Here is a 230,686-nt window from a genome sequence, read left to right as displayed (position 1 = left end):
TGCATAACATCGCCGATGAGATTGCCCAGCGCGGTCATCAGCACAGCGCAAAAATCCTTACCCTCGGTCAGAACAAAGCCGATCCCGAGCAGGCGGCCGTACTGGGTCTCACTACCGGGCAGACGCTCTTCCATTCGCTGATTGTGCACTACGAAAACGATCTGCCGGTGCAGCTGGAGGATCGTCTGGTCAATCCGCTGGTCGCGCCCGACTACCTGACGCAGGATTATGAGAAGATGACGCCGTACACCTATCTCATGCGGGTCGCGCCGCTGACGGCGGGTGAGCACATCGTTGAAGCGGTGCTGCCCGATGCGCGTCAGCGTAAGCATTTGTCGCTGGATGAGCACGAACCCTGCCTGCTGATTCGCCGTCAGACCTGGAGCGACATGAAAATCGTGACCTATGCGCGATTGCTCTATCCCGGCTCACGTTACAAACTGCTGGGCCGCTTCAGAGGACACGGTTAAGTCGGGTAAACAGCAGCCGGGCATCCGTGTCACACGGGCTGAGTTGTGTCTCATCATCGACCCACCACGTCCCCTGTTGCGCGCTCAGCTTTTCTCCGTCAGCCGTCTGCCATGCGCCAGCCAGCACCCAGGCGACGCCATGCAGCGCGCTGACCTCTGTGGTCACCACCTCCACCGTTGCCTGCCATTCACCACGTCGCGTCATGATATTAAAATCTTCGCTGACGCTGCCCTGCAGTTGTGCCGTTAAGGCGAGTTCGCCGGCAAACGCCCACGGCTTTTGCGGCGTCAACAGATGCTGCACGCCGGGCGCGGTTAACAACACCGGATCGCCGTGCAGCAGGGTGATAACCCGATCAATCTCCGGAAAGGGAGAGAAGGGGCCATCCTGCGCCAGGGTCGCAATACTGGCGCGCCAGCCAAAGCGATCTGCGCCGGGCGGGAAACTGATAATCTCACGGGTCTCACCGCCACCGTTGCGCCAGCGGCTGACTGCCAGATCGGCATATGCGAACCGGGCGATCATCGCAGCGCCGCCATTGCCTGAGCAAAGCGTGCGGCACACGCTGCCTGGTGCGGATGCACGCCATCTTTCACCACGGCTTTACCTGCAACATAGACGTCGCGAATCTGATCGCGCTGTCCGGCAAACAGCCAGCGGTTCATTACGGCGTGTGATTCCACGCTGCCGAGCCATGCCTCATCACGCAGCACCAGCCAGTCAGCACGTTGTCCCACCGCCAGCGTACCCTGCTGAATGCCGCACGCCTGCGCACCCCCTGCTGCAGCCTGTTGCCAAAGCAGATCGCCTACCGAGGGCTGGTCAGGCAGGGTGATTCGGTTGCGGCGCTGGTCGCGCAGGCGCTGCGCATACTCCAGCCAGCGCAGCTCTTCCTGGGTGCTCAGCGAGACGTGACTGTCGGAGCCAATGCCCCAGCGTCCGCCCTGCGCGATATACTCCACCGCCGGAAAAATGCCGTCACCGAGGTTGGCTTCGGTGGTCGGGCAGAGACCCGCCACCGCACCGCTGCGGGCAAGGCGTGACAGTTCGCTCTCATCCAGATGCGTGGCGTGGATCAGACACCAGCGCGTATCCACGTTAAAGCGGTTAAGCAGCCAGGCAACCGGCCGTTCGCCGCTCCACGCCAGTGAATCATTGACCTCTTTCTGCTGTTCAGCCACATGGATATGGACCGGCAGCCCAGGATCGCTGGCCGCCAGCACGTCGTGCATCTGACTTTCACTTACTGCCCGCAGCGAATGGAAACAGAGGCCACGATTCAGCAGTGGCCGCTGCTGCTGCCACTCCTCCAGCCGCGCCTGCTGTTGCAGATACTGGTCGGTCTGCTGGATAAAACGTTTCTGACCCGCCGTTGCAGGCTGACTGCCAAAGCCGCTGTAGCTGTAGAGCACCGGCAGCAGGGTCTGACCGATACCGGCGATCTCCGCCGCCTCGATCAGCTGTTGCAGCATCGCATCATCACCATAGGGTGCGCCGCTGGGGTCGTGATGCAGATAGTGAAACTCCGCCACCTGGGTGTAGCCGCCCTTCAGCATTTCGATGTAGAGCAGGGCGGCAATATCGCCCACCTGCCGGGGTGTCAGGCGCTGCACCATGCGGTACATCAAATCCCGCCAGGTCCAGAAGCTGTCCTGAGGATCGCCCGCGACTTCTGCCAGCCCCGCCATGGCACGCTGGAACGCATGCGAGTGCAGGTTGGCGATCGCCGGAATTACCTCGCCGTTGAGCTGGACAGCATTCTCCGCATGGCTATCCGGAGCAATGGCATCGATAAAACCCGCCTGATTAACTGTGATACGAACCTGCTGCTGCCAGCCCTCTGCCAGCAGTGCACGCGGGGCAAAAAAAGTTACCATGGTTGATCCTCTCCGGATGTGGTTGTATATACATATACATACTTTGAGGCACAGTGTAAACGGTGGAGGCTTAGGCAGCGATGGCAGAAGAGATGCGTGTAGATACGGTATGGACCGGGGCCGACCTGGTTACCATGCGTGGCGGAAAGTACCATCTGATTCCGCAAGGCGCGCTGGTGGTGCGGGCAGGTAAACTGGTATGGGTGGGCCCGCAGGCGGAGATGCCCGCGTTCGTCGCCGATCAGCATCATCAACTGCCAGGCGGCATCGTGACGCCTGGGCTGGTGGATTGTCATACCCATCTGGTGTTTGGCGGCGACCGCAGCCAGGAGTTTGAACAGCGCCTGAATGGCGTCAGCTACGCAGAGATCGCCGCGCAGGGCGGCGGTATTCTCTCCACCGTGCGCGCCACCCGCGCGGCCACGGAAGAGGAGCTGGTGGCGTCGGCTCGCTGGCGGCTTGATCGGCTGCTGGCCGAAGGCGTCACCACCGTGGAGATTAAGTCCGGCTATGGTCTGGATGAAGAGAGCGAACTGCGGATGCTGCGGGCGATTCGCCAGCTGGGAGAGAGCGTGTCCGCCGATGTGCGTGCCACCTGTCTGGCAGCACATGCCTTTCCGCCGGAGTTTAAGCACGACCCGGATAGCTGGGTCGATATCATCTGCGATCGACTCCTGCCGCAGGTGAAGGCGCTGGGGCTGGCGGATGCGGTGGATGCGTTCTGTGAGCATCTCGCCTTTTCCCCTGCGCAGGTGGCGCGGGTGTTTGACCGGGCGGTGGCGCTGGGTATGCCGGTGAAATTGCATGCGGAACAGCTTTCGGCACTGGGGGGCGCAGCACTGGCGGCGCGCTACGGCGCACTCTCTGCGGACCATCTTGAATACGCCACGGAAGAGGATGCCAGGGTGATGGCAGAGCATGGCACCGTCGCGGTGCTGCTGCCTGGTGCGTTTTACCTGCTGCGTGAGACCCAGCGCCCGCCGGTGGAAAGCTTCCGGCGACATGGGGTGCCGATGGCACTGGCCAGCGATGCGAATCCAGGCACCTCGCCTGCGCTGTCGCTGCGCCTGATGCTCAACATGGGTTGCACGCTGTTTGGCATGACACCGGAAGAGGCGCTGGCGGGCGTCACCCTGTGGGGAGCAAAAGCGCTGGGGCTGGCTGACAGTCACGGCTCGCTGGAGGCGGGAAAAGTGGCAAACTTCGTGCACTGGCCGCTGGCTCGTCCCGCGGAACTGGTTTACTGGCTGGGTGGTGAGCTGCCCTGTAACGTTATTTATCGTGGAGAACCACAATGAACCCTTTCTATTTCACCCAGGGCAGCCTGCCGCTGCTGGTCAGCATTCCTCACGCCGGGACCGACCTGACACCCGACGTGGAGGCTGGATTAAGTGAGGCCGCGCGCGGCCTGCCTGACACCGACTGGCATATCCCGCTGCTGTATGATTTTGTGCGTGACCTCGGGGCCAGCGTGTTAATTGGCCGCTACTCCCGTTTTGTGGTTGATCTTAACCGTCCGCCCGATAACCAGCCGCTCTACACGACGGCCACCACTGGCCTGTTCCCGGAAACGCTGTTCGACGGCACGCCGACCTTTGCGCCAGGTAAAACGCCTGATGCCACGGCGCGTCAGGGCTACATCGATCAGATCTGGCAGCCTTATCATCAGCAGATTCAGCAGGAGCTGGCGCGGCTTAAAGCGCTGCATGGTTATGCGCTGCTGTTTGATGCTCACTCCATCGCCAGCGAAATTCCCCGCCTGTTTGAGGGCCGTCTGCCCGATATCAATGTTGGCACCAACGACGGTGCAAGCTGTACACCTGCCATGAGCGCGGCGATTGAAGCAGTATGCAGCGCACAGAACGACTACAGCTGGGTGATTAACGGACGCTTTAAAGGCGGCTACATCACCCGCGCTTATGGACAGCCGCAGCAGCATATTGAAGCCGTCCAGCTGGAGCTGGCGCAGCTCAACTACATGGATGAGATGCCTCCTTACGCCTGGCAGCAGGCGCGTGCCGCTCAGTTACAGAAAGTGCTGAAGGCGATGATTCATGCCATGCTGGCGCAGGCTAAACCGCAGTAAATCAGCGATGCGCCACGCCGGTGCAGCGCTGCGCTAATCGGGTGCAGGTGAGGGCAGCCTGTGTGGCTGCTCCCTTGCTACCGCCTCCATTCTTCGCTTTTTCAGAGCTGGCATAACCTTTGCTTGGTTGTATGTACAAGTACTGCAGTGCGTGCTCTATCTGAATAAATTCCGTCTGGCTCACAAAATGAAAAAGCCGGCAATGAACTGCGTTGCGTTAACTTGTATATACATGACATATCATCTTGTGGGGTTTATGTTAAATCTCATCAGGGCGATCACCAGGCCGCTACTTCAGGAGAACCGTATGACACACCCTCTGACTCTTCGTCGTTTATGTCTTACTACGCTGGTTTCCAGTTTGCTGCTCTGTGGCGTCAGCGCCCAGGCTAAAGAGTGGAAGTCGATCACCATTGCCACTGAAGGCAGTTATGAACCCTGGAACCTCACCCTGCCGGGCGGCAAGCTGGGCGGTTTCGAACCGGAGCTGATGGCGGATCTCTGCCAGCGCATGGCGATCCAGTGCAAGCTGGTGGTGCAGAACTGGGATGGGATGATCGCCGGACTGAATGCCGGAAAATATGACGTCATCATGGATGCGATTGTGATTACGCCCGACCGCAAAAAAGTGGTGAATTTCACCGTGCCTTACGCCTCAACACCCGCCACCTTTATCACGGTAAAAGGGTCACTGCTGCCCGCTGACAGCAAGATCATCAAACTCACTGACGATGAAAAAACCATTGAGCCTGCCATCGCACCCCTGAAAGCAGCGCTGAAGGGCAAAACGATTGGTATCGCCTCTGGCACGGTCTATACGCCGTTTATCGACAAATACTTCAAAGGGGTGGCGGATGTGCGTGAATACACCAGCTCAGCCGATGCGATTCTTGATTTGCAGGCCGGACGCATTGATGCGGTGTTTGACGATGTGACGTTCGCGCAGTCGATGCTGGCACGACCGGATAACCGCAACCTCAGTTTCAGCGGTCCTCAGCTGGGCGGCCCAATCTGGGGTGAGGGCGAGGCGATGGGTGTACGCATGGCCGACAACGATCTGAAAGCCCGACTGGATCAGGCGATTAAAGCCGCGCTGGCCGATGGCACAGTGAAAAAGCTGAGTGAGAAGTGGTTCAAAACTGACGTCACACCCTGAGTGAGGTAACTGATGATAAGCCTGCTGAGTTTTGGCCCGGACGGCTGGGGACGGTTGATTCTGAGTGCCACGCTGACCACGTTGCTGCTGTCGTTTTGCGCGCTGCTGGTCGGCGCGGTGGTGGGATCGGGCGTGGCCGCCGCAAAGTTATCCCCGCACCGGGCGGTACGCTGGCTGGGTGAAAGCTACTCGGTGATCTTTCGGGGTATCCCTGAATTGCTGGTGATCTACCTGTTCTACTTCGGTGGATCGGGACTGATCACGCAGATCGGACAACTGTTTGGCGCAGACGGTTTTATCGAAGCGCCGCCGTTTCTGATCGGGGCATTGGCGATCGGGCTTATCTCCGGCTCTTACCAGGCGGAAGTCTATCGTGCCGCGCGGCTGGCTCTGGCGAAAGGGGAGATCGAAGCCGCCGTCGCCATTGGCATGCCGCGCTGGCGCATCCGGCAACGTATCCTGTTGCCGCAGGTGGCGCGCTATGCGCTGCCCGGCCTGTCTAACGTCTGGCAGATGAGCCTGAAAGATTCCGCGCTGGTATCGGTGACCGGCATTGTCGAGCTCATGCGGGCCAGCCAGATAGCAGCCGGTTCTACCCGGGACTACTTCTCCTTTTACCTGGTGGGCGGTGCCTGTTATCTGCTGCTGACGCTGCTGTCGAATCGCGCCTTTCTGCGCGCCGAATCCCGTCTGGGTCGCGCCTGGCAAAGCCGCACCGCTGCACAGCATTAAGGAGAGTTATGATTGATTTTGCGTTCCTTACTGACACCTTCCTGAAACTCAGCGCGGCGCTGCCGGTCACGCTCGGCCTGTTTATCAGCGCCTTTCTCTGCGGGGGCGTGCTGGCGGTCGGTATTCTGGCGCTGCGCATGAGCCGCTGGCGGCTGCTGAGTGCATTCGCCCGCGGCTACATTCTGGTGTTTCGCGGCTCGCCGCTGATGATTCAGTTGTTCCTGATCTACTACGGGCTGGGACAGTTTGGGGTGATCCGCCACAGCGTCTTCTGGCCGTTTCTGCGTGAGCCTTTTACCTGCGCGGTGCTGGCCCTGTCCCTCTGTACCGCCGCCTACACGGCGGAGATCCTGCGCGGCGCGCTGCTGGCGGTCCCGCCCGGTCAGGTGGAAGCGGGGATGGCATGCGGCATGTCGCGCGGCCTGCTGCTGCGGCGCATTATCGCGCCGGTGATGCTGCGTTATGCGCTGCCTGCGTACTCCACCGAAGCGATTCTGCTGGTGAAATCAACCGCGCTGGCGAGTCTGGTGACGGTGTGGGATGTCACCGGGGTCGCGCAGCAGATTATCCAGCGTACTTACCGCACCATGGAGGTGTTTCTCTGTGCGGCGGCGATCTATCTGATCCTCAACTTCATCATTGTTCAACTGTATGCCCTGCTGGAGCGGCGTCTGACACCGGTTCATAAACCGGAAAAAAAGCCGTTACCGGCCGCTAAGCCGATCCCCGGAGGAGAAAAAAATGTCTGAACTGCCACCTGTCACGCTGTCGGCCAGCGATATCCATAAATCCTTTGGTGCGATGGAGGTGCTGAAGGGCATCTCGCTGCAGGCGCATCAGGGCGATGTCATCTCTATTCTCGGTGCCAGCGGCTCCGGTAAAAGTACGCTGCTGCGCTGTATCAACCTGCTGGAGACGCCTGATTCTGGCGTCGTCAGCGTGGGCGGTGAAACCATTGAGATGAAGCGTCATGCACGCGGGCACCAGCTGGCGGCTAACCCGCGTCAGATTGAACGGCTGCGTTCCCGGCTGGGGATGGTGTTTCAGAGCTTTAATCTCTGGTCGCATCTCACCGTACTGCAAAACGTTATTGAAGGGCCGCACTACGTGCTGAAGCGCGATAAAAAAGCCTGCATCGCTCAGGCAGAACAGCTGCTGGATCGGGTTGGCCTGCTGAATCGCAAAGACTTCTATCCCGCTCAGCTTTCGGGCGGCCAGCAGCAGCGGGTGGCGATCGCCCGCGCGCTGGCGATGGACCCGGAGGTGATGCTGTTTGATGAACCGACATCGGCACTGGATCCGGAACTGGTGGGTGAGGTGCTGAAGGTGATGCGCAGCCTGGCCGAAGAGGGGCGCACCATGCTGGTGGTCACGCACGAGATGGGCTTTGCCCGCAACGTCTCAAACCGGGTCGTGTTTATGCATCAGGGCACGATTGATTGTCAGGGCACGCCAGAGGCGATGTTCGGCGAGGCGGGATCGGCGCGCTTTAAGCAGTTTATTTCCAGCCATCATCAGGTGGAGCCGGTGGTATGAGCGACGTCATGAGTCAGACGCGGGTCTGGGGCGATGGTCCGCTTAAATGGCAGGAGCTGGTGAAGGTCGCCCGGCATGGCGCGACACTGACGCTGAGCGACAGCGCCTGGCAGCGAATTGCCCGGAGCCGTGAAATCGTCGGCAACATCGTCGCGGCGGGGCAGGTAGCCTACGGCATTAATACCGGATTAGGGGCGTTGTGCAACATTACTCTTTCCGAAGATGAACTGAGCCAGCTGTCGCGCAATACCTTACTGAGCCATGCCTGTGGTGTCGGGCCGGTGCTTAAAAAAGCGGAGGTCCGCGCCATTCTGTGTGCCGCGATTGCCAACTACAGTCATGGCAAATCGGGTGTGTCAGTGGCGCTGGTGCAGCAGCTGCTGGCGCTACTGAATCTGCAGATTACCCCTCAGGTTCCGTCCCAGGGATCGGTGGGCTATCTGACCCATATGGCGCATATCGGTCTGGCCCTGATCGGCATCGGCGAGGTGGAGTGGCACGGCGAAATCATGCCCGCGCAGCAGGCGCTGGCCCAGGCAGGCTTAGCGCCTTACCGGCCAGGTGCCAAAGAGGGATTGAGCCTGGTCAACGGCACGCCTTGCATGACCGGCTTAGCCTGCCTGGCGCTGGACGATGCCGGGCGTCTGCTGGACTGGGCGGATGTGACAGGCGCAATGAGTTTTGAAGCGCTGCGCGGTCAGCTGGTGGCGTTTGATCCAGAGGTGCTGGCACTCAAGGCCAGCCCGGGAATACAGTGCAGTGGTGAACGTCTGCGCCAGTTGCTGAGTGACAGCCCGCTGCTGAACGCGAGCGTCGGCATCCGCACTCAGGATGCGATGAGTCTGCGGTCGATGCCGCAGGTGCACGGCGCCTGCCGCGATCAGTTTGATCACGCCGCACGTCAGGTGGAGACTGAACTCAACGCCTGTACCGACAATCCGCTGATTCTGGGCACGCCGCAGGAGTGGCGCGTGGTGTCACAGTCACATCCGCACGGTGAATCGGTGGCGATGGCCTGTGACCTGCTGGCGATTGCGCTGGCGGAGCTCGGGAGTATTGCCGAACGACGGCTGGATCGGCTGGTAAACCCGCTGGTCAGTGGCCTGCCGCCGTTTTTGGTGGCCGAGCCTGGCGTCAATTCTGGCATGATGATTGCGCAGTACGTCGCGGCCTCACTCTGCGCGGAAAACCGTCAGCTGGCGCAGCCTGCGGTACTCGACAACTATGTCACTTCAGGATTACAGGAGGATCACGTCAGTCTTGGCACCGGTTCGGCGTTAAAGCTGCTGAAGCTGGTCAGCAACGTCGATCACATCATCGCGATTGAATATCTGCTGGCGGCGCAGGCGCTGGAGTTTCACGGTGAATCACAGCTGGCAGCCGGCACGCGGCGCGCCTGGCAGCATCTGCGGCAGGTGGTTGAACGCTGGCAGCAGGATCGCTGGCTGGCGCCCGACATCGCCTGTGCGGTGGCGCAGATAAGGGCGCACCGGACCGATGCGCTTGTGGGGTGAGGATTATTTGCGGCGTGCGTCCGGACGGACTAAATCAAAGCGCTGCGCTTCACTGATGCCGTAATAGGCGCTGGGACCACCTGCACGAAGTATCGGTTCGGCTTTTGCGGTCTGATAAATGCCCGCTTCCAGCAGCGATTCATCGATGTGGATCGCGACCGCTTCACCCAGCACCAGCCAGCTGTCGACCAGATTGCCACTGGCATCCTGCAACTGAATCAGCTGGGTCAGACGACACTCAAAGTTGACCGGGCTTTCCGCCACCAGACTGGCACCAACCTGTGATGCCGCCAGTGGTGTTAACCCTGCAAAGGCAAACTCATCCTGATCGGCTGGCAGCGAAGCGGAACTTTCGTTCATCGCTTCGGCCAGCGGGCGGGTAGCCAGGTTCCAGACAAACTCTTTGGTGTCCGCAATGTTCTGCACGCTGTCTTTCCAGCCGCTGCTGGCGAAACCGATAATTGGCGGATGATAGTTGAAGCAGTTAAAGAAGCTGTAAGGGGCCAGATTGCGCTGGCCGCTGGCGCTGACAGAGCTAATCCAGCCGATTGGTCGTGGTCCGATAATGGCGTTGAGCGGATCGTGGGGCAGACCGTGACCAGCACGGGGTTCATAGGAATAGCGTTTCCGGGTCATAACGTCTCCAGCAGGTGATTTTATTTATCTTAGCCCGACAGCATCACCCGACGGAATCGGAAAGCGGTAAGCGGATGGTGCGGGTTTATTTTCCGCCGCCTACAGCGTATTGTACGCGCGCCTGAATAATTGAGAGAACGTATGAAAAAGTCAGCCAGCACGTCGCCCTTCCACGCCCGCAATCGCCATCAGGGCGAATACGATTTTGCCGCGTTAACCGCTGCTCATCCGCCGCTGAAGGCTAAAGTCCGGCCTAATGGTTATGGCGTGAAGTCCGTGGATTTTGCGGACCCGGAGGCGGTGATGCTGCTGAACCAGGCGCTGATCAAACTCTTTTACGACATCGACTGGCAGCTTTCTCCCGGCTCACTCTGCCCGCCGGTACCGGGACGCGCCGATTATCTGCACTACCTGGCCGATCTGCTGGCGCTGGATAACAACGGCGTTATCCCGATGGCGGACATTCTCGATGTTGGCTGCGGCGCAAACTGCATCTATCCACTGATTGGTGCGGCAGAATATGGCTGGCGCTTTACCGGCACCGAAATTGATGACGCCGCCATCAAAGCCGCTAACCGCATCGTTGCGGCTAACCCACGCCTGACGCGCCAGATCCGTCTGCGTCGTCAGAAAAACAGCGATGCGGTGCTGGCGGGTGTGGTCAGCAAAACGGAATTCTTCAGCGCGGTGATGTGTAATCCGCCATTCCACGCGTCGCCGGATGAGGCAGTGGCAGGTTCGCAGCGCAAGGTCCGCAATCTCGGACTGGACAAGAGTGCGCCACTTAACTTTGGCGGGCAGCACAATGAGCTGTGGTATCCCGGTGGCGAAAAGGCGTTTATCGGCAAGATGATCGCCGAGAGCGTGGCGCTGGGTCGTCAGATCGGCTGGTTTACCTCGCTGGTGTCGCGCAAAGAGAACTTGCCGGCACTGGAAAAGCAGCTGCAGGCGCTCGACGTTGCTGAAGTGCGGGTGGTGAACATGGCCCAGGGTCAGAAACAGAGCCGCTTTCTGGCGTGGAGTTTTATGCCTGCCGCACCGCGCAGCAAACTGCTGAGTCGTCTGGGAAGTTAGGGTTTTCCCGGTGCAGGCACGCTATTACTGCGGCCAGGGGCATAAAAAAACGGGCCGCTTAGCGGCCCGTTTTGATCAGGAGACGTGCTGCAGGAATTCGCGCAGACGGTCACTGGGTGGATTGCTGATCAGGCTGTCAGGATCGCCATCTTCCGCAATCCGGCCTTTATCAATAAAGATCAGGCGCGAGGCGACCTTCTGTGCAAAGCCCACTTCATGCGTCACAATCACCATCGTCATGCCTTCTTCCGCCAGATCCTGCATCACTTTAAGGACTTCATGACGCAGTTCCGGGTCCAGCGCTGAGGTTGGCTCATCGAACAGCATCATCTTTGGCTTAACCGCCAGCGCACGGGCAATCGCCACGCGCTGCTGCTGGCCGCCGGACAGCTCAGACGGAAAATGATGTGCACGCTCTGCCAGGCCCACTTTGCCCAGCAACTCACGCGCCAGCTGGCGTGCCGCTTCTTTACTGGCGCCACGCACCCGGATAGGACCAAAGGCAACGTTGTCCAGCGCACTCATCTGTGGGAACAGATGAAACTGCTGGAATACCATGCCCGCTTCCTGACGAATCAGGCGGTCATCAACTTTCGGGTCATTCACGCGCAGGCCATCAACAATCAGCTCGCCGCTGGTGATCTCTTCCAGCTTGTTAATGCAGCGTAAAAGGGTGGATTTACCGGAACCGGATGGGCCGATAATCACCACCACTTCGCCCTGGTTAATCTTCAGATCAATATTGTGCAGCACCTGGGTCTGGCCAAAATGCTTGGAGACATCTTTAAATTCAATCACAGGATTTTCACCCTTTTCTCAATGCGGCGCAGCACAAAGCTCAGCACCAGCGTAATCACCAGATAGATGATCGCGACGGCGCTCCAGATTTCCAGAGCGCGGAAGTTACCGGCAATAATCTCCTGACCCTGACGCGTCAGTTCAGCCACACCAATAACGATAAACAGCGAGGTATCTTTGATGCTGACAATCCACTGGTTGCCCAGCGGTGGCAGCATACGGCGCAGCGCCAGCGGCATAATCACGTAGCGCAGCGTCTCACGGCTCGACAGGCCAAGCGCCAGTCCGGCTTCGCGGAAGCCCTTATTAATCGACAGCACGGCACCACGCGTAATCTCCGCGATATAAGCGCCAGAGTTAATCATGATGGTCACTACCGCTGCGCTGAAGGGATCAATGCGCAGGTCGGGGAACGCCATCGGCAGAGCAAAGTAGATGAACATCACCTGCACCACGATAGGGGTGCCGCGGATAATTTCGATAAACACCAGTGCGATGTTATTGGTGATCCAGCCGCCGTAAGCGCGGGCAAAACCGGCAATCAGCCCGATAAACAGGCCGCCAACCAGTCCAATAACAGAGATTATTAAAGTCAGTTTAGCGCCTTCAAGCAGCGCTGGCATGGCGGGCCAGATGACGCTCCAGTCAAACTCCATGGTGTCACTCCAGATATGTTGCGATGGAAAAAAGCAGGGAAAAAGTTTCCCTGCTGAAATCAGATAACGGGCAAATTATTATTTAGGTTCGGTGCCGAACCATTTTTTATAGAGCGTGTTATAGGTGCCGTTCTCTTTCAGGGTTTTCAGTGCGCCGTTTACTTTTTCACGTAAATCGTCGCTGCCTTTCGGGAAGGCGATACCATACTGCTGCGCTTCAATCGAATCGCCTACCGCTTTAAAGCGGCCTTTACCGGCGGTGTGGATGAAGTAAAGAATGTTTGGCGTGTCATGCAGCACGGCGTCCGCACGGTTAGTGCCCAGTTCCATGTAGGCGCTGTCGATGTTCGGGAACTGACGCAGGTCTTTAGATTTGATGTGGGCTTTTGCGTATTCCACAGAGCCGGTGCCGCTTTTCACAGCAACCACTTTACCGTTCAGATCGCTGATGCCTTTGATGTCGTTTTCATTGTTACGCACCATTACCTGCAAACCGCTTTTGTAATAGCCATCAGAAAACTCGATCGCTTTTTTACGTTCTTCGGTAATGGTGATGCCCGCAAGGGCCAGATCGACATTGCGCGTTTGCAGTGCAGGGATGATGCCGCTGAAGTCCATTGGCTTCAGGGTATAATCCAGCTTCAGCTCTTTCGCAATGGCATCCCACAGATCCACATCAAAGCCGACATATTTGTCACCCTGTTTGAATTCGAACGGAACAAAGGCGGTATCGGTAGCGACAACCAGCTTCTTATCTGCTGCAGTGGAAGAGAGGGAGAAGGCCAGCGCCAGCGCGGCCACAGAAACTTTTAACAGTGACTTCATCATTTTTCCTTTTTTTACTACCAGGCGGCAGGGCCTGCGTTTGCGGCTTGTCATATGAAATAATTATGCCAACTTTGCAAGTTTCGCGAAATCAGAGAGTTAAATAACATAGCTGACACGATTTTGCAGTTAATTCTGCCTTTGCACCATTTAGGTGCTCAGTTTTGGTGCATATGGCTGTTTTGGTGCAAGCGGTAGTGTGCCTCAGATGTTAAGGCTGTGAAGCGAAGGAAGGAAGAACTGTTAACAGGGTCATAAAAATGCGGTAACGCAGACGTAAAAAAGGCGGGTTTCCCCGCCTGATTGACTGCATTGAGTTTTATTCAATGTTGGCTTCGATGAACCACAGGAATTTGTCCAGGTCACGTGATGCCGCAGTAAAGATGTCAGCGGTATCTTCATCTTTCACTTCAGTAATGGCTTTACGGGTATCATTAGCCACGACGCTATAACGGTCTGCCAGCGCTTTCAGGTGATCCTGAACGCTGTGAATATTCAGCGGATAGCTTTTCAGCGGCGTCGTATCGTTAACAACCTGCGTGGTGCCCAGTGCAACGCCGCCCAGCTGTACCACACGCTCAGCAATGGTGTCCTGATGCTCGGTGATTGCAGTACGGAAGCCGTCCAGCATTTCATGTACACCGATGAAGTTAGCACCGCGCATGTTCCAGTGCGCCTGCTTAGTAATCAATGACAGGTCAATAAACTCGACTACCAGACGGTTCAACACCGCGATGGTGGCTTTCTTCTCATCTTCGGCCACGTCATTACGGGTATAAATCAGGTCAGCAGATTTAGTTTTAACCAGTTTAGCGGTACTCATCGTTTCAGTCCTCTCTTTGATGGTTGTCCTAATCAAGTACCGGATAAGTATAGCAGCGCTTTTCAGCTTTGCAGAAACGACTTTATCGATAGATGAAATAGTGCAGGTCTTTATTAAATGCGGGAAGGCACAGACGAGGTTAACGCAATGTTAAAATAAAAGCGCTTGTATTTAATTAATTAAATCAATGCTTTAATTTTACATGTAAATAACAGGTAAGCGTCTGTTTCAAAATAGTCAGAACCTGGACAGGGAATGGTTAAGAATAATTCTCATGATGAGCATGATTGTTATTTAGCCCACCACAAAGGCAGGCTAAAGGCGTTTATTTCTGACCAGAATCTGATAATTCCACGCTGCTTAACTGGCTCTTTTTCGGTCGCATGGTCAGCGTTGAGCCTGCCGAAGCGATGATGATTGCCAGTAGCGCCAGCCACTGTAGGCCGGTCAGCGTTTCGCCCAAAAACAGCATGCCGGAAAAAGCGGCCATGGCGGGTTCCAGACTCATCAGCGTGCCGAAGATGCGCGCCGGTAAGCGGGTAAGGGCGATCATCTCCAGTGAGTAGGGTATCGCGCTGGAGAGCAGGGCAACCAGCAATGCGATCGGCATCACGGCCCATGTCCAGATGCCACTTTCTGCAAACGTCAGCCCCAGCGGTACAAAAATCACCGAAGCAATCAGCGAACCGATAGCCACTGTCGCAGGACCATGTTCTGCACCTGCCCGCTGTCCCGCCAGGATATAGATTGCCCAGCAGGCACCCGCACTCACGGCCAGTGCTGCGCCCAATGGATCAATCGCGGTCATCCCTGTCCCAAACGGCAGCAGGAACCACAAACCAATCACCGCCAGCAGCACCCAGACAAAATCCAGTGGTCTGCGCGATCCAAACAGCGCCAGCGCCAGTGGACCGGTAAACTCCAGTCCCACCGCCACGCCCAGCGGCACAGTGCGAATCGCCAGATAGAATGTGAAGTTCATGGTGCCCAACGCCAGACCATACATCAGCAAAGGCAGACGTTGTTCCCGGCTAAAGCGTAAACGCCAGGGTTTAAAGATGACACAGAGTATCAGGGTGCCAAAGCCCAGACGCAGCGCGGTGATTCCCGTCGCCCCAACAGAAGGAAACAGGCTTTTTGCCAGAGAAGCACCGCCCTGCAGCGACAGCATCGCAATCAGCAGTACGGCAATTGGCAACACGATTGGCGCAAGATTTTTAGAAGCGGGAGAGGCAGACATCCTGTGTACTTTTCCTGGTCATCAACGTAACGAGTGGGCCAGTGTAAAGGAAATGTCAGGCAAAAAATCATGAGTCAGCGTTTTTAATTTGCCTTAACTGCGCAAATTTTGGCCAAAATCAGTGCCATTTAGGTAAAGAAATGTCAGGTTTTTTTAGGAATTAACTTAAACGGCAAATTGAGCACAAAAAGATTATTGCAGGAAGATGACGGATTTTATAAGAAAAATGAATGACATAGTATGTCGCATTAACGTCCTGTTACACCAAACTTTTTGTTAGACAACAAAATCCGGGCAGAGTTTCTCGCTATTTTTTGTTATATTTTCAGCGTTGTCAGGAGAGAAGTATTTTCACATTTGAGGTGGTTATGAAAAAAATTGCATGTCTTTCAGCATTAGCCTGTGTACTGGCAGTATCTGCAGGTTCAGCAATGGCACAGAGCACCGTAACTGGTGGCTATGCTCAGAGCGATTATCAGGGCGTAGCGAACAAAGCTAACGGCTTCAACCTGAAATACCGCTACGAAGACGGTTCTAACCCACTGGGTTGGATCGGTTCATTCACCTACACTGAAAAAGATCGTACCGAAGATGGCGTTTACAACAAAGGCCAGTACTACGGTGTGACCGGTGGTCCAGCTTTCCGTCTGAACGACTGGGCTAGCATCTATGGTGTTGTCGGTATCGGCTATGGTAAATACCAGGGCAACGAAACTGCATCACGTGATAAAACTGACACCAGCGACGTAGGTTTCTCTTACGGCGCAGGCATGCAGTTTAACCCAATGCAGGACATCGCACTTGACGTTGGTTACGAGCAGAGCCGTATCCGTAGCGTTGACGTCGGTACCTGGATTGCTGGCGTAGGTTACAGCTTCTAAGTTTAGCTTAGCTGACCTGCAAAAAAACGGCCCCTTGTGGGCCGTTTTTTATTGTGCTGATTTTACCCGCCACCCCGACTTACCTGTCGGTCTCCCGTCTCATTCTCTGGCAGACGCTGATCTGCAGGCATGCCCCTTTCAGCCTCAGGGCAGTTTCTTATGAGGGGAAAAAACAAAGAGAACAAACAGAGGGGCGTGAGCCTTTCAACCGCAGGCAAAAAGGCTCTGAATCAGGATTAGCCGCGCCAGATAAGATTCGGACAGCGAGGTTCGGCAGGCTTATGGCCCAGCAGTTTTTCAATCAGCATCAGACGCAGTGTGAAAGGGGAACGCGTCAGCAGGCACAGCCAGGATTTAAACTCCGTGGTTGTTTTCTTCTCTGTCTGGAAGCATTTGCTGCAATCTAAGCAACATTTCAGAGTGCTCATAGAATTACCTCCCAATCCTGATCGACGCGGTAACCAGCAGCGTGGGGTGAGAGCGTCATCATCACCAGAGCAACAGAAGATCACTAGGGATCATGCGTTGGCTGCTTACATTATCAACAAAGATAGCACTGGCTATATCGTTTAGCCAAGGCTAATGACGAAAAATTTGAGCTTCTTTGTGGCTGGTTTACAATGAGCGCAGCTAAATCCGTACAGCAGCGTCAGTACGGGAAATAATAATGAGGAAGCTGAATGAGTCGTCGTGCTAAAAGCGTGGTTTCTGCGCCGAAAGGACCACTGAAAGATATTGAAGAGCATGTCGAAGGTTTTCGGCAGGTGCGTGAAGCGCATCGTCGGGAGTTAATTGATGACTACGTTGAGTTAATCTCTGATTTAATTGGTGAATTTGGCGAAGCACGTCAGGTCGATATGGCAGCCCGTCTGGGCGTTTCGCAACCGACAGTGGCTAAAATGCTGAAACGACTTGGCAGTGCCGGGCTGGTTGAGCAGGTCCCTTACCGCGGTGTCTTCCTGACCAGTGAAGGGGAGAAGCTGGCAGAGGAGAGTCGCGCCCGTCATCATATTGTTGAAAGTTTTCTGCTGGCGTTAGGCATCAGCCCCGAAACGGCCCGACGCGATTCAGAAGGTATTGAACATCACGTCAGTGATGAAACTCTGGCTGTATTTAAGAAGTTCTCCGAAACCCGTTAACGCTAAGGCGTACCCTCACCATGCCACAACTGCTTCGATCTTTTTTGCATGACTCAATTTTGCATTTATTAATCGTGATTGGTGTAGTTCTGGCATTCCTGGCGGATTTCCGCTGGGCCGATCTGCCCGGAGCCGTAGACTGGCATACCATTATCACACTCACCGGGTTATTGATTCTGACCAAAGGGCTGGAAACCAGCGGCTACTTTGACGTGCTGGGAGGACGCCTGATTGCGCGTTTCCGGCACGAACGTGCGCTGGCGCTATTTATGGTACTGGCTGCCGCGTTGCTCTCCACGTTTTTAACCAACGATGTTGCGCTGTTTATTCTGGTGCCGCTGACATTAACGCTGCGGAAGTTCTCTCATTTACCTATCTCGCGACTGATCATTTTCGAGGCGCTGGCAGTGAATGCCGGGTCGCTGCTGACGCCGGTCGGCAATCCGCAAAACATTCTGCTGTGGAGTCACGGCAAGCTCAGCGTTATTGCATTCATTGTGCAGATGCTGCCGCTGGCCGCCTGGCTGCTGCTGAGCCTGGTCGTGCTGACCTGGTTTAGCTTTTCAAAGCGGACAATTGATAAACATGACAACCCGGAGCAGCCGGAGTGGCAGAAGCCACTGTTTATTGTCAGCGTGGTGTTATACCTGCTGTTTATCGCCGGTCTGGAGCTGGAAATCACCGGCTGGATACTGCTGGTTATCCTCGCCACCTTTATGGTAATGGCGCGTCCGGTGCTGCAACGTATCGACTGGAGCCTGCTGGCGGTGTTTATCGCCATGTTTATTGACGTCTTCCTGCTGACACGTCTGCCGGTAATGCAGGCTCACTTTGATGCGGTGGCGCATTTCGGCCAGGGGCAGCTCTATCTGCTGGCGATTGGTCTGTCACAGGTGATAAGCAATGTCCCGGCGACGATTCTGCTGCTGCAAAAAGTCCCGCCAACCGATGTGCTCGCCTGGGCGGTCAACATCGGTGGATTCGGTCTGCTGCCAGGTTCACTGGCTAACCTGATTGCTCTGCGTATGGCGAAAGATCGTGCCGTATGGTGGCAATTTCATCTCTTTTCCCTTCCTTTGCTGGCCTGGTCAATGGCCAGCGGCTGGCTGCTGCTGCGGTTGCTCAATTAGGCCCGATACATCCTGCTATCGCTGTCAGGTGGCAGGATGTGCGGCATTCCTCAAGTTTCGTAAAGTTGCACTGGATTTTGTCAATTTCCGATATAAGGTTAACAGGACCTTTATGCCCGGAATCAGGGCCTTAGCCAGTGATGGGAACTATGAGCGAGAACAATCAACGCGATCCACATCAGCAGGACGCAGAAAACACGACGGATCAAAACCGTCAGTCAGAGGAAAATCAGGACAACGACCAGCAGCCTGAGCGTAAACGCCCCGGTAAAAAGCCGCTGATTATTCTGGCGGTGGTGGTGGTGATTATGCTGATTGTCGGTCTCTGGTTCTGGTTATCTACCCGCAATATTGAAACCACCGACGACGCCTTTACCGAAGGCGATGCCGTTACTATTGCGCCTAAAGCATCCGGCTATGTCGTGAAGTTGCTGGTGAAAGATAACCAGCGGGTGAAGAAGGGCGATCTGCTGGTGGAGATTGATCCCAGCGATAACCGTGCCCAGCGTGAGCAGGCTAACGCGCAGCTCGGTTTAGCCGTTGCACAACTGCATCAGGCGCAGGCCCAGCTGGCGCTGTCAAAAGTACAGTATCCGGCTCAGCGCGATCAGGCTCTGGCCGATCAGGCGAAAGCAGAAGCCAATATGCTGAATGCGCAGGCGGATTATCGTCGCCAGCGTGGCGTCGATCCACGTGCGACCAGCCAGCGTAATATCGACAGCGCGTCTGCGCAGCTACGTTCGGCGCAGGCACAGTTACAGAGTGCGAAAGCCCAGGTTGAAGTCGCTTCACAGGTTGCCCTGCAGATTCGTCAGCAGGAGACCAATGTTGAAGCGCGTCAGCAACAGGTTGAGCAGGCGAAAGCACAGTTAAGTACGGCCGATCTTAACCTCTCCTATACCCAGGTTCGCGCGCCTTATGACGGGTTTATCACCAAGCGTAACGTTCAGCTGGGCACGCTGGTGCAGGCCGGTTCCTCTCTGTTCTCGCTGGTTTCGCCTGACATCTGGGTTACTGCGAACTTCAAAGAGTCTCAGCTGGAACGCATGAATCCTGGCGATAAAGTGAAAATCAGCGTTGATGCATGGCCGGACATGAAGCTGGAAGGACACGTCGACAGCATTCAGATGGGCTCCGGCTCACGCTTCTCGACCTTCCCGTCAGAAAACGCCACCGGTAACTACGTGAAAATTGTTCAGCGTGTGCCAGTGAAAATCGTTATCGACAAGGGCCTGGATCCGAACCATCCGCTGCCGCTGGGTCTCTCCGTTGAACCCGAGGTAACAGTGGAATGAGTACGGCGCAGAGCTGGAAACCGGCCAGTAATCCGTGGTTAGTGGCAATCACGGTGACGCTGGCGGTGTTTATGGAGATCCTCGACACCACCATCGTTAACGTGGCGCTGCCGCACATCGCCGGTTCGCTCTCCTCCAGTTATGATGAGTCAACCTGGGTGCTGACCTCCTATCTGGTGGCGAACGGCATTGTGCTGCCTATCTCTGCGTTCTTCAGCCGGCTGTTTGGCCGTAAACAGTTTTTCCTGATTTGCATTGTGATGTTCACCATTTGCTCGTTCCTGTGCGGCATCGCCACTGAACTCTGGCAAATCATTCTGTTCCGCGTGCTGCAGGGCTTTTTTGGTGGCGGATTGCAGCCCGTTCAGCAGTCCGTGCTGCTGGACTACTTCAAGGCAGAAGATCGCGGCAAGGCATTTGGTCTCTCCTCCATCGCTATTATCGTCGCGCCGGTGATTGGCCCGACATTGGGTGGCTGGATCACTGACAACTACAGCTGGCGCTGGGTGTTCTTTATTAACATTCCGGTGGGCGTGCTGACTGTGCTGGCGATCTATCAGCTGCTGGAAGATCCGCCTTGGGAGCGTAAATGGGCCAAAGGTAAGCTGAAGATCGATTACATCGGGATCAGCCTGATTACCTTAGGCCTGGGGTGTCTGCAGGTGATGCTGGATCGCGGAGAAGATGAGGACTGGTTTGCTTCGCACTTTATCGTACTGTTCGCTGTTCTGGCGCTGGTTGGCATCGTTGGCGCCATTTACTGGCTGATGTATGCGCGTAAGCCGGTGGTCGATATTCTGGTAATGAAAGACCGCAACTTCTGGGTGGCCGGGCTGTTGATGGCGGGAATGGCAATGATTCTGTATGGCAGTTCTGTGGTGTTGCCACAGCTGGCGCAGCAGGATCTGGGTTATACCGCCACCTGGTCAGGGCTGGTGTTGTCGCCCGGCGCGGTGCTTATTGTGCTGACCATTCCACTGGTGCTGAAACTGATGCCGATTGTGCAGACGCGATACATCATCGCCTTTGGTTTCAGCTGTCTGGCCATGGCGTTTTTCTATTCAGCTACCCTGACGCCGAATGTCGATTTCAAAACGCTGGTGATGATGCGTAGCGCACAGTCGATCGGGCTGGGTTTCCTGTTTGTTCCGCTGACTACGATTGCTTTTGTCACCATTCCTCAGCGACTTAACGCGGACGCCTCCGCGCTCTTTACCATGTTCCGTAACGTGGCCGGATCCATTGGGATCTCGCTTTCGACCGCGGCCATTACCGAGCGCGCACAGGCGCGGTCTGCGCATATGGTGCACAACATGACGCCGCTTAACGAGCCGTTCAACATTACGCTTGAGCACTGGGCGCAGGCGATACGCGACTTCACGTCGGCGGTGGGCGATCCCATTACGCTGGCAACCGGTCAGCTCTATCAGGAGATGATTGCGCAGTCGCGTATTCTCGCATACATCGATGTCTTCTCAGGCCTGAGTATTGTCGCCCTGATTTTGATTCCATTTTGTTGGCTGCTGTCGCCGATCAAGAGCGAAGGCAGTGCAGGAGCACACTAACATGAAGGTTTTTTATACTCATCGCCTGAAACCCCTGAGCTTACTGCTGGCCCTGGGGCTGGCGGGCTGCGCTGTCGGACCTGACTATCAGGCACCGAAACCTGCCGTGCCAGGTAGCTACAACACGCTGGATTCGCAGGAGGCGTCAAAGCCACAAAACGCCGCAATTAATTCCCGCTGGTGGCGGAGCTTTAACGATCCGCAGCTCGACAGCCTGATTGAGCGGGCGATAGCGGGGAACCTGAGCCTGCAGCAGACAGTGCTGCGGATTGCGGGCGCGCGTGAACAGCTGACGCAGGCCCAGGGCAGCCTGTTCCCCAGTCTGAGCGGTTCGGCTAAAGTCACCCGTCAGCAGCTCGGCCTGAAAGGCTTGCTTGAGTCCAATGGCGCCACCGATCAACTCGACAGCAACGTGGCCAGCCAGCTCAATGGCCTGACCCAGCCGGTTAACCTCTATCAGGGCAGCTTCGATGCCAGCTGGGAGCTTGACCTGTGGGGCAAAGTTCGCCGTCAGGTTGAGGCCGCCAATGCCCAGCAGCAGGCAGCGATAGAGCAGCGTAACGATGCGCTGGTCTCACTTGAGGCTGAAGTTGCGCGAGCCTGGCTGCAGCTGCGAGGCGCGCAGAGCACCGTTCAGACTCTGCAGGAGCAGATTAATGTGGCGCAGCAGACGACCGAGCTGACGCAAAGTCAGCAGCGTAATGGTCTGGCTCCGTTAACTGATGTAGAAAATGCCCGTGCCCAGCTCAGCACGCTTCAGGCCCAGCTGCCGCAGTATCAATCGCAGGCACGGCAGGCGATGAACGGATTAGCGGTGCTGCTCGGCAAAACACCGGGTGCACTGGATGCTGAACTCAGCACACCTAAAGCCTTACCGCCGTTGCCGCAGTTTGTACCGGTTGGTATTCCCTCCACGCTGGCACGTCGTCGTCCTGATATTCGCCAGGCTGAAGCGACGCTGCATGCTCAAACCGCGGAGATCGGCGTGTCTGTTGCGCAGCTCTTCCCAAGCCTGTCGCTGACCGGACAGCTGGGCGTCCGCAACACTGACGCCAGTTATCTGGATAACTGGAGCAGCCATTTCTACAGTTATGGCCCCTCGCTTTCGATCCCGATTTTCCAGGGTGGACAACTGGTATCGAGCGTCAAGTTAGCGCGGGCGCAGCAGGCCAGCGCCGCGCTGGATTACCGTCAAACTGTGCTGACGGCGTTACAGGATGTCGAGAATGCGCTGGTCAGCTACCGCGCCGACCAGCAGCGCGTGACTGCGCTGGATGAGACGACCGGCGCCCTGCAGCGGGCCTTTAACCTCGCCAGCGACAGTTACCGCCAGGGGCTTTCGACCTTCCTTGACGTGCTGGATGCGCAGCGCCAGCTGGCACAGGCTCAGGAGCAGGCGACTCAGGCGAGAATGCAGAGCGCTCTGGATTTAGTGGCGCTTTATAAAGCGCTGGGCGGCGGATGGGAAACGTATCAGAACGTTGAGATGCCGCAATATCCGGTATTTGGTCCGGCCACACAGGCGAATTAATCCTTTCGCGGTCGCTGCCTGTGCGCAGTGACCGCTTTATCTCTCCCTTTTAACCGCGTTAAGTTAAGGGTTCTCACCCACTCAATGTAAATCTCAATGGTCTAAGCCGTTGAATTAGCATACATCGCAGCCCCAACGCGTCCGGTCCGGACTGCAGAAAATAAACAGCCAGTCTTAGCCGGAATATTATCAGCGCTTTTGACCGGCAATTATTTTTACGTTACCGGCCATCCTGGATTCTGAGCCGTGTCACCTTTCTGAATTTATTTCTATGACGATTCTTTAATGCAACTTACGACTGTTAAGGTGAGAGCACGTGATCATTCACCAGGCGGAGTCAGACCCTACAGTTATTGCACAGCCGGTCGGGCTGCGAATAATCTGACGCTGCTGGAAATCTCACCGTTAAAAAAGGGCTGGCTGCACGCTGAGGGATAATTAAAAAAAACACGCGAGCGGTAATAATTTTGCACTATTTAAGGTGGGGGAGGCGGTTTTTCAGGCATGATCTGTAAGCTGGTGTGACAGAGATCTCAATCAGGGCACGCGTTTAATCAGCTATCAACGAACCTTTAATTGCAATTAATGACGCGCTGTAGTGCGCGTTTAGCGAAAATCGTTAACGCCTGTTGCCGGTATAACAAGGCTGAAATCGTTTTCATCGGTTGAGTAAAAGGGCGATTTGTTGTTAATTCAGCGTTAATAAATTACCAGCCACTGCCGATTTAATAGTAAGATTTTAACTGAAATTAAAACTTAGGAATTATCTGTAGCGTAAAAATAATTTATTTTTTTATTTGAATTAGGTAGTCTTGGCGCTACAGTTTTATTAACCCCCCTTAATCAAGGACATTGTGATGAGTGACGCATTTAAGGTACTGAACAATATTCGCACATTACGTGCCCAGGCTCGTGAACTGCCACTGACCGATCTTGAAGAGATCCTGGAAAAATTAACGGTAGTCGTTACTGAGCGCCGCGAAGAAGCAGAAGCGGAAGAGACACAGAATCGCGAAAAAGAAGAAAAGCTGTCTAAATATCGCGAAATGCTGCTGGCTGACGGCATCGATCCTAATGAATTATTAGGTGCGCTGGAGAGCGGAAAAAAACGCACCAAGCGTGCGCCGCGTCCGGCTAAATATTCTTACACCGACGAAAATGGTGAGCAGAAATCCTGGACTGGCCAGGGCCGTACCCCGGCAGCGATTAAAAAAGCGCTGGATTCCGGTAAAAGCCTGGACAGTTTCCTGATCGATTGATCAACACAATCCTTGTAAGTGGGAGCCGGGGGGCCAATATGGCCCTCCGGCTTTTTTATTTCTGCCGGGATATCAATCACCCCGCCAGGAATCCACGCCTGACGCTGGCGTGCGCTGCGTCACATCTGGCATAATAGCCGCCGTTTTTTCATCCATTCTCTTCACAAAGGTCAATGCCGTGTTAGTTAGCAGCAATATCACCATGCAGTTTGGCAGCAAGCCACTGTTCGAAAATATCTCCGTTAAATTTGGCGGCGGTAATCGTTACGGTTTAATCGGTGCGAACGGCAGCGGAAAATCCACCTTCATGAAGATTTTGGGTGGCGATCTGGTGCCTTCAGGCGGCAACGTCTCTTACGATCCTAATGAGCGTATCGGTAAGCTGCGTCAGGATCAGTTTGCCTTTGAAGAATTCAGCGTACTGGACACCGTAATCATGGGTCACCATGAATTATGGGAAGTGAAGCAGGAGCGCGACCGTATTTATTCTTTGCCCGAGATGAGCGAAGAAGAGGGGTATAAAGTCGGCGATCTTGAAGCGCTCTACGGTGAGATGGACGGCTATAGCGCCGAGTCCCGTGCCGGTGAGTTATTGCTCGGCGTGGGTATTCCGGTTGAGCAACATTACGGCCCGATGAGCGAAATTGCGCCGGGCTTTAAATTGCGTGTGTTGCTGGCACAGGCGCTGTTTTCAAATCCCGATATTTTGTTACTCGACGAACCGACGAACAACCTGGACATCGACACTATTCGCTGGCTGGAGCAGGTGCTGAACGAGCGTGACAGCACCATGATTATCATTTCGCATGACCGTCATTTCCTTAATATGGTCTGCACTCACATGGCCGATCTGGATTATGGCGAGCTGCGGGTTTATTCCGGTAATTATGACGAATATATGACCGCTGCAACGCAGGCACGTGAACGTCTGTTATCAGATAACGCGAAGAAGAAAGCGCAGATTGCTGACTTACAATCGTTCGTCAGTCGTTTTAGTGCTAACGCCTCTAAATCGCGTCAGGCGACATCACGCGCCAAGCAGATGGATAAAATTAAACTGGATGAAGTGAAAGCTTCCAGTCGTCAGAACCCATTTATCCGCTTTGAGCAGGACAAGAAGTTGTTCCGTAATGCGCTGGAAGTAGAAGGTTTAACGAAAGGCTTTGATAACGGTCCGCTGTTTAAGAATTTAAATCTGCTGCTGGAAGTCGGTGAGAAACTGGCGGTCATCGGTGCCAACGGTATTGGTAAGTCGACGCTGTTGAAATCACTGGTGGGTCAGCTTACGCCAGATAATGGCACTGTTAAATGGTCAGAGAACGCACGCATTGGTTATTACGCTCAGGATCATGCCGATGATTTTGCCAATGACCTGACAGTATTTGACTGGATGAGTCAGTGGAAACAGCCTGGCGATGATGAGCAGACCATTCGCGGTATTCTGGGTCGTCTGCTGTTTTCGCAGGATGATATTAAGAAGCCGGCGAAAGTGCTTTCGGGTGGTGAGAAGGGTCGTATGCTGTTCGGTAAGCTGATGATGGAAAAACCGAACATTCTGATTATGGATGAGCCGACCAACCACCTGGATATGGAGTCGATTGAATCACTCAATATGGCGCTGGAGATGTATGAAGGCACGCTGGTGTTTGTTTCACATGACCGCGAATTTGTCAGCTCGCTGGCAACCCGCGTGATTGAGCTGAAAGCAGACAAGGTGGTGGACTTCACCGGTAATTATGAAGATTACCTGCGCAGTCAGGGTATCGTCTGATAAAAACGGGGTGGCGCAGGCCACCCCGTTTTTTTTGTGCTGATGAGAGAGCTGAATGCTTATTGATTGTCAGAGGGTGTGGGTTGGGCTGAATGCCACGCTCATAGGTTATCTGACAGCAACGCAAATGCTCAAGGCGCAGGGAACACGGTCAGAGGAGGAAAGCGTCCCGCGCCAGGGACGGCGTGGGCCGAGCATCCATGGATGGTTTAAGCGACTTTCCGATCTGCCCGTGTTCCTGAAGCAGATCTCAATCTGATCGCTAAGCATTCACACTCTTATCAGCTGAGCGGGCTTCAGGGAGCATACGTGTTTCGCAAAGACATAAAAGACCCCATCCCTGGCATGCTCAGCGCGGGCGATTACGCACCTCATCCCTGAGGTGCGCTCGTAACCCGGCCAACGCATTGCGTTGTTCAAAAAACGCTCCCGGCGTTTTTATCCGGGCGGCGCGATGCTTTGCTACAGGCGTATGCTCCCTTCGCTTTAAGTTTTGAGCTGTCTGCGAACGGATATCTGCAGAAGGTTAATCTCCACCACCACACACTTCACAGTGCGCGTCCTGCGCGACTTTCATGCTGCGGAACTCCGCGCTCATCGCATCGTACATCAGCAACCGGCTGGTGGCGGGTGTGCCAAAGGCGGTCAGTACTTTAATCCCTTCCATCGCCTGCATTGCACCAATGACGCCAACCAGCGGGGCCATGACGCCCGCTTCCACGCAACTCAGGGTCTGTTCGCCAAACAGGCGGCTGATGCAGCGATAGCAGGGCGTGCCGGGCTGCCAGTTAAATACGCTGATCTGACCTTCCATCCGAATTGCGGCGCCCGAGACCAGTGGCACCCGCTGCTGCCGACAGAGCCGGTTAAGCTGCTCACGCACCGCAACATTGTCGGTGCAATCCAGCACCACCTGCTGCCGGGCAATCAACGCCAGCAGCGCTGCGTCGTCCAGCTGTCCATTAACCGGATGCAGCTGGCAGTGCGGATTGATAGCGGCCAGGCTTTGCGCGGCAGAGTCCACTTTGGCGCGGCCAATATCCACGTCATGGTGCAGAATCTGCCGTTGCAGATTAGAGTGCGACACGGTATCGAAGTCGAGCAGTGTCAGGTTGCCGACGCCCGCAGACGCCAGATAGGGCGCGGCGGCGCAGCCGAGTCCGCCCAGCCCGACAACCAGCGCATGACTCGCTTTAAGCCGCTCCTGACCGTCGAAATCAAAGCCGCGCAGGACAATCTGCCGGTTGTAACGCAGTATCTCCTCATCGCTTAATTCAGGCAGCATTTATGCCTCCAGCAAGGCGTTGAACGGTTCTACCTCGACCCATTCGCCCGGCTCAACGTTTCCGCGTTCACGTTCCAGCACGATGAAACAGTTCGCCTGGGCAAAAGAGCTGAAGACGTGTGAACCCTGCATTCCGGTCGTCTCCACCTCCAGATCACCCTGTGCGTTCTGGCGCAGGATGCCGCGCTGGAAGTCGAGGCGGCCCGGCGACTTTTTCAGTCGCGAGGCGCTGCGCACTTTCTGGCGGGGCGGCAAGGCGGATTTTTGCTGGCCGGTAAGGGTGGCAAGCAGCGGCTGTACCAGCTGATAGAAGGTCACGGCGGCGGAGACCGGATTGCCGGGCAGACCGCAGAACCAGCTGCTGTTAAGACGACCAAAGGCAAATGGCTTGCCAGGCTTAATCGCCAGTTTCCAGAAACTAATCGCGCCCAGCTCTTCCAGCATATTTTTAGTGAAGTCCGCTTCGCCGACCGAGACGCCGCCGGTGCTGATCACCACATCCGCCTGCCGATCGGCTTCCTCAAATGCGGCGCGAAGGGCAGCAGGATCATCTTTGATGATGCCAAGGTCGATGACTTCACAGTTGAGCTTATGCAGCATCAGCGAGACCGCAAAACGGTTAGTGTCGTAAATCTGGCCCTCTGCCAGCGGCTCACCGACCGGCTGAAGCTCATCACCGGTGGAGAAGATAGCGACCCGCAGTTTACGTAGCACGCTCACCTGCGCGATACCCAGCGAAGCCAGCAGCGGCAGCTCGGCGGCACCCAGACGTGTTCCCGCTTCCAGCACCACATGACCTGGCTGAATGTCGTCGCCGGTCAGGCGGATGTTTTGTCCTGGACGCACAGGCGCGGTAATCACAATCGCATCGCCCTGAGATTCGGTCTGTTCCTGCATCACCACCGCTTCACAGCCTGAGGGCACTGGGGCACCGGTCATGATGCGAATCACGCTGCCTTGCGGCCACTCACCGCTGAACGGCGCGCCCGCAAAGGCTTTGCCCGCGACGGGTAACGGCTGGCCGCTGCTGACATCGGCCAGCCTGACGGCGTAGCCATCCATCGCAGAGTTATCAAAGGGCGGCACGGCGATCGGGGAGGTGACGGCTTTTGCCGTGATGCGGCCGACCGCGTCGGCCAGCGACACGCTCAGTGAGTCGGTAACGGGCGTCAGCTGTGACAGCATTTTTTGTTGCGCCTCCTCAAGGGAGATCAAACCTGCAGTAAAACTTTCCATAAACAGTCCAGCCTGGTTAACTCAGATGCTGCCTATTATGAGTCGGATTAGCCGCTGAGTCACATCGGTGTCGGTCAGACGCGCCGGTTGTTATGGCAAAAATGAATCAGGGTGGTAAGAAAAGGTTATAACCACAGGAACAGTTTCCGCTTTACAACACTTAGCAGGCTTTCTATAGTCAAAAATCACCCAAAATGGGTGAAAACCATTTTAAATCAGTGTTTTTCGTCCTGATGCAACCACAGGGTAAAGCGTTATGGTCAATGCAGTGATCGCCATTCACGGCGGCGCGGGTGCAATTTCGCGCGCAGCAATGAGCGCTGAAAAAGAACAACACTATCGTCAGGCGCTACACGATATTGTTACTCAGGGTCAGCAGATACTGGCTCAGGGTGGCAGCGCACTGGATGCGGTGACGGAGGCCGTGCGACTGCTGGAGGAGTGTCCACTTTTCAACGCCGGTAAAGGCGCGGTGTTCACCCATCAGGGCACTCATGAACTTGATGCCTGCATCATGGATGGGCGTACGCTGGATGTGGGCGCGGTCGCGGGCGTGACGCGGGTGCGTAATCCGGTGCTGGCGGCACGTGCCGTGCTGGAAAAAAGCGAGCATGTGCTGTTTATCGGCGAGGGTGCAGAGCAGTTTGCCGTAGCGAACGGGCTGGAAATGGTTGCACAAGATTACTTCTCAACGCCGGAACGCTGGGAGCAGTTGCAGCGCGCGCTGAACAGCGATACCGCGGTGCTGGACCACGATGGTGCCGCGCACAGCGACGACCCGCTCGATCCGGACCGCAAGTTCGGTACGGTAGGCGCCGTCGCGCTGGATCTGGCAGGCAACCTGGCTGCAGCTACCTCAACGGGCGGTATGACCAATAAACAGGCCGGGCGGGTCGGCGACTCACCGCTACCGGGTGCGGGCTGCTACGCCAGCAACGACAGCGTGGCCGTCTCCTGTACCGGCACCGGTGAAGTCTTTATGCGCACGCTGGCGGCCTACGATGTGGCTGCGCAGATGCGCTACGCCGGACGTTCGCTGCAGCAGGCTACGGTTAATGTCATTCATGACAGCGTGCTGGAACTGGGCGGCAGCGGCGGGCTGATTGCGGTGGATCGTGCAGGTAACGTGGCGCTGCCGTTTAACAGCGAAGGCATGTATCGGGGTGTTGGGCGCGTCGGCGAAGCGGCGGACGTCGCGATATATCGCGAAAGTTAAGGGGCAGTGATGAGCGACAGGCAAACATTATCGCCGCTGGCCCCTGAACAGGTACTCGCGGTGCGCGATCTCAATGTGCGTTTTCAGCACGAAGACACCGTCACGGATGCGGTGCGTCATTTGTCACTCGATCTGTTTCGGGGCGAAACGCTGGCGCTGGTGGGGGAGTCAGGTTCGGGGAAATCGGTCACCTCGCTGGCGCTGATGAGACTGATTGAGCAGGCGGGCGGAATCGTCAGCGGAGAAGTGCAATTGCGCCGTCGCAACGGCGACGTGCTGGATCTGATGCGCGCCTCAAAAGGTCAGATGCGCCGGGTGCGCGGCGCGGATATGGCGATGATCTTTCAGGAGCCGATGACCTCACTGAATCCGGTCTTCTCCGTGGGCGAGCAGATTGCCGAATCCATTCGTCTGCACCAGGGTCTGAGCCACGCCGGGGCGCTGGCAGAGGCGCGCCGGATGCTGGATCTGGTGCGCATTCCCGATGCGCAGAATGTCTTATCCCGCTTTCCGCATCAGTTGTCGGGTGGGATGCGCCAGCGCGTGATGATTGCGATGGCGCTCTGCTGCAAGCCGGCGTTACTGATTGCCGATGAACCGACTACTGCGCTCGACGTCACCATTCAGGCGCAGATTCTGCAGCTCATCCGCGTGCTGCAAAAAGAGATGCAGATGGGAGTGATTTTTATCACTCACGATATGGGCGTGGTCGCCGAAATGGCCGACCGGGTGCAGGTGATGTATCGCGGCGAAGTAGTGGAAAATGCTCCGGTCGCCGAGCTGTTCAGCGCACCACAGCAGCCCTATACACAGGCGCTGCTGGCGGCGGTGCCAAAACTCGGCTCGATGCAGGGGCAGCCTTTGCCCGCCAAATTCCCCTTGCTGCACAGTGATGCCGTTGATGACGTGCCGCAGGATACGGTACGCCGCCTGCAGCCGCCGATTTTGCAGGTGCGCGATCTGGTCACCCGCTTTGATATTCGCGGTGGTCTGCTGAATCGGGTTAAAAGCCGGGTTCATGCCGTCGAAAAAGTCAGTTTTGATCTCTATGCCGGTGAGACGCTTGCACTGGTGGGGGAGTCTGGCTGTGGTAAATCGACCACCGGCCGCTCGCTGCTGAAGCTGGTGGCCAGTCAGGGCGGCACGCTGACGTTTGACGGCCAGCGAATAGATCATCTCTCCGGTGCCGCGCTGGCCCATCTGCGGCGTGATATTCAGTTTATCTTCCAGGATCCCTACGCCTCGCTGGATCCCCGGCTGACGGTCGGCTTCTCCATTATGGAGCCGCTGCTGGTCCACAAGGCGATGCCGCGTCGCGAGGCGGAGCAGCGCGTTGCCTGGTTGCTGGATAAAGTGGGACTGCTGCCGGAACATGCTCAGCGTTATCCGCATGAATTTTCTGGCGGGCAGCGTCAGCGCATCTGTATAGCCCGCGCGCTGGCGCTGAACCCCAAAGTGGTGATTGCCGACGAGTCCGTCTCGGCGCTGGATGTGTCGATTCAGGCGCAGATTATTAATCTGATGCTCGACCTGCAGCGCGAGTTTGGCATCGCATTCCTGTTTATTTCCCACGATATGGCGGTGGTGGAGCGTATCAGCCACCGCGTGGCGGTGATGTATCTCGGTCAGATTGTCGAGATGGGGCCGCGTCAGGCGGTGTTTGAACAGCCTCAGCATCCCTACACCCGAAAACTCATGGCAGCGGTGCCGGTCGCCGATCCGGCTCACCGGCGTCGTGAACGCGCCTTACTGGTCGATGAGATCCCCAGCCCGATCCATGCGTTAGGGGATGAACCTGAAGTGGCGCCGCTGATGGAGGTGGCTCCGGGCCATTTCGTCGCCCGCCACATTATCAGCGCGACCTGAACAGTGACAATGTCGCCCCGGCGACCAACCCGACAGGGATTACAGGAGAACAAGATGCAGATGACGATGCGTAAAGGGTTACTGGCAGCTGGCGTGTTAAGCAGCGCAATGACATTGCCCGCCTGGGCAGCACAGGATGCGGTGATTGCCGTCGCGTCCAACTTCACCACGCTCGATCCCTATGACGCCAATGACACACTGTCGCAGGCGGTCGCGAAATCCTTCTATCAGGGTCTGTTTGGCTTCGATAAGGATATGAAACTGACTAACGTGCTGGCAGAGAGCTATCAGGCCAGCGCCGACGGCCTGACGTATACCATCAAGCTGCGTCCTGGCGTGAAGTTCCAGGATGGCACGGATTTCAATGCGGAAGCGGTAAAGGTCAACCTCGATCGTGCCAGCAACCCGGATAACCATCTCAAGCGCTACAACCTGTTTAAACGCATCGCCAGTACGGAAGTCGTGGATCCGACGACGGTAAAAGTGACGCTGAAAGAGCCGTTCTCTGCCTTTATCAACAACCTGGCCCATCCGGCGGCGGCGATGATTTCGCCAGCCGCGCTGAAAAAATATGGCAAAGAGATCGGTTTCCATCCGGTAGGAACCGGACCGTTTGTGTTTGAAACCTGGAACCAGACCGATTTTGTGAAAGTGAAGAAGTGGGACGGTTACTGGAAGCCGGGCTATCCGAAGCTGGACAGCATCACCTGGCGTCCGGTGGTGGACAACAACACCCGTGCGGCGATGCTGCAGACCGGCGAAGCAAACTTTGCCTTCCCGGTGCCTTATGAGCAGGTGAAACTGCTGGAAAAGAACAGCAAGCTGGATGTGGTGACCTCACCCTCCATTATGCAGCGTTATATCAGCCTCAACGTCACTCAGAAGCCGTTCGACAACCCGAAGGTACGTGAGGCGCTGGAATATGCCATCAACCGTCAGGCGCTGGCGAAGGTGGCTTTCTCCGGTTACGCCACGCCCGCTACCGGCATCGTGCCGCCTGCCGTCGACTTTGCGCAGACCTATCCGGCCATCAGCTACGATCCAGCCAAAGCCCGTGCGTTGCTGAAAGAGGCGGGTTATCCGAACGGGTTTGAAACTACGCTCTGGTCGTCACATAACCACAGCACCGCGCAGAAAGTGCTGCAGTTCACTCAGCAGCAGCTGGCGCAGGTTGGCGTGAAGGTGAAAGTCACGGCGATGGATGCGGGCCAGCGTGCCGCAGAAGTGGAAGGCAAGGGCCAGAAAGAGAGCGGCGTGCGGATGTTCTACACCGGCTGGTCCGCTTCAACGGGCGAAGCAGACTGGGCGCTGACGCCACTGTTTGCTACCGCAGCCTGGCCACCGGCGATCTTTAACACGGCGTTTTACAGCAATCCTAAGGTGGATAAAGATCTGGCCGATGCGCTGAAAACCACTGACCGTGCAGAGAAAGCGCGCTTGTATAAAGATGCGCAGGACACCATCTGGCAGGACCATCCGTGGATCCCGCTGGTGGTGGAGCAGCTGGTTTCTGCCAACAGCAAAAACCTCAGCGGTTTTTATGTGATGCCCGATACCTCATTCAATTTTGATGAGGCCACTCTGAAGTAACGGAGCCGGCCAGCCTGCGTGGCTGGCCGCAGCTGCAGGATGTTGCATGTTTAACTATTTTCTTAAACGACTGTTGGGGCTGATCCCGACGCTGCTGATAGTGGCAGTGCTGGTGTTCCTGTTTGTTCATATGCTGCCGGGCGATCCGGCACGCCTGATTGCCGGGCCGGAAGCTGATGCCTCCGTGGTGGCGCTGGTGCGTCAGGAACTGGGGTTGGATCAGCCGCTGCCGCAACAGTTCTGGCACTTTATGCTGAATGCGCTGCAGGGTGATTTCGGCCAGTCGATGGTCTCAAAGCGGCCGGTTGCGGATGAGATCGCCTCGCGCTTTATGCCGACCCTGTGGCTGACGCTGGCCAGCATGATCTGGGCGGTGATTTTTGGCATGACCATCGGCATTGTTTCGGCTGTCTGGCGCAACCGCTGGCCTGACAGGCTGGGGATGACGCTGGCGGTATCGGGCATCTCGTTTCCCGCCTTTGCGCTGGGCATGCTGCTGATGCAGGTCTTCTCAGTGGAGCTGGGCTGGCTGCCAACCGTCGGTGCTGACAGCTGGAAACATTACATTCTGCCCTCGATCACCTTAGGTGCGGCGGTGGCGGCGGTAATGGCACGCTTTACCCGCGCGTCGTTCGTGGAGGTGATGCAGGAAGATTACATGCGCACCGCCAGGGCTAAAGGGGTACGCGAGTCGCTGGTGGTGGTGAAACACGGCCTTCGCAACGCGATGATCCCGGTGGTGACGATGATGGGGCTGCAGTTTGGTTTTCTGCTGGGGGGATCGATCGTCGTCGAAGTGGTGTTTAACTGGCCGGGACTGGGCCGTCTGCTGGTCGACTCGGTGGCGATGCGCGACTATCCGGTTATTCAGGCAGAGGTGCTGCTGTTTTCACTGGAGTTTATTCTGATCAATCTGTTTGTCGACATGCTCTATGCGGTGATCAATCCCGCTATTCGCTTTAAGGAGTCGCGATGAAAAACTGGCGACGTGAAGCGGCCCTGAAAACAATGCCGCTGATTGCGGAGAACCGGGTTCGTACGCCATGGCGAGAGTTCTGGCGGCGCTTCCGGCAGCAGCCGGTGGCGCTGCTGGCCGGCGCGTTTGTACTGCTGCTGATTGTGCTGGCGGTTATCGCTCCGTGGATTGCGCCGTTCGACGCAGAGAACTACTTCGATTATGACCGGCTCAATGAGGGCCCGTCCCTGATTCACCTGTTTGGTGTCGATTCGCTGGGTCGTGATATTTTCAGCCGGGTGCTGGTCGGGACGCGTATTTCCCTGATTGCCGGTTTCTTTTCGGTGGTGATCGGCGCATTGATTGGCACGCTGTTTGGGCTGCTTGCCGGGTATTACGAAGGCTGGTGGGACCGCATTACCATGCGCATCTGTGACGTGCTGTTCGCGTTTCCCGGCATCCTGCTGGCAATTGCGGTGGTGGCGATCATGGGCAGCGGCATGAGCAACGTGATTGTGGCGGTGGCTATCTTCAGTATTCCCGCCTTTGCCCGCCTGGTGCGCGGCAATACGCTGGTGCTGAAGCATCAGACCTATATTGAGTCAGCACGCAGTATTGGCGCGTCTGACTGGACCATTCTGATGCGGCATATCCTGCCCGGTACGGTATCGCCGATTGTGGTCTATTTCACCATGCGGGTCGGCACTTCGATCATCACCGCTGCCAGCCTGTCGTTTCTGGGGCTGGGTGCACAACCGCCCACACCGGAGTGGGGCGCGATGCTGAATGAGGCGCGGGCCGACATGGTGATTGCGCCTCATGTAGCGATTTTCCCCAGTCTGGCCATTTTCTTCACGGTTCTGGCATTTAATTTACTGGGAGACGGGCTGCGTGACGCACTTGATCCTAAACTAAAGAGATGAAACCTTTCGATTATGATCAGGACTTCAGCACGATTGATTTCCGCCAGCATCCCGAGCGTTATCAGGTCGGGCGAGGCGAGCAGGGTGTGCTGATGGTCGAGCCTTATAAGAGCGAAATTCTGCCGCACTGGCGTTTTCGCACTGTCCCCATTGCTGAAGAGTCGGCTGAGAAAATCATGGCGCTGTTTGAGGATTACCGGCGTCAGGATGATTTTGTCGGTATGGATATGGCGCGCAAATTTATCCAGATGGGGTATACCCGAGCGCGTCGCTACAGCAATCATAAAGGCGGACGCAAGTATGACGCAGACGGCAAAGAGCTGCCGCGCGGCGTCAACGAAGAGAAAGCCGCAGCGGCGGCCATTTTCAAAGCGTACTGGGATAAACTTCGGGAAGATGAGGACTATCTGAAACGTAAAAAAGCGCATCAGCAACAGTATGGCTGAGTGCTGATTCCCCCCGGCGGCCTGTCGCGCAGCATTGCGGTTCAGGCGGCCCTCCAGCGTGTGCCACATCCGCTGACGTAAAAGTGAAAGTACGTCCACCTGCTATGTCGTGCGTAAAGTAGTGAAAAAACGCGTAAAAGCGGAGCGCGATCTCAGGTAAAAAAAGCAGACAGATCAAACGTTACCTTTTCCAGTAACTTCCCGTGCTATAAAAAGAAATCAACCAGGATGCTTCTGGCTGACCGATAAGCGAAACGCTGACAGTGGCGATGGTCCAGGGCTGACTGCAAAACTCGGGTTGATATTCACTTGTTTTCATTAATAATAAACCAGCAAACCCCACTGAGGAGGCTATGCTCCTCAGGTAATGAAATGGATAATGTGAGAGCTAAATAATGAAAGAGATCATCAACGGATTTCTGAATTTCCAGCAGAATGTGTTTCCTGAAAGGAAGGATCTTTTCAAAAGCCTGGCGTCAAATCAAAATCCTAAAGCGCTGTTCATCTCCTGTTCAGACAGCCGTCTGGTGCCTGAACTGGTAACACAGCAGGAGCCAGGAGAGCTGTTCGTTATCCGCAATGCGGGCAACATCGTTCCCTCATTCGGCCCGGAGCCAGGCGGTGTCTCTGCCACTATCGAATATGCGGTTGTCGCACTGGGTGTCTCCGACATCATCATCTGTGGTCACTCTAACTGTGGTGCCATGAATGCCATCGCCTCCTGCGCCTGCATGGATACCATGCCAGCGGTTGAGCACTGGCTGCGTTATGCCGATGCGGCAAAAGCGGTGGTTGAGCAGCGTCAGTATGACTCGCCAGAGAAGAAGCTGAACGAAATGGTCAAAGAGAACGTTATCGCCCAGCTCAACAACATGAAAACCCATCCGTCGGTCTCCGTTGCCCTGCGTAATGGCAAGCTGCGTCTGCACGGCTGGGTCTACGATATCGAAAGCGGCACCATTATGGCGCTGACCCAGGGTGGCAAGCAGTTCATCACCCTGTCGGATAATCCGGATACCTGTTTCGAGTAATGCCTTTCACCCGCTGCGTCCTGCAGCGGGTTTCCTGTTTAATCTTTTGTAAATCCTCAGGTTCACCCCGCGACGGATGACTACGCTTAAGGTCAAGCCATCCTGTCAGGAGATCCCTATGTCCCGTTTTTCGACCGCTCTGCTGCTGAGTAGCGCGCTATTCTGCGCTTCGCCGCTATTCTGCGCTTCGCCGCTGTTTGCCGCTGACGTGAAAGTTGAGGTATTACAGGATAAGTTACAACATCCATGGTCCGTTGCCTTTCTGCCCGACAACAAAACCCTGCTGATTACCGAACGTAGCGGACAGTTGCGCAGCTGGAGCCCGGAGAGCGGTCTGTCGCAGCCAATCAAAGGGGTGCCGACAGTCTGGGCAGAACGGCAGAGTGGTTTGCTGGACGTGGTGCTGGCACCCGATTTTGCGACCAGCCGTCGCGTCTGGCTGAGCTACACCGAGGCGAACAGCAGCGGCAAAGCGGGCGCGGTAGTGGGCGTCGGGACGCTGAGCCAGGATAACCGGCAGCTCAGCGATTTTCGTGAGGTGATTCGGCAGACGCCGATGCTCTCCAGCGGCAACAATATCGGCACCCGGCTGGCCTTTGATACCCAGGGTTATCTCTGGATTGCATTCGGCGATAATTTTGTCAGCAGTGCGGCGCAGGATCTCGATAAGCTTCAGGGCAAGCTGCTGCGGCTGAATGCTGATGGCAGCGTGCCTGACGATAACCCGTTTGTGAAAAAGGCCGGCGCACGGCCAGAAATCTGGGCCTATGGTCTGCGTAATCCGCAGGGACTGGCGCTTAACCCCTGGACCGGCATGATATGGGAAAACGAGCATGGCCCGCGAGGCGGCGATGAAGTGAATATCATGGCCCGGGGCAAGAATTACGGCTGGCCGCTGGCGACGTACGGCATTGACTACAATGGCGACAACGTGCCGGAGTCAAAAGGCACTCATGTCGCGGGCACCGAACAGCCGCTGTATCACTGGAAAGTTTCTCCGGCTATCAGCGGCATGGCGTTTTATAACAGCGCCCGTTTTCCCCAGTGGAAAAACTCGCTATTCATCGGTGCACTGAAAGAGAAAAACCTGATTCGTCTGAGTATTAACGGCGAAAAAGTGGTGGAGGAGCAGCGGCTGCTGGGGGATCAGAATGTGCGGATTCGTGATGTGCGACAGGGGCCGGATGGCTATCTCTATGTGCTGACCGATGAGGCCAATGGCAAGCTGTTGAGAGTGGGATTAGCGCAGGACGCTGGCGCATCCCGCGGCTAAAAACCTTGTCCATCAGGTGAGTTAATTTTTCAGTCTGCACCTGGCTCTGCTCGCAACCCTCGCGTACTCCATGTGCGTTCCGATTGTTCGGCGCCCAGGCTGTCTGCAAGAATTACGCCCGATGGACACGACGCTGAATCAGCGAGCCCAGTGATAAACCTGCCATCCACGGTTTAACGCTTCCTGGTGTAGCTGCGCATCCGGGTTGATGACATGGGCATGATCGGCCTGCTCCAGGAGCGGCAGGTCGTTCATTGAATCACTGTAGGCCCAGGTGCGCTCAAAGTGCTCCTGCTGCTGCAGCGCTTTCCAGTCACCCAGTCGGGTCACTTTGCCCTCTTTATAGGTCATGGTGCCGTAGGTGTTGCCGCTGTAACGCTCGTCCACGATTTCAACACCAATCGCCAGCGCGCCGCAGGCTCCGAGTTTCTCAGCAATCGGCACCACCAGATGCTCGCCGCTGGCAGAGATGATCATCACCCGGTCGCCGCGCGCCCGATGCCATTCGATCCGCTCGCGGGCGGCCGGATAGACACGAGGCAGGATGTCGCGCTGAATGAAGCGACGCACCCAGCCTTCAACGGTCAGCGTCGCCATGCCCGCCAGCGGTGAGAGCGTCTTATTCATATACTCTTCAATCGAAAGCGTACCGGCATAATACTGATTCATTAATGCCTGTTCCTGATCAATCAGTTCGCTGGGAGCAAATCCCTGTGATACCAGCCAGCGCAGCCACAGGCTGGTGCTGTCTTCACAAATGAGTGTTTCATCAAGATCAAAAAGGGCTAAGTCCATGGTCGGTCTCCTCGGCTGACTGGCGTTCAGGTTAGCTGATATTTGTGACGGGCTTAACTCTTCTGCGAAAAATCGGAATTTCACGCAGTTTTGGTGGCGACAGAATCGGAAAAAAGGGGCACGCGCGCGGCGTTTATGCCAGGGTTACTCTACTAAACTCTAAAAAACTTTACGATTCGACGGTTTTTTTCACTGCCGTCAGGGGGTAGCGTTTGAGTGAGAATTTTCTGCCCCTGGAATTTCGATTTAACAAGGACAATCCGGCCAAGCTCATGACAAACACTCGCTTCTCATCTCGCCTGCGGCACTTTGCTGCCACCTCATTACTGATTCTTGCCCCCATCAGCGTTTTTGCTGAGCAGGCTCCCGCCGCGCCCGGCATTGATGCTAAAGCGTGGATTCTGATCGACTACGCCAGCGGTAAAGTGCTGACTGAATCCAGTGCCGATCAGCGTCTCGATCCCGCCAGTCTGACTAAGATGATGACGAGCTACGTCGTGGGTCAGGCAATTAAAGCAGGCAAAATCAAACCGGATGATCTGGTCACCGTCGGACAGGATGCCTGGGCGACTGGCAATCCTAAGCTGCGCGGCTCTTCGCTGATGTTCCTCAAGCCTGGCGACCGCATTCCGGTGCATGAGCTGAATAAAGGAATTGTGATTCAGTCCGGTAATGATGCCTGTATCGCGCTGGCGGATTATGTGGCAGGCAGTCAGGATTCGTTCATCGGCCTGATGAATAACTACGTGAAGGCGCTGGGACTGCAGAACACCCACTTTATGACGGTGCATGGTCTGGATGCAGAAGGGCAGTACAGCACTGCGCGGGATATGGCGCTGATTGCTCAGGCGCTGATCCGCGATGTGCCTGAAGAGTACGCCCTGAATAAAGAGAAAGAGTTCACCTTTAACAATATTCGTCAGATCAACCGCAACCGTCTGTTGTGGAGCACCAACCTCAAAGTGGATGGCGTTAAAACCGGCCATACCTCAGGCGCAGGCAATAACCTGGTGGCCTCCGCGACGGAAGGCGATATGCGTCTGATCTCGGTGGTACTCGGCACCGCCAGCGATGCGATTCGTTTCCGCGAAAGTGAAAAGCTGCTGACGTGGGGCTTCCGATTCTTTGAAACAGTAACACCGATAAAAGCGGATGCGCCGTTTGCGCAGCAGCGGGTCTGGTTCGGTGACAAGAGTCAGGTGAATCTGGGCGTGGCGAAAGATGCCGCGCTGACCATCCCGAAAGGGCAGATGAAGAATCTGAAGGCGAGTTTTAAACTCAATGCGCCGCAGCTTGAAGCGCCGCTGAAGAAGAATCAGGTGGTCGGCACCATCGACTTCCAGTTGGATGGCAAAACGATTGAGCAGCGTCCGCTGGTGGTGCTGCAGGACGTGCCGCAAGGCGGCTTCTTCAGCCGGATGATTGATTTCGTGATGATGAAGTTCAACGGCTGGTTCGGGAAGTGGTTTTCATAAGTCTGAGGGACGCTGAGGCGTCCCTGCTGACTGCTGGCAAACCCAAATCAGGATGCATCTGGCAGCAATGAATTAGCTTAACGTGCAGGGAACACGGTCAAAGGAGGCAAGCGTCCCGCGCCATAGACAAAAACGCCGGGAGCGTTTTTGAACAACGCAACGCGTTGGCCCCTTTCCGGGCGCCCCTCAGGGATGAGGTGCGTACTAAAAACGCCGGGAGCGTTTTTGAACAACGCAACGCGTTGGCCCCTTTACGGGCGCCCCTCAGGGATGAGGGGCGTAATCGCGCGGGCGGAGCGAGCCATGGATGGCAGTTTTGCGTCTTTCCGATCTGACCGTGTTTCCTGTGCAGGCTCAGTCTTACAGCAACCAGTCCAGACTTTGTCAGCAATCTCAGGAACGCTAACAAGTCCCTTTTTAATCCTGCGTCCAGCCCTTACGAATCGGCACGGCAAACAGTGCCCGATAGAGCGGGTTGATCACCGCCAGCATCCGCTCGCCATAGAACTGCCACGCCAGATGCGACGCCAGACAACTCAGCAGACCCACCAGGAACCCACCCAGCATATCCATTGGCCAGTGAACGCCCAGGTAGACCCGCGACCAGGCGATAGCGCAACCCCCTATCATCAGCACTACGCCCGACCAGAGGCGATGCCAGAAGATAAAGGCCAGCGCAAAGGTGAAAATCGTGGTGCCGTGATCGCTGGGATAGGAGTCATCGGCGGCGTGGTGCAGGAACTGATAGCCGTAACCAATGGCAAAAGGGCGGGGATGCGGCAGCAGATGGCCGACACACCAGGAGATTGCCAGCGCATAAATCAGCGCCATACCGGTTTTCAGAACCAGCGCCCGTTGTGAAGAAACCTGATCGCGCGGTCCCCAGAGCCACATCGCCACAATTAACAGCGGCACAATGGCAATCAGGTCTTTGGCAATAAAGGTCGCGAGGTGTATTAACCAGGCGGGTGACGCCGGAGTGGCATTGATGGCAGTAAACAGTGAGTGGTTCAGCTCTTCCATTTCGGGATACATTCCTCAGCACAAATAGCTAACTTAACAGCGCACCATCCTGCTTTTTAAGACGCAATTCGTCTACGGAAAGGCTCCGAATCTGATAATGAGTTGCACAACTGTTTAAGTTTTATGACCGTTTCGGGTCAGTTTGTGGTGCTGGTGAGTGGCGCAGGGAGGAAAAAAGGGCATAAAAAAACCCGCCAGGAAAAAGACCAGCGGGCTCCACAATTTGGGGATTTCAAAGAAAAGCAGTGGCACTTATTATGACTATCGCTTAACTATAAAGTTCTGGACGCAGGCAAAAAAATTTTATAAAGGCAAAATTGGCCAGATGATCACAATCAGTGTCCCCGCCAGCGTGAGCAATACGTTGGCAATGGCATAGGTTCCGGCATACCCCAGCGCCGGAATATTGCTGCGTGCGGTATCACTGATAATCTCCATGGCCGGTGCACAGGTTCGCGCACCCATGATGGCACCAAACAGCAGGGCGCGGTTCATCCGCAACACATAGGCACCAAACAGATAGCAGATGATCACCGGAATCAGGCTCACCAGCAGGCCGCAAAGTAGCATCAGGGCACCGTCACTGCTCAGGCCGTGATTAATGCCGCTGCCAGCGCTTAATCCTACTCCCGCCATAAACACCATCAGCCCGAACTCTTTCACCATCGTCAGCGCGCCCTGCGGAATATACCCAAAGGTCGGATGGTTGGCACGGAGGAAGCCGAGCATGATACCGGCGAACAGCAGACCCGCTGCGTTACCAATACCAAAACTGAAATTGCTGAACTGGAAAGTAATCAGGCCAATCATCAGACCCACGATAAAGAAGGCGCAGAAAGCTAAAAGATCGGTCATCTGACTGTGAATCGCGATGAAACCAATGCGATCGGCCACACTTTTGACCCGTCGTGCCTCACCGCTGACCTGCAGCACATCACCTTTGTTCAGTATGATGCTGTCATCGATCGGCATCTCAATCTGACTGCGTATCACCCGGTTCAGGAAGCAGCCGTGATCGGTGAGGTTTAACTTGCTCAGGCGCTTGTTTACCGCATTATGGTTCTTCACCACGATCTCTTCGGTTACGATGCGCATATCCAGCAGATCGCGGTCAAACACCTCTTTACCATTACGAAAGCTGGGGTCGAGCCGGGCATGTGCGTCGGGATAGCCGACCAGCGAGATATCATCACCCAGCTGCAGTACCGCATCCCCATCGGGACTGGCGAGAATACCGTTGCGGCGAATACGCTCAATGTAGCAACCGGTCTGACGATAGATGCCCAGTTCACGCAGGTTTTTGCCCCCGCTCCACGCCACCAGTTCCGCGCCCACGCGATAGGCGCGAATGACGGGAAGAAAGACTTTGCGCTGGCTGTCCGCATCCAGACCGCGTTCCCGGGCAATTTGCTGGGCACAGGTGGGCAGATCCTGATGTTGCAGACGGGGCAGGTAGCGTGCGCCAAAAATCAGACTCACCAGGCCAATCAGATAGGTTACGGCATAGCCGAGGCTCAGCTGATCCTGCATGAGTGCGAGCTGCTTTGGATCGGTGATGCTTTGTCGCAGGGTATCACCCGCGCCGACCAGTACCGGCGTTGAGGTCATCGAACCGGCCAGCATGCCAGCGGTGAGGCCAATATCCCAGCCAAAGAGTTTGCCCAGCCCCAGCGCCAGCAGCAGTGCGCTGACCACCATGACGATGGCGAGCATGAAATAATTTTTGCCGTCGCGGAAGAAAATGGAAAAAAAGTTGGGACCGGCTTCAACGCCGACACAAAAAATAAACAGCATAAAGCCCAGGCTCAATGCATCGGTATTGATCGTGAAGTGTTGCTGGCCTAATAAGAGCGAAACGACTAATACGCCAATCGAATTTCCCAGCTGAACGGAGCCAAGACGCAACTTACCCAGACAAAGGCCAAGCGCTAAAACGACAAATAATAACAAAATGTCATTTCCGCTTAACAATCCTGCGACGTTAATATTCACTGTTTAACTTCTTGTTTACATGTAAGCTATTGAAGAGTAGCCTGTTTTTCGTTATCGTGAGCAGGCCGTTGAGGTTCTGTTGTATCAATGCTGTAAATGGAACCTTTACCGCGGCGCTATTCTAATCACAATTATCTTTCTCAGCCATTGGCTGTTTTCATTCGTTGCCACAACGAACTGTTTCTTTTTATTTCCATCTGAACGCATCAGGGATATCAGCAGGTTATTGTCGGGGTTATTTTTAATCAGTGGGGTAGTATGCCGCAGCGCTCTTATCTCTGGACAACCCGCCTGTGCGGCGTGGTGTTGTATAGTCTGGTGTTTGTTTTTACCTGTCGTTTCTGGCAAGTCGGTCCCGGCCCGCTTCGTGGTCAGCCCGAATTACTGCTCTTTATGTTGCCCGGTATTGTGATGGCGTTGATGCAGGTGGAAAGCCCGCTAAAAAGCACGCTGCTGATGGGACTCTGGGGAACGTTACTGGCAGCACTGCTGTTAAACAACAGCCTGTTTATTCACAGTAGCGGATTCTTTTTAGTGGCCTGGAGCCTGAGCGCCCTGTTCTGGGCAGGTTGCGGGGCATTGCTGGTGCGATTGATGCAGATTGTCATGGCGTCACTCAACTGAAGGGTGCCGTTTGATTTCCCACAGCCAGAGAGCAAAAAAGGCGAGACAGAATTTTCTGCCTCGCCTTTTTCATTCCGGCCCTTTGCGCTTACGCGACAAATCCCAGATTCTCTTTAGTCCATGCAGCGAACTCGGTGTAGCCACCGATATGTTTTTCGTCCACGAAAATCTGTGGGACGGTGCTGACCGGTTTACCGGCGCTGGCTTCCAGATCGGCTTTTGTAATGCCTTCTGCGTTAATATCAACGTACTGGTAGCTAAAATCATCGCGCTCAGCGGTCAGTTTATCGGCCAGTTCGTGGGCACGCACACAGTAAGGACAGCCCGGACGACCAAAAATAACAGCAATCATAAAGAACTCCTTGCAGCGACTATTATGTGATGTATGTCACACAACGAAACAGAGAATGGGCACCATCATGCCCGCTCGTATCGCTTAAGGAAAGCAGGATTTGCCTGTTAGTCTGATGCCCGCACGCTATTGCCGCGCGTTCAGGAAGCATCTGAAACAGGGGCTTTTTCGCAGCAGCGGCCTCTATATCCCGCGCAATTTTTGGGTTGTTGACCATAATTGACGCTCAGTAAGCCGCTAAGGCAGGAGGATGTGATGCAGAGTGTAGCCAGATTGCCCCGGTTTGTGGTGGTGATGGAGGCGGCAGGTGGCCTGTTGATTTTAGGCGCGCTGCTGCTGATCAACCACTGGCTTCCGCTGCCAGACATGGCTGACGTGAAAACGCTGGCCACTGTGCTGTTCATCGCCGGCGTGGTTCTGATGCTGCCTGCTGCCTGGCTGTTAATGTGGCGCACCGCGAAAGCGATAGCACCACAGCTGTTCAATCAGATTGATAAAAAAAGATAATTTTGCTGGAGACTTTATGACACCGACCATTGATTTACTGTGCAGCCACCGTTCGATCCGCGCCTTTACTGACCAGCCGGTCAGCGAAGAGCAGCGTGAAGCGATTATTAATTCGGCGCAATCGGCGTCCACATCCAGCTTTTTACAGTGCTCTTCTATTATCCGTATCACCGACAAAGCGCTGCGTGACAAGCTGGTAACGCTGACCGGCGGGCAGACGTGGGTCGCAGATGCGCCTGAGTTCTGGATTTTCTGCGCGGACTTTAATCGCCACCTGCAGATTTGCCCGGATGCACAACTGGGCCGTGCCGAGCAATTGCTGCTGGGCTGTGTCGACACCGCGCTGATGGGGCAGAATGCCATGGTCGCAGCGGAATCACTGGATCTGGGCGGCGTCTTTATCGGCGGGATTCGTAACAGCATTGCGGAAGTGACAGAACTGCTGGGCCTGCCGAAGTTTGTGCTGCCGCTGTTTGGTTTCTGCCTGGGTCATCCGGAATCGAAGCCGGACGTCAAACCGCGTATGCCACATGCGATGCTGGTACATGAGAATCGCTATCAGCCACTGGATCCGGCGGTGCTGGCAGAATACGATAGCCGCACAGAACTCTATTATCAGCAGCGCGACAGTAACCAGCGTAGTGAAACCTGGAGCGAGCTAATCCAGCGGCTGATCATTAAAGAGACGCGTCCGTTTATGCTCGATTATCTGCATCAACAGGGCTGGGCCACGCGTTAATTCAGAAAGGGAGAGCAGCGATGAAGATAGCCATCCTGTCACGTGACGAAACGCTCTATTCCAGCCGACGATTGCGTGATGAGGCCGCTGCGCGCGACCACGAAGTACAGGTCATCGATCCGCTCTCCTGCTATATGAATATCAATCCTGCCTCGCCAGCGGTTCACTATTGTGGTGAACCGCTGGGTCATTTCGATGCCGTTATCCCGCGCATTGGTAACGCCATCACTTTTTATGGCGCGGCGGTACTGCGGCAGTTTGAAATGTGTGGCAGCTATCCGCTGAATGAGTCCGCCGCCATTACCCGCACCCGTGACAAATTGCGCTCGCTGCAGCTGCTGGCACGAGAAGGCATCGACATGCCGGTGACCGGCTTTGCCTCTTCGCCCGATGATACCGATGATTTGATTGCCATGGTGGGCGGCGCACCGCTGGTGGTCAAGCTGGTAGAAGGAACCCAGGGCATTGGTGTCGTACTGGCCGAAACACGTCAGGCGGCAGAGAGTGTTATTGATGCCTTTCGCGGCCTGAATGCCCATATTCTGGTGCAGGAGTTTATTAAAGAAGCGCAGGGACGTGACATTCGCTGTCTGGTGATCGGCAATCAGGTCGTGGCCGCGATTGAGCGTGTCGCGAAAGAGGGCGATTTCCGTTCCAACCTGCATCGTGGTGGCAAAGCGTATCCCGTCGAGATCACGTCACAGGAGCGGCAGATGGCCGTGAAAGCGGCAGCCACACTGGGACTGGAAGTGGCGGGCGTCGATATTCTGCGCGCTCATCGTGGCCCACTGGTGATGGAAGTTAACGCCTCGCCAGGTCTGGAGGGCATCGAAACCAGCAGCGACCTTAACATCGCCGCGTTAATGATCCAGCGGATCGAGCAGCAGGCTATCCCCGGGCTCCGTCCTAAAACCGCTGGCTGACGCGCGCTTTTCAGCAGTTTTCGTGGCATCGCCGCGCATTTTTCCGTAAGCTAAGTCGCCTGTTTATCACCCCACTGGGATTTTACGATGGATTCTCTTGTCGTTCCGGATATCGACCTGCTGCGTCGCTGGCTGGATCAGCAAAATATCACCTGGTTCGAATGCGATGCCTGTCAGGCACTTCATCTGCCTCACATGCAAAACTTTGATGGGGTGTTTGACGCCAAAATCGATCTGGTCGACAACGTCATTCTGTTTTCGGCGCTGGCTGAAGTGAAGCCAACGGCGCTGATTCCGCTGGTCGGCGATTTGTCGCAAATCAATGCCAGTTCACTGACGGTGAAAGCATTTATCGACATTCAGGATGATAATCTGCCGAAGCTCATTGTCTGTCAGTCAATGACCACCACGGCAGGATTAACGTTTGGTCAGTTCTCACACTTTATGAAGCAGAGTGAAGAGCAGATCTCCATGGTCATTCTGGAAGCCTTTGCCAACAATTTGCTGATTGTGGGCGAAGAAGAAGAGCACGTTCCGGTGACCAGCGTCCATTCTGTGCTGCACTAAGCCCGACAGGGTCGCCCACTAAGCCGTCCCTGAGACGGCTTTTTTATGCCCGCTATCCGCCGCCGCCTTTTTTTATTCTGCACTTTGCCCTTTAACGCCAGATATTTGTCGTGGTTTATGCCATCAAAGCCGAACCTCATAGCTTAAACATGCATAAAATATCGGTTTCAAGCGTTTTTTACGCTGAGGTCTGGTACAGCATGACGGGTGGGGCTATGCTTGCGGGGCTGTAACAGGCGCGTAACTGCGTCTCAGCTATAGGTTTTTGCTATTAAACTCCCGCTGAATAATGATTCATTGTGTCACTGACGTTTTGTCCGGAACGCAATGCAGGGATCTCTGATTTGCAGCGTTGTAATGACCCGCTCAGGAGGATGGAAAAATATGTTCAACTCACGTCAGAAATGGCTGTCAGCTGTGGTAGCTGCTGCGCTGATGGCCGCGTCGGCCAGCAGCATGGCGGAAGATAAAACGCTGCACGTCTACAACTGGTCCGATTATATTTCGCCAGATACCGTGCCGAACTTTGAAAAGCAGTCCGGCATCAAAGTGGTCTACGATGTGTTTGACTCCAACGAAGTGCTGGAAGGCAAACTGATGGCGGGCAGTACCGGCTACGATGTTGTGGTGCCATCTTCCAGTTTCCTGGCGCGTCAGCTGCAGTCCGGGGTATTCCAGCCGCTGGATAAGAGCAAACTGCCTAACTATAAAAACCTCGATCCGGCACTGATGGAAAAAGTGGCGCAACACGATCCGGGTAACAAATATGCCATTCCATATCTGTGGGGCACCACGGGTATTGGCTATAACATCGATAAAGTTAAAGCCGCACTGGGCGCCGATGCGCCAGTCAACAGCTGGGATCTGGTGCTGAAGCCAGAAAACCTGGAGAAACTGAAAAGCTGTGGCGTTTCCTTCCTGGATGCACCGGAAGAGATTTTCGCCACGGTACTGAACTATCTGGGCAAAGATCCGAATTCCTCTGATGCTAAAGACTATTCCGGCGCGGCTACTGACCTGCTGCTGAAACTGCGTCCGAATATCCGCTACTTCCATTCGTCGCAGTACATCAACGATCTGGCTAACGGTAACATCTGTGTCGCCATCGGCTGGTCGGGCGATATTCTGCAGGCGAAAAACCGTGCTGATGCCGCGAAAAATGGCGTGCACCTGGGCTACAGCGTACCGAAAGAGGGCGCACTGGCCTTCTTCGATATGATGGCGATCCCGAAAGATGCGAAAAACCTCGACGGTGCTTACGCCTGGCTGAACTACATCATGGATCCGAAAGTGATCGCCGATGTCTCTAACAAAATGAACTACGCCAACGGCAACAAAGCGTCGCTGCCGCTGATCAATGCTGATGTCCGTAACAATCCAGGTATCTTCCCGACACCTGAAGCGATGTCGAAATTGTTCGTGCTGAAAGTCCAGGATCCGAAACTGGATCGTGTGCGTACGCGTGCATGGACTAAAGTAAAAAGTGGTAAGTAGTTCGTCCTTAACGGATTGACCTGTCACGCATCAGCAACAGAGGCGCAATACCGGCCTCTGTTGTGCCATTTTTAGCGGCAAATTTTGCCGCAATGTTCCGCCTGGCTCCGGAGAGAACCCTTTGTGAATGATGCCATTCCCCGTCCTCAAAATAAAACCGCAAAAGCGTTAACGCCGCTGCTGGAAATTCGCAATCTGACCAAATCCTTTGACGGCCAGCACGCCGTGGATGATGTCAGCCTGACTATCTATAAAGGTGAGATCTTTGCCCTGCTGGGTGCATCGGGCTGTGGCAAATCCACGCTGCTGCGCATGCTGGCCGGTTTCGAGCCGCCCACCAGCGGCCAGATTGTGCTGGATGGACAGGATCTGTCGCACGTTGCTCCCTATCAGCGCCCGATTAACATGATGTTCCAGTCCTACGCGCTATTTCCGCACATGACGGTGGAGCAGAATATCGCCTTTGGTCTGAAGCAGGACCGGCTGCCGAAAGGGGAGATAAACAGTCGGGTCGCCGAAATGCTGGCGCTGGTGCACATGCAGGAGTTTGCGAAACGCAAACCGCATCAGCTCTCCGGTGGTCAGCGTCAGCGCGTGGCACTGGCCCGCAGCCTGGCGAAACGCCCAAAACTGCTGCTGCTGGATGAGCCAATGGGTGCTCTGGACAAGAAACTGCGCGACAGGATGCAGCTGGAAGTGGTCGATATTCTGGAGCGCGTTGGCGCGACCTGCGTGATGGTGACGCACGACCAGGAAGAGGCGATGACCATGGCGGGGCGCATTGCGATTATGAATCGCGGTAAATTTGTGCAGATTGGCGAGCCGGAAGAGATCTATGAGCATCCGACCAGCCGTTACAGCGCGGAGTTTATCGGTTCGGTTAACGTCTTCGAAGGGTTACTGCGTGAACGTCAGGCGGATGGCCTGGTGATCGACAGTCCCGGCCTGATGCATCCGCTGAAAGTCGATTCCGATGTCTCTGTGGTCGATAACGTGCCGGTGCATGTGGCGCTGCGTCCTGAAAAAGTCATGCTGTGCGATGAAGTACCCGCCGATGGCTATAACTTTGCGGTGGGAGAAGTGGTTCACATCGCTTATCTCGGCGACCTCTCTATTTTCCATGTCCGTCTGCACAGTGGACAGATGATTAGCGCACAGTTGCAAAACGCGCATCGCTACCGCAAAGGGTTGCCAACCTGGGGCGATGAAGTCCGCCTCTGCTGGGAAAGCGACAGCTGCGTGGTGTTGACGGTTTAAGGAGCGGCTATGAGCCAGATTTTCCAACGCGCCAAAGCGCCTGCCCGACTGGTCGGCACGCCGCTGCAACGCTGGGCCACGCGGGTAAAAATGCAGCATGGCCGCAAGCTGGTGATCGCACTGCCTTATGTCTGGCTGGTGCTGTTATTCCTGCTGCCGTTTCTGACGGTGCTGAAGATTAGCTTCGCAGACATAGCGCGAGCGATTCCCCCTTACACCGAGCTGGTGAGCTGGGCAGATGACCAGTTCAGCATTGTGCTCAATTTCGGCAACTACCTGACGCTGACTGACGATCCGCTCTACATCGACGCCTATCTGCAGTCATTGAAAGTAGCGGCGATCTCCACGGTCATCTGTCTGCTGATTGGCTATCCACTCGCCTGGGCCGTGGCGCATAGCAAGCCATCGATGCGCACCATTCTGTTGCTGCTGGTCATTCTGCCGTCGTGGACCTCGTTTCTGGTTCGCGTTTACGCCTGGATGGGCTTGCTGAACAACAACGGCATTCTGAACCGCTTCCTGCTGTGGCTGGGCGTAATCGATCATCCGCTGGTGATCCTCTACACCAATACCGCGGTCTATATCGGTATCGTTTACTGCTATCTGCCGTTTATGGTGCTGCCGATCTACACCGCGCTGACCCGTATCGACTACTCGCTGGTGGAAGCCTCACTGGACCTGGGTGCGCGTCCGCTGAAGACCTTTTTCAGCGTGATTGTGCCGCTGACCAAAGGCGGCATCATCGCCGGATCGATGCTGGTCTTTATCCCGGCAGTAGGGGAGTACGTGATTCCTGAACTGCTGGGCGGCCCGGACAGCATCATGATCGGCCGTATCCTGTGGCAGGAGTTCTTTAACAACCGCGACTGGCCGGTGGCTTCCGCGCTGGCGGTGATCATTCTGCTGATCCTGATTCTGCCGATCATCTGGTTCCATAAGCATCAAAACCGTGAAATGGGAGAGAAGGCATGAATAATTTGCCAACTATTCGCTCGCCATGGCGTACCGCTATTCTGGCCTGCTGCTTCCTGTTCCTTTATGCGCCGATGCTGCTGCTGGTAGTTTACTCCTTCAACAGCTCCCCGCTCGTGACGGTGTGGGACAGCTTCTCGTTCCACTGGTACAGGGTGTTGTTCCAGGACAGCGCGATGATCGACGCGGTGGTGCTGAGTCTGAGCATCGCCGGACTTTCTGCCACGATGGCGGTGGTGTTGGGCACGCTGGCAGCAGTGATTATCGTTCGCTTTGGTCGCTTCCGGGGACACAACGGTTTTGCGTTTATGCTGACCGCGCCGCTGGTGATGCCCGATGTGATCACCGGCCTGTCACTGCTGCTGCTGTTCGTCGCAATGGGTAACGCGTTTGGCTGGCCGAGCGAACGCGGCATGCTGACCATCTGGCTGGCACACGTCACCTTCTGTACCGCCTATGTGGCGGTGGTGATTAACTCGCGTCTGCGTGAGCTGGACCGCTCAATTGAAGAGGCTGCGATGGATTTAGGTGCCACGCCACTTAAGGTCTTTTTCGTGATTACCGTGCCAATGATTGCGCCAGCGATTGTCACCGGCTGGCTGCTGGCGTTTACCCTGTCGCTCGACGATCTGGTGATTGCCAGCTTCGTGACCGGACCGGGCGCGACAACATTGCCGATGGCGATTTTCGCCACCGTACGACGCGGCGTTAACCCGGAGATCAATGCGCTGGCTTCATTGATCCTGTTTGTGGTCGGTTTAGTCGGTTTTATCGCCTGGCGATTTATGGCGCACGAAGAAAAACAGCGTTTAAGCGATATTCAGAAAGCTAAACGTGGCTGAAATCCCTGAGTTTTGCCACTATATAAACGGGCCGGTTTAACCGGCCCGTTTTTCGATCAGGTGGAGTCACGGACTATGTCAGACATCTTCAAAAGCAGCGCTACGCTCTCAGGCGCACCGGTTCCGGTGACGGTTGCGGGCATTGCTATTATCGCGACCCGCTGCCTGAGCGTTCTGATGCTGGCAAACGAGCTGGGTTACAGCGAACTCGCCAACTTTGTGCACCGCAGCGCCCAGTCCTGGGACTCGACACTCATCTTTATCGCCAGCCAGCTGATCTTCCTGTTCGAACTGCGCTGCGCCTTTATTCTGATGCGCGGCAGTAACCGTGGACGCTGGGGCTATGTGGCGACACAGGTGATTGTGCTGATCTATATGCTGTTCGCTTCGCTGGGGGGAATCTACCCGGAAATTTTCAGCATTGATGGCGACAATAATGTCCAGATAATCCACCATACGCTGTCGCAGAAAATTCCCGACCTGCTGGTGTTGATGCTGCTGTTTCTGCCTGCCAGCAGCCGCGCTTTTTTCAGGAAGCGATGATACAATCGCGCTCCGCCCGACCCCATCGTTAAGGCTTTACCATGCACTGCGCGCTTTATGACGCTAATCGTTGCCGCTCCTGTCAGTGGCTGGAAAAACCCTATCCCATTCAGCTGAGCGACAAGCAGTCGATGCTTGAGCAGTTACTGGCTGAGCAGCCGGTTACAGCCTGGCTGCCGCCGGTAACCTCACCACAACAGGCATTCCGTAACAAAGCCAAAATGGTGGTCAGCGGCAGTGTTGAGCGTCCGGTGCTGGGTCTTATCCATCGTGATGGCGAGGCTGTCGATCTGTGCGACTGTCCGCTCTATCCCGCCAGCTTCCAGCCGGTGTTTACGGCGCTAAAACCCTTTATTGCCCGTGCCGGCCTGACGCCCTATAACGTGGCACGTAAACGCGGCGAACTGAAATTCCTGCTGATTACTGAGAGTCAGCAGGGCGGCATCATGCTCCGTTTTGTCCTGCGCTCAACCGCTAAACTGGAACAGCTGCGTGCGGCATTGCCCTGGCTGCAACAGCAGTTGCCGCAGCTGGCGGTGATCTCTGCCAATATTCAGCCGGTGCATATGGCGATTCTGGAAGGAGAAGAAGAGATTGCGCTGACTCCCGCGCAGTCGCTGGCAGAGAACTTCAACGGCGTGCCGCTGTGGATCCGCCCGCAGAGCTTCTTTCAGACCAACCCGCAGGTTGCCAGTGCACTCTATGCCACCGCACGCGACTGGGTGCGTGCGCTGCCGGTTAACAGTATGTGGGATCTCTTCTGTGGCGTAGGCGGTTTTGGCTTGCATTGCGCGACACCCGAGATGGAACTGACCGGCATCGAGATTAGCGCTGAGGCGATTAAATGCGCCCAACGTTCCGCTGAGATGCTGGGACTGGAGAAAGTGCAGTTTGCGGCGCTGGATTCTACGTCGTTTGCGACCGGACGCGATGCCGTACCGCAGCTGGTGCTGGTGAACCCGCCGCGCCGGGGGATTGGAGAGGCGTTGTGTGATTATCTCAGCCAGATGGCCCCGGATTATCTGCTCTATTCAAGCTGTAATCCGCAGACCATGGTGCAGGACATTGCCCGGCTGAGCGCGTATGAGGTCACGAAGGTTCAGCTGTTCGATATGTTCCCGCATACCGCCCATTTTGAAGTGCTGACGCTGTTAACCCGCCGTCACCACGGAGTCCGGTGAAATTCCCGGAGTTACTCCGGGAACCACTTATGATTAAGCTGCTGCCAGCTGCCGTTGGCTTTCAGTTCGGTCAGCGCCTGATTGAACTGATCGCGCAGCGCGGTATTACCTTTCCGCACCGCAATGCCGAGGCCGGTGCCAAAGTAGTCTGCATCCGTCACATGTTCACCGACCGTAGCGAGATCGGGATTGGTTTTCAGCCACTGATTCACCACCGCGCTGTCGCCAAACACGCCATCCAGTCGGCCATTCTTCATATCCAGAATCGCATTCTGATAGCTGTCATACGCCACTACTTTCACTTCCGGATGCTTATCCTGCAGGAACTTCTGGTGAGTGGTGCCGTTTTCAACGCCGATGCGTTTGTCTTTCAGATCGCTGAAGCTACTGAACTTGCCCTTCTGCGCGATCACAATGGCGGAGTTAGCGTAATAAGGCTGGGTAAAATCGACCTGCTTGCTACGCTCAGCGGTGATATCCATGCCGGAAATGACGGCGTCATAGCGGCGAAACTTCAGTGACGGAATCAGGCTGTCGAAGGCGTTGTTGGTAAAAGTGCACTCTGCTTTCATCTGCTGACACAGCGCTTTGGCCAGATCGATATCAAACCCCACCAGATTATTTTCCCGATCCAGCGTTTCAAACGGTGGATAGGTTGCTGAGGCGGCGAAGCGGATCTTTTCCGCGGCCTGCGCGTTGATCGTAAGCGTTGCCAGCGCAGCGGCAATAATCCATTTTTTCATTTTATGATTCCTGTGATGTGGTCAGCCAGAGAGGGCAATACCCTGCCATAAAATGAATTTTTATGCAATTAGGGTGATTTTTCAGGCGGAAAGGGCGAGAGGCCTCGCCCGGAATTCAGTTACGCCGCTCAAATGCCAGCGCGCGTCTTTCGATCAGTCGCATCATCAGCGTCAGTAAACCGTTAACGCAGAGATAAATCAGACCTGCCGCGGCATAGACTGTGATGTCGTAGGTGCGGCCATAGAGCAACTGGCCGTGGCCCATGACTTCCATCAGAGTGATGGTGTAGGCCAGCGAGGTGCCTTTAAACACCAGCACCACTTCATTGGAGTAAGAGGAGAGGGCGCGTTTAAATGCATAGGGCAGCAGGATGCGCAGGGTGTCTTTGCGACCCATGCCAAGTGCCGCGCACGATTGCCACTGTCCGGAAGGAATCGCCCGGACCGCACCGTAAAACAGTTGCGTGGTGTAAGCCGCGCTGTTCAGCGACAGCGCCAGCATCGCGCACAGCCACGGCTGCGACAGGAGATGCCACAGCCAGGGGATCTGCTGGATCGACGGAAACTGTCCCGGACCGTAGTAGATCAGGAAGATCTGTACCAGCAGCGGCGTGCCGGTAAACAGTGTGATAAAGCCCTTCACCAGCGGATTAAACACCGGCGTTTTCAGCGACAGCACCACGGTGAAGATCAGTGCAAGCAGCAGTGCCACCACCAGCGAGGCCGCCGTCAGCGTCAGGCTGGTGTGCAGCCCTTTCAGAAGTTCAGGCAGATAGGCCAGCATCAGCTGTTCCCCCGTTCAAAGCGGGTCGTGCGCAGTTCAATGCGGCGTAACACCGCCTGGCTGAACAGCGTAATCACCAGGTAGATCGCGGCCGCCACCAGGAACCAGGTAAAGGGCTCCTGCGTTCGGGTAGCAATACTTTTGGTTTGCAGCATCAGATCGTTGACGCTGATCAGCGAGACCAGTGCGGTATCTTTTAGCAGCACCAGCCACTGATTGCCCAGACCGGGCAGGGCGTGACGCCACATCTGGGGCATAATCAGCCGCAGAAATATGGCCGATTTTTTCATGCCCAGCGCCTGTCCCGATTCCCACTGACCAACAGGCACCGCTTTAAGTGCGCCACGCAGCGTCTGTGAGGCGTAGGCGGCATAGAGCATCGCCAGCGCAATCACACCACACAGGAAAGGACTGACATCAAAGTTCTCAATCTGCATCTGAACCGGCAGCGTAAACAGTCCGAAGTTCAGCGTGAAACCATCAGAGAGAGTGAGCAGCAGCTGTGATGCGCCAAAATAGATAAACAGCACCACCAGAATTTCCGGCAGGCCACGGATCAGCGTCACCAGGCCGGTGCCAATCCACGCCAGTGGTCTCAGGCGCAGTGACTCCCAGCCAGCGAAAATCATCGCCAGCACCAGGCCAGCGATGAGAGCACAAACAGCAAGGCCGACGGTCATCCCGGCGGCGCTTGCGAGGGTCATCATTTCATTCATCGGAGATTACTGCTGGAACCATTTGCTGTAGATGGTCTTGTAGGTACCATCCGCTTTGATTTTATCCAGCGCGCCATTGAATTTGGTCTGCAGCTCGGTGTTACCGGTGCGAACCGCAATACCCAGGCCAGTACCAAAGTAGGCTTTATCTGTAACTTTATCGCCGACGGCAGCCAGCGCAGCATTCTGCTTCAGCCACTCGTTAACCACGGCGGTGTCACCAAATACGGCATCAATGCGGCCATTTTTCAGATCCAGCACCGCGTTCTGATAGCTGTCGTAAGGAACGATGGTGATGTCGCTGTGTTTATCCGTCAGGTATTTCTGATGTGTGGTGCCATTCTGGACGCCAACGCGCTTGCCTTTCAACGCTTCAACACTGGCGACTTTACCTTTCTGGGCCACAAACAGTGCCGAGTTGTCGTAGTAAGGCTTGGTGAACAGGACCTGCTTTTCACGATCCGGCGTGATATCCATGCCCGCCATCACCGCATCAAAGCGACGGAATTTCAGGCTTGGGATCAGGCTGTCGAACGCCTGGTTAGTGAAGGTGCAGGTCGCGTCGATCTCTTTACACAGTGCGTTAGCCAGATCAACATCAAAGCCCTGAATCTTGTTATCTGCATCCACATACTCAAAAGGAGGATAAGAGGCTTCGGTCGCAAAACGAATTGTCTGTGCCGCGGTAGCGCTCAGGCTAAAACCGGCAAGCAGTGCAGCAAGTACCATTTTTTTCATTTTTAGCATCCTGACTTAGTGCGAAAGATAGTGAGCAAACGCGTCGGTTTGCGGCTGTGTAAAGCGGCTGGCGTCGCCCTGTTCCACAATGCGACCGTTCTCCATGTAAACAACGCGGCTGGCCGTTTTACGTGCCACTTCCACTTCATGGGTCACAATCACCTGGGTAATGCGGGTCTGCGCCAGTTCGCGAATGATACTGACAATCTGTGCGGTAATTTCAGGGTCCAGCGCGGCCGTTGGCTCATCGAACAGGAGCACCTGCGGTTCCATCATCAGGGCGCGGGCAATCGCCACACGCTGCTGCTGACCACCAGAGAGGTGCAGCGGGAAGCGATCGCTGTAAGGCGTGAGGCGCAGACGATCAAGCAGCTTGTCGGCGCGGGCACGCGCTTCACTTTTGCTGAGGCCCAGCACCCGGCAGGGCGCTTCAATCAGATTCTGCAGCACGGTGAGATGCGGCCAGAGATTATATTGCTGGAACACCATACCGACGTTCTGGCGCAGTTCGCGAATCGCGGCGTCAGAGGGTTTCTGAGTGAAGTCGAACTGATTGCCGGCAATCTGCAACTGACCTGAACGAGGCTGCTCCAGCAGGTTAAGAACCCGCAGCAGCGAACTCTTGCCCGCACCGCTTGGGCCAAGCAGTACCAGGGTTTCGCCTTGCGGACACTCAAGGTTGATGTCGAACAGCGCCTGATGAGCACCGTAGAAGCAGTTTATTGCGTTTAGTTGAATACTCATGCGCCAGATTTGAATAGCTATTAGTGTCGCGGATTTTAACGTCACCAGAATAGTTATGCAAATAAGGTGGGTTAAAATTTGTAAAACAACAGGTAAACAGCAAAAGCTTAGCACAATATCATGCAGTGTCTGGCGCCAGCCCGATGCCGTGGGGCAGGCTGCGGCAATAAAAAAGCGCAGTCACCTGAGGTGGCTGCGCTTTTCATACCGCTAAAATATCAGGTTATTTTTTTGACTTTTCAAGCATCTGGCTCAGGCTTCCACCCTCGGCATGCACAGGGTTCGCCATGTAGCGCACGTCGTCAACGACCCAGCAAGTGCCCTGATGAATCATCAGCACTTCATCCTGCCACTCCTTTCCGTCGCGGCTCAGTTTTACCCGCAGCGGGATGTTGCGTGCATCACGGTTTGGAATAGTAGATGCATCAGCAACGCTGGCGGCTGTCGGGCCCTGTGACAGGCTGGAGAAAAGATCACCGTTCCGCCACTGTGCACCGGCATTGCTGCCGCTGGCCGCCTGCAGGGAGTGGTAAAGCGCATCACTCAGGTAAGGGCGATATTTTGCCAGTGTGTTGCTGTCAGGCAGACCCTGCGTGGGCTGTTCAACACGCAGATCATAAAATTGTTGGGCAACCTGGTCAGGACCGCCTTCAATGCAGGGGGCGGTTCGCGGGCCATTATCCTTAATGACTGGCTCAACGGTGGTACAGGCGCTAAGCAGCAGGGCTGCCGGGATCATTAGCGCAAACGCGTTGTTTCTCATCTCGATTTCCTTATGGTTCTCTGGCAAGGTGCCCTTTTTAGCATAGAGTATAGCTGTGCTTTTTAGTCGAAAGAGCCTTAGCCTGATTTCAACAAGGAGAATGCGATGAAATTTTCAACAACCCCGACGCTGGAAGGCCACAGCATCGGTGAATATTGTGGTGTGGTCACTGGCGAAGCGATTCTTGGCGCGAACATTTTCCGTGATTTTTTTGCGGGCATCCGTGATGTGGTCGGCGGCCGTTCCGGCGCGTATGAGAAAGAGCTGCGTAAAGCACGCGAGATTGCGTTTGAAGAGCTGGAAGAACAGGCAAAAGCGCTGGGTGCCAACGCGGTGGTCGGTATTGATATCGATTACGAAACGGTCGGCAAAGATGGCAGCATGCTGATGGTCAGCGTCAGCGGCACGGCAGTGATCATTCGTTGAAACGCGGGCTGTTGCTGATACTGGCACTGCTGCTGGCGGGCTGCCACTCCGGGATAGAATCCCGTGACGGCTACTGGGCCGATCTGCGGCATCCCGCGCAGGGGGCGCGACCGCGGGTTAAGGTGATTGTCATCCACTATACCGCCGAAGATTTTTCTTCGTCGCTGGCGACCCTCACCGATCGGGAGGTCAGCGTCCATTATCTGATCCCCCGTCAGCCGCCTCAGCGCGCCGGCAAAGGCATTGTCTGGCAGCTGGTGCCGGAGCAGCAACTTGCCTGGCATGCCGGGCCCAGTTTCTGGCGCGGAGCCAGTCGCATCAACGACACCTCGATTGGCATTGAGCTGGTGAACCGGGGATATCGCCGCACCCTGACCGGTCTTGAATGGCAGCCCTTTACCGCCGCGCAGATCATCACGCTGGAGGCCCTGGTGCGTGATATTGCACAGCGCTACGGCATCCCACCGGAAAACATTGTCGGTCACAGCGATATCGCGCCGCAGCGCAAGCAGGATCCGGGTCCACTTTTTCCGTGGCACCAGCTGGCGCAGCGCGGACTGGGCGCATGGCCTGATGCCGGACGGGTGCAGTTTTATTTAGCGGGTCAGGATCCACACGCACAGGTGCCGGTGCAGCCACTCATGGAAAACCTGCAGCGCTTCGGTTATGCGGCGACGGCGGAGATGAGTGCGCGTGAGCAGCAGAAAGTGATTGCCGCGTTTCAGATGCACTTCCGGCCTGCGGATTATCGCGGTCAGCCCGATGCCGAAACCGCCGCGATAGCGGCCGCGCTACTGGAGAAGTATGGCGCGGCGGAATAGCGGATTACTGTTGCAGAAACGCTTTCCAGTGGGCGACAACCTGCTCCAGTGCCGCACGATCAGTATCCAGATGGGTGACCAGCCGGGTACGTGTCCCCACGCTGATTAACACGTCGCGCGCTTTCATCCACTCGCCTAATGGTTTGACCTGAGCTTCCGGCACCGCCACAAACAGCATGTTGGTCTGTTGATCGATAACGCTCACGCCCAGCTCATGCAGCTGCTGTCCCAGCCAGGCAGCATTGTCATGATCCTCCTGGAGTCGCGTCACGTTGTGTTCCAATGCGTAGAGACCTGCCGCCGCGAGAATACCGGCCTGACGCATGCCGCCACCGGTCATTTTACGCCAGCGACGGGCGCGCTCAATCAGGGCTGTATCGCCACATAGCAGTGAACCCACCGGTGTGCCCAGGCCTTTTGAGAGACAGATGGTCAGGGTGTCGCAATAGCGGGCCATCGCAGCCAGCGTGGTTTTTTGCGCCACCACCGCATTGAAAATACGTGCGCCATCAATGTGCAGCGCCAGCTTATGCTCACGGGTAAAAGTCCACGCCTGTTCCAGATACGCCAGCGGCAGGACTTTACCATGATGGGTGTTTTCCAGACTCAGCAGGCGGGTGCGGGCAAAGTGAATATCATCCGGCTTGATGGCAGCCGCCACCACGTCGAGCGGCAGAGTGCCATCGTCGGCGGCCAGCACCGGTTGCGGCTGAATGCTCCCCAGCACCGCCGCGCCACCTGCTTCATACTTGTAGTTATGCGCCTGCTGACCGACGATATATTCATCGCCGCGTTCGCAGTGGCTGAGCAATGCCACCAGATTTGCCTGAGTGCCGCTAGGGAAAAACAGCGCTGCTGCTTTGCCGCTTAATCGTGCGGCTTCTGCTTCCAGCGCATTGACGGTGGGATCGTCACGGTAGACATCATCGCCTGTTTCGGCAGACATCATCGCGTTTAGCATGGCGGCGCTGGGCCGGGTCACGGTATCACTGCGTAAATCGATCACCTTATGCTCCTGGATGTGGCGGAAGAGAAAAAAAAGGCGGGCATCGCGCCCGCCTGGATGGAACCTCTGTTTTACCGTAGCCAGTTGGTTTTCGCCAGTTCTACAACCTCGTCACCACGACCATTCATGATGGCGCGCAGCATGTAGAGACTGAAGCCTTTGGCCTGCTCCATTTTGATCTGCGGCGGCATTGCCAGCTCCTCTTTGGCGGTAATCACATCCACCAGTACCGGGCCATCGTGGGCAAATGCCTGCTCCAGCGCACCATTGAGTTCTGAGGCCTTTTCCACCCGGATACCCCGGATGCCACAGGCCTGGGCGATAGCGGCAAAGTCAGGATTTTCCAGCTCGGTGCCGTCGGTAAGATAGCCGCCCGCTTTCATCTCCATCGCCACAAAGCCCAGCACGCTGTTGTTGAAAATCACCAGTTTCACCGGCATTTTCAGCTGCGCCAGCGAGATAAAATCACCCATCAGCATGCTGAAGCCGCCGTCGCCGCACAGCGCGACAACCTGACGATTGCGATCGATCGACTGCGCACCCAGCGCCTGTGGCATCGCATTCGCCATCGAGCCGTGGTTAAACGAACCCAGCAGGCGACGTCGGCCGTTCATCTTCAGATAGCGCGCCGCCCACACGGTTGGGGTGCCGACATCGCAGGTAAAAATAGCGTCATCGCTGGCGTAGTGACTGATCTGCTGTGCCAGATATTGCGGATGAATTGGCTGTTTGTCGTTGGGCTGCGCCAGTTCGTCGAGACTTTTGCGCGCCTCGCCATAGTGTTTAACCGCACTGTCGAGATGTTTGCGATCGCTTTTGGTCGTCAGTTGCGGTAGCAGCGCCTGCAGCGTGCTTTTCACATCGCCGACATACGCTTCATCGACATGACAATGCGATCCCAGGCTGCCCGGGTTGATGTCAATCTGAATGATCTTCGCGTTTTCCGGATAGAATGCGCGATAGGGGAATTGTGTGCCCAGCAATATCAGCGTCCCGGCATTCATCATGGCGTGGAAGCCGGATGAGAAACCGATCAGACCGGTCATGCCAACATCATAAGGGTTGTCATATTCGATGTGTTCTTTGCCACGCAGCGCATGCACAATTGGCGCTTTAAGCGCTTCTGCCAGCGCCACCACCTCCTGATGCGCACCGGCACAGCCACTGCCGCACAGCAGCGTGATGTCAGAGGCGTCGTTGAGCGTCTGTGCCAGCCGGGTCAGTTCGGCTGGCTGAGGCAGGACCTGCGGCAACTGCGGTGGATACCACTCAGTGCGGGCGCTTTCTGGCGCCAGTTTCAGGGCGATATCACCCGGCAGCACTACAACTGAAACACCGCGATTGAGAATGGCTTTGCGCATCGCAATGCCCAGCACCTGCGGTAACTGCTCAGGATTCGAGACCAGCTCGCAGTAGTGGCTGCATTCGCGGAACAGCTCCTGGGGATGAGTTTCCTGGAAATAACCGCTGCCGATTTCGCTGGAGGGAATGTGTGCCGCAATCGCCAGCACCGGGACGCGGTTACGATGGCAGTCGAACAAGCCGTTGATGAGGTGTAAGTTGCCTGGTCCGCAGGAGCCGGCGCAGACCGCCAGTTCGCCGCTGATGTGCGCTTCCGCACCCGCCGCAAAGGCGGCGACCTCTTCATGGCGTGTCGGCATCCATTCAATAGTGCCCATGCGATTCAGGCTATCGCTCAGGCCGTTAAGGGAATCTCCGGTGACGCCCCAGATGCGTTTTACGCCCGCGCTTTCCAGCGTTTTGGCGACCAGCGCCGCCACGGTTTGTTTCATGATCTTCTCCTTTGTCGGCCCGCCATGAAGAGTGACGTGACCAGAATCGAAAAAAGAAGCGTAGACGACACGGCAGAAAAGCAGGCGTGAAAAAATGCGCTGGCAGAGCTCAGCACATCTCAGACCGAATTCAGGCAGAGAAGAGGGCGATCAGAATCGGGGCCAGCAGGCTCATCACAAAACCGTGCACAATAGCGGCAGGGACAATCTCGTTGCCGCCCGCCCGCTGCAGTACCGGCAGGGTAAAGTCCATTGAGGTGGCACCGCACAGCCCCAGCGCGCTGGAACGATGACGGCCAATCAGCGCGGGGATCAGCATGATTGCGACCAGTTCACGCACCAGATCGTTGAAGAAGGCGGCGCTGCCAATGACCGGGCCAAAAGCTTCGGTCATCAATATGCCAGAGAGAGAGTACCAGCCAAAGCCGCTGGCTAGCGCCAGACCGGTTTTTAGCGGAACACCCAGCAGTAATGCCGCGATCATGCCACCTGCCAGCGCGCTGACCAGCACCACACTGGCAACCAGCAGACCGCGACGGTTCAGGATAATCTGACGCAGAGTCATTCCACTGCCGCGCAGCTGAATCCCCACGAGGAACAGCAGGAAGATCAGCGCATATTCACTGGCCGTCGAGGCGTGGTGCAGCAGTGACCACTGGGTCAGACCTAGCAGAAAACCGATGACAACCACGCCACATAGCTTCAGCGAGTCCAGTGCCATATGCAGCCGCGAGGGAAGCTTCTCCTGCCGGTGCGCATGCTGCCACGGTGCATATTTCTCCAGCCCGCGCAACGCCAGTACATTGCACAGCAGAATGCAGAACGCCGCCACCAGAGCCGTATGAAAAACGGCCAGCAGATTGCTGCTCAGGTTGTCGAGAAAGGCCAGGCTGATGCCCATAAAGAACAGAATGACGTAAACCATCCAGCCCAGCAGTTGATTTACCCGACGCAGGGTGGCGGTTTTACGGAAGGGTAACAGCCAGCCTGCGATAAGCGGCAGCAGAATAATCAGAAGTCCGGAGTACATATCATTGCCATCCCTGGGAGAAGAGGTCACACGCTAGCGAAAAAGCGTAACGGAGTAAACCCTGATAAAGCGGCTTGACCGGCGCGCGGGCGGCAACCATGCTGTCTATAAACTGAGGATGGACGCCTATGATTCTGGAACATATCGACATTCGCGGCTTCCGCGGTATCAATAAGCTCTCACTGCCTTTAACGCACACCACTCTGCTGATTGGTGAGAATGCCTGGGGTAAATCCAGCCTGCTGGATGTCATGAGCCTGCTGCTCTCTCCTCATGAGCCGGCCTATGTTTTTACTGAGGCGGATTTCCATTTTACACCGGGTGACGTGACTGATCCGATGCGTCGTATTTCGGTGGTTTTCCACTTTCGGGATGACGGAAGCGATCCGGATGCGGTGCTCTCGACTTTCTGGCAGCGTGATGCGCAGGGCCAGCGTCGGCTTTATTACAGCGTCAGCGCTACCTGGCGTGACGACGGCATCGACACCCGTCGCCGTTTCGTTGACGTGAATACCCAGCTGTTGCCTGAGCAGAACTGTGCGGACGCAATCGACCTGTTGCTGACGCGTTATCCGGTATTGCGGTTGCGCGACGCGCGTTTCAGCAAGCGAACGCGGAACCGTGCGCCCGTGACCGGTCCCCATCCTGAGCTGCTGGCGGGCATGGAGACGCTGGCGCGCGATCTGGAGCAACATCCTCAGCAACTCAGCGATGAGGTGCTGAGACAGGGCCTCAAGACGATGCAGCAATTGATGCAGCACTATTTTCTGGTGCAACCGCCTGGCGCAGGCAGTGAGGCCCGGTCACGGGATCCGCAGATGCGCGATGGGGTGCAGGGATGGCGGGCGCTGGATCATCTGAATCAGCTGATTGCCGGAACTGACTCCCGCAGCCGTCAGCTGATTTTGCTGCAGATGTTTACCCTGTTGATCGAAGCACGAGGCGACGTTCCGCTAGCTGCCGGTGCGCGGCCGCTGCTGCTGATTGAAGATCCGGAAACCCGCCTGCATCCGATTATGCTGTCCGTGGCCTGGAACCTGCTGAAGCTGCTGCCGCTACAGAAAATCGTCACGACCAATTCAGCTGAACTGCTGTCGCAGGTGCCGGTAGAAAACGTCTGCCGTCTGGTGCGTCAGTCCTCACGCGTAGCAGCCTGGCGCATCGGTCCGGAAGGTCTGAGTGCCGAAGAGAGTCGGCGTATCGGCTTTCATATTCGCGTCAATCGACCGGCGGCCCTGTTTGCCCGTTGCTGGCTGCTGGTCGAAGGTGAAACCGAGGTCTGGATTATGAATGAGCTGGCGCAGCAGTGTGGTTACAACTTCGCGGCGGAAGGGGTGAAAGTGATTGAGTTTGCGCAATCGGGCCTGAAGCCGCTGCTGAAATTTGCCCGACGCATGGGGATCGCCTGGCACGTGCTGACAGATGGCGATCAGGCGGGTAATAAATATGCCAGCACGGCGCGCACGCAGTTACAGCCGGGTGATCCTGAGCCGCGTTTTCTGACGCAGTTACCCGCGCTGGATATGGAAAACTTTCTCTATCACCAGGGGTTTCAGGATGTTTATCATCAAATGGCGCACCTGCCGTTAAACGCGCCGATGAGTTCCAGGCGTATTATTACCAAAGCGATTCACCAGAGCTCCAAGCCGGAACTGGCGATCGCAGTGGCGACATCGGCGGCGGAACGCGGGCCGGAAGCCATCCCGCCGTTAATGCGGCAGATGTTTGCCCGGGTGATTGGGCTGGCGCAGGGTCAGGCGGACTAAGCCTGTCAAACATGGCCTGTCAAAAATGAAAAATGCCAGCGGCACTGGCTGGCATTTTTAGGGCTCTGTACAGAGGTGGGTTCAGTATCAGGCCACGGCCTGTACCTCAACAACCGGCACGATGAGGCTGGCGTGATTGCCTTTCGGACCTTCATGCACATCGAACTGAACCTGCTGGCCTGCCTTTAGCGTTCGGTAGCCTTCCATCTGAATGGTGGAGTAGTGCGCAAAAATATCTTCGCCACCACCAACCGGACAGATAAAGCCAAAGCCTTTGGAATTATTGAACCATTTAACGGTGCCCGTCTCCATGCTTTTACTTCCCTCGCAAGACATTTTATAAGTAGGTGAGGTCTTTGAAGCTGTGAGTCGGATTTGATTAAAACTCAATCAGCCTGTGCAGGTAGAATGTAGAGAAAGCGCCGCTGGCGTCAAGCAAACCACCGGGCCGGATGGGGAAAAAATCATCAAAATTTGAGGCAGTTAACGCTATTGCAAATTTTGTGATGCAGGTCGCGCAAGGTTATTTCTGAATAAATTTTCAGCAGCGGCCCGCAGCTTGACAGGCATGTTAAACTCTCAACATGTAGCCACTTAAAGGCTAAAAGCAAAATCTCAACGGAACACTATGGCAAACACAAACGACTGGCTTAACTTTGAACATCTGGCCGAAGACAAAGTACGTGAAGGGTTAAAGCCGCCTTCTATGTATAAAGTCATTCTGAATAATGACGATTATACACCTATGGAATTTGTTATTGACGTCGTGCAAAAGTTCTTTTCTTATGATGTTGAACGTGCAACGCAGCTGATGTTGAAAGTTCACTATCACGGCAAGGCGATCTGTGGTGTATTTACTGCAGAAGTCGCCGAAACAAAAGCGGCCCAGGTGAACAATTATGCGCGGGAAAACCATCATCCGTTGCTGTGTACGCTGGAAAAAGCCTGAGCCCGTCTCCATATAGGAAACAGGTAAGGGCGATAATTGGGGGAGGTGCCTAATGCTCAATCAAGAACTGGAACTCAGTTTAAATATGGCTTTCGCCAGAGCGCGTGAGCACCGTCATGAGTTTATGACCGTCGAGCATCTGTTACTGGCATTGCTCAGTAACCCGTCGGCCAGAGAGGCACTGGAAGCCTGTACGGTGGACATGGTGGCTCTGCGGCAGGAACTCGAAGCCTTCATCGAACAAACCACACCGGTGCTGCCTGCCAGTGAGGAGGAGCGTGATACTCAACCAACGCTCAGCTTCCAGCGCGTTCTGCAGCGCGCGGTTTTCCATGTCCAGTCATCCGGTCGCAGTGAAGTCACCGGGGCGAATGTGCTGGTCGCCATCTTCAGCGAGCAGGAGTCGCAAGCGGCCTATCTGTTACGCAAACATGAAGTCAGCCGCCTTGATGTGGTGAATTTCATCTCTCACGGTACGCGCAAAGACGAACCGGGCCAGGCGCCAGGCGCTGAAAACCCGGTTAACGAAGAGCAAGCAGGCGGGGAGGATCGTATGGAAAACTTCACCACCAATCTTAATCAGCTTGCTCGCGTCGGTGGGATTGATCCACTGATTGGTCGCGACAGAGAGCTGGAACGTACTATTCAGGTGCTGTGCCGTCGCCGTAAAAACAACCCGCTGCTGGTGGGGGAATCCGGTGTCGGTAAAACGGCTATCGCAGAAGGTCTCGCCTGGCGTATCGAGCAGGGCGATGTACCGGAAGTGATGAAAGATTGCACTATCTACTCGCTGGATATTGGTTCACTGCTGGCAGGCACCAAATATCGTGGTGACTTTGAGAAACGCTTCAAAGCGCTACTGAAACAGCTGGAGCAGGACGAACACAGCATTCTGTTTATTGATGAGATCCATACCATCATTGGTGCGGGTGCGGCATCAGGTGGCCAGGTAGACGCAGCGAACCTGATTAAACCGTTACTTTCTGGCGGTAAGATTCGGGTAATGGGGTCTACCACGTATCAGGAATTCAGCAACATCTTCGAAAAAGATCGTGCTCTGGCGCGTCGTTTCCAGAAGATCGATATCACTGAGCCTTCTGTTGAAGAAACCGTGCAGATCCTGAGCGGCCTGAAGACCAAGTATGAAGCCCACCATGATGTGCGGTATACCGCGAAAGCGGTGCGTGCAGCGGTGGAACTGGCAGTGAAATATATCAACGACCGTCATCTGCCTGACAAGGCGATTGACGTGATTGATGAAGCGGGTGCGCGTGCGCGCCTGATGCCTGCCAGCAAACGTAAGAAAACCATCAATGTTTCTGACATTGAAACTGTGGTGGCCCGCATTGCCCGTATTCCTGAACAAAGTGTGTCAGCAACCGATCGCGATACACTGAGAAATCTGGGCGAACGGCTCAAGATGCTGGTGTTTGGACAGGACAAAGCCATTGAGGTGCTGACGGAAGCGATCAAAATGAGCCGCGCCGGTCTGGGTCAGGATCGCAAGCCAGTTGGTTCCTTCCTGTTTGCCGGGCCAACCGGTGTGGGTAAAACGGAAGTGACTGTGCAGCTGGCGAAAGCGCTGGGTATTGAGCTGCTGCGTTTTGATATGTCCGAGTACATGGAGCGTCACACCGTCAGTCGTCTGATTGGTGCACCTCCGGGCTACGTCGGTTTTGATCAGGGCGGTCTTCTGACGGATGCGGTGATCAAGCATCCACATGCGGTGGTGTTACTGGATGAGATCGAGAAAGCGCACCCGGATGTCTTCAACCTGCTGCTGCAGGTGATGGATAACGGCATGCTGACAGATAACAACGGTCGCAAAGCGGACTTCCGCAACGTGGTGCTGGTGATGACCACCAACGCCGGTGTGCGTGAGACGGAACGTAAGTCGATTGGCCTGATTCATCAGGACAACAGCACCGATGCGATGGAAGAGATCAAAAAGATCTTTACGCCAGAGTTCCGTAACCGTCTCGACAACATCATCTGGTTCAGTCACCTGTCACCAGAGGTGATCCATCAGGTGGTCGACAAATTTATTGTCGAGTTGCAGGCGCAGCTGGATGCGAAAGGTGTGTCGCTGGAAGTCAGTGATGAAGCGCGCGACTGGCTGGCTGAGAAGGGCTATGACAAAGCGATGGGCGCACGTCCGATGGCGCGCACCGTGCAGGACAGCCTGAAGAAACCGTTAGCCAATGAACTGCTGTTTGGTTCGCTGGTGGATGGTGGCTCAGTATCTGTTGCGCTGGATCGTGAGAAAGGTGAACTGACCTATCACTTCCTGAGTGCTGAGAAACGCAAAACCGAAGGCACTGTGCACTAATCACTTGCTGCAGATGTGAAAAAGGCCGGATATGAATATCCGGCCTTTTTTTATCGCTTCAACATGCAGAGCGATGAAGTTACTGCAAATTAGCGACTACGGAAGACAATGCGGCCTTTGCTCAGGTCGTACGGGGTCAACTCAACGGTCACTTTGTCACCCGTCAGGATGCGGATGTAGTTTTTGCGCATTTTACCGGAGATGTGAGCAGTGACCACGTGTCCGTTCTCAAGTTCTACGCGGAACATGGTGTTAGGTAACGTATCCAGTACGGTACCTTGCATTTCAATATTGTCTTCTTTGGCCATCGAATCCTCTGGGTGTACTACCTTTCAGTTGAACCGGCAAGATAATGCCCAATTCAACGATTTATGTAAAGAACCGTCGGCGATTTTGCCAACGCTTTGCCGGGGTGCACGTCAGTTACGTGCATCCGGTAAAATTAGGGTGTTTATGGTGGCGTCTGCAGGGGATTAGCGGGCTAAGAATCTGTATCAACCGGTAACACGCGCACGATTGAAAACAGTTCCGAGAGTGCGTTGAGATTCCCAGCCTGGCAATTCCGGCTCGTTATTGCGAAGCGCGGACGACATACCAAACTCGACTATTATACCACTTATGCGCCTTTATGTGTGCAAAACATCTCAGTAGCACTAAAAAAGCGTTTGTGTCTGCCAGCATCCATCGCTGACCGGCTGACTGGCAAGGCTTTGTACATATTGCAGATAATCAGCGCGCGGGATTTCCTGCGCGCCTAATGACGCGGTGTGGGGATTAAGCACCTGGCAATCCACCAGACGGCCCTGATGTCGGATAAAATGCTGACAAAATACCCAAAGTGCGGTTTTAGAGGCATTCTGCTGACGGCTGAACATCGATTCGCCGCAGAAGATTTGCCCCATCGCCAGCCCGTACATGCCACCCACCAGCTGATGTTCATCCCACACTTCAATGGAGTGGGCATGGCCCAGCTCATACAATCGCAACCAGGCGCGCTTCATTTCAAAAGTAATCCAGGTGCCTTCTTCGCGACCGGTAGCGCAGCCCTCGATCACCTCGTCGAATGACTCGTTCATCGTTACCCGATAAGGTGAACGGCTGTGAAAGCGTTTCATGCTACGACTCAGGTGAAACTGCTCGGGCAACAGGACTGCTCGGGGATCGGGTGACCACCAGAGGATGGGATCGCCGGGGGAAAACCATGGAAAAATGCCGCACTGATAAGCACTTAGCAGCCGGGCAGGGGAGAGATCCCCACCCATAGCCAGTAAGCCATTTGGCTCACGAAGTGCCATTTCAGGTGGGGGAAATTGCAGAGATTCCCGTGACAGTTGTACCAGTCTCATCGCGTTGCGTTACTCATCAGCATTTCGCTATGACTATAACGCAATCCGCTGCCGGAAACGCCAGTAGCGGCCCGCTTTTGAGATTAATTCCGCATGGCTACCCTGTTCAACAATGGCACCATTATCCATTACGCAGATGCGATCCATCAGCTCCAGGCCGCTGAGACGATGCGTGACCATGATCATCGTCTTCCCGGCGGTCAACTGCTGGAGCAGCGTCAGAATATGCTGCTCGGTAGTGGCATCCAGCCCTTCAGTAGGTTCATCCAGCAGCCAGAGATCGCCATCGTGTAATAATGCGCGCGCCAGCGCCAGCCGCCGCAGTTCGCCGCCTGACAGCGGGCGACCGCCTTCCCCCATCCAGGCGTTCAGGCCTTCCTGATTTTCAAGCAGGCGCTGCAGGCCGACGTCGTTGAGTGCGCGAGTTAACTGCTCATCACTGGCATCAGGGCAGGCCAGCAGTAAATTATCGCGCAGGCTCTGGCTGAAGAGGTGAACCCGCTGCGTTACCACGCTGATGCGCTGGCGCAACGCGGGTTCTGACCATTCGCGAATCGGCCGATCATTTAAACGGATAACGCCATGCTGGCTCTCCCAGCCACGGGTTAACAGCGCCAGCAATGTTGATTTTCCGCAGCCGGTCGGCCCCAGCAGCGCAATATGCTCACCGGCTGCTACCGAGAGAGTACAACGGTTTAGCACCTTATCCGGACGGTCGGGATAGCTGAAGTCGAGCTGATCGATCCCGATCGAAAGAGGTCCCGGTCGGGCCTCGGAATGTGCCGGGAAAGTGATCGCAGGAGACTGGTCGATAATGTCATTGACTCTCTGAGCGGCGTTTATCACCTGTGACATAGGCAGGAAGGCGCCTGCTACCGGTGCCAGCGCTTCAAAGGCGGCCAGGGCGCAAAACACCACCAGCGCAATCAGCGAACCGGGTAACTGCTGTTCGCTGATGGTGGCGGCACTCAGCCAGAGCAGCAGTGTGACCGTTACACCGCTGATCAGCAGCAGCTGACTCTGTGCGGCGGCCTGTAAGCGTTGTTGTTGACTTTGTGCCTGCTGCCAGCGCTGTTCATCTTCATCGAGTTGCTGTCGCCATCCCTGCGAGGCACCGTACAATGTCAGTTCAGCCTGAGCCGCCAGCCACTGCAGCAGTTGTAAACGCCAGCGGGCACGGCCCTGGGCAATGGCAACACCTGCCGGCGATCCCAGACGATAAAACAGGGCTGGCATCAGTACCAGCGTACTCAACATGATGCCGCCCAGCGTCAGTGCCAGATGAAAATTGATAAAACTCATCCCGAATGACACCACGACACTCACGATAAAAGCGCCAAGCAGTGGCGAGATGACGCGCAGATAGAGATGATCCAGCGTATCGACATCAGCCACAAAGCGGTTGAGCAAGTCCGCCTGCCGGAATCGCGAGAGCTGGCCGGGAGAAAGGGCCATCAGACGGCTGAACGTATGGACACGCAGATGCTGAAGCACCCTGAACGTTGCATCGTGGCTGACCAGCCGTTCAGCATAGCGTGCGGCGGTGCGAATGATGGCTGCGCCACGGACGCCCGCCGCAGGCAGCATGTAGTTGAAGGTATAGAGACCCGCGACACCGGCCACTGAGGAGGCGGCCAGAAACCAGCCAGAGAGCGTCAGCAGGCCAATGCTGGCCAGCAGGGTAACAATCGCCAGCACGATGCCCAGCGTCAGGCGAAAAGGGTGGCGCAACCAGAGACGAAGAAAAGGACGCAAGGCGGACATCAGCGGATCTCCTGTTGGCGATGCTTCAGCATCTCGCTAAAGGCACCTGGCTGTTGTGACAGCTGCTGCCAGTTACCCTGCTGGACCAGCTTACCCGCTTCCATCACCCAGAGGGTCTGCCAGCGGCTCAGCGTATCGATCTGATGAGTAATCATCAGTGTGGTCTGCCGATCTGCCGCCTCGTTCAGCGCCAGCATCACATGGCGTTCGCTGAGTGCATCCAGGCTGGCGGCCGGTTCATCAAGCAGCAAAAAATGTGAGGTTTTATAGAGTGCACGTGCAACCGCGACCCGTTGCGCCTGGCCCACCGACAGCTGATGACCGCCATCGCCAGGCGGGGTCTCAATGCCTAAGGGCAGACGCGGCAGGAACTCATTGATGCCGCACGCTTCCAGCAGTGCTGCAAAGCGCTCGCTGTCCCAGGCGGCATTCATCAGGATGTTGTCGCGCAAGGTGCTGGCCGGTAATTGAGGATTCTGTCCTACCCAACTCAGTTGCTGATGCCAGTCGCTCCGGCGTATATCGCGCAGTTCGACGCCATTGGCTTTCAGCGAGCCCTGATAGGGCAGAAACCCGAGCAGAGCGTTCATCAGTGCCGTTTTACCCGCCCCGCTTTGACCGACCAGCGCAATCTGCTCACCCGCAGCAATGGTAAAAGTTAGAGGGCCACACAGCACCTGGCCATCAGGTGCGCAGACACAGAGATCGTCAGCGCTTAGCGCGATTGCGTGATCGGTAGTGAAAGGGCGCTGGCCTCTCTGCGGCGCGGCGTCGGGCGTCGCCTGCATAAAGGCTTCAAGCGCATCGGCACCACCCACCGCCTGCGCTTTGGCGTGATAGAACGCACCGAGATCGCGCAGTGGCTGGAAAAACTCCGGAGCGAGGATCAGCACCAGGAAGCCGGCAAACAGCGTCACGCCCTGGCCATAATCACCGAAATGCAATTCGCCCAGATAGGAGAAACCAAAATAGACGGCCACCACGGCAATCGCTAACGAGGCAAAAAACTCCAGTACGGCGGAGGAGAGAAAGGCGAGGCGCAGCACTTCCATGGTGCGCTGGCGAAAATCGGTGGTGGCGGCGGCAACGGCCTGCTGCTCTGCTTCACCACGATGAAACAGTCGCAGCGTCTCTCTGCCGCGCAGGCGGTCCAGAAAATTCCCGCTCAGGCGAGCCAGTACCAGAAAGTTTCGGCGGTTGGCCTCGGCAGCACCCATTCCAGCCAGCGCCATAAACAGCGGTATCAACGGCGCGGTGGCAAAAAGAATCAGACCTGCCGTCCAGTTCAACGGGAAAATGGTCAGCAGAATGCAGCAGGGGATCACGACTGCCAGTGTCATCTGCGGCAGATAGCGGGCGTAATACTCCTGCATCTCTTCGATCTGTTCCAGCAACAGCGTTGCCCAGCTACCGGCTGGCCTTCCCTGAATCCACGCCGGGCCGAGATCAGATAACCGGTCAAGAACCTGCTGTCGTAAAGCCTGACGGATAGCCTGCCCGGCACGGTAACCGGTCAGTTCGCGGGCGTAGTTAATCAGGGCACGGAGCACAAAGCAGAGCAGTAACAGCAGGATGCTGACCGTCAGCGTTTCGCGCGGCTGTTGATCAATAATCAGTGCCTGAAGCAGCGAGGCCAGCAAACCGGCCTGGACAATGATCAGCAGTGCACTCGCCGTGCCGAGCAGCGTGTTGAGTCGCAACCAGCGACCGGCGAAACGACGTTGCTGACGAAGCCAGCGGGTAAGATGCTGCTGCCGCGATTTGTCCATGCGAGACCATGATAAATGTCGATGATGGGGGAAAATGGAAAGACATTTCCATCTCTTCAGGCGCAAGAATCTAGCATGAGAGCAATAAAAAAGGCGACGGAAAAACCGTCGCCTGGAACATTTGAGATCAGAGGGTTAACAACTTACTGATCGTTTTTAACTAACCCGTCAAGAAAACGCTCAGCGTCTAACGCAGCCATGCAGCCAGTGCCCGCAGAGGTAATCGCCTGACGATAGATATGGTCCATCACATCACCTGCTGCAAAAACGCCAGGGATGCTGGTCTGGGTGGCGTTGCCGTGTAAACCGGACTGAACTTTGATGTATCCGTTCTCCAGCGCCAGCTGACCTTCAAAGATGGCCGTATTCGGGCTGTGCCCGATAGCAACAAACAGACCCGCCACTTCCAGTGCTTCCGTCTCATCACTGTTCTGGGTAGAACGCAGCGTCAGACCTGTCACGCCCATCTGATCGCCTACCACTTCTTCAAGCGTGCGATGAGTGTGCAGCACGATATTGCCGTTACGCACTTTTTCCATCAGGCGGTCAATCAGGATCTTCTCAGCGCGGAAGCTGTCACGACGGTGAATCAGGTGCACTTCAGCGGCAATGTTCGCCAGATAAAGTGCTTCTTCAACGGCCGTGTTGCCACCGCCAATCACCGCGACTTTCTGATTGCGATAGAAAAAGCCGTCACAGGTTGCGCAGGCAGAAACGCCTTTGCCTTTGAACGCCTCTTCAGATGGCAGGCCCAGATAACGTGCCGACGCACCCGTTGCGATGATAAGCGCATCTGCTGTGTATTCGCCGCTATCGCCAGTGAGGCGGAACGGACGATTCTGCAGATCCACCGTGTGGATGTGATCAAAAATGATCTCAGTATTGAATTTTTCGGCATGCTCGTGCATGCGCTCCATCAGCGATGGACCTGTCAGATCGTGCGGGTCGCCCGGCCAGTTTTCCACTTCAGTGGTCGTGGTCAGCTGTCCGCCTTTTTCCAGACCCGTGATCAATACGGGGTTCAGGTTGGCGCGTGCAGCATAAACGGCTGCGGTATAACCCGCTGGGCCAGAGCCCAGAATGAGTAACTTACTGTGTTTGGCCGTACTCATGCGTTCCTCAGTTTCATTCGGCTGACATAGCCTGCGATTGTAGGGAATATCCGGCGACAATGACAAGGCTTAGCCAATTTTGTTAACGATAGCTGCAAATGGCGTAGACGATGAACGGCAGTTTTGCCTGGCGAATGCGCCAAAAGGGGGCAAAACTCGGGCTGAATGGGTGCAAAAGTGCAAAAATACTCATTTAAAAACAGATACCCAGCTAACTGTCTGGCATCTTGTCCTGAATTTGGTGATTTTACTTTGACAATCGCCTGCGCTTTTGCGAAAACATTATCAGAAGCGAATAACATTTATCGGAACAAAACAGGTTTTCCTCGCCTGTTTTGCACTTAACGCCGAATAAAAGCAGCCTGATATGGATAATGACGCATGATGTGGACAGACAATATGCGTCATGTCGATAGATTTCAGAACACAGGCTCTGTTAGCTCACTTCAGAAATGCCCCGAACAATGAGCGTTTTCAGGGCGTGGCAGGTAAAGGGAAGGAATTAAGAGAGACAATAATAATGGTAGACAATAAGAAACGCCCCGGAAAAGATCTCGACAGAATTGACAGGAACATTCTGAATGAACTTCAGAAAGATGGTCGCATTTCAAACGTAGAGCTTTCCAAACGCGTAGGCTTATCGCCTACGCCATGTCTTGAACGCGTGCGTCGTCTTGAACGTCAGGGATTTATTCTTGGCTATACCGCGCAGTTGAACCCGCACTACCTTGATGCATCGCTACTGGTATTCGTTGAGATTACTCTGAATCGTGGTGCGCCGGATGTGTTTGAGCAATTTAACGCCGCTGTGCAAAAACTTGAGGAAACTCAAGAGTGTCACCTCGTTTCCGGCGATTTCGACTACCTGCTGAAAACGCGCGTACCTGATATGTCTGCCTACCGTAAGTTGCTGGGTGAAACCCTGTTGCGCCTGCCCGGCGTAAACGACACGCGAACTTACGTGGTGATGGAAGAGGTCAAACAGAGCAATCGACTGGTGATCAAAACCCGCTGATGCGGGGCAGGTGCAAAACCTGTTAGATTTCGGTACACTCCTGTGAATTCATACAGGATCAGCGTCGGGCTCGCCCGGCGCTGTTGCTTCTTACTTTACAGGCACCTGGAGAGTCCTCTTGAGCCAGGAATATACAGAAGATAAAGACGTTTCGTTACAATCGCTGAGCAGTGGACGTCGTCTGCTGGAAGCGTTGCTTATTCTGGTGGCGTTGTTTGCCATCTACCTGATGGTTTCTTTAGTCAGTTTTAACCCTTCCGACCCGAGCTGGTCGCAAACGGCCTGGCATGAACCTATCCACAATATCGGCGGCAGCGTCGGTGCCTGGCTGGCTGACACCTTACTCTTCATCTTTGGTGTGATGGCGTACGCCATTCCGCCCGTCATCCTGGGTCTGTGCTGGATTGCTTTCCGTCAGCGCGACAGCCAGGACTACTTTGACTACTTTGCTGTCGGGCTGCGCTTAATTGGCGTCCTGGCACTGGTGGTGACGACCTGTGGTATGGCGGCGCTAAATGCCGATGATATCTGGTACTTCGCCTCAGGCGGCGTGATTGGTAGCCTGGTGAGTAATGCGATTGCCCCCTGGTTCAGTCCAGCGGGTGGCACGCTTATGCTGCTTTGCGTCTGGGCGGCGGGCATTACCCTTTACACCGGCTGGTCATGGCTCACCATCGCAGAAAGAATTGGTGGCGTGGTGATGGGTGTGCTGACGTTTGCCAGCAACCGTTCACGTCACGATGAACCCTGGCAGGAAGAGGATGACGAGCAGGACGCGCATGAATACGCGGATGTGCCTGAACTGCATGCTGCCGATCAGGATGAAGATGAAGATGTGCTGCTTTCTGCTCCACGTGCAGCCGCCCAGCCTGCGGCGTCACAGCCGGATCCTCTGCTGGCTAAAGCGGCAGCAGCAACCAGCGCGGCGGTAGCGGCAACGGCGGAAGCCGCAGAGGTGACGCTCGCGCCGGCCGCTCCGGTAACGCCTGCCGCTGTTGCAGCGTCTTCTGCGGCGGCATCTGCGCCTGCAGCTATGCCAGCATCGCCGACGGCACAACCCGCGCCTGCGGCCGTGCAGAGCGCGCCAGCATCCTATGGTGCAGCAACGGCTCCGACTCCGGCGCAGAGTGCTTCTGCACCTGCGACCTCACCACCGCTTTATCACTTTGAAATGCCGGACGAGGCCCCGGCTGCGCCGTCGTTCAGTGCTTACGACGACGATGAACCTAAAATGGGGAACTGGCGCGACACACCAGCAATGCCTGCGGCTCCTGCAGCTGCGGCCGCCGTCGCTGCCACTGCGGCCCAGGCGACCACGCGTACTGCCCCTGTTTTCGATTTAGCCCCTGAAACCAATCCCAACCCGCAGGTTAAGCAGGGCATCGGACCGGCGCTACCGCGTCCTAACCCGGTAAAACTGCCAACCCGTCGTGAGCTGGCCTCTTATGGCATTAAATTGCCTTCTCAGCGCATGGCTGAAGAGAAAGCAAAAACGGAAGAGAGCGAAACGGCCCCGGCTGGATCAGTTTCTGCTGCACCTGATGCTGAAGAGGCGCTGCAGCAGGCTGAACTGCGTCAGGCCTTCCAGTCTGAACAGCAGCAGCGTTATGGCACCAGCTGGCAGCAGGACGAGGAAGATGAGCAGGATGCTCAGCATCAGGATGCACTGGCACGTCAGTTCGCCGAGCAGCAGCAACAGCGCTATGAACCTGAAGTGAAAAAAGATCCGGTATTTAATATTGATACCGCCTCTGCGTTTGATTTTTCACCGATGAAAGATCTGGTGGATGACGGCCCGTCTGAACCGCTGTTTACGATTGCCGCGACGCCAGAACCGGAAGCTCCTGCGGTTTCACACGAACCATGGCAGCAGGTGAGTGAGGTTTCACAACCTCAGGCTCCGGCTCAGGTTCCTGCACCTGACCGCTTTATCCCGGCAGAATCAGATTACAGTACGCCAGCAGCCTCGTCTGAGCCTGTGTATGCAGCACCCTCTGCGCCCGCTTATGGTGCGCCAGTGGCTTCTCAGGCTCCGGCTTATTCTGCTCCCGCTTATGGTTCGCCAGCCGCCGTGCCGGCTCAGCCGGTTGAAGAAGCGAAACCTTCGCTGCATGACAGCCTGATTCATCCGTTCCTGATGCGCCATGAACAGCCTCTGGAGAAACCGTCTACACCACTGCCTTCACTGGATCTGCTGACTGCGCCACCTGAAGAAGAAGAGCCGGTGGACATGTTTTCGCTGGAGCAGACCGCCCGTCTGGTTGAGTCTCGCCTGGGTGATTATCGTGTGAAAGCGGAAGTGGTTGGCATCTCGCCTGGCCCGGTTATTACCCGTTTTGAACTCGACCTGGCACCTGGCGTGAAAGCGGCGCGTATTTCAAACCTGTCGCGTGATTTAGCACGTTCGCTGTCCACGGTTGCGGTTCGTGTGGTGGAAGTGATTCCAGGCAAGCCTTACGTGGGTCTGGAACTGCCTAACAAGCATCGTCAGACAGTCTATCTGCGTGAAGTACTGGATTGCCCTAAATTCCGCGACAATCCGTCACCGCTGGCTGTTGTGCTGGGTAAAGATATTGCGGGTCAGCCTGTCGTCGCCGATCTGGCGAAAATGCCGCACTTACTGGTAGCCGGTACCACCGGTTCCGGTAAATCTGTGGGTGTGAACGCCATGATTATCAGCATGCTTTATAAGGCGACGCCGGAAGAAGTTCGCTTCATCATGATCGACCCGAAAATGCTGGAGCTGTCGGTCTACGAAGGCATCCCACACCTGCTGACCGAAGTCGTCACAGACATGAAAGATGCCGCCAATGCGCTGCGCTGGAGTGTTGGCGAAATGGAGCGTCGCTATAAGCTGATGTCGGCGCTGGGCGTGCGTAATCTGGCAGGTTACAACGAGAAAGTGGAACAGGCTGAAGCGATGGGCCGTCCGATTCCCGATCCGTTCTGGAAGCCGGGCGACAGTATGGATATGACGCCGCCGGTCCTGGAAAAACTGCCTTACATCGTGGTAATGGTCGATGAGTTTGCCGACCTGATCATGGCAGTGGGTAAAAAAGTTGAAGAGTTGATTGCGCGTCTGGCACAGAAAGCCCGAGCCGCAGGTATCCACCTGGTGCTGGCAACACAGCGCCCATCCGTGGATGTGATTACTGGCCTGATCAAAGCGAACATCCCGACGCGTATCGCCTTTACCGTGTCGAGCAAGATTGACTCACGTACCATTCTCGATCAGGGCGGCGCGGAGTCACTGCTGGGGATGGGTGACATGCTCTATATGCCGCCAAACTCCTCCCTGCCTATTCGTGTGCACGGTGCCTTTGTTCGTGACCAGGAAGTGCATGCCGTGGTTCAGGACTGGAAAGCGCGTGGACGTCCGCAATATATCGACAGCATTACCGCGGGCGAAGAGAGCGAAAGTGCCGGTGGCATCGACAGTGATGAAGAGCTCGATCCGCTGTTCGACCAGGCAGTCGGCTTTGTGGTTGATAAACGTCGAGCATCGATTTCAGGCGTTCAGCGTCAGTTCCGCATTGGTTATAACCGTGCGGCACGTATCATTGAGCAGATGGAAGCGCAGGGCATTGTCTCTGCACCAGGCCACAATGGTAACCGTGAAGTCCTGTCTCCGCCCCCACACGACATGTAGCAGTTAAATGTTTTGAAACACTACTCACTGAGCCAGTTCCGACTGGCTCATTGTTTTTTATACGGTTAAGCCCCATATCTGAATCAGCTTTCGGTTTTTTCTTCTGTTCTGATGGCGGAACGGCGACCAGGCTTAATGCAGTTATCGATGGGAACGTTTAAATAAGGAATTGAAGCAGATGAAATTACGCGTAATCGCTCTGGGCCTGTTGGCCACCTTTTCTTCAGCCAGCGTATTGGCTGATGCTTCCAGTGATCTGCAGCAGCGCCTGAATAAGGTCAGCAGCTTCCACGCCAGCTTCACGCAAAAAGTGACCGACAGCAGCGGCGCCAATGTGCAGGACGGCGAAGGCGAGTTGTGGGTTAAACGTCCCAGCCTGTTTAACTGGCACATGACCGCACCGGACGAAAGTATCATCATCTCCGACGGCAAATCGCTTTGGTTCTACAACCCGTTTGTTGAACAGGCTACTGTCAGCCTGCTGCAGAATGCCACCAGCAACACGCCGTTTATGCTGATTGCCCGTAACCAGTCAAACGACTGGAAGCAATACAACATCAAACAGCAGGGTGACAATTTCGAACTGACGCCGAAAAACAGCGACGGCAACCTGAAACAGTTCACTATTCAGGTGACGTCCAGCGGCACCATTAACCGCTTCAGCGCGATTGAGCAGGATGGTCAGCGCAGCGATTACCAGCTGAAAAGCCAGCAGAATGGCGCGATCAGCCCGGATAAATTCACGTTCACACCGCCAAAAGGCGTGACGGTGGACGACCAACGTCAGTGAGGTCACGGTGAGTAACCTGTCCCTGGATTTTTCCACCGAGAATTTCAAACCTCTGGCCGCACGTATGCGGCCAGAAACGTTGAAACAGTACATTGGTCAGCAGCATCTGCTGGGCGCGGGTAAACCGCTGCCGCGTGCGATTGAAGCCGGGCATCTGCATTCAATGATCTTATGGGGACCGCCCGGGACCGGCAAAACCACGCTGGCTGAGATCATCGCGCATTACGGTAATGCCGATGTGGAGCGTATCTCTGCAGTGACCTCCGGCGTAAAAGAGATCCGTGAAGCGATTGAGCGTGCCCGACAGAACAAACATGCCGGACGGCGCACTATTCTGTTTGTGGACGAGGTCCATCGGTTCAACAAGAGCCAGCAGGATGCTTTTCTGCCCCATATTGAAGATGGCACCATCACCTTTATTGGTGCCACCACCGAAAATCCCTCTTTCGAACTTAACTCCGCATTGCTGTCACGCGCCCGCGTTTACCTGCTGAAATCACTGACGCTCGAAGATATTGAGCAGGTGCTGGATCAGGCGATGCAGGATAAAGCGCGAGGTTATGGCGAGAGTGACATCGTGCTGCCGGATAATACCCGCAGGATGATTGCTGAACTGGTTAATGGTGATGCACGCCGGGCATTGAATACGCTGGAAATGATGGCAGATATGGCCGAAACCACCGCCTCAGGTCAGCGTGAACTGACGCCTCAGTTGCTTAACGAAGTCTCGGGTGAGCGATCCGCGCGTTTTGATAACAAAGGCGATCGTTTTTACGATCTGATTTCGGCGCTGCACAAATCGGTTCGCGGCTCCGCGCCAGATGCAGCGCTCTACTGGTATGCGCGCATCATCACCGCAGGCGGCGATCCGCTCTATGTGGCTCGCCGGCTGCTGGCTATCGCCTCCGAAGATGTCGGCAATGCCGATCCACGCGGTATGCAGGTGGCGATTGCAGCCTGGGATTGCTTCACGCGCGTGGGTCCGGCAGAAGGGGAGCGCGCCATCGCTCAGGCCATTGTTTATCTGGCCTGTGCGCCGAAAAGTAACGCGGTCTATAACGCCTTTAAAGCCGCGATGCGTGATGCGCGTGATAATCCTGATTACGATGTGCCGGAACATCTGCGCAACGCGCCGACTAAGCTGATGAAAGAGATGGGGCTGGGCAAAGAGTACCGTTATGCTCATGATGAAACCAACGCCTATGCTGCCGGTGAAGTCTATTTTCCAAAGGAACTGGCCAGCACGCGCTATTACACGCCAACCCAGCGCGGGCTTGAGGGTAAGATTGGTGAAAAGCTAAGCTGGCTGGCTGAGCAGGATCAAAATAGCCCGACAAAACGCTACCGCTGAAACAGACCTTACGGTAATGTGGGCAATGTTTTCAACGCATTCCACAGGAATGCGTCCCTTCTTTCAACCAACTTTTTATACACAGGATAAGCATGCTCGATCCCAATCTGCTGCGTAACGAGCCAGACGCAGTCGCAGAAAAACTGGCACGCCGGGGATACAAACTGGATGTGGAAACGCTGCGTTCGCTTGAAGAGCGTCGCAAAGTACTGCAGGTGGAAACAGAAAATTTGCAGGCAGAGCGTAACTCCCGATCCAAATCCATCGGTCAGGCCAAAGCACGTGGGGAAGACATCGAGCCGCTGCGCCAGGAAGTGAATGCGCTGGGCGAACGCCTGGATGCCGCTAAAGCAGAACTGGACGAACTGCAGAATCAAATCCGTGACTTCGCGCTGGCAATGCCGAACATTCCGGCAGACGAAGTGCCGCTGGGCAAAGATGACAGCGAAAACCAGGAAGTGAGCCGCTGGGGTACGCCGCGCGAGTTCAGTTTCCAGGTTAAAGATCACGTTGAGCTGGGTGAAGCGGCTAAAGGCCTGGATTTTGCGGCTGCCGTGAAACTGACCGGTTCGCGCTTTGTTGTCATGCAGGGGCAGATTGCCCGCCTGCACCGTGCACTGAGTCAGTTTATGATTGACCTGCACACTGAGCAGCATGGCTACCTTGAAACCTCCGTGCCTTACCTGGTTAACCACGCAACCCTTTACGGTACCGGACAGTTGCCTAAGTTTGGCGAAGACCTGTTCCACACCCGTCCGCTGGAAGAGGAGTCAGACAGCAGCAACTATGCACTGATTCCTACCGCGGAAGTGCCGCTGACCAACCTGGTGCGTGACGAGATCCTCGAAGAGGATACCCTGCCGGTTAAACTCACCGCACATACACCGTGCTTCCGTTCCGAAGCGGGTTCTTACGGTCGTGATACACGCGGTCTGATCCGTATGCACCAGTTCGACAAAGTTGAGATGGTGCAGATCGTTACCCCGGAACAGTCTATGGAGGCGCTTGAAGAGCTGACCGGCCACGCTGAAAAAGTTCTGCAGCTGCTGAACCTGCCATACCGCAAGGTTTTACTCTGTACCGGCGATATGGGTTTCGGAGCGACTAAAACCTACGATCTGGAAGTCTGGTTACCGGCGCAGAACACCTACCGCGAGATCTCATCCTGTTCCAACATGGGTGATTTCCAGGCGCGTCGTATGCAGGCGCGTTGCCGTAACAAACAGGATAAGAAGCCGCGTCTGGTTCATACCCTGAACGGTTCAGGTCTGGCCGTCGGCCGTACCCTGGTGGCAGTGCTGGAAAACTATCAGCAGGAAGATGGTCGTATCGCCGTACCGGAAGTTTTACGCCCTTACATGAAGGGCGTCGAAATTATCGGCTAAGCAATCAGGCATCTTAAGACCCGGCCATGGCCGGGTTTTTTTATGTCCTGCATCTGAAAAATAGGATTTATGTCGCGCTGATTTAATCACAAATAAACGTTATCGATAACAGATGTGCTGGAGTGCTTAAAAACCTAATTTTTCATAGAGATAGCATTTAGCCGCATGTCGCCCAAGACGATTGTAACCCACTGAAGATTAGTAAATTAAATTGTCGGCCAGCAAAATGTGCTGCCGTTAAATTCCTTCCATTGACTTTAAAAAAGCTAATGGCAAACTGCGCGCAATTTCCTTCATTTGCTCTGGTTTCTATCCCCTATGTCAACCTGGTCACGCCCCGTGATACTGCTGCTTTGCGGCCTGATGTTAATGACTGTCGCAATTGCCGTGCTGAATACGCTCGTTCCACTGTGGCTGACGCATGACTTACTGACAACCTGGCAGGTGGGTATAGTAAGTTCGTCTTATTACACCGGTAATCTCGCAGGCACGCTGCTGGCTGGCTGGTTAATCAGACAGTACGGCTTCAATCGCAGCTATTACCTGGCTACCGTGATGTTTGCCGTCGCGACCCTGTGCCTGGCGATGATGTCGGGCTTCTGGGCCTGGAGTTCAATGCGATTCATCGCGGGTGTCGGCTGTGCGCTGATGTGGGTGGTGGTTGAGAGCGCACTTCTGTGCAGCGGCACGGTGCGTAATCGCGGACAACTGCTGGCGGCCTACATGGTTGTCTATTACATCGGTACTGTGACCGGCCAGTTACTGGTCAGCAAACTCTCTACGGAATTACTCAGCGTGATCCCGTGGGTAACCTCGCTGGTCTTCTGCGCCGTGCTGCCGCTGGTCTTTACCCGCGTTTCCAGTAATGGTGAAGCGACAGAGGCGGCTCCGGCCCGCATCTGGCCGATGCTGCGTCGTCGTAGTTCCCGCCTGGGTATTAATGGCTGCATCATCTCTGGCATCCTTCTGGGCTCGCTTTATGGCCTGATGCCGCTTTACCTGTCACATCAGGGAATGAGTGACGCAAATGTCGGTTACTGGATGGCGTTGCTGGTCAGCGCAGGTATTGTGGGCCAGTGGCCCGTTGGCCGCCTGGCCGATCGTTTTGGTCGCATGCTGGTGCTACGGGTTCAGGTTTTTGTCGTTATCCTGGGCGCGATGGCCATGTTGACCAATGCCGCGATGGCGCCTGCGCTGTTTGTGCTGGGCCTGGCAGGCTTCACACTCTATCCGGTGGCGATGTCCTGGGCTTGTGAGACGGTCGCCCACCATGAGCTGGTTGCAATGAACCAGGCGTTGCTGATGAGTTATACCGTAGGCAGTCTGGCAGGACCGGCAATGACCTCTGTTCTGATGCAGAATTATTCTGACCAGCTATTGTTCGTGATGATCGCGGCTGTGGCGCTGATTTATCTGGTTATGCTGCTGCGCAAAACGAATCATCAGGCTACGCCAGTGGCACATGCCTGATCGCCATTTGGCCAAAAGGGAGCATTAAGCTCCCTTTTTTGTGGCCGATTGTTAGTACATCACTTCGTGGCCGTAACTGGCGAGAATGTTTTTCACGCGCTCCATCGTCTCTTTACCCGGCGGCTTTACGCCATCCAGCTTGTACTCTTCACCCATCGCAATCCATTTATGCTTACCCAGTTCGTGATAGGGCAGCAATTCAATCTTCTCAACGTTCTGCATATCACGGGTGAATTCGCCCAGGCGATGCGCGGTGTCATCGTCATCGGAATAGCCCGGTACGACAACGAAACGGATCCAGGTTCTCTTGCCTTTTTTCTGCAGATAACGGGCAAAGTCCAGGGTACGGTGATTAGAGACCCCCACCAGAATCTGATGCACATCGTCATTCATCTGTTTCAGGTCGAGCATCACTAAGTCAGTAACATCAAGCAGTTCATCGATCACCGGATCATAGCGGCGTACGAAACCGTTCGTGTCGAGACAGGTATGAATGCCTTCCGCTTTACAGGCGCGAAACCAGTCGCGCACAAATTCAGCCTGAAGAATCGCTTCACCACCAGAGGCCGTAACACCGCCGCCAGAGGCGTTCATAAAATGGCGATAGGAAAGCACATCCGCCATCAGCGCTTCAACGCTGATCTCTTTGCCGCCGTGGGTATCCCAGGTGTCGCGGTTGTGGCAGTAGAGGCAGCGCATCAGGCAGCCCTGAAAGAAGGTGATAAAACGGATGCCGGGACCATCGACGGTGCCGCAGGATTCAAATGAGTGGATACGACCGTTAACTGACATTGCGATGTGTTCTCCAGTAAGTCTGCCGGGACAGACGGCGCAATCTCTGTTGCGCTCAGGGCAGGAAATCGATTCTGGTGGGAACCTTGATAAAGATGACCAACAAAACAGACTTTTAAGGAAAAGGCTCCGCGAGGAGCCTTTTTATATCGGGTTGAGCCGTGATTACAGTGACTGTGTGAAGGTACGGGTAATCACATCCTGCTGCTGCTCTTTAGTCAGGGAGTTAAAGCGCACAGCATAACCGGAAACGCGGATGGTCAGCTGCGGATACTTCTCTGGATGCTCCATCGCGTCCAGCAGCATTTCACGGTTCATGACATTGACGTTAAGGTGCTGACCGCCTTCGATGCTCGCTTCATGATGGAAGTAACCATCCATCAGACCGGCAAGGTTAGTTTTACGCACGTTATCATCTTTACCCAGCGCGTTTGGCACGATTGAGAAGGTATAAGAGATGCCATCTTTCGCATAGGCAAACGGCAGTTTCGCGACGGAAGTCAGTGAAGCCACCGCACCTTTCTGGTCACGGCCATGCATTGGGTTAGCACCGGGTCCAAACGGTGCACCAGCACGACGTCCATCCGGTGTGTTACCGGTTTTCTTACCATACACCACGTTTGAGGTGATGGTCAGAACAGACTGTGTCGGCACGGCATTACGATAGGTGGTCAGCTGCTGAATTTTCTTCATGAAGCGTTCAACCAGATCGCAGGCCAGGTCATCAACGCGGGAGTCGTTGTTACCGAACTGTGGATATTCACCTTCGATGTCGAAGTCGATCGCCAGACCATCTTCATCACGAATCGGTTTCACTTTGGCATATTTAATCGCAGACAGTGAATCCGCAGCAACGGAGAGACCAGCGATGCCACACGCCATGGTGCGATAGACGTCACGGTCATGCAGGGCCATCAGCGCTGCTTCGTAGCTGTACTTATCATGCATGTAGTGAATGATGTTCAGCGAAGTCACATACTGTTTTGCCAGCCAGTCCATGAAGTGATCCATACGCTCCATGACGGTGTCGAAGTCCAGCACATCATCGCTGATTTTGTCGCCTTTCGGTCCAACCTGCATTTTCAGTTTTTCATCCACGCCGCCGTTGATTGCGTAGAGCAGGGTTTTCGCCAGGTTGGCACGTGCACCAAAGAACTGCATTTGTTTGCCGACAATCATCGGGCTGACGCAACAGGCGATGGCGTAGTCATCATTGTCGAAATCAGGACGCATCAGGTCATCGTTCTCATACTGCAGAGATGAGGTGTCGATTGAGACTTTAGCGGCATATTTTTTGAAATTAATTGGCAGTTTTTCTGACCACAGAATGGTCATGTTCGGCTCAGGTGAAGGACCCATGGTGTACAGGGTATTCAGGAAGCGGAAGGTACTTTTTGAAACCAGAGTACGGCCATCAACGCCCATACCTGCCAGTGATTCGGTTGCCCAGATTGGGTCACCTGAGAACAGCTCATCATATTCAGGAGTACGCAGGAAGCGAACCATACGCAGTTTCATGACCAGATGGTCAATCAGTTCCTGTGCCTGTTCTTCAGTCAGTTTACCGGCTTTAAGGTCACGCTCGATGTAAACATCCAGGAAGGTTGAGACGCGGCCAAAGGACATGGCAGCACCGTTTTGTGATTTAACGGCAGCAAGGTAGCCATAATAAGTCCACTGTACGGCTTCAACGGCATTGGTTGCCGGGCCCGAAATGTCGTGGCCATATTTCGCGGCCATCTCTTTAATCTGCGCCAGCGCACGATGCTGATCCGAGATCTCTTCACGCAGACGAATGGTCGCTTCCAGATTCATGCCATTCTCTAAATCGTTCTGCAGAGAGGCGAACTGGGAGAATTTATCCGCCATCAGGAAATCGATGCCGTAGAGAGCCACGCGACGATAGTCACCGATGATGCGGCCACGTCCATAGGCATCGGGTAAACCGGTCAGGATACCTGATTTACGGCAGCGCATGATGTCCGGGGTGTAAACGTCGAACACGCCCTGATTATGCGTTTTACGGTATTCGGTGAAGATTTTTTTCAGTGAAGGATCGAGTTCACGGCCATAGACTTTGCATGAACCTTCGACCATTTTGATGCCGCCAAAAGGAATCAGCGCGCGTTTTAATGGTGCCTCAGTCTGCAGACCAACGATTTTTTCCAGCGACTTATTGATGTAGCCTGCGTCGTGCGAGGTAATCGTTGAGGCGAGGTCGGTGTCGAAGTCAACTGGCGCGTGGGTGCGGTTTTCAATTTTGATGCCTTCCAGCACGCTTTCCCACAGTTTAGTGGTCGCTTCAGTTGCGCCCGCCAGGAACGACTCATCACCTTCATAAGGAGTGTAGTTTTTCTGAATGAAGTCGCGCACATTGACGCTATTCTGCCATTCGCCTTCAGCAAATCCTTCCCATGCTGAAGCCAGTTTTGCATTAAGTTCGGTCATAATATACCTGCCTTATATGAAGAGACTTTACGGTCGGGCACAGTCAACGTCCTGTGCCGTCAAAATGTGTTTAATGGACCTGGTCACCTTTACGGAGATAGATAACCCAGTAGGTCAACCCAACCAGAATGCCGCCGCCAATGATGTTGCCAATGGTCACAGGAATCAGGTTGTCGAGAATAAAGTTGCTCACGGTAAGCGAGTGAAACTGTGCCGCCGTGGTGCCAGCAGCCTGCCAGAATTCAGGTGCCGCGAAGTCGCGAATGACAATGGCATAAGGAATCAGAAACATATTGGCGATGCTGTGCTCGAAACCGCTGGCGACAAACATGCCAACAGGCAAAATCATTACCACCAGCTTATCGGTCAGGGTACGGCCGGAGTAACTCATCCAGACGGCGAGGCAGACCAGCAAATTCGCCAGCGTACCCAGACAAACCGCTTCGATGAATGTGTGATGCATTTTGTGATCGGCGGTTTCCAGGACATTCAATCCCCAGGCGCCATTCGCGACCATATGCTGTCCGGCAAACCACATCAGGGCGACAAAGAAGAGGGCACCTGCAAGGTTACCGGCGTAAACGTTAATCCAGTTGCGGGCCAGCTGTCCCCAGCTGATGCGGCCACTGGCTTTGGCGACGACGATTAAGACAGTAGAAGTAAAGAGGTCAGCGCCACACACGACGACCAGCATCAGGCCGAGTGAGAAACAGACACCGCCAATCAGTTTGGCTATGCCATAGGGCATCGTGCCGCTGCCGGTGGTCGCTGTAATATAAAAAACGAATGCGATGGAGATAAATACGCCAGCGTTTATCGCCAGAAAGAAGGTGGTGAAGGGATGTTTGGTTGCTTTATAGATACCGGCGTCTTCGGCCACTTTCGCCATTGCGGCTGGTAATAAAAGATTAAAAGGGTTGTCAGTTTTCACACTAACTTACTCCAGAAGTTGTCTGGAAAAATACTAACAAAGGAGTATAGGTCAGGAATTGATATGGATCATGTTTGCCGACGTGGCAGCCTGTAAATCGCAGAGGAAAAGCGAAATAAATCTCTAACTGTTTGAAATTATTTATTTAAATAAATTTTAAAAATGCAAAATTTTTTTAATGTAAAAAGACTTACCCTTTTGAAGGGCCTGCCTGATGAGTAATTAATGGCTGATATGTTAATTAAAATGATTTGATGTAATTGAATGGATTTTAATACAGCTAATGTTCCACAAGGAAGGCAGAAAATTATGGCACCAGAAAACTCCGGTGCCATGTTAATCCTCTTTTTGGCTCAGTCGCGTTATAACTTACGCATTTTTCCAGTAGAGACGCTTAGCCGCCTGCAGTTTTTCGTAAGCAGCAAGCAGGGACTGATGGGCCGGGAATGCCTGCAGTTCATCATCAACGGCCTGCAGGCCGTTAAATGGATGTTCACCACTGATGGCGGCTGAGGCTGCTTCCATCGCGCTTTCACCGTACATACGCAGGAAGGCGTGATGATACTGCAGCGGATCACGCTCATCTTCCATTGCCAGTAACAGCAGAGTCTGCAGGCAACGATAGTAGTTAGCCCGCTCTGGCGTAAAGATGGAGCTGTTAAACTCCATTGTCCACTCTGTCCATATCAGTGCCTGATCCAGATCGCCACCCGCCAGCGCCAGCATCGCTTTTAATTCGCCAACACGCAGTGTGTACCAGCCGTTGTCTTTACCGGTTGCCAGACCCAGCAGTTCGCGAACGCGAGTGAAGTCGTCAAAACCTTCATCATCAAGCTGTCCAATCAGATCCAGATACTCTTCCGGATTCCAGTTGCTTTCAGGCAGGGCCAGCAGGGTTTCACGAATGCCAGCGCCCATGCTGTTATTCGCCAGGAAGAGATCTTCGGCAGGGTAGATATCAGACATCCCCGGTACGATGATGCGGCAGGCATAGACACCCAGATGCTCGTAGTCAGCAATATAGACTTCCTGATCTTCCGAGGCAAAGATGGCCATCAGTGTGGAGAATTCCTGCTCGGTGCTGCCTGCAAATGACCAGTCAACAAAGGGATAGTCCGCTGTTTCTTTAAACAGATCCCATGAGATAAGACCGCTTGAATCAATGAAATGGGTCTCCAGATTGGCATGTTCAGCGACTTCTTCATCATCAAAAGTCGGTGGCGTGAACACATCAAGATCTTTCAGGCTTCGGCCCTGCAGCAGCTCAGTGACAGTTCGTTCCAGTGCCACACCAAAATCGGGGTGGGCACCAAAGGAGGCAAAACAGGTTCCGTTGGTCGGGTTAAACAGCACCACACAAATCACCGGATATTTACCGCCCAGCGAGGCGTCATAAGCGAAAATCGGGAAGCCTTCCGCTTCAAGGCGGGCAATCGCTTCGATCACCTCCGGATAACGCTGCATTACCTCATCAGGAATCGCAGGCAGGCTGATTGCTTCCGCGATGATGCGGTTCTTGATGTAGCGCTCAAACACTTCGGAGAGGCCCTGAACACGCGCTTCATTCGCGGTGTTTCCTGCGGACATGCCATTTGAGACATAGAGGTTGCCGATGATATTCATCGGGATGTAAACAGTTTGCTGATCCGACTGGCGGGTAAACGGCAGGGCGCAGATACCGCGCTCAGCATTGCCAGACTGCAGATCAATCAGGCCGGAAGCCGTCAGAGCATTGTCAGGATCGTAAAACGCGTTCAGGCGCGCATCCAGAATGCCTTCAGGTAAGGAATCATCCTCAGGTAACGCGAACCATTTTTCATTGGGATAGTGAACAAAGTCGCCGTTCGCGATCTTTTTGCCCAGCCAGAAGTCAGCAAAAAAGTAGTTAGTTGAGAGACGCTCAAAATATTCGCCCAGTGCAGAGGCCAGCGCAGCTTTTTTACTGGCGCCCTTGCCGTTGGTAAAGCAGAGCGGGCAATCGCGGTCGCGGATATGCACTGACCAGACATGGGGAACAGGATTCAGCCAGGAAGCTTCTTCAATGTTAAAGCCGAGATCCTGCAGCTTGTTCTGGAAACGCGCAATGGAGTCTTCCAGTGCGGCATCTTTGCCCGGGATAAATGTTTGCGTCATAGTGCCGCTCTCTCTGTTGTCATGGGGTGCGTAAAGCGCGCAATGATACGGATTTTGCTTACAGACCGCTATCAGGGCGGGACATTTTTACGGGCTTAGTTTTTATCACATCGGCTCTCAGGCCAAACGTGGATTAATGGTGCTGGATGAAGCCTCACAAAATTCCGCGCTGGTTTGCATTGGTAACATAACCTCCGGCGAGGCATATTCAGAAAATGTGACCGCGCCCTGATTTATGATTGCAGCTATCAGTATGCAGTGATAAAACCGAATGGTTATTCATAACCGTTCGATATGACAGTGGTGAGGGGAAATGACGCAAGTTTATAATTTTAGCTCTGGCCCGGCGATGCTACCGGTTGAAGTCCTTCGTCGTGCAGAACAGGAACTGACGAACTGGCGCGGTCTGGGTACCTCTGTAATGGAGATCAGTCACCGCAGTAAAGAGTTTATTCAGGTAGCTGAAGAAGCAGAGCAGGACTTCCGTGATCTGCTAAAAATACCGGCCAATTACAAAGTTTTATTCTGTCATGGCGGCGCGCGCGCGCAGTTTGCTGCTGTACCCGGTAATCTGCTGGGTCAGGCGACAACTGCTGACTATGTTGATGGCGGCTACTGGGCGCATAGCGCAATAAAAGAAGCGGAAAAGTATTGTTCCCCACGCACGCTGGATGTCAAAACAACCCGCGACGGTAAACGCGCTATCCTGCCGATGAGCGAATGGGCGGTAAGTGAGGCATCCGCTTACCTGCATTTTTGCCCGAATGAAACCATTGATGGCATCGCCATTGATGAACAGCCTGACTTCGGCAGTAAAACCGTTGTTGCTGATTTCTCCTCTACCATTCTGTCTCGTCCGATCGATGTGAGTCGTTATGGCGTGATTTATGCGGGTGCGCAGAAAAATGTAGGCCCGGCCGGATTAACGCTGGTGGTTGTGCGTGAAGATCTGCTGGGCCAGGCGCATGCCTCAGTGCCTTCAATCCTCGATTACAAAGTACTGGCCGATAACGATTCGATGTTTAACACCCCACCGACGTTTGCATGGTATCTGTCGGGGCTGGTATTTAAATGGCTGAAAGAGAAGGGCGGTGTCGCTGAAATTGATCGTATTAATCAGGCAAAATCTGACCTGCTTTATGGCGTTATCGATCACAGTGGTTTTTACCGTAATGATGTGGCGACAGAAAACCGTTCACGCATGAACATTCCTTTCCAGCTGGCGGATGCGTCACTGGATGCGCTGTTCCTGGAAGAGTCATTTAAGGCGGGATTGCATGCGCTTAAAGGACATCGTGTAGTAGGCGGTATGCGCGCCTCTATCTATAATGCGATGCCGCTGGAAGGTGTGAAAGCGCTGACCGATTTCATGGTCGATTTTGAACGTCGCCACGGCTGATTATTAAAATATCAGCACTAATGCTGATGCCAGACCTCGTCACACGGCGAGGTCTCTGTATTTTTGAGGATTTCGTTTCACATGCAGGACTCCCTGACTCTCCAACCCATTTCGCGTGTCGATGGCACCGTGAACCTGCCAGGTTCTAAGAGCGTTTCTAATCGCGCATTGCTGCTGGCTGCGCTGGCTAAAGGCACTACCCGTCTCACCAACCTGCTCGACAGCGACGATGTAAAGCATATGCTGAATGCGCTGACCGCGCTGGGCGTAAGCTATACGCTTTCAGACGATCGTACCGTGTGTGAAGTCACGGGGAATGCAGGACCACTGAACGCATCTCAACCGCTGTCACTGTTTCTGGGCAACGCCGGCACCGCTATGCGTCCATTGGCCGCAGCACTTTGCCTGGGCGAGCACGATATCGAACTGACCGGCGAACCCCGCATGAAAGAGCGTCCAATCGGGCATCTGGTCGATGCGCTTCGTCAGGGTGGCGCAACCATTGAGTACCTGGAAAACGAAAACTATCCGCCGCTGCGTTTACGCGGTGGTTTTACCGGCGGTGATGTCAGTGTGGATGGCAGTGTTTCCAGTCAGTTCCTGACGGCGCTGCTGATGACCGCGCCGCTGGCGCAGCAGGATACCTGCATCACGATTAAAGGTGATTTGGTTTCCAAACCTTACATCGACATTACGCTCAATCTTATGCAGTGCTTTGGCGTCGACGTTGAGAATCAGAGCTATCAGCGTTTCCTGATTAAGGGACAGCAGCAGTATCAGTCACCGGGCGATTACCTGGTGGAAGGTGATGCCTCTTCCGCTTCTTATTTCCTGGCGGCTGCAGCCATAAAAGGCGGAACGGTCCGGGTCACCGGTATCGGACGCCAGAGTATGCAGGGTGACATTCGGTTTGCTGACGTGCTGGAAAAGATGGGTGCTGCGATCGAATGGGGCGATGATTACATTGCCTGTACGGCTGGAAAGCTGCAGGCCATTGATATGGACATGAACCATATCCCGGATGCTGCAATGACCATTGCCACCACGGCGCTGTTTGCAGAAGGCACCACCCAGTTACGTAATATTTATAACTGGCGGGTAAAAGAGACCGATCGATTGAGCGCAATGGCGACAGAGCTGCGTAAAGTCGGCGCGGAAGTCGAAGAGGGTCATGACTACATCCGTATTACCCCACCTGCGACGCTAAAGCATGCTGATATTGGCACCTACAATGATCACCGTATGGCAATGTGCTTTTCTCTGGTAGCACTGTCAGATACGCCAGTGACCATTCTTGATCCTGGCTGTACAGCTAAAACCTTCCCGGACTACTTCGTTCAGCTGGCTAAAATCAGCCAGAGCGCCTGATATCTCTCTCTTCCGGTGCGGTTCCGCACCGGATCTCCCCGGATTTAATCTGGCTGTAACGGCCCAGCGATCCTCTGAATTAACTAAAATTACGAACCCGGTTAGTGCGAAACAGTAACCAAGCCGCGCTATGCAGCGTATAATGCGAGTCATTAATGGTGACCGAAAGGTCAGGAAGCACGCAGCAACAGGAGGGAATAATGACAGTAACTGCCCCGGTCATAACTATTGATGGGCCAAGTGGAGCGGGAAAAGGAACACTGTGTAAAGCGATGGCAGAATCGCTGCAGTGGCATCTGCTGGACTCCGGTGCTATTTATCGCGTGCTGGCATTAGCCGCGTTGCATCATCAGGTCGACATCGAATCTGAAGAAGCGCTTGTGCCGATTGCTGCACACCTCGATGTGCGCTTTGTGTCACAAAATGGTGACATGCAGGTCATCCTTGAAGGTGAAGATGTTACCGGTGAAATCCGTACTCAGGAGGTCAGCAACACCGCGTCACGTGTTGCCGCGTTTCCACGGGTGCGCGAAGCGTTATTACGCCGCCAGCGCGGTTTCCGCGAGCTGCCGGGATTAATTGCTGATGGACGAGACATGGGCACCGTGGTTTTCCCGGAGGCGCCAGTGAAAATTTTCCTGGATGCCAGTCCGGAAGAACGTGCTCAGCGCCGTATGCTACAGTTGCAGGACAATGGCTTTAATGTTAACTTTGACCGCCTTTTAGCCGAGATAAAAGAACGCGACGACCGCGATCGCAACCGCGCAATCGCACCTTTAGTAGCCGCTGGCGATGCACTGGTTCTGGACTCTACCGAGATGTCTATCGATCAAGTCATCGAAAAAGCGCTACACTATGCCCGCGAGAAGCTGGGTATTACGGCTTAACTGAATTTATCACCCTGTACCATGGATCAGGTGCCGGGCATGTGAAACAACCCCATCCGACATGAAGTCAGATGGACGTTAAATTGAAGAATCCTGAAGATTATCAATATGACTGAATCTTTTGCTCAACTATTTGAAGAATCCTTAAAAACAATCGAAACCCGCCCGGGTTCTATCGTTCGTGGCATCGTCGTTTCTATCGACAAAGATGTCGTTCTGGTTGATGCGGGTCTGAAATCTGAATCTGCAATTCCTGCAGAGCAGTTCAAGAACGCAGCCGGCGAACTGGAAATCCAGGTAGGCGACGAAGTTGATGTTGCTCTGGATGCAGTGGAAGACGGCTTCGGTGAAACCCTGCTGTCCCGTGAGAAAGCGAAGCGCCATGAAGCATGGATCACGCTGGAGAAAGCTTACGAAGACGCTGAAACTGTTACCGGTGTTATCAACGGCAAAGTTAAAGGCGGCTTCACAGTTGAGCTCAACGGTATCCGTGCGTTCCTGCCAGGTTCACTGGTAGATGTGCGTCCGGTGCGCGATACGCTGCACCTGGAAGGCAAAGAGCTTGAATTCAAAGTGATCAAGCTGGATCAGAAACGCAACAACGTCGTGGTTTCACGTCGTGCGGTTATCGAATCCGAAAACAGCGCAGAGCGCGATCAGCTGCTGGAAAACCTGCAGGAAGGCATGGAAGTTAAAGGTATCGTTAAGAACCTCACTGACTACGGTGCATTCGTTGATCTGGGCGGCGTTGATGGCCTGCTGCACATCACTGACATGGCATGGAAACGCGTTAAGCATCCAAGCGAAATCGTTAACGTGGGCGACGAAATCACCGTTAAGGTGCTGAAGTTCGACCGCGAGCGTACCCGTGTTTCTCTGGGTCTGAAGCAGCTGGGCGAAGATCCATGGGTTGCTATCGCTAAACGCTATCCGGAAGGCACCCGCCTGACCGGTCGTGTTACCAACCTGACTGATTACGGCTGCTTCGTGGAAATCGAAGAAGGCGTTGAAGGTCTGGTACACGTGTCTGAAATGGACTGGACCAACAAAAACATCCATCCGTCTAAAGTTGTTAACGTAGGCGATGTTGTTGAAGTTATGGTTCTGGACATTGACGAAGAGCGTCGTCGTATCTCCCTGGGTCTGAAGCAGTGTAAATCTAACCCATGGCAGCTGTTCGCTGAGACGCACAACAAAGGCGATCGTGTTGAAGGTAAAATTAAGTCAATCACTGACTTCGGTATCTTCATCGGCCTGGATGGCGGCATCGACGGTCTGGTTCACCTGTCTGACATCTCCTGGAACGCGACTGGCGAAGAAGCCGTTCGTGAGTACAAAAAAGGCGACGAAATCGCTGCCGTTGTACTGCAGGTTGATGCAGAGCGCGAGCGTATCTCTCTGGGCGTTAAACAGCTGGCAGAAGATCCGTTCAACAACTACATCACTTTGAACAAGAAAGGTGCCATCGTCACCGGTAAAGTGACTGCAGTTGATGCTAAAGGTGCTACAGTTGAATTAGCAGACGGCGTTGAGGGTTACCTGCGCGCTTCTGAAGCTTCACTGGACCGCATTGAAGATGCAACTCTGGTTCTGAACGTTGGCGACGACGTTGAAGCTAAGTTCACCGGCGTTGATCGTAAAAACCGTGTCGTAAGCCTGTCTGTCCGTGCGAAAGACCAGGCTGATGAGAAAGAAGCTATCAATACTGTTAACACCAAACAGGAAGAAGGCAATTTCTCTAGCGCTATGGCTGAAGCGTTCAAAGCGGCTAAAGGCGAGTAATCGACCTGAAGCACCGGGTGGGCAACCACCCGGTTTCGGTAAAAGCTGTCATACATTCCTGTAGGGATAAACCGGAGGTTACATGACCAAGTCAGAACTGATCGAAAGACTGGCGGGACAGCATACTCATATACCGGCGAAAGTCGTTGAGGATGCAGTCAAAGAGATGCTTGAGCACATGGCCACTACGCTGGCACAGGGCGAGCGCATCGAAATCCGGGGATTCGGCAGCTTTTCTTTGCACTATCGCGCTCCGCGTACTGGACGTAACCCGAAAACGGGTGACAAAGTGGATCTGGAAGGTAAATACGTTCCCCACTTTAAGCCAGGCAAAGAGCTGCGCGATCGCGCAAACATCTACGGCTAAGCCGATACCGAACCCAATAAACGACATCTCCGGATGTCGTTTTTTTTTGCCTGCTATTCAGGCTGAGCACTGATATCCAGATTACTGTCGTCAACACTGCAAGGCCGCATTCTGTTTGTGAGGGCGCTCCAGCCTGCCTGATTGTTCCCTGTTAGTTTCACCTCAATTGCCCAGAATAATCGAACTGAAACAATGGATACGATTATGCTGACATGGACCGTTCTGGCGCGACTGGTGATCGTTGCAACATTACCGCTATTGCTGATGGCCCAACTGCCCTCAGGTAAGATGATGGTGATGCTGGTACTGATGGGCCTCGCTCTGCTCCATTGCCATTACCCATCCGTTCGCTGGACCGGTATTACGCTGCTGTTGCTGGCATGGGCTTTTAACGATGCCCGTCTGATGGTGCGGGATATTGAACAGCTCTCCGTACGTCCCGCCACCTTTACGCTTGAGATCAGTGAACTGCGGAAAGAGAGAAAGCAAATCCGGGTTCGGCTGCTGGAAGAAGAGGGCAGAATGATATTCCCTCCCCGCTATGCCTGGCTTTATTTCGATACTGATCAGGAAACTTATTGTCCGGGACAACGCTGGACGATGCGACTTCGTTTGAGACCAGTCCATGCTCGTCTCAATGAGGGCGATTTCGATGCGCAGCGTTTTGCTCTGGCTAATAATACGCCGCTCCAGGGCAGGATCCTTAATCAGGTTGCCGTTAGCGAACAGTGTAATGGACGCTGGCGATTTATTTTATGGCATCGCGACAGGACCCACTCCATGCCTGCACGTGCCACGCTGGAGGCACTCTCCTTTGGCATCAGGGATGAAATGAGCCAGCAGACTCGCCAGTTACTTCGGGATACCGGTACTGCGCATTTAATGGCGATATCGGGCATGCATATCGCCCTAGCCGCCAGCACCGGCTGGATCATTACGCGTGGGGTGCAATTTATCCTGCCAGCCCGGCGTATCGGCTATCTCCTTCCGCTTATCGTAAGCTGGCTATTTGCTGCAACCTATACCTGGCTCTCAGGAGCACAGCCTCCCGCAGCGCGTGCATTGCTGGCCCTGACGCTGTGGGCAATAACACGGTTTGCAGGTGTACAGCTCAATAGCTGGCAGGTCTGGACCTTCTGTATTGCATTGCTGCTGGTGACGGATCCGCTGACCGTTTTGTCTGACAGTTTCTGGCTCTCGGTACTGGCTGTAGGCATGCTGCTGGTCTGGTACCACTGGTTTCCCTTGCCTGCACGATTCCGTCATCAAAAGCGATGGATTCCGGTACTACTGCTGCATTTGCAGGTGGGCATGATGATTTTAATGGTGCCGTTGCAGGTAGCGATATTCAACGGGATCAGCCTGACCGCACTGCTGGCAAATCTGGTGGCAATTCCGGTCATCTCGTTCATTACCATGCCATTGATAACGTTTGCTTTGCTGCTGCCGATAGCGCCTGTATCGGGCTTCTTCTGGGGGGCGGCCGATCTTTCTGTGCGTGCACTGTTTCATTGTCTGGCTTTACTGCCGCCAGGATGGTGGCCGCTGAGTGGCACAACCTGGTTTACGATTATGGTATGGGGAAGTCTGATTCTCTGGCGTGCGCAGTTCTTCTTTTCTTTGCCATTGAGCAGCTTTGTGTTGGCGCTGGCGATGATATGGAGTCGCCAGTCCCATCAGGAGCCGGGCTGGCGCATCGATATGCTGGATATCGGGCACGGATTAAGCCTGGTGATCAGTCAGGGCAAGGAGGCGGTGATGTATGACACAGGGCCGCGCTGGCAGAACGATAACGCGGGGAGTCGGGTAATCATTCCATGGCTGGAGCGCAAACAGTTACGGTTAAAACAGATCATCCTGAGTCATAAACATCTCGATCATACCGGCGGACTGGAGGCGATTATGCAACGCTGGCCAGCGGTAGAAGTCAGAAGCGCGCTGGCAGAGAAAACGCATTTACCCTGCGTACGCGGCACGCAGTGGCGCTGGCGGCAACTCCACTTTCAGGTAGTCTGGCCGCTAACGGCACCTTTGCCGGGTGACAATAACGATTCCTGTGTGGTAATCGTTGATGATGGTCAGGTCCGGCTGATGTTAACCGGCGATATTGAAGCGAAAGCGGAACGTCAGTTGGTGGCGCTGGAAAAGCAGGGGCTAAAGGTGGATATTCTGCAGGTACCGCATCACGGCAGCCGTACCTCGTCGACCTCATTGCTGCTGCGCAAAACCGGCGGACACATCGCGATTGCCTCGCTCGCACGCTACAACGCATGGCGTATGCCCGCGAAAAGTGTTCTGGAAAACTATCGAACAGCCGGTTTTACATGGCTGGATACGGGCCAGTCAGGACAAATCAGTATCAGGGTAGAGCAGGGCAGCGTGCAGGTTTACACCCTACGGGAACAATTAATGCCCCGTTGGTATCATCAGTGGTTTGGCGTCAAACGCGAATCCAGGTAGAATGGCCGGCTATTTCCAACAGCGTGAATAAATAATGCATCAAGATAAAGATCTCTCTACGTGGCAGACGTTTCGCCGACTCTGGCCGATGATCGCGCCTAATAAAGCGGGATTAATTGCGGCTTCAGTCGCCCTGATTATCAATGCTGCGGGCGACGCCTTAATGCTCTCACTGTTGAAACCATTACTGGATGATGGTTTTGGTAAAGCTGACAGGTCGGTGATGCTATGGCTGCCGTTAGTGGTCATTGGCCTGATGCTGGTACGCGGCGTGACCAGTTATATCTCCAGCTACTGCATCTCCTGGGTCTCAGGCAATGTCGTGATGAATATCCGCCGTCGGCTGTTCAGCCATATGATGGGGATGCCGGTTTCATTCTTTGACCAGCAGTCGACCGGGACCCTGTTGTCACGCATTACTTACGATTCCGAGCAGGTCGCCTCCTCTTCTTCCGGCGCGCTGGTGACAGTGGTGCGTGAAGGTGCTTCCATTATTGGCCTGTTTGTTATGATGTTCTACTACAGCTGGCAGCTGTCGTTGATCCTGATTGTTCTGGCACCCATTGTCTCATTTGCGATTCGCACCGTTTCAAAGCGTTTCCGCACCATCAGCAAAAGTATGCAGAACACCATGGGGCAGGTGACAACCAGCGCCGAACAGATGCTGAAAGGCCACAAAGAAGTGCTGATTTTTGGCGGTCAGGAAATCGAATCGGAGCGCTTTTCCCGCGTCAGTAACCGTATGCGTCAGCAGGGAATGAAGCTGGTATCAGCATCCTCCATTTCTGATCCCATTATTCAGCTCATCGCATCGCTGGCACTGGCGTTTGTACTTTACGCTGCCAGCTTCCCAAGCGTCATGGATACGCTGACCGCCGGGACGATTACCGTGGTCTTCTCCTCGATGATTGCCCTGATGCGCCCGCTTAAGTCTCTGACCAACGTTAATGCCCAGTTCCAGCGTGGCATGGCGGCCTGTCAGACGCTGTTCTCTATTCTGGACAGTGAGCAGGAAGTGGACAACGGCACACGCGAAATGACCCGGGCGAAAGGCGATATCGAATTCCGTGATGTGACCTTTACCTATCCGGGCCGTGATATTCCGGCACTGCGTAATATCAATCTGTCACTGCCAGCAGGAAAAACGGTGGCGCTGGTGGGCCGTTCAGGTTCTGGTAAGTCGACGATGGCGAGCCTGCTGACCCGCTTTTATGACATTCAGCAGGGCGAAATCCTGCTGGACGGACATGACCTGAGAGAGTACAGCCTGCGTTCGCTGCGTAATCAGGTCGCGCTGGTGTCGCAGAATGTGCATCTCTTTAACGACACCATTGCCAATAACATCGCTTATGCGCGGAGTGAGCAGTATAGCCGTGCAGAGATCGAGCAGGCAGCCACCATGGCGCATGCCATGGACTTTATCAATAAGATGGATAAAGGCCTGGATACAGTGATTGGCGAGAATGGCGTGCTGCTATCTGGCGGTCAGCGTCAGCGTATCGCCATTGCCCGCGCGCTGCTGCGTGATTGTCCGATTCTGATCCTGGATGAAGCGACCTCTGCGCTGGATACTGAGTCAGAACGCGCCATTCAGTCTGCACTCGATGAGTTGCAGAAGAACCGTACTTCGCTGGTGATTGCGCACCGTCTCTCAACCATTGAAAAAGCGGATGAAATCGTGGTCATTGAAGATGGTCAGATTGTTGAACGCGGTACGCATCAGGTGTTGCTGGCAGAACGCGGTGCCTATGCACAACTGCATAAGATGCAATTCGGCCAATGATTGAACGTATCTGGAGTGGTCGCTCACCGCTATGGCTACTGCTATGGCCATTCAGCCTGCTGTATGGTGCGATCACGGCCCTGATACGTTTCAGTTACAGGCGTGGCTGGCGTAAAAGCTGGCGCGCGCCTTTGCCGGTCGTGGTGGTGGGTAACCTCACTGCCGGCGGCAACGGAAAGACGCCGGTGGTGATCTGGCTGGTTGAGGCGTTGCAGCAGCGCGGCCTGCGTGCTGGCGTCGTCTCCAGAGGGTATGGCGGCAAGGCAGATCATTATCCCTTGCTGGTCACCGCACAGACCAGCACGGAACAGGCCGGTGATGAGCCGGTTTTAATCGCTCAGCGCACCGGGGCGCCGGTCGCGGTGGCGCCCAGAAGGCGACAGGCGATTGAAGCATTACTGCAACAGGGCTCGCTGGATGTGGTCATCACTGATGACGGCCTGCAACATTACGCCCTGCAGCGCGATCGCGAGATCGTGGTGGTGGATGGCGTACGACGCTTTGGCAATGGCTGGTGGTTGCCCGCAGGTCCGATGCGCGAACGCGCTTCTCGTCTGCGGCAGGTTGATGCCGTCATCATCAACGGTGGCGACGCGCAGCCCGACGAGATTGCCATGCAGCTTCAGCCCGGGCTGGCCACCAATCTCCTGACCGGGGAAACCTGTCCAGCTGAGCAACTGGGTGCGGTAGTTGCGATGGCCGGTATAGGTCATCCTCCCCGTTTTTTCACCACGCTGAAAAAGCAGGGCATCACGCCAGTTGCAGAGATCGCCTTTGCCGATCATCATGCCTACAGCGAGGATGAGCTGACCCGATTACTCCAGACAGGCCAGCAGCTGTTGATGACCGAAAAAGACGCGGTGAAATGCCGCGACTTTGCTCAGCCTGACTGGTGGTATCTGCCGGTCGATGCTCACCTGACCGGTAAATCCGTCACGCCATTACTGGCTGATATTGAACAACTCTGTCGCCGCACGCTCTGATACCCGCACCCATTCAGGTGATGCCTGATAAGGAAGAGGATGAACAGCCCGCATTCACTTTCGTTACAGCAAGCACGTCACCTTCATCTCGCCGCGCAGGGCCTGCTGCGTGCGCCGGCAAAACGCGCGGTGTATCAGGATCTGATCAACTGCATCTCCCGCATGTCGCTGCTCCAAATCGATACCATTCATGTGGTGGCCCGCAGTCCCTATCTGGTGCTGTTCAGTCGCCTGGGTAATTATCCTCAGGCATGGCTGGAGCAGGCGCTGGCGCAGGGTGAACTCTTTGAATACTGGGCGCATGAAGCCTGTTTTATTCCCCGCGCCGATTACAGACTGCTTCGTCATCGCATGTTGTCGCCTGAACGTCTGGGCTGGAAATACAACGCGCAATGGGTTGCTGACCACCAGCAGGCGATTGCTGAACTATTGCAGCAGATCCGGGAAAATGGCCCGGTGCGCGCCGCCGATTTTACGCACGCCGATAACCCGAAGTCAGGCTGGTGGGCATGGAAACCGCACAAACGTCATCTGGAAAATCTCTTCAGCGCCGGTGAGCTGATGGTCGCAGAACGCCGCAATTTTCAGCGCGTCTACGATCTGCGCAGCCGCGTAATGCCTGACTGGCAGGATGAACTGCATGGTATCAGCGAAGCCGAAGCGACCCGTCAGATGCTGATGAACAGCGCCCGCAGCTTAGGGGTTTTCCGCGCGGCCTGGCTGGCGGATTACTATCGCCTGAAGCGGACACCCGTAAAAGACTTTATCGCTGACGCCGAGGCTGCGGGCGATCTGGTCGCCGTCAATACAGAGGGTCTGGGCGAGATGTGGCTGCATCGTGACCTGCTGCCGTTGCTGGAGACGCCGCTGCAGGCGACGCACAGCACAGTGCTTTCTCCGTTTGATCCGGTGGTCTGGGATCGCAAACGCGCGCTTGAGCTGTTTAACTTCGACTACCGTATCGAGTGCTATACCCCCGAGGAGAAGCGCAAGTTTGGCTATTTTGTGTTGCCCATCCTCCATCGCGGGCAAATAAAAGGCCGGCTTGATGCCCGTATGCTGCGTCAGTCAAAACAGCTGGAGATTAAAAAACTCTGGCTGGAAGAGAAAACCCGTGTCACGGCGCGTTTTGCAGCAGATATCCGGCGCGCGATTGAACGCTTCGCAGCCTGGCAGGGCGCAGAAAGCGTCGCCATCCTGCAGGTACCCGATGCGCTTAAAGCGCACTGGCCAGCCCTGTGGACGCTGGATTAATCAAATTTTCGGCAGCCGCTGTGGGATGGTGTTTTACTCCATCCCGCATACGCCGCGCTATGGTATGCTTGAACCCTTACGCATTCGGTCCCTGATGGAGGACATATGGATCACCGTTTACTCGAAATCGTTGCCTGCCCGGTGTGCAATGGCAAACTCTACTTCAACAATGCACAGCAGGAGCTGATCTGCAAACCTGATGGCCTGGCCTTCCCGGTTCGTGACGGCATTCCGGTGCTGCTGGAAACGGAAGCCCGCACGCTCTCCGTCGAAGAGATTCATCCATGAGTTTTACGGCCATCATTCCTGCGCGTTATGCGTCAACCCGCTTACCGGGCAAGCCACTGCTTGATATCCATGGTAAACCGATGGTCGTGCATGTGATGGAGCGCGCCCGTGAATCGGGTGCCAGCCGTGTCATCGTTGCTACCGATCATCCTGACGTGGCAAAGGCCGTCGAGGCGGCAGGCGGCGAAGTCTGCATGACGCGCGCCGATCACCAGTCCGGCACGGAGCGGCTGGCGGAAGTGATCGAAAAATATCAGTTTGCCGATGACGAAATCATCGTCAACGTCCAGGGCGATGAGCCGATGATCCCGGCAGAGATTGTGCGTCAGGTGGCGACCAATCTGGCGGGGTCAGCAGCGGGCATGGCGACGCTGGCGGTGCCAATTACGGATGCGGAAGAAGCTTTTAATCCGAATGCGGTGAAAGTGGTCATGGATGTGAATGGCTACGCGCTCTATTTCTCACGGGCTACCATTCCGTGGGATCGTGAACGCTATGCCGCCTCGCGCGAGCAGATCGGTGACACGCTACTGCGCCACATTGGCATCTACGCTTATCGTGCCGGTTTTATTCGCCGCTATGTTGCCTGGGCGCCTTGCCCTCTGGAACAGATTGAGCTGCTCGAGCAATTGCGCGTTTTGTGGTACGGCGAGAAAATTCATGTCGCCGTGGCGAAAACCATCCCGAGCGTGGGTGTGGATACGCCAAACGATTTGCAACGTGTTCGTATTGCCATGCAGGCCTGACAAGCGGGGAGCCTGTCTCCCCGTTTCAGCACCACGTTATTGATCCGCCGCTAAACTTATGGCCAACACTTCCTTCAGGATAGGGTGATATTCATCTGAGGAGGATGCCGCATGGAACAGCTTAAATCAGAACTCACGCTGGCGCTGGGTGAAACCATCAGCCGCCTCGAAATGATCAGTGAACATCCACCCACCCGGCTCTATGCGTTATACAATCGTGACGGCCTTCCTATGCCAGTGGTGGCGAAATATTTTCGTCACCAGGGCAGGGCGGCGATGGAAGCCAGAAAACTGGCGTTGCTGGGGCAGGCCGGGCTGGTCGCCGTACCCGCGGTCTATGGTCTGGTGCTGAGCCAGCAGCCGCCAGTGCATGAAATGCTTCTGATGGCGCGACTGAATGGTGTGACGGCGGAAGCACCGGCGCGGGATGCTCAGCGCTGGCAACAGTTCTGCGAACAGGTCGTCGAGGGACTGCTGGCCTGGCACGGGCTTGATAGCCACGGCCTGGTCGGCACAGTGGACAGCACGCAGCAGAACCGCTGGCCCGCCTGGTATGCACAGCGGGTTGAAGTGTTGTGGGCGACCCTGAGCTATCTGCGTCCACCCACCTTTACCCTGGACGATCGCCAGGTGCTGTTCCGCTGCCGCGCGCGACTGGCGCATCTGTTTCGCGGCTTCGATGATCCCTGCGTGATGGTTCATGGCAACGTGCGGCTGCAGAGCATGCTGAAAAACAGCCGCAGTGACCAGTTAATCGCGATGACACAGCCCGGCACGATTCTCTGGGCACCGCGTGAATATGACCTGATCCATCTGGATGCATCGCCAGCCGAAACGGCGCTACTGCATCATTACCTGCAACGGGCGCCGGTCTCAGAGGGTTTTATCTGGCGTCGGTGGGTTTATCAGCTGTGGGACTGCATCGACACGCTTATCCAGACCGGCACCTTTGATCGGCCGCGCTTTGACCATGCTCGCGCACAGTTACTTCCCTGGCTCGGCTGAGCCATCCTCGGTTTTCAGCCGTTGCAATAACGTGCCCAGCGTTTCATAAACGGCACGTTCGCTGTGACTTAGCCAGATCGATGACGGTATGGCCCGTTCCCAGCCATTCAGCGGTGAGGTAATCGCAAGCTGATTGGCGGGCGCGGCAATGGGCTTCAACCCGACCGCGTGGAAAAAGCGTATTGCCCGTGGCATATGATTCGCGGAGGTCACCAGCATTAGCGGGCGATTGCCTGCCACAGTTTTAACTGCCTGCGCTTCGTCTGCGGTATCGCGTGGCTGGTCAAGGATCTGAATATGTTCATGAGGAACGCCCAGACTTTCCGCCACCTGTGCCGCTACCCAGGCGCTGCTCTTCGGATTGGTGCCGCCCGCTGCACCGGTAAAAATCAGGGTCGACTGCGGATTACGCCGCCACTGGCGCACACCCTCTGCCACGCGGGGCAGGCTGTTATTCAACAGGTTCGAGCTGGGCGCCCATCCCGGATTAAAGGTGTAGCCTCCACCCAGTACCACAATATAGTCCACCTTCTCTGCGCCTTTCCAGGTCGGATAGCGGCTGTCCAGTGGCAGCAGCAGACGATCCGCCAGCGGCTGCAGACTCAGCAACAGAAGGAGCAGCCAGCTGACCGAGATCACGGTTTTGCCGCTTTTCTGCCAGCCAGTAAACCAAACCAGTAAAATACCAAGCGCCATCAACAAAAGCAGAAACGGCAGGGGTAAAAGCAGCCCGCCAATGACTTTTTTCAGGGTAAATAACATCAAAAATGCGTCCTGTTGTCCGAAAATAGAGCACCCGGAAGGGAAGATGGGGATGAAAGGTTCATTCTTCTGGTGCCTGTGACAAAATAGCACAAGTCTCACCGCAGCATACCGGAGCGCATGCCATGCAGGATCGTAACTTTGACGATCTCGCGGATAAATTTTCGCAAAATATTTACGGCACCACTAAAGGGAAAATACGGCAGGCCATTCTTTGGGACGAGCTGGAGAAGATTCTGCCCGATCTGTCGTCACACCCGCTGTCGGTGCTGGACGCGGGCGGCGGTATTGGCCAGGTCTCCAGCGGGCTTGCGGCACAGGGCCATCAGGTTCTGCTGTGCGATCTCTCTGGTGAGATGCTACGCCGGGCAGAGGAAAATGCGGTGTCGCAGGGTGTGAGCCATAACATGCAATTCAGACAAATTAGCGCTCAGCAGGTGGGCGAACATTTGGATAAGCCGGTGGATCTGGTATTGTTCCACGCTGTGCTTGAATGGGTCGCTGAACCGGAGACGGTGCTGAAAGCGCTGTTCGATCTGCTGCGTCCAGGAGGCGTCATGTCGCTGATGTTTTACAATCTGCACGGCCTGACACTGCGCACCTTAACGCTGGGTAATTTCGGCTATCTGCGCACCAATCTGACCAAACGCAAAAAGCGAACGCTGTCGCCTGATTATCCGCGCGACCCTGAACAGGTTTATCGCTGGCTGGAGGCGTGTGGTTTTGTGATTGAACAGCGTGCCGGGATCCGGGTATTCAGTGATTACATGAAGCCGCCGAAGGGCGAACCAAAAAGCGACGACGAAATTATTGAGATGGAGCGGCGTTACTGCCGTCAGGAACCCTTTTTGAGCTTAGGGCGTTACATCCACGTGACCGCGCGTAAACCCGGGCAGAAGGACGAATTATGAGTGAATTTTCCCAGACGGTACCTGAACTGGTCTCCTGGGCGCGCAAAAATGACTTTTCCCTTGCGCTGCCAGTGGAACGTCTGGCCTTTTTGCTGGCTATCGCCACCCTTAATGGTGAGCGGATGGATGGCGAAATGAGTGAAGGCGATCTGATTGATGCATTCCGTCACGTCAGTAAAGCTTTCGAACAAACCCACGAAACCGTGTTGGTTCGCGCCAACAACGCCATCAATGACATGGTGCGACAGCGCCTGCTCAACCGCTTTACCAGCGAACTGACCGAAGGCAATGCTATCTATCGCCTGACGCCGCTGGCCATCGGCATCACTGACTATTACATCCGTCAGCGAGAATTTTCGACGCTGCGCCTGTCTATGCAGCTGTCGATTGTGGCCAATGAGCTTAAGCGAGCAGCCGATGCGGCGCAGGAAAACGGCGACGAGTTCCACTGGCATCGCAATGTTTTTGCGCCGCTGAAATATTCGGTGGCGGAGATCTTCGACAGCATTGATATGACCCAGCGTCTGATGGATGAACAGCAACAGGCGGTGAAAAACGATATTGCTGAACTGCTGAACAAAGACTGGCGCGCGGCTATCTCCAGCTGTGAAATGCTGCTTTCCGAAACGTCAGGGACGTTGCGTGAACTGCAGGATACGCTGGAAGCTGCGGGCGACAAACTTCAGGAAAACCTGCTGCGGATTCAGGATGCCACGCTGGACAGCCCGGACCTGGGCTTCGTCGATAAGCTGGTGTTTGATCTGCAAAGCAAACTCGACCGGATTACCAGCTGGGGCCAGCAGGCAATCGACCTGTGGATCGGCTATGACCGCCACGTCCATAAATTCATCCGTACCGCCATCGACATGGATAAGAACCGCGTCTTTGCGCAGCGCCTGCGGGTATCAGTGCAGAATTACTTCGACGCTCCCTGGGCGCTGACCTACGCCAACGCTGACCGTCTGTATGACATGCGTGATGAAGCGCTGACGCTGCGGAATGACGAAGTGATGGGCGAACTGCCGCCGGAGATGGAATACGAAGAGATCAACGAAATTCGCGAACAGCTGGCAGCGATGATTGAAGAAGCGCTGCAGGTCTATAAATCGCAACAAAAACCGCTCAACCTCGCGTCAGTGATGCGCGACTACCTGGCCCAGTATCCACGCGCCCGCCATTTCGATCTGGCACGCATTGTGGTGGATCAGGCGGTGCGCCTTGGCGTAGCAGAAGCTGATTTAGCCGGTTTGCCTGTGGAATGGCAAGCCATCAATGATTACGGAGCCAAGGTGCAGGCACATGTCATCGACAAATATTGAACAAGTGATGCCGGTTAAGCTGGCACAGGCACTGGCCAACCCGATTTTTCCCGCGCTGGATAGCCAGTTACGCGCCGGACGTCATATCGGTATCGAAGAGCTGGATAATCATGCGTTTCTGATGGACTACCAGTCGTTTCTCGAAGAGTTTTACAGCCGTTATCACGTTGAGTTGATTCGTGCGCCGGAAGGCTTTTTCTATCTGCGTCCGCGTTCAACAACGTTGATTCCGCGTTCCGTGCTCTCTGAGCTGGACATGATGGTCGGGAAGATTCTTTGCTATCTCTACCTCAGTCCGGAACGCCTTGCCAATGAAGGGATTTTTACCCAGCAGGAGCTCTACGACGAGCTGCTCTCGCTGGCGGACGAGAATCGCCTGCTGAAGCTGGTTAACCAGCGTTCAACCGGTTCGGATCTGGATCGCACCAAACTGCAGGAGAAAGTGCGCGCCTCTCTGAGCCGTCTGCGCCGTCTGGGTATGGTGTGGTTTTACGGTAACGACAGCAGCAAATTCCGCATCACTGAATCCGTGTTTCGCTTTGGTGCCGACGTGCGCAGCGGTGATGACGCCCGTGAAGCGCAGCTTCGCCTGATTCGTGATGGCGAAGCCATGCTACTGGAAAACGCGACAGCACCGGTCGACACCGACGAAGGTGACGGTCAGGAAGGCGACGCGAGTGAGAACGCAGAGGAAGAACAGGCATGATTGAGCGCGGAAAGTTTCGTTCGCTTACGCTGATCAACTGGAACGGTTTTTTTGCCCGTACTTTTGATCTCGATGAATTAGTGACCACGCTGTCAGGCGGAAACGGTGCGGGTAAGTCCACCACCATGGCGGCATTTGTGACCGCGCTGATCCCCGATTTAACATTGCTGCACTTCCGTAATACCACCGAAGCGGGCGCAACGTCGGGATCACGTGACAAAGGTCTGCACGGGAAGCTGCGGGCTGGCGTCTGTTACTCCATGCTGGATGTCGTGAATTCACGCCATCAGCGTGTGGTGGTCGGTGTCCGTCTGCAACAGGTCGCCGGACGCGATAAAAAGGTCGATATTAAACCTTTCAGTATCCATGGCCTGCCAACCGATACCAACCCGACCGATATGCTGACGGAAGTGCTTAACAGCCGTCAGGCACGCGTATTGCCGCTGAATGAGGTGAAAGAGCGGGTTGAGGCGCAGGAAGGCGTACAGTTCCGCGCTTATAACTCGATCACCGATTATCACGCCATGATGTTTGATCTGGGCGTGGTGCCGCGACGTCTGCGCTCTGCCAGCGATCGCAGCAAGTTTTATCGCCTGATTGAAGCCTCACTGTATGGCGGTATCTCCAGCGCCATCACCCGATCGCTGCGTGATTACCTGCTGCCTGAAAACAGCGGCGTGCGTAAAGCGTTTCAGGATATGGAAGCGGCGCTGCGCGAAAACCGCATGACGCTGGAGGCAATCCGCGTTACCCAGTCTGACCGCGATCTCTTTAAGCATCTGATCTCCGAGGCGACCAGCTACGTTTCGGCTGACTATATGCGCCACGCCAACGAGCGTCGGGGGCATCTCGACAGTGCGTTACAACTGCGCAGTGAGCTGTTCAGCAGTCGCAAGCAGCTCGCCACCGAGCAGTATCGTCATGTTGAGATGGCGCGCGAACTGGCTGAGCACAGTGGCGCAGAGAATGATCTCGAAGTCGATTATCAGGCCGCCAGCGATCATCTGAACCTGGTGCAGACGGCGATGCGTCAGCAGGAGAAGATTGAGCGTTACGATGCCGATATCGAAGATCTGACGTTGCGTCTGGAAGAGCAGACTGAAGTGGTCGCCGAAGCCCGTGAAATTCAGGAAGAGAATGAAGCGCGTGCCGAAGCCGCTGAGCTGGAAGTGGATGAGCTGAAAAGTCAGCTGGCCGATTTCCAGCAGGCACTCGACGTGCAGCAAACCCGCGCCATCCAGTATCAGCAGGCCTTGCAGGCGCTGGAACGCGCCCGTACGCTTTGCCAACTGCCCGATTTGACCATCGACAATGCCGCTGAATGGCAGGAAAGTTTCCAGGCCAAAGAGGAAGAGGCGACAGAACGCCTGCTGCGTCTGGAGCAGAAGCTGAGCGTGGCGGAAGCGGCACACAGTCAGTTTGAACAGGCGCTGGCGCTGGTGACCAGCATTGCCGGTGATGTGTCCCGACAGGATGCCTGGCAAACCGGTCGCGAACTGCTGCGTGATGCCAGCAATCAGCGTCATCACGCTGAACAGCTCTCATCGCTGCGTCTGCGTCTCAATGAGCTGGAACAGCGCCTGCGCGAACAGCATGAGGCGGAGCGTCTGCTGGCCGAGTTCTGCAAGCGCCAGGGGCAGCATTACGAAGCCGATGCGCTGGCTGGCCTGCAGCAGGAACTGGAAGCACAGATTGAACAGCTGAACAGCAGCGTCTCGGACGCTGGTGAGCAGCGCATGATGATGCGTCAGGAGCTGGAACAGCTGCGTGAACGCATCACCAGCCTGACTGCCCGCGCGCCACACTGGCTGGCGGCGCAGGAGATTCTGACGCAGCTCAGCGAACAGACTGGCCAGGCGCTGAACAGCAGCCAGGACGTCACCGAATATATGCAGCAGCTGCTGGAGCGTGAGCGTGAGACCACCGTCGAGCGCGACGAAGTGGCCGCCCAAAAACGCGATATCGAGCAGCAGATTGAACGACTCAGCCAGCCAGGCGGAGCGGAAGATGCGCGGCTGACCCAGCTGGCGGAACGTTTTGGCGGCGTCTTACTGTCTGAAATTTATGATGATGTTACACTGGACGATGCGCCGTACTTCTCCGCACTCTATGGTCCGTCACGTCATGCGATCGTGGTGCCGGATCTGTCACGTGTTCGTGAGTTGCTGGACGGGCTCGAGGATTGCCCGGAAGATCTCTATCTGATCGAAGGTGATCCGCAGTCGTTCGATGACAGCGTCTTCAGCGTGGATGAGCTGCAGAATGCGGTGGTTGTGAAGGTAGCTGAGCGTCAGTGGCGCTACTCCCGCTTCCCGAAAATACCGCTGTTTGGCCGTGCTGCGCGTGAAAATCAGCTGGAGCTGCTGCATCTTGAACGTGACAGGCTGGCCGAACGCTACGCGACGCTGTCGTTTGACGTGCAGAAAACGCAACGTCTGCATCAGTCGTTCAGCCGTTTTATCGGCAGTCATCTGGCCGTGGCGTTTGACGCTGACCCGGAAGCGCAGATCCGTCAGCTGGGCGCACGCCGGGCTGAACTGGAACGGGCGCTGAATCAGCACGAGAGCAATAATCAGCAGCAGCGCCAGCAGTATGAGCTGGCGAAAGAGGGCGTGTCACAGCTAAACCGACTGCTGCCACGCGTTAACCTGCTGCTGGATGATACGCTGGGCGATCGTTGCGAAGAGATTCGTGAGCAGGTCGATGCGGCGCAGGATGCGGCGCGCTTTCTGCATCAGCACGGCGCGAAACTGGCGAAACTTGAGCCAATTATCGCCGTGTTGCAGAGCGACCCGGAACAGCACGAGCAGCTGCAGGCGGATTATCAGCAGGCACAGCAGCAACAGCGTAATGCGCGTCAGCAGGCCTTTGCCCTGACCGAAGTGGTGCAGCGTCGCGCCCACTTCAGCTATGACGACTCAGCCAGCATGCTCAACGGCAACAATGACCTCAGCGATAAGCTGCGTCAGCGTCTGGAGCAGGCTGAAGGTGAACGTAGTCGCAGTCGTGATCGCCTGCGTGAACATCAGGCGCAGCTGACACAATACTCGCAGGTGCTCGCCTCGCTGAAAAGCGCCTATGACGCGAAACGCGACATGCTGAAAGAGCTGCAGCAGGAAATGCAGGACATTGGCGTCCAGGCTGACAGCAGTGCAGAAGCGCGCGCGCGCGTTCGCCGTGACGAACTGTACACAGCACTCAGCCACAACCGTGCCCGCCGCAATCAGCTGGAGAAACAACTCACTTTCTGCGAAGCGGAGATGGATAACCTGCAGAAGCGACTGCGTCAGCTGGAGCGTCAATATCATCTGGTGCGGGAGCAGGTGGTCAGCGCCAAAGCGGGCTGGTGTACCGTACTGCGTCTGGTGAAAGAGAATGGCGTTGAGCGTCGTCTGCATCGCCGTGAACTGGCCTACCTGAGCGGCGATGAACTGCGCTCGATGTCGGATAAAGCATTGGGTGCGCTGCGTCTGGCGGTAGCGGATAACGAACATCTGCGCGACGTGCTGCGGTTGTCGGAAGATCCAAAACGTCCGGAACGTAAGATTCAGTTCTTTATTGCGGTTTATCAGCATCTGCGTGAGCGTATCCGTCAGGATATTATTCGTACTGACGATCCGGTCGAAGCGATTGAACAGATGGAAATCGAACTGAACCGTCTGACCGAAGAGCTGACGGCACGTGAGCAGATGCTGGCGATCAGTTCGCGCAGTGCGGCCAATATCATCCGTAAAACAATCCAGCGCGAACAGAATCGCATCCGTCAGCTCAACCAGGGCTTGCAGACCGTCAGCTTTGGTCAGGTGCACAGCGTGCGGCTTAACGTGAATGTGCGTGAAACGCATGCCATGCTGCTGGACACACTGTCGGAGGAGCACGAGCAGCATCAGGATCTGTTTAACAGTAATCGCCTGACCTTCTCCGAAGCGCTGGCGAAGCTTTATCAGCGTCTTAATCCGCACATCGACATGGGGCAGCGTACGCCGCAGACCATCGGCGAGGAGCTGCTGGACTACCGCAACTATCTGGAGATGGAAGTGGAAGTTAACCGGGGTTCTGATGGCTGGCTGCGTGCAGAGAGCGGTGCGCTCTCAACCGGTGAAGCGATTGGTACCGGTATGTCCATTCTGGTGATGGTGGTGCAAAGCTGGGAAGAGGAGTCCCGTCGTCTGCGCGGCAAAGACATTTCGCCATGCCGACTGCTGTTCCTTGATGAAGCGGCCCGTCTGGATGCCCGCTCCATCGCCACGCTGTTTGAACTGTGTGAACGACTGGAGATGCAACTGGTGATTGCCGCGCCAGAGAACATCAGCCCTGAGAAAGGCACGACCTACAAACTGGTGCGTAAAGTGTTTAATAACACCGAGCATGTGCATGTGGTTGGCCTGCGTGGTTTTGCTGCGGATCCTTCGCCGGTGCGTGCGGGAAGCGAAGCCGATGCATTGCCCGATTTAACGGCTGAAAAATCACAGGCGGAAACGTAGTCAAAAACTGAACCATTCGTTAATCTGGTTACGGCATTTGTCGCATGAGGCAAATGCCGTTTTTGTTTGTATACTCACATGATGAGTCACAGCGCGGTCGCAGCGGATACAGGGAACGCTGCGAAGTTGAAAAATAAGGAGGCAGGGATGTTGCGGGTAAAAAAATTACATCATCATCGCGTTGTATCATTGCTGGCGCTGGCGCTATCCGTTGTTCCATTTACGCTACCGCAGGCTGCTGTCATCGCCGCTTTGCCTGGAACTAGCCAGGCGGCCATCTCCGTATCCGACAGTCAGCAGCGCATTCGGCAGGCGTTCTCCAGCGCCGACCAGCCATTTTATCTGGGACCGCTGGCAACGCTTTATGCATCCCGTCATATGCAACCGCTCTGGCAGGATCCTCAGGCGGTGCAAAAATTTCAGCAGCAGCTGGCAGAAGTGGCGCTGTCTGGCGTTCAGCCGCAGTTCACGCGCTGGATTGAGCGTCTGACCAACCCCGCCATTACCGGCTTTGCCCGGGATGTTGCGTTGTCTGATGCGATGCTGGGTTATCTGCAATTTGTGTCGAATGTGCCGACGCAGGGTGAAACCTGGCTCTACAGCAATGTTCCTTACAGGCTGACCCAGCCCTCCGTGGCGGTGGTCAATCAGTGGCAGAATGCGGTCAATGCCGGTTCTGACAATGCATTTATTGCCTCCTTACAGCCGCAGCATCCACAGTATCAGCCCATGCATGCTGCGCTTATCACCCTGCTTAGCGATAAGCAGCCCTGGCCGCAGCTGAAAAGCAGTGAAACACTGCGTCCGGGCCAGGTCAGTGATGACGTTCCTGCGCTGCGTGAAATTTTGCAGCGCAGCGGCATGTTAACGGCGCAGGTTAATGCGCCGGCACCCAATGACGATGCGGTACCCGTTGCTGCCTCGCCGGTAACGCACAGCGATCAGCCTGTTGCAGTCAGTCCTTCTGCCGCGCCAGTCAGCAATCTGCTTACCCCATCACCACAATCACCGGGTAACGTACAGAGTCAGACGCTGGAAGGAAATACCGCCAATATTTATGATGAGACGCTGGTGGCGGCGGTGAAGCGTTTCCAGCAGTGGCAGGGACTGGATGGTGATGGGGCTATCGGTGCCAGAACCCGTCAGTGGCTTAACGTCTCTCCGCAGATGCGTGCGTCGTTGCTGGCGCTGAACATTCAGCGTCTCCGCCTGCTGCCGGACGATATGCATAACGGCATCATGGTGAACATCGCCAACTACTCGCTGATTTACTACAACAAGGGCAATAAGATCCTCTCATCACGCGTCATCGTCGGACGTCCGGACCGTAAAACGCCGTTGATGCGCAGCGCACTCAATAATGTGGTGCTGAATCCGCCGTGGAATGTGCCAACAACACTGGTGCGAAAAGATATTATTCCAAAAGTGAAACTGGATCCGACCTATCTTTACAAGCATGGTTATACCCTGCTGTCGGGCTGGAGTGCTGACGCTGAAGTGATTGATCCCAGCATGATCGACTGGCGTATGGTCACCGCTTCATCATTCCCTTATCGCCTGATTCAGGCACCGGGGGAGGCGAATGCGCTGGGCCGTTATAAATTTAATATGCCAAGCTCAGATGCGATCTACCTGCATGACACGCCAAACCATAATCTGTTCCAGCGTGATATCCGCGCGCTCAGCTCCGGCTGTGTCCGGGTGAATAAAGCATCTGAACTGGCGGGATTATTACTGCAGGACGCGGGCTGGAACGATGCGCGTATTTCCAGCACGTTAAAAGAGGGCGACACCCGCTATGTTCCGATTCGCCATCGCATTCCAGTGAATCTCTATTATCTTACGGCGTGGGTCGCTGATGATGGCAAACCCCAGTTCCGCACAGATATTTACAATTATGATGACACCGCCCGTTCGGGCAGTCAGGCTCTCAGTCGGGCTGAGCAGTTACTGCTCTAGTGATTGATTTTAAATCGTTAGCAGCGTCCCGGTCATTTACACTAATATTTTCAAATGGCGATCCCTCCGGGGATCGCCTCACAAACCATGGGCAGATGGGTTGACGCTTCTCTGAGAGAAAGTTATGGTTCGGCCTGTGCGCTTTTTGCACATTTCTCGGGCTTCATTCTCAGGTAAATCGTTACATGTCTACTATTGATTCTTCTCGTCGCAAACTACTGCTGTGTGGTAGTGCCGCCGCCGGACTGGCTTTATTGCCTGCTTCCGCAAGGGCCTCGCTTTCTACGTCTCGTCCGCGTGTATTGATGCTTAATAATCTTCACACCGGTGAAACCCTTAAAACTGAGTTTTTTAATGGTAAGAGTTACGACAAGGATGAGTTGTCACGATTAAATCACTTTTTCCGGGACTATCGCGCCAATAAAGTGAAAAGCATCGATCCGCACCTGTTTGATCAGATTTTTCGCCTGCAGGCGCTGCTGGGTATGCGTAAACCGATTCAGCTGGTGTCCGGCTATCGCTCACTGGCAACCAACAACATGCTACGTGAGAGTGGTCCAGGTGTGGCAAAGCACAGCTATCACACCAAGGGTCAGGCGATGGATTTTCATATCGAAGGCGTTTCGCTCGCCAATGTACGCAAAGCGGCGTTATCTCTGCGCGCAGGTGGTGTAGGATATTATCCCCGCAGTAACTTTGTACATATTGATACCGGGCCGATCAGGCACTGGTAACGACACCGGCAACGCTGCGTGAGCCGGTCATGGAGCGTTATGAATTACCACATTATTCCTGTTACAGCGTTTGCCCAGAACTGCTCAGTGATCTGGTGCGACTCCACGCGCGAAGCCGCGCTGGTCGATCCCGGCGGCGATGCCGAACTTGTCAAACAAACGCTGGAACAACTCGGACTTAAACCTGCTCAGATTCTGCTGACGCATGGACATCTTGATCACGTCGGGGCTGCCGTTGAACTGGCTGCCTTCTGGCAGATTCCGATTATCGGCCCGCAAAAGCGCGATGCTTTCTGGCTGGAAGCGCTGCCTACCCAGAGCCGGATGTTCGGCCTGGACGAGTGCGCACCTTTTACCCCCGATCGCTGGCTTGAAGAGGGGGAGAGCGTTCAGGTAGGGTTGATCACGCTCGAAGTCCTGCACTGTCCGGGACATTCACCTGGCCACGTGGTCTTCTTTGACCGTCAGGGACGATTGCTGATTTCAGGCGACGTTATCTTTAATGGCGGGGTGGGACGCACAGACTTCCCGCAGGGCGATCATCAGCAGCTTATCAATGCTATCCGCACAAAATTACTGCCGCTGGGCGATGATGTGACGTTCCTGCCCGGTCACGGTCCGATTTCTACGCTGGGACATGAGCGCGTGAGTAACCCTTTTCTGCAGTAAAAATCAGCGATCTTTCCTGCAATAAAAAATGGGCCATCAGGCCCATTTTTGTTTCGTCGTCAGCGTTACAGCACCGCGACAATCGCTTCGCACAGTGCCGACATATTGTCTGGCGTCATGCCTGCCACATTCACCCGGCCTGAGTTAACGGCATAGACACCGAACTCTTCACGCAGGCGAATTACCTGGTCTTTGGTTAAGCCACTGAACGAGAACATACCGTTTTGCTTAATAATAAAGCTGAAGTCACGCTGAGCGCCTTTCTCTGCAAGGGTGTTCACAAACAGCTGACGCATGCGCTGAATGCGCTGGCGCATATCTGACAGCTCCTGCTCCCAGATGGTTCGCAGTGTATCGTTGCCCAGAATAGTGGCGACGATAGCGGCACCATGCGCCGGCGGATTGGAGTAGTTAGCGCGGATGGTGTATTTCACCTGACTGAACGCCGTATCTGCCACGCTGGCTTCAGCCGCCACCACGGTGATGGCACCGACACGCTCGTTATACAGACCAAAGTTCTTGGAGTAGGAGCTGGCGACGATCAGTTCCTGATGCGAGGCGGCAAAAATGCGCAGGCCTTCTGCATCTTCATCCAGACCACGGGCAAAGCCCTGGTAGGCGAAGTCAAACAACGGCAGCCACCCATTGGCCTGTGACAATTCCGCCAGCTGTTGCCACTGCTCAGCGGTTGGGTCAATACCGGTCGGGTTATGGCAGCAGCCGTGGAACAGCACCACATCACCTGGCTGAACCTGCTGCAGCGACGTCAGCATGCCTTCAAAATCCAGCGTATGGTTTGCCGCGTCATAATAGTGGTATTCACAGACTTCAAGACCGGCCGCATTAAACACGTTGTTGTGGTTAGGCCAGCTCGGATTGCTGATCCAGACCCGCTTCACGGAGGTCTGCGTCGCGAGGAAATCTGCTGCCACACGTAACGCACCTGTGCCACCTGGCGTCTGCGCCGTACGGGCGCGGCCTGCCGTGATCAGCGGGCTTTGATTACCGAACAGCAGGACCTGTGTGCAGCGGGCGAAATCAGCCAGGCCATCAATGCTCAGATAGTTTTTGGTGGTTTCGTTTTCCAGCAGGTATTGCTCAGCTTTTTTAACACTGGTCAGCACCGGGGTCTTGCCGGTTTCGTCTTTGTAGACGCCGATACCCAGATTGATTTTTTCAGGGCGGTCATCAGCACGAAACAGATCGGCCAGCCCAAGAATAGGATCGGCGGGTGCAGCAGAGATCGATTCAAACATGTGTCAGGTCCATTAGCGTGAACGTTAGCGGAAAGAGCTGTCAGGTTAACGTCCGGCCAGGGAAATGCCAACCGTTTGCGAGACAAAATCATCAATTTTACCGTGTTCATTTCACGACGAGGAGAAGCTGAATTTCAGGCGAAGTAAAAAGCGGAGTGTCGGGCAGATTTCAGGAATGACAGCCATAAAAAAACGGGGCTTTAGCCCCGTTTTTTAACACGTCGGAAGCAGGATTAGAACTGGTAAACCAGGCCTACTGCTACAGTGTCATCGGTGTTCAGACCCAGCGCGTTATTGTCATCCAGCTGGTTGATCTGATAATCCACGTAGGTAGACATGTTTTTGTTGAAGTAGTAAGTCGCGCCAACGTCGATGTATTTAATCAGGTCAGCATCGCCAACGCCTTCGATATCCTTGCCTTTAGACTGAACATAAGCAATGGATGGGCGCAGACCGAAGTCGAACTGATACTGTGCAACCAGTTCAATGTTCTGTGCTTTGTTAGCAGAAGCAGCGCTGGTGGTGTTGTTCAGACCAGTCACAACAGAGATTGGTGTAGAGTTACGGGTTTCACCGTACATCGCTGCCAGGTAAACATTGTTTGCATCATATTTCAGAGCAGTTGCCCAGTTTTCAGCACGTTTGCCCTGGCCAACAACGTTACCATTGATATCGGTAGTGCCGTCTGCCTGAGAGTTTGTGCGATCGCTGCTGCTGTATGCGCCAACAACACCAACACCGATTGGTGAGGTATAGCTGGTTGATGCGCCCCAGCCGTCGCCGTTAGCACGACGCGTGTCGGTACGCTCGTTTTTACCCTGATACTGAAGTGCGAAGTCCCAGCCATCTACCAGACCAAAGAAGTTGGTGTTGCGGTAGGTCAGCAGGCCGGTGCTACGACCGTTCATGAAGTTATCTGAGTATCCTGAGTCGCCACCGAACTCTGGCAGCATATCGGTCCAGCCGATTGCATCATAAACCACACCGTAGTTACGGCCGTAGTCGATTGAGCCAGCGTCGCCGAATTTCAGACCGGCAAAGCCCAGACGGGTTTTGTTGCCGTTTTGTGCGTCAGAACCTTCAGAGTTATTCGCCTGAATGTTGTATTCCCACTGGCCGTAACCGGTCAGCTGGTCATTAATCTGGGTTTCGCCTTTAAAGCCGAAACGAACGTAAGATTTGTCGCCGTTGTTGCCGTCGCCATCTGAGCCATCGTTATCAGAAAAATAATGCAGGCCAACAGCTTTACCGTACAGGTCCAGTTTGTTGCCGTCTTTGTTATAGATTTCTGCAGCATTTGCTGCGCCGGCGGCTAACAGAGCAGGGATAACCACTGCAAGAATATTGCGCTTCATCATTATTCATTACCCTCATTGGAGTTATTTGTACACCTGCCACTGCCGTCAGGAAATCTTTACAGAACCCTTAACGAAGTTTGGTGTCTTCCTGTGTCTGCACGCATCTTTCCATCCCACCCGCCGTAATTCTAGCGCTTAAATGCTACTAAACTCGTAATCTTGTTTCAGCAGGAAAATATGTATTACAAAATGTAAAAAATACGGAACTTTGTGAGTGAACTCAAAATTTACAAAAATAAAAAAAGGCCGGCAGTGCCGACCTCGTTATATATATGAATTTCTTATATTTAATGCCTAAATCAGAAACTCGCGTTGCGTGGCGTGCGCGGGAAGGGGATAACATCCCTTACATTTTGTACGCCAGTGACATAGGCGATTAAACGTTCAAAGCCCAAACCAAATCCAGAATGTGGCACGGTACCGTAGCGACGCAGATCACGATACCACCAGTAATCTTCTTTATTCAGCCCCATCTCTTCGAGTCGTGCATCCAGCACATCCAGACGCTCTTCACGCTGTGAACCACCGATGATCTCACCAATGCCAGGCGCCAGGACATCCATTGCCGCCACGGTTTTGCCATCGTCGTTCAGACGCATATAGAACGCTTTAATGTCTTTCGGATAGTTTTTCACCACCACTGGCGCTTTAAAATGTTTCTCTGCCAGGTAACGCTCATGCTCAGAAGAGAGGTCGATTCCCCAGGAAACCGGGTTTTCGAAGGTCTGACCGCAATTCATCAGGATTTCAACCGCGTCGGTGTAGTCGACCTGGGCAAAATCAGTGGTAATGAAACGCTGGAGGCGTTCTACAGCTTCTTTATCGACGCGCTCAGCGAAGAAGGCCATGTCATCGGCGCGCTCTTCCAGCACCGCATTGAACACATACTTCAGCATTGACTCGGCCAGTGCGGCGGCATCATCCAGTGTCGCAAACGCAATTTCCGGCTCCAGCATCCAGAATTCTGCCAGATGACGGCTGGTGTTGGAGTTCTCTGCGCGAAACGTCGGGCCAAAGGTGTAGATCTTCGACAGGGCGCTGGCATAGGTTTCACCGTTCAGCTGACCGGAAACGGTCAGGAAAGCTTCTTTGCCAAAGAAATCTTCGCTGAAATCGACTTTGCCCTGATCGTTGCGCGGCAGGTTTTCCATATCCAGCGTAGAGACACGGAACATTTCACCTGCACCTTCGGTGTCGGAGGCGGTAATCAGCGGGGTGGAGACCCAGAAATAGCCATTTTCATGGAAGAAGCGATGCAGCGCCTGCGCCAGGGTATGGCGAACGCGGGCCACTGCGCCAATCAGGTTGGTGCGTGGACGCAGGTGCGCCACTTCACGCAGATACTCAATGCTGTGACGTTTCGCCGCCATCGGATAGCTGTCCGGATCTTCCACCCAGCCAACCACTTCCAGGCTGGTTGCCTGAATCTCAAACGCCTGGCCCTGACCCGGCGATGCCACCACTTTACCGGTGACGATAACGGAACAGCCGGTGGTCAGACGCAGCACTTCATCCTGATAATTATTCAGAGAATTATTGACGACAGCCTGAACGGGATTAAAGCAGGAGCCGTCATAGACAGCGATGAAGGAAAGACCGGCTTTGGAATCTCTTCGGGTACGCACCCAACCACGTACGGTGACTTCACTGTCAACCGCGACGCGACCGTGCAGTACGTCCGCTACAGGCACTACGCTCATAAATATCTCTCTATATAGAAGAAGTGAGTTAAAAGTTGCCCCATCCGGGGTTTTGCTATGTTACTTGCGAGTCTTCAGGAAACAAGCAAAATTCAGGGGGAATGCAGATTTATTACAGCAGAGGCGGGGCGCATCAACGCCCCGATAAGAAGAGGATTAACTCGCTTTTTTCACCAGCGGCAAATCAAAGGCTTTTCGCAGGGCTTTTACAAAGGCTTTATCCTGACAGATAGTTTTGCCGGGGCTGTCTGAGAGTTTTGCCACCGGTTTACCATTGCACTGCACCAGCTTGATAACGATATTCAGTGGCGTTACGCCCGGAATGTCGCAGGTCAGGCGGGTACCGATACCGAACACGACATTCGTCCGCTGGCCAAAGTGGCGGTATAACGCCAGGGCTTTGTCGAGGTTTAAGTTGTCAGAAAAGACCAGGTGTTTGCTTTGCGGATCGATACCCAGGCTCTGATAGTGGGCAAGGGCTTTCTCGCCCCATTCAACCGGATCGCCGGAGTCATGGCGCAGTCCCTGATAGCGACGGGCAAACAACGGACCGAAATCGCGCAGGAAGGCGTCCATGGCAATACAATCGGTCAGCGCAATGCCCAGTTGATCGTCATACTCATCGAGCCACGCCTGCAGCGCCGCGCGCTGGCTATTAGCAAGGACCGGGCTGATCTGCTGGAAGGCCTGGAACCACTCATGTGCCTGCGTCCCGACCGGCGTCAGTGACAGACGGCGCGCCAGATCATAGTTACTGGTGCCAATCAGCCACGGGAAATCCTGTTTCAGCGTTGAGACGATCGACTGCTGCACATCCTGCGAGTAGCGACGACGGGTGCCGAAATCCATCAGGCGGAAGCGTGACATATCCAGGTCAGCTACCTGCGTCTTAAAGTCGCCGAGTTTCTGGTGTAAATGGTCAATTGCCTGCTGGGTGGTGACCTGCGGTGTGCGATGACGATGCACAATCTCGCTGATTAGCGCCAGCAGCGGCACCTCCCACATAATGACTTCCCGCCACGGCCCCTGAATACGGATATCCAGTTTGCCATGGTGATTGCGCACCTCAACCTGATCCGGGTTATAGCGGAACTGGCGTAACCAGCTGAGGTAATCCTGCTGGAAGAAGGGGAGGTGAGACAGCCAGGTCGCTTCATCATCAGTCAGCGCCAGGTGTTGCATAGCGGTTATCGCGTCACGAATTTCGTCAGCGTAGAGACCCAGCAGTTCGTCGCCGCGGCAGCGAAACTCCGCCGCCACCGTTACGTCATGATAGCGGTGGAAAACGGCCTGCTGCATATGGAGCTTATAGGCGTCCGTATCCAGCAGCGAGGTCAGTATCGGGGAAGCATGTCCTGTCATGGCGCGTTTCAGCATCCTGTTCGGTGGCGCAGAGCCCGGTGTTGTACACAGTCATAAAGACGCGAAAGTATAATTCACTATCTGAACCCGATCACAGCATATTTCAGTCGGGTGGGTCGAGGCCAATCTGTGCCTTTGTTAACAAACTGTAGCCATTTCACCTTTTAGGTGCATTGTGCGTGGCAAGCTTGTAGTAACAAGCTTAGACTTTGCCGGTAAACTTATAACAACGCGAGACGCAATATGACGCAACAGCCCCAAATCAAGTATCGCCACGATTATCGTGCGCCTGATTACACCATCACCGATATCGATTTAACCTTTGAACTGGATGCGTCCACCACCCGTGTTACGGCCATCAGCCAGGTTAAACGACTGGGCGACAGCCAGGCTGAGCTGCAACTGGACGGCGAAGCGTTAACGCTGATTGCGCTGGAGATCGACGGGCAACCCTGGACGGCTTACCGTGAAGAAGAGGGCGCACTGGTGATCGGCCAGTTGCCGGAAAGCTTCACCCTGAAAATCATCAATGATATTCATCCGGATCAGAACACCGCGCTGGAAGGGTTGTACAAATCGGGCGAGGCGCTCTGCACCCAATGTGAAGCTGAAGGCTTCCGCCATATTACCTGGTACCTCGATCGCCCGGATGTCCTGGCGCGCTTTACCACCACCATTTATGCCGACGGTGAACGCTATCCATTCCTGCTCTCCAACGGTAACCGCATTGACGGCGGCCGGGATGAGCAGGGTCGCAGCTGGGTGAAGTGGGAAGATCCGTTCCCGAAACCGTGTTACCTGTTTGCGCTGGTGGCAGGCGATTTCGACGTGTTGCGTGACAGTTTTACCACCCGTTCAGGCCGTGATGTGGCGCTGGAGATCTTCGTCGATCGCGGTAATCTCGACCGTGCCGACTGGGCGATGACCTCGCTGAAAAACAGCATGAAGTGGGATGAAGAGCGTTTCGGCCTGGAGTATGACCTCGACATCTTTATGATCGTGGCGGTGGACTTCTTCAATATGGGCGCAATGGAGAATAAAGGCCTGAACGTCTTCAACGCCAAATATGTACTGGCGAAAGCGGAAACGGCGACCGACAAAGATTACCTCGGTATTGAAGCCGTTATCGGCCACGAATATTTCCACAACTGGACCGGCAACCGCGTGACCTGCCGCGACTGGTTCCAGCTCAGCCTGAAAGAGGGACTGACCGTGTTCCGCGATCAGGAGTTCAGCTCTGATCTGGGTTCACGTGCCGTGAACCGCATCGATAATGTGCGTATCGTGCGTGGGGCGCAGTTCGCCGAAGATGCCAGCCCAATGGCACACCCGATCCGTCCGGATCAGGTTATTGAGATGAACAACTTCTACACCCTGACGGTGTATGAGAAAGGGTCAGAAGTGATCCGTATGATGCATACCCTGCTGGGTGAAGAGAATTTCCAGAAAGGCATGAAGCTCTACTTTGATCGTCATGACGGCAGCGCCGCCACCTGTGATGATTTTGTGCAGGCGATGGAAGATGCCTCAAACGTCGATCTGTCGCAGTTCCGCCGCTGGTACAGCCAGTCCGGTACGCCGGTACTGACGGTGCGCGACGATTACAATCCGGAACTGGAGCAGTACACGCTACACGTCACGCAGCACACGCCAGCGACCGCCGATCAGAAAGAGAAGCTGCCCCTGCATATCCCGCTGGATATTGAACTCTATGACGGTGAAGGCAAGGTGATCCCGCTACAGAACAACGGCCATCCGGTGCACCATGTGCTGAATGTCACCGAAGAGTTCCAGACCTTTATTTTCGATAACGTCTACTTCCAGCCGGTGCCGTCACTGCTGCGCGAATTCTCTGCGCCAGTGAAACTCGATTATAAATGGAGTGATGCGCAGCTCACCTTCCTGATGCGCCATGCCCGCAACGACTTCTCCCGCTGGGATGCGGCGCAGAGCCTGCTGGCGACCTACATCCGTCTGAACGTTGCACGCTATCAGCAGGGTCAGCATCTGTCGCTGCCGCTGCATGTCGCCGACGCCTTCCGTGCAGTATTACTGGATACCGACTGCGATCCGGCCCTGACGGCGCTGATCCTGACCCTGCCGTCGGAAAATGAGATTGCCGAGCTGTTCGATACCATCGATCCGCAGGCGATTGCGCTGGTGCGTGACGCTCTGCAACGCACGCTGGCCCGCGAACTGGCCGATGAGTTTTTTGCCATCTACAACGCCAATCAGCAGCCTGAATACCGCGTGGAGCATGATGCGATTGGTCAGCGCAGCCTGAAAAATACCTGCCTGACCTATCTTGCCTTTAGCGATGCGCAGCTGGCAGACAAGCTGGTACAGACGCAGTACCACCAGGCGACCAACATGACGGATGCGCTGGCGGCGCTTTCCGCGGCTGTGGCGGCTCAGTTGCCGTGCCGTGATGCGCTGCTGGCGGCCTACGATGAGCGCTGGCATCAGGATGGTCTGGTGATGGACAAATGGTTTGTTCTGCAGGCCACCAGTCCGGCTGCCAACGTGATGCGTAATGTGCGTCAGCTTCTGACTCATCGCTCCTTTACCATGAGTAACCCGAACCGCGTTCGCTCCCTGGTGGGGGCCTTTGCCTCGGCTAACCCGGCCGCGTTCCATGCGAAAGATGGCAGCGGTTATAAGTTCCTGGTGGAGATGCTTACCGACCTGAACACCCGTAATCCGCAGGTCGCGGCGCGAATGGTAGAACCGCTGATTCGTCTGAAACGTTATGACGAAGACCGTCAGGCGATGATGCGCCAGGCGCTTGAGCAGTTGCTGCAGCTGGATAAGCTCTCTGGCGATCTTTACGAGAAAATTACCCGGGCACTGAACGCCTGATGACCCGTCCTGGCATAGGTTGACACGCTATGCTGTTAAAACGCCTGATGCACTGCATCAGGCGTTTTTTATTTCAGCGCTGTTGCGCGTAACGGACGGGCTGCGGGCGTTCCGTGCGCTGCATCACCCGATCCAGTACCTCCGCTTCCAGTTCGGCCAGCCGCGCAGATCCACGACGCCGCGGACGGGGCAGGTCCACCAGCAGATCCAGACCGATCTCGCCCTCTTCAATCAACAGCACGCGATCCGCCATTGCCACCGCTTCACTGACATCATGTGTGACCAGCAACACAGTAAAATGATGCTGTTGCCACAGTGACTCAATCAATCCCTGCATTTCAATGCGCGTCAGGGCATCCAGTGCGCCCAGCGGTTCATCCAGCAGCAGCAAACCCGGTCGATGGATCAGCGCCCTGGCCAGTGCCACGCGCTGTTTCTGACCGCCAGAGAGTGCAGCCGGCCACTCACTGGCCCGATCGGCCAGTCCTACCGCCGCCAGGGCATCCATTGCCGCGCTGCGCCATTCGCGTCCGCGCAGGCCCAGACCGACGTTATCGATCACTTTTTTCCACGGCAGCAGTCGCGCATCCTGAAACATCAGGCGGATATCTTCTCGCGCTGACTGCAGCGGCGCATTGCCCGCCAGCAGTTCACCGCTGGAACTCTGTTCAAGTCCCGCCAGCAGACGCAGCAGAGTGCTTTTGCCACAGCCGCTGCGACCCACTACCGCCACAAACTGACCTGAAGGAATATGCAGGTCGATCTTATTGAGTATGGTGCGACTGCCATACTGTTTGCTGACGCCGTTGACGCCAACCGGCGTACCGGTGTTGAGGCGGGCCGGTGAGAAAGTCTGGCTCATGCGTTCTCCTCCTTCAGTTGGTAAGCGGGATGCCAGCGCAGCCAGACACGTTCCAGTAACAACGCGGCGACATCCGCCAGTTTGCCGAGCAGGGCGTAGAGAATAATGGCCACCACCACCACATCGGTCTGCAGGAATTCACGCGCATTCATCGCCAGATAGCCGATGCCAGAACTGGCGGAGATAGTCTCGGCGACAATCAGCGTCAGCCACATCAGACCCAGCGCGAAACGCACGCCGACCATGATATTGGGCAGTGCACCGGGCAGGATCACCTGAATAAACAGGCTCCAGCCGGAGAGGCCATAGCTGCGGGCCATCTCAACCAGCCCGCGATCAATGTTGCGGATGCCATGATAAGTATTCAGGTAGATCGGGAACAGCGTGCCCAGCGCCACCAGAAAGATTTTGGCGGATTCATCAATGCCGAACCAGAGGATCACCAGCGGGATCAGTGCCAGATGCGGCACATTACGCAGCATCTGCAGCGAGGTATCCAGCAACCGCTCACCGGTTTTTGAGGTGCCCGTGATTAAGCCCAGCAGCAGGCCGAGAGATCCACCGATGCTGAAGCCGATCAGCGCCCGCCAGCTGCTGATCGCCAGGTGCTGCCAGAGTTCACCGCTGGCGGTCAGCTGCCAGAAGGTGGTCACGATCTTCTCCGGTGCGGGCAGAATGCGGTTTGATAACCAGCCGGTCTGTGAGGCTATCTGCCACACCACGACCAGCAGCGTTGGCAGGAGCCAGGGTAGCAACGTATCAGCAAGGCGTTTTCGGGTTCTGGCCATCATGCTCTCCTCAGCCCCGGGCGACTTTTTTCTCAGGGGTAAAATCGTTGGCGACCGCTTCACCGTGCGCCTGAACCACCCGCGGCTGAGGCACCAGGGGAACCTGCAGATCCAGATGCGGGAACAGCAGTTCGCCAACGCGATACGCCTCTTCCAGATGCGGATACCCCGACAGGATAAAGGTCTCGATGCCCAGCGCTTCATACTCCCTGATACGTGCGGCAACCGTCGGACCATCGCCGACCAGCGCCGTACCGGCTCCGCTGCGCACCAGGCCCACGCCGGCCCACAGGTTCGGGCTGATTTCGAGCTTGTCGCGTCGACCGCCGTGCAGGGCGGCCATCCGGCGCTGACCCACAGAATCTGCCCGCTGGAACGCTGCCTGTGCTTTCGCGATAGTGGCGTCATCGACATTGGCAATCAGCCGGTCAGCGGCCTGCCAGGCTTCTTCATTTGTTTCACGCACAATCACATGCAGACGGATGCCGAAGAGTACGGTGCGTCCCTGAGCAGCGGCTTTTGCACGCACCTGGTCAATCTTCTCTTTGACCTGTGCAGGCGGCTCACCCCAGGTGAGATAAACATCGACCTGTTCGGCCGCCAGCTCCTGGGCCGGTTCAGAAGAGCCACCGAACCAGAGTGGCGGACGAGGCTGCTGCACCGGTTTAAACATCAGACGCGCGCCGCGAACCTTCACGTGCCTGCCTTCATAATCGACGGTTTCGCCTTCCAGCACCCGACGCCAGACACGGGTAAACTCGGCAGACTCTGCGTAACGCTCACGGTGATCCAGGAACACACCGTCGCCCGCCAGCTCTTCCGGATCGCCGCCGGTCACCAGATTGAACAGCGCGCGGCCATTGGAGAGCCGATCCAGAGTGGCAGCCTGACGCGCCGCCTGAGTCGGTGAAATCACGCCGGGGCGCAGCGCCACCAGGAAGCGCAGACGCTGAGTGACCGGAATCAGCGAGGCGGCAACCAGCCAGGCATCTTCGCATGAACGGCCGGTCGGGATTAATACGCCACCGAAGCCGAGGCGGTCGGCGGCCTGTGCCACCTGTTGCAGATAGGCGTGATCAACCGGTCGCGCCCCTTCGGCAGTACCAAGATAGTGGCCGTCGCCATGCGTTGGCAGAAACCAGAAAATGGATACGCTCATTATTGTTGCTCCTTATTGCGTTACGGTATGCGGTTGCCAGATGCGATCCTGAATCGTCACTTTTACGGGCAACAGATGATTGGCATAGAACAGGTCAGCGGTGCGCTGCTGAGCCGCAGCGGTTTCAGCGCTCACCGGTGAAATCCGGGTTGGTGGCCGATGGCAGAGATAGCTGGCGATAACCGGTTCAGGCAGACCCATTGCCTGCGCCAGCAGTGTGGTGCTCTGCTGACGCTGGCTGATTGTCAGCGCATCGGCCGCGCTAAAGGTATCGAGAACCTGCTGGATAAAGGCGCCATGGGCTTCGGCATAGCTGCGGGTCGCTAAATAGAATGAGCCAGTCAGATTAAGTGCGCTGCCATCAGTCAGCAGACGCGAATGACCCTGCAACAGCACCGAGGAGTAGTAGGGGTCCCAGATTGCCCAGGCATCAACATCTCCCTGCTGGAAGGCGGCGCGCGCATCGGCGGGTGTCAGATAAACCGGTGTAATATCTTTAAAACTCAGGCCCGCCTGCTGTAAGGCGCGAAGCAGTAAATTGTGCGAGCTGGAGCCTTTCTGGAACGCGACCTTTTTCCCTTTCAGATCTGCGACCTGTTTCAGAGGACTCTCTTTTGGGACCAGAATCACTTCTGCTTTGGGCTTTGGCGGCTCAGAGCCGACATAAAGCAGATCCGCGCCAGCGGCCTGGGCAAACAGTGGCGGAAGGTCACCGGTGCTGCCGAGGTCAATACTGTTGATGTTCAGCGCTTCCAGCATTTGTGGACCCGCCGGGAACTCGATCCACTTAATCTGAGTATGGGGAAAACGCTTCTCCAGTAACTGATGTGATTTTGCCAGCACCATGCTGACTGAACCTTTCTGATAGCCGATACGAATCTCAGCCGGATCGGATTCGGCGGCCTGAACCAGAGGGGCGATGAGTAAAAGGCCTGCCACCAGCCACTTTCCAACTATTTGCTTCATCGAACTCTTCCTTATACCGCTTGTGCAACGGGGTGGTGGTGACGGGTCAGCGCCAGCCAGAACGCAGTGACGGCTTCATCCAGACGCTGTGACAGTGAATCCTGTAAAACCGGCTGACGATCGTAGTGGGTAATCTGGCTGTCCTCGGCATAAACACCGTGCAGGATCTCCTGCGCCTTTAAGGCGTTAAGAACCGGTTTCAGGGCGTAATCCAGCGCCAGCATGTGGCCGACACTGCCGCCGCTGGCCAGCGGCAACACAACCTTGTGCTCGAGTGCACGTTCAGGTAGCAAATCGAGCAGGGTTTTCAGCGCGCCTGAAAAGGACGCCTTATAAACAGGTGTCGCCACAATCAGGCCATCAGCAGACGCGAGGTCTTCACGGAGGGCCAGGAGTGCGGGTGCATCAAAACGTGCATTGATCAGATCGTCAGGCTGAAAGTTGTGAATATTCCAGGGAATGACTTCAATGCCACGCGCTTCCAGCTTGTGCTGACACAGCGTCAGTAATGAAGTCGAGCGGGAAGGAAATCGTGGGCTGCCAGCCAGCGTAATAACGCGCATCATCACTCCTTATAACTAAAAGTTATTGATTATCTAAAGTTGAGAACTAATGGCTTCATACTGTCAGAGCTACGGAGTGGGCTTAAATGATTTATCCGGCAAAGTAAGGGTGAAAAATGCAAATAGAAGACGCCGCTGCAGAAGGGAACGCATAAGCTTCCGATAATTCTTAATTTAGGTTCCGGCAGGCGGTGAATTGATTAAGGAGTGTGATACGAGATGGTCAAAACGGGGGAGGGTGCTGAAAAAAATCGTTTTCGTCTGATTGCTTAATCAATCTTCCTGAGAGTCATACAGCGTTAAAGCGAAGCGGTGAGCATAACAGCCCCTCTGAGCGGCACAGAATCTGCCTGTCTGCGGAAGCCCCTGCCTGAAGCTAAGATTAATCGCAGAAAGAAAACTGCAATGAAAATGAAGTAATGGTGAAGTTATTCACTATTACAGATGTTCTCTTACACATTCCTGAACATGGTTACGTCTGCTTTGCCGGGCTATTTTAAATCGATCATCAACGGTTTTAACATTTACGCGGACTATAGATGCACTTTCATTAACAGTGATTTTCACAGGAAACGTTAAGATAATTTTTACGACTGGTCTTTATTCGCATTACCGGTTTAAGATAATCAGGCCAAATGAAAGCTATCATAATAATAGCGCATTACTCTTTTCGACGTTTCGCCTCTGGTCAGGACCTGCATCTGGCAGGTGACGCGTATTGTCTTTTTTCTAACAGCAGAGAATTGCCTATGTCTGACACTCTATTATCTGTAATTATTCCAACTTACAATGTTGAAAAATATATTGTGGAGTGCGTCGATTCATTATTACGTCAGGTTAAAGCGCCCAATGAAATACTCATTGTGAATGATGGTTCCACCGATGGAACATTAGCCTTACTTGAACAGAATTATGCGCATCTTCCTCAGGTGAAAATAATTACCACTGAAAATGGAGGCGCCGGTCAGGCCCGGGATGTGGGCATTGCACAGGCGAAGGGACAGTTTCTCTTTTTCTGTGATCCGGACGACGTCGTGGCGGACGGCCTGGTGGCCGAGCTGGCCAGGGTGGCGGAAACGCATCCTGAAACGGACCTGTTCTGTTTTAAATCGTGTGTATTCCGCGATGGTCAGATTGACATCACTTCACCAAAAGTGAGGCACGAACTCTTTGGCCAGCAAAAGCCACAGGAGGTCCTGCTGGCGCTGCTGCGTAATGGCAGCTATACCTCGGCGGCCTGGAGTTATGTCATCAGCAAACGCGTTATTGAGCAGCATAAATTGCGCTTTGTTAAACGTGTTCATGAAGACCACAATTTTACCCTTTCCTGTTTTATGAAAAGTCAGCAGGCCTGGGTCAGTCATCAGGTCTATTATAAACAGCGTATTCGCAACGGTTCACTGACCAACAGTACTAAAAGCAATGAGTTTTTCCATCAGCGCTATGACGCTTTTATGCACGCCTACAACACGTTAACCGGATCGATGGTTAAATCAGCATGGCGTGACACCCTGGAAAAAGCCTATTTAGTTCACTCGTTTCGTCTGATGATCTATTTATCACTCTACAATCGAACACCTGTTCCTGAATATGTGCTGAATGCTATTCGCTTTTTGGGACGTAATGTAAAAGCAGAGAGCTTTAAAGAGCGGTTATTGTTTAATCGTCCTGAACTGTTTATTGCGCTGCAGCATTACAAAGTCAAAAAAGAGTTGAAAAACGCGGCCTGATCACAAAAAACAGCCTGATTCTGAAAAATGTGAAGCGATATTGTTTATGCCTTAGCGAAATGAGAAGGTGAGACATGCAATGTGTATAAGGTTGTTGCGTCATGGCAAAAGTTCTTGATAAAAGTCTGATTATTAATATTTTCTCCCTGCTGGCCTATCGTGGTGCGTCGTTTCTTTTTCCGCTGGCGACGCTGCCCTATCTTGCCCGTGTTCTGGGTGTAGAGCAGATGGGTACGCTGGCACTGGCGATCGCCTGTGTGCTCTATTGCAGTACCATCTCTGACTGGGGATTCAATGTCTTTACCACCAAAGATATTGCTCACCATCGTGATGACAAAGAACGCGTCACTCAGCTTTTCTGGTCAACATTTAACGCCAAGCTGATGCTGCTGGTGGTGACCAGCGGTACGCTGCTGACCGCGACCTGGTTCAATCCTGCCTGGCATCCGTTGTTCTTTATCATCCTGGCGAACTGCACCACGCTGATAGGCTCGTTGTTTTCATTTGGCTGGCTGATGCAGGGCTTTGAGAAGTTGGGTAAGACGGCAATGATCGCTACCTTCGGGAACTTCTGTGCGATTCCGCTAACGTTTTTACTGGTGAAATCCCCGCAGGATACCTGGCTGGCTGCCCTGATCCCTGGCACTGTCTCGATCATCAGTGCAGCGATTACGCTGAAGTTTGTGCTGGAGATGAAGGTCATTGGCCGTTATCGCTTTGAGCCCCGTGAAATCAAACAGCGCATCACCGACAGCATGGATGTCTTTATCGCCATTGCCGGTGCCAATCTGTTCAACAGCGTCAACGTCGTGATTCTCGCTTCCTTTACCTCCACCTATATGGTGGGTATCTATAACGGTGCGGATCGTCTGCGTAAAGCCGCTAACTCTGTGCCAGAGCAGATTGGCAGCGCCTTCTTCCCGCGCGTCAGTCATCTGTTTGGCCGGGATAAACGGGCTGCCATTGCAGCGACGCGCAAAAGCCTGCTGCTGTCGTTTTCCCTGAGTCTGTCGATTGTGATCTTTACCTGGTTCTTTGCTGACCTGGTGGTTTCAATCTTACTGGGTAAGGACTTTATTCCGTCGGCGGATGTGCTGCGTGTCTTTGTGCTCTGCTTCCTGTTTGGCAACATTGCTTATCCGGCCGGATTACAGATTCTGATTCCACATGGTTTAGCGCGTCAGCGTATGTGGGTGATGATGGCCGCGGGTGTGATTAACGTGCCGCTGTGCTGTTTCCTGGCGTGGAAGTTTGGTGCGATCGGGGCCGCATGGTCGATGGTCGGGGCAGAAGCGTTCGTCTGCATCGGTATTTTTGGCATCATGCAGCGTCACGGGATCCTGCGGGAATATCTGTTCCCCTCGCAGGTGGAAAATCGCCCCGTAAACGATTCCGCTGCGTAAGATCAAGGGATTTTCAGTTAACTTCCCACCACCCCGCAGTTCGATTTACTTTTGCGCCAGAGCACTTTACCATTCTGGCGCACATTTTCCCGTGCACCGACTTCCACGATCGCTTCCGTCCTTCAGGAGAGTGCATGTTTTATCCTATCGTCCGACCGGCGCTGTTTAAACTCGACCCCGAACGCGCACACGAACTCACCTTTCAGCAACTACGCTTTATGAGCGGCACGCCACTTGAGATGTTCTATCGCCAGACTCTGCCGTCGCGTCCGGTTACCTGTATGGGACTGACCTTTAAGAACGCCCTGGGTCTGGCCGCCGGGCTGGATAAGAACGCAGAGTGTATTGATGCGTTTGCCGCGATGGGCTTTGGTTTTGTTGAAGTCGGTACCGTCACGCCGCGCCCTCAGGCGGGTAATGATAAGCCACGCATGTTTCGGCTGGTGGAAGCAGGCGGAATTATCAATCGGATGGGATTTAATAATCTGGGTGTCGATCATCTGGTTGAAAACGTGAAAAAAGCGCGTTTTAACGGCGTGCTGGGAATCAATATCGGTAAAAATAAAGATACGCCAGTCGAGCAGGGCAAAGATGATTATCTGATCTGCATGGAGAAGGTCTATGCCCACGCCGGTTATATCGCCATCAATATTTCCTCCCCTAACACGCCAGGTTTGCGTTCGCTGCAATATGGCGAGGCGCTGGATGATCTGCTCTCCTCAATCAAACAAAAACAAAAAGAGCTGGAACAGCGTCACCTTAAATATGTTCCGCTGGCCGTGAAAATTGCGCCCGATCTCTCGGAAGAGGAGTTAATTCAGGTCGCAGACAGTTTAATTCGTCATCAGATTGATGGTGTTATTGCCTGCAATACCACCCTCGATCGTTCGCTGGTTAGTGGACTCAAATATGCTGAGGAAGCAGGCGGATTAAGTGGCCGGCCAGTTCAGTCCCGGAGCACAGCGGTTATCCAGCGCCTCTCTCAGGAACTGCAGGGACGCCTGCCGATTATTGGCGTTGGGGGCATTGATTCTTTAACGGCCGCACGTGAAAAAATCGCCGCCGGGGCAACATTAGTTCAGATTTATTCAGGTTTTATTTATCAGGGACCGGGCTTAATTAAAGATATCGTTACCAATATCTAAGACAATTCTCACAATGACGGGCCGGGGGCTTTATTTATCCCCTCGGCTCGTTTATATTTTGTCCTGTTGCACGCTTTTTCAGCTTTTCCTTATGTTTCTTTTTCGCTGAATTCTGCGTGATTTTTGGCGCAGCGGTAAATACAGGGCACACGATGAAAATTAAACCCGATGATAACTGGCGTTGGTATTTTGACAGCAGCCACGATCGAATGATGCTCGATCTGGCCGACGGTATGCTGTTTCGTTCCCGCTATTCCCGCAAAATGCTCACACCGGACGCTTTCGCTGAATCGGGCTTTTGTGTCGATGACGCTGCTCTTTATTACACGTTTGAAGAGACCTGCCGTCATTGCAAACTCAGTGGCAGTCACCGTGCTGAGTTGGTGTTAAACGCACTGGTCGCTGCCCGCTTTCTCAAACCCCTGATGCCTAAAAGCTGGCATTTCACCTCATATGCCCCGGCCATGCAGCCTCGTCCTGGCGAAATGGTACAGGTTACGCTGGCTGAAGAGGGAACACAGGCACGTCTGCTGGTGGTTGAAAGTGGTGATAATGCGGCGCTCTGTCTGCTGGCGCAGCAAGGTCTCACGCTGGCGGGAAAAAACATGGTGCTCGGCGATGCCATCAAAGTGATGAACGATCGCCTGCAGCCCTGGCATGAGGACGTTGCTGCACCTTTCGCCCGCGCTGTCTGATCATCTCAGTTCAACATCGCCCGCCGGAATACAGCTACAGCTTAACAGTGTGCCGTCCTGACGCAGGGCACTCTGTTTCAGCGCCTTCACCTCACCTGCGACCAGATTCAGCTTGCAACTGCCACAGAGACCTGCACGACAGGAATAGGGTATGCGAAAGCCCTGCATCTCCAGTTGATCCAGTAACACCTGCTGATTATCCCCGGTGAATGTCTGACCCTGATAAGTAATGTTCACGGTTTCAGGCGCCTGTTTTTCTGGTTTCAACGTTTCAACCACTTCACCCGCCCCATACCTGCGCGATGCATGACGTTTCAGGACAATCATTTCATCACCCGCACGCACCACGCCGCTGCTACGCGCCACTAAGTTCAGGCCGAAATCGATGTCACCACTGCCATCCTGAGCGGTACGAAAAGTCTGCAACGTCGCCAGCGGATGACCGGTGGGATGCTTAACGCCGGTCTCGGTGCTGACCGTGGTGAGCACACAGCGACTGCAGGGCTTTGGCACCTCGAATATCACGTCGCCAATCTGAATTTCTGCCCAGCTATCTTCATCCCATGCGGCAGCACCGCTGACGACCAGATTCGGACGAAACTGTTCGGCTCGGACGCTGGCCGGGCAGCGTTGTTGCAGATCATGCAGCGACGCGTTGTTGATCAGCAAAAACGGAAAGCCATCGGCAAAGCTAAGCGGAATATGATCAAACTTTTTGACCCGGCGGCTGGGTTGTGGCCCGACCCAGCGCAACTGAACGTCGCGCGGGAAGAACTGGCTCAGCCACTGATTTATCGCAAGGGGCGCTATGCGCGCGGTAAAATGATTACCCCAGACTTCGGTGGGATGATCCTGCTCATCGAAATCGCTGAAGCGGATCAGGGACTGACTCCCATCTGGCGCCGCCAGCAACAGGCCATCCGGCAGAATCGCGGGCGTAAAGCGCACCATCTCCGGGTGCTGGCGGGCGGTAATAAAGGTGCCATCAGGTTCGGTCACCATAAACAGACGATCAAACGCCAGTCCGCTGTCAGTGACCAGCGCGTGTGATAACGCTAATCCCCGCATCGACTTCACAGGATGAATAAATAAGCGGGAAAGCGTGATCATGGTGTTCTCCTTGAACCCGACGCGCGACACAAAAGAAGCTAACTTTATGACATAGGTCTCCGATTCGCTATAATGCGCGACAATTTTCTCAAGAGTTAAAAAGTGACGATATGAATTCTCTGTTTGCCAGCACGGCGCGTGGGCTCGAAGAGCTGTTAAAAAGTGAGCTGGACGCGCTGGGCGCGCAGGATTTGCAAGTGGTGCAGGGAGGCGTTCACTACGAAGCCGACGATCGCGCCATGTACCAAAGTCTGATGTGGAGTCGTTTAGCATCACGCATCCTGTTGCCGCTGGGAGAGTTTGGCGTCTACAGCGATCTTGATCTCTATCTGGGTGTACAGAGCGTGGACTGGCCGACGATGTTCGGCAGCGACAAAACGTTTGTCGTGCATTTCAGCGGCACCAACGACTCGATTCGTAATAGCCAGTTTGGCGCGCTGAAAGTGAAAGATGCCATCGTGGACAGCTTTACCCGTCAAAACCTCGAGCGGCCGAATGTCGATCGTGAGCAGGCGGATATCCGTGTCAACGTCTGGCTGAATGACGATCGTGCCAGTATTGCGCTGGATCTCAGCGGCAGCTCGCTGCATCAGCGCGGCTATCGGCAGCAAACCGGTCAGGCACCGTTGAAAGAGACGCTGGCCGCAGCGATTGTGCTGCGTTCTGGCTGGGAGCCGACCACGCCGCTGATCGATCCGATGTGTGGTTCCGGTACGCTGCTGATTGAAGCCGCACTGATCGCCTGCGATCGCGCACCAGGCCTGCTGCGCAAGCACTGGGGCTTCACCGCCTGGAGCCAGTTTAATGCGGCTCTGTGGCAGGATGTGAAAGCCGAGGCGCAGGCGCGTGCCCGTGCGGGCACCGCCGCCACCCAGGCGCGCTTCTTTGGCTATGATAATAATGGCCGTGTACTGGAGTGGGCGCAGTCGAATGCCCGTCGTGCAGGCGTTTATGAACTCTTTACCTTTGCTCAACAGGACCTGCTGAAGCTGACCAATCCGGTCGATCCGGCTGTGCATGGCACGGTGCTGAGCAATCCGCCTTACGGTGAACGTCTGGAGAGCGAACCCGCCCTCATTGCGCTGCACAGCCAGCTTGGACGTCTGATGAAGCAGCATTTTGGCGGCTGGAATCTGTCGCTGTTCAGCGCCTCGCCTGAACTGCTGAGCTGCCTGCAACTGCGTGCCGACCGCCAGTTCAAAGCGAAAAACGGTCCGCTGGATTGCGTTCAGAAAAATTATCAGCTGGCGGTCAACAGCCATGAAAGCGCCGGTCAGATTGCGGAAGATTACGCGAACCGTCTGCGTAAAAATGTGAAAAAGCTGGAGAAGTGGGCGCGTCAGGAAGGCATTGAATGCTACCGCATTTATGACGCCGATCTGCCAGACTACAACGTCGCTGTCGATCGCTATGGCGACTGGGTGATTATCCAGGAATACGCGCCACCGAAAACGATCGATCCGAACAAAGCGCGTCAGCGCCTGTTCGATGTGATCAGCGCGACCCTGAGCGTACTGGAACTGCCTGCCGACCGTCTGATTATGAAAACGCGTGAGCGTCAGAAAGGCAAAGCGCAGTATCAGAAGCTCAGCGAAAAGGGCGACTATTTCGAAGTTAAAGAGTTTAATGCGCATTTCTGGGTGAATCTGACCGACTATCTCGATACCGGCCTGTTCCTCGATCACCGCATTGCCCGTAAAATGCTCGGCCAGATGAGCCAGGGCAAAGATTTCCTGAACCTGTTTGCCTATACCGGCACCGCCAGTGTGCATGCCGGTCTGGGTGGGGCGCGTTCGACCACCACGGTCGATATGTCGCGGACCTATCTGGAGTGGGCGGAGCGCAACCTGCGTCTTAACGGACTGACCGGGCGTCAGCACCGCCTGATGCAGGCAGACTGCCTGAGCTGGCTGAATGAGAGTGACGAGAATTTTGACCTGATCTTTATCGATCCGCCAACCTTCTCCAACTCAAAACGTATGGAAGAGAGCTTTGACGTTCAGCGCGATCATATGATGCTGATGCGTAACCTGAAGCGCCTGCTGCGTCGCGGCGGCACCATCATGTTCTCCAATAACAAACGCGGTTTCAAAATGGACATGGATGGCCTGAAAGCACTGGGCCTGCAGGCGCAGGATATTACCCAGAAAACACAGTCGCAGGACTTCGCGCGTAACCGTCAAATTCACAACTGCTGGCTGATCACTCACGCCGGTAAGGAATAAGATTACATGTCATTAATCAGTATCCACGGCGCTTATCTCTCCTTCAGCGATGCGCCGCTGCTAGACAACACCGAACTGCACATTGAAGAGAACGAACGCGTCTGTCTGGTGGGCCGTAACGGTGCAGGTAAATCCACACTGATGAAAATCATCAACGGCGAACAGCCGCTGGATGATGGCCGCATTATTTATGAAACCGATCTGGTGGTTGCGCGTCTGCAACAGGATCCACCGCGTAACATCACCGGTTCGGTCTATGACTTCGTGGCTGAGGGCGTTGAAGAGCAGGCTGAGCATCTGAAAGCCTATCACGCCATTTCCCATGTGGTGATGGACGATCCAAGCGATAAAAACCTCAATGAGATGGCGCGTCTGCAGACTATTCTCGACCATCAGAATTTGTGGCAGCTGGAAAGCCGCATCCATGACGTGCTGGAGCAGATTGGTCTGCAGCCCGATACCGAACTGTCGTCGCTCTCTGGCGGCTGGCTGCGTAAAGCGGCGCTGGGCCGTGCGCTGGTCAGTAACCCGCGCGTGCTGATGCTGGATGAGCCAACCAACCACCTCGATATTGAAACCATCGACTGGCTGGAAACGTTCCTGAAGAACTTCACCGGCAGCATCATCTTTATTTCGCATGACCGTTCGTTTATCCGCAACATGGCGACACGTATCGTCGATCTCGACCGCGGCAAGCTGGTCTCCTGGCCGGGCAACTACGATCTCTATCTGGAAGGCAAAGAAGAAGCCTTGCGCGTTGAAGAGATGCAGAACGCAGAATTCGACCGCAAGCTTGCGCAGGAAGAGGTGTGGATCCGTCAGGGCATCAAAGCCCGTCGTACACGTAACGAAGGCCGTGTGCGTGCGCTGAAAGCGCTGCGTCGTGAGCATTCGGAACGTCGCGAAGTCATGGGCAAAGCCAACATGCAGGTGGGCGAAGCGTCCCGCTCCGGCAAAATTGTGTTTGAGCTGGAACATGTCGACTACGCGGTCGACGGCAAAGTGCTGGTGAAGGATTTCTCAACCCAGGTTCAGCGTGGCGACAAAATTGCGCTGATTGGACCGAACGGTTGCGGTAAAACCACCTTACTGCGTCTGATGCTGCAGCAATTAAAAGCGGATCATGGCCGCGTGCATTCCGGCACCAAGCTGGAAGTGGCCTACTTTGACCAGCATCGCGCTGAACTGGATCCGGATCGCACCGTGATGGACAACCTGGCCGAAGGCAAGCAGGAAGTGCTGGTTAACGGCAAACCGCGCCACGTGCTGGGCTATCTGCAGGACTTCCTGTTCCATCCTAAACGTGCCATGACGCCGGTGCGCGCACTTTCGGGTGGTGAACGTAACCGCCTGTTGCTGGCGCGTCTGTTCCTGCGTCCCAGCAACCTGATGATTCTGGATGAACCAACAAACGACCTCGACGTCGAAACGCTGGAACTGCTGGAAGAGCTGATTGATGGTTATCAGGGCACCGTCTTACTGGTCAGTCACGATCGTCAGTTCGTCGACAATACCGTCACTGAGTGCTGGATTTTTGAAGGCAACGGCGAAATCGGCACCTTTGTGGGCGGTTATCACGATGCTCAGCAGCAGCGCGCCGCCTACCGTCAGCACAGAGCTGCCACACCCGCAAAAGCGACGGCTAATACCGCTAAGCCTGCCGCAGAGAAGAGTGATGCGAAGCGTAACGTAAATAAACTCAGCTACAACCTGGCGCGAGAGCTGGAACAGTTGCCGCAAAAACTGGAGCAGCTGGAGGCGCGCATCGGCGAACTGCAGGCGAAGATGAGTCACCCGGACTTCTTCAGTCAGGCACACGATCAGACACAGCCGGTGCTGGATAATCTGGCGCAGGCTGAGCAGGAGCTGGAAACCGCTTTTGCGCGCTGGGAAGAGCTTGAGTCACTGAAAAACGGCGCGTAGGGCAGGGCTAACGGATGTGTTCAGCAGTGAAAAGTAACGCGTGGATACTTTGTCCACAATGCGATTTAATGATTAAGCTGCCGGACATTCCCGTTGGCAGCCGTGCATCATGCCCGCGCTGCCACACCTCCCTGACGGCCAACTGGCACGAGCCGCGCAAACGACCGACGGGCTATGCGCTGGCAGCACTCTTTATGCTGCTGCTGGCGAATCTGTTTCCTTTCGTCTCAATGAAAGTTGCGGGGCTGACCAGCCAGATTACACTTTCGCAGATCCCCAAGGTCATGGTGACGGAAGATTACAGCAGCCTGGCGACGCTGTTCCTGCTCTTTGTGCAGGCGGTCCCGGCTTTCTGCATGATCACCATTATACTGCTGGTCAATCCGGTTCCTTTTCCAACCCGACTTAAAATTGGTCTGGCACGCATCCTGTTTCAGCTGCGTAACTGGGGCATGGCAGAAATTTTTATGGCGGGCGTGCTGGTCAGCTTCGTCAAACTGATGGCCTACGGTGAGATTGGCCTGGAGACCAGTTTCTGGCCGTGGGTGTTGTTTTGTCTGTTACAACTTCGGGCCTTTCAGTGCGTTGACCGGCGCGAGTTGTGGGAGAGTCTCTCCCCCCGACCCGCGCTACCTCATCTGCCCGAAGTGGGCATCAGTGGTTTAGAGCAGGGCCTGCGTTCCTGCCCATGCTGTACGGCCATTCTGCCTGAAGCTGAGCATACCTGTCCGCGCTGCGGCGTAACGGCGCAGGCGCGACGAAAGCACAGCCTGCAGTGGACGCTGGCGCTGTTGTTTACCTCCATACTGCTTTATATCCCCGCCAACCTGTTGCCGATCATGGTGACGGAAACCCTCGGCACAGCGTATCCCTCTAATATTATGGCGGGGGTGATTGTGCTGTGGGATGACGGTTCTTATCCGGTAGCGCTGGTGATTTTTATCGCCAGCATTATGGTGCCTACGCTAAAAATGCTGGCGATTGGCTGGCTCTGCTGGGATGCCAGCGGGCGCGGACGGCGTGACAGCCACAGGATGCACAAAATTTATGAAGTGGTTGAATTTGTTGGCCGCTGGTCAATGATTGACGTGTTTGTGATTGCCGTGCTCTCTGCGCTGGTGCGTATGGGGCAATTAATGAATGTTTATCCCGCGTGGGGGGCAGTACTGTTTGCGATGGTGGTGATTATCACCATGATTGCTGCCATGACCTTTGACCCGCGATTAACCTGGGATCGTGTACGCGAAAACAATATGAAGGAGTCGCGCCTTGACGGAAACTAACCACGGCCATGCAAAGGTGGAACAGATTAAGCGCTGGTCGCCGGTCTGGATTGTCCCCATCGTTACGCTGTTAATTGGCGGGTGGATCCTGTTCTACCATTTCAGCCATCAGGGGCCTGAAGTCACCTTAATCACCGAAAACGCCGAAGGCATTGTTGCGGGTAAAACCACAATTAAAAGTCGCAGCGTGGATGTCGGTATCGTGGAGAGCGCGGTGTTAAGCGACGATCTCCACCATGTAGAAATTAAGGCCCGTCTTAATGCGGGTATGGGAAAACTGCTGCATAAAGACAGTGTTTTCTGGGTAGTGAAACCGCAAATAGGACGTGAAGGCATCAGCGGGCTGGGAACGCTGCTGTCAGGTGCCTACATTGAATTACAGCCCGGCACCAAAAGTGAAGCGCCAGAACAGTTTAACCTGCTCGATGCCCCTCCTTTAGCGCCGCCAGATGCGAAAGGTATCCGCATTATTCTCGACAGCAAAAAAGCGGGTCAGCTTAATCCGGGCGATCCGGTGCTGTTCCGCGGCTATCGCGTCGGTACGGTTGAGACCAGCGTTTTTGATACTGATAAACGTATGATGACCTATCAGCTGTTTGTCGCTGCGCCTTACGACCGCCTGGTGACGACCAACGTGCGTTTCTGGAAGGACAGCGGTATCGCCGTGGATATGTCTGCCTCTGGCATGCGCGTAGAAATGGGTTCGCTCACGACGCTCTTCAGTGGTGGCGTCAGTTTTGATGTGCCGGATGGCTGGGAACTGGGTGAGCCTGCGCAGAACAAATCTGATTATCATCTGTTTGACGATCAGCGCAGTATTCAGGACTCACTTTATACCAACCATATTGATTACCTGATGTTCTTCACCGACTCGATTCGTGGTCTTCAGGCAGGCGCGCCGGTTGAGTTCCGGGGTATTCGTCTGGGTACCGTTTCTGAAGCGCCATTGATGAAAGCAGGCCTGGATCAGGCGCTGAATAATGATTACCGCGTACCGGTACTGATTCGTATTGAGCCGGATCGCTTTATCAGCCGGCTGGGTGAAAATTTCGATCTTGAACAGCATCTGCAGGATGGTAAGAAACGCGGTCTGCGTGCCACGCTGAAAACGGGCAACCTGCTGTCGGGCGCACTCTATGTCGATCTCGACTTCTATGACAATGCGCCAGCCTATAAAGGACCACAGAAAGTCTCTGGCTATGAAGTGATCCCAACGGTCAGTGGTGGCCTGAGCCAGATTCAGCAGAAGCTGATGGCGGCACTGGATAAAATCAACAGTCTTCCACTGAACGGCATGGTTAACGAAGCCACAGGTACACTGAAAGAGAGCCAGAAAACGATGCGTGATCTGCAGCGCACCATCGACAACATCAACAAAGTCACTGGCAGTCCGGCGATGAAAACGCTGCCGGAAGATCTGCAGCAGACATTGCGCGAGCTGAACCGCAGCATGAAGGGCCTGCAGCCAGGTTCGCCAGCTTACACCAAAGTGGTAGGCGATATGCAGCGACTGGATCAGGTACTGCGTGAACTTCAGCCGGTACTGAGAACGCTCAACAATAAGAGCAATGCGCTGGTATTTGAGGCGAAACCGGGACAGGATCCCCAGCCGAAGAGGGCGAAACAGTGAAGAAAGGATTGATACTTTGTGCCGCGCTGGTGTTAAGTGCGTGCAGTAGCAGCGTTGACAATACCTGGTATCAGCTGCCCTCCGGGGCGGCATCCATGCAGGTCAGCAGCAGCCAGCTGAATGAAGCGCAGCCCATGTTGTGGGTGCAGCAGGTGACGGTGCCGGATTATCTGGCAGGCAATGGACTGGTTTATCAGACCAGCGATGTCAAATATGTCATCGCCACAAATAATCTCTGGGCCAGTCCGCTCGATCAGCAGTTGCAGCAGACGCTGATCACTAACCTGAGCAAGGCGTTGCCAGGCCGGCTGGTGGCCGGTTCACCGTTAGGTGCGCAACACGATACGCTTAACGTGACGGTCACCGGCTTCCAGGGACGTTACGATGGCAAAGCGATCGTCAGTGGTGAATGGACGCTGGAACATCAGGGCCGTCTGACTAAGCAGGCGTTTAATCTGGTTCTGCCGCAAACCGAAGATGGCTATGATGCTATGGTCCGTACGCTGGCGGCGGGCTGGCAACAGACTGCGCAGAAGATTGCCAACAGTGTGGTTGCGTTAAATTAAGATTAATGTGAATAAATAAGCTAAGCCCCTGTCCGGTTGTCGTGATTTTTCGACGCCGGCCAGGGGCTTTTTTATTAGCTTAATCAGAGAGATGGTGTTGATGTGTGCATCACAAAACGCCGTTATTTTTACCGATTAAGGTCACATTTATGACACTGGCATGAAGATTGAGCATTGATCTTTGGATTCGCAGGAGGTAGAACATAAGGGTGGTTGAACATTAAATCACCACTTTTCTTTCCACCAGATTCCACAGACCTTACATGAGGGACACGGAGTATGAAGAGACAGAAACGAGACCGCCTCGAACGCGCCCATTCACGTGGTTATCAGGCAGGCATTACTGGACGCTCAAAAGAGATGTGTCCGTATCAGTTGATTGACGCTAAGTCTCACTGGTTGGGAGGTTGGCGACAAGCCATGGAGGACAGGTCGGTAGCTGCATAACCGGATGTCACTGAAAAGGGAATATAACCTCCGCCATGCGCGGAGGTTTTTGTTTCCGGAGGAAACGCTTAGAAAGCGGCGGTATCTTTAAACAGGCCGACTTTCAGATCGCTGGCGGTATAGATCAGATTACCGTCAACCAGCACTTCACCATCTGCCACGCCCATCACCAGTTTACGGTTGATCACGCGTTTGAAGTGAATGCGGTAAGTAACTTTCTTCGCTTCTGGCAACACCTGACCGGTGAATTTCACTTCACCCACGCCCAGTGCACGGCCTTTACCTTCGCCGCCCAGCCAGCCCAGATAGAAACCAACCAGCTGCCACATGGCATCCAGGCCCAGGCAGCCCGGCATCACCGGATCGCCAATGAAGTGGCAACCGAAGAACCAGAGATCGGGATTGATATCCAGCTCCGCTTCAACAAAGCCTTTGTCATATTTGCCGCCGTCTTCGGTCATTTTGACCACGCGGTCCATCATCAGCATGTTGCCGGATGGAAGCGGCGGACCATTTTCGCCAAACAGTTCACCACGACCTGACAGAATCAGATCTTCTTTGGTATAGGATTCGCGTTTATCTACCATGTTTTCAATAAGCCTTGTTTTAGTGAATCACGAATATTAGCGAACAGTTGTACGCTGAGCAAATCGGATTAACGGTGGTTAAACCAGTTAAGCCAGCGCAGCGCCCAGGGACGTTGCGGACCGTCCGGCTGGTTGAACAGGCTAATGCGTTCCTGGATGGTATTCAGCAGGCAATCACCCAGACCATCCTCGGTACTCCAGATTTTCCCCGTCAGCAGCGGCAGTGCTTCCTCGGCCTGGTCAATGGCCCAGATGTGGAAGCGACCCTGCTCAACCGCCGTGACAACAGCCTGGTTCAGACTAAGATGACGCACATTGCAGGCAGGAATAATCACTCCCTGCTGGCCCGTCAGTTCTCGCTGATGGCAAATATCAAAGAAGCCTTCGATCTTCTCATTCAGCCCGCCCACAGGTTGCACGTTGCCGAATTGATCGACCGAGCCGGTGACAGCAATTTGCTGATTGATGGGCTGATTTGCCAATGCGCTTATTAAGGCACAGAGTTCAGCCAGCGAGGCGCTGTCACCATCCACTTCGGAATAAGATTGTTCAAACACCATTGAGGCCGAGAAGGGCAGTTGCTGATCAAGTTCCAGCTCGGCAGTGAGGTAAGCCTGCATAATCATCATACCTTTGGCATGGATATTCCCGCCCAGCTCCGCTTTGCGTTCGATATCCATGAACTCACCATCACCAGGATGGACTACGCAGGTAATGCGAGAAGTATCGCCCCAGGCGCGCGGGTGGCCAGGAAATTCCACCACTGACAGACCATTAATCTGACCGACAACTTCACCTTCAGTTTCAATCAGAATCTGCCGCAGCAGGATCTCATCACGCATCCGTTCATTGAGATAATTCTCGCGCCATAAGCGCGCTTCCAACGCATCACGTAGCGCTTCAGCATTGAGTTGTTCATCGCCCATCAGGGCTGACTCGCGCATCTGACGCTGGAGCCAGCGGGGACAAAGTGGCAGGGTATCCTGATCGCCGCTATAGCGAACGCCTTCTTTAATCAGCTCGGGCCAGAAGTCCTCTTCCGGCAGGGGCAGCCCCGCCTGCTGTGCCAGTTCTGCGTTCCAGCGACACCAGGCAAGCATGTCATCCTCATCCAGAATCTGAATATTCTCTTCAAACTCAGTATAGATGGCCATTTCGTGTGCTTCAGGGTCGAGCTCCTGAAAATCTGCCAGCGTTTCACGTTCGCCACACAGGACCAGATTGAGGCTGAGTGGCAGAGGCGGAATAGAAACCGGCAGCGGCTGGCGTTCGTCCTGGGATGTCCACTCGACATAGCCCTGTTCAATACACTTTTTCAGGCGCAACCAGAGAATGGGCTGCGTCATCAGGCTTTGCAACGAAAGCACCAGCGTGCCGCCGTTAGCGCGATGTATCAGGCCCGGCTCGAGCTGGATGCGATCTTTATACTGGCGCACGCAGCCAAACAACTGTTCCATCTCGATCCACTCAGCAAAGTGAATACCACCCTGACTGGTGAACGGGCGTTGCGGATCGGAGGGAGGCTGGAGCGTGACATTATCTGCCATGATATGGTAATCACCACCATACAGCGTGGTACTGTCGGCCATAACCCGTTGTGCGGCCTGGGCAATGAATGCCAGATAATCGCGATTCTCCTGGCTACGAACCAGCAGTAATGGGAACCCTTGCGTCTGATGGTGTAAATGCGCAAGTGCATTCAGCAAACGGGGCTGTACCGTTGCCAGAGCATCAGTTTCTTCATCAGCAATTCGGGAGAAAACGGATTGGTATTGCGCGCTATCCGGCTGTAAGGTCTGCCACGTAAGTTGGGTGCTGGTCAAAATAATCGCATTTGTCTGTATTAAGAAAAGCGAGATTATACAGGAATCACCCTTGTTAAGCACTGCAGACTTCCTGTTGAAGATGTGATGATGACAGCATGTTTTTCGTTGCTGCATCCGGGAAAAAAGCTGTTATTCTTAGTTCGTTACGTGATCACGATGAGATTCCGATGAAATACCAGCAACTCGAAAATCTTGAATGTGGATGGAAGTGGAAATACCTGGTGAAAAAACATCGGGAAGGTGAACTGATCACGCGTCACCTTGAATTAAGTGCGGCGCAGGCTGCAGTCGATAAGCTTCTGGCGATGGAAAATAATCCGGTCACGGTGAATGAATGGATCGCGGAACATATCCATTCTGATCTGGATAATCGGCTGAAACAGACTATCCGTGCCCGGCGAAAACGCCATTTCAATGCTGAACATCAGCACACCCGTAAAAAATCCATCGACCTTGAATATCTGGTCTGGCAACGACTGGCGGGACTGGCACAGCGGCGCGGCTGCACGCTTTCTGAAACAATTGTTCAGTTGATAGAAGATGCAGAACGTAAAGAGAAATATGCCACTCAGATGTCCAGCCTGAAACAGGATTTGCAGGCGATCCTGGGTAATTCAGGCTCTGAAAGCGAGTAACGTAACGGGAGCAATGTCATCCCTGAACGCCTGATGCCAGCTTTATTACTGGCATAAAAAAACCCCGCCTTGGCGGGGTTTTTTATGACATGTAAACTTAAGCCTGTGGCTGAGTTACAACGTCTTTGATGCCTTTAACATCGATTTCTACGCGACGATCCGGAGACAGGCAATCGATCAGGGCATTACGGCCTTTCACGCTGTCACAGGTATTGCCGGTAACTGGGTTAGATTTACCCATGCCACGTGCAGAGATCTTGTTAGAAGGGATACCTTTAGAGACCAGGTAATCTACGACTGACTGAGCACGTTTCTCAGACAGTTTCTGGTTGTACTGCTCTGAACCGATGCGGTCGGTGAAGCCCAGTACGACAACGGAACCATCTTTAGGATCCATTGAGCTCAGCTGGCTGTACAGCTGATCCAGAGCCTGCTGGCCTTCTGGCTTCAGGGTAGATTTGTTGAAGGTGAACAGAACGTCAGACTTCAGAGTGAAACGCTTGGTTTCAACAACTGGCGCTGGTGCTGGAGCCGGAGCTGGCGCCGGAGCAGCGACGTCATCCTGACCGAAGCGGTATGAAACGCCTACGCTCAGCATGCCATTGTCTGGACGAGCACCAACGGTCTGTGCATCACCGATGTTGTTAACCCACTGGTAATCCAGACGGGTAGCCCAGTTCTGAGTCAGCGCATACTCAACACCAACTGCAGCCAGCGGAGATACGCCGGTGTCGTGGTCGCTGATGCGGCCAGTAGTTTGGTTAGTCTGCGTTGCATCTGCACGCCATACCATGCCGCCCAGACGAGTATACACGTCCAGATCGTCATTAATTGGGTAGCTCAGTTTAGCAGCCAGCTGAACGCCCTGTGCTTTGAATGCGCCGTTAGTCACATTGCCTTTATTAGGCATGCGACCCAGCCAGTCATAGCCCATCTCGAAGCCCAGGTATGGGTTTGCCTGATAACCAACGAACGCACCTGCGCCCAGCTGGCTTTCATGAGTTGGACCGTCATTGTTCTCGTAACCGTGACCGTAGTAGCCAGTGTCGTGATACTGAGACCAGCCCAGTTTAGCACCGGTGTACCAGGTGTTATCTTTCGGAGCGGCCTGCGCTACGGTAGCGAAGCCAGCCAGTGCCACTGCAATTGCGATAGCTGTCTTTTTCATTTTGCGCCTCGTTATCATCCAAATAGGCAATGAGCAAAAAGGTTGCTCTTGGTTTAAATCCTTCGCCGGGTCAAAACGCTCGCTTATGACTCTACCGCAAAAAACGGAGGTTATTGAGCACCCTGGCGAGCTAAAGTCTACAACGAGATTGGAAACTTACAAGTATGATGTGAGGCGCTACTGTAAAAAAACAGCGGTTTATACACAATTTCTAACAATTAGGATGGTCGTAACGTCGCAGCAAAAAGCCCAAAAAACCTGCTAACCCATTGTCACAGCTCGAACTAACAGAATCAGTGGTTTAGCGACAACTGATAAGAATAATAGCCTGGGAAACTTCTTATTTTTACTTAATGAAACAAATCCGACTGAATTTTTATCGCACTTTGCGGTCTCAGAGGCGCTTCCGTTGTCCCACTGGCCCGCAAAATCAAACCCAGCGCTTCACCCTCAGCTGCCGCATTTTCAAGTTGACGACGCTCATTTTCATCAAGATCGTACGGAATCCATGCCAGAACAACGCTGTAATTTCCCGTACGCAACGCTTTAACCATCGCCTCAACCGCATTCAGACGTTCAGAATCGGCGATATGCATACTTTTATCTAATGGTAAGCCTGATTCCTGCAACCAGGTGCGGTTCAGTTTATGTGCCGGTGTTAACCACAACTGCCAGCGTGACTGCTGACTCAGTTGCTGTAATAACGGCAACAGCATCATCTGCATCATACCGGGCTGCTCGCTGTAACGTAACTCAGTAATTCCACCACCCTGCGTGGACGGAACAGAAGAGGACGCATAATGATGAGCATAGCGTGCATTATTAGGATGTTGTGTTCGCATAAGTTAATCACCAGCAGTGGACTGTATGAATATACAGTACTGTCATCCTGGATAAAGATCAACCCAAATTTCTGAAAACGCCTCGCAAAAACGCGACAAGATTAGTTGAAGCACTATTTATTCATTGAACCCGCTGCCACTTTTTTTTATCTTCTAATTACCTGATACACAACGTAATTTACCAGATATTTCTTACATGGAGGTGGTGCAATGAAAAAGATTAATCCGGTTGTCGAGCGCTCCAGAGCGCACCTGGGCCCGTTGGGAACAATTGAGTCCCGGACCCAGTTTGGTGGCTATGCACTGGCTGTCGAAAGCGTGGTTTTCGCGTTAATTAATAAAGATGAACTCTACCTGCGGGCCAGTGAACCCTTGCGGGATTACATTACCGACCGTCCGCTCCAGCCCCTGATTTTTCGCAAACGGGGCAAGTCAGTGAAGCTTGATTACTTTCAGGTCGATGAAGCCTTATGGCGGGATCCTGACCATCTTCTGACGCTCTCCGCGGCCTCTTTAGAAACGGCACAGCGCGAGTTGCAGCACAGACAAGCCTCTCCGCGTTTGAAAGATCTGCCTAATCTCAGTGTACGCATGGAAGTCATGTTGTACGAGGCGGGCGTGATGAGTGTCAATCATCTTTACCAGATGGGAGCCAAACAGTGCTGGCTGAAGTTAAAAGCGATCAACCAGCACGTTGGATTTCAGACACTACTGGCGCTGCAGGGTGCGATTACGGGCCACCATGCGGCCGCACTGCCACTGGCCACCCGTGCCGAGCTGAATGCATGGTTTCAACGCACGCTTTTATCGAAACCAGACTTCAGAGGCGAAGAAGGCTAATCAGCAATAAGCGTGCGGCGCAGGCGAGCCACATCAGGCATTAAGGCTACCAGCAGTCCGAGTTGCTGAAGCACCAGCGGCGCACGCACATCCGCATCTGCGGCCAACTGGCTGATGCGATGAGCCAGTTGATGGCGCATTGTTTCAACATGCTCATCGCTGACTACGTCCGTCTGAAGCACATCCTCAACATAACAAACTGTATCATCCAGCAAGGTCAGCAGTTCTGGTGCCGTAATTTTGTCACGGTGCGCGCCGAGTGCAGAAATGTAACTCAGAAACGAGTGGTTTGAGCAAAGCAGCTGAAAAGCCGATTCGCGCAGTTTCTGACTGGTGCGACTTTCACTGCTCATGTTTGAAACCACGGATGCCAGCTCGGCATCTGCATTGTGTGCGTCACGGCGGGCAATGCGATAGGCGAGACGGTTATCCTTGCCCTGATGATACTGTTCCATGATCGCATCCAGATAGCGGCAGTTCGCTTTCAGGGTTCGTTCAGCCACCGCCGGCAACTGACGAAAGCGCCAGTCTGGCCAGATAAACGCCACAGCCAGCCAGGCCAGGCCACAGCCGAGTAAGGTGTCCACTACGCGTGGCAGGGCGACCTCAAAGCCTTCCCCTAACAGGTTAAAGCAGAGCAGAACCAGCAATGTGATAAACAGCGTGGCCTGCGCATACTGTACCTGCCTGAAAGCGAAGAACAGCACGCCGGAAATCACAATCAGGATTAACTGCCCTTCAATTGAGGGCACCAGCCATAAAACGGGCAGACCAATAGCAATGCCCGCCAGTGTTCCGCCGATACGTAAGGCCAGTCGCCGCTGCGTTGCGTTGTAGTTGGGCTGGCAGACAAACAGGCTGGTCAGCAAAATCCAGTATCCCCGCTCGAGTCCGGTGATCTTAATGAAGCCATAGCCGATACAGAGCACGACTGACATGCGAACTGCATGCCGGAATAGCGCCGATGAGGGAGAGAGATGACGGCTAAAGCGCAGCCTGATGTCACTCCAGCCACTTAATCCTTCGCGTGACAGCAGATTATCGCTGTGCTGAGGATCTTCACCGGCCAGCGTCTGTTCAGATTCGATGGAGGCAAGGTGGGCATCAATGGCGCGCAGATTGCGCAGCAGCCAGAAAAGGGCACGGGTATGCTCGGCCTCAGGCTCGCGCTGCTCCAGACGTTCAATTGCTTTTTGTAATCGTTCAAACGCGCGCTCAAATCGACTGTCATGCACCCATCTTTCACGCATCAGAATGCAGTGTGCCAGCTGGCGACAGGCTTGTGCCTGCATGTTAAGAAGACGCTGGAAGCGAAACAGAATTTCGTTATAGCGCCAGTCACCGCGCAGCAGATGATATTGCAAATGGGACGAGCTGGCCCGTTCATGAATGTCCTGCGCCACAAAATAGTAGTGCAGACTACGGCGGGTACCGCGTGATCCGCGATCGCCACGCAGTCGACTCTGCAGCGTAGTTTTGGTCAGGTTGAGCTGCGCCACTAACTGGCTGTTGACCATCGCCGCATCGATAAACGCGGCGTCATCCTGCTCGCCAGCATCCGGATCGAAGAGATTCCCTTTGGCATCCAGGTAACGCGCCAGTTGTGAAAAGCTGCCAGCCAGCTGTTCCTGCACCGGCCGGACCGGAAACATCAGATGACCCAGCAGCGTCAGCAGGTTGTACCACAGCGCGCCGACCAGCAGCAGCATCGGCTGCATATACCACTGACTGAACAGCCCGATGCCGAGCATGGTATAGACCGCAATCAGCAGCGCACCAAACGCGATAGTGGCGTAGCGCTGGCCCAGGGCACCCAGCAGAATAAAGCCCCATGTCGAGATCGCCAGCCCGACAATAAAGGCGAACGGATAGGGAAACAGGAGTTCTACTGAAACGGAGGCGATGCAGAAGCAAAGCAGGGTAATCAGCAGATTCTTCAGACGACCGGCCAGGCGATCATCAAGATCGGCCAGCGCAGCCGCGACCACCCCCAGCGTTAAGGGAATCGTCCACTCAATCTGATGCAGCCACCAGGGGATGGCAGCGCAGCCACTCAGCGCAAACAAAATCCGCAGCAGATAGCGCCACGTACTATTAAACAGATATTTTCGCCAGCCAGGCACTGCATCCGACATCATATTAATAGCGGCGGGCATTGGCTTCGCGCGCGGCGCGCGCCTCTTCCACGGACACCACGCGGCGTCCAACCGGCCAGAGGGCGATAGCGGCAATCTTAAAGTTCGCAATCCCTGTTGGAATACCGATGATGCTGATGCATTGCACAATCCCCACCGAGATATGTGAAAGGCAGAGCCACCAGCCAAAGAAAATCAGCCAGAAAATATTCAGGAAAGTTCCGCCGGTATTCAGAATATGACTCTTACTTTCAGGACGAAGCACATCGACATGCACCGCCTCGTTGCCAAACGGCAGCAGCGAGAGCTTTGTAATTTCCCAGCAGGAGCGGGTCAGTGGCAGGGTAAAAATCAGCACGACACTGATTAAAGTGGCAAACAGCCAGCTCAGCGTGGTGAAAAAGCCACCCAGGACAAAATTAAGAATATTTAAAACGGTGCGCATGATCGTCTTTTCCTTTTGCATTCCGCAAGATGTGACGCCAAGTTTAGCTTGTTTTAAGGCTGGAGCGCTAAGGGTCTGACAGGTAAACTCCCCTTAATCCTGTTATCTGACGTTGGTGTCGGCGTGGAACTGAAAGCAACCTCGATGGGCAAACGACTTGCCCAGCATCCTTATAATCGTGTCCGCCTGATGGCGGCGGGCGTCGAAGTCAGTGGCGATAAGCACGAGTATCTGATCCCCTTTAACCAGTTACTGGATATTGCCTGCAAGCGTGGGCTGGTATGGGGCGAACTGGAATTTTTGCTGGCCGATGAAAAAGTGGTTCGGCTGCACGGAACGGAATGGCAGGAGACGCAGCGCTTTCACCACTATCTGATGCAGGCCTGGCAGAGCTGGAGTCTGGAGATGAGCGCAGTCTGCCGTGAGGTACTCCAGTCGCTGCATGATGAAATCGAGACCTTTGGCGCGCAGGATCGCTGGCTCAACCGCCACGAACTGCAGGGGCTGAAAACAAAAATTCTCAAACAGTTCGATGCGTTGCCAATGCCTCTTATCCGCTTAAAAGAGTTTGCTGACTGCCGCGAGAACTGGGCGTTTTGTCAGCGCTGGCTGGATCAGGGTGACGCGGCCTTGCAGCAGCGAAACCGCGACTGGACGGCCGCTATGTTAAGCCGTTATCAGGCATTCTTTGCCAGCGTCGAGAGCACGCCACTGAATCAGTCGCAGTGTGAGGCGGTGGTCAACGGCGAAAATTCATTGCTGGTGCTGGCTGGCGCCGGTAGCGGTAAAACGTCAGTGCTGGTGGCCCGGGCAGGCTGGTTAATGCAGCGCAAGCTGGCCAGCGCCGATCAAATCCTGTTACTGGCATTTGGCCGCGAGGCTGCCAAAGAGATGAACGAGCGTATCCAGTCACGGCTCTCCGCGGATGACATCCAGGCGAGAACCTTCCATTCTCTGGCGCTGCATATTATTCGTGAAGGCAGTAATAAGCAGCCGGTTATCAGCAAGCTGGAGAGTGATGCGGATGCGCGTCGCGCGTTATTGATCCGGGAATGGCAGCAGCAGTGCCATGAGAAGAAAGCGATGGCAAACGGCTGGCGTCAGTGGCTGCGTGACGAACTGCAGTGGGAATTACCGGAGGGGCCTTTCTGGGAGGACGACAGGCTGGCAAAGCGGCTGGCGTCACGACTGGAGCGCTGGCTCGGCCTGATGCGCATGCACGGAGGTGCACAGGCAGCTATGATCGCGGATGTGCCGGAAGAGGTCCGGGATCTCTTCAGTAAACGCATCAAACTGATGGCACCGTTGTTGAAAGCGTGGAAGAGTGCGTTGAAAGAGGAGGGCGCGGTCGACTTTTCGGGTCTGATTCATCAGGCAATAGCCGTTCTGGAAAAAGGGCGGTTTATTAGTCCGTGGAAACACATACTGGTGGATGAGTTCCAGGATATTTCACCTCAGCGTGCCGCCTTGCTCAGCGCACTCCGCCAGCAGAATAAGCGCACCGCCCTGTTTGCGGTTGGCGATGACTGGCAGGCTATCTATCGCTTCAGCGGCGCAGAGATGACGCTGACGACCGCATTCCATCACTATTTTGGTGAGGGTGATCGTTGCGTGCTCGACACCACCTACCGCTTTAACGATCGCATTGGCGATATTGCTAATCGTTTTATCCAGCAGAATCCTCAACAGCTGGCAAAACCACTGAATAGCGTCACCAAAGGCAATAAGAAATCGATTGCATTGCTGGCAGAGGATCAGCTGGACGCCCTGCTGAACAAGCTCAGTGGTTATGCGCAACCGGATGAGCGTATTCTGCTGCTGGCGCGCTATCACTATCTGCGGCCAGACATACTGGATAAAGCCCGAACCCGCTGGCCGAAACTCAATCTGGACTTTATGACGATCCACGCCAGCAAAGGCCAGCAGGCGGATTATGTCATTCTGCTGGGTTTACAGCAGGGCAAAGAGGGGTTCCCGGCGGAAGTTCGCGAGTCAGTTATTGAACAGGGCTTACTGCCGCAGCCCGAACCTTTCCCGCATGCGGAGGAGCGCCGTCTGGCCTATGTGGCACTGACGCGAGCGCGTCAGCAGGTCTTTTTACTGTTCGATAAAGCAGCACCGTCACCGTTTGTCGATGACTTCCGCGAGCTCGGTGTGCCAGTACTGCGTAAAGCCTGAGTTATTTCAGGCGATCGGCCAGATAGCGCTGATAATCGGGAATCATAATCTCCAGGCTTTGCGCAAACAGCGGCGACTGAATAATAAAGTCCGCTGTGGAGCGATTTGTGGCAACCGGAATATTCCAGACGGTTGCCAGACGCAGCAGCGCTTTGACATCCGGATCGTGCGGCACGGCGTTAAGCGGATCCCAGAAAAAAATCAGTGCATCAATTTTTCCTTCTGAAATCAGCGCACCCACCTGCTGATCACCGCCCATCGGACCGCTCAGCATGGCTGTCACGTTCAGACCGGTATCACGATTAATCAGATTCCCGGTCGTCCCGGTCGCATAGAGGATGTGTTGTTCCAGCGCGGGCTGATTCTGTTTAACCCAGTCAAGCAGTGCGGCTTTGCAGTGGTCATGGGCGACCAGCGCGATATGTTTTATGGTGCCAAGGGTGCGAACAGTCTGTTCCATAGAGGCGTCCTGATAAGGCTCATGCGCAATGAGAGGGATCCTGAGTTTACCTCTGGCCCATTAACGCTATCAACTCGTACGTAGCATTTTGACCAGTGTCATAAATTGCTGGCGCGTCGCTTCATCGAAACGATGAAACCAGCGGTGCAGCGAGGGCAGTTCGGCCTGTGAAGTCCAGTCCAGGTCGGCGGTAAGCCTGACGGAAGAGGGGGGAGCAGAAGCGGAATTTGCAAACCGGGGCACAGAGGCGATCTGGCGGGTGCGGTTATAATTCAGCATCGCTTTTTCCATGTCGGCGGTTGTGATGGCCGGCAGGTGGTCACGCACGCTGGTAATCTCCGTGCCTTTTTCATCCACCAGCTGGAAGTTAAGGCTGCGGTCAAAATGATAACGCTCGCGTTTTGTCTCCAGCGCGGGCAGCCGAATAGTAATGGTTTTGGCTACAGCAGTGAACGTGACAATCATCGGCAGAGACTGATAGGCAATGACATTCTCTTTCAGCCCTTTGCGCTGATGCTCTACCCGGAACAGAAACTGATGCTGACCGCGATCCAGCTCCAGGCTGTCAGCTCCTTTGAGGAGCGAGCCTGAAATTTTTCGACCATCCAGCACCAGTAGCTCGATTTGCGGATCAAGCTTTAATGTGATGGCAGAACAGGACGCCGAAACGAGGAGTGTAAGTAACCCCGTTACAGCCAGCGACAGCTTCATTTCAACTCCGGTAACTGATGACACGAAAGGGGATGTGTAGCAAATTCTTACATTATGGCAGTTAATTTACATTTAAACATATTTATTCGTGCGCGGGTTCAATTAATTGTGCTCAGGACTTACCCGTTAACGAGCGCACCCATCTACACTCAACGCTGGCCTGAAAGGAGAGAAACATGAACGACCAGACAATTCGTGACGTGCTGACGCGAACCCAACGTATCGCCTTAGTTGGAGCAAGTGATCGCCCCGAACGTCCCAGTTACGGTGTGATGAAGTATCTGCTTGATCAGGGCTATGACGTGATCCCGGTCAGCCCGAAACTTGCAGGGAAAACAGTGCTGGGGCAACAGGGTTATGCCAGTCTGGCGGATGTACCCGGCGGGATTGATATGGTGGATGTCTTCCGCAATTCTGAAGCCGCATGGGGTGTCGCCCAGGAGGCTATAGCCGTCGGGGCAAAGACATTATGGCTGCAACTCGGCGTGATTAATGAACAGGCGGCTGTGCTGGCTCAGGATGCAGGCATGACGGTCATTATGGATCGTTGCCCGAAGATTGAAATTCCACGTCTGGGGATTACGCGCTAAATCAGGGGTGGCGGCAGAGCGTGCCGCCACAGATTAGTGTCGCAAATGAGGTGCCTGCAATTGCTGACGTACGGATGCAGCGAGCTCATCCATTGAAGGTTGCTCAGGATGTTCAATGCTGGTTTCACCTGAAAGCTGAATCTCTGCGACATAGGTATGAACCTGATCGCCTTCCTCATCTTCCATCACCACATGATACCAGGGTGCGGTACGCATCTTTTCTTCTGCGCCAACATCTTCAATTTTAGGCTCGTCTAACGAGTACTCAGGATCGACATCAACGATAACGCCCAGTACGCCGGACAAACGATGACGAACCTGCTGACCAATACCAAATTTACTGGCAATCATTTTACTGGCAATCATAGTGACCTCCGAAAAAAAGCTCTCTTACCAATATGGGGTCAGGAGCCCATTTTTCAAGTCACATCACGCGGCAGGCAAAACCTTTCAGATAGAGGCCTTCCGGATAGCTGGCGATGACCGGATGATCCGCTGCCTGACGGAACTGTTCGATAAACTGCACTTCGCGTCCCGCATCCAGCGCGGCATCGGCAATAATCTTCTGGAACAGTTCGGTAGCCATCAGACCGGAGCAGGAGAAGGTCATCAGGACCCCGCCCGGATTCAGTAACTGAATGGCAAGCATATTAATATCTTTATAGCCGCGACAGGCACCCATTAACTGGCTTTTGTTTTCGACGAATTTGGGCGGATCCATAATGATCAGATCAAATTTCTCGCCACTGTCACGATAGCGGCGCAGCAGTTTGAACACATCATCACGCTCAAAACGGGCGCGAGAAAGATCCAGCTCGTTCAGTTCAACGTTCTGACGGGCTACGTCCAGCGCTTCCTGAGAGGTATCCACACTGATGACTTCTTTACACCCACCCATCAGCGCAGAAACAGCGAATCCGCCTGTGTAAGAGAAGCAGTTCAGTACACGTGCATCCTGTGCATAACGACGCGTAGCAAGACGACTGTCACGCTGATCAAGGTAATAGCCCGTTTTATGGCCGCCCTGGATATCAACCAGCAGCTTCATGCCATGTTCTGTGATCGGCAGCAGGGGCGGTGGCAGTTCACCGGTGACGGGGCCTTGTGTCAGCTCCAGACCTTCTTTCTTGCGTACGGCGACGTCAGAACGGTCATAGATGGCGCAGCCAGGGAAACACTGCTGGAGGGCGGTGATAATCGCCGCACGCTGATATTCCGCGCCAGCCGAGAGCAGCTGCATTACTAAAAAGTTGCCAAAACGATCAATAGTGACGCCGGGCAAATTATCAGACTCACCGGCAATCAGGCGATAACTGTCCAGACCATCACGGGCCGCCAGCCATTTACGCCACTGCTGCGCCTGTTCGAAACGGCGGACAAAGAAAGCGATATCGATGGATTCATCGGCCTGCCAGCTCCAGACGCGGGCGCGAATCTGCGACTCGGGTGAATATGCGGCGCGAGCCAGCCATTTGCCGTTGCTGTCACAAACGTCAAGGGTTTCACCCCGTTGTGCTTTACCTTCCAGACGTGCAACGGCACCTGAAAAGACCCATGGATGGCGACGGAGCAGGGACTTTTCACGTCCCTTTGCGAGAATCAATCTGACTGTCATAGTTTGCTATGCTTACCTGAAAAAATGAGGCGCCATTGTCCGGTGGATAACGGGAAATTGCAACGAACAGCAGCAGGAGAGAATAATGTCAGCAGCCTGTTTTAAAGCATGGGTTCATGGCCGCGTCCAGGGCGTCGGGTTTCGTTACAGTACGCAGGCAGAAGCCAGGACGCTGGGCGTGCTGGGCTACGCGCGGAATCTGGATGACGGCAGCGTCGAGGTGCTGGCCTGGGGCGACGCGGAGAAGGTCGAAGCGCTAATCGCCTGGCTTAAAGCGGGCGGGCCCCGCAGTGCGCGCGTTGATAAGGTGCTGGTGGAACCGCACCAGCCCGCAGAGCCACCCCGCGATTTTACAACCGGTTAATCACAGACACTTTGCCGGTTTAGGCAGGCCGGCAATTTTCGTTGCCTGTTTAGCCGGCCCTTCAGGAAACAGGCGGAAGAGGTAGCGGCTGTTGCCTTTCTCTTCCCCGTATTTCTTCGCCATTGCCTTTACCAGCATCCGCACGGCGGGTGAGGTATTAAATTCCAGATAAAACGCGCGCACAAAATGGACCACTTCCCAGTGTGCTTCGGTCATGGTGAGGCCTTCCCGCTCAGCAATGTGTGCCGCCAGCGCTTCACTCCAGTCGTCGGTACTCTTCAGATAGCCTTCGGCATCGACGGCGATTTCGTTACCGTTAAAATTCACGTGATCTCCTCTCTGTAAATGACGGCGCAGTTTAGCAAACCTGGCAGGCAGTAAAAGCAAAAACCCCGCCGAAGCGGGGTTTTACAGGCCGACTGTCATTGCCGGTTAGTTGCTGCGGGCGAAACCCAGCAGGCTAAGCAGGCTGACGAAGATGTTATACAACGAAACATAGAGGCTGACCGTCGCGCGGATGTAGTTGGTTTCGCCACCATGAATGATGTTGCTGGTTTCCCACAAAATCGCACCGGCTGAAAACAGAATAAACAGGGCGCTGATAGCCAGATGCAAGGCAGGCAACTGCAGGAAGATGTTGGCGACCACCGCAACCAGCAGTACCACAAAACCTGCCATCATCATGCCACCCAGGAAGGACATATCACGACGGGTTGTCAGCACGTAGGCAGAACAGCAGAAGAACACCAGCGCCGTACCGCCCAGCGCCAGTGCGATCACGTCGCCCATGCCTGCGGTTAAGAAGGAGCTCAGAATAGGGCCCAGGCAGTATCCCAGGAAGCCAGTAAACGCAAACGCGGCAAGAATACCCATCGGGCTGTTAGCCAGGCGGTAGGTTAAAAACATCAAACCATAGAAGCCGACCAGCATCAGGATCAGGCCCGGCGCAGGCAAGGCAAGCAGGGTGCTGGCGGTAGCTGTAACCGCCGAAAAGGCCAGAGTCAGCCCAAGCAGAAAATAGGTATTGCGCAGAACTCTGTGCGTTGAAAGCAGTGACGACTGCGATGAGGTGACAATTCTTTCCATGTTGCGCTCCTTTAAGCAGAACACTAATAAGCAGATCGTTAAATATGTGCCGAGAATACGCAGCCCATTAAAGAGGGAAAAGGCGTTTTACCCTTCTTTACGCGCTAATCTGCTAATTGTTTGAGCAGAGTGGCGATTTTGACACCAAAAAATCACAATCTGGCTGTTTTTCAGGCGAATAAACAGATAGATGCTTTACATCCCTAAACGGGGTGTTTATAGTGCGCGTCATTGCGGAGGGGTGGCCGAGCGGCTTAAGGCAGCGGTCTTGAAAACCGCCGATGGGAAACCATCCGAGAGTTCGAATCTCTCCTCCTCCGCCACTTTATCTGCCACGGGCAATAAAGCGGTAAAAATCAATAGTTTTGCCGATGCAGTACAGTTTCAAAACGGAGGGGTGGCCGAGCGGCTTAAGGCAGCGGTCTTGAAAACCGCCGATGGGAAACCATCCGAGAGTTCGAATCTCTCCTCCTCCGCCACATTTTACAGGCCAGCACTCCGTGCTGGCCTGTTTCGTTTCTGACGTTCCAGCTTCTTCCTCCAGTCCGAAAAACCACGTCTCTGCTGCTGACGCGCGGCTGCGCATTCATCTGTTCGATGCATCTCTGCTATAGTCCACTCACTGTTTTTGCAAACATCTGGCGCTTTTCCGAGGCGAGCTGAGTTACACTGTTGATTACTTCGCTCTGAGGCGAGCTAATCGGTTGATAGCCAGAGTGTTTCTTTACTGAATAAATGGAATAGGCACAATGATCAAGAAACTGAGTCTTTGCGCATTGTCAGTGCTCGCTGCATTGCCGGTCGGAACGGTAGCATTTGCTGCTGAGGGTGACATGCAGCTGCAACAGGTGCTGATGTTGAGTCGTCACAATCTGCGTGCGCCACTGGCCGATAATGGCAGCGTGCTGGAACAGTCCACCAAAAAAAGCTGGCCGCAGTGGGATGTTCCCGGCGGACAGCTGACCACCAAAGGTGGCGTGCTGGAAGTCTACATGGGTAATTACACCCGTCAGTGGCTGGCACAGCAGGGCCTGGTGAAGAACGGCAGCTGTCCTGACAGTAATAACGTCTTTGTCTACGCTAACAGCCTGCAACGCACCGTTGCGACGGCTCAGTTCTTTGTTAATGGTGCCTTCCCAGGCTGTGACGTCGCGGTCACACACCAGGATGAAATGGGCTCCATGGATCCTATCTTTAATCCGGTCATCACCGATGGCAGCGATGCTTTCAATAAGAAAGCACTGGCCGCGATGACCGCAGCAAATGAAAAACTGTCGCTGAAACCTGCTTTCCAGCGCCTGGAAAAGATTGTCGACTATAAAGCATCGCCTGCCTGCAACAATAAAAAGCAGTGCGATCTCAGCAGCGGCCAGAACACCTTCAGCGCTGAAAACGGTAAAGAGCCAACTGTCAGTGGCCCGCTGAAAGTGGGTAACTCCCTGATGGATGCGTTTACGCTGCAGTATTATGAAGGATTCCCGCTGGATCAGGTTGCATGGGGCCAGATCAAGACGCCTGAACAGTGGAAAGAGCTGTCAGCCATTAAAAATGGTTATCAGGACGCCCTGTTCACCAGCCCGGACGTTTCTCGTGAAGTGGCGGCCCCACTGGTGGATTACATCCGCAGTCAGTTAGTGGATCAGGACAAAGCTAACGCGCCGAAAATCACGCTGATGGTGGGTCATGACTCGAATATCGCCTCGCTGCTGAGCGCATTGCAGGTCAAACCTTATGAGCTGCCTGATACTTACGAAAAAACGCCGATTGGCGGCCAGGTTGTTTTCGAACGCTGGCATGATGCGAAAACGGATAAAGACCTGCTCAAAGTCGAGTATGTCTATCAGACGGCCGATCAGCTGCGCAACGCTGACGTGCTGAATCTGAAAAATCCACCGAAGCGCGTTACGCTGCAACTGGCGGGTTGTGAGACGGATGCAAACGGCTATTGCAGCTGGGATCAGTTCTCTCAGGCGCTGAATGCTGCGCTTCAGGGCACGCCAATGCAACCTGCGGCGGCACCACAACCGGCAGCACAGTCTGACGACGACAGCGCAAAAGCCGCAGCGACGAATGACGCTGCTGCTGATAAAGCTGAAGCGGATAAAGCGACCGCAGCCAAAGCGAAAGCTGAAGCCGACAAAGCTGCCGCTGAGAAGTCTGAAGCAGATAAAGCGGCTGCTGAGAAAGCAAAAGCGGATAAAGCAGCCGCTGAGAAGGCTAAAGCGGATAAAGCGGCAGCCGATAAAGCCGCTGCTGAGAAAGCGAAGGAAGACAAAGCAGCCTCAGCCAGTGACGCGAAAACTGACCAGGCTAACGCTGCGAATAAGCCTGCCACAGTGCACAACGACGAATCAAAATCAGCGGCTGCGGCAACACAGTAATTGCGCTGTAGTGACCCATAATAAAAAACCCCGTCGAAACGGGGTTTTTTTATGGCTGCAGGGCGATTAACCCGCCACAACGACCAGTTTCTGGTTAGCAAACTCTTTGATACCCAGATCAGAGAGTTCACGGCCATAGCCTGAACGTTTCACACCACCAAAAGGCAGTTCCGCTGAGGTGTCGCTCTGTGAGTTGATAAACACCATCCCGGTTTCAATGGCGGAAGCCAGTTTACGACCGCGAGCCGTATCCCGCGTCCAGACTGAGCCACCCAGACCGTAGTGCGAGTCGTTTGCCAGCGCCACAGCCGCATTATCGTCGCCGACGACATAAACCTGCGCCACAGGACCGAAGAACTCCTGATAATAAGCAGGATTATCCGGGGTGATGCCAGTGAGAATGGTTGGCTGATAGAAGCAACCCGCGCCCTCTGCCGCTTTACCGCCTGTCACCAGTGTTGCGCCATTAGCGACCGCTTCATCGACCTGTTTCACCAGGCGGTCACGTGCATCAGCAGAAGAGAGCGGGCCAAGTGTGGTTTTCTCATCCAGCGGATCGCCCAGCGTTGCAGAACTCAGCGCAGCACTGAACTGGCTGATAAAGCGATCGGCAATTTTCTCATGTAAAATAAAGCGTTTTGCGGCGGTACAGACCTGACCGCAATTGCTGAGACGTGCCTGCACGCCCTGACGCACGGCTTCGTCAAGATCCGCATCATCCAGCACCACAAACACATCATTGCCGCCCAGTTCCAGCGTCGATTTCTTAAGATACTTACCAGCCTGCTCAGCAACGGCGCTGCCTGCGCGCTCTGAACCGGTCAGGGCAACACCCTGCACGCGATCGTCAGCAATCAGATCGGCAACCTGCTCGTTTGATATAAACAGGTTAGTCCAGGCCCCTTCAGGTGCACCCGCTTCACGAACCAGTTTTTCAAACACATCGGCACAATGCGGCACAATATTGGCATGTTTCGCCAGCACAGGGTTGCCCAGCGCCAGATTAGGTGCCAGTACGCGCATCAGCTGATAGTAAGGGAAGTTCCACGGCTCGACGGCAACTAACACGCCAATCGGGTGATACTCAACCCAGGCCTCGCCCAGCTCGCTGGGATAGGCCTGCGGCTGCAGAATACGTTCGGCATGCTCTGCGTAGTAGCGGGCAATCTGTGAACAGATTTTCACTTCGCCACGACTCTGACCAATCAGTTTACCCATCTCTTTACTGGCGATGGTCGCCAGCTCTTCCGCGCGGCTATCAATCAGGTCAGCCAGTTTTTTCAATACCTGCAGACGTGGCTGAATTTCACCTTTGCTCCATGAAGAGTGGAAAAGACGATCGGCCACGTCCAGCGCATGGCTGACAGCCGATTCATCATGTGAAGGCCAGCTTTTCAGCAATTCATTGTTTGCGGGATTAATGCTTTGATAGGAAGACATAACGTACTCCTTGGTGAGCTAAAAAAGTGAGGGCGGGAAATTCCCGCCCCTGAATCAGACGTTCTTACGTTCTACGGGCTTATCATCCCAGGTCAGGAGATCTTTATCGGTCTTTTCAAAGGCGCGAATGAGCACATCGTCGCTGCCTTGCTGACGCCAGATCTCTTCTGCCAGTCTTTCATCGTAATTCGCCACTTCGAAAATGGCCTCGGCAATTTCAGGGGAGGTATGACGCAAACTTGCCCATTCGCCAACGTGATGTGCTTTCGATTGTTCAGTAGACATACTTTTCTCCTTGATTAAATCAGTCCTGCAGTTTCACAGTCAGTCCGGCAACATGTTCACCCTGAAAACGGGCAATATTGAGTTCCGCCTCTGTAGGTTGACGCGAGCCATCGCCGCCCGCCAGCGTGGTCGCCCCATAAGGTGTGCCACCACGAACCTGAGAAATATCAAACAGCTCTTTGGTTCCGTAGCCGATAGGAACGATGACCATGCCGTGATGGGCCAGAGTGGTCCAGACTGACGTAATAGTCTGTTCCTGACCGCCGCCAGTACCGGTTGAGGTAAAGACACTGGCAACCTTGCCAAACAGTGCACCCGATGCCCAGAGACCGCCAGTGCGATCCCAGAACGTCCGCATCTGCCCGGCCATGTTGCCAAAGCGGGTCGGGGTACCGACGATAATTGCGTCATAGTGCGGCAGCATCTCAGGCGAAGCTTCTGCAGCCTGCTGATTGGTTTTGCCGCCCACCTGTGCAAAGCGATCGGCCTCCATTGTTTCTGGTACCCGCAGGATATCCACTTCCGCGCCGGGAACCCGACGAGCGCCTTCTGCAACTGCGTTCGCCATTGTTTCAATATGTCCGTACATCGAGTAGTAGAGCACCAGAATCTTGGCCATAAATCTCTCCAGGTGGTTTTGACGTCCAGAAAAAGTATAGAAGAGCTTTTGTTTTACGCAGGCGATACAGACATCGTGGCGAATGAATCGGGCAATAATCCTGCAGATAATCGGTGATAAACCGGCGTAATGTTCGTTCTTTAAGCAAATTACTGGTGATTACTCTGTTGCGAAATGTGACTGCATGATGAGTTTATGCAGAGTCTGGCTATTATTTAAGCATGGGCTGGTTTCGCACTTCAGCCTTCTGCTTTTGGTTCTTTATTAATCGCACTACGCGAAAGGAGCAAATCATGACAGCACATCGTGGAGGTTCAGGAAATTTTGCTGAAAACCGTGAGCGTGCCGCTGAAGCGGGACGTAAAGGCGGAAAAAACAGCGGCGGTAATTTTAAAAATGATCCGCAGCGCGCAGCACGCGCCGGTGAGAAAGGGGGACGCAGCAGCCCTAAAAAAGCGGACGCATAACCTGGCGTTCACCGCCGGCGCTTACCGGCGGTGAACGTCGTTGCTTTTCCTCCTCGCTCTCCCCACAATATCGTCCGGACACATCATCAGGTGAATTATGTCGGACACACCCCGCGGTTTAACCCTGCGCCTGACGCGGCAGGAGCTGGTATTACTTTTTATCACCATGATCTGGGGCGGCACCTTTCTGGTGGTGCATCGGGCGATGCAGCACTCCGGTCCATTCTTCTTTGTTGGCCTGCGTTTTGCCACCGCCGCGCTACTGCTGGCCTTTTTTTTCCGGCGGTATCTGGCGGGCATGACCTGGCTGGAGGTGAAAGCGGGCACGCTGATAGGCCTGTCGATCGCCGGTGGCTATGGCCTCCAGACCTGGGGAATGCAGACCATCTCCAGCAGTCAATCTGCTTTCCTTACCGCACTTTATGTTCCGGTGGTGCCGTTGCTACAGTGGCTGTTTTTACGCCGTCCGCCGGGCATCATGTCATGGCTGGGGATTGTGCTGGCGTTTACCGGATTACTGCTGGTAGCCGGGCCGCAGGATGGCCGTATTAGCCTGAATGCCGGTGAAATAGCGACGCTGCTCAGCACGCTGGCAATTGCCGCCGAGATCATCCTGATCAGTCGTTATGCCGGCAAGGTCGATGTGCGCCGCGTGACGTTGATCCAGCTGGCGGTGGCGTCTGTGTCTGCCTTTGTTTTGATGGTCCCCAATGGCGAGACGGTGCCCGCAATATCAACACCACTGCTGCTCAGTGCTCTGGGACTGGGTGCGGCCAGTGCGCTGATTCAGGTCACCATGAACTGGGCGCAACGCAGCGTTTCGCCAACCCGTGCCACGGTAATTTATGCCGGAGAGCCAGTATGGGCTGGGGTAGTAGGACGTATTGCGGGTGAGCGACTGCCTGCGCTTGCGTTACTGGGTGGGGCGCTGATCGTCTGCGGGGTGATCGTCAGTGAACTGCGGCTGAAACGAAAAAAAGCGGTGCAGCCTGTAGCCACACCGCTGGAGTAGTTAACCCTGCTGCCGCGCAAGCGGCTTTTCCTGCGATGCCCCACTGCGGCGTCGCAGAATGGCATTCAGGATAATCGCGCCAAACGTGGCGGTACCGATTCCACCAAGTGTGAAAGAGCCGATTTTCAGCGCGAAATCCCCTGCACCAAGAACCAGCGTGGTAGCGACCATAATCAGGTTGCTGTTCTGACCTAAATCAACATGGTTCTGCACCCAGATGCGTGCGCCTGCCACCGCAATCAGTCCGAACACCACAATGGATGCGCCGCCAATTACCGGGGCCGGAATGGTGTGGATCAGCGCACCAAACTTCGGCGAGAAACCGGCGAGGATAGCGATGATGGCCGCCGCAACAAATGCCAGCGTGGAGTAGACTTTAGTCACGGCCATCACGCCAATATTCTCGGCATAGGTCGTCACGCCACTTCCGCCGATCGAACCAGAGAGCATGGTGGCCAGTCCATCCCCGACAAAAGCACGTCCCATGTAAGGATCGAGGTTACGGCCGGTCATGCCCGCCACCGCTTTCAGATGCCCGAGGTTTTCAGCCACCAGAATGATCGCCACCGGCGCGATCAGCACCATCGCCTGCAGATCAAAAGTGGGTGCGGTGGTGTGCGGCAGGCCAAACCAGGCAGCCTGTGACAGCATCGTAAAATCGACCGGTTTGCCCAGTCCGAGACCGTTGGTCAGAATCGCATAGATCGCCCACGCCAGAATCAGGCCGACCAGAATCAGCAGACGCTGAATCATCCCGTGGGTAAACACCGCCACCAGACCGATACAGAGCACGGTCATCACCGCGACCCAGCTGTCGAATGAAGAGGCAGAGACGCTGTGAACCGCGATTGGAGCCAGATTCAGCCCGATCGCCATCACCACCGCGCCTGTCACTACCGGCGGCATCAGGTTTTCGATCCAGCGCGTGCCTGACTTCATTACCACCAGCCCAATCAGCGTGTAAAGAACGCCACAGGCGATGACACCGCCCAGCGCCACGCTGAGATTTGGATTCAGTCCCTGACCACTGAAGCCGGTTACCGCAATCACCACGCCAACAAAGGCGGCGCTTGACCCAAGATAACTGGGTACCCGACCACCGGTAATAAAGAAGAACAGCAGCGTGCCAATACCCGAGACCAGAATCGCCAGATTGGGATCCAGCCCCATCAGCAGCGGCATCAGCACCGTTGCGCCAAACATCGCCACCGCATGCTGTAAACCCAGCACCAGCGTTTGTCCCAGAGGGAGTGTCTCATCCGGGGCGATAATACCGTTTTCTGTTAGTGCCGACTTCTTTTGCCATTGCGGAAACCAGGATCGTGCCATCGTCTACTCCAGAGCGTGATGAATGCCGGTGGGTTACAGGGAAGTGTTAACAGGCATCCTGCCGCATCAGGGGATGATATCCCCGGTCAAACCATGCCAGGCCGTGGGTATCATCGTTACGAACCAGGCCCACGACTTCACAGAACAGCGTGTCATGCGTACCGACGCTGACAATCTGCGTGATACGACAGTCAAAGGAGGCCACTGCGCCGCTCAGTACCGGCGATCCGGTCACGGCCGTTGACCACTCAGCCGCAATGAAACGATCAGCCATTGGCGTTTTTCCGCCGAAAAGATTGGAAAGCGTTTCGTGTCCTGCAGCCAGCGTGTTGACGCAGAGCTGCATGTTTTCGCGGAATACAGAGTAAACCGAGGCAGAGCGATTCAGGCAGACCAGCAGCGTCGGTGGCGAATCAGTGACGCTGCACACAGCAGAAGCGGTAAAGCCTGCGCGGCCAGCCGGTCCTTCAGTGGTAATAATGTTGACCGCAGCACCCAGCCGCGACATCGCATTACGAAACTCAGTTTTCTCAACGGCTGAGGTAAGGGTTTCCAGGCTCATAGTGTTCTCCGCGAAAGGGTTATCCTGCGACGCGCTGCAGCGGCTGCACGTCATCAGTCTGATCCAGCCACTGCAGCAGCAGGGCATTAAATTTTTCAGGGTCGGTGACGCTCATGGCGTGGCCGCCCCAGGCCATCATCTGTTCAGTGGCATTCGGCAGCGTCGCGGCCAGCTCGGTTGAGCAGCTCCACGGCACCAGCAGATCGTCCTGGCTGGCAATCACCAGCACCGGTTGCGGAATGGCGGCGGCCCGTGCGCTGAAATCGGCGCTCATCAGGGCGTGCAGCCGACGCATCAGGTTTTCCATCCCCTGAAAATGGGTGATGTGATGGCTATCCTCCTGCTCCAGCCGCGTCTGATGCTCTGCCATCCATTCCGCAGGATAGAGAAACAGCGGCTGAGCACGAACAAAAGCCTCGACGCCGACATTGAGCAGCAGATCCTGCCGTACCTGGAAGCAGCGGCGGGTATGCGGATGCAGTGTCAGCCAGCCGTTAATTACCACGATCCTTTCAATCCGATCCGGATAATCCAGCGCCAGCTGCATCCCCACCAGACCGCCCAGCGCGTGACCGATCAGGCTGAAGCGCAGGATGCCGTGCTGCGCCAGCGCCTCGGCCAGCTCTGCGGCCATCATCGCCATGCTGTAACCTTCCGGTAAACTCTCCGCGCTGCGACCGGTCCCGCGCTGGTCATAGAGCACGACCCGATAGCGTGCGGTCAGTGCCGCCAGCTGTGGCTGCCAGAAACCCGCCACCCCGCCCAGACCCGAAGAGAGCACCAGCGTCGGTGCCTCAGGGTTTTGCAGACCCAGAAAATCCAGCTGCATCAGACCTCCGGTTTGCCGATGTGCGCCACGCTGGCGATTTCAATCAGCGCGTCAGGCTTGACCAGTCCGCACTGAATGCAGAAACGTGCCGGTTTTTCACCCGGGAAGTATTCGGCGTAAACCTCATTCACCGCGGCGTAATTCGACCAGTCGGTGATGAAGATCGAGTTAAAAGTCACATCAGCCATGCTGCCACCGGCGGTCTCAATCACCTTTTTAATCGTGTCCAGCACGTGGCGGGTCTGCGCGGCGGCGTCACCCACATGGACGACATTGTTGTCACCATCAAACGGCAACGTACCTGAGACATAGACCACGCCATCCGCCAGCGTGCCGGGGACAAACGGGGCGATAGGTGTGGTGGTGCCTGGCGGAACAATGATACTTTTCGGCATAGTGACGTCCTTTTAGTGGATTAGCGGGTATTCAGGCTTTCGCAGAAGGTATCGACATCCGATACCCAGCCAAAAAAGGTTTCGATATTGAACAGGGCCGCCTGCTGTGCAAAGGGCGGACCCGCCTGGTACGTGGCGTCTTCCAGCACCACACCGAAATATTCCAGGAAGAAGCCGTCGCGTAGTGTCGATTCGACACAGACGTTGGTGGCGATGCCGGTGAAAATCAGATGCCGGATCCCGCGACTGCGCAGCGTGCTGTCCAGTGAGGTGTTATAGAAACCGCTGTAGCGCGATTTTGGCAGCACAATGTCACCCGGCTGCGGCACCAGCTCATCCACCAGCGCGTAATCCCAGCCGCCCTTCGACAGCAGCGTGCCCTGCAGTTCAGGCCGTTTGCGCATGGTTTTTAGCGCATTCGATTTGTGGAAGTTAGGGGAACCGGCATCACCCGCTTCAACATAGTCACTGTCCCAGCCGTTCTGGAACCAGATGATTTGAACGCCAGCGGCACGGGCCGCGGTCACCGCCTGATGAATTTTCGCAATCACCGGTTTCGTGGCAGACACATCAAACCCGGCCAGATCGAGGTAACCTCCTTCAGTGGCGTAGGCATTCTGCATATCCACAACAATCAGCGCTGTCTGACCTGGCGGAAAGGCGATCGGCTCTGGACGGGCAGGCAGTTCGACCTGAGGAAGCGCCTGAGTATGGGCGCAATAAACGGTACTCATCATGCCACCTCCTGCTGTGCATCAAGCAGGGCACTACGACAGGTCATCAGTGGCTGAATGTGCTGACCGAAGTTTTCGATACCTTCCAGGAAATCATCAAAGGTCAGCAGCACGCCGTGCGTGCCTTCTACCTGCGCCACTTCATCCAGCATCCGCGCTACGTTTGCGTATGAACCGACCAGGGTGCCCATGTTGATATTGACCGCTGAGGTCGGATCCGCCATCTGACGTACATTGGTGTCACTGCCCGATTTTGTGTCCTGCTGACTCTGGGTGGTAAGCCATGAAAGCGCCTCTTCATCCGCTCCCGCTTTGTAGTGTTCCCACTTAGCCCGCGCTTCTTCGTCTGTTTCGGCAGCAATGATCATAAACAGCACATAGGAGCCGACATCGCGACCCGCTTTTTCAGCGGCCTGCTTCATGCGAATCGAGGTCGAGCTGAATGCAGAAGGGGTGTTCACACCTTTGCCGAAGCAGAAGTTGTAATCGGCGTGCTGAGCAGAGAAGGCCATGCCGGCATCGCTCTGTCCGGCGCAGATAACTTTCATCGGGCGCTGTGGCTGCGGACTGACGCGGCAGTCGTTCATGGTGAAGAACTCACCTTTAAAGTCCGATTTTCCGGTGCCCCACAGGTCACGCAGCACGGTAACGTACTCGGTCAGATAAGAATAACGGCTGCCGAAGTACTCATCGCCAGGCCACATTCCCATTTGTTCATATTCTGGTTTCTGCCAGCCGGTTACCAGGTTGACACCGAAACGACCGCCTGAAATGGAATCAATGGTGGACGCCATGCGCGCCACAATGGCCGGAGGCAGCGTCAGGGTGGCCGCAGTGGCATAGATCTCAATACGTGACGTGACAGCAGCCAGGCCTGCCATCAGCGTGAATGACTCCAGGTTATGATCCCAGAATTCTGTTTTACCGCCAAAGCCGCGCAGTTTGATCATCGAGAGCGCAAAGTCGAAATGGTAATGCTCTGCTTTCAGCACAATGGCTTTGTTCAGTTCAAACGTTGGCATGTACTGCGGCGCATTGGATGAAATCAGCCAGCCATTGTTACCAATCGGAATAAAGACGCCTATCTTCATGTGAAACCTCGTTGCGATGGGGGAAAGGTATTTCACGCGCTGCACTGCATCCTGCTACGTCCTTGTGGGCTGCGCTCAGTCACAATTCTGCAAACTGTGTGCCACATTTTTTATTTTTTTAAATAACAATGAGTTAAATTTAACCCGAAAGAGGTAAGTGGAGTCATTGGTCCATTTCGGACCATCTGGTCAAAATTCGCTGCACGTTTTACATGCAACCTGGGCAAAAAAGGTGCAGGTCGTGGATTGGGCAGCAATGAATCCCTTTGCTATGATGCGCTGACACCAGATGGATGAGGTAAACCTGTGAATACCGATGAAAAAAAACCAACGCGTCGATCGCGTGCGGTTGCAGCGAAGCGGGCCGCTATACTGGAAGCGGCGTTAACATTCTTTTCACAGTTTGGCATTCACGGCACCAGCCTTGATAAGGTGGCTGAGCTGGCCGATGTCTCTAAAACCAATCTGCTCTACTATTTTCCCTCAAAAGAAGTGCTTTATGTGGCGGTGCTTAAGCAGATTCTGGATGTCTGGCTGGCGCCGTTGCGTGCCCTGGCCCACGATCAGGATCCGCTCGTCGCTATTCGGCGCTACATCCGGCTGAAGCTGGAAGTGTCGCGCGATCATCCTCAGGCTTCGCGGCTGTTCTGTCTGGAGATGCTGCAGGGCGCACCGCTGCTTAAAGGTGAGCTGGCGGGCGATCTCAAGCAACTGGTGGATGACAAGGCGGCCATTATTGAATGCTGGATTGATGAGGGATGGCTGGCAGGCGTTCAGCCGCAGCATCTGATCTTTATGCTATGGGCCACCACACAGCATTACGCTGATTTTGCTACCCAGGTTGAGGCTGTCACCGGTCAGACACTCAGCGATCCGGCGTTTTTCGACCAGGCTGTTGATAATGTTCAGCGCATGATCATTGAAGGGATTCGCGTACGCTAAATCGGGCCACATTCATCGTTCGGTAACGGAGTGAATTAATGGATTCTGTTTCGCAGTTCGTACTGGGTGCCTCAGTCAGTGTTGCCGTGATGGGACGACGGGCGCCGATCTGGCAGGCCGCGCTGGTGGGCGGTGTCTGCGGCACCTTACCCGATCTGGATGTGTTTATTGACCACGGCGATGCGATACGCAACATGACGCTGCATCGCACAGAAACGCATGCGTTGCTCTGGCTTACGCTGGCATCGCCACTGATTGCCTGGCTCGTAGCAGCACTGTGTCGTCAGCGGGTGAAGTGGCTGGAATGGTGGCCTGCGATCTGGCTGGCTCTGATTACCCATCCGCTGCTTGATTTGATGACGGTTTATGGTACCCAGCTTGGTCTGCCACTCACCGATTATCCCTATGCCATCGGCAGTATTTATATCGTTGATCCCCTTTATACATTTCCACTGCTGATAGGGCTGGGCGTTGCGCTCTGGCGTCGCGGTGACAAAGGCATCCGCGGTAACCGTGTCGGACTGACGCTGAGTACACTGTATCTGGTCTGGAGCGTGGTGATTCAGGGCGTGGCAGGCTGGCAAATTCGGGCGTCGCTGACGACACAGGGGATTGCGGCTAATCACGTGCTGGTAACGCCCAGTGCGTTTAATACGCTGGTCTGGCGCAGCGTGATTATGACGCCGGAACGCTACGGCGAAGCTTACTGGTCACTGCTCTCGCCGTCGCGTCCCCTGCAGGTGACATGGTATCCGCGGCATCCTGAGCTGTTTGACGCTTTTCGGGGCAGCTGGTATGCAGAACGTGTCGCCTGGTTCAGCCACGGTTTTTACGCCCTGCGTGAGCAGGATGGAGAGACGACAATTGCCGACCTTCGTATGGGCGAAGGCGATAGCTATACGTTCACCTTTGGTCTGGGCTCGCCTCAGCATCCCGATGCACGGCCACAGCGTTTACCTTATGAACGCCCCTCTTTATCCGCCATTTTCTCGTCACTTGGCGAGCGCCTGTAAAAAAGCCCGGTCAGATGACCGGGCTTTTTCCATGCTGTTACCGATTAGCGGCTGCGACGATTACGCAGCATCCAGCCCACACCCAGCAGGGCAAACCAGAGTGGCGTAACCATCAGCGCCTGGCGCGTATCTTCCTGTAGCGTCAGCAGCACCAGCACAAAGGCGAAGAAGGCCATGCAAACCCAGCACATGAATTTGCCGAGCGGCATCTTAAAGGCCGACTCCGCATGGCGCTGCGGATGCTTTTTACGGTAGGCCAGGTAGCTGCACAGAATGATGGTCCAGACGAACATAAACAGGATGGCGGAGACGGTCGTCACCAGCGTAAAGACCTTCATGACATCCGGGATCAAATAGATCAACGCTACGCCAATCAGCAGGCAGAGGCAGGAGAAAAACAGACCCGTGGTAGGGACCGCGCGGGCGGAAAGCCGGCCAAACGCGCGACTGGCGACACCCTGCTGCGACAGGCCATAGAGCATACGGCTGGTGGAGAAGATACCGCTGTTGGCTGAAGAGGCGGCAGAGGTCAGCACCACAAAGTTGACGATACTTGCCGCAGCGGGCAGACCAATCAGGACGAACATCTCAACAAACGGACTGCGATCGGCCATGACCTGGGTCCACGGCGTTACCGCCATAATGACCATCAGCGCCAGCACGTAGAACATGATCACCCTGAGTGGAATCGCATTGATAGCACGCGGTAAGACTTTATGCGGATCGTGGGTTTCAGCTGCTGCCGTGCCCACCAGTTCAATACCGACGAAGGCAAACACCGCAATCTGAAACCCGGCAAAGAAGCCGCTGAGACCTTTCGGGAACATCCCGCCGTGATCCCAGATGTTGCTCAGTGCCGCCGTGCCGCCACCCGGTGAAGGATAGTGAACAGACACCAGCACAATCCCGGTCACGATCAGCGCCACAATGGCGACGATTTTAATGATTGCGAACCAGAACTCCATTTCGCCAAACAGCTTGACGGTGGCAATGTTCAGCGCCAGAAAAACCACTACGCAGAGCAGAGCGCTCATCCAGATTGAGAAGCCCGGAAACCAGAGCTGGAAATAGGCGCTGATGGCCACCACGTCAGCGATGCCTGTCACCACCCAACAAAACCAGTAAGTCCAGCCAGTAAAATATCCCGCCCACGGACCAAGCAGGTCAGCCGCAAAATCGCTAAAAGATTTGTACTCAAGGTTGGAGAGCAGCAACTCCCCCATGGCGCGCATCACAAAGAACAGCATAAAGCCGATAATCATGTAGACAAAAATGATCGAGGGACCGGCCAGACTGATGGTTTTACCGGAACCCATAAACAGGCCGGTGCCGATAGCGCCACCGATGGCGATTAGCTGGATGTGACGGTTGTGCAGGTTGCGCTGTAATTTATCAGGCGCATCCTGGGTGCGTGCGGTTTCTTTAGATTGATCAACCATAGAATTGTCTTTCCTGTCTTGATGTTGTGTCAGCTCTGCTGGCTGTTAGTTAAGGCATCTACCTGAGGGCAAGTCGGATAAGATAGAGGAAGTCACCCCAAAGCCGGTAACAATTTTTTACCTGATGTGATACCGGTCAGGCGCAATGACGGTGGCAGCGGGTCATTCTGGTTATTACTGCGTCAGTCTGAGTAATGATTCATCACGTAATGTCAGGCAGACGGCGTAAAGGGTTTTTTGCCCCTACACTTTTTTTTTTGCTTATCATCATGCTGCACAGGGGACTATGCGTACGCTTATCCTGTTTCTGCTGTTAATCGCGCTGGGGTGGGGCAGCTTACCCTGGCTTAAGCAGCATCTGCCGCCGCAGTTCAATCCGTTTACACCGCTCTCTGTCACCGACCCGCCGGGCTGGATGACACAGATCAAAATGAAAGGGCTGGCCAGCAATCCTGAGGCGTGTCTGGCGGTGATGCGCGGTGCTCAACAGGCGGGCTGGGTCAGCTTCAGCGAGCGTCCGGCCGTAACAGGTAAATGCCCGCTTACTCATCCGCTGAGGATCCAGAAATTCGGTCCGATCAGCCTCAGCAGCAGTTTTCTCGCCAGCTGTCCTATGGCGGTCGCCAGTACGATGTATGCGCTTCACAGTCGTGAACAGACCGCCAGGGATATGCACAGTCCGCTGGTACGAATTACGCATGTCGGCAGCTATGCCTGTCGTAACATCTATCACCGCACACAAGGGCGGCTTAGCGAGCATGCCACCGCCGATGCGTGGGATGTCACAGGCTTTCAGCTGGCTGATGGTCAGCGGCTTGAGGTCAGTCGTCACTGGCAACAGCCAGAAGAAAAGGCGGCGATGTTACATACGTTGTGGCGTGGCGGCTGTGAGGTGTTCGGCAATGCGCTCGGCCCGGATTACAATGCTGCACATGCCTCACATTTTCATCTGGGTATGCGAGGAGCAGGGTACTGCCGATAAATCATCAGACAGGATTAATACCGTGTTTGGTTAAGGAATGTTCTGACAGCGTTTGCAAAACCCACCCAGTTTTCATCGCAGAACCCGAATCACACGGGATTTAGCCTGACGACAGATTAGGGTGCCGAAAAAGCGCCTTTTTCAGGTCCATTATTTAAAATAAATCTACGCCTGAGGGATTAAGGGATTGCGCGATTTTTCAGCATCGATGGTGCTAACAGGCTCCACGTTATAATGAAATTTTTTCACGATCTTACTTGTAAGAATAATCGTATTAATATGAATTTGTCTTAAGCGTGATGGGCGATTTTTATTCCGTAAATCTATTTTATGTGGTTCCGGTTTATGGCTATCGATAAAGTGATTTAATTGATTAAAAGAGAATCAGTAATTGATGTACAGATGCTATAAATAGTGTTTTGTGCTATAGCATTATTGACACCGGGAGAGGAGTGAAGCTGATTTTCCCGGCCAGGGCTTAGTGAGGGCAGATAAGAAAAGTCCTGCCGTGATGGGCAGGGTTCAGAAGAGAATATCGCCATGCAATGCATGAGCAGAATGTTCTTATTAACAGCGCATGGCCAGGCCTGACGAAGAGAGGCAAAAAATGAAGGTAGATGTGCCATCATGACCTGCTGAATACCTGCCGGAAGCCGGGAATCTGTCGTGAAGATGAGTAAAACAGCCACATAACTGGCTGCCAGTGCCTGGACTTAAGGCGACAATAACTAAGCCGCGCTTATTTCCTGATGAAAAATATGTCAGTCAACCAGGCCTGCCGTCTCGCTTATAATCGCTATTTAACACATTGTTTACTCGTTATTTACTCAGCGATGTGACGCGTTATTGAATATTTTTATCTGAAATTACTGGCAAATGATAAAGTGATGCCCGATATCGGGGATTGAAATCCTATCAGAAAAATCTTATTCTCATGGGGTGATTGAAATTGCTGTGATCGACCTCACATTACCATTGCCAGCAAGCTTTTTCACTCCGCTCACAAGGTGAAAGGTTAATTGGCCCCGCAGGGCGACGGGTTCATCCCTGAGGATGAATTAAATGACTTATGCTAATTTAATTTATCCGATGAGTCCGAATGAATATTTCCGCAAGAGCGAGTGAAATTAACGTTGAGGCAATATGAGTACTGAAAATTATTTCGCCTGGCGAAGTGAGGTGAAACAACAATTTCAGGCATTAATGGCATGTTCTGATTTGAAGCCATTATTGCAACAATTTACTGAGTCATTAGGTTTCGATTATTTCGCTTTTTTGATTCAGCATCCGGTGCCCTTTAGCCGGCCGCGTATTCATCTGCATAGCACCTATCCCAAATTATGGGTTAAACGTTATGAGAAGCAGAATTATTACGCTGTCGATCCGGTACTCTCGCTGTGTCAGCGACCGGGAAGAGGGTTGATGTGGACAGAAGAAATGTTCGCTGGTGCCGGCAATCTGTGGCGTGAGGCAAGAGAGTATGGGCTGCAGAGCGGATTTTCTTGCTCTGCAATGGCACCAAATCGCGCGCTTGGTATATTATCTATATCATCGCAACAGCCCATTCCTCTCAAGCTCTGCCACGAAGAGCTTGAAGTAAAACTGCACCTTTTAGCGGAACTAAGCCTGGATACGCTGGAACGCTTTAGCGATGATGCAATGATGGTACTGAAAAAAGAGTTTAGTCAGCGTGAGCTGGAAATTCTGAAATGGACGGGTGAAGGAAAAACGGCGGTCGAAATTTCTCTTATTTTATCCATCTCTGAACATACCGTTAATTTTCACCAAAAAAATATGCAAAAGCGTTTCAATGTTTCCAATAAAACGCAGATTGCCTGCTACGCAGCAGCAATCGGACTGATTTGAACATAAAACAACTGCTACATTTGGCAGTTCCTTTGTACAGGTCTGTTGTCTACCCTGCGCCGGGACTGTGTCAGGCTGGCGCAAAGAAATCATTGTAAAAATGGGGATGTCAGAGGCGCATGATGAAAATAGTGCAAACGCAATTAAAGGATATGCCATCCTCGTTGCTTGCCGAACTCGGCAGCTACCGTTACAGCGTCTTTGCGCGCGGCGAAGGGTGGTCAATACCGCCCCGTCTGAGTACGCCAGGACAGGAATATGATCGCTATGATCGTTCAGATGTGACCTGGTTGATCGCATGGAATGCGCGTGAAGGAATCAGCGGCTGTGCACGTCTGATGCCCTGGTTTGAACCTGAGCAGAGCGAAGGCATTGTGCTGCCTTTCAGCCATGAGAGAGTGTGGGAAATGTCGCGCTTCTCGGCCCGGCTGGAGGTCGACGCCGAACTGCCGCTGAATATTCTCTGGCACGCGGTGCAGATGGCAGAACTCAATGGCATGGAGTACATCATTAGTTCGGCAACGCCGATGCTGGAAAAGATGTTTGAACAGCATGGGGTGGTGTATGAACCGCTTACGCCGGGACTTATTCTGTCAGAAGATAATCTGTTTGCGATCAGGATTCCGGTGGAACAGCCAGCGCTGGCAGAGAAGTATCGGGGAACAAGGCGTTTCAGTCCGGAAGAGGTACTGCCAACGCTGGGCGTTTCCGTTAACTGGCAGGCGCACAGTTAGCGTATATGCCCCCGCCACTGGGGGCAAAAGAATTACTGACGGTAGGCAGTTTTAATCTGCTTAATGGTGTTGCTGAACACTTCCGCCTGAGGCTTGTCACCCAGCGTCTGTACATAGCGTTCCATGTTGATAATCACTTTTCCAGCATCAGCCTGACCCATACCTTTCAGGATCAGGGTGATCATCATCTTCAGCCCCGCGATTTCATCCGCTAATTTCCGGGCTTCCTGCGAAGTTGCAAAATCTTCATCGCTCATGTGTATCTCCTTGGTGAATGACAACGTGTCGGCAATCTGTCCGAACAGCAGTGCGTGAGTATATCACAGCGTCAGTATGTTGCTGATGCAGCCGGTTCGTTTCGTCTGAAACAGCAGGTTTGTCCAGTGCAACTAATCAATCGCAGAAAGTAATCAACGAGAGCCTTCCACCTGATATTACCTGTCACTGCAGCGCCGGGTAACCGTAGTACCAGTTGTTAATGTCATGAAATAGTGAGACTTTAAGGATTGTTTGACGATGCTTTCTGTTTCAGGAAATGTCTGATAACTCAGGCTGGGCCAGACTAAAAGTGAACAGGCTAAGCCAGGACTGTTTTACTTTGTTGATGTGCTTTTGAGGTAAAAGCGGGTATGATTATCGCTTGAAATCGTTAGTCGCTTCCTCTTTTTCAGCCTCTGGAGTTTCCCCGTTGATCAGTGTGCTTCTTGTTGATGACCATGAGCTTGTCCGTACCGGTATCCGTCGCATCCTGGAGGATGTTAAAGGTCTGGCCGTGGTCGGAGAGGCCAACTGTGGTGAGGATGCGGCTAAGTGGTGCCGTGCTAACCAGGTTGATGTGATCCTGATGGACATGAACATGCCTGGCATCGGCGGACTGGAGGCGACGCGCAAAATCGTGCGTTACAATCCCGATATCAAAATCATTATGCTGACTATTCATACGGAAAGTCCGCTGCCTGCTAAAGTTATGCAGGCGGGGGCAGCAGGCTACCTCAGTAAAGGGGCAGCACCCCAGGAAGTGGTCAATGCAATTCGCTCGGTGAATGCCGGACAGCGATATATCGCATCAGACATCGCTCAGCAGATGGCCCTGAGTCAGATTGAGCCGCAAAAAACGGAATCCCCCTTTAGCTGTTTGTCGGAAAGGGAATTGCAGATTATGCTGATGATCACCCGGGGACAAAAGGTGACGGAAATTTCCGAGCAGTTAAATCTCAGTCCTAAAACCGTTAACAGTTACCGCTATCGGATGTTCAGTAAGCTGAATATCAGTGGCGATGTAGAGTTAACGCATCTGGCCATTCGACATGGCCTCTATAATGCGGAGCCGTTAATCAGTAGTGAATGACGTTTTTGATTCCAAAGCCTTTTTGAGTACGGTAACCAGCAAGCCCGGTGTTTACCGCATGTATGACGCCTCAGGCACCGTCATCTATGTAGGCAAAGCCAAAGACCTGAAGAAGCGTCTGACCAGTTACTTCCGCGTTCAGGTCGGCAGCCGAAAAACCGAAGCGCTGGTCAGCAATATCCAGCACATCGATGTCACCGTCACCCACACCGAAACCGAAGCGCTGCTGCTTGAACATAACTACATCAAGCTCTACCAGCCGCGCTATAACGTTCTGCTGCGCGACGATAAATCGTATCCCTACATCTTTCTCAGCAGCGATACTCATCCGCGACTGGCGATGCACCGTGGGGCAAAGCATGCCAAAGGCGAATATTTTGGCCCGTTCCCGAACGGCTATGCGGTGCGTGAAACGCTGGGACTGTTGCAAAAAGTTTTCCCCATTCGCCAGTGCGAAAATAGCGTATACCGCAATCGCTCCCGGCCCTGTCTGCAATATCAGATTGGTCGCTGTCTCGGCCCCTGTGTTGCCGGGCTGGTCAGTGAGGAAGAGTATGCGCAGCAGACCGACTATGTGCGCCTGTTCCTGGCCGGTAAAGATGATCAGGTGCTTAACCAGCTGGTTAAACATATGGAAGAGGCGAGCATTGGCCTGCGTTTCGAAGAAGCGGCCCGGCTGCGCGATCAGATTCAGGCCGTGCGGCGCATCACCGAAAAACAGTTTGTCTCCAATCAGGGCGATGACCTGGATGTGATGGGTGTGGCTTATGAGGCGGGCATGGCCTGTCTTCACGTGCTGTTCATTCGTCAGGGCAAAGTGCTGGGCAGCCGCAGCTACTTCCCGAAGGTGCCTGTGGACACTGATTTGGCCGAAGTCGTGCAGACCTTCGTCGGGCAGTTCTACCTGCAGGGCAGTGAAGCACGTACGCTGCCTGGCGACATCCTGCTGGACTTTACCTTGCCAGAGCGCGAGTTGCTGGCAGAGTCCCTAAGTGAACTAGCGGGACGTCGGGTTAACATTCAAAGCAAGCCACGCGGCGATCGCGCCCGCTATCTCAAGCTGGCGCGCACCAACGCCGCGACAGCGTTAACCACGCGTCTGTCTCAGCACTCTACCATCCACCAGCGGCTGAATGCGCTGGCAGAGTTTCTTGAGCTCGACAAGATCACACGCATGGAGTGTTTTGATATCAGTCACACCATGGGTGAGCAGACCATCGCCTCCTGCGTGGTGTTTGACCAGAATGGTCCGCTGCGTGCCGACTATCGTCGCTACAACATTACCGGCATTACGCCGGGAGATGACTACGCCGCCATGAATCAGGTGTTGCGACGCCGGTATGGCAAAGCGATTGAAGAAGATAAGATCCCCGACGTGATTTTGATTGATGGCGGTAAAGGTCAGCTGTCACAGGCGATACAGGTCTTTGCCGAGCTGGATGTGCCCTGGGATAAAAACCAGCCCATTTTACTCGGCGTTGCTAAAGGCAGCGACCGTAAAGCCGGTCTGGAAACGCTGTTCTTTGAGGCTGAAGGGGAGGGCGTTTCGATGCCACCTGATGCACCTGCACTGCATGTGATTCAACACATTCGTGATGACGCTCACAATCATGCAATTTCAGGTCACCGAAAAAAACGGGCCAAAGTGAAGAACACCAGTGCACTGGAAAGCATCGAAGGCGTCGGGCCGAAACGACGTCAGCAACTGCTTAAGTACATGGGAGGCCTGCAACCGTTAATGAATGCCTCGGTGGAAGAGATCGCAAATGTACCCGGCATCTCGCATGCGCTGGCAGAAAAAATATACTATTCCTTGAAACACTAACATTGAAACGGGGGTGGCAATGTAGGAACATAGGTTAAATTCTACCTATATCCAGACAGTTACCGGCATATGCAATTAAACATCCCGACGTGTCTCACCCTGTTTCGAGTCGTGCTCATCCCGTTCTTTGTGCTGGCTTTCTATCTGCCGTTCATTTGGGCGCCGCTGGCTACTGCACTGATCTTTATTTTTGCTGCTGTTACCGACTGGTTTGATGGCTTTCTGGCGCGCCGCTGGAAGCAGACGACGCGCTTTGGCGCATTCCTCGATCCGGTTGCTGATAAAGTGCTGGTCGCGATAGCGCTGGTGCTGGTGGCAGAACATTTTCATGCATGGTGGATTACTCTGCCAGCGGCAACCATGATTGCCCGCGAGATCATTATCTCTGCGCTGCGTGAATGGATGGCGGAGATTGGCAAGCGCAGTAGTGTTTCTGTTTCCTGGATTGGTAAAGTCAAAACGACTGCGCAAATGTTGTCTCTCTTCGCACTGCTGTGGCGCCCAGATGCCACTGTTGTAGCGATTGGCGTGGTGGCGTTATACATTGCTGCAGTGCTGACTTTCTGGTCGATGTTCCAGTATTTAAGCGCGGCGCGCGGTGATTTGCTCGAACCGTGATCGATACGATTTAAAAAGCAGCAAACGGATGGTCTGTGAGGATAATTTTATTGACTCATTGCGTCATCTAAGTAGAATGCATCGCATCGAACGGCAGCCAGGCTGCCAGAAGATAAACAAAATCAGCAGGTTCGATAAGATTGCTGAATATTGCGGGAATAGCTCAGTTGGTAGAGCACGACCTTGCCAAGGTCGGGGTCGCGAGTTCGAGTCTCGTTTCCCGCTCCAGATTCGCATGTCAGGTTAGCCTGGCGGCATCATAGTTTAAGGCGCGTTGGCAGAGTGGCTATGCAGCGGATTGCAAATCCGTGTACCTCGGTTCGACTCCGGGACGCGCCTCCAGTTACACCCAGCCCGGGTGGTGAAATCGGTAGACACAAGGGATTTAAAATCCCTCGGCTGTAAGGCTGTGCGGGTTCAAGTCCCGCCCCGGGCACCATATCGCTTTACCAATAAAATCAATGATAAGCAGTGTCGTCAAGCCGCCCCCTAGAGGCGGTTTTTTTGTGCCCGGAATCTGGCATGGCTGGCACCTCACATCCTTATGCTTTTCAACTGGCATCACGTCTCAGTGCTGAATAACCGTTCATTATCCGTGTCACTGCTTTGCCAATTCAAACCTGATTACATCTGATTTCATTCATTTTTGCGGCCTGAGTCGAACTTCATAACCTGTTGAGACAGGTTGGTTTATCGTAAAGTGGTGGGTATTATTTGCCGTTGCAGAGACGTTAACGTCAATGACCAGACCTTTCAAACATGACTCACCCCTTTCGGCTTTACCGCCGGTTATTGGTATTGTCGCCAGCCAGTTGCTCAATCCGTATCAACAGAAAATGCTGGACGAGGTAACGCGGCAACTTAATGTTCGCGGTGCTATCACCGTGCTGTTGAGTGCCGATAGCGAAGAAGCACTGACAGCACTCATCCGGCAGGCGACACCGCTTGCGATGCGGGGGGTAATACTGCTACCCGGCAACCGCATTACAGATACCTGCAATTTGCCGGTGCTTGAGATTGACGCGGAGCCTGAACGGCAAGCGGATGCGCGGCGGGCAGGGGAAGTAACATCGGAATTACTGCTCGCGGAAGGGCATCAGCGGTTTGGCTTTATGCAAAGCCAGCCTGTTGAAAGCGCGCAAAAGCAGGGTTACAGCACGGCACTACAGGCGGCGGGCAGGGTGCTGAATGCTGTGCTGACTTCAGAGGCAGATGACCGTGACGGCGCGTATCAGGCGATGATGGATTATTTGAAAAAGACCCGTGCCGCCGATCGTATTCAGGCACTCTTCTGTGAAAGCGATCTGCTGGCCTTTGGTGCGATACAGGCAATCCGCGATTTTGGTCAGGGTGCCCACATTGCGGTGGCGGGATTTGGAGACAGTGAGGAAGCCCGAAGCTCTACCTGGCATCTTACCAGCTGGTCACCTGATATCAGGCAAATTATGGTCAACGCGTTAGATCGCTGGTTGGGGCAGCACGCAGTCAGCAGTCAAGTGCAGGGGCAATTAGCGCGGCGCCACTCCCATTTTGGCAAAATTGCGCCAGGAGAAATGTCAGCCTGCGGCTGCGCCTTTCGGCATTAGCCAGCCTGCAACGCAGACTGGCTGAAACAGACTATCCCTGCGGTTGTCCTGCCGGGCCAACACCGCCTGGTGCGCCAACCGGCTGCTGCCCGCCCGGAGGGGGTGGTGGGGCCTCTTTGCCTGGCGGCGGTGGCGGTGGTGCATCTCTGCCCGGCGGTGGTGGTGCACAGGCAGTGAGTGTCGCAAGTATAGCCAGCATCGATAACAGGTAAGCAATACGTTTCATCGTAATTCCCTGATCAGGTAAGCGGAACGTAGAGTATAGAGAATCGCCGTAAAATTACCTGGACGAGGTAACATGTCCGAGCCAGAGAGAGAATTTGTGGCGATTATATGAGACGTCTCTCAACCCGAATAAACGGGCGATGCTTTTTGGGCGGGAGCAGGTTAAGGTGGTTCATTATTTAAGAGGAGTCGTTATGAATGGCATTATGAAGTTCGTCCGCGGATGGCTGGTGTTCTCTGTACTGTGGGGCGTATTCATGTGGTTTATGTCATGGCATCAGCAGGGAAAAGAGCCAGGCCTGGCGATTCTGACAAGTCTCTATGCTGGTTTAATCTATCAGGCGCTGATTACTATGGTTGGCCGCTATCGGGCGCGGCGGCAACAGGCAGAGTAAAGTCTGCTGCCGGAGAGGCAGCAGAACGGAGCTATTTATCCGAAATTACCGGTAAGGCGCTGATGGAAATCAGTGCTGCGCGGATCCAGCCCTTCAATCGTCACGTCTGCACCATAACGCTGATAGCGATATTCAATACCATCCAGCGCTGCGACGCTGGATGCATCCCAGATCTGCGCGTGCGTTAAGTCAATAGTCACTTTTTTCGGGTCATGCGCATAATCAAAATGCTCAAACAGATCGTTGCTGCTGGCAAAGAACAGCGGACCACGTACCTCATAGCGTACTGACTCACCATCTTCACTCAGCTGACGTTCAGCATGAATGACATGTGCAATACGGCGGGCAAACAGCAGCATCGCCAGGATCACTCCAGCGAGTACGCCCAGTGCCAGATTTCCTGTCCAGACCGTTACCGCCACTGTCAGCACCATAATCAGCGTCTCTGACCACGGCATACGTTTCAGTGTGTTGGGCTGCAGGCTATGCCAGTTAACGGTTTTCACTGCCACCACCATCATGATACCGGCCAATACTACCATCGGAATTTGCGCCATTATCCGGCTCAGTCCGGTCACCAGCAGCAGCAGCACCAGACCCGCGGCCACGGTTGAAACGCGGCTGCGCGCACGGCCCAGCTCAACGTTGACGATAGTCTGACCTATCATCGCGCATCCGGCGATACCGCCATAAAATCCCGCAAGGATATTTGCCACACCCAGACCCCAGGATTCGCGGCGCTTACTGGACGGGGTATCGGTCAGGTCATCGACCAGTTTGGCGGTCAGCAGCGACTCCATCAGCCCGACAAAGGCGATACTCAGTGCGGTGGGCCAGATAATCTGCAGAGTCTGCAGGTTAAGCGGTACCAGCAGGCTGTTAAAACCGGGCAGGCCAGGACTCATCGGTCCTTCATCGCCCACGTTCGGCATGCGATAGCCCATTAATAGCGCGACGCCCGTCACCACTACAATGGCAACCAGCGGAGAAGGAACACTCTTTAACAGACGCGGTAACAACAGCACGATTGCCAGGGTCGCGACAAAGAAGATCCACACCAGAGATGACTGGCCCCAGACGTGCGGCACCTGAGCAAAGAAAATCAGCACGCCCAGCGCATTCACAAATCCCAGCATCACCGAGCGGGGGATGTAGCGCATCATGCGTGCCAGACCGGCCACGCCAAACAGAATCTGAATCACGCCGCCCATGACTACCGCGGGCAGAATATATTCAACACCGTGCAGATGAACCATCGGTCCGATTACCAGTGCGACAGAACCGGCAGCCGCCGTAACCATCGCCGGGCGTCCGCCGAGTATCGACAGGGTCAGGCAGAGCACGACCGAGGCGATGAGACTGACTTTAGGGTCTACACCGGCAATAACGGAAAAGGAGATCACTTCAGGGATTAATGCCAGCGCGGTAATTACCCCGGCAAGGCATTCGCGGGTCAGCAACGCAGGCGAACGCAGAACGCGCCCCACACTGATATCGCCCGCCACAACGTCGGTTGCGGCAACATCATTGGTTTGAGTCATAAAGGTCTGCAGGCTCTTTAGTTGTTTTGCTCCCGCGCGAAGGGCGGGAAGATCAGGCTCATGGTGAGGGGCAGATAGTACCGGGCGACGGGCAAAGATGCCAGAAAAAGGGGGGAACTCCCTCCATGGAGTCAGTCTTACAGCGAAAAATCATCCGGGGTCTTGTGGACCACGAGGTCGAGCAGCTGGCGGTAGCTATCCAGCATTTCCCTGTCACTTTCCAGTTCAAGCCGATGAATAAGTTTGGAAATAATGGCTTTATTATTTACTGGCATGCCTGACTGCAAAATTTCTGCAATCAGGATACCCAGCATTTCCATCTCACTGGCTGGCTTGTTGGCCGCAGGGTTAAAATAATCAGCGATTTCCTGATTGGTCCGGGGAATAATATATTGCATGTGTAAGCCCTTCAGAACAGCCCGATTCCGGTTCGGATGTCAGGACAAAAGCGATCAAAAAAACCACCGCATGGACAGATGCGATGGTACCAGTGCCACAAATTGAGCAAACAAAAATTAACCTCTGAAGGTGGAAATCCACTGACACCTTCAGAGGCGACGCAAATGCATCATTCGTTACAGAGTCGCATACAACTCGTGGCAGTAAACTTATACAATGAATAACTATCTGTAAAATCGAATTCTTTAGCAAAATGTGCCATTCACAACTTATCAAGGAGTTATAAGGATTATTCCGACACAAAAGTTGTACAAATAACCTATACAGATGGCGGGATTGGCGAACCGGGTGGAAAAAGCCGGGAAGCCGTGGCCAGCTTCCCGGGAACAAATTAGCTGAACAACACCAGTTTAGCCGTCAGCTTACGCAGGTTTTTTTTATCGCCGACGATGGCAATGCCCAGCAGCCGCCATTGCACCAGCCAGGCGTGAGGCGGCAAACCCCAGTGCGTCTGGAACAGGCGTGATAACCGGAAGCGATCCACCTGCAGCTGCTGCGCCATCTGCAGCAGGCCGGGATTTCCGCATGATGGGCAATCAGCCAGTCACGCGCCTGCAAAGCCAGCCTGGCATCTTTATCGACGGGCTGAGCGGGCAGTGACCATTGCCGGTGCGAGGTGAGCTGACTGAACATCCGATCCATCGCCGCCTCTTTGATGATCGCGGGATGGTTGTACCACAGTGCATCAAACGCGTGCCAGACAGCATAAGCCAATGGGCGGTCGTCGCGCAGTGTGGTTGCAAAGCGGAGTTCACGCGGCAAGGGGTCATCAGCCTGATTAGGCGTAAGCTGCTGCGCAATCTGTTGCGGTGAAAGATAGAGCATACGATAGGTGAAGCCGCTGTGGTTGATAGCATCGCCATCATGCAACTCCTCAGGCTCCAGCATAAAAACCGTGCCGGGACGGCTTTGATGCTGTTTGCGCCGCGAATGAAACTGCTGTACACCTTGCTCGGTCACGCCAATAAGATAGCTGTCGTGCCAGTGGGGATCCCAGGCGTGGCCAGTGAAATGGGCGCGCAATGCCTCAATACCGCTAACGGCGTCACGGCGCAAATCGATCCAGTTTGCTGATGCCTGATTCATGTTATCCGGCCCCTGATTGCGGCCTCTGGACATTCTGACGCGATCCACTAATTTTTAACAGACCGGACGCTTTTCAATCGCGTTTCGCTTTGCGTATAATAACGCTTCCACTCAATTAGATATCTTACTATTAGGCTGCTAACATTTGTCTGAGCATACGCGTACCTTTACCCACTTACTGCATCTGACCGCCCATGCCTGGCGCCTGGCGGTTGATCGTCACCTTAAAGATAGCGGCTTAAGCATGAGCAGCTGGATGGCCATCGGGCTGATTGCCAGTGAGCCGCAGCGCATGACGCAGACCGAACTGGCGCAACTGCTGGGGCTGGAAGATGCCAGTATGGTGCCGCTGGTGGATCGGCTGGTGAAACAGTCGCTGCTGACGCGGGTACAACCGCCAGAAGATCGCCGTAAACGTCACCTGGTGCTGACCGATAAAGGCAATGAAGCCTTCGCCAAAGTGAAAACCGAGGCTGATGCTCTCCGTACTGAAATGCTGGCTGATATTGATCCCGGGGATCTGGCCGTCACCGAGCGCGTCCTGCAACAACTGCTGAGCCGAATGGGAAGCATGTAGCAGTGGCAAAGCGAAATCCCTACGCAGCACGCGAGTGGTTACCGCACGAAAAACCGATGTTGCCGGGTTCGCCCTCGACGCCGCTGCATCCCATGCCAAAGCGTCTGGCATTTGGCCTGATCGGCTTACTGATTTCGCTGACCGGCGCGTTAAGCAACGCACTGGTCACCGCGAACCTGGTTAATCTGCAGGGCACCTTTGGAGCCTGGTCGAATGAGATTGCGTGGTTACCTGCGGTCTACGTGATGGGCAACATCTCTATAAATCTGCTGCTGGTAAAATTCCGACAGCAGTTTGGCCTGCGTGTCTTTACTGAAGCCTTTCTGGTGCTTTATGTACTGGTCGCATTCTTTCACTTATTCGCTAACGACCTGAGCTCGGCGATCATTGTGCGCACCGCCCATGGCATGGTGGCGGCGGCGCTCAGCTCACTGGGCATCTACTATCAGGTTCAGGCCTGGCCCGCAAAACATCGCCTGAAAGCGCTGGTGATTGGCCTGACGGTCTCTCAGCTGGCTATTCCGCTGGCCCGCTTATTTTCGTCAGAATTACTGCAGCTCAACGAGTGGCGTGGCCTTTATCTGTTTGAACTCGGTCTGGCACTGATCGCGCTGGGTGGGGTGCTGCTGGTGAAACTGCCACCAGGCGATCGCATTAAAACCTTTGAAAAGATGGATTTCCTGACCTTCGTTCTGCTGGCGCCTGGCATGGCGCTGCTGTGCGGCGTGCTGACGCTGGGTCGCATTGAATGGTGGTTCACCACGCCGTGGTTGGGAATCTGTACTGCAATTGCCCTGACGCTGATTGTCGCGGCGATTGTTATTGAGCATAACCGGCGTAACCCCCTGATTAACACCCGCTGGCTGAGCAGCGGCATGATGGTGCGGCTTGGCATTGTCATGGTCATGATCCGTATCGTACTGGCGGAACAGAACACCGGCGCGATCGGCTTTTTGCAGCAGATGGGTTTGCAGAACGATCAAATGCGCGGTCTGGCACTGGCGATCATGGCCGGGGTTATCGTGGGCATCGCCGCCAGCGCACTCACCATCAAACCCAATCATCTCAACTGGCCGATTGTCGCCTCGCTGGTGGTGATGATTATCGCCTCGCTGATGGATGCGCAATCCAGTCCGCTGACCCGTGGCCCCGAAATGTATCTCAGCCAGTTTTTGCTGGGCTTCAGCAGCGCCTTTTTCATGGCACCGGCGATGCTGATGGGCATTGGTAGCGTGGTGACCCAGCCAAAAAACCTGGTGAGCTTTGTGGTGCTGTTTGGCATGAGTCAGAACCTGGGTGGACTGATCGGCTCAGCGATCCTTGGCACTTTCCAGGTCTGGCGGGAAAAATATCACTCCAGCCTGCTGGGCGATCAACTCTCACTGCTCGATCCTAACGTTACCGAACGGCTAAGCCAGTACAACGCGCTATTTAATTCACTGGTGGGTGACGACGTTCTGCGCGGTGCGCAGAGCACCACCCAGTTACAGACGGTCGCCACGCTACAGGCTAATGTGCTCGCCTACAACGATACCTATCTGTTAACCGCTGCGCTGGCTCTGGTGACTCTGATGTGGGTCATCTGGCGTTTAACCCGGCGTCGTTATCTTGACTGGCGTCAGGCACAATTTAATCTGCGTGAGCAGCAACAGCTGGCTGCGTTACAGGAATCAACGGAGAAACAATGAGTCAGCAGGATGAGCTTCAGGCGGCAGAACGCGAACGTGCAAACCGTCGACGTATTCTTTCGATAGCCGCTGGCAGCGGTATTGTAGTGATTGGCGTACTGGTTATCCTGTATGCCTGGCAGCTTTGGCCTTTTACCAGCGCAATACAAAGCACCGAGAATGCCTATGTGCGCGGTCAGGTGACCTTTATCAGTCCGCAGGTGAATGGCTATCTCACCTCGGTAAAGGTCATCGATCTGCAGCCGGTGAAGAAAGGGCAGTTGCTGATGACGATTGATGATCGAATCTATCGTCAGCGGGTGCATCAGGCGCAGGCGCAACTGGCGATGAAGCAGGCGGCTCTGAAAAACAATCTGCAGCAGCGGCGCAGCGCAGAAGCGACCATCCAGAGCAATAAAGCGGCGCTGGAAAACGCGAAAGCGCAGGCACTTAAAAGCGGCTTTGATCTCAAACGCGTTGAGAATCTTGCGGCGGATGGATCGCTGTCGGTACGTGAGCGCGACGCCGCCCGCGCAGCAAACGCTCAGGCCCAGGCCCAGGTCCGCCAGGCTGCCGCGCAGATCGCCGTCGCGCAGCAGAACCTGCAAACCGTTATCGTTAATCGCGACGCGCTGGAGGGGGATGTCGAGAGCGCCCGCGCCGCGCTGGAGCTGGCGGAGATCGATCTGGCGAATACCCGGATTACCGCGCCTGATGATGGCCAGCTCGGTCAGCTGTCAGTGCGAACCGGCGCCTATGTCACGGCCGGTACGCGCCTGACCTCGGTAGTGCCCAATCACAAATGGATCATCGCGAACCTGAAAGAGACTCAACTGGCCCATATCCGGCCTGGCCTGCCGGTGACGATTCGGGTCGATGCACTGGATGGCAAACGCTTTAACGGGCAGGTGGAATTTATCTCGCCGGCAGCCGGCTCAGAGTTCAGCGCTATTTCACCTGACAATGCCACGGGTAACTTCGTTAAAATTGCGCAGCGTATTCCGGTTCGGATCCGTATCAACGAGCAGGATATGCAGCAGCTGCGCCCGGGCATGTCGGTTGAAGTCGATATCGATACCGCAGCCCAGGCCGCCGATGAGGGCGCACAATGATGCGTCGCGGCTTACTGGTAAGTGCGCTGATGCTGGCGCTGACCGGCTGCGCAACGCAGGTTGAAAAGGCACCGTCCTCTCTGCCGATCCCCGCCGCCTGGCGCAACAGTGTCGGGCCTGCTGCTGCGCCGGAAGCGGAGTGGTGGCGCGCGTTTCATGATGCGTATCTCAACCGGCTGGTCACACAGGCGCTGCGCAACAATCCTGATATTCTCACCGCGCGTTCCCGGGTTGATCAGTATCGCGCCCAGCTGCGCGCCACGCAGGGTGATGAATTTCCGACCCTCAGCGCCGGCGTAGCGGCGACCCGTGAGCGAACGCTCTCGTCAGTGACGGGCCAGCCCTATGAAACCGATGTTTTTCAGGGGTTGTTACAGGCAAATTACGAGGTTGATCTCTGGGGGGCGCGTAGCAATAGCGTCTCGGCGTCGCAGGCAAGCTTAGCGGCGCAGCAGGCCGCCGCGTCTGCTGCAGAGCTGACCATTGCCAGCTCAGTGGCATCGGGTTATCTCAACCTGTGCGCGCTGGATGAACAGCTGCGGGTCACCGAGGCGACGCTGGCGACCCGCAACAATTCACTGAAGCTAGCCCAGCGTCAGTTTGAGAGCGGCTACACCTCAAGGCTGGAGTGGATGCAGGCCGCTTCTGAATATCAGTCGGCGAAAGCACAGATACCGCAGCTGCAGCATCAGATCGCGCAGCAGGAGAATGCGCTGAGCATCCTGGTGGGCATGAACCCGCGTAGCATTGCCCGTCGTCAGCAGTTTGACCAGATTCTACCGCAGCAGATGCCGTCGCTGCTGCCGTCCGAACTGCTTAATCGCCGCCCGGATATTGTGCAGGCGCAGCGTCAGTTACTGGCCGCAGATGCCAGCCTTGCCTCATCGCGCGCTAAGCTGCTGCCAGGGCTGAACCTCACTGCCACCGGCACCCTGCAGAGTTCGGTGCTGCACCAGCTCGCAGACAATCCATTCCGGCTCTGGAGCGTGGGCGGCAGCATTCTGGCACCGTTGCTGAACCGTGAAGCGCTGACGGCACAGGTTGATGTCTCAATGGCAACGCGCAATCAGGCGCTGTACGGCTATGAAAAAGTGGTGCGCAACGCCTTCTCGGAAGTCAATGATGCCCTGGACGCTATCCGACAGCGTGAGGCACAGCTTCAGGAACTGCAAAAGCAGGAAACTTACGTAACCGAGGCGCTGCGCATTGCCCGCAACCGCTATCAAAATGGCTACGCTTCCTATCTGGATGAACTGGATGCGCAGCGAACCCTGTTTTCAACTCAGCTGAATCGGGTGGCCGTTAAAAATAATCTGTTGCTGGCGCAGATCGATCTCTATCGCGCACTGGGCGGTGGCTGGGCACCCGCCTCCACACAATGACTGTCCGGGCCGATCCAGCCGCAGTAAGAGTTTCTGCGGCCGGGATCGGCCTCTGCGCAGACGCCGCGACTGCGCATTTTACCTCGCGTTAATCCCTCAAATAACCACCCAAAACCTATACATACTTCTGCTTACCTGTCTTTACATTCGATGGTATCATGCGCGGGTTTTGAACCAGCCAGCCGGAAAAATGCACGTAATGTTAAGCTGGTGTTGGATGATTTTTACGTTTAACTCACTGATAGAAAAGATCAAAGAAGGGACTCGTTATGATCAAAAAAACACTTTTTGCGCTGGCTGTGGTCGCTGCATGATTAACCGGCTGCGCATGCACGCCGCCGATTCATAACGTGAATCAGGCCCTCACTCAGCATGACAGTGATAATCAGATGAAACTGGCGATCATTGAGGCGGGTATTGGCCGGAAACAGCTGATGACACCCGTTTCGCCTGGTGTAATCAATGGTCGTCTGGCCCAGCGTGATGTTGTGGCGACCATCCGCATTACTTACACCAGACAGAATTACCGCATTGAGTCTGTCGGCAGTGAAAACCTGAGAGCGGGACAGGGTGTGATCCTCAATAACGACAACGACTGGATGGCCAATCTCGATCAGGATATTCAGTTGCGGCTGTCGGCCCTGGCCGCCCGGTGATCGGCGTGCTGTTGCAATAATGGGTCGACAGACTCGCTAAGCATAAAGTTCTGCGGCAGCCGGCCGACAAATCAGATGAGCTGCTATTGATGAATCCTTGAGTAAACCTCTACCGTGAGAACCTGATTAGGGTTCGGCAGGTTTTCCGGTACGCACTTTTTTTGCAGAAGGCAGGAGTGACGATCCAATGAACGCCGACTCCACACGTATGATGAAAAGAGTGTTGAGATGAAACTCGTTTACTCACTGGTCGACTGGCAGGCACTGGCTCCGGGTTTAAGCGCGCCAGAAGCCTGGCAGGACTGGGCGCAACAGAGCAGGGCCATCGACCCCTTAGCGGCGATGGCAAAGCCGCAATACTTACCGATGATGACGTCGCGTCGTCTGAGCGGCGGCAGCCGTGCGGCGGTAGAGTGTGGGCTGGCGCTTCTGGCACGGCAGAAGGCAGACGCTATCGTGTTTACCAGCCGTCACGGTGAACTGGAGCGTAATCTGCGTATTCTTAATACCCTTGCAGATCAACAGTCAATGTCACCTACAGACTTTGCCATGTCAGTTCACAATTCGGCGGTTGGCAGCCTGACCATTGCGGCAAAAGCGCCGCTGGTCTCGACCTCCATTGCGGCAGGCATGGACTCTTTTCAGCAGGGATTGATTGAAGTCAGCGCTCTGCATCAGGCGGGTTATCAGCAGGTGCTGCTGGTCGACTTCGACGGCATCGTGCCGGACTATTATCTGCCGTGGCTGGCGGATCAGCGCGTGAATTTTCCTTATGCGGTGGCACTGCTGCTGCGTGCGGGCGAACAACTGTATTGCACTGGCTGTAAAGGCGAAGAGAAGAGGGCAGAAACGCTGTTACCGCAGAGCCTGCGTTTTCTGCAGCAATGGCTGGCGGCTTCGCCCACCTTCAGCCTGGCAGGCGAACGCCTGACATGGCACTGGGAGAGAAGTCATGGCTGATTGCTCACAACCCGCTCAGCACTCAGGCAGCCGCCTTAACTACTGCTGGCGACTGGTGATGACGGCCGTCAATTTTACGCTGTTTGGGCTGGGCGGACTGCTGCTGTCACTGATTGGCTTCAACCTGCTACTCCTGATCCAGCGCGATTCTCTGCGCCGCCGGCTGCTGGCCCGACGCGCTATCGCCTTTAGCTTCCGCTGCTTTCTGCGTTTCTGCCGGATGACCGGCGTTTACGACTACCGCATTGAAGGCGCAGAGCTGTTGCAACAGGATCGCGGATGCCTGATTGTCGCTAATCATCCGTCACTGATCGACTACGTGATGATCGCGTCGGTACTGCCAGAGATGGATTGTCTGGTAAAGGCCGATCTGCAAAAAAATCCCTTTATACGTGGGGTGATTCGCGCCGCCGATTATCTGATCAACAGTGAAGCGGAGACGCTGCTGCCGGACAGTCAGCAGAGACTGGCGCGCGGCGACAATATCCTGATTTTTCCGGAAGGCACCCGTACCCGTTACGGTCAGCCGCTGACTCTGCAGCGCGGAGCCGCCAATATTGCGGTGCGCGCCGGATGCGATCTGCGCGTGGTTCACATCACCTGCAGCCAGCGTATGCTTGATAAACAGAGCCGCTGGTATCAGATTCCGCCGGTTAAACCGCTGTTTACCGTGCGAGTAAAGTCACGAATCGACAGTCAGTCGTTTTGTGAAAGCAATCCCGATGCGCAGCCACTGGCCGCGCGTCGCCTGACCCGCCACTTAGAGCAGGCGCTGGTCCCCCAGAACAGGTAAGACGAAAACCGGTATGGATTCATTAATTAACGATATCAAACAGATGATTATCGACACGCTGAACCTTGAAGATCTCAGCCCCGATGATATTGAGACTGACGCTGCCCTGTTTGGCGACGGGCTGGGGCTGGACTCAATTGATGCACTGGAACTTGGCCTGGCAGTGAAAAATCGCTACGGCGTGACGCTCTCTGCGGAAAGTGAAACCCTGCGTGCCCACTTCTTCTCTGTCGCGACGCTGGCCGCGTTCGTCAACCAACAGCGCGGCTGAAAGCGGAGACAATCTTATGATGAACAAAGAAGAGATTTATCAGGAAGTGACTTCGCTGCTCACCAGCCTGTTTGAAATTGCGCCCGAGGATATCCACCCCGAGGCGCGTCTGTATGAAGATCTCGAGCTCGACAGCATTGATGCTGTCGATATGGTCGTGCACCTGCAAAAACGTACCGGCCGTAAAATCAAACCGGAAACCTTCCGCGCGGTCCGAACTGTGCAGGATGTCGTGGATGCGGTGGAACAACTGATGCGCGAAGACGCCTGATCCGTCGTGCCTGCTGCTACGCTTCGCCTGCTCAATCTGCTTACGCTGCTGGCCTGGCCCTTGCTGGTCTGGCTGGCACTGACCCAGCCGCGCTGGCAGGGACTCTTCTGGCTGCTGGCGCTGCTGTTTGGCCTGCGCTGGCTGCAACTGCGTCGTCAGCAGAACGCGCTGGGCGCGGTCATGGGCTGGCTGGCGCTGCTCGGCGCGCTGCTCTGTATCAGCAGCCAGCTGTTACGCGCTCAGCATCTGTTGCTGTGGTATCCGGTGGCGGTCAATCTGGCGATGCTGCTGGTGTTCGGTGCTTCACTCTGGAGCGCGATGCCGCTGGTGGAGCGTATTGCCCGGCTGCGTGAGCCAGAACTTCCTGCCGCCGCAGTGCCTTACACCCGTCGCGTCACGCAGATCTGGTGCCTGTTTTTTATCGGCAATGGCAGCATGGCGTTCTATACCTGTCTGCAGGGCGATCTGCGGCTCTGGACGCTGTGGAACGGTGGCATCAGCTACCTGTTGATCGGCGTGCTGATGGGCGCTGAGTGGCTGGTTCGTCAGCGTGTGAGGCGAAAAGCATGAGCGTGGCCGAGTGGCTGACAGGCGCCGATCGTGAAGTCGCCTGGCGAGGCGATCAACCCTTGATGCTCGGCGCGATGCGTCGTCAGGTGCAGGCACTTAGCCTGCGCTTAGCGGCACAGCCGGGCACGCACTGGGGGCTCTGTTTTGACGACAGTTATCGTTTCTGTGTGGCGCTGCTGGCCTGCTGGTATGCCAGTAAAACGCCGGTGATGCCGGGTCATAGCCGCGCCGCGCTACTGAATGAGATGCAGGAGCAGCTTGATGGGGTGCTGTGCGACATGCCGCTGGCGGTCAGCCTGCCGCTGCTGACGTGGGATGAGGCAGAAGCCCAGGGCCAGCTGCCACCACTGCCTGCGAGCTCAGCGCTGATACTCTTTACCTCGGGGTCCACCGGCGCACCGCGTCAGGTGGTGAAGTCACTGACGGTGATGGAGCAGGAGAGCCGCTGGCTCAGCGCTCTGTGGGGCGAACAGCTGCAAGGCTGCAGGGTGATTGCCTCGGTCAGCCATCAGCATCTTTACGGTTTATCGTTCCGACTTTTCCTGCCAATGACGCTCAGGCTGCCGTTTTCCGCTCAGCCGCTGTTCTACGGCGAGCAGCTGGCCCAGCTCCCGCGCGACTGTCGCTATGCTTTTATCAGCAGCCCGGCTTTTTTATCGCGGCTGGACAGTACGCTCGACGCGCCCGGCTGTGAACTGATTGTCTCTGCCGGTGGCACCCTGCGCGGGCCGGATGCAGAACAGGTCTGGCAGCGCTTTGGCTGCCCGGTCAGTGAAATCTACGGTAGCACCGAAACCGGCATTCTGGCCTGGCGTCAGTGCGATCGGGCCGATGCCCCGTGGCGAAGTTTTTCTGGCGTCAGGCTTGAGCAGGTGACGCCCGAACGCTGGCAGGTCTGGTCGCCGCTGATTGCGGGTGATAACGGCCTTGCGCTGGACGACCGCCTGAATATGCAGCCCGATGGCGGATTTCAGCTGGCAGGACGTCACGATCGCATCGTGAAAATTGGAGACAAGCGCATCTCATTAAGTGAGATAGAGCGCCGACTGACCGATCTGCCGGAAATTGACGATGCCGTGGCGCTGGTGGTCACGCGTCATGATCGTCAGGCAATTGGCGTCGTGCTGTCGCTCACCACCACGCTGGATGAAGCGGCTCTGCACCAGCACAGACAGCAATGGAAACGCCAGCTGCAGTGCTGGCTGGAACCGCTGGCGATGCCGCGCTACTGGCGGATTGTTGCCACCATTCCGGTTACCCCCCAAAGTAAACGCGCCTGGCCGCAAATAGAGGAACTTTTTCATGTTGCCGATTGAACGAAGCCGGGAGTTGCAGGCTGACAGCGCCACGCTGATTCTGCAGGTTGAAGCCGGACTGTTCTGGTTCCAGGGCCACTTTCAGACGCTGCCTATTCTGCCTGGCGTGGCTCAACTGGACTGGGTGATGCACTACGGCGTGTCACTGCTCGCGCCGGGTAAGCAGTTTGCCGCCATTGAAAACATCAAATTTCAGCAGCCGGTGCTGCCTGACTCACTTCTGCAACTGCGTCTTGACTGGGATGCTGAAAAGTCGCGCCTGAGTTTCCGTTACAGCCTGCTCAGTCACGACGGCGAGCCGAGCGCCAGCATCGGGAAGATCACGCTGTGCTAACCCTGCCGTTTACGCCTTGCGTAGTGATCCCGTGTTACAACCATGGTGCGATGATGGCATCGGTACTGGCCCGGCTGGCACCGTTTAATCTGCCGGTTATCGTCGTGGATGATGGCAGCGACACGGCGACTCAGCTTCAGCTGGCGACGCTGTACGCCGCAGAGCTCACTGTGCTGCGACTCGACAGCAATCAGGGTAAAGGTGCGGCGGTGATTCATGGTCTGCGCGCTGCGGCGGCACGCGGATTCACCCATGCCGTGCAGCTTGATGCGGACGGTCAGCATCAGGCAGAAGATCTGCCGCTGATGCTGGCGGAAGCTGAGCGCTATCCCGACGCGCTGATCTCCGGACAGCCGATTTATGACGATTCGATCCCTAAATCACGTCTTTACGGTCGCTATATCACACACTTCTGGGTCTGGATTGAAACGCTGTCGCTGTCGATCCGCGACAGCATGTGCGGCTTTCGTGTCTATCCGCTGGCCCCCACGCTGGCGCTGTGCGATCGCCGTGCCATCGGTCAGCGCATGGATTTCGATACTGAGATCATGGTGCGGCTCTACTGGCAGGGCATACGCAGTCGCTTTATCCCGACCCGCGTCACCTATCCCGCCAGCGGGCTGTCGCACTTCGATGCGCTCTACGACAATCTGCGCATCTCCTGGATGCATACCCGTCTGTTCTTCGGCATGCTGCCGCGGATCCCGCGTCTGCTGGCGATGCGTAACGCGCCAGCACACTGGTCTGTGGAAACGGAGCGGCGCGGACAGTGGGGATTACGTTTTATGCTGGCGGTGTATCGCTATGGCGGGCGGCTGCCCTTTACGCTGCTGCTCTGGCCGGTCGTCGCGGTCTACTGGCTGAGCGGTCAGCGCGCGCGAAGCGCTTCACGGCAATGGCTGGCGCAGGTCACCGTCGCCGCACAGCAGCGGCAGGTTGCATTACCGCCGCGGCTTAACAGCTACCGCCATTTTCTGCGCTTCGCCGGAGCGATGCTGGATAAAGTCGCCAGCTGGCGCGGGGATTTGCATTGGGGACGGGATATCGATTTCGCGCCGGGCGCAGAAGCGATAATCCGCGCACCCACACCCCAGGGCAAGCTGATCCTGGCCTCCCATCTTGGCGACATTGAAGCCTGTCGCGCGATGGCGCAGCAGGTCAGCGGACTGGTGATTAATGCACTGGTGTTTACCGACAATGCCCGGCGCTTTCGGGCGGTACTGGAAACTATCGCCCCGCAGGCGGGGGTCAATCTGATGCCGGTCAGTGATATCGGGCCGGAGACAGCAATCCTGCTGCAACAGAAGCTGGATGCGGGCGAATGGGTGGCGATTGTCGGGGATCGTACGGCGGTCAATCCGCAACGCGGTGGCGAGCGTCGGGTCATCTGGAGCGATTTTCTGGGTCGGGCAGCACCGTTTCCACAGGGGCCGTTTGTGCTGGCGGCTGCGTTACGCTGTCCGGTGCTGCTCATGTTTGCCCTGCGGCAACAGGGTAAACTGCTTATCCACTGTGAGCCGTTTGCCGATCCGCTGCTGCTGCCCCGTGCACAACGTCAGCAGGCGCTGCAACAGGCGGTCGATCGCTATGCGCAACGGCTGGCGCATTATGCGCTGCTGGCCCCGCTGGACTGGTTCAACTTTTTCGATTTCTGGACGTTGCCTGATCACCAGGCGCACCACAAGGAGTCTGACCATGACTGAACATCATGCTGAAGTCGTGTTGACCGTTTCATTCCACGACTGTGATCCCATGGGTGTGGTCTGGCACGGTAACTATTTCCGCTTCTTCGAAGTGGCACGCGAAGCCCTGCTGCGCAGCATCAATTACAGTTATGCCGAGATGGCTGCCAGTGGCTACGTCTGGCCGGTGGTCGATACCCGGGTTAAATATCGCCATCCCCTGCGCTGTGAAGAGACGATTCGCGTCAGTGCCCGGATTACAGAATATGAGAACCGCCTGCGCATCGACTATGAGGTGCGAAACGCGGCCGATCAGATCACCACTAAAGCGCATACGCTGCAGGTTGCGGTTGAGCAGGAGAGTCAGGCGCTGTGCTTTGTTTCGCCCGATATTTTACTGGAACGTTTAGGAGTAAAAGGATGCTGAAAATAGTGCTTACCGGCCTGCTATTGTGGGCCAGTGCGGCCAGCGCAGTCACACTGGATCAGCTGCAGCAGCGTTTTGCCAGCCAGCCAGTGATCCGGGCCGACTTTACCCAGACGCGCACCATTTCAGGTATGCGTCAGCCGCTGGTGTCGCACGGTCAAATGCTGATCGCCCGTGAGCAGGGGTTATGGTGGCATCAGCAGACGCCGTTTGTGATGACACTGCTGCTGGATGATAAGCGCATGGTGCAAAGCCTTAACGGCCAGAAGCCCCAGGTGATCACCGCTGACAGCAATCCGCAGATGTTCCAGTTCAATCATTTGCTGCGGGCGCTGTTCCAGGCTGACCAGAAGGTCCTTAACGAAAATTTCAGCGTGGCCTTCAGCGATCGTGGCAACGGCGCCTGGACGCTGGACCTGACGCCCAAAGCTGCGCCGCTCAACAAAATCTTCAACCGTATCTCGCTGGCGGGTAATACCTTCCTGGACAGCATCAACCTGGATGATAAGCAGGGCGATAAAACCGAGATTCAGCTCAGTAACACCCGCATTGAACCGCCGCAGTTAAGCGACGAGGAGCAGGCACGTTTTGCCGGGCCGTAACGATCGGCTGCTGGCGATCCTGTGGCTGGCCATCTGTCTGCTGCTGGCGGCGGCGCTCGCTTTTCTGTTGCCGCGCAGCCAGCTCAACAGCAGCGTGCTGGCTTTGCTGCCGCAACAGAATCTGGGCGCAGCACCGCCTGCGCTACAGCAGGCTTTTATGCAGCGGCTGGATCGCCAGATGGTGTGGCTGGTTTCACCCGGTGAGCAGGACGATCCGCAGGTCGCTGCCTGGTGGCTGGCGCAGTTGCGTGCGCTGCCTGACCTGAAGCTTGTGCAGGGCGATCTTGATGCACAGCAGCAGCAGCAGTGGGGCCGTTTCGCCTGGCAACACCGCAATGGTCTGCTTGATGAGTCGACACGCAGCCGCTTGCAGAACGGGGGTGAGGCGCAGGCAGACTGGCTGCTGGCGCAGCTTTTTTCAGCCTTCTCGGGCGTCAGCAGCAGAGAGTTGCAGGGCGATCCTTTGATGCTGGTGCGCGGTTCACAGCTGGCGCTGGCTCAGAATGCCGGACGTATGACGCTGCATGATGGCTGGCTGACCGTAAAAGACGAGCAGGGTAAGCAGTGGTATTTTCTGCATGGCGAACTGGCGAACAATGCTTTCAGTATGCAGCAGAGCCATGCGCTGGTGACCCGGCTTAGCGCGCTGGAGCAGCAGCTTAAAAGCCGCTGGCCGCAGGCGAAACTGCTGACGCGGGGTACTGTCCTGTTCAGCGACAACGCCAGCCAGCGTGCGCAGCACGATGTTAAAACCCTGGGGAGTGTAACGCTGGGTGGCGTCGTCCTGCTGGTGCTGCTGGTCTTCCGATCACTGCGTCCATTGCTGCTGACGGTGACGTCTGTGGCGGTAGGCGCGATGGCAGGCACAGTGGTGACGCTGCTTTGCTTCGGTGAGCTGCATCTGATGACGCTGGTGATGAGTCTGAGTATTGTCGGCATCTCGGCGGATTACACGCTCTATTATCTCACTGAGCGTATGGTTCACGGCGAACAGCAGTCACCGTGGCAGAGCCTGCGCAAAGTCCGCGGTACGCTGCTACTGGCGCTTGCGACCACCGCGATTGCCTGGCTGCTGATGCTGCTCGCGCCCTTTCCCGGACTGCGTCAGCTGGCGGTGTTTGCCGCCAGCGGATTAACCGCATCCTGTCTGACGGTAATTCTGATCACGCCGTGGCTGGTACGTGGATTACCGGTGCGTCCGGTGCCGCTGATGGTGCCGCTGGCGCGCTGGCTTGCCGCCTGGCGTCGCCAGCGCGGGTTGCGTGTCGGATTACCTGTATTGATGGCCATCTTCGCCCTGACCGGAATCGCTCAGTTAAAGGTAGATGATGACATCGCGCATCTGCAAAGTGCCCCCGCACAGCTGCTTGAACAGGATCGCCAGCTCGCTACTCTGACCGGCCAGCGTGCCGATCAGACCTGGTTTGTGGTCTGGGGCGATGATGCTCAGCAGACGCTGCAGCGGCTGGAAAAACTGGCACCGGATCTCCATCAGGCACAGCAGCAGGGCTGGCTGCAACATTATCGTCTGCTGCCGCTGAAGTCGCTGGCGCAGCAACAGCAGGATCTGCAGCTGCTGAAACAGGCCGTTCCGACGATTACGGCCCGCCTGCAGCAGGCGGGAATTGCCCTTGCCGCGCCGGATCTGACGCCAATGCCGGTAACACCCGATGCCTGGCTGTCGGGTCCGCTGAGTGAGGGCTGGCGTCTGCTGTGGCTGACGCTGCCGGACGGGCAGAGCGGTGTTCTGATCCCCACCAGCGGCGTAAAAAACAGCGCCGCACTCGCAGAGCTGGCTAAGCAGCATCCTGGCGTCAGCTGGATCGATCGCAAGGCGAGTTACGATGCGCTGTTCAGTTTCTGGCGTACCCTGCTCGGCGGATTACTGGCACTGGCGCTGCTGCTGATCACCCTGAGTTTTGTACTGCGCCTGGGATTAAAGGCGGGCTTACGCAGCGCGCTGCCGTCGGTGCTGTCGCTGGCGATGGCGCTGGCAACGCTGGGCTGGATCGGCGCATCGCTGAACCTGTTTGCGCTGCTGGCGCTGATTCTGGTGCTGGGGATCGGCATTAACTACACGCTCTTTTTCAGCAACCCACAGGGTACACCAATGACTTCGTTGCTGGCGGTATCGCTGGCGATGATCACCACCTTACTGACGCTGGGCATGCTGGTATTCAGCAGCACCAGCGCGATTGCCAGTTTTGGCTCCGTATTATGCAGCGGCATCTTCAGCGCTTTCCTGCTGTCACCGCTGGCGATGCGACCCACCCGATCAAGGAGTAAACGATGATCCGCGCCGCCTGTATTCTGCTGACGGCTCTGCTGCTCAGCGCCTGTGCCGGACCGGCACCCGACAGCAGCCGTCCTACCGCCTGGCTGAAACCGGGCGTGAAGGTGACGCTGCCGCCGCCAGGCATCCGTCCCGCCTTTCAACAGCAGCAGTTGCTGACCGGCCAGGTTAAAGGCCAGAGTCAGTCACTGCTGGTGCTGCTCAGTGCTGATGAACAGCAAATTGATCTGGCGGGGCTCTCTTCAGTGGGTATTCGACTCTTCAGTCTGCGCTATGATGCCAGCGGTATTCATACCCAGCAGTTGATGCCGCTGCCGCAGATGCCGCCCGCGAGTCAGGTTCTGGCAGACATCATGCTCAGCTACTGGCCGCTGGATGCCTGGCAAAAACAGCTGCCGCCAGGCTGGAAGCTGCAGGATAAGGGATTAAAGCGCCAGCTGATCGATGCCGATAACCAGCTGGTAACGGAGATTGATTATCTGCAACGGGATAATCAGCGCCAGCCAGTCAGCATTCGGCAGCATGCCTTTGGCTATCAGATCCGCATTCAACATCTGGACGCCTCATGATTTATATCTCTGCTATCGGCATGCTGAATGCCCTGGGAAATGACAGCCAGCAGATTGCGGCCAGCCTGAAAAAAGGTGAGGCACCCGGTATGCAGTTGCGTCATGGCTGGCTGAGCGGTGATCGCGCCTGTTGGCTTGGCAGAGTTGAAGGTGAGCTGCCAGCGATTCCTGCTGTCCTTAGCGCGCATAACACCCGAAACAACCAGCTGCTGCTGGCCGCGCTGATACAAATCCGTCCGACGCTTGACGCGGCGACTGCACGCTATGGCGCCAGCAGAGTGGCAATTGTACTGGGGACCAGCACCTCGGGGGTGGATGAGGGGGATCAGCAGATTTGCGGCGGCCAGCCCGATTATCACTACCAGATGCAGGAGCTTGGCGATCCGTCACGTTTTCTGGCGCACTACCTGCAGCTCGATGGCCCGGCCTATACCATTTCTACCGCCTGCTCTTCCAGCGCCCGCGCCATTATCAGTGGTGAGCGGCTGATCGCGGCAGGGCTGGCGGATGTCGCGCTGGTGGGCGGTGCAGACTCGCTGAGTCGGATGCCGATCAACGGTTTCGACAGTCTGGAATCGCTCTCTGAGCGTCGCTGCGCGCCGTTCAGCCGCGAGCGTGACGGCATCTCGATTGGCGAAGGAGCCGCGCTGATGCTGCTGACGCGGGAACCGCAGCCGCTGGCGCTGTTGGGTGCGGGTGAATCTTCCGACGCCTGGCACATGTCTGCGCCTCATCCGCAGGGCGAAGGCGCTGAACGGGCGATGCGAATGGCGCTGCAACAGGCGAATCTGTTGCCGCAGCAAGTGGGGTATATCAATCTGCATGGCACAGCCACGCCGCTGAACGATCAGATGGAAGCCGCCGTGATTCATCGTCTGTTTGGCAATGCGGTGCCATGCAGCTCAACCAAACATCTGACCGGCCATACGCTCGGCGCGGCGGGCGTGTGCGAAGCTGCGCTCAGCGCGTTGATCCTGCAGAACAATCTGCCGCTGCCTGCGCAGGATTTTAGCGCGGCGGCGCAGGATGAGACGCTGCCGGATTGCGGATTGCTGTTACAGCCACAGGCGCTGCAACGGCCGGTCATCGCTTCTAATTCATTCGCCTTTGGTGGCAACAACACCTGCCTGATTCTGGGACGCCTTGATGGACATTAATTCTCCCGCGGCACTCTGGCTGCCGCATGCTGCACCGATGCTACTGCTTGATCAGCTGATTGCCGTTGATGAAGAGCACGTTCACTGTCAGGTATCGACCTGTGCCGATGGCGTACTGGCGCCGTTTCTGACGCCACAGGGCGAACTGCCTGCCTGGTTTGGCGTCGAGATGATGGCTCAAACCGTAGGCGTCTGGTCGGGCTGGCATGCAAAGCAGGGTGGCGCAACCCTTGTCCCGCCCGGCATGCTGCTGGGTGGACGCGGCTGGCGGGCAGATCAACCGTACTTTCCCGCGAACGTCACGCTGGATATCAGAATGACGTTGCTGATGCGCGATGACCGTATGGGCAGCTTTGAGGGCGATATTTGTTACGGCCGGCAACGGCTTGCCAGCGGTCGTCTCAACACCTGGCAACCCAATGAAACAGAGTTAAAGCAATTAATGTCACAAGGAAATCTGCCATGACAAGGTCGGTATTAGTCACGGGCGCCAGTAAAGGCATTGGCCGCGCGATTGCGCTGCGTCTCGCCCAGGATGGCTATCAGGTTATCGTTCATTTTAACCGTGACCGCGCGGGGGCTGAGCAGTGCCTGCAGCAGATCGAATCTGCAGGCGGCAGTGGTCGTGTGCTGGGATTTGATGTGGCTGACCGGGCAGCCACCCGTGCCGCGCTGGAAGCGGATATAGCGCAACACGGGGCCTACTATGGCGTGGTGAGCAATGCTGGTATCACCCGTGATGCAGCGTTTCCCGCCCTGACGGATGAGGAGTGGGACAACGTGATCCACACCAATCTCGACAGTTTTTACAACGTTATCCAGCCCTGCGTGATGCCGATGATCGGCCTGCGCCGCGGTGGCCGTATTATTACCCTCTCATCGGTTTCCGGAATAATGGGTAATCGCGGTCAGGTCAACTACAGCGCGGCGAAAGCGGGCATTATCGGGGCCACAAAAGCACTGGCGATTGAACTGGCTAAACGCAAAATCACCGTTAACTGCATCGCGCCCGGTCTGATTGATACCGGCATGGAGGGGCTCGAGCCTCAGGTGATTGAAGAAGCGATGAAGATCGTGCCGATGAAGCGCATGGGCACGGCCGACGAAGTCGCCGGACTGGCGAGCTATCTGATGTCCGATATCGCCGGTTACGTAACGCGTCAGGTGATTTCAATTAATGGAGGCATGCTGTGATCCAGCGGGTAGTCGTAACCGGTATGGGCGGCGTAACGGCCTTTGGTGAATCCTGGGCTGAGGTTTCGGCGCGTATTCGTGCCGGGCGCAACGCGGTACGCTTTATGCCGGAGTGGCAGATCTATGACGGACTGCATACCCTGCTCGGCGCGCCCGTGGATAACTTTGAACTGCCTGCGCATTATACCCGCAAGCGTATCCGCGCCATGGGCCGCGTTTCGCTGCTGGCAACGCGTGCCACCGAACTGGCGCTGACCCAGGCAGGGCTGATTGACCATCCGGTGCTGACCTGCGGAGAGACGGGCATCGCCTACGGCTCCTCTACCGGCAGCACCGGGCCGGTCAGCGAGTTCGCCACCATGCTGACCGAAAAGCACACCAACAATATTACCGGCACGACGTACGTGCAGATGATGCCGCATACCACCGCCGTGAATGCCGGGCTCTTTTTCGGCCTGCGCGGCCGGGTGATCCCGACCTCCAGCGCCTGTACGTCAGGCAGCCAGGCTATTGGCTATGCCTGGGAGGCGATTCGTCATGGATATCAGACGGTGATGGTGGCGGGTGGTGCGGAGGAGCTCTGTCCGTCGGAAGCGGCGGTGTTCGATACCCTCTTTGCAACCAGCCAGCGCAATGACGCGCCACACACCACGCCAGCGCCTTTTGATCAGCAACGCGATGGCCTGGTGATAGGCGAAGGGGCCGGCACGTTGATCCTGGAGTCGCTGGATCATGCCCTGGCGCGTGGTGCCACAATTTATGCTGAAATCACGGGCTTCCACACCAACTGCGATGCCGCCCATATCACGCAGCCGCAGCGGGAAACCATGCAGATCTGCATTGAGCGGGCATTGCAGAGCGCCGGTATTACCGCATCAGAAGTCGGTTATGTGAATGCGCACGGCACGGCCACTGAGCGGGGTGATATGGCAGAAAGTCTGGCGACGGCAGCGGTGTTTGGCGAGTCAACGCCAATCTCCTCTCTGAAATCCTATTTTGGCCATACGCTGGGTGCCTGCGGGGCGCTGGAAGCCTGGATGAGCATTGAGATGATGCGGGAAGGGTGGTTTGCGCCCACGCTTAACCTGACGCAACCGGCCGCTGATGGCGGTCAGCTGGATTACATCATGGGTGAGCCGCGAGAGATTGAAACCGACTATATCCAGAGCAACAATTTTGCCTTTGGTGGCATTAACACATCTCTGATCTTCAGACGCTGGCGCGGCGTCTGATATCCGGTCCGTGCGGTACTGACACGGGCCAGTTTATTTTCCGAACGAAAAAACCGGACGATAAACAACCTTTCATTTACACTGTCACTCACCGCATTACGCCCTGCGGCCCTATTTTCCACAGGATAGTTATGTCTTTGCCCTTGCCACCCGACGATCACGATGAGCCAATTCGCCAGTCACTTGACGATGCGCACTTTGCGATAGTGGTGCTTGCGGTGACCTCGGTAACGCTTATAATCTTTGTCCTGATAGTTACGCTCTGGATGAGCTGACACGCCCAGGGATTCGTCGGATGGCATAAGGAGAAGGCGATGGACTCCGGAGATGACAAATTAATCGCAATTATCGGTTTGCTGGCGGCCTGCCTGATCGGGGTCACTTTCCTGTTTACCATGGTCTGGCTGACCGACGTTCGTCATCCTGCCGATCCCTCTCTTGATGTTCGCTCCTGTTACCCGAAGAACCATCCTTCTCAGCATGCCTGATTATGCGTTACGAGTGGTGAACTTAATCTGCTGACTGCGCAGAACCAGCGCCAGCGCTTCATGCAGCTTGCGGTTGCCATTAGGATCAGCTAATCCCAGCAGCGGACCGGGTGAACGCCGGTCGTCAGCCCAGGCGGGATACTCCACCACCGGATAGAGCGAAATGCCCTCCACTGCAATGCCGTGATCCAGCGCTACCGCCACGTTTTCACTGATCTCCTGCAGCCAGGGGGCGCGCGCGTCACCCTCTGCGCCGGTTTCGGCAATTAACATCGGGCGCTGGTAGCGTTGCCAGCACTGCGCCAGCAAAATGTGCAGTGGAGTTCGTGCCGGATCCTCCAGTGACATCGGCTGGTCGGGGAAAAACCAGTGGTTATCGGGATAGTAGTTCAGGCCCAGAATATCCAGGCAATCTTCACTGCCGCCTAACTCTTTATCAACGCGACCGGCCAGCATATCCCAGGCCTCGAACTGCGCCTGATGCTGCGCATCCGCGTAAGGTTTGCTGTCTGGATTATCGGGATGATGGGCAATCTGTACCAGCGGATCGGTCAGCACAAAACGTGCTTCCGGATAGACTTCGCGAATGGCGTGAATCGCTGCCAGCGAGGCACGGACCAGCTGTCGCTTCAGTTCTTTACCGCGATTAGCGGCATGGGGATTGAACCAGGCCACATCGGCTCCAGCCCATGACCAGAATGAAATTTGATTTACCGGCGTAAAGAAGGGGCGTTCGATGCCCTGATCGCGCATCAGTTGTGCCATCGCACGGGCGAAACGACTAAAATGCTCAACGAATTCGGCTTTCCAGATATTAAGATGATCGGGATAACCAAAGTGCGCCAGCTCCCAGATGATCTCCATCTGCTGACGCTGTGAAGCTTCTATCATCGGCAGAAAACTTTGCCAGTCATACTGGCCGGGGATCTTTTCAATCAGATGCCAGCGGGCACCGTCGCGGGCGGTAAGCAGGTGCTGATCAGCCAGCGCGGCATAATCTTTTTCCAGCAGCATATCGTGGCCGCTGCTGAAGACCATATCCAGCCGTTTGCCCGGGGTACGGCAGGCGGTAGAGCAGGGAAAACTGCCCTGGAAAAAGCTGCGAAACAGGCTGGGATGGTAGCGCTGGCGGGTATCTGTAAGGGGTTGATGAGACATATTCCTCTCCTGCCGGGCTAATGCCGGTCACAGATCGTCCGGTTAAGTCTAGACTAAAAACGCCCGTGACCGTTCACTCAATCGGAACAGTGGTATGGCGCCTGAGGTCGGGCCGGGGAATAATAAAAATAACTGCATTTTACAGGGAATTGTCATGACCGAAGCGTTTGAGCTCTCCCCGTCACTGGAACGGTCCAGCTGGCTGAAAACCCAACTGGAGCCAGAGTGTCTGCGTCATCCCGGGCTGAGCGGTGTTCATCAGCTAAGCGACGGGCTGGATGCCTTTGCTGCCCGCTATCTGCTGATACAAAAAGCAGAGCGTTCACTCGATATTCAGTACTACATCTGGCAAAACGATCTGTCGGGACGGTTGCTGTTCAGCGCGGTGCTGGAGGCGGCCCGTCGTGGCGTGAAAGTGCGGCTGCTGCTGGATGACAACAATACGCCGGGCCTGGACGATACGCTCGCCCAGCTTAATCGCCATCCCAACATTGAAGTGCGGCTGTTTAATCCCTTCTCGTTTCGTACCCTGCGCGCACTGGGATATCTCACTGACTTTGCCCGTCTGAATCGCCGCATGCACAACAAGAGCTTTACCGTGGACGGTGTCACGACTGTGGTCGGCGGGCGTAATATCGGCGACGAATATTTCGGCACCGGCAATGAACCGTTGTTTGCCGATCTGGACGTGATGGCGATAGGACCGGTGGTGAAAGAAGTCGCAGAGGATTTTGAGCGTTACTGGCGCAGTAAGCCGGTATCAAAGCTGCAGCAGGTGCTGGATGAAGAGGAATCTGAAGAGGACAGTGTGAGCCTGCCTGCAGAATGGCGTCACAGTGAACCGGTACAGCGTTACCTTCAGCGGCTGGAAAATTCGTCACTGCTACAGGAGCTGGAAGAGGGCACGCTGGCCCTGACCTGGGCGAAAGCGCGACTGCTCAGTGATGATCCGCGTAAAGGACTGGGTAAAGCACGCGCCAGAAGCCTGCTGCCGCAGCGGATGCTGGAGGTGATTGGTACGCCGCAGGAGCAGTTCGACATCATCTCTGCCTATTTTGTGCCGACACGCGCTGGCGTCGCTCAGTTGCTGGCGCTGAAGCGCAAAGGGGTAAAAATTGCCATTCTGACCAACTCGCTGGCGGCCAACGATGTCTCAATTGTCCATGCCGGCTATGCTAAGTGGCGCAAAAAACTGCTGCGTCACGGCATCGCGCTCTATGAACTTAAACCACAGGCGGGCGTGCCTGATGCCCCGCACGACCGGGGATTAACCGGTAACTCGGGCTCCAGCCTGCATGCCAAAACCTTTTCGGTAGATCAACAGACGCTGTTTATCGGTTCGTTTAACTTCGATCCGCGTTCAGCCGTGTTGAATACCGAGATGGGGCTGGTCATTGAGAGTGCGGCGCTGGCCGCAGAGACGCATCAGCGTTTCAGCCACTCGATGCGCGATCGGGCATGGACGCTGCGGCTGGATAAGTGGGGAAGGGTTAACTGGCTGGAGTATCCGGATGAGCCGCAGCAGATTGTGCATAAACACGAACCGGGTTGCTCGTGGTGGCAACGTCTTCAGGTAAGGCTGGTGTGGCGACTGCCGATTGAGTGGCTGCTGTAAACCGGACCTTGCCTGGGTACAGGGCTGGCTCAGGAAACATACGCCCTCCGCAAAGACGCAAAACCCGCCATCCCTGGCTCGCTCAGCGCGGGCGATTACGCACCTCATCTCTGAGGTGCGCCCGTTGCCGGGCCAACGCGTTGCGTTGTTCAAAAACGCTCCCGACGTTTGTGTCCCTGGCCCGCTATGCTTTGCTACGTGTGTATGCTCCCATCGCTTTAAACGCTTAAGCGGTCTGTGAGACACATCATTTATAGCCTGACCTCACTGATGGCCTGAGATCAGTGATCGCCTGTCATTGTGCTTGTTTACGCTCAAATTTCCCCGAGAAAAGGAAGCGCAGCAGCGGGATGCGCAGGTGAATCTCATACAGCAGAAACGCGATGCCAAACACCATCAGCAGGCCCACAAAGAAGCCCAGCGTGTTGTTTTCAATCCGTGGTGTGACATAAATACCATACAAGAGCGTCAGCGGATGGTGCACCAGATAGATAAACAGCGACGCATTCACCAGATACATGATGCGTGGCGAATGCGAATTCAGCAGCTTATGACCAAAGCAGAAGCAGACGTTCAGCATGCAGAGACCCATCAGCGTGGTGATAATCGCATCCAGCTCATATAACCAGCCATCGCCGCTGCTGAGGCGCTGATTTGTGCAGTAGGCAACAAACATCACCACCGCGCCGATCCACATCACCGGATTAAACCGCACAAACAACTGCTTCAGCGGCGGATGTTTCCATGCCAGCGCCCCCAGCATAAAGAACGGCAGATAGAAAAGCGTTTGCATAACCACAATGCTGAATAAGCCATCCATCAGCCAGGCTGGCTGGAATATAAACACCAGACGGCGGAACACACACCACACCAGCGCCCATGTCAGTACACCCGCGGTCAACGCTCCCCAGCCCACCCGCGTATAATCAATGGTGCGGTGCTGATCGCGCAACCAGCGGAACGTGACCATGCCGAGCGTGGTCAGCATCACCAGCACCACCAGGAACCACAGGTGTGAAATCAGCTCCCACATCAGGTTATTGAATTTCTGGTACGGCGTGAATCGCGGCCAGTCAGCCAGCTTATCTGTCCAGGCCTTCAGCATGAAAAATTGCGGCAGCGTGAGCAGCGGAACGGCGGTGAGTAGCGGGATCCCCACACGCTCCAGACGCACTTTCAGGAAGCGACGTGGCTGATAGCGCAGATACAACATGTAGGAGAAGTATCCTGAAATGACAAAAAACACCTGCATACGAAATGCATGAATAAAGTCATTCAGCAGCGTCAGCCATAACGAGGCCTCATGACTGTTGACGGCCCATTTTTGCGCGGAGTAAATGAGGGAAACATGAAAAGGTACCCCCAGTAACATCAGATACGCGCGTATGGAATCAAGAAAGTATTCACGTTCAGGTTTTACAGTACTCATAAAGTTCCAGTTCGTTAGTACGTATGGCCGGTTTCACCCTGAAACCGGATTATGTTCTGTGAAAAGTCTACCTGGGATAAACCAGGTATACTATCAGTGGAATCCGTAGTGTCTAATTGTCCTAAAAGTAGCGTTAACCCAGACGAAATGCGGGAACAATGTTGCGCATAAGCTGTCGGAAAACCGAATAATCCTTTAAGATAAACGGGTTTGATTTAAGCACACGAAAGGGGGGGATGTGCCGACTAAAGAAAAAAATAAAGCCGGACTGATGAAGGTACGCTGGATTGGTACTGCAGTTCTGCTGGCGTTGTACGCCAATAACAGTTGGGCGTTTAACATCGATGATGTAGCCAAACAAGCCAAAGCGTTGGCAGGGAAAAGCTTTGAAGCGCCTAAAAGCAATTTACCCTCTCAATTTCGTGAAATGAAATTTGCTGATTATCAGCAGATCCAGTTTAACCACGATAAAGCGTATTGGGGCAAACTGCGCACGCCATTCAAGCTGGAGTTCTATCATCAGGGCATGTATTTCGATACCCCGGTGCAGATCAACGAAGTGACGGGCAGCGCGGTACGCGAGATTAAATACAACCCCGACTATTTTAATTTCGGTAACGTAAAACATGACGCAGAAGCGGTAAAAAACCTCGGATTTGCGGGTTTCAAAGTGCTTTACCCACTCAACAACAAGGGTAAAAACGATGAGATCGCCAGCTTCCTGGGTGCAAGCTACTTCCGTGTGATCGGTGCTGGCCAGGTTTATGGCCTGTCGGCGCGTGGCCTTGCCATCGATACGGCGTTGCCATCCGGTGAAGAGTTCCCGCGTTTCAAAGAATTCTGGATTCAGCGTCCTAAACCGCAGGACAAGCAGCTGGTGATCTACGCACTGCTTGATTCGCCGCGTGCGGCGGGCGCGTATCGCTTTGTGCTGCATCCGGGTGAAGCGTCAACGGTTGATGTGCAGTCTAAAGTTTACCTGCGTGATAACGTCGGCAAACTGGGGATCGCACCACTGACCAGTATGTTCCTGTTTGGTCAGAACCAGCCGTCGACGGTGAACAACTTCCGTCCGGCACTGCACGACTCTGATGGACTCTCTATCCATAATGGCAACGGAGAGTGGATTTGGCGTCCGCTGAATAACCCGCGTCATCTGGCGGTGAGCACGTTCACCATTGAGAATCCGAAAGGTTTTGGTCTGCTGCAACGTGGGCGTGACTTTGACAACTACCAGGATCTGGACGACCGCTATGACCTGCGTCCAAGCGGCTGGGTTGAGCCAATCGGCGACTGGGGTAAAGGCCGGGTTGAACTGGTTGAAATCCCGACGGCAGATGAAACCAACGACAACATCGTTGCTTTCTGGACGCCAGAGACGCTGCCAGAGCCTGGTAAAGAGATGAACTTCAAATATCGTCTGCACTTCTCGCGCGACGAAAACCAGCTGCACTCCGATGATACCGCCTGGGTCAAAAATACCCTGCGTTCAGCGGGTGACGTGAAGCAATCTAATCTGGTGCGTCAGCCGGATGGCACCGTGGCTTTCACCATCGACTTCGTGGGTAAAGACATGAGTAAGATGGCGGAAAACAGTCAGGTGGCACCTCAGGTCAGCGTCGGTAAAAATGCTGATGTGGTTGAGCAGAGCGTACGTTATAACCCGGTCACCAAAGGCTGGCGTCTGGTGTTGCGTCTGCGTGTGAAAGATGCCAAACAGTCCACGGAAATGCGTGCGGCCCTGGTAAGCGGCGACAAGACATTGACGGAAACCTGGAGCTATCAGTTACCTGCCAATGAATAAATCGACTTTTACACCTCAACGTTATGTGGAATCTCTGCCGCTGGATGCGGCAGGGAAGGCACGCCTGAGCGTCTCCTTGCAGAATGCCGGCGAGTTCCACTTCATCCATGATGCGCTGGGAAGGGATGTCGCAGCCAGTGATCGTCCGGATGATGCGCCGTTAAAATCGGTCTCATCGCGGGTTGAAATGGCCTGGCCTGATTCATTGGCCGACGGTCAGCAGCTGGGCAAAGATTATCTCGACCGCACCACGCTGAAAGCGATGCCGAAGGTCAAACGCTCACTGATGTTCCCGGAAGCGTGGCGGACCAACCCGGTCGCCCGTGCCTGGGACTCACTTCGTGGACACAAATCGGTTCCGCGTTATGCCAATGCGGAAGAGCGTCGTGCCGAAGAGAAGTGGCGTCATGTCGGTTCAATTCGTCGCTACATCCTGCTGATCCTGACCATATTTCAGACGGTGGTCGCCACCTGGTACATGAAGAGTATTCTGCCTTATCAGGGCTGGACGCTTCTGGATCCGATGGAGATGATCAATCAGAACTGGCAGCAGTCAGTGATGCAGATTCTGCCTTACTTATTGCAGACCGGTATCCTGTTCCTGTTCGCCATACTCTTCTGCTGGGTCTCTGCTGGCTTCTGGACAGCACTGATGGGCTTCCTGCAGCTGCTGATTGGACGTGACAAATACAGTATCTCTTATTCAACGGTCGGAGATGAGCCGCTAAATCCGGAACATCGTACTGCGCTGATTATGCCGATCTGTAATGAAGACGTTGAGCGTGTTTACGCCGGTCTGCGTGCGACATGGGAATCCGTGGTTCGCACCGGTAACGCTGAACACTTTGACGTTTACATCCTCAGCGACAGTTACGATGCGGATATCGCCATTGCCGAGCAGAAAGCCTGGATGGAGCTGGTGCGGGATGTTGGCGGCGCAGGCAAGATTTTCTATCGCCGTCGTCGTCGTCGTGTGAAGCGTAAAAGCGGCAACATCGATGACTTCTGCCGTCGCTGGGGCAGCAACTATAGCTACATGGTCGTGCTGGATGCGGATAGCGTTATGAGCGGTGAGTGTCTCACCGGTCTGGTACGCATGATGGATGCTAACCCGAATGCCGGGATCATCCAGTCGTCGCCGAAAGCATCGGGTATGGATACGCTGTATGCGCGCTGTCAGCAATTTGCCACGCGTGTATACGGTCCGCTGTTTACGGCCGGTCTTCACTTCTGGCAACTGGGCGAATCTCACTATTGGGGTCACAACGCTATTATTCGCGTAAAACCCTTTATTGAGCACTGTGCACTGGCTCCGTTACCGGGTGAGGGCTCTTTTGCCGGGTCGATCATGTCCCATGACTTTGTGGAAGCTGCGCTGATGCGTCGTGCTGGCTGGGGCGTCTGGATTGCCTATGACCTGCCGGGATCCTATGAAGAGCTGCCACCGAACCTGCTGGATGAGCTGAAGCGTGACCGCCGCTGGTGTCACGGTAACCTGATGAACTTCCGCCTGTTCCTGGTAAAAGGGATGCACCCGGTCCACCGTGCGGTCTTCCTGACAGGGGTTATGTCCTACCTGTCTGCTCCGCTGTGGTTTATGTTCCTTGCGCTTTCAACTGCCTTGCAGGTGGTGCATACGCTGATGGAACCGACCTACTTCCTGCAACCGCGGCAGCTGTTCCCGGTCTGGCCGCAGTGGCGTCCGGAGCTGGCGATAGCGCTCTTCTCGACCACCATGGTGCTGTTGTTCCTGCCGAAGATGCTGAGTGTGGTGTTGATCTGGTTCAAAGGGTCAAAAGCCTACGGAGGTCCTCTGCGCCTGCTGGCTTCACTGGTGCTGGAAACGCTGTTCTCAGTGCTGCTGGCGCCGGTACGTATGCTGTTCCATACGGTGTTTGTTGTCAGTGCCTTCCTCGGCTGGGAAGTGGTGTGGAACTCTCCGCAACGTGATGACGATGCGACGCCGTGGAGCGAGGCATTTAAACGTCACGGTTCGCAGATGGCATTGGGTCTGGTGTGGGCAACGGGTATGGGACTGCTGGATCTTAACTTCCTGTGGTGGCTGGCCCCGATTGTCTTCTCGCTGATTCTGTCTCCGTTTGTTTCTGTGATGTCGAGCCGCTCAACACTGGGTCTTAAGAGCAAGAAAGCCAAATTGTTCCTGATCCCGGAAGAGTACTCGCCGCCGCAGGAGCTGGTGGATACCGATCGTTATGTGCTGCTAAACCGCGAACGTGCGCTGGAAAATGGCTTTATGCATGCCCTGTTCCATCCTGCGTTTAACGCACTCGCAACGGCACTGGCGACATCGCGCCATAAGCAGAGTCAGCTGCTGGACTATGCACGTGACCGTCGTGTGGATCAGGCACTGAGCGATGCACCGGATAAACTGGGCCGCGAGCAGCGACTGCAGTTAATCAGCGATCCGGTGGTACTGGCCCGTGTTCATACCCGACTGTGGGAAAATGCGGATAAGTATCATCAGTGGGTAGAGAGTTATCAGAAACTTAACCTCAACCCTAACGCGCTGGCAAAAAACGCGTAATCTGAAAAGCGGCAGCGATGCCGCTTTTTTTATGGGATTAAAACAGCGATACGCTGATAAATTGTTTGCTGGCAGTCACCGTGAGCAGCGCGTGACGTTCTCAATGGCAGTTCATAGCGGGTATCAGTGGTGAAAGCATTTTTAAAGGCAGGCGTTGTTGTAGCTGCGGTGCTTTGCTTAAGCGGATGTGGCAGTATCATCAGTCGCACCCTGCCGGGGCAGGGACACGGCAATCAGTATTATCCCGGCGTACAGTGGGATGTACGCGACAGCGGCTGGCGAGTCTTAACGATCCTCGATTTGCCACTGTCGCTGGTGGTTGACACCCTGTTGTTACCGGTGGATGCCAGTCACGGTCCTTACGAATAACTGCGATCGGAGTCGCTGTTATCATCTTCCCACTCTTGCGCGGCGGCTTCACCCTCTTCGGTGTCCAGCGGCGGCTCAAGCTGGAATTCGCCGTCATCCCACTCGTGCAGGGTATTTTCTGCTAACCACTCCTGACGCAGTTCAACTTCGTCAAAGTCAGCATCAAAGATGGCCTGTGCGGCGTCACCGCTGCGGAAGGGCAGGCATTCGCCCGCTTCACCTTCATCGGTCAGGAACTCAGCCTGCCACATAATATCGCCATCCTGCATGACATACTTTTGCAGGCCAAACTGACTGATCGATGCTTCTTCTTCATCCACCTCAGGATTGTTAGCGAGGTACTCTTCACGTGCAGCATCAATCGCTTCCTCTAACGTACTGTACATGCTCATCAATCTTCTCCTTACCGGGTTCATTAACTGCAGATTCATTTGATTTCAGTGAAGGATAGACGAAATTCAGGGGAGGGAAAGGGCGGGTCAGTGCAACTGGCGGGAAATAAACCATTTCCCGCCAGTCAGGGTCAGATCATCTTTTGTGGAAAGTGCAGAACGGGTTGAACAGAGTCATGAATCACCGGCGCTGAGTAGCGGATACAGCATTTTATACAGGGCTTAACTTTCTTAAAATTAATTCTGGCGATGGAAAGCGCCTGACTCAGGTTATATAAAGTGCCAATGAAGATGACTTCATCTTTATCTGGCATTCGCTTACACCCTTTACGATGAAGGAAATGATAATTTTCCTGATCGGTACCAATTGTGACGTAATAGTAGAGACCTTTGTTCATATAATATGTCCCGATAGAGGTTTGCTGTGTTGTCTTTTTATAATTTTTGTCAGAGCGGTTAAAGATCTGACTGTCACGAAAGAAACTACCGATTAGCTTTAACTTCTTCAAATGCCATAACGGTCTATCAGGATGTTAAAAAAATGTAAAAAGGAATATAGGTCAAATTAACAAGGCAAAAGCTTGTAATATAAGTTAATTTTAATCGATCCATTAGCCAGAATACATCGTTAAGCCTGGCTAAATAGGATTAGGCCTGGTTTGAAAGTTAATTAGCACCAGATATTATTAAATACAGTACGCTGAAAATTAATGACTAAAAAGAAACCAGGCAGAATAGCGCCTGCTAGTAAGGTTTTTTATTATAAAATCGAATTTTAAATAGATAAATAAACTATCTTGAACTTCATGGTTGATTAATTAACGGTCCTGAAAATTCGATGAAACGATGATCCCGCCACGAGCGACTGATTTATTCAGCAGAGCATAGAGTAAGAAAAGCGCTAAATGCCAGAAAGACATTTAGCGCGAAAGGATTAATAACGGGAGGGTTCGCCTTCGGGGCGGGTTTTAAAGCGACGATGAAGCCACATATACTGTTCCGGTGCCAGCAACACGCCTTCTTCAACCACTTTGTTCATTCTGGCAGCGGTGACAACATCGCTCTCCAGCGTAAATTCGTCGCTGATGTCAGGCAGTATCATCAGTTCATAACCACGACCACCAGGCAGACGACGCGGCACAAAGGGAATAACCGCCGGTTTACCAGTACGAATCAGCAAATGGGTGCCCACCGTGGTTGCCGCTTTTTCCACAGCAAAGAAGGGCGCAAAAACGCTGCTGCGTGGGCCATAATCATGGTCGGGTGCGTACCAGATAATGTCGCCGTTTTTCAGCGCGCGAATCATTCCTTTAAGATCTTTGCGGTCAATCATACTTTTATTTGAACGCATCCGGCCTTTAACCTGCAGCCAGTCGATCAATTTGTTGTCATTAGGGCGATAGACGCCAATGCCTGGATTATGGATACCAAACATGCGCGCCCCAATTTCCAGTGTCAGAAAGTGCATGCCAATAAGCAGGACACCACGCTGACTATCCCGCGCCTGCTGAATATGCTCCAGACCTGAAGGCTTATGCCATTTATTGATGCGCCAGTCAGGCCAGAACCATGCCATCCCGGTCTCGATCAATCCCATGCCAACCGATTCGAAATTGTGTTTTACCATCGCTTCACGTTCATTGATCGGCATTTCCGGAAAACATAATTCCAGATTACGTCGGGCGACACTGACGCGGTGCTTCATAAAACGCATCCCGATACGACCAATATTGCAGCCGAGAACATAAAGCAGGGGATAGGGAAGTAGCACCAAAAGATAAAGAAAAGCGACACCCACCCAGGTCAACCAATAGCGCGGGTGAAGCAGTTCTCGTGAAAACTGAGGCAACTGGGTCATATGAAGGTTAATTTTCCTGCGTCGCGCACCGTGCGGTGCTGATATCTCATTAATTTCTGCCATTGTGCCAGTTTTTATCGGGCGTATAAATATCACTGACGGAACAGGCTACTGCAGGCGGATGTAAACTCTCCAGATATTGGCGGAAAAAACAGCACAAGATGATCGGTTCTTACACTGGCCTTTGCATCCTGCTGAAATCAGGTATCATGTGCCCGCTAAAATTCTCCTATTGATAACAGGAAAGAACACCATGCCAGTGTTACATAACCTCGTTTCCAATAAAGAGCTGAAGGCGCGCATGCTGGCTGAAACTGAGCCGCGCACCACTGTCTCTTTTTACAAATATTTCCAGATTGCCGATCCAAAAGCATTCCGTGATGCGCTCTACGTTGGCCTGACAGCACTCAAGGTGTTTGGCCGCGTCTATGTCGCGCACGAAGGGATTAATGCGCAGATCAGCGTGCCCGCCAGTCAATATGAAAAGATGAAAGCGTGGCTCTATAGCTTTGATCCGGCGCTGAATAATCTGCGTATGAATATTGCACTGGATGATGATGGAAAATCGTTCTGGGTGCTGCGTCTGAAAGTGCGTGATCGCATTGTTGCAGACGGAATTGAAGACAGCAGTTTCGATGCCAGCAATGTGGGTCAGTATCTTAAAGCAGCAGACGTTAACGCGATGCTGGACGATCCTGACGCGCTGTTCGTGGATATGCGAAACCACTACGAATATGAAGTGGGGCGTTTTGATAATGCGCTGGAAGTGCCTGCTGACACCTTCCGCGATCAATTGCCGATGGCGGTTGATATGCTGCAGGATCAGAAAGACAAAAAGATCGTAATGTACTGCACCGGCGGGATCCGCTGTGAAAAAGCCAGCGCCTGGATGCGGCACAACGGCTTTGAGGATGTCTATCACATTGAAGGCGGGATCATCGAGTATGCCCGCCGCGCGCGTGAGCAGGGGTTACCGGTACGCTTCAAAGGCAAAAACTTTGTCTTTGATGAGCGGATGGGTGAACGTATTTCTGACGACGTGCTGTCGAACTGTCATCAGTGCGGCGAACCCTGTGATACCCACGTCAATTGCGTCAATGACGGCTGTCATCTGCTGTTTATTCAGTGCAAAAGCTGCGCAGAGAAGTTTGAGAACTGCTGCAGCCCAATCTGTCAGGAAGAAGCAAAACTCTCTCCGGAAGAGCAGCGCGCTCGCCGGGCGGGACGTGAGAATGGCAATAAGATCTTTAACAAGTCACGTGGCCTGTTAAATATGACTATTCCTTCGCCAGTGAAGAAATAAACGTGGCCGCCTGAAGTGAGCTTCAGGCGGCGTGTTGTTTTACTGACGTACACCTTCAACTGAGATCATCAGCTGCACCTTCTGCGAAGCGGGCCCCAGATCTTTAGTGATGTTGAAATCTTTCAGTGCAATTTCCCCTTCGGCCTCAAAGCCAGCGCGGTAACCGCCCCACGGATCTTTACCTTCACCCAGCATTTTCGCCTCCAGCGTCACCGGTTTCGTCACGCCATTCAGCATCAGATTGCCGGTAATCTTCAGCTCATCACCCTCTTTTTTTACCTCTGTGGATGTAAACGTGGCCTGCGAGTTTTTACTGGTGTTCAGGAAGTCAGCGCTGCGCAGGTGCTTGTCACGTTCAGCGTGATTGGTATCGACGCTGCTGGTGTTAATGGTGACGTCGACTTTGTCTGCTGCAGGGTTCTTCTCATCAAAAGTGAAGCTGCCATCGAAATCTTTAAAGGTGCCGTAGAGCCAGCTGTAACCCAGATGCTGAATACGGAACTGAATAAACGCGTGCTGGCCCTCTTTATCGATTTTATAGTCTGCAGCATTGGCGGTCATCGAACTGAGCAGCAGGCTGGCACCGGTCATCGCCAGCAGAGTCTTTTTGAACATATTATTTATCCTTTTCAGAGGGAGAAGGGATGCGTAAACCTGACATCCGTTTTAGGGTGATATCACGATCGATAAAATGATGTTTTAACGCAGCCAGACCATGCAGTACCGAGAGGATCACAACCGTCCAGGCCAGCCAGAGGTGAATGTCGCCCGCCAGGTCAGCCTGCGCGCCTGCACCGCTGAACAGCGCAGGCAGGGTAAACCAGCTAAATACAGATATCGGTTTGCCATCGGCGGTTGAGATCAGATAGCCACTGATTAAAATGGTCAGCAGCAGGGTGTACAGCAAAAGGTGCGCAACCATTGAACTGATACGCACCAGCGGGGAATAACTGCTCAGCGGTTTTGGCGGCGGCGAAATAACACGCCACACCAGACGAACAATCAACGCCAGCAGCAGCATCACGCCAATGCTTTTATGAATTTCCGGCGCGTCGTGATACCAGCTATCGTAGTAGCCCAGGCCGACCATCCATAACCCCAGCGCAAACATGGCATAAATCGCCAGCGCCATACACCAGTGCAGCAGCACGGCAATCAGTCCAAACTGATGAGATGAATTGCGTAATAACATGATGTCGTTTCAAAAAAGAAATAATATGAAATAAGAATCTACATTATGAAATATAAAAGCAATTGCCCTTACGTTTCTATAAATTTTATTTTTTAATATGAAATGGCTGAATAAAAGGAGGTGAAGATGCGCAATATTTCTGAATGAGTTATTTGTGGCAAAGGGCTCGTCAACGAATAAGGCGGCGAATTAACCTGAAGTGCGGAATAAAACCGTGTCATTATGTCAGCAAAATTCAGTTTACGTCAGTTAATGTCAATGGGTGGCGCCCACTTGATGCCACCCATTTTCAGCGTCAGAAGCGCGAAAGGCGGAAAGGGGTCAGATCAAATGAGAACGGTTTTTTCTGAGCAAATTCTGCAGCCAGTTCACCTAATACACTGGCAAATTTAAACCCGTGTCCGCTGAGTCCGGTAATCAATAAACGGTCAGGTTCACCTGGCAGCGTATCAATAATAAAGTCCTCATCCGGGCTGAAATCGTAGCTGCAGGCTTCACCATGCAGACAGACACCCACGCCGGGTAAAAACTGACGCAGGAAACCAAAGGCTTCACTGCCATCGGCCGCGACCGCACCAAAAGGTTTACGATCCTCTGGTTGCTGCATCGGCTGCCCGCCATCATGACGCCCCACCTTCAACGCGTTGTTATCCGCCGGGAAGCCATAGAACTGGCTGCCATTCGTCATTTCCACCGTAAAGCCGGGAAACTTATTGTTTTCGCTGTAGCGACCATCAGCCTGATACCAGGCAAACACTTTTCGGGTGGGGGCCACTGGCAGGTCAGGAACTAATTTACCGACCCAGGTGCCGGCACTGACCAGCATTTTGCGACCCCGATAGATACCGTCCAGGGTGGTGACCTGCTGCAGATCGCCATCACGTCCCAGCTCGGTGACCGGACAGTTAAACAGCTGTGCACAGCCCGCCTGCTCCGCCAGCTGAATCCAGCTGCGAACCGCCTGTTCGCACTTCAGATAGCCGGAGTCCGGCTCAAAGACGCCCAGATAACCCTCAGGCACGTTAATTTGCGGCCAGCGCTTTCGCACGTCATCGGGCTGCATTACCTCAATGTTGAGTTGCCAGCGAGCGGCGCTGTCGATGACGTTCTGAATAAAAGGTGACTGAATTGGCGCAAGGTTAAGTACGCCGCTGCGATGCATAATGCGCTCACCGGCGCGCTGTTCCAGTTCATCCCACAGCGTCTGCGCTCGCAGGACCAGGGGAACGTAGCGTTCGCCTTCGCCATAAGCGTGACGGATCAATCGACTTTCGCCGTGATGCGTGCCCTGATTGTGGGGAGGATGTGCACTGTCGATCATCAGCACCGATAAACCCGCCTGGGTAGCATAGTAGCCTGCCGCCGCGCCCACTGAGCCGCTGCCGACGACGATAAGATCATAAATCATGATAACTGTGCTCTAAGAGTAAGATAATCAAAAGAATACCAGAAACAGAAACGAAAAAGGCACCCCTGAGGGCGCCTCTTTGATGCGGCAGAGATTAATGCTTATTGAGGAGTCGTTCTATCTGCTCGGCTGATTCTATCTTGGCGATGCCCGCTTCGAGTATCGAGATAAACTGCCTTGCCACATCCGTTGTCAGCCAGTAAGTAGGGCCAACATCCGCTTCTTCTTCTTTTTGATCCTGCGACGACAGCGAGTGCAGGCGGATCATCATGGCGTCATAGCTATCAACGGTACTGATATCCCAGCCCACCAGCGGATGAGTCTGAATAACGTCTTTTCTTCTGTCCATTATAACCTCCTTATTACTCGTTAAACGAAGTGCATGGTGAGGTTCAATGCGGCTTTTTTATTCCAATAGCGAAACTATTATAACAGTAAACCAGGGAATCATGACTTTAAAAAGGCCGTGAGTCAGCTTCTCACAGAATATTTGCGTTTGAAAGGCGCGGAGGAAAAAATAAAATGCCTGGCAGGCAGGCATTTTAATCACTATTCATTGGGCAGGCAAAAGTGGCTTCAGCTACGTGAGCGTGCTTAAAGTGTCGGGCTTTCTGGCACGATGCCGCCGCCGCGTTTCTGCAGTGTTTCTGCCAGACGGGCAAAGTGCTGCTGAAGCTGTTCATCATGGTTTTGATTTTGGGCTTCCAGCGACAGATTGTGCACCAGCAGCTGACTGGCGCGATCGTCAAGACAGAAAATCAGACTGGAAAAGGCATTTTCCAGCACCGTCAAACGACGCTGTTGATCACCAATCAGTGCTAATAACTCACCAAAGGTCATCGCCTCTTCCGGTTTATCAGTAGTCATGGTGCGCACCTCCTGTTATGCGTGACGAGCGCAAGGATAGGGCATTGATCATTAAGAGTCTAGATGCAGAGAGGGGGAAGTGCGAGAGGGAAGAAAAGATAAAAAAACCGGGTGGCGACACCCGGAAAAAAAGCACAGTGGCGGTTAATCAGTAATGAACCAGTCATCAGCACTTTCCCACGTCTGCTGCAGGATTTCGCTGATCTGGTCGCGCGTCTCTTTTCCACCGCCCAGCACGCTGAGATTATTGGCACTGGCGTAACGTACCTTGACGTGATTGGTCGAGTCAGGGAACTGTTCATCAATGCGGCGCGATAATTCATCGCTTAACGCTTCAATCGCGCCAGCAGGAAGAGGTCGGGTATTGGATACGGTAATTTCAACGCGCATAATAGCCTCCGGTTAAGATACTGTATATATTTACAGTATCGACGAGCCGGAGGCAAGTAAAATTATGCGATGCGCCAGTTCATTGTTTCACCCGCCAGGAACGGCACCAGAGCGTGGCTGCCGAGCGCGATTGATTCAGGCACCTGCCAGGGCTCACGCACCAGCGTAATCGTCCCTTCATTCAGCGGCAGGCCGTAGAAACGCGGCCCATTCTCAGAACAGAACGCTTCGAAATGTTCCAGCGCGTTCAGCTCTTCGAAAACGGTGGCGTAAGCGGGCAATGACGTTGGCGCATTAAACACGCCAGCGCAGCCGCAGCTGGCTTCTTTGAGATGGCGCAGATGCGGCGCAGTGTCAGTGCCGAGGAAGAATCGTGGGTTTCCGCTTGCTACCACCTTACGCAGCGCTTCCTGATGCACGTTGCGCTTAAGGATCGGCAGGCAGTAGAGGTGCGGACGAATACCGCCCACCAGCATATGGTTGCGGTTAAACATCAGATGCTGCGGGGTAATGGTTGCGCCCAGCGTCTCATCGGCGGCGGCGACATAGTCAGCGGCGTCCTGCGTGGTAATGTGCTCCATCACCACCTTCAATGCCGGAAACTGGCTGCGCAGCGGCACCATTACGGTTTCGATAAACCGGGCTTCACGGTCAAAAATATCAACGTGTGCATCGGTAACTTCACCGTGGATCAGTAGCGGCATACCGAGCTTCTGCATACGCTCCAGCACGCGGGCAATCGACGCGATGTTGGTGACGCCATGGCTGGAGTTGGTGGTGGCGTGCGCAGGATAGAGCTTGGCCGCGGTGAACAATCCCGAGGTAAAACCGCGCTCCAGCTCATCAGGATCCAGCGAGTCGGTCAGATAGCAGGTCATCAGCGGCGTAAAAGCGTGCCCGGCGGGCAGCGCCGCCAGGATACGATCGCGGTACGCTTCACCTGCCGCCACGCTGGTTACCGGCGGCACCAGGTTCGGCATGACAATGGCACGACCATTCACCGCGCTGGTATAGGGCAGGACCGTGTTGAGCATCTCATCATCACGCAGATGAATATGCCAGTCGTCAGGGCGACGCAGGGTAAGTTGCTGAGGTTGTGCTGTCATCAGTGAAGCTCCGGCAGAAGGGAAACAAAAGGCATGTTTTGGCCGGGGTCTAAGCATAAGGATTCAGGCAACCGTTTGCACCTGCTTTTTATGTCGATAAAGAAAATCCGCGCCATAAGGCGCGGAGATCGGGATTACTGTGTGAACGGAATGACCAGTTCTCCCGGTTTCACTTCCAGTCCTTTGGCAAATTTCTTCGCCAGCGACTCGCCTTTACTGCGGTCAGCACTCAGTACATAAGCAGGATTTTGATCAAAATAGCTTTTGAGTGACTGATTCAGGTATGGCGTCAGCGTCTTCATAATTGACGCCATTTTTTCCGGGGCAACCTGCGTATCGACAATCTCCAGATCGCGAAGATAGATGGCGCCCTGCTGCGGCTCATAAACCGGCTGAGCACGCATCTTCAATTGCATATCGGCCTGCTGAGGACCAAACAGTGAGGTGACGTTAATTTTTGCATTGCCGGAAAGTGTCACCTTTCCTGGCTCTTCGCGCCCAATCTGACTGGTCAGGTTGTTCAGCACAATATGCGCGTTAACCAGTCCGGATACGCCAATGTCTTTCTCATAGTTGTTATGCTTCTGCAGCGCCTGATTCACTTCCTGTTCGCTGATGGTGTATTGGGTCAGTTGATTACATCCGCTCACCAGCAGCGCAATCAACAGGGCCGTCAGCCCGAAAAATGCCTTTTTCATCGATCTTTATCCTGAATATCAGAGCCAGTAAACAGGCTATAGCCTGCCTGAATGCGGGGCGGGTGTCATCAGGAAAGGGATGAGAAACGCCGCAGCGTCTCTCATCGCGGCAGGGTTAGTGGGATATTGAAGAGAGAAGATTTACCTGGGTCTGTTTAGCCATATTATCGCGGTAGTCAGCGACCCGTGCTGGCCAGTCGATACCCGCCACCAGCGTCAGTGAGCGCAGCAGTGGAAAGAGATTAAAATCATCTTCTGACAGCTCGCCGTTCACCGCATTGGGCTGTTCGATTAATTTGTCCAGCTTGCGCAGATCCTGGCTGACATTTTTAATCAGCCCGGCCGAGTGACTTTTCAGCGCGTCAAAATCACCGATGCTTGCCTGCTTTTTGGTGCGGAAATAGTCACGCGCCTCCGGGGTAGCGAATTCGGCAAACGCCGACTCAGCAATGCGCGGCAGTAGCAGTTTGTTGACATAGCTATTCATATGACGCAGCCAGTCAGCGATTGCCGGATTCAGCGCGCCGGTAATCAGCGGCTCGCGATCCTGCTGATCGACATAATGCACAATATCCATACTCTCAGGCATCGCGCTGCCATCCTGCTTCTGCAGAATCGGCGCCATTTTCTGCCCAATCAGCCGGTTCGGCGTCTCCTCGTCGTCGTTTAGCATCACCACCAGCTCAACCGGTTTGTTCTTCAGGCCAAAAATCATTCGCGCTTTAACGCAGAAAGGACAGTGGTCATAGATATAAAGCTTCATCCTGATCTCCCGGGTTTCAGAGGGTTATTGTTAAACAGAACGAATCAATTCTTTCTGTTTTCGGGCGTGTGAAAAGTATGGAAGAGATTACTCAACAGGGCAAACTCACCTGGCAGAGGCATCACAGGAACCGCCGCTTAAACCAGCCATTCTGATGAATGAAAGCGGTGATAACAGAGCAAAATCAACCTCTTTATGGCGAAAAAGCTGTAACGTTTTACCGCAGCCCAGGCGACGGTTATAGTGAAAGCCGGTTAATGACGGCTCATCTTCATCAGCCATTGATTTCAGGAGTCAGGATGTTTGGCTATCGTTCTGCCGCGCCCAGGGTGCGATTAACCACCGATAGACTGGTGGTCCGTCTGGTTCACGAACGTGATGCCTGGCGAATGGCAGATTACTATTCGGAAAATCGCCAGTTTTTAAAACCCTGGGAACCGGTGCGCGATGACAGCCACTGCTATCCCTCAGGGTGGCAGGCAAGGCTCGGACTGATTTCGGACATGCATAAGCAGGGTTCCGCCTTCTATTTTATTCTCATGGACAGCGATGAGACCGAGGTACGGGGCGTGGCGAATTTCAGCAACGTGCTGCGCGGATCGTTTCACGCCTGTTACCTTGGCTATTCACTGGGTGAAAAGTGGCAGGGACAAGGGCTGATGTTTGAGGCGTTGCAGGCGGCTATCCGCTATATGCAGCGCCAGCAGCATATTCATCGCATCATGGCGAACTACATGCCGCACAACCAGCGCAGCGGCGATCTTCTGGCGCGACTGGGTTTTGAGAAAGAGGGATACGCGAAAGATTATCTGCTAATTGATGGGCGCTGGCAGGATCACGTGCTGACAGCGTTAACTCTGCGGGAATGGACGCCTGACCGGCGTGGATAATGATGAGGATGCGAGCATGAAGATGGTTTTATCGGCGCAGGCGTTGCGCGTACTGGGCTGTCTGCTGGAGAAGCAGGTCACCACGCCGGAGCAGTATCCGCTGTCACTGAATGGTGTTGTGGTTGCCTGTAATCAGAAATCGAATCGCGATCCGGTCATGGAGCTAAGCGAAAGCGAGGTTCAGAATCAGCTCGATCTGCTGGAAAAACGGCATCTGATCACCGCCAGCAGCGCCGCCGGGCAACGGGTAGTGAAATATGAGCAGCGTTTCTGTAACTCTGCGTTTGGTGCGCTGAAGCTCAACAGCGCGGAAGTCGCCCTGCTGACGCTGCTGCTGCTGCGCGGGCCACAAACACCTGGCGAACTGCGTACCCGCAGCGGTCGTCTGCATGAGTTCAGTGACGTCAGCGAGGTCGAGCAGACGCTGGAAGGCCTGATGCAGCGTGACGACAGTGCACAGGTGATGCGCCTGGCGCGAGAGCCGGGTAAGCGTGAAAGCCGCTTTATGCATCTGCTGAGTGATGAGAGTGATCAGCCGCAGGCCGCTGACGCGCCGGAAGAGCAGGGCGACCTGGCGACGCGCATTACCCTGCTGGAGCAGCAGGTCGCGGCGCTTCAGGCCCAACTCACCCAACTGCTGCAAACGGAGCGCTGAAATGACACTACGTATTGGTGTGGTGGGATTAGGCGGTATCGCGCAGAAAGCCTGGTTGCCTGTGCTTTCTGCGGCAACAGACTGGACGCTGGTGGGCGCATTCTCCCCGAACCAGGCCAAAGCCCGCCCAATCTGCGACAGTTATCGCATCTCAAATTTTGGTTCGTTAAATGATTTAGCGGCTGCCTGCGACGCGGTCTTTGTCCACAGCAGCACCGCTACGCATTACGACGTGGTCAGGGCACTGCTGCTGGCCGGAAAAGATGTCTGTGTGGACAAGCCGCTGGCTGAAACTCTGGAGCAGGCTGAGTCGCTGGTGGCGCTGGCGGAAAAACGTCAGCGTAAACTGATGGTGGCGTTTAACCGTCGATTCGCGCCGCGCTATCAGCAGCTGCGGGCGAAGATGACCGACGCTGCCTCTCTGCGGATTGAAAAGCATCGCAGCGATAGCGTCGGGCCACAGGATCTTCGCTTTACCCTGCTCGACGATTACCTGCATGTGGTGGACACCGCACTCTGGCTGGGCGGCAAACCGTTTCGCCAGGTTCAGGGACGTATCGACACCAACGAACAGGGACAGATGCTCTATGCTGAGCACCATTTCAGTGTTGAAGGATTAACGATCTCCACCAGCATGCACCGCCGCGCAGGCAGTCAGCGCGAGCGGGTCAGTGCGGTATGTGACGGTAAGTGCATCGACATCAGCGAGATGCGCGACTGGCACGAAGAGCAGAGTGATGGCCTGATAATTACGCAGCCACCCGCCTGGCAGAGCCATCTGGCTCAGCGCGGTTTCAGCGGCGCGGCGCACCATTTCATTGACTGTGTACAAAATCAGACCAAGCCTGAAACCAGCGGTGAACAGGCGCTGATGGCGCAGCGTGTCGTGGAAAAACTGTGGCGCGAGGCCACCCGCGAATAACGCCTTGTAACACTCCGTGTTGGTCATTTCCCTCTGTGGCAGTAGACTGTCGCCGGGCATCCTCAGGTGCCCGCGCTAATTCTCCTTTTTTGCTGATTCTTTTCAGGATGCGCCGTCAATTATGAATTTGTTGAAATCGCTGGCAGCGGTCAGTTCTATGACCCTGTTTTCCCGCGTACTGGGCTTTGCCCGTGATGCCATTGTGGCGCGGGTGTTTGGCGCCGGAATGGCGACCGATGCGTTCTTTGTTGCGTTTAAACTGCCCAATCTGCTGCGGCGTATTTTTGCTGAAGGTGCATTTTCTCAGGCTTTCGTGCCGATTCTGGCTGAATACAAAAGTAAGCAGGGCGAAGAGGCGACCAGACTCTTCCTGGCTTACGTCTCGGGCCTGCTGACGCTGGCGCTGGCGCTGGTCACCGTGGCGGGCATGATCGCTGCGCCCTGGGTCATCATGGTCACGGCGCCCGGCTTTGCTGACAGTCCCGATAAGTTCGCGCTGACCAGCTCGCTGCTGCGGGTAACCTTCCCCTACATTATGCTGATTTCGCTGGCGTCGCTGGCGGGTGCGGTACTCAACACCTGGAACCGTTTCTCGGTGCCAGCCTTTGCGCCGACTCTGCTGAACGTGAGTATGATTGGTTTTGCGCTGTTTGCTGCGCCGCACTTCCATCCACCGGTGATGGCGCTGGCCTGGGCCGTGGTGGCTGGCGGCGTACTGCAACTTGGCTATCAGCTGCCGCACCTGAAGAAGCTGGGGATGCTGGTGCTTCCCCGCCTGAATCTGCGTGATGCGGGTGTCTGGCGGGTTATGCGTCAAATGGGGCCTGCCATTCTGGGCGTTTCTGTCAGCCAGATTTCCCTGATCATCAATACCATCTTCGCCTCGTTCCTGGTCTCAGGTTCAGTCTCCTGGATGTACTATGCTGACCGTCTGATGGAGTTTCCCTCTGGTGTGCTCGGCGTGGCGTTGGGCACTATTCTGCTGCCATCGCTGGCTAAAAGTTTTGCCAGTGGCAACCATGATGAATATTCCCGACTAATGGACTGGGGTCTGCGCCTCTGCTTCCTGCTGGCCCTGCCCAGCGCCGTAGCCCTGGGTATGCTCTCCGGCCCGCTGACCGTGGCACTGTTTCAGTACGGTAAATTTACCGCTTTTGATGCATTGATGACGCAGCGTGCCCTGATTGCTTACTCTGTCGGCCTGATGGGACTGATTGTGGTTAAAGTGCTGGCACCGGGATTCTATTCCCGTCAGGACATCAAAACGCCGGTTAAAATCGCGATTATTACTCTGATCATGACGCAGGTAATGAACCTGGCGTTTATTGGTCCGCTGAAACATGCCGGTCTGTCACTGTCGATTGGTCTGGCAGCCTGTCTCAATGCGTCGCTGCTTTACTGGCAGTTGCGTAAGAAGAATATCTTTAACCCGCAGCCAGGCTGGAGCAGCTTCCTGATCCGCCTGCTGGTCGCGGTGGTGGTCATGGCTGGTGCACTGTTCGCCATGCTGCAGTGGATGCCCGCATGGGAGCAGGGCCCGATGCTGTGGCGACTGCTGCGTCTGGCGGCGGTCTGTGCAGTTGGCGGCGGGGCCTATTTCCTGGCGCTGGGGCTGCTGGGCTTCCGGTTGCGCGACTATGCTCGGCGCACGACTGTGTAAGGTTTGCAGCCATGAGAAATTCAATGTGCAGGGAACGGGGGCATAGGAGGAAAGCGTCCCACGCCATGGACAAAAACGCCGGGAGCGTTTTTGAACAACGCGAAGCGTTGGCCCGGCAACGGGCGCACCTCAGGGATGAGGTGCGTAATCGCGTGGGCCGAGCGTGTCATGGATGACAGCTTTTGCGTCTTTCCGATCTGACCCGGTTCCCTGTACAGGCACAATCTCAAAGCGAATCGTGATAAAGAAAATAACGCACCAATAAAAAAATCCCGCACCTGGCGGGATTTTTTACGCTACTTTTCGACTCAGGCTTTACGGCTTAACGTCGCCTGGCCTTTACCCATCCCATCCGGGCCATAAAAGGCCTGCGTCTGATGCGGCTTCAGCACTTCAAGTGCATTTTCGGTGTAACGAATCTGATGTTGCAGCAGCAGGCCATTGTGGACATTGGCATCCTGCAGACGACGGGAATGCTGCTGGATCGTATCCCAGCGGCGAGCCATGTCGTTCTGACCACGATAAGGTGCTGATGTCGCCTGACTCTGTTCAGCGGCGCGACGCATCTCATCCAGATAGTTGAGCGTACTGAGCAGCGCGCTTTTATCTTCGGTGATACGCTGCAGCAGGTTGCTGTTAATGCTGCCCGCTGCCAGCTGCTGCTGCTCTTCTTCCAGCACGGCTGACAGCGATGCCAGCACGTCCTGCATCTTATCTAATGTGGTCTGCAAATTACTCATGGGAATTAGTTACCCTCTAAATACGCCTTGGTGTCGGCAATCAGCGCATCGGCGATTTTGCCGGTATCCATCTTCAGTTCGCCATTACGAATGGCGGTTTTCAGTTGTTCAACGCGCTCGACGTTAATATCTTTGCTGCTCGGCTGCATCAATTGCGCCTGCGCGCTGCTCAGGCTGACCTGGGCTGCTGCAGGGGTCGTGGCGGCTGCCACCGGGCTGGCGCTCTGGCGCACTTTGCTGTTACCGGACTCACTGCTATCGCGGCTCTGTACGGTGCTGGCGGGTTTCAGCGGTTGCGTTCTGTCAATGCTCATATTCGGGCTCCTGTACGGTCAGGGGGAAGTCTGCCACCTGAATCATAATAGCGTTATCGCTTTGTTGATTCTTCTATCGGCAGCACTTAGGGCTTCTTTAACACTTTACAGCGTTATAAGAATATTCCCATCCTCCCGGACCTTACCGCTGACAACCTGGCCATTTCCCATACGGACACGGACCGACTGCGAACGGGCGGCATTGTTCAGCGCCTTGCCCTCACCGCTGGCGTCAAATCCATCACCGCTGGCAATCACCATCACATTCTGACCCGCCTTAACCCGCCACGGCTGACGCAGCGTGGACGGATTAATCGGCTGTCCGGGCTGAATATCGCGCAGCACCACAGCATCGGCGACCGAGTCCGCATTCAGCAGGGCGCGGGCGGGCAGGGTGTCCAGGCGGCCGGTCTGCAGCGTGAAATCACTCTCGCTAACGCTACTGCCCTGACTCAGCAGCCGGTTCGCCACCAGATAAGAGCCGGTGACCTGGACCTGTACCTGGATATAACGGCGATTCTCACCGCAATTTGCCGCCACGCTCATATTGCCCCACAACCGGCTGTTGCCGGGCAGCGTGAACTGTGGCGCCTCACAGGCTGGCCACTGTTCTTTCGGCGTGCGAACCACTACGACCATGCCAGCAGCATGCTGGGCGTCACGCGCTTTAAAAAATTGATTCAGTTGTGCATTGAGATCCCCGGCAGAAGCTGGCAGGGCAATCACGACCAGCAGACTGGTCAGCAGGGTCAGATATCGACGCATTGTGCATTTCCTCACTGATGATGGCGACGAGTGTAACCTTTAAGAAAAATCCTCAATTGTCAAAATAGCGGTCATTTAAGTCGCTATTCAGACGATGACGTCTTGCTTTTTCAAATTAAGCTGCGAGCTCGAAATTCTCATACGCGGAGGAAACATGCTCGACAAACTGGATGCGGCGCTGAAATTTGGTACGGAGGCCCTCAACCTGCGTGCTCAACGTCAGGAGATCCTGGCGTCAAATATTGCCAACGCCGATACCCCTGGATATCAGGCCCGGGATATCGACTTTGCAAGCGAGCTGAGTCGGGTGATGTCCAATGGTCGTGCGGAAGGCAGCAGCATGGCGCTAAAAGTCACGTCAGCCCGGCACATTGAAGCACAGACAAACGGCGCACCATCGATGGATATGCTTTATCGCATTCCCGATCAGCCTTCTGCCGACGGCAACACCGTAGATATGGACCGTGAGCGTACGCAGTTCGCGGATAACAGCCTGAAATATCAAACCGACCTCACCCTCATCAGTAGCCAGATCAAAGGCATGATGAGCGTGTTACAAGGGCAATAATTATGGCCTTGCTGAATATTTTTGACATTGCCGGCTCAGCGATGACCGCGCAATCACAGCGATTAAACGTCAGTGCCAGTAACCTGGCGAACGCCGACAGCGTCACCGGCCCAGATGGTAAGCCTTATGTTGCTAAGCAGGTGGTCTTCCAGACCGATGCGGCACCCGGCTCCGCCACCGGCGGTGTGAAAGTGGCAAAGATCGTGGATGATCCCACACCCGCGAAGCTGGTGTATGACCCGGGCAATCCCATGGCTGATGCCAAAGGCTACGTGAAGATGCCGAACGTGGATGTGGTTTCTGAAAGCGTCAACACCATGTCGGCGTCACGCAGTTACCAGGCCAACGTTGAAGTGCTCAACACCGTGAAGTCGATGATGATGAAAACCCTGACCCTTGGGCAATAACGGAGAAAATTTATGGCTATCGCGGTAGGCGTTAACGACAAGCTGGACCCCACGGTTCTTAGCTCTTCT

Annotated in this window: 219 protein-coding genes, 5 tRNA genes and 2 pseudogenes (2 of these 226 running past the window's edge); 136 read left to right on the top strand and 90 right to left on the bottom strand. The window is 54.8% G+C overall.

The window, feature by feature from the left end; genetic code table 11:
* Positions 1–470, top strand: partial view of a histidine utilization repressor gene (hutC, locus tag IAI47_RS13270; protein WP_008925085.1) — the 3' portion only. The gene continues 286 nt to the left of window position 1, outside the view; the window shows 470 of its 756 coding nt (coding positions 287–756); its start codon lies off the left edge, out of view; it ends in the stop codon at positions 468–470.
* Here hutC and IAI47_RS13265 read toward each other — a convergent pair.
* Together IAI47_RS13265 and IAI47_RS13260 are read right to left on the bottom strand one after the other, a co-directional pair.
* Positions 454–996: a HutD family protein gene (locus tag IAI47_RS13265; RefSeq protein ID WP_008925086.1), complete on the bottom strand. Its 543-nt coding sequence runs from the start codon at positions 994–996 to the stop codon at positions 454–456. The genes hutC and IAI47_RS13265 overlap by 17 nt on opposite strands.
* Positions 993–2,348: a formimidoylglutamate deiminase gene (locus IAI47_RS13260; protein WP_008925087.1), complete on the bottom strand. Its 1,356-nt coding sequence runs from the start codon at positions 2,346–2,348 to the stop codon at positions 993–995. The genes IAI47_RS13265 and IAI47_RS13260 overlap by 4 nt, the downstream gene beginning before the upstream one ends.
* Before the next feature lie 80 nt (positions 2,349–2,428).
* Here IAI47_RS13260 and hutI point away from each other — a divergent pair, with 80 nt between their 5' ends.
* The 7 genes from hutI to hutH all read left to right on the top strand — a co-directional run bounded on the left by hutI (position 2,429) and on the right by hutH (position 9,372).
* Positions 2,429–3,646, top strand: coding sequence for an imidazolonepropionase (gene hutI / locus IAI47_RS13255; RefSeq protein WP_008925088.1), 1,218 nt, complete (start codon positions 2,429–2,431; stop codon positions 3,644–3,646).
* Entirely contained in the window at positions 3,643–4,434 is a 792-nt protein-coding gene (gene hutG / locus IAI47_RS13250; protein ID WP_008925089.1) for an N-formylglutamate deformylase, read from the top strand. Before hutI ends, hutG begins: the two co-directional genes overlap by 4 nt.
* Before the next feature lie 307 nt (positions 4,435–4,741).
* Positions 4,742–5,590 carry a transporter substrate-binding domain-containing protein gene (locus tag IAI47_RS13245; RefSeq protein WP_008925090.1) on the top strand — a complete coding sequence of 283 codons (849 nt, stop codon included), beginning with the start codon at positions 4,742–4,744 and terminating at the stop codon, positions 5,588–5,590.
* Positions 5,591–5,602: 12 nt separating this feature from the next.
* Positions 5,603–6,322: an ABC transporter permease gene (locus tag IAI47_RS13240; RefSeq protein WP_003851749.1), complete on the top strand. Its 720-nt coding sequence runs from the start codon at positions 5,603–5,605 to the stop codon at positions 6,320–6,322.
* Between the two features lie 8 nt (positions 6,323–6,330).
* Entirely contained in the window at positions 6,331–7,071 is a 741-nt protein-coding gene (locus IAI47_RS13235; RefSeq protein WP_008925091.1) for an ABC transporter permease, read from the top strand.
* A complete protein-coding gene (locus tag IAI47_RS13230) occupies positions 7,064–7,858 on the top strand; it encodes an ABC transporter ATP-binding protein (RefSeq protein WP_003851746.1) in 795 nt (264 codons plus the stop codon). The genes IAI47_RS13235 and IAI47_RS13230 overlap by 8 nt, the downstream gene beginning before the upstream one ends.
* A gap of 8 nt (positions 7,859–7,866) precedes the next feature.
* Complete coding sequence (gene hutH / locus IAI47_RS13225) at positions 7,867–9,372, top strand: histidine ammonia-lyase (protein ID WP_033743015.1); 1,506 nt, start codon at positions 7,867–7,869, stop codon at positions 9,370–9,372.
* Between the two features lie 3 nt (positions 9,373–9,375).
* Here the strand turns inward: hutH and IAI47_RS13220 are convergent, their stop codons facing one another.
* Positions 9,376–10,008, bottom strand: coding sequence for a flavin reductase family protein (locus IAI47_RS13220; RefSeq protein WP_003851743.1), 633 nt, complete (start codon positions 10,006–10,008; stop codon positions 9,376–9,378).
* Positions 10,009–10,149: 141 nt separating this feature from the next.
* On the opposite strand from IAI47_RS13220, the gene rlmF reads away from it, so the two are divergent.
* Complete coding sequence (rlmF, locus tag IAI47_RS13215; RefSeq protein ID WP_008925093.1) at positions 10,150–11,082, top strand: 23S rRNA (adenine(1618)-N(6))-methyltransferase RlmF; 933 nt, start codon at positions 10,150–10,152, stop codon at positions 11,080–11,082.
* Positions 11,083–11,157: 75 nt separating this feature from the next.
* On the opposite strand, the gene glnQ is transcribed toward rlmF, so the two are convergent.
* From glnQ to rhtA, 5 genes are all read right to left on the bottom strand, one after another.
* On the bottom strand, positions 11,158–11,880 hold the full coding sequence (gene glnQ / locus IAI47_RS13210; protein WP_003851741.1) for a glutamine ABC transporter ATP-binding protein GlnQ: 723 nt from the start codon (positions 11,878–11,880) through the stop codon (positions 11,158–11,160).
* Positions 11,877–12,536 carry a glutamine ABC transporter permease GlnP gene (glnP, locus tag IAI47_RS13205; RefSeq protein ID WP_003851740.1) on the bottom strand — a complete coding sequence of 220 codons (660 nt, stop codon included), beginning with the start codon at positions 12,534–12,536 and terminating at the stop codon, positions 11,877–11,879. The genes glnQ and glnP overlap by 4 nt, the downstream gene beginning before the upstream one ends.
* 78 nt (positions 12,537–12,614) lie before the next feature.
* On the bottom strand, positions 12,615–13,361 hold the full coding sequence (gene glnH, locus IAI47_RS13200) for a glutamine ABC transporter substrate-binding protein GlnH (RefSeq protein ID WP_003851738.1): 747 nt from the start codon (positions 13,359–13,361) through the stop codon (positions 12,615–12,617).
* Between the two features lie 319 nt (positions 13,362–13,680).
* Entirely contained in the window at positions 13,681–14,184 is a 504-nt protein-coding gene (gene dps, locus IAI47_RS13195) for a DNA starvation/stationary phase protection protein Dps (RefSeq protein WP_003851735.1), read from the bottom strand.
* A 325-nt stretch (positions 14,185–14,509) separates the two neighbouring features.
* Positions 14,510–15,424: a threonine/homoserine exporter RhtA gene (rhtA, locus tag IAI47_RS13190; protein WP_003851733.1), complete on the bottom strand. Its 915-nt coding sequence runs from the start codon at positions 15,422–15,424 to the stop codon at positions 14,510–14,512.
* A gap of 368 nt (positions 15,425–15,792) precedes the next feature.
* Here rhtA and ompX point away from each other — a divergent pair, with 368 nt between their 5' ends.
* Positions 15,793–16,305: an outer membrane protein OmpX gene (ompX, locus tag IAI47_RS13185; RefSeq protein WP_008925816.1), complete on the top strand. Its 513-nt coding sequence runs from the start codon at positions 15,793–15,795 to the stop codon at positions 16,303–16,305.
* A 236-nt stretch (positions 16,306–16,541) separates the two neighbouring features.
* Here the strand turns inward: ompX and IAI47_RS22065 are convergent, their stop codons facing one another.
* Complete coding sequence (locus tag IAI47_RS22065; RefSeq protein ID WP_003850513.1) at positions 16,542–16,733, bottom strand: hypothetical protein; 192 nt, start codon at positions 16,731–16,733, stop codon at positions 16,542–16,544.
* A gap of 252 nt (positions 16,734–16,985) precedes the next feature.
* On the opposite strand from IAI47_RS22065, the gene mntR reads away from it, so the two are divergent.
* From mntR to IAI47_RS13150, 7 genes are all read left to right on the top strand, one after another.
* Entirely contained in the window at positions 16,986–17,444 is a 459-nt protein-coding gene (gene mntR, locus IAI47_RS13180; protein WP_003850512.1) for a manganese-binding transcriptional regulator MntR, read from the top strand.
* A 20-nt stretch (positions 17,445–17,464) separates the two neighbouring features.
* Complete coding sequence (locus tag IAI47_RS13175) at positions 17,465–18,574, top strand: SLC13 family permease (protein ID WP_003850511.1); 1,110 nt, start codon at positions 17,465–17,467, stop codon at positions 18,572–18,574.
* 149 nt (positions 18,575–18,723) lie between these two features.
* Entirely contained in the window at positions 18,724–19,869 is a 1,146-nt protein-coding gene (locus tag IAI47_RS13170; RefSeq protein ID WP_003850510.1) for an HlyD family secretion protein, read from the top strand.
* On the top strand, positions 19,866–21,434 hold the full coding sequence (locus tag IAI47_RS13165) for a DHA2 family efflux MFS transporter permease subunit (RefSeq protein WP_003850509.1): 1,569 nt from the start codon (positions 19,866–19,868) through the stop codon (positions 21,432–21,434). The genes IAI47_RS13170 and IAI47_RS13165 overlap by 4 nt, the downstream gene beginning before the upstream one ends.
* A gap of 1 nt (position 21,435) precedes the next feature.
* A complete protein-coding gene (locus IAI47_RS13160; RefSeq protein ID WP_003850508.1) occupies positions 21,436–22,965 on the top strand; it encodes an efflux transporter outer membrane subunit in 1,530 nt (509 codons plus the stop codon).
* Between the two features lie 857 nt (positions 22,966–23,822).
* A complete protein-coding gene (locus tag IAI47_RS13155; RefSeq protein ID WP_003850507.1) occupies positions 23,823–24,224 on the top strand; it encodes an H-NS family nucleoid-associated regulatory protein in 402 nt (133 codons plus the stop codon).
* Between the two features lie 178 nt (positions 24,225–24,402).
* Positions 24,403–25,995 carry an ABC-F family ATPase gene (locus IAI47_RS13150; RefSeq protein ID WP_008925818.1) on the top strand — a complete coding sequence of 531 codons (1,593 nt, stop codon included), beginning with the start codon at positions 24,403–24,405 and terminating at the stop codon, positions 25,993–25,995.
* Positions 25,996–26,521: 526 nt separating this feature from the next.
* On the opposite strand, the gene moeB is transcribed toward IAI47_RS13150, so the two are convergent.
* Entirely contained in the window at positions 26,522–27,280 is a 759-nt protein-coding gene (gene moeB / locus IAI47_RS13145; RefSeq protein WP_008925820.1) for a molybdopterin-synthase adenylyltransferase MoeB, read from the bottom strand.
* A complete protein-coding gene (gene moeA, locus IAI47_RS13140; protein WP_008925821.1) occupies positions 27,281–28,516 on the bottom strand; it encodes a molybdopterin molybdotransferase MoeA in 1,236 nt (411 codons plus the stop codon). It lies immediately after the preceding gene.
* A gap of 256 nt (positions 28,517–28,772) precedes the next feature.
* Between moeA and IAI47_RS13135 the strand changes: the two genes are divergently transcribed.
* The 8 genes from IAI47_RS13135 to IAI47_RS13100 all read left to right on the top strand — a co-directional run bounded on the left by IAI47_RS13135 (position 28,773) and on the right by IAI47_RS13100 (position 37,816).
* The gene (locus IAI47_RS13135; protein ID WP_003852309.1) at positions 28,773–29,732 is read left to right on the top strand and encodes an isoaspartyl peptidase/L-asparaginase family protein; all 960 of its coding nucleotides are present in this window, start codon (positions 28,773–28,775) and stop codon (positions 29,730–29,732) included.
* Between the two features lie 9 nt (positions 29,733–29,741).
* Positions 29,742–31,598, top strand: coding sequence for a dipeptide ABC transporter ATP-binding protein (locus IAI47_RS13130; RefSeq protein ID WP_008925822.1), 1,857 nt, complete (start codon positions 29,742–29,744; stop codon positions 31,596–31,598).
* Positions 31,599–31,652: 54 nt separating this feature from the next.
* Positions 31,653–33,188: a glutathione ABC transporter substrate-binding protein GsiB gene (gene gsiB / locus IAI47_RS13125; protein ID WP_003852312.1), complete on the top strand. Its 1,536-nt coding sequence runs from the start codon at positions 31,653–31,655 to the stop codon at positions 33,186–33,188.
* 46 nt (positions 33,189–33,234) lie between these two features.
* A complete protein-coding gene (gene gsiC / locus IAI47_RS13120; protein WP_003852314.1) occupies positions 33,235–34,164 on the top strand; it encodes a glutathione ABC transporter permease GsiC in 930 nt (309 codons plus the stop codon).
* Positions 34,161–35,066, top strand: coding sequence for a glutathione ABC transporter permease GsiD (gene gsiD / locus IAI47_RS13115; RefSeq protein WP_003852316.1), 906 nt, complete (start codon positions 34,161–34,163; stop codon positions 35,064–35,066). The genes gsiC and gsiD overlap by 4 nt, the downstream gene beginning before the upstream one ends.
* Positions 35,063–35,512, top strand: coding sequence for a DUF4385 domain-containing protein (locus IAI47_RS13110; RefSeq protein WP_003852318.1), 450 nt, complete (start codon positions 35,063–35,065; stop codon positions 35,510–35,512). Before gsiD ends, IAI47_RS13110 begins: the two co-directional genes overlap by 4 nt.
* 395 nt (positions 35,513–35,907) lie before the next feature.
* Entirely contained in the window at positions 35,908–36,543 is a 636-nt protein-coding gene (locus tag IAI47_RS13105) for a carbonic anhydrase (RefSeq protein ID WP_003852320.1), read from the top strand.
* Positions 36,544–36,661: 118 nt separating this feature from the next.
* The gene (locus IAI47_RS13100; RefSeq protein WP_008925823.1) at positions 36,662–37,816 is read left to right on the top strand and encodes a PQQ-dependent sugar dehydrogenase; all 1,155 of its coding nucleotides are present in this window, start codon (positions 36,662–36,664) and stop codon (positions 37,814–37,816) included.
* A gap of 138 nt (positions 37,817–37,954) precedes the next feature.
* Here IAI47_RS13100 and IAI47_RS13095 read toward each other — a convergent pair whose 3' ends face one another.
* Positions 37,955–38,611, bottom strand: coding sequence for an HAD family phosphatase (locus tag IAI47_RS13095; protein WP_003852323.1), 657 nt, complete (start codon positions 38,609–38,611; stop codon positions 37,955–37,957).
* Positions 38,612–38,883: 272 nt separating this feature from the next.
* Between IAI47_RS13095 and IAI47_RS13090 the strand changes: the two genes are divergently transcribed.
* Positions 38,884–40,086: a serine hydrolase gene (locus IAI47_RS13090; protein WP_033743175.1), complete on the top strand. Its 1,203-nt coding sequence runs from the start codon at positions 38,884–38,886 to the stop codon at positions 40,084–40,086.
* A 417-nt stretch (positions 40,087–40,503) separates the two neighbouring features.
* Here the strand turns inward: IAI47_RS13090 and ybjG are convergent, their stop codons facing one another.
* Positions 40,504–41,109: an undecaprenyl-diphosphate phosphatase gene (ybjG, locus tag IAI47_RS13085; RefSeq protein ID WP_003849253.1), complete on the bottom strand. Its 606-nt coding sequence runs from the start codon at positions 41,107–41,109 to the stop codon at positions 40,504–40,506.
* Between the two features lie 303 nt (positions 41,110–41,412).
* Entirely contained in the window at positions 41,413–43,101 is a 1,689-nt protein-coding gene (locus IAI47_RS13080; protein WP_003849258.1) for an aspartate:alanine antiporter, read from the bottom strand.
* Positions 43,102–43,359: 258 nt separating this feature from the next.
* Between IAI47_RS13080 and ybjM the strand changes: the two genes are divergently transcribed.
* The gene (gene ybjM / locus IAI47_RS13075; protein ID WP_003849260.1) at positions 43,360–43,725 is read left to right on the top strand and encodes an inner membrane protein YbjM; all 366 of its coding nucleotides are present in this window, start codon (positions 43,360–43,362) and stop codon (positions 43,723–43,725) included.
* Between the two features lie 88 nt (positions 43,726–43,813).
* Here the strand turns inward: ybjM and IAI47_RS13070 are convergent, their stop codons facing one another.
* Positions 43,814–44,077, bottom strand: coding sequence for a GrxA family glutaredoxin (locus tag IAI47_RS13070; protein ID WP_003849263.1), 264 nt, complete (start codon positions 44,075–44,077; stop codon positions 43,814–43,816).
* Positions 44,078–44,332: 255 nt separating this feature from the next.
* Here IAI47_RS13070 and IAI47_RS13065 point away from each other — a divergent pair, with 255 nt between their 5' ends.
* From IAI47_RS13065 to rlmC, 10 genes are all read left to right on the top strand, one after another.
* Entirely contained in the window at positions 44,333–44,584 is a 252-nt protein-coding gene (locus IAI47_RS13065; RefSeq protein WP_003849267.1) for a DUF1418 family protein, read from the top strand.
* A 16-nt stretch (positions 44,585–44,600) separates the two neighbouring features.
* A complete protein-coding gene (gene nfsA / locus IAI47_RS13060; protein WP_003849269.1) occupies positions 44,601–45,323 on the top strand; it encodes an oxygen-insensitive NADPH nitroreductase in 723 nt (240 codons plus the stop codon).
* Positions 45,324–45,343: 20 nt separating this feature from the next.
* A complete protein-coding gene (gene rimK / locus IAI47_RS13055) occupies positions 45,344–46,246 on the top strand; it encodes a 30S ribosomal protein S6--L-glutamate ligase (protein ID WP_003849271.1) in 903 nt (300 codons plus the stop codon).
* A gap of 87 nt (positions 46,247–46,333) precedes the next feature.
* On the top strand, positions 46,334–46,813 hold the full coding sequence (locus IAI47_RS13050; protein ID WP_003849273.1) for a YbjN domain-containing protein: 480 nt from the start codon (positions 46,334–46,336) through the stop codon (positions 46,811–46,813).
* A 384-nt stretch (positions 46,814–47,197) separates the two neighbouring features.
* A complete protein-coding gene (potF, locus tag IAI47_RS13045) occupies positions 47,198–48,307 on the top strand; it encodes a spermidine/putrescine ABC transporter substrate-binding protein PotF (RefSeq protein ID WP_008925826.1) in 1,110 nt (369 codons plus the stop codon).
* 123 nt (positions 48,308–48,430) lie between these two features.
* A complete protein-coding gene (gene potG / locus IAI47_RS13040; RefSeq protein ID WP_003849280.1) occupies positions 48,431–49,564 on the top strand; it encodes a putrescine ABC transporter ATP-binding subunit PotG in 1,134 nt (377 codons plus the stop codon).
* Between the two features lie 9 nt (positions 49,565–49,573).
* Positions 49,574–50,536 carry a putrescine ABC transporter permease PotH gene (gene potH / locus IAI47_RS13035; RefSeq protein WP_003849283.1) on the top strand — a complete coding sequence of 321 codons (963 nt, stop codon included), beginning with the start codon at positions 49,574–49,576 and terminating at the stop codon, positions 50,534–50,536.
* Positions 50,533–51,378, top strand: a complete 846-nt coding sequence (potI, locus tag IAI47_RS13030) for a putrescine ABC transporter permease PotI (RefSeq protein ID WP_003849285.1) — start codon at positions 50,533–50,535, stop codon at positions 51,376–51,378. The genes potH and potI overlap by 4 nt, the downstream gene beginning before the upstream one ends.
* 75 nt (positions 51,379–51,453) lie before the next feature.
* Positions 51,454–51,921: a YbjO family protein gene (locus IAI47_RS13025; RefSeq protein ID WP_008925827.1), complete on the top strand. Its 468-nt coding sequence runs from the start codon at positions 51,454–51,456 to the stop codon at positions 51,919–51,921.
* A 41-nt stretch (positions 51,922–51,962) separates the two neighbouring features.
* Complete coding sequence (gene rlmC / locus IAI47_RS13020; RefSeq protein WP_008925828.1) at positions 51,963–53,102, top strand: 23S rRNA (uracil(747)-C(5))-methyltransferase RlmC; 1,140 nt, start codon at positions 51,963–51,965, stop codon at positions 53,100–53,102.
* An 11-nt stretch (positions 53,103–53,113) separates the two neighbouring features.
* On the opposite strand, the gene artJ (IAI47_RS13015) is transcribed toward rlmC, so the two are convergent.
* From artJ (IAI47_RS13015) to IAI47_RS12990, 6 genes are all read right to left on the bottom strand, one after another.
* Positions 53,114–53,845, bottom strand: a complete 732-nt coding sequence (gene artJ / locus IAI47_RS13015) for an arginine ABC transporter substrate-binding protein (protein WP_008925829.1) — start codon at positions 53,843–53,845, stop codon at positions 53,114–53,116.
* A 115-nt stretch (positions 53,846–53,960) separates the two neighbouring features.
* Positions 53,961–54,629 (bottom strand): arginine ABC transporter permease ArtM, encoded by a 669-nt coding sequence (gene artM, locus IAI47_RS13010; RefSeq protein ID WP_003849291.1) that lies wholly within the window; start codon positions 54,627–54,629, stop codon positions 53,961–53,963.
* On the bottom strand, positions 54,629–55,345 hold the full coding sequence (artQ, locus tag IAI47_RS13005) for an arginine ABC transporter permease ArtQ (protein WP_003849293.1): 717 nt from the start codon (positions 55,343–55,345) through the stop codon (positions 54,629–54,631). Before artQ ends, artM begins: the two co-directional genes overlap by 1 nt.
* A 6-nt stretch (positions 55,346–55,351) precedes the next feature.
* Entirely contained in the window at positions 55,352–56,083 is a 732-nt protein-coding gene (gene artJ, locus IAI47_RS13000) for an arginine ABC transporter substrate-binding protein (protein ID WP_003849295.1), read from the bottom strand.
* 15 nt (positions 56,084–56,098) lie between these two features.
* Complete coding sequence (gene artP / locus IAI47_RS12995; protein WP_008925830.1) at positions 56,099–56,827, bottom strand: arginine ABC transporter ATP-binding protein ArtP; 729 nt, start codon at positions 56,825–56,827, stop codon at positions 56,099–56,101.
* Positions 56,828–57,050: 223 nt separating this feature from the next.
* A complete protein-coding gene (locus IAI47_RS12990) occupies positions 57,051–57,590 on the bottom strand; it encodes a lipoprotein (RefSeq protein ID WP_003849298.1) in 540 nt (179 codons plus the stop codon).
* 105 nt (positions 57,591–57,695) lie between these two features.
* Between IAI47_RS12990 and IAI47_RS12985 the strand changes: the two genes are divergently transcribed.
* On the top strand, positions 57,696–58,016 hold the full coding sequence (locus tag IAI47_RS12985) for a heavy metal-binding domain-containing protein (protein ID WP_008925831.1): 321 nt from the start codon (positions 57,696–57,698) through the stop codon (positions 58,014–58,016).
* Positions 58,013–58,837, top strand: coding sequence for an N-acetylmuramoyl-L-alanine amidase (locus IAI47_RS12980; RefSeq protein ID WP_008925832.1), 825 nt, complete (start codon positions 58,013–58,015; stop codon positions 58,835–58,837). The genes IAI47_RS12985 and IAI47_RS12980 overlap by 4 nt, the downstream gene beginning before the upstream one ends.
* Before the next feature lie 4 nt (positions 58,838–58,841).
* Here IAI47_RS12980 and ltaE read toward each other — a convergent pair whose 3' ends face one another.
* The 3 genes from ltaE to IAI47_RS12965 form a co-directional block, all read right to left on the bottom strand.
* Positions 58,842–59,843, bottom strand: a complete 1,002-nt coding sequence (gene ltaE / locus IAI47_RS12975; protein WP_008925833.1) for a low-specificity L-threonine aldolase — start codon at positions 59,841–59,843, stop codon at positions 58,842–58,844.
* A gap of 71 nt (positions 59,844–59,914) precedes the next feature.
* Complete coding sequence (poxB, locus tag IAI47_RS12970) at positions 59,915–61,636, bottom strand: ubiquinone-dependent pyruvate dehydrogenase (protein ID WP_003849309.1); 1,722 nt, start codon at positions 61,634–61,636, stop codon at positions 59,915–59,917.
* Between the two features lie 130 nt (positions 61,637–61,766).
* Entirely contained in the window at positions 61,767–62,666 is a 900-nt protein-coding gene (locus tag IAI47_RS12965; RefSeq protein ID WP_003849311.1) for a lysine exporter LysO family protein, read from the bottom strand.
* Positions 62,667–62,794: 128 nt separating this feature from the next.
* Here IAI47_RS12965 and IAI47_RS12960 point away from each other — a divergent pair, with 128 nt between their 5' ends.
* Positions 62,795–64,432, top strand: a complete 1,638-nt coding sequence (locus tag IAI47_RS12960) for an ATP-dependent endonuclease (protein ID WP_008925835.1) — start codon at positions 62,795–62,797, stop codon at positions 64,430–64,432.
* An 87-nt stretch (positions 64,433–64,519) separates the two neighbouring features.
* Here the strand turns inward: IAI47_RS12960 and cspD are convergent, their stop codons facing one another.
* Positions 64,520–64,744, bottom strand: a complete 225-nt coding sequence (gene cspD / locus IAI47_RS12955) for a cold shock-like protein CspD (protein ID WP_003849316.1) — start codon at positions 64,742–64,744, stop codon at positions 64,520–64,522.
* A 316-nt stretch (positions 64,745–65,060) separates the two neighbouring features.
* On the opposite strand from cspD, the gene clpS reads away from it, so the two are divergent.
* Both clpS and clpA read left to right on the top strand, forming a co-directional pair.
* Positions 65,061–65,381, top strand: coding sequence for an ATP-dependent Clp protease adapter ClpS (clpS, locus tag IAI47_RS12950; RefSeq protein ID WP_003849318.1), 321 nt, complete (start codon positions 65,061–65,063; stop codon positions 65,379–65,381).
* 52 nt (positions 65,382–65,433) lie between these two features.
* Complete coding sequence (gene clpA, locus IAI47_RS12945; RefSeq protein ID WP_008925836.1) at positions 65,434–67,710, top strand: ATP-dependent Clp protease ATP-binding subunit ClpA; 2,277 nt, start codon at positions 65,434–65,436, stop codon at positions 67,708–67,710.
* Positions 67,711–67,799: 89 nt separating this feature from the next.
* Here the strand turns inward: clpA and infA are convergent, their stop codons facing one another.
* The 5 genes from infA to trxB all read right to left on the bottom strand — a co-directional run bounded on the left by infA (position 67,800) and on the right by trxB (position 73,701).
* Positions 67,800–68,018 carry a translation initiation factor IF-1 gene (gene infA, locus IAI47_RS12940; RefSeq protein ID WP_002211347.1) on the bottom strand — a complete coding sequence of 73 codons (219 nt, stop codon included), beginning with the start codon at positions 68,016–68,018 and terminating at the stop codon, positions 67,800–67,802.
* A 345-nt stretch (positions 68,019–68,363) separates the two neighbouring features.
* Positions 68,364–69,056, bottom strand: coding sequence for a leucyl/phenylalanyl-tRNA--protein transferase (aat, locus tag IAI47_RS12935; RefSeq protein WP_008925837.1), 693 nt, complete (start codon positions 69,054–69,056; stop codon positions 68,364–68,366).
* A 33-nt stretch (positions 69,057–69,089) separates the two neighbouring features.
* Positions 69,090–70,820 (bottom strand): cysteine/glutathione ABC transporter ATP-binding protein/permease CydC, encoded by a 1,731-nt coding sequence (cydC, locus tag IAI47_RS12930; RefSeq protein ID WP_008925838.1) that lies wholly within the window; start codon positions 70,818–70,820, stop codon positions 69,090–69,092.
* Positions 70,820–72,589, bottom strand: a complete 1,770-nt coding sequence (gene cydD, locus IAI47_RS12925) for a cysteine/glutathione ABC transporter permease/ATP-binding protein CydD (RefSeq protein ID WP_008925839.1) — start codon at positions 72,587–72,589, stop codon at positions 70,820–70,822. Before cydD ends, cydC begins: the two co-directional genes overlap by 1 nt.
* 143 nt (positions 72,590–72,732) lie before the next feature.
* Entirely contained in the window at positions 72,733–73,701 is a 969-nt protein-coding gene (gene trxB, locus IAI47_RS12920; RefSeq protein ID WP_003849329.1) for a thioredoxin-disulfide reductase, read from the bottom strand.
* A gap of 520 nt (positions 73,702–74,221) precedes the next feature.
* Here trxB and lrp point away from each other — a divergent pair.
* The 6 genes from lrp to IAI47_RS12890 all read left to right on the top strand — a co-directional run bounded on the left by lrp (position 74,222) and on the right by IAI47_RS12890 (position 83,361).
* Positions 74,222–74,716 (top strand): leucine-responsive transcriptional regulator Lrp, encoded by a 495-nt coding sequence (lrp, locus tag IAI47_RS12915; RefSeq protein WP_006118610.1) that lies wholly within the window; start codon positions 74,222–74,224, stop codon positions 74,714–74,716.
* A 118-nt stretch (positions 74,717–74,834) separates the two neighbouring features.
* Positions 74,835–78,365 (top strand): DNA translocase FtsK 4TM domain-containing protein, encoded by a 3,531-nt coding sequence (locus IAI47_RS12910; RefSeq protein ID WP_187961140.1) that lies wholly within the window; start codon positions 74,835–74,837, stop codon positions 78,363–78,365.
* Between the two features lie 178 nt (positions 78,366–78,543).
* On the top strand, positions 78,544–79,155 hold the full coding sequence (gene lolA, locus IAI47_RS12905) for an outer membrane lipoprotein chaperone LolA (protein ID WP_003849334.1): 612 nt from the start codon (positions 78,544–78,546) through the stop codon (positions 79,153–79,155).
* Between the two features lie 7 nt (positions 79,156–79,162).
* On the top strand, positions 79,163–80,506 hold the full coding sequence (locus tag IAI47_RS12900; RefSeq protein ID WP_003849336.1) for a replication-associated recombination protein A: 1,344 nt from the start codon (positions 79,163–79,165) through the stop codon (positions 80,504–80,506).
* Between the two features lie 92 nt (positions 80,507–80,598).
* Entirely contained in the window at positions 80,599–81,891 is a 1,293-nt protein-coding gene (gene serS, locus IAI47_RS12895; RefSeq protein WP_008925841.1) for a serine--tRNA ligase, read from the top strand.
* A 318-nt stretch (positions 81,892–82,209) separates the two neighbouring features.
* Positions 82,210–83,361: an MFS transporter gene (locus IAI47_RS12890; RefSeq protein ID WP_003849339.1), complete on the top strand. Its 1,152-nt coding sequence runs from the start codon at positions 82,210–82,212 to the stop codon at positions 83,359–83,361.
* 51 nt (positions 83,362–83,412) lie between these two features.
* Here the strand turns inward: IAI47_RS12890 and pflA are convergent, their stop codons facing one another.
* From pflA to ycaO, 4 genes are all read right to left on the bottom strand, one after another.
* A complete protein-coding gene (gene pflA, locus IAI47_RS12885; protein ID WP_008925842.1) occupies positions 83,413–84,153 on the bottom strand; it encodes a pyruvate formate lyase 1-activating protein in 741 nt (246 codons plus the stop codon).
* Positions 84,154–84,318: 165 nt separating this feature from the next.
* Positions 84,319–86,601, bottom strand: coding sequence for a formate C-acetyltransferase (pflB, locus tag IAI47_RS12880; protein ID WP_008925843.1), 2,283 nt, complete (start codon positions 86,599–86,601; stop codon positions 84,319–84,321).
* A gap of 70 nt (positions 86,602–86,671) precedes the next feature.
* Positions 86,672–87,532 (bottom strand): formate transporter FocA, encoded by an 861-nt coding sequence (focA, locus tag IAI47_RS12875; RefSeq protein ID WP_003849342.1) that lies wholly within the window; start codon positions 87,530–87,532, stop codon positions 86,672–86,674.
* Between the two features lie 369 nt (positions 87,533–87,901).
* On the bottom strand, positions 87,902–89,665 hold the full coding sequence (gene ycaO, locus IAI47_RS12870) for a 30S ribosomal protein S12 methylthiotransferase accessory factor YcaO (protein ID WP_003849343.1): 1,764 nt from the start codon (positions 89,663–89,665) through the stop codon (positions 87,902–87,904).
* A 313-nt stretch (positions 89,666–89,978) separates the two neighbouring features.
* On the opposite strand from ycaO, the gene serC reads away from it, so the two are divergent.
* The 12 genes from serC to IAI47_RS12810 all read left to right on the top strand — a co-directional run bounded on the left by serC (position 89,979) and on the right by IAI47_RS12810 (position 103,987).
* Positions 89,979–91,064, top strand: a complete 1,086-nt coding sequence (serC, locus tag IAI47_RS12865) for a 3-phosphoserine/phosphohydroxythreonine transaminase (RefSeq protein ID WP_003849345.1) — start codon at positions 89,979–89,981, stop codon at positions 91,062–91,064.
* Between the two features lie 81 nt (positions 91,065–91,145).
* A complete protein-coding gene (gene aroA, locus IAI47_RS12860) occupies positions 91,146–92,432 on the top strand; it encodes a 3-phosphoshikimate 1-carboxyvinyltransferase (RefSeq protein WP_003849347.1) in 1,287 nt (428 codons plus the stop codon).
* Between the two features lie 200 nt (positions 92,433–92,632).
* A complete protein-coding gene (gene cmk, locus IAI47_RS12855) occupies positions 92,633–93,319 on the top strand; it encodes a (d)CMP kinase (protein ID WP_008925844.1) in 687 nt (228 codons plus the stop codon).
* A gap of 108 nt (positions 93,320–93,427) precedes the next feature.
* On the top strand, positions 93,428–95,101 hold the full coding sequence (rpsA, locus tag IAI47_RS12850) for a 30S ribosomal protein S1 (RefSeq protein ID WP_003849352.1): 1,674 nt from the start codon (positions 93,428–93,430) through the stop codon (positions 95,099–95,101).
* Between the two features lie 82 nt (positions 95,102–95,183).
* Positions 95,184–95,468 (top strand): integration host factor subunit beta, encoded by a 285-nt coding sequence (gene ihfB / locus IAI47_RS12845; protein WP_003849360.1) that lies wholly within the window; start codon positions 95,184–95,186, stop codon positions 95,466–95,468.
* Between the two features lie 204 nt (positions 95,469–95,672).
* Positions 95,673–97,928, top strand: coding sequence for a DNA internalization-related competence protein ComEC/Rec2 (locus IAI47_RS12840; RefSeq protein ID WP_008925845.1), 2,256 nt, complete (start codon positions 95,673–95,675; stop codon positions 97,926–97,928).
* 34 nt (positions 97,929–97,962) lie between these two features.
* Positions 97,963–99,711: a lipid A ABC transporter ATP-binding protein/permease MsbA gene (gene msbA / locus IAI47_RS12835; protein WP_003849365.1), complete on the top strand. Its 1,749-nt coding sequence runs from the start codon at positions 97,963–97,965 to the stop codon at positions 99,709–99,711.
* Positions 99,708–100,694 (top strand): tetraacyldisaccharide 4'-kinase, encoded by a 987-nt coding sequence (gene lpxK / locus IAI47_RS12830; RefSeq protein WP_008925846.1) that lies wholly within the window; start codon positions 99,708–99,710, stop codon positions 100,692–100,694. Before msbA ends, lpxK begins: the two co-directional genes overlap by 4 nt.
* A 39-nt stretch (positions 100,695–100,733) precedes the next feature.
* Positions 100,734–101,948, top strand: a complete 1,215-nt coding sequence (locus IAI47_RS12825; protein ID WP_008925847.1) for a winged helix-turn-helix domain-containing protein — start codon at positions 100,734–100,736, stop codon at positions 101,946–101,948.
* A 105-nt stretch (positions 101,949–102,053) separates the two neighbouring features.
* Complete coding sequence (locus IAI47_RS12820) at positions 102,054–102,236, top strand: Trm112 family protein (protein WP_003849374.1); 183 nt, start codon at positions 102,054–102,056, stop codon at positions 102,234–102,236.
* Positions 102,233–102,982, top strand: coding sequence for a 3-deoxy-manno-octulosonate cytidylyltransferase (gene kdsB, locus IAI47_RS12815; RefSeq protein WP_008925848.1), 750 nt, complete (start codon positions 102,233–102,235; stop codon positions 102,980–102,982). Before IAI47_RS12820 ends, kdsB begins: the two co-directional genes overlap by 4 nt.
* 111 nt (positions 102,983–103,093) lie before the next feature.
* Entirely contained in the window at positions 103,094–103,987 is an 894-nt protein-coding gene (locus tag IAI47_RS12810; protein WP_187961139.1) for a phosphotransferase, read from the top strand.
* Here IAI47_RS12810 and elyC read toward each other — a convergent pair.
* Entirely contained in the window at positions 103,967–104,749 is a 783-nt protein-coding gene (gene elyC, locus IAI47_RS12805) for an envelope biogenesis factor ElyC (protein ID WP_008925850.1), read from the bottom strand. The two genes, IAI47_RS12810 and elyC, sit on opposite strands and share 21 nt — an antisense overlap.
* Positions 104,750–104,874: 125 nt before the next feature.
* Here elyC and cmoM point away from each other — a divergent pair, with 125 nt between their 5' ends.
* The 7 genes from cmoM (at position 104,875) to IAI47_RS12770 (ending at position 115,531) form a co-directional block, all read left to right on the top strand.
* Positions 104,875–105,660, top strand: coding sequence for a tRNA uridine 5-oxyacetic acid(34) methyltransferase CmoM (gene cmoM, locus IAI47_RS12800; protein ID WP_008925851.1), 786 nt, complete (start codon positions 104,875–104,877; stop codon positions 105,658–105,660).
* Positions 105,657–106,979 carry a chromosome partition protein MukF gene (gene mukF / locus IAI47_RS12795; RefSeq protein WP_003849384.1) on the top strand — a complete coding sequence of 441 codons (1,323 nt, stop codon included), beginning with the start codon at positions 105,657–105,659 and terminating at the stop codon, positions 106,977–106,979. The genes cmoM and mukF overlap by 4 nt, the downstream gene beginning before the upstream one ends.
* Positions 106,960–107,685 carry a chromosome partition protein MukE gene (mukE, locus tag IAI47_RS12790; RefSeq protein ID WP_008925852.1) on the top strand — a complete coding sequence of 242 codons (726 nt, stop codon included), beginning with the start codon at positions 106,960–106,962 and terminating at the stop codon, positions 107,683–107,685. The genes mukF and mukE overlap by 20 nt, the downstream gene beginning before the upstream one ends.
* Positions 107,682–112,169 carry a chromosome partition protein MukB gene (gene mukB, locus IAI47_RS12785; protein WP_008925853.1) on the top strand — a complete coding sequence of 1,496 codons (4,488 nt, stop codon included), beginning with the start codon at positions 107,682–107,684 and terminating at the stop codon, positions 112,167–112,169. Before mukE ends, mukB begins: the two co-directional genes overlap by 4 nt.
* Positions 112,170–112,316: 147 nt before the next feature.
* Entirely contained in the window at positions 112,317–114,128 is a 1,812-nt protein-coding gene (gene ldtD, locus IAI47_RS12780) for a L,D-transpeptidase (protein WP_008925854.1), read from the top strand.
* A 185-nt stretch (positions 114,129–114,313) separates the two neighbouring features.
* Positions 114,314–114,862 carry a YcbK family protein gene (locus tag IAI47_RS12775; RefSeq protein ID WP_003849393.1) on the top strand — a complete coding sequence of 183 codons (549 nt, stop codon included), beginning with the start codon at positions 114,314–114,316 and terminating at the stop codon, positions 114,860–114,862.
* A 39-nt stretch (positions 114,863–114,901) separates the two neighbouring features.
* Positions 114,902–115,531, top strand: coding sequence for an MBL fold metallo-hydrolase (locus IAI47_RS12770; protein ID WP_003849395.1), 630 nt, complete (start codon positions 114,902–114,904; stop codon positions 115,529–115,531).
* Positions 115,532–115,596: 65 nt separating this feature from the next.
* Here IAI47_RS12770 and IAI47_RS12765 read toward each other — a convergent pair whose 3' ends face one another.
* From IAI47_RS12765 to pncB, 4 genes are all read right to left on the bottom strand, one after another.
* Positions 115,597–116,787: an amino acid aminotransferase gene (locus IAI47_RS12765; RefSeq protein WP_008925855.1), complete on the bottom strand. Its 1,191-nt coding sequence runs from the start codon at positions 116,785–116,787 to the stop codon at positions 115,597–115,599.
* 233 nt (positions 116,788–117,020) lie between these two features.
* Positions 117,021–118,145 carry a porin OmpF gene (gene ompF / locus IAI47_RS12760; RefSeq protein ID WP_105099343.1) on the bottom strand — a complete coding sequence of 375 codons (1,125 nt, stop codon included), beginning with the start codon at positions 118,143–118,145 and terminating at the stop codon, positions 117,021–117,023.
* A gap of 299 nt (positions 118,146–118,444) precedes the next feature.
* Positions 118,445–119,845 carry an asparagine--tRNA ligase gene (asnS, locus tag IAI47_RS12755; protein WP_008925857.1) on the bottom strand — a complete coding sequence of 467 codons (1,401 nt, stop codon included), beginning with the start codon at positions 119,843–119,845 and terminating at the stop codon, positions 118,445–118,447.
* Positions 119,846–120,001: 156 nt separating this feature from the next.
* Entirely contained in the window at positions 120,002–121,207 is a 1,206-nt protein-coding gene (gene pncB, locus IAI47_RS12750) for a nicotinate phosphoribosyltransferase (RefSeq protein WP_008925858.1), read from the bottom strand.
* Positions 121,208–121,450: 243 nt separating this feature from the next.
* Between pncB and pepN the strand changes: the two genes are divergently transcribed.
* Positions 121,451–124,066: an aminopeptidase N gene (gene pepN / locus IAI47_RS12745; protein ID WP_008925859.1), complete on the top strand. Its 2,616-nt coding sequence runs from the start codon at positions 121,451–121,453 to the stop codon at positions 124,064–124,066.
* Between the two features lie 73 nt (positions 124,067–124,139).
* Here the strand turns inward: pepN and ssuB are convergent, their stop codons facing one another.
* The 5 genes from ssuB to ssuE are packed head-to-tail and all read right to left on the bottom strand — an operon-like array spanning position 124,140 to position 128,404.
* On the bottom strand, positions 124,140–124,928 hold the full coding sequence (gene ssuB / locus IAI47_RS12740; RefSeq protein WP_008925860.1) for an aliphatic sulfonates ABC transporter ATP-binding protein: 789 nt from the start codon (positions 124,926–124,928) through the stop codon (positions 124,140–124,142).
* Positions 124,925–125,716 (bottom strand): aliphatic sulfonate ABC transporter permease SsuC, encoded by a 792-nt coding sequence (gene ssuC / locus IAI47_RS12735; protein ID WP_008925861.1) that lies wholly within the window; start codon positions 125,714–125,716, stop codon positions 124,925–124,927. The genes ssuB and ssuC overlap by 4 nt, the downstream gene beginning before the upstream one ends.
* Before the next feature lie 10 nt (positions 125,717–125,726).
* Positions 125,727–126,875 carry an FMNH2-dependent alkanesulfonate monooxygenase gene (gene ssuD / locus IAI47_RS12730; RefSeq protein WP_008925862.1) on the bottom strand — a complete coding sequence of 383 codons (1,149 nt, stop codon included), beginning with the start codon at positions 126,873–126,875 and terminating at the stop codon, positions 125,727–125,729.
* Positions 126,876–126,887: 12 nt separating this feature from the next.
* A complete protein-coding gene (locus IAI47_RS12725; protein WP_008925863.1) occupies positions 126,888–127,841 on the bottom strand; it encodes a sulfonate ABC transporter substrate-binding protein in 954 nt (317 codons plus the stop codon).
* Positions 127,842–127,852: 11 nt separating this feature from the next.
* The gene (ssuE, locus tag IAI47_RS12720; RefSeq protein ID WP_008925864.1) at positions 127,853–128,404 is read right to left on the bottom strand and encodes an NADPH-dependent FMN reductase; all 552 of its coding nucleotides are present in this window, start codon (positions 128,402–128,404) and stop codon (positions 127,853–127,855) included.
* A gap of 749 nt (positions 128,405–129,153) precedes the next feature.
* On the opposite strand from ssuE, the gene IAI47_RS12715 reads away from it, so the two are divergent.
* The 4 genes from IAI47_RS12715 (at position 129,154) to IAI47_RS12700 (ending at position 133,377) form a co-directional block, all read left to right on the top strand.
* Positions 129,154–130,134 (top strand): glycosyltransferase family 2 protein, encoded by a 981-nt coding sequence (locus IAI47_RS12715; RefSeq protein WP_008925865.1) that lies wholly within the window; start codon positions 129,154–129,156, stop codon positions 130,132–130,134.
* Between the two features lie 101 nt (positions 130,135–130,235).
* Positions 130,236–131,537: a flippase gene (locus IAI47_RS12710; protein ID WP_008925866.1), complete on the top strand. Its 1,302-nt coding sequence runs from the start codon at positions 130,236–130,238 to the stop codon at positions 131,535–131,537.
* Between the two features lie 134 nt (positions 131,538–131,671).
* The gene (pyrD, locus tag IAI47_RS12705) at positions 131,672–132,682 is read left to right on the top strand and encodes a quinone-dependent dihydroorotate dehydrogenase (protein WP_008925867.1); all 1,011 of its coding nucleotides are present in this window, start codon (positions 131,672–131,674) and stop codon (positions 132,680–132,682) included.
* 152 nt (positions 132,683–132,834) lie between these two features.
* A complete protein-coding gene (locus IAI47_RS12700) occupies positions 132,835–133,377 on the top strand; it encodes a cell division protein ZapC (RefSeq protein WP_008925868.1) in 543 nt (180 codons plus the stop codon).
* Here IAI47_RS12700 and IAI47_RS12695 read toward each other — a convergent pair whose 3' ends face one another.
* Positions 133,378–134,487, bottom strand: a complete 1,110-nt coding sequence (locus IAI47_RS12695; protein WP_008925869.1) for a YcbX family protein — start codon at positions 134,485–134,487, stop codon at positions 133,378–133,380.
* Positions 134,488–134,597: 110 nt separating this feature from the next.
* On the opposite strand from IAI47_RS12695, the gene rlmKL reads away from it, so the two are divergent.
* The 6 genes from rlmKL (at position 134,598) to rmf (ending at position 142,561) form a co-directional block, all read left to right on the top strand.
* The gene (rlmKL, locus tag IAI47_RS12690; RefSeq protein ID WP_008925870.1) at positions 134,598–136,712 is read left to right on the top strand and encodes a bifunctional 23S rRNA (guanine(2069)-N(7))-methyltransferase RlmK/23S rRNA (guanine(2445)-N(2))-methyltransferase RlmL; all 2,115 of its coding nucleotides are present in this window, start codon (positions 134,598–134,600) and stop codon (positions 136,710–136,712) included.
* Positions 136,713–136,718: 6 nt separating this feature from the next.
* On the top strand, positions 136,719–138,635 hold the full coding sequence (locus IAI47_RS12685) for an ABC transporter ATP-binding protein (protein WP_008925871.1): 1,917 nt from the start codon (positions 136,719–136,721) through the stop codon (positions 138,633–138,635).
* A gap of 14 nt (positions 138,636–138,649) precedes the next feature.
* The gene (pqiA, locus tag IAI47_RS12680) at positions 138,650–139,918 is read left to right on the top strand and encodes a membrane integrity-associated transporter subunit PqiA (protein WP_008925872.1); all 1,269 of its coding nucleotides are present in this window, start codon (positions 138,650–138,652) and stop codon (positions 139,916–139,918) included.
* Positions 139,905–141,548 carry an intermembrane transport protein PqiB gene (gene pqiB, locus IAI47_RS12675; protein WP_008925873.1) on the top strand — a complete coding sequence of 548 codons (1,644 nt, stop codon included), beginning with the start codon at positions 139,905–139,907 and terminating at the stop codon, positions 141,546–141,548. Before pqiA ends, pqiB begins: the two co-directional genes overlap by 14 nt.
* Entirely contained in the window at positions 141,545–142,114 is a 570-nt protein-coding gene (pqiC, locus tag IAI47_RS12670; protein WP_008925874.1) for a membrane integrity-associated transporter subunit PqiC, read from the top strand. The genes pqiB and pqiC overlap by 4 nt, the downstream gene beginning before the upstream one ends.
* 279 nt (positions 142,115–142,393) lie before the next feature.
* Complete coding sequence (gene rmf, locus IAI47_RS12665; protein WP_008925875.1) at positions 142,394–142,561, top strand: ribosome modulation factor; 168 nt, start codon at positions 142,394–142,396, stop codon at positions 142,559–142,561.
* A 68-nt stretch (positions 142,562–142,629) separates the two neighbouring features.
* Here rmf and fabA read toward each other — a convergent pair whose 3' ends face one another.
* Together fabA and IAI47_RS12655 are read right to left on the bottom strand one after the other, a co-directional pair.
* Positions 142,630–143,148 carry a bifunctional 3-hydroxydecanoyl-ACP dehydratase/trans-2-decenoyl-ACP isomerase gene (fabA, locus tag IAI47_RS12660; RefSeq protein ID WP_008925876.1) on the bottom strand — a complete coding sequence of 173 codons (519 nt, stop codon included), beginning with the start codon at positions 143,146–143,148 and terminating at the stop codon, positions 142,630–142,632.
* Between the two features lie 68 nt (positions 143,149–143,216).
* On the bottom strand, positions 143,217–145,088 hold the full coding sequence (locus IAI47_RS12655; protein WP_050540844.1) for a Lon protease family protein: 1,872 nt from the start codon (positions 145,086–145,088) through the stop codon (positions 143,217–143,219).
* A gap of 53 nt (positions 145,089–145,141) precedes the next feature.
* Here IAI47_RS12655 and matP point away from each other — a divergent pair, with 53 nt between their 5' ends.
* A complete protein-coding gene (matP, locus tag IAI47_RS12650) occupies positions 145,142–145,609 on the top strand; it encodes a macrodomain Ter protein MatP (protein WP_008925878.1) in 468 nt (155 codons plus the stop codon).
* Between the two features lie 97 nt (positions 145,610–145,706).
* Here matP and ompA read toward each other — a convergent pair whose 3' ends face one another.
* Together ompA and sulA are read right to left on the bottom strand one after the other, a co-directional pair.
* Positions 145,707–146,777 carry a porin OmpA gene (ompA, locus tag IAI47_RS12645; RefSeq protein ID WP_008925879.1) on the bottom strand — a complete coding sequence of 357 codons (1,071 nt, stop codon included), beginning with the start codon at positions 146,775–146,777 and terminating at the stop codon, positions 145,707–145,709.
* Between the two features lie 350 nt (positions 146,778–147,127).
* The gene (gene sulA, locus IAI47_RS12640) at positions 147,128–147,619 is read right to left on the bottom strand and encodes an SOS-induced cell division inhibitor SulA (RefSeq protein ID WP_003850038.1); all 492 of its coding nucleotides are present in this window, start codon (positions 147,617–147,619) and stop codon (positions 147,128–147,130) included.
* A 210-nt stretch (positions 147,620–147,829) separates the two neighbouring features.
* Between sulA and IAI47_RS12635 the strand changes: the two genes are divergently transcribed.
* On the top strand, positions 147,830–148,459 hold the full coding sequence (locus IAI47_RS12635; protein ID WP_003850036.1) for a TfoX/Sxy family protein: 630 nt from the start codon (positions 147,830–147,832) through the stop codon (positions 148,457–148,459).
* Here IAI47_RS12635 and yccS read toward each other — a convergent pair.
* Positions 148,456–150,615, bottom strand: coding sequence for a YccS family putative transporter (gene yccS, locus IAI47_RS12630; RefSeq protein WP_008925881.1), 2,160 nt, complete (start codon positions 150,613–150,615; stop codon positions 148,456–148,458). The two genes, IAI47_RS12635 and yccS, sit on opposite strands and share 4 nt — an antisense overlap.
* Positions 150,599–151,039 (bottom strand): YccF domain-containing protein, encoded by a 441-nt coding sequence (locus IAI47_RS12625; protein ID WP_003850033.1) that lies wholly within the window; start codon positions 151,037–151,039, stop codon positions 150,599–150,601. Before IAI47_RS12625 ends, yccS begins: the two co-directional genes overlap by 17 nt.
* 123 nt (positions 151,040–151,162) lie before the next feature.
* On the opposite strand from IAI47_RS12625, the gene helD reads away from it, so the two are divergent.
* Positions 151,163–153,217 (top strand): DNA helicase IV, encoded by a 2,055-nt coding sequence (gene helD / locus IAI47_RS12620; protein ID WP_033743159.1) that lies wholly within the window; start codon positions 151,163–151,165, stop codon positions 153,215–153,217.
* Between the two features lies 1 nt (position 153,218).
* Here the strand turns inward: helD and mgsA are convergent, their stop codons facing one another.
* Both mgsA and IAI47_RS12610 read right to left on the bottom strand, forming a co-directional pair.
* Positions 153,219–153,677: a methylglyoxal synthase gene (gene mgsA / locus IAI47_RS12615; protein WP_003850029.1), complete on the bottom strand. Its 459-nt coding sequence runs from the start codon at positions 153,675–153,677 to the stop codon at positions 153,219–153,221.
* A 69-nt stretch (positions 153,678–153,746) separates the two neighbouring features.
* Positions 153,747–154,388 (bottom strand): DUF2057 family protein, encoded by a 642-nt coding sequence (locus tag IAI47_RS12610; protein ID WP_008925883.1) that lies wholly within the window; start codon positions 154,386–154,388, stop codon positions 153,747–153,749.
* Positions 154,389–154,564: 176 nt separating this feature from the next.
* Here IAI47_RS12610 and IAI47_RS12605 point away from each other — a divergent pair, with 176 nt between their 5' ends.
* Complete coding sequence (locus tag IAI47_RS12605; RefSeq protein ID WP_003850025.1) at positions 154,565–154,978, top strand: CoA-binding protein; 414 nt, start codon at positions 154,565–154,567, stop codon at positions 154,976–154,978.
* A gap of 33 nt (positions 154,979–155,011) precedes the next feature.
* Here IAI47_RS12605 and hspQ read toward each other — a convergent pair whose 3' ends face one another.
* Together hspQ and rlmI are read right to left on the bottom strand one after the other, a co-directional pair.
* The gene (gene hspQ / locus IAI47_RS12600; RefSeq protein ID WP_010246651.1) at positions 155,012–155,329 is read right to left on the bottom strand and encodes a heat shock protein HspQ; all 318 of its coding nucleotides are present in this window, start codon (positions 155,327–155,329) and stop codon (positions 155,012–155,014) included.
* A 73-nt stretch (positions 155,330–155,402) separates the two neighbouring features.
* Positions 155,403–156,593, bottom strand: a complete 1,191-nt coding sequence (gene rlmI, locus IAI47_RS12595; RefSeq protein ID WP_003850021.1) for a 23S rRNA (cytosine(1962)-C(5))-methyltransferase RlmI — start codon at positions 156,591–156,593, stop codon at positions 155,403–155,405.
* Positions 156,594–156,678: 85 nt separating this feature from the next.
* Between rlmI and yccX the strand changes: the two genes are divergently transcribed.
* Positions 156,679–156,957, top strand: a complete 279-nt coding sequence (gene yccX, locus IAI47_RS12590) for an acylphosphatase (protein WP_003850019.1) — start codon at positions 156,679–156,681, stop codon at positions 156,955–156,957.
* Here yccX and tusE read toward each other — a convergent pair whose 3' ends face one another.
* Together tusE and yccA are read right to left on the bottom strand one after the other, a co-directional pair.
* The gene (gene tusE / locus IAI47_RS12585) at positions 156,958–157,284 is read right to left on the bottom strand and encodes a sulfurtransferase TusE (RefSeq protein ID WP_003850016.1); all 327 of its coding nucleotides are present in this window, start codon (positions 157,282–157,284) and stop codon (positions 156,958–156,960) included. It lies immediately after the preceding gene.
* 105 nt (positions 157,285–157,389) lie between these two features.
* Positions 157,390–158,043 carry an FtsH protease modulator YccA gene (gene yccA, locus IAI47_RS12580; protein ID WP_003850014.1) on the bottom strand — a complete coding sequence of 218 codons (654 nt, stop codon included), beginning with the start codon at positions 158,041–158,043 and terminating at the stop codon, positions 157,390–157,392.
* 235 nt (positions 158,044–158,278) lie between these two features.
* On the opposite strand from yccA, the gene IAI47_RS12575 reads away from it, so the two are divergent.
* The 3 genes from IAI47_RS12575 (at position 158,279) to agp (ending at position 160,424) form a co-directional block, all read left to right on the top strand.
* A tRNA-Ser gene (locus IAI47_RS12575) sits at positions 158,279–158,366 on the top strand.
* A 68-nt stretch (positions 158,367–158,434) separates the two neighbouring features.
* Positions 158,435–158,522 (top strand) — tRNA-Ser (locus tag IAI47_RS12570).
* A gap of 270 nt (positions 158,523–158,792) precedes the next feature.
* A complete protein-coding gene (gene agp, locus IAI47_RS12565; RefSeq protein ID WP_008925884.1) occupies positions 158,793–160,424 on the top strand; it encodes a bifunctional glucose-1-phosphatase/inositol phosphatase in 1,632 nt (543 codons plus the stop codon).
* A gap of 66 nt (positions 160,425–160,490) precedes the next feature.
* Here agp and IAI47_RS12560 read toward each other — a convergent pair whose 3' ends face one another.
* From IAI47_RS12560 to wrbA, 3 genes are read right to left on the bottom strand one after another with little or no spacing between them, the layout of a single operon-like run.
* Positions 160,491–161,864, bottom strand: coding sequence for an NAD-dependent succinate-semialdehyde dehydrogenase (locus IAI47_RS12560; RefSeq protein ID WP_008925885.1), 1,374 nt, complete (start codon positions 161,862–161,864; stop codon positions 160,491–160,493).
* Between the two features lie 54 nt (positions 161,865–161,918).
* The gene (locus IAI47_RS12555) at positions 161,919–162,149 is read right to left on the bottom strand and encodes a YccJ family protein (protein WP_003850006.1); all 231 of its coding nucleotides are present in this window, start codon (positions 162,147–162,149) and stop codon (positions 161,919–161,921) included.
* 19 nt (positions 162,150–162,168) lie between these two features.
* Entirely contained in the window at positions 162,169–162,768 is a 600-nt protein-coding gene (gene wrbA, locus IAI47_RS12550) for an NAD(P)H:quinone oxidoreductase (RefSeq protein ID WP_003850004.1), read from the bottom strand.
* A 293-nt stretch (positions 162,769–163,061) separates the two neighbouring features.
* On the opposite strand from wrbA, the gene IAI47_RS12545 reads away from it, so the two are divergent.
* Positions 163,062–163,235: a general stress protein gene (locus IAI47_RS12545; RefSeq protein WP_003850002.1), complete on the top strand. Its 174-nt coding sequence runs from the start codon at positions 163,062–163,064 to the stop codon at positions 163,233–163,235.
* 97 nt (positions 163,236–163,332) lie between these two features.
* Positions 163,333–164,247, top strand: coding sequence for a DMT family transporter (locus IAI47_RS12540; protein WP_008925886.1), 915 nt, complete (start codon positions 163,333–163,335; stop codon positions 164,245–164,247).
* Here the strand turns inward: IAI47_RS12540 and rutG are convergent, their stop codons facing one another.
* Genes rutG through rutA form a run of 6 tightly spaced genes read right to left on the bottom strand, consistent with a single transcriptional unit; the run spans position 164,248 to position 169,187 of the window.
* On the bottom strand, positions 164,248–165,576 hold the full coding sequence (gene rutG / locus IAI47_RS12535; protein WP_008925887.1) for a pyrimidine utilization transport protein G: 1,329 nt from the start codon (positions 165,574–165,576) through the stop codon (positions 164,248–164,250). It abuts the gene before it with no gap.
* 46 nt (positions 165,577–165,622) lie between these two features.
* Positions 165,623–166,138, bottom strand: coding sequence for an NADH-dependent FMN reductase RutF (rutF, locus tag IAI47_RS12530; protein ID WP_008925888.1), 516 nt, complete (start codon positions 166,136–166,138; stop codon positions 165,623–165,625).
* Between the two features lie 19 nt (positions 166,139–166,157).
* Positions 166,158–166,967, bottom strand: a complete 810-nt coding sequence (rutD, locus tag IAI47_RS12525) for a pyrimidine utilization protein D (protein WP_008925889.1) — start codon at positions 166,965–166,967, stop codon at positions 166,158–166,160.
* Positions 166,967–167,362 carry a pyrimidine utilization protein C gene (gene rutC, locus IAI47_RS12520; RefSeq protein ID WP_003849994.1) on the bottom strand — a complete coding sequence of 132 codons (396 nt, stop codon included), beginning with the start codon at positions 167,360–167,362 and terminating at the stop codon, positions 166,967–166,969. The genes rutD and rutC overlap by 1 nt, the downstream gene beginning before the upstream one ends.
* A 20-nt stretch (positions 167,363–167,382) precedes the next feature.
* On the bottom strand, positions 167,383–168,096 hold the full coding sequence (gene rutB, locus IAI47_RS12515; RefSeq protein ID WP_033743177.1) for a pyrimidine utilization protein B: 714 nt from the start codon (positions 168,094–168,096) through the stop codon (positions 167,383–167,385).
* Entirely contained in the window at positions 168,096–169,187 is a 1,092-nt protein-coding gene (gene rutA, locus IAI47_RS12510) for a pyrimidine utilization protein A (RefSeq protein WP_003849992.1), read from the bottom strand. Before rutA ends, rutB begins: the two co-directional genes overlap by 1 nt.
* Before the next feature lie 306 nt (positions 169,188–169,493).
* Between rutA and rutR the strand changes: the two genes are divergently transcribed.
* Positions 169,494–170,129, top strand: coding sequence for an HTH-type transcriptional regulator RutR (gene rutR, locus IAI47_RS12505; RefSeq protein ID WP_008925891.1), 636 nt, complete (start codon positions 169,494–169,496; stop codon positions 170,127–170,129).
* A 38-nt stretch (positions 170,130–170,167) separates the two neighbouring features.
* Positions 170,168–171,142, top strand: a complete 975-nt coding sequence (locus tag IAI47_RS12500) for a metal-dependent hydrolase (RefSeq protein ID WP_008925892.1) — start codon at positions 170,168–170,170, stop codon at positions 171,140–171,142.
* A gap of 44 nt (positions 171,143–171,186) precedes the next feature.
* On the opposite strand, the gene cycA is transcribed toward IAI47_RS12500, so the two are convergent.
* Positions 171,187–172,581, bottom strand: coding sequence for a D-serine/D-alanine/glycine transporter (cycA, locus tag IAI47_RS12495; RefSeq protein ID WP_003849989.1), 1,395 nt, complete (start codon positions 172,579–172,581; stop codon positions 171,187–171,189).
* Between the two features lie 286 nt (positions 172,582–172,867).
* On the opposite strand from cycA, the gene IAI47_RS12490 reads away from it, so the two are divergent.
* The 3 genes from IAI47_RS12490 to IAI47_RS12480 all read left to right on the top strand — a co-directional run bounded on the left by IAI47_RS12490 (position 172,868) and on the right by IAI47_RS12480 (position 176,163).
* Complete coding sequence (locus IAI47_RS12490; protein WP_008925893.1) at positions 172,868–173,563, top strand: extensin family protein; 696 nt, start codon at positions 172,868–172,870, stop codon at positions 173,561–173,563.
* Between the two features lie 1,143 nt (positions 173,564–174,706).
* On the top strand, positions 174,707–175,429 hold the full coding sequence (gene sdiA, locus IAI47_RS12485; protein ID WP_003849987.1) for a transcriptional regulator SdiA: 723 nt from the start codon (positions 174,707–174,709) through the stop codon (positions 175,427–175,429).
* 122 nt (positions 175,430–175,551) lie between these two features.
* Positions 175,552–176,163, top strand: coding sequence for an acyl-homoserine-lactone synthase (locus tag IAI47_RS12480; RefSeq protein ID WP_003849985.1), 612 nt, complete (start codon positions 175,552–175,554; stop codon positions 176,161–176,163).
* Between the two features lie 32 nt (positions 176,164–176,195).
* Here IAI47_RS12480 and IAI47_RS12475 read toward each other — a convergent pair whose 3' ends face one another.
* The gene (locus IAI47_RS12475; RefSeq protein ID WP_003849983.1) at positions 176,196–176,420 is read right to left on the bottom strand and encodes a DUF2594 family protein; all 225 of its coding nucleotides are present in this window, start codon (positions 176,418–176,420) and stop codon (positions 176,196–176,198) included.
* 431 nt (positions 176,421–176,851) lie between these two features.
* Between IAI47_RS12475 and uvrY the strand changes: the two genes are divergently transcribed.
* The 7 genes from uvrY (at position 176,852) to IAI47_RS12440 (ending at position 181,540) form a co-directional block, all read left to right on the top strand.
* On the top strand, positions 176,852–177,511 hold the full coding sequence (gene uvrY / locus IAI47_RS12470; protein ID WP_008925894.1) for a UvrY/SirA/GacA family response regulator transcription factor: 660 nt from the start codon (positions 176,852–176,854) through the stop codon (positions 177,509–177,511).
* Positions 177,504–179,336 (top strand): excinuclease ABC subunit UvrC, encoded by a 1,833-nt coding sequence (gene uvrC / locus IAI47_RS12465; RefSeq protein ID WP_008925895.1) that lies wholly within the window; start codon positions 177,504–177,506, stop codon positions 179,334–179,336. The genes uvrY and uvrC overlap by 8 nt, the downstream gene beginning before the upstream one ends.
* Positions 179,337–179,405: 69 nt before the next feature.
* Positions 179,406–179,954, top strand: a complete 549-nt coding sequence (gene pgsA / locus IAI47_RS12460) for a CDP-diacylglycerol--glycerol-3-phosphate 3-phosphatidyltransferase (RefSeq protein WP_008925896.1) — start codon at positions 179,406–179,408, stop codon at positions 179,952–179,954.
* Between the two features lie 152 nt (positions 179,955–180,106).
* Positions 180,107–180,182, top strand: a tRNA-Gly gene (locus IAI47_RS12455).
* 40 nt (positions 180,183–180,222) lie between these two features.
* Positions 180,223–180,296: transfer RNA gene (locus IAI47_RS12450), tRNA-Cys, on the top strand.
* Between the two features lie 10 nt (positions 180,297–180,306).
* Positions 180,307–180,393, top strand: a tRNA-Leu gene (locus IAI47_RS12445).
* A 301-nt stretch (positions 180,394–180,694) separates the two neighbouring features.
* Positions 180,695–181,540, top strand: coding sequence for a substrate-binding domain-containing protein (locus tag IAI47_RS12440; RefSeq protein WP_008925897.1), 846 nt, complete (start codon positions 180,695–180,697; stop codon positions 181,538–181,540).
* A 31-nt stretch (positions 181,541–181,571) separates the two neighbouring features.
* Here IAI47_RS12440 and IAI47_RS12435 read toward each other — a convergent pair whose 3' ends face one another.
* Positions 181,572–181,766, bottom strand: coding sequence for a hypothetical protein (locus tag IAI47_RS12435; protein WP_003849973.1), 195 nt, complete (start codon positions 181,764–181,766; stop codon positions 181,572–181,574).
* 193 nt (positions 181,767–181,959) lie between these two features.
* On the opposite strand from IAI47_RS12435, the gene IAI47_RS12430 reads away from it, so the two are divergent.
* Positions 181,960–182,160, top strand: a complete 201-nt coding sequence (locus IAI47_RS12430) for a DUF6404 family protein (RefSeq protein ID WP_003849972.1) — start codon at positions 181,960–181,962, stop codon at positions 182,158–182,160.
* A 35-nt stretch (positions 182,161–182,195) separates the two neighbouring features.
* Here IAI47_RS12430 and IAI47_RS12425 read toward each other — a convergent pair whose 3' ends face one another.
* The 4 genes and pseudogenes from IAI47_RS12425 to IAI47_RS12415 form a co-directional block, all read right to left on the bottom strand.
* On the bottom strand, positions 182,196–183,701 hold the full coding sequence (locus IAI47_RS12425; RefSeq protein WP_008925898.1) for a SulP family inorganic anion transporter: 1,506 nt from the start codon (positions 183,699–183,701) through the stop codon (positions 182,196–182,198).
* A 137-nt stretch (positions 183,702–183,838) separates the two neighbouring features.
* Complete coding sequence (locus tag IAI47_RS12420) at positions 183,839–184,099, bottom strand: biofilm/acid-resistance regulator YmgB/AriR (RefSeq protein WP_003849968.1); 261 nt, start codon at positions 184,097–184,099, stop codon at positions 183,839–183,841.
* 392 nt (positions 184,100–184,491) lie between these two features.
* Positions 184,492–184,575: pseudogene (locus IAI47_RS22190) on the bottom strand (DUF2000 domain-containing protein); the annotation flags it as partial.
* Positions 184,564–185,246, bottom strand: a pseudogene (locus tag IAI47_RS12415) (AraC family ligand binding domain-containing protein); the annotation flags it as partial. The pseudogenes IAI47_RS22190 and IAI47_RS12415, both read right to left, overlap by 12 nt.
* Positions 185,247–185,391: 145 nt before the next feature.
* On the opposite strand from IAI47_RS12415, the gene IAI47_RS12410 reads away from it, so the two are divergent.
* The 23 genes from IAI47_RS12410 to IAI47_RS12300 all read left to right on the top strand — a co-directional run bounded on the left by IAI47_RS12410 (position 185,392) and on the right by IAI47_RS12300 (position 204,799).
* Entirely contained in the window at positions 185,392–185,823 is a 432-nt protein-coding gene (locus tag IAI47_RS12410) for a MarR family winged helix-turn-helix transcriptional regulator (protein WP_003849964.1), read from the top strand.
* A gap of 2 nt (positions 185,824–185,825) precedes the next feature.
* A complete protein-coding gene (locus IAI47_RS12405) occupies positions 185,826–187,511 on the top strand; it encodes an MFS transporter (protein WP_008925900.1) in 1,686 nt (561 codons plus the stop codon).
* The gene (locus IAI47_RS12400; RefSeq protein ID WP_003849960.1) at positions 187,508–188,602 is read left to right on the top strand and encodes an HlyD family secretion protein; all 1,095 of its coding nucleotides are present in this window, start codon (positions 187,508–187,510) and stop codon (positions 188,600–188,602) included. The genes IAI47_RS12405 and IAI47_RS12400 overlap by 4 nt, the downstream gene beginning before the upstream one ends.
* Entirely contained in the window at positions 188,602–189,984 is a 1,383-nt protein-coding gene (locus tag IAI47_RS12395; RefSeq protein ID WP_033743179.1) for an efflux transporter outer membrane subunit, read from the top strand. The genes IAI47_RS12400 and IAI47_RS12395 overlap by 1 nt, the downstream gene beginning before the upstream one ends.
* Before the next feature lie 389 nt (positions 189,985–190,373).
* Complete coding sequence (locus IAI47_RS12390; protein ID WP_008925902.1) at positions 190,374–190,640, top strand: hypothetical protein; 267 nt, start codon at positions 190,374–190,376, stop codon at positions 190,638–190,640.
* Between the two features lie 228 nt (positions 190,641–190,868).
* Positions 190,869–191,600, top strand: a complete 732-nt coding sequence (locus IAI47_RS12385) for a beta-ketoacyl synthase chain length factor (protein WP_008925903.1) — start codon at positions 190,869–190,871, stop codon at positions 191,598–191,600.
* On the top strand, positions 191,593–192,393 hold the full coding sequence (locus IAI47_RS12380) for a 1-acyl-sn-glycerol-3-phosphate acyltransferase (protein WP_003849954.1): 801 nt from the start codon (positions 191,593–191,595) through the stop codon (positions 192,391–192,393). The genes IAI47_RS12385 and IAI47_RS12380 overlap by 8 nt, the downstream gene beginning before the upstream one ends.
* Positions 192,394–192,406: 13 nt before the next feature.
* Positions 192,407–192,664: a phosphopantetheine-binding protein gene (locus IAI47_RS12375; RefSeq protein WP_003849953.1), complete on the top strand. Its 258-nt coding sequence runs from the start codon at positions 192,407–192,409 to the stop codon at positions 192,662–192,664.
* Positions 192,665–192,680: 16 nt separating this feature from the next.
* Positions 192,681–192,935 carry an acyl carrier protein gene (locus IAI47_RS12370; protein ID WP_003849951.1) on the top strand — a complete coding sequence of 85 codons (255 nt, stop codon included), beginning with the start codon at positions 192,681–192,683 and terminating at the stop codon, positions 192,933–192,935.
* Positions 192,936–192,941: 6 nt separating this feature from the next.
* A complete protein-coding gene (locus tag IAI47_RS12365; protein WP_003849950.1) occupies positions 192,942–193,505 on the top strand; it encodes a hypothetical protein in 564 nt (187 codons plus the stop codon).
* Entirely contained in the window at positions 193,502–194,821 is a 1,320-nt protein-coding gene (locus IAI47_RS12360) for an AMP-binding protein (protein ID WP_008925904.1), read from the top strand. Before IAI47_RS12365 ends, IAI47_RS12360 begins: the two co-directional genes overlap by 4 nt.
* Entirely contained in the window at positions 194,808–195,155 is a 348-nt protein-coding gene (locus IAI47_RS12355) for a hydroxymyristoyl-ACP dehydratase (protein WP_003849948.1), read from the top strand. Before IAI47_RS12360 ends, IAI47_RS12355 begins: the two co-directional genes overlap by 14 nt.
* Before the next feature lie 53 nt (positions 195,156–195,208).
* Positions 195,209–196,858, top strand: coding sequence for a glycosyltransferase (locus tag IAI47_RS12350; RefSeq protein WP_370581735.1), 1,650 nt, complete (start codon positions 195,209–195,211; stop codon positions 196,856–196,858).
* The gene (locus IAI47_RS12345; RefSeq protein WP_003849946.1) at positions 196,851–197,264 is read left to right on the top strand and encodes a thioesterase family protein; all 414 of its coding nucleotides are present in this window, start codon (positions 196,851–196,853) and stop codon (positions 197,262–197,264) included. The genes IAI47_RS12350 and IAI47_RS12345 overlap by 8 nt, the downstream gene beginning before the upstream one ends.
* Positions 197,258–197,866, top strand: a complete 609-nt coding sequence (locus IAI47_RS12340) for an outer membrane lipoprotein carrier protein LolA (protein ID WP_003849945.1) — start codon at positions 197,258–197,260, stop codon at positions 197,864–197,866. The genes IAI47_RS12345 and IAI47_RS12340 overlap by 7 nt, the downstream gene beginning before the upstream one ends.
* Complete coding sequence (locus tag IAI47_RS12335; protein WP_008925906.1) at positions 197,853–200,159, top strand: MMPL family transporter; 2,307 nt, start codon at positions 197,853–197,855, stop codon at positions 200,157–200,159. The genes IAI47_RS12340 and IAI47_RS12335 overlap by 14 nt, the downstream gene beginning before the upstream one ends.
* Complete coding sequence (locus IAI47_RS12330; RefSeq protein ID WP_008925907.1) at positions 200,156–200,728, top strand: DUF3261 domain-containing protein; 573 nt, start codon at positions 200,156–200,158, stop codon at positions 200,726–200,728. The genes IAI47_RS12335 and IAI47_RS12330 overlap by 4 nt, the downstream gene beginning before the upstream one ends.
* A complete protein-coding gene (locus IAI47_RS12325; protein WP_008925908.1) occupies positions 200,725–201,885 on the top strand; it encodes a beta-ketoacyl-[acyl-carrier-protein] synthase family protein in 1,161 nt (386 codons plus the stop codon). Before IAI47_RS12330 ends, IAI47_RS12325 begins: the two co-directional genes overlap by 4 nt.
* On the top strand, positions 201,875–202,351 hold the full coding sequence (locus IAI47_RS12320; RefSeq protein WP_008925909.1) for a hotdog family protein: 477 nt from the start codon (positions 201,875–201,877) through the stop codon (positions 202,349–202,351). The genes IAI47_RS12325 and IAI47_RS12320 overlap by 11 nt, the downstream gene beginning before the upstream one ends.
* The gene (locus IAI47_RS12315) at positions 202,348–203,079 is read left to right on the top strand and encodes a 3-ketoacyl-ACP reductase FabG2 (RefSeq protein WP_008925910.1); all 732 of its coding nucleotides are present in this window, start codon (positions 202,348–202,350) and stop codon (positions 203,077–203,079) included. The genes IAI47_RS12320 and IAI47_RS12315 overlap by 4 nt, the downstream gene beginning before the upstream one ends.
* Entirely contained in the window at positions 203,076–204,311 is a 1,236-nt protein-coding gene (locus IAI47_RS12310) for a beta-ketoacyl-ACP synthase (protein ID WP_008925911.1), read from the top strand. The genes IAI47_RS12315 and IAI47_RS12310 overlap by 4 nt, the downstream gene beginning before the upstream one ends.
* A 131-nt stretch (positions 204,312–204,442) precedes the next feature.
* Complete coding sequence (locus IAI47_RS12305) at positions 204,443–204,586, top strand: hypothetical protein (RefSeq protein ID WP_003849938.1); 144 nt, start codon at positions 204,443–204,445, stop codon at positions 204,584–204,586.
* Positions 204,587–204,625: 39 nt separating this feature from the next.
* The gene (locus IAI47_RS12300; protein WP_003849936.1) at positions 204,626–204,799 is read left to right on the top strand and encodes a hypothetical protein; all 174 of its coding nucleotides are present in this window, start codon (positions 204,626–204,628) and stop codon (positions 204,797–204,799) included.
* On the opposite strand, the gene IAI47_RS12295 is transcribed toward IAI47_RS12300, so the two are convergent.
* The gene (locus IAI47_RS12295) at positions 204,800–205,957 is read right to left on the bottom strand and encodes a beta-glucosidase (protein ID WP_008925912.1); all 1,158 of its coding nucleotides are present in this window, start codon (positions 205,955–205,957) and stop codon (positions 204,800–204,802) included. It abuts the gene before it with no gap.
* Between the two features lie 154 nt (positions 205,958–206,111).
* Between IAI47_RS12295 and IAI47_RS12290 the strand changes: the two genes are divergently transcribed.
* Positions 206,112–207,572 (top strand): phospholipase D family protein, encoded by a 1,461-nt coding sequence (locus IAI47_RS12290; protein WP_033743161.1) that lies wholly within the window; start codon positions 206,112–206,114, stop codon positions 207,570–207,572.
* Positions 207,573–207,867: 295 nt separating this feature from the next.
* Here the strand turns inward: IAI47_RS12290 and mdoC are convergent, their stop codons facing one another.
* Positions 207,868–209,001 (bottom strand): glucans biosynthesis protein MdoC, encoded by a 1,134-nt coding sequence (mdoC, locus tag IAI47_RS12285; RefSeq protein WP_008925914.1) that lies wholly within the window; start codon positions 208,999–209,001, stop codon positions 207,868–207,870.
* Between the two features lie 268 nt (positions 209,002–209,269).
* Between mdoC and IAI47_RS12280 the strand changes: the two genes are divergently transcribed.
* From IAI47_RS12280 to IAI47_RS12270, 3 genes are all read left to right on the top strand, one after another.
* Positions 209,270–210,805 carry a glucan biosynthesis protein G gene (locus tag IAI47_RS12280; protein ID WP_175501468.1) on the top strand — a complete coding sequence of 512 codons (1,536 nt, stop codon included), beginning with the start codon at positions 209,270–209,272 and terminating at the stop codon, positions 210,803–210,805.
* Entirely contained in the window at positions 210,798–213,350 is a 2,553-nt protein-coding gene (gene mdoH / locus IAI47_RS12275; protein ID WP_003849929.1) for a glucans biosynthesis glucosyltransferase MdoH, read from the top strand. The genes IAI47_RS12280 and mdoH overlap by 8 nt, the downstream gene beginning before the upstream one ends.
* A 129-nt stretch (positions 213,351–213,479) precedes the next feature.
* Positions 213,480–213,719, top strand: a complete 240-nt coding sequence (locus tag IAI47_RS12270) for a YceK/YidQ family lipoprotein (protein ID WP_033743162.1) — start codon at positions 213,480–213,482, stop codon at positions 213,717–213,719.
* Here IAI47_RS12270 and IAI47_RS12265 read toward each other — a convergent pair.
* The 3 genes from IAI47_RS12265 to IAI47_RS12255 form a co-directional block, all read right to left on the bottom strand.
* Positions 213,710–214,111 carry a MysB family protein gene (locus tag IAI47_RS12265; protein ID WP_003849925.1) on the bottom strand — a complete coding sequence of 134 codons (402 nt, stop codon included), beginning with the start codon at positions 214,109–214,111 and terminating at the stop codon, positions 213,710–213,712. The two genes, IAI47_RS12270 and IAI47_RS12265, sit on opposite strands and share 10 nt — an antisense overlap.
* A 131-nt stretch (positions 214,112–214,242) precedes the next feature.
* On the bottom strand, positions 214,243–214,509 hold the full coding sequence (locus IAI47_RS12260; protein WP_008925916.1) for a hypothetical protein: 267 nt from the start codon (positions 214,507–214,509) through the stop codon (positions 214,243–214,245).
* A gap of 536 nt (positions 214,510–215,045) precedes the next feature.
* On the bottom strand, positions 215,046–215,969 hold the full coding sequence (locus tag IAI47_RS12255) for a Kdo(2)-lipid IV(A) acyltransferase (protein WP_008925917.1): 924 nt from the start codon (positions 215,967–215,969) through the stop codon (positions 215,046–215,048).
* Between the two features lie 253 nt (positions 215,970–216,222).
* Here IAI47_RS12255 and IAI47_RS12250 point away from each other — a divergent pair, with 253 nt between their 5' ends.
* A complete protein-coding gene (locus IAI47_RS12250; protein WP_003849918.1) occupies positions 216,223–217,272 on the top strand; it encodes a rhodanese-related sulfurtransferase in 1,050 nt (349 codons plus the stop codon).
* A 39-nt stretch (positions 217,273–217,311) separates the two neighbouring features.
* On the opposite strand, the gene IAI47_RS12245 is transcribed toward IAI47_RS12250, so the two are convergent.
* From IAI47_RS12245 to grxB, 9 genes are all read right to left on the bottom strand, one after another.
* Positions 217,312–217,887, bottom strand: a complete 576-nt coding sequence (locus tag IAI47_RS12245) for a YceI family protein (protein WP_008925918.1) — start codon at positions 217,885–217,887, stop codon at positions 217,312–217,314.
* A gap of 1 nt (position 217,888) precedes the next feature.
* On the bottom strand, positions 217,889–218,464 hold the full coding sequence (locus IAI47_RS12240) for a cytochrome b (RefSeq protein ID WP_003849915.1): 576 nt from the start codon (positions 218,462–218,464) through the stop codon (positions 217,889–217,891).
* A 295-nt stretch (positions 218,465–218,759) separates the two neighbouring features.
* Positions 218,760–219,872, bottom strand: a complete 1,113-nt coding sequence (gene solA / locus IAI47_RS12235) for an N-methyl-L-tryptophan oxidase (protein ID WP_008925919.1) — start codon at positions 219,870–219,872, stop codon at positions 218,760–218,762.
* A gap of 94 nt (positions 219,873–219,966) precedes the next feature.
* Entirely contained in the window at positions 219,967–220,221 is a 255-nt protein-coding gene (gene bssS, locus IAI47_RS12230) for a biofilm formation regulator BssS (RefSeq protein ID WP_003849911.1), read from the bottom strand.
* A 245-nt stretch (positions 220,222–220,466) separates the two neighbouring features.
* A complete protein-coding gene (locus IAI47_RS12225; RefSeq protein ID WP_003849909.1) occupies positions 220,467–220,739 on the bottom strand; it encodes a hypothetical protein in 273 nt (90 codons plus the stop codon).
* Between the two features lie 144 nt (positions 220,740–220,883).
* Positions 220,884–221,129 carry a DNA damage-inducible protein I gene (dinI, locus tag IAI47_RS12220; RefSeq protein WP_003849907.1) on the bottom strand — a complete coding sequence of 82 codons (246 nt, stop codon included), beginning with the start codon at positions 221,127–221,129 and terminating at the stop codon, positions 220,884–220,886.
* A gap of 62 nt (positions 221,130–221,191) precedes the next feature.
* Entirely contained in the window at positions 221,192–222,235 is a 1,044-nt protein-coding gene (gene pyrC / locus IAI47_RS12215) for a dihydroorotase (protein WP_008925921.1), read from the bottom strand.
* Between the two features lie 134 nt (positions 222,236–222,369).
* Positions 222,370–222,933, bottom strand: a complete 564-nt coding sequence (locus IAI47_RS12210) for a lipoprotein (RefSeq protein WP_003849904.1) — start codon at positions 222,931–222,933, stop codon at positions 222,370–222,372.
* Between the two features lie 115 nt (positions 222,934–223,048).
* Complete coding sequence (gene grxB, locus IAI47_RS12205; protein WP_003849902.1) at positions 223,049–223,696, bottom strand: glutaredoxin 2; 648 nt, start codon at positions 223,694–223,696, stop codon at positions 223,049–223,051.
* A gap of 299 nt (positions 223,697–223,995) precedes the next feature.
* Between grxB and rimJ the strand changes: the two genes are divergently transcribed.
* The 4 genes from rimJ to murJ all read left to right on the top strand — a co-directional run bounded on the left by rimJ (position 223,996) and on the right by murJ (position 227,823).
* Positions 223,996–224,586: a ribosomal protein S5-alanine N-acetyltransferase gene (gene rimJ, locus IAI47_RS12200; protein WP_003849899.1), complete on the top strand. Its 591-nt coding sequence runs from the start codon at positions 223,996–223,998 to the stop codon at positions 224,584–224,586.
* A 16-nt stretch (positions 224,587–224,602) separates the two neighbouring features.
* Positions 224,603–225,241, top strand: a complete 639-nt coding sequence (locus IAI47_RS12195) for a DUF480 domain-containing protein (protein WP_008925922.1) — start codon at positions 224,603–224,605, stop codon at positions 225,239–225,241.
* 1 nt (position 225,242) lies between these two features.
* On the top strand, positions 225,243–226,163 hold the full coding sequence (locus IAI47_RS12190; RefSeq protein WP_008925923.1) for a Gfo/Idh/MocA family protein: 921 nt from the start codon (positions 225,243–225,245) through the stop codon (positions 226,161–226,163).
* Positions 226,164–226,284: 121 nt separating this feature from the next.
* The gene (gene murJ, locus IAI47_RS12185) at positions 226,285–227,823 is read left to right on the top strand and encodes a murein biosynthesis integral membrane protein MurJ (protein ID WP_003849898.1); all 1,539 of its coding nucleotides are present in this window, start codon (positions 226,285–226,287) and stop codon (positions 227,821–227,823) included.
* 308 nt (positions 227,824–228,131) lie between these two features.
* Here murJ and flgN read toward each other — a convergent pair whose 3' ends face one another.
* The 3 genes from flgN to flgA all read right to left on the bottom strand — a co-directional run bounded on the left by flgN (position 228,132) and on the right by flgA (position 229,642).
* Complete coding sequence (flgN, locus tag IAI47_RS12180; protein WP_003849895.1) at positions 228,132–228,563, bottom strand: flagellar export chaperone FlgN; 432 nt, start codon at positions 228,561–228,563, stop codon at positions 228,132–228,134.
* A 5-nt stretch (positions 228,564–228,568) separates the two neighbouring features.
* Positions 228,569–228,877 carry a flagellar biosynthesis anti-sigma factor FlgM gene (gene flgM / locus IAI47_RS12175; protein ID WP_003849894.1) on the bottom strand — a complete coding sequence of 103 codons (309 nt, stop codon included), beginning with the start codon at positions 228,875–228,877 and terminating at the stop codon, positions 228,569–228,571.
* Between the two features lie 105 nt (positions 228,878–228,982).
* Positions 228,983–229,642, bottom strand: a complete 660-nt coding sequence (flgA, locus tag IAI47_RS12170) for a flagellar basal body P-ring formation chaperone FlgA (RefSeq protein ID WP_008925924.1) — start codon at positions 229,640–229,642, stop codon at positions 228,983–228,985.
* A gap of 154 nt (positions 229,643–229,796) precedes the next feature.
* Here flgA and flgB point away from each other — a divergent pair, with 154 nt between their 5' ends.
* The 3 genes in view from flgB to flgD are tightly spaced (at most 12 nt apart) and all read left to right on the top strand, a layout consistent with a single transcriptional unit that may run on beyond the window.
* Entirely contained in the window at positions 229,797–230,210 is a 414-nt protein-coding gene (gene flgB, locus IAI47_RS12165; protein ID WP_003849889.1) for a flagellar basal body rod protein FlgB, read from the top strand.
* A 2-nt stretch (positions 230,211–230,212) separates the two neighbouring features.
* Positions 230,213–230,617, top strand: coding sequence for a flagellar basal body rod protein FlgC (gene flgC, locus IAI47_RS12160; RefSeq protein ID WP_008925925.1), 405 nt, complete (start codon positions 230,213–230,215; stop codon positions 230,615–230,617).
* Positions 230,618–230,629: 12 nt separating this feature from the next.
* A protein-coding gene (flgD, locus tag IAI47_RS12155; protein WP_003849885.1) for a flagellar hook assembly protein FlgD crosses the window boundary here: on the top strand, positions 230,630–230,686 show its start. It continues 618 nt past the right edge of the window; the window shows 57 of its 675 coding nt (coding positions 1–57); it begins with the start codon at positions 230,630–230,632; its stop codon lies beyond the right edge, outside the window.

It is taken from the genome of Pantoea sp. MT58, from assembly GCF_014495885.1.
Classification (GTDB): Bacteria; Pseudomonadota; Gammaproteobacteria; order Enterobacterales; family Enterobacteriaceae; genus Pantoea; species Pantoea eucalypti.
This window is presented reverse-complemented; position numbering and strand designations above follow the sequence as displayed.

Bases quoted from the DNA above. Each gene is read 5' to 3' on its own strand.
- artJ (WP_003849295.1), bottom strand. From the start codon at position 56,083: ATGAAAAAAATGGTACTTGCTGCACTGCTTGCCGGTTTTAGCCTGAGC.
- IAI47_RS12700 (WP_008925868.1), top strand. From the start codon at position 132,835: ATGAAAATTAAACCCGATGATAACTGGCGTTGGTATTTTGACAGCAGC.
- pqiA (WP_008925872.1), top strand. From the start codon at position 138,650: ATGTGTTCAGCAGTGAAAAGTAACGCGTGGATACTTTGTCCACAATGC.
- IAI47_RS12370 (WP_003849951.1), top strand. From the start codon at position 192,681: ATGATGAACAAAGAAGAGATTTATCAGGAAGTGACTTCGCTGCTCACC.
- artQ (WP_003849293.1), bottom strand. From the start codon at position 55,345: ATGAATGAAATGATGACCCTCGCAAGCGCCGCCGGGATGACCGTCGGC.
- IAI47_RS12990 (WP_003849298.1), bottom strand. From the start codon at position 57,590: ATGAGAAACAACGCGTTTGCGCTAATGATCCCGGCAGCCCTGCTGCTT.
- pflA (WP_008925842.1), bottom strand. From the start codon at position 84,153: ATGTCAGTTAACGGTCGTATCCACTCATTTGAATCCTGCGGCACCGTC.
- flgC (WP_008925925.1), top strand. From the start codon at position 230,213: ATGGCCTTGCTGAATATTTTTGACATTGCCGGCTCAGCGATGACCGCG.
- IAI47_RS12245 (WP_008925918.1), bottom strand. From the start codon at position 217,887: ATGTTCAAAAAGACTCTGCTGGCGATGACCGGTGCCAGCCTGCTGCTC.
- serS (WP_008925841.1), top strand. From the start codon at position 80,599: ATGCTCGATCCCAATCTGCTGCGTAACGAGCCAGACGCAGTCGCAGAA.
- IAI47_RS13175 (WP_003850511.1), top strand. From the start codon at position 17,465: ATGCCACAACTGCTTCGATCTTTTTTGCATGACTCAATTTTGCATTTA.
- IAI47_RS12555 (WP_003850006.1), bottom strand. From the start codon at position 162,149: ATGTCTACTGAACAATCGAAAGCACATCACGTTGGCGAATGGGCAAGT.
- trxB (WP_003849329.1), bottom strand. From the start codon at position 73,701: ATGAGTACGGCCAAACACAGTAAGTTACTCATTCTGGGCTCTGGCCCA.
- IAI47_RS13165 (WP_003850509.1), top strand. From the start codon at position 19,866: ATGAGTACGGCGCAGAGCTGGAAACCGGCCAGTAATCCGTGGTTAGTG.
- pepN (WP_008925859.1), top strand. From the start codon at position 121,451: ATGACGCAACAGCCCCAAATCAAGTATCGCCACGATTATCGTGCGCCT.
- IAI47_RS12435 (WP_003849973.1), bottom strand. From the start codon at position 181,766: ATGAAACGTATTGCTTACCTGTTATCGATGCTGGCTATACTTGCGACA.
- wrbA (WP_003850004.1), bottom strand. From the start codon at position 162,768: ATGGCCAAGATTCTGGTGCTCTACTACTCGATGTACGGACATATTGAA.
- rutB (WP_033743177.1), bottom strand. From the start codon at position 168,096: ATGAGTACCGTTTATTGCGCCCATACTCAGGCGCTTCCTCAGGTCGAA.
- rutG (WP_008925887.1), bottom strand. From the start codon at position 165,576: ATGGCACGATCCTGGTTTCCGCAATGGCAAAAGAAGTCGGCACTAACA.
- IAI47_RS12315 (WP_008925910.1), top strand. From the start codon at position 202,348: ATGACAAGGTCGGTATTAGTCACGGGCGCCAGTAAAGGCATTGGCCGC.
- yccS (WP_008925881.1), bottom strand. From the start codon at position 150,615: ATGCCCGCCGCTATTAATATGATGTCGGATGCAGTGCCTGGCTGGCGA.
- IAI47_RS13220 (WP_003851743.1), bottom strand. From the start codon at position 10,008: ATGACCCGGAAACGCTATTCCTATGAACCCCGTGCTGGTCACGGTCTG.
- IAI47_RS12605 (WP_003850025.1), top strand. From the start codon at position 154,565: ATGAACGACCAGACAATTCGTGACGTGCTGACGCGAACCCAACGTATC.
- rimJ (WP_003849899.1), top strand. From the start codon at position 223,996: ATGTTTGGCTATCGTTCTGCCGCGCCCAGGGTGCGATTAACCACCGAT.
- IAI47_RS12345 (WP_003849946.1), top strand. From the start codon at position 196,851: ATGACTGAACATCATGCTGAAGTCGTGTTGACCGTTTCATTCCACGAC.
- IAI47_RS13090 (WP_033743175.1), top strand. From the start codon at position 38,884: ATGACAAACACTCGCTTCTCATCTCGCCTGCGGCACTTTGCTGCCACC.
- mntR (WP_003850512.1), top strand. From the start codon at position 16,986: ATGAGTCGTCGTGCTAAAAGCGTGGTTTCTGCGCCGAAAGGACCACTG.
- IAI47_RS12380 (WP_003849954.1), top strand. From the start codon at position 191,593: ATGGCTGATTGCTCACAACCCGCTCAGCACTCAGGCAGCCGCCTTAAC.
- mukB (WP_008925853.1), top strand. From the start codon at position 107,682: ATGATTGAGCGCGGAAAGTTTCGTTCGCTTACGCTGATCAACTGGAAC.
- IAI47_RS12320 (WP_008925909.1), top strand. From the start codon at position 201,875: ATGGACATTAATTCTCCCGCGGCACTCTGGCTGCCGCATGCTGCACCG.
- IAI47_RS12890 (WP_003849339.1), top strand. From the start codon at position 82,210: ATGTCAACCTGGTCACGCCCCGTGATACTGCTGCTTTGCGGCCTGATG.
- IAI47_RS12635 (WP_003850036.1), top strand. From the start codon at position 147,830: ATGAAAAAGATTAATCCGGTTGTCGAGCGCTCCAGAGCGCACCTGGGC.
- flgN (WP_003849895.1), bottom strand. From the start codon at position 228,563: ATGAGTAATTTGCAGACCACATTAGATAAGATGCAGGACGTGCTGGCA.
- cmk (WP_008925844.1), top strand. From the start codon at position 92,633: ATGACAGTAACTGCCCCGGTCATAACTATTGATGGGCCAAGTGGAGCG.
- IAI47_RS12400 (WP_003849960.1), top strand. From the start codon at position 187,508: ATGAGTCAGCAGGATGAGCTTCAGGCGGCAGAACGCGAACGTGCAAAC.
- flgM (WP_003849894.1), bottom strand. From the start codon at position 228,877: ATGAGCATTGACAGAACGCAACCGCTGAAACCCGCCAGCACCGTACAG.
- artM (WP_003849291.1), bottom strand. From the start codon at position 54,629: ATGCTGGCCTATCTGCCTGAACTTCTGAAAGGGCTGCACACCAGCCTG.
- gsiB (WP_003852312.1), top strand. From the start codon at position 31,653: ATGCAGATGACGATGCGTAAAGGGTTACTGGCAGCTGGCGTGTTAAGC.
- murJ (WP_003849898.1), top strand. From the start codon at position 226,285: ATGAATTTGTTGAAATCGCTGGCAGCGGTCAGTTCTATGACCCTGTTT.
- mdoC (WP_008925914.1), bottom strand. From the start codon at position 209,001: ATGAGTACTGTAAAACCTGAACGTGAATACTTTCTTGATTCCATACGC.
- hutH (WP_033743015.1), top strand. From the start codon at position 7,867: ATGAGTCAGACGCGGGTCTGGGGCGATGGTCCGCTTAAATGGCAGGAG.
- IAI47_RS12765 (WP_008925855.1), bottom strand. From the start codon at position 116,787: ATGTTTGAATCGATCTCTGCTGCACCCGCCGATCCTATTCTTGGGCTG.
- IAI47_RS12610 (WP_008925883.1), bottom strand. From the start codon at position 154,388: ATGAAGCTGTCGCTGGCTGTAACGGGGTTACTTACACTCCTCGTTTCG.
- IAI47_RS13025 (WP_008925827.1), top strand. From the start codon at position 51,454: ATGTCAGACATCTTCAAAAGCAGCGCTACGCTCTCAGGCGCACCGGTT.
- mgsA (WP_003850029.1), bottom strand. From the start codon at position 153,677: ATGGAACAGACTGTTCGCACCCTTGGCACCATAAAACATATCGCGCTG.
- IAI47_RS12250 (WP_003849918.1), top strand. From the start codon at position 216,223: ATGCCAGTGTTACATAACCTCGTTTCCAATAAAGAGCTGAAGGCGCGC.
- IAI47_RS13095 (WP_003852323.1), bottom strand. From the start codon at position 38,611: ATGGACTTAGCCCTTTTTGATCTTGATGAAACACTCATTTGTGAAGAC.
- IAI47_RS12560 (WP_008925885.1), bottom strand. From the start codon at position 161,864: ATGTCTTCCTATCAAAGCATTAATCCCGCAAACAATGAATTGCTGAAA.
- IAI47_RS12775 (WP_003849393.1), top strand. From the start codon at position 114,314: ATGTCTACTATTGATTCTTCTCGTCGCAAACTACTGCTGTGTGGTAGT.
- IAI47_RS13050 (WP_003849273.1), top strand. From the start codon at position 46,334: ATGGATTCTCTTGTCGTTCCGGATATCGACCTGCTGCGTCGCTGGCTG.
- IAI47_RS12340 (WP_003849945.1), top strand. From the start codon at position 197,258: ATGCTGAAAATAGTGCTTACCGGCCTGCTATTGTGGGCCAGTGCGGCC.
- infA (WP_002211347.1), bottom strand. From the start codon at position 68,018: ATGGCCAAAGAAGACAATATTGAAATGCAAGGTACCGTACTGGATACG.
- cydC (WP_008925838.1), bottom strand. From the start codon at position 70,820: ATGTCCGCCTTGCGTCCTTTTCTTCGTCTCTGGTTGCGCCACCCTTTT.
- IAI47_RS12725 (WP_008925863.1), bottom strand. From the start codon at position 127,841: ATGAAGCAAATAGTTGGAAAGTGGCTGGTGGCAGGCCTTTTACTCATC.
- IAI47_RS12960 (WP_008925835.1), top strand. From the start codon at position 62,795: ATGATTCTGGAACATATCGACATTCGCGGCTTCCGCGGTATCAATAAG.
- IAI47_RS12385 (WP_008925903.1), top strand. From the start codon at position 190,869: ATGAAACTCGTTTACTCACTGGTCGACTGGCAGGCACTGGCTCCGGGT.
- gsiC (WP_003852314.1), top strand. From the start codon at position 33,235: ATGTTTAACTATTTTCTTAAACGACTGTTGGGGCTGATCCCGACGCTG.
- ybjG (WP_003849253.1), bottom strand. From the start codon at position 41,109: ATGGAAGAGCTGAACCACTCACTGTTTACTGCCATCAATGCCACTCCG.
- pncB (WP_008925858.1), bottom strand. From the start codon at position 121,207: ATGACAGGACATGCTTCCCCGATACTGACCTCGCTGCTGGATACGGAC.
- cspD (WP_003849316.1), bottom strand. From the start codon at position 64,744: ATGGAGACGGGCACCGTTAAATGGTTCAATAATTCCAAAGGCTTTGGC.
- IAI47_RS12540 (WP_008925886.1), top strand. From the start codon at position 163,333: ATGTCGGACACACCCCGCGGTTTAACCCTGCGCCTGACGCGGCAGGAG.
- IAI47_RS12355 (WP_003849948.1), top strand. From the start codon at position 194,808: ATGTTGCCGATTGAACGAAGCCGGGAGTTGCAGGCTGACAGCGCCACG.
- ompX (WP_008925816.1), top strand. From the start codon at position 15,793: ATGAAAAAAATTGCATGTCTTTCAGCATTAGCCTGTGTACTGGCAGTA.
- artJ (WP_008925829.1), bottom strand. From the start codon at position 53,845: ATGAAAAAATGGATTATTGCCGCTGCGCTGGCAACGCTTACGATCAAC.
- IAI47_RS12710 (WP_008925866.1), top strand. From the start codon at position 130,236: ATGGCAAAAGTTCTTGATAAAAGTCTGATTATTAATATTTTCTCCCTG.
- cydD (WP_008925839.1), bottom strand. From the start codon at position 72,589: ATGGACAAATCGCGGCAGCAGCATCTTACCCGCTGGCTTCGTCAGCAA.
- cmoM (WP_008925851.1), top strand. From the start codon at position 104,875: ATGCAGGATCGTAACTTTGACGATCTCGCGGATAAATTTTCGCAAAAT.
- ssuB (WP_008925860.1), bottom strand. From the start codon at position 124,928: ATGAGCCAGACTTTCTCACCGGCCCGCCTCAACACCGGTACGCCGGTT.
- IAI47_RS12330 (WP_008925907.1), top strand. From the start codon at position 200,156: ATGATCCGCGCCGCCTGTATTCTGCTGACGGCTCTGCTGCTCAGCGCC.
- clpS (WP_003849318.1), top strand. From the start codon at position 65,061: ATGGCAAACACAAACGACTGGCTTAACTTTGAACATCTGGCCGAAGAC.
- IAI47_RS12500 (WP_008925892.1), top strand. From the start codon at position 170,168: ATGGATTCTGTTTCGCAGTTCGTACTGGGTGCCTCAGTCAGTGTTGCC.
- asnS (WP_008925857.1), bottom strand. From the start codon at position 119,845: ATGAGCGTAGTGCCTGTAGCGGACGTACTGCACGGTCGCGTCGCGGTT.
- rlmF (WP_008925093.1), top strand. From the start codon at position 10,150: ATGAAAAAGTCAGCCAGCACGTCGCCCTTCCACGCCCGCAATCGCCAT.
- ompA (WP_008925879.1), bottom strand. From the start codon at position 146,777: ATGAAAAAGACAGCTATCGCAATTGCAGTGGCACTGGCTGGCTTCGCT.
- serC (WP_003849345.1), top strand. From the start codon at position 89,979: ATGACGCAAGTTTATAATTTTAGCTCTGGCCCGGCGATGCTACCGGTT.
- IAI47_RS13170 (WP_003850510.1), top strand. From the start codon at position 18,724: ATGAGCGAGAACAATCAACGCGATCCACATCAGCAGGACGCAGAAAAC.
- dinI (WP_003849907.1), bottom strand. From the start codon at position 221,129: ATGCGCGTTGAAATTACCGTATCCAATACCCGACCTCTTCCTGCTGGC.
- IAI47_RS12655 (WP_050540844.1), bottom strand. From the start codon at position 145,088: ATGCAGCAACGAAAAACATGCTGTCATCATCACATCTTCAACAGGAAG.
- IAI47_RS12210 (WP_003849904.1), bottom strand. From the start codon at position 222,933: ATGAAAAAGGCATTTTTCGGGCTGACGGCCCTGTTGATTGCGCTGCTG.
- IAI47_RS12395 (WP_033743179.1), top strand. From the start codon at position 188,602: ATGCGTCGCGGCTTACTGGTAAGTGCGCTGATGCTGGCGCTGACCGGC.
- IAI47_RS12360 (WP_008925904.1), top strand. From the start codon at position 193,502: ATGAGCGTGGCCGAGTGGCTGACAGGCGCCGATCGTGAAGTCGCCTGG.
- IAI47_RS12480 (WP_003849985.1), top strand. From the start codon at position 175,552: ATGAAAATAGTGCAAACGCAATTAAAGGATATGCCATCCTCGTTGCTT.
- mukE (WP_008925852.1), top strand. From the start codon at position 106,960: ATGTCATCGACAAATATTGAACAAGTGATGCCGGTTAAGCTGGCACAG.
- IAI47_RS12840 (WP_008925845.1), top strand. From the start codon at position 95,673: ATGCTGACATGGACCGTTCTGGCGCGACTGGTGATCGTTGCAACATTA.
- IAI47_RS12965 (WP_003849311.1), bottom strand. From the start codon at position 62,666: ATGTACTCCGGACTTCTGATTATTCTGCTGCCGCTTATCGCAGGCTGG.
- agp (WP_008925884.1), top strand. From the start codon at position 158,793: ATGATCAAGAAACTGAGTCTTTGCGCATTGTCAGTGCTCGCTGCATTG.
- IAI47_RS13155 (WP_003850507.1), top strand. From the start codon at position 23,823: ATGAGTGACGCATTTAAGGTACTGAACAATATTCGCACATTACGTGCC.
- poxB (WP_003849309.1), bottom strand. From the start codon at position 61,636: ATGAAACAAACCGTGGCGGCGCTGGTCGCCAAAACGCTGGAAAGCGCG.
- ssuC (WP_008925861.1), bottom strand. From the start codon at position 125,716: ATGGCCAGAACCCGAAAACGCCTTGCTGATACGTTGCTACCCTGGCTC.
- rlmC (WP_008925828.1), top strand. From the start codon at position 51,963: ATGCACTGCGCGCTTTATGACGCTAATCGTTGCCGCTCCTGTCAGTGG.
- elyC (WP_008925850.1), bottom strand. From the start codon at position 104,749: ATGTTATTTACCCTGAAAAAAGTCATTGGCGGGCTGCTTTTACCCCTG.
- IAI47_RS13100 (WP_008925823.1), top strand. From the start codon at position 36,662: ATGTCCCGTTTTTCGACCGCTCTGCTGCTGAGTAGCGCGCTATTCTGC.
- sdiA (WP_003849987.1), top strand. From the start codon at position 174,707: ATGAGTACTGAAAATTATTTCGCCTGGCGAAGTGAGGTGAAACAACAA.
- kdsB (WP_008925848.1), top strand. From the start codon at position 102,233: ATGAGTTTTACGGCCATCATTCCTGCGCGTTATGCGTCAACCCGCTTA.
- rutC (WP_003849994.1), bottom strand. From the start codon at position 167,362: ATGCCGAAAAGTATCATTGTTCCGCCAGGCACCACCACACCTATCGCC.
- IAI47_RS12625 (WP_003850033.1), bottom strand. From the start codon at position 151,039: ATGCGCACCGTTTTAAATATTCTTAATTTTGTCCTGGGTGGCTTTTTC.
- IAI47_RS12985 (WP_008925831.1), top strand. From the start codon at position 57,696: ATGAAATTTTCAACAACCCCGACGCTGGAAGGCCACAGCATCGGTGAA.
- mdoH (WP_003849929.1), top strand. From the start codon at position 210,798: ATGAATAAATCGACTTTTACACCTCAACGTTATGTGGAATCTCTGCCG.
- ompF (WP_105099343.1), bottom strand. From the start codon at position 118,145: ATGATGAAGCGCAATATTCTTGCAGTGGTTATCCCTGCTCTGTTAGCC.
- moeB (WP_008925820.1), bottom strand. From the start codon at position 27,280: ATGCTGCCTGAATTAAGCGATGAGGAGATACTGCGTTACAACCGGCAG.
- IAI47_RS12225 (WP_003849909.1), bottom strand. From the start codon at position 220,739: ATGACTACTGATAAACCGGAAGAGGCGATGACCTTTGGTGAGTTATTA.
- sulA (WP_003850038.1), bottom strand. From the start codon at position 147,619: ATGCGAACACAACATCCTAATAATGCACGCTATGCTCATCATTATGCG.
- glnH (WP_003851738.1), bottom strand. From the start codon at position 13,361: ATGAAGTCACTGTTAAAAGTTTCTGTGGCCGCGCTGGCGCTGGCCTTC.
- solA (WP_008925919.1), bottom strand. From the start codon at position 219,872: ATGATTTATGATCTTATCGTCGTCGGCAGCGGCTCAGTGGGCGCGGCG.
- IAI47_RS12420 (WP_003849968.1), bottom strand. From the start codon at position 184,099: ATGCAATATATTATTCCCCGGACCAATCAGGAAATCGCTGATTATTTT.
- IAI47_RS13130 (WP_008925822.1), top strand. From the start codon at position 29,742: ATGAGCGACAGGCAAACATTATCGCCGCTGGCCCCTGAACAGGTACTC.
- potH (WP_003849283.1), top strand. From the start codon at position 49,574: ATGAGCCAGATTTTCCAACGCGCCAAAGCGCCTGCCCGACTGGTCGGC.
- bssS (WP_003849911.1), bottom strand. From the start codon at position 220,221: ATGGACAGAAGAAAAGACGTTATTCAGACTCATCCGCTGGTGGGCTGG.
- rhtA (WP_003851733.1), bottom strand. From the start codon at position 15,424: ATGTCTGCCTCTCCCGCTTCTAAAAATCTTGCGCCAATCGTGTTGCCA.
- IAI47_RS12715 (WP_008925865.1), top strand. From the start codon at position 129,154: ATGTCTGACACTCTATTATCTGTAATTATTCCAACTTACAATGTTGAA.
- moeA (WP_008925821.1), bottom strand. From the start codon at position 28,516: ATGGAAAGTTTTACTGCAGGTTTGATCTCCCTTGAGGAGGCGCAACAA.
- matP (WP_008925878.1), top strand. From the start codon at position 145,142: ATGAAATACCAGCAACTCGAAAATCTTGAATGTGGATGGAAGTGGAAA.
- ybjM (WP_003849260.1), top strand. From the start codon at position 43,360: ATGCCGCAGCGCTCTTATCTCTGGACAACCCGCCTGTGCGGCGTGGTG.
- IAI47_RS13135 (WP_003852309.1), top strand. From the start codon at position 28,773: ATGGTCAATGCAGTGATCGCCATTCACGGCGGCGCGGGTGCAATTTCG.
- grxB (WP_003849902.1), bottom strand. From the start codon at position 223,696: ATGAAGCTTTATATCTATGACCACTGTCCTTTCTGCGTTAAAGCGCGA.
- IAI47_RS12490 (WP_008925893.1), top strand. From the start codon at position 172,868: ATGCGTACGCTTATCCTGTTTCTGCTGTTAATCGCGCTGGGGTGGGGC.
- gsiD (WP_003852316.1), top strand. From the start codon at position 34,161: ATGAAAAACTGGCGACGTGAAGCGGCCCTGAAAACAATGCCGCTGATT.
- hutG (WP_008925089.1), top strand. From the start codon at position 3,643: ATGAACCCTTTCTATTTCACCCAGGGCAGCCTGCCGCTGCTGGTCAGC.
- IAI47_RS12425 (WP_008925898.1), bottom strand. From the start codon at position 183,701: ATGACTCAAACCAATGATGTTGCCGCAACCGACGTTGTGGCGGGCGAT.
- IAI47_RS12300 (WP_003849936.1), top strand. From the start codon at position 204,626: ATGGACTCCGGAGATGACAAATTAATCGCAATTATCGGTTTGCTGGCG.
- IAI47_RS13245 (WP_008925090.1), top strand. From the start codon at position 4,742: ATGACACACCCTCTGACTCTTCGTCGTTTATGTCTTACTACGCTGGTT.
- pyrD (WP_008925867.1), top strand. From the start codon at position 131,672: ATGTTTTATCCTATCGTCCGACCGGCGCTGTTTAAACTCGACCCCGAA.
- msbA (WP_003849365.1), top strand. From the start codon at position 97,963: ATGCATCAAGATAAAGATCTCTCTACGTGGCAGACGTTTCGCCGACTC.
- IAI47_RS13065 (WP_003849267.1), top strand. From the start codon at position 44,333: ATGCAGAGTGTAGCCAGATTGCCCCGGTTTGTGGTGGTGATGGAGGCG.
- IAI47_RS12290 (WP_033743161.1), top strand. From the start codon at position 206,112: ATGACCGAAGCGTTTGAGCTCTCCCCGTCACTGGAACGGTCCAGCTGG.
- flgA (WP_008925924.1), bottom strand. From the start codon at position 229,642: ATGCGTCGATATCTGACCCTGCTGACCAGTCTGCTGGTCGTGATTGCC.
- pyrC (WP_008925921.1), bottom strand. From the start codon at position 222,235: ATGACAGCACAACCTCAGCAACTTACCCTGCGTCGCCCTGACGACTGG.
- yccX (WP_003850019.1), top strand. From the start codon at position 156,679: ATGTCAGCAGCCTGTTTTAAAGCATGGGTTCATGGCCGCGTCCAGGGC.
- pflB (WP_008925843.1), bottom strand. From the start codon at position 86,601: ATGACCGAACTTAATGCAAAACTGGCTTCAGCATGGGAAGGATTTGCT.
- IAI47_RS12375 (WP_003849953.1), top strand. From the start codon at position 192,407: ATGGATTCATTAATTAACGATATCAAACAGATGATTATCGACACGCTG.
- ycaO (WP_003849343.1), bottom strand. From the start codon at position 89,665: ATGACGCAAACATTTATCCCGGGCAAAGATGCCGCACTGGAAGACTCC.
- potI (WP_003849285.1), top strand. From the start codon at position 50,533: ATGAATAATTTGCCAACTATTCGCTCGCCATGGCGTACCGCTATTCTG.
- artP (WP_008925830.1), bottom strand. From the start codon at position 56,827: ATGAGTATTCAACTAAACGCAATAAACTGCTTCTACGGTGCTCATCAG.
- lpxK (WP_008925846.1), top strand. From the start codon at position 99,708: ATGATTGAACGTATCTGGAGTGGTCGCTCACCGCTATGGCTACTGCTA.
- rutA (WP_003849992.1), bottom strand. From the start codon at position 169,187: ATGAAGATAGGCGTCTTTATTCCGATTGGTAACAATGGCTGGCTGATT.
- IAI47_RS12265 (WP_003849925.1), bottom strand. From the start codon at position 214,111: ATGAGCATGTACAGTACGTTAGAGGAAGCGATTGATGCTGCACGTGAA.
- rmf (WP_008925875.1), top strand. From the start codon at position 142,394: ATGAAGAGACAGAAACGAGACCGCCTCGAACGCGCCCATTCACGTGGT.
- IAI47_RS22065 (WP_003850513.1), bottom strand. From the start codon at position 16,733: ATGAGCACTCTGAAATGTTGCTTAGATTGCAGCAAATGCTTCCAGACA.
- IAI47_RS12390 (WP_008925902.1), top strand. From the start codon at position 190,374: ATGAAACTGGCGATCATTGAGGCGGGTATTGGCCGGAAACAGCTGATG.
- IAI47_RS13260 (WP_008925087.1), bottom strand. From the start codon at position 2,348: ATGGTAACTTTTTTTGCCCCGCGTGCACTGCTGGCAGAGGGCTGGCAG.
- rutF (WP_008925888.1), bottom strand. From the start codon at position 166,138: ATGAGCCTGGAAACCCTTACCTCAGCCGTTGAGAAAACTGAGTTTCGT.
- IAI47_RS12195 (WP_008925922.1), top strand. From the start codon at position 224,603: ATGAAGATGGTTTTATCGGCGCAGGCGTTGCGCGTACTGGGCTGTCTG.
- IAI47_RS12545 (WP_003850002.1), top strand. From the start codon at position 163,062: ATGACAGCACATCGTGGAGGTTCAGGAAATTTTGCTGAAAACCGTGAG.
- IAI47_RS13230 (WP_003851746.1), top strand. From the start codon at position 7,064: ATGTCTGAACTGCCACCTGTCACGCTGTCGGCCAGCGATATCCATAAA.
- dps (WP_003851735.1), bottom strand. From the start codon at position 14,184: ATGAGTACCGCTAAACTGGTTAAAACTAAATCTGCTGACCTGATTTAT.
- IAI47_RS13110 (WP_003852318.1), top strand. From the start codon at position 35,063: ATGAAACCTTTCGATTATGATCAGGACTTCAGCACGATTGATTTCCGC.
- IAI47_RS12255 (WP_008925917.1), bottom strand. From the start codon at position 215,969: ATGACCCAGTTGCCTCAGTTTTCACGAGAACTGCTTCACCCGCGCTAT.
- IAI47_RS13265 (WP_008925086.1), bottom strand. From the start codon at position 996: ATGATCGCCCGGTTCGCATATGCCGATCTGGCAGTCAGCCGCTGGCGC.
- glnP (WP_003851740.1), bottom strand. From the start codon at position 12,536: ATGGAGTTTGACTGGAGCGTCATCTGGCCCGCCATGCCAGCGCTGCTT.
- IAI47_RS12820 (WP_003849374.1), top strand. From the start codon at position 102,054: ATGGATCACCGTTTACTCGAAATCGTTGCCTGCCCGGTGTGCAATGGC.
- IAI47_RS12685 (WP_008925871.1), top strand. From the start codon at position 136,719: ATGTCATTAATCAGTATCCACGGCGCTTATCTCTCCTTCAGCGATGCG.
- mukF (WP_003849384.1), top strand. From the start codon at position 105,657: ATGAGTGAATTTTCCCAGACGGTACCTGAACTGGTCTCCTGGGCGCGC.
- cycA (WP_003849989.1), bottom strand. From the start codon at position 172,581: ATGGTTGATCAATCTAAAGAAACCGCACGCACCCAGGATGCGCCTGAT.
- ldtD (WP_008925854.1), top strand. From the start codon at position 112,317: ATGTTGCGGGTAAAAAAATTACATCATCATCGCGTTGTATCATTGCTG.
- IAI47_RS12430 (WP_003849972.1), top strand. From the start codon at position 181,960: ATGAATGGCATTATGAAGTTCGTCCGCGGATGGCTGGTGTTCTCTGTA.
- lolA (WP_003849334.1), top strand. From the start codon at position 78,544: ATGAAATTACGCGTAATCGCTCTGGGCCTGTTGGCCACCTTTTCTTCA.
- IAI47_RS12295 (WP_008925912.1), bottom strand. From the start codon at position 205,957: ATGTCTCATCAACCCCTTACAGATACCCGCCAGCGCTACCATCCCAGC.
- rutD (WP_008925889.1), bottom strand. From the start codon at position 166,967: ATGCAGCTGGATTTTCTGGGTCTGCAAAACCCTGAGGCACCGACGCTG.
- aat (WP_008925837.1), bottom strand. From the start codon at position 69,056: ATGAGACTGGTACAACTGTCACGGGAATCTCTGCAATTTCCCCCACCT.
- rlmKL (WP_008925870.1), top strand. From the start codon at position 134,598: ATGAATTCTCTGTTTGCCAGCACGGCGCGTGGGCTCGAAGAGCTGTTA.
- hspQ (WP_010246651.1), bottom strand. From the start codon at position 155,329: ATGATTGCCAGTAAATTTGGTATTGGTCAGCAGGTTCGTCATCGTTTG.
- IAI47_RS12190 (WP_008925923.1), top strand. From the start codon at position 225,243: ATGACACTACGTATTGGTGTGGTGGGATTAGGCGGTATCGCGCAGAAA.
- yccA (WP_003850014.1), bottom strand. From the start codon at position 158,043: ATGGAAAGAATTGTCACCTCATCGCAGTCGTCACTGCTTTCAACGCAC.
- IAI47_RS12825 (WP_008925847.1), top strand. From the start codon at position 100,734: ATGAACAGCCCGCATTCACTTTCGTTACAGCAAGCACGTCACCTTCAT.
- rlmI (WP_003850021.1), bottom strand. From the start codon at position 156,593: ATGACAGTCAGATTGATTCTCGCAAAGGGACGTGAAAAGTCCCTGCTC.
- ihfB (WP_003849360.1), top strand. From the start codon at position 95,184: ATGACCAAGTCAGAACTGATCGAAAGACTGGCGGGACAGCATACTCAT.
- IAI47_RS13105 (WP_003852320.1), top strand. From the start codon at position 35,908: ATGAAAGAGATCATCAACGGATTTCTGAATTTCCAGCAGAATGTGTTT.
- IAI47_RS13235 (WP_008925091.1), top strand. From the start codon at position 6,331: ATGATTGATTTTGCGTTCCTTACTGACACCTTCCTGAAACTCAGCGCG.
- ssuE (WP_008925864.1), bottom strand. From the start codon at position 128,404: ATGCGCGTTATTACGCTGGCTGGCAGCCCACGATTTCCTTCCCGCTCG.
- hutI (WP_008925088.1), top strand. From the start codon at position 2,429: ATGGCAGAAGAGATGCGTGTAGATACGGTATGGACCGGGGCCGACCTG.
- IAI47_RS12240 (WP_003849915.1), bottom strand. From the start codon at position 218,464: ATGTTATTACGCAATTCATCTCATCAGTTTGGACTGATTGCCGTGCTG.
- lrp (WP_006118610.1), top strand. From the start codon at position 74,222: ATGGTAGACAATAAGAAACGCCCCGGAAAAGATCTCGACAGAATTGAC.
- IAI47_RS12260 (WP_008925916.1), bottom strand. From the start codon at position 214,509: ATGAACAAAGGTCTCTACTATTACGTCACAATTGGTACCGATCAGGAA.
- ssuD (WP_008925862.1), bottom strand. From the start codon at position 126,875: ATGAGCGTATCCATTTTCTGGTTTCTGCCAACGCATGGCGACGGCCAC.
- IAI47_RS12305 (WP_003849938.1), top strand. From the start codon at position 204,443: ATGTCTTTGCCCTTGCCACCCGACGATCACGATGAGCCAATTCGCCAG.
- IAI47_RS13240 (WP_003851749.1), top strand. From the start codon at position 5,603: ATGATAAGCCTGCTGAGTTTTGGCCCGGACGGCTGGGGACGGTTGATT.
- IAI47_RS13070 (WP_003849263.1), bottom strand. From the start codon at position 44,077: ATGATTGCTGTTATTTTTGGTCGTCCGGGCTGTCCTTACTGTGTGCGT.
- IAI47_RS12440 (WP_008925897.1), top strand. From the start codon at position 180,695: ATGACCAGACCTTTCAAACATGACTCACCCCTTTCGGCTTTACCGCCG.
- nfsA (WP_003849269.1), top strand. From the start codon at position 44,601: ATGACACCGACCATTGATTTACTGTGCAGCCACCGTTCGATCCGCGCC.
- rpsA (WP_003849352.1), top strand. From the start codon at position 93,428: ATGACTGAATCTTTTGCTCAACTATTTGAAGAATCCTTAAAAACAATC.
- IAI47_RS12325 (WP_008925908.1), top strand. From the start codon at position 200,725: ATGATTTATATCTCTGCTATCGGCATGCTGAATGCCCTGGGAAATGAC.
- potF (WP_008925826.1), top strand. From the start codon at position 47,198: ATGTTCAACTCACGTCAGAAATGGCTGTCAGCTGTGGTAGCTGCTGCG.
- pgsA (WP_008925896.1), top strand. From the start codon at position 179,406: ATGCAATTAAACATCCCGACGTGTCTCACCCTGTTTCGAGTCGTGCTC.
- fabA (WP_008925876.1), bottom strand. From the start codon at position 143,148: ATGGTAGATAAACGCGAATCCTATACCAAAGAAGATCTGATTCTGTCA.
- rimK (WP_003849271.1), top strand. From the start codon at position 45,344: ATGAAGATAGCCATCCTGTCACGTGACGAAACGCTCTATTCCAGCCGA.
- flgB (WP_003849889.1), top strand. From the start codon at position 229,797: ATGCTCGACAAACTGGATGCGGCGCTGAAATTTGGTACGGAGGCCCTC.
- IAI47_RS12475 (WP_003849983.1), bottom strand. From the start codon at position 176,420: ATGAGCGATGAAGATTTTGCAACTTCGCAGGAAGCCCGGAAATTAGCG.
- IAI47_RS12770 (WP_003849395.1), top strand. From the start codon at position 114,902: ATGAATTACCACATTATTCCTGTTACAGCGTTTGCCCAGAACTGCTCA.
- clpA (WP_008925836.1), top strand. From the start codon at position 65,434: ATGCTCAATCAAGAACTGGAACTCAGTTTAAATATGGCTTTCGCCAGA.
- IAI47_RS12810 (WP_187961139.1), top strand. From the start codon at position 103,094: ATGGAACAGCTTAAATCAGAACTCACGCTGGCGCTGGGTGAAACCATC.
- IAI47_RS12695 (WP_008925869.1), bottom strand. From the start codon at position 134,487: ATGATCACGCTTTCCCGCTTATTTATTCATCCTGTGAAGTCGATGCGG.
- aroA (WP_003849347.1), top strand. From the start codon at position 91,146: ATGCAGGACTCCCTGACTCTCCAACCCATTTCGCGTGTCGATGGCACC.
- IAI47_RS13160 (WP_003850508.1), top strand. From the start codon at position 21,436: ATGAAGGTTTTTTATACTCATCGCCTGAAACCCCTGAGCTTACTGCTG.
- IAI47_RS12350 (WP_370581735.1), top strand. From the start codon at position 195,209: ATGGCATCGGTACTGGCCCGGCTGGCACCGTTTAATCTGCCGGTTATC.